215 protein-coding genes, 5 tRNA genes, 1 pseudogene and 2 riboswitches (1 of these 223 cut by a window edge) are annotated in these 230,686 nt (G+C 32.4%); of the genes and pseudogenes, 140 read left to right on the plus strand and 81 right to left on the minus strand.

The genetic code is table 11. The features are described 5' to 3' along the window. The first annotated feature begins 501 nt into the window (after nt 1-501). Nucleotides 502-1,260 carry an epoxyqueuosine reductase gene (locus BW929_RS00005; protein ID WP_076543323.1) on the plus strand — a complete coding sequence of 253 codons (759 nt, stop codon included), beginning with the start codon at nt 502-504 and terminating at the stop codon, nt 1,258-1,260. A gap of 72 nt (nt 1,261-1,332) precedes the next feature. Beyond that, a pseudogene (locus BW929_RS00010) lies at nt 1,333-1,960 on the plus strand (SDR family oxidoreductase). Here the strand turns inward: BW929_RS00010 and BW929_RS00015 are convergent. Continuing rightward, nucleotides 1,955-2,329: a CoA-binding protein gene (locus tag BW929_RS00015; RefSeq protein ID WP_084566024.1), complete on the minus strand. Its 375-nt coding sequence runs from the start codon at nt 2,327-2,329 to the stop codon at nt 1,955-1,957. The pseudogene BW929_RS00010 and the gene BW929_RS00015 overlap by 6 nt on opposite strands. Before the next feature lie 294 nt (nt 2,330-2,623). Here BW929_RS00015 and BW929_RS00020 point away from each other — a divergent pair, with 294 nt between their 5' ends. The 9 genes from BW929_RS00020 (at nt 2,624) to BW929_RS00060 (ending at nt 12,899) form a co-directional block, all read left to right on the plus strand. After that, complete coding sequence (locus BW929_RS00020; RefSeq protein ID WP_199505785.1) at nt 2,624-2,947, plus strand: hypothetical protein; 324 nt, start codon at nt 2,624-2,626, stop codon at nt 2,945-2,947. Between the two features lie 138 nt (nt 2,948-3,085). Next, on the plus strand, nt 3,086-3,541 hold the full coding sequence (locus tag BW929_RS00025) for a hypothetical protein (RefSeq protein ID WP_234978034.1): 456 nt from the start codon (nt 3,086-3,088) through the stop codon (nt 3,539-3,541). Nucleotides 3,542-3,596: 55 nt separating this feature from the next. Next, complete coding sequence (locus tag BW929_RS00030; RefSeq protein WP_076543325.1) at nt 3,597-4,274, plus strand: CDGSH iron-sulfur domain-containing protein; 678 nt, start codon at nt 3,597-3,599, stop codon at nt 4,272-4,274. Nucleotides 4,275-4,400: 126 nt separating this feature from the next. Further along, nucleotides 4,401-6,473, plus strand: a complete 2,073-nt coding sequence (locus BW929_RS15415; RefSeq protein ID WP_076543326.1) for a diguanylate cyclase domain-containing protein — start codon at nt 4,401-4,403, stop codon at nt 6,471-6,473. A gap of 77 nt (nt 6,474-6,550) precedes the next feature. Next, nucleotides 6,551-7,660 (plus strand): metallophosphoesterase family protein, encoded by a 1,110-nt coding sequence (locus BW929_RS00040; protein ID WP_076543327.1) that lies wholly within the window; start codon nt 6,551-6,553, stop codon nt 7,658-7,660. Further along, nucleotides 7,657-10,086 carry an AAA family ATPase gene (locus BW929_RS00045; protein ID WP_076543328.1) on the plus strand — a complete coding sequence of 810 codons (2,430 nt, stop codon included), beginning with the start codon at nt 7,657-7,659 and terminating at the stop codon, nt 10,084-10,086. The genes BW929_RS00040 and BW929_RS00045 overlap by 4 nt, the downstream gene beginning before the upstream one ends. A 27-nt stretch (nt 10,087-10,113) precedes the next feature. Further along, nucleotides 10,114-10,950: a sensor domain-containing diguanylate cyclase gene (locus BW929_RS00050; protein ID WP_076543329.1), complete on the plus strand. Its 837-nt coding sequence runs from the start codon at nt 10,114-10,116 to the stop codon at nt 10,948-10,950. Nucleotides 10,951-11,568: 618 nt separating this feature from the next. Next, nucleotides 11,569-12,261, plus strand: a complete 693-nt coding sequence (locus tag BW929_RS00055) for an aspartate/glutamate racemase family protein (protein WP_076543330.1) — start codon at nt 11,569-11,571, stop codon at nt 12,259-12,261. An 80-nt stretch (nt 12,262-12,341) separates the two neighbouring features. Then, nucleotides 12,342-12,899: an HD domain-containing protein gene (locus BW929_RS00060; protein ID WP_076543331.1), complete on the plus strand. Its 558-nt coding sequence runs from the start codon at nt 12,342-12,344 to the stop codon at nt 12,897-12,899. A gap of 81 nt (nt 12,900-12,980) precedes the next feature. Here BW929_RS00060 and BW929_RS00065 read toward each other — a convergent pair whose 3' ends face one another. Both BW929_RS00065 and BW929_RS00070 read right to left on the minus strand, forming a co-directional pair. Continuing rightward, nucleotides 12,981-13,178 (minus strand): hypothetical protein, encoded by a 198-nt coding sequence (locus BW929_RS00065; RefSeq protein ID WP_076543332.1) that lies wholly within the window; start codon nt 13,176-13,178, stop codon nt 12,981-12,983. 53 nt (nt 13,179-13,231) lie between these two features. After that, nucleotides 13,232-13,576, minus strand: coding sequence for a hypothetical protein (locus BW929_RS00070; protein ID WP_076543333.1), 345 nt, complete (start codon nt 13,574-13,576; stop codon nt 13,232-13,234). A 330-nt stretch (nt 13,577-13,906) separates the two neighbouring features. On the opposite strand from BW929_RS00070, the gene BW929_RS00075 reads away from it, so the two are divergent. From BW929_RS00075 to BW929_RS00095, 5 genes are all read left to right on the plus strand, one after another. Further along, nucleotides 13,907-14,581: a DUF975 family protein gene (locus BW929_RS00075; RefSeq protein WP_076543334.1), complete on the plus strand. Its 675-nt coding sequence runs from the start codon at nt 13,907-13,909 to the stop codon at nt 14,579-14,581. 88 nt (nt 14,582-14,669) lie between these two features. Further along, nucleotides 14,670-15,305 (plus strand): GTP pyrophosphokinase, encoded by a 636-nt coding sequence (locus tag BW929_RS00080; protein WP_076543335.1) that lies wholly within the window; start codon nt 14,670-14,672, stop codon nt 15,303-15,305. 20 nt (nt 15,306-15,325) lie between these two features. Next, nucleotides 15,326-16,213 carry a pirin family protein gene (locus BW929_RS00085; protein ID WP_076543336.1) on the plus strand — a complete coding sequence of 296 codons (888 nt, stop codon included), beginning with the start codon at nt 15,326-15,328 and terminating at the stop codon, nt 16,211-16,213. A 25-nt stretch (nt 16,214-16,238) separates the two neighbouring features. Beyond that, nucleotides 16,239-17,063: an oxidoreductase gene (locus BW929_RS00090; RefSeq protein ID WP_076543337.1), complete on the plus strand. Its 825-nt coding sequence runs from the start codon at nt 16,239-16,241 to the stop codon at nt 17,061-17,063. 60 nt (nt 17,064-17,123) lie between these two features. Beyond that, the gene (locus BW929_RS00095; protein WP_076543338.1) at nt 17,124-18,293 is read left to right on the plus strand and encodes a TraB/GumN family protein; all 1,170 of its coding nucleotides are present in this window, start codon (nt 17,124-17,126) and stop codon (nt 18,291-18,293) included. A gap of 106 nt (nt 18,294-18,399) precedes the next feature. Here BW929_RS00095 and BW929_RS00100 read toward each other — a convergent pair whose 3' ends face one another. After that, nucleotides 18,400-18,918 carry a fasciclin domain-containing protein gene (locus BW929_RS00100; protein WP_076543339.1) on the minus strand — a complete coding sequence of 173 codons (519 nt, stop codon included), beginning with the start codon at nt 18,916-18,918 and terminating at the stop codon, nt 18,400-18,402. Between the two features lie 232 nt (nt 18,919-19,150). Here BW929_RS00100 and BW929_RS00105 point away from each other — a divergent pair, with 232 nt between their 5' ends. From BW929_RS00105 to BW929_RS00145, 9 genes are all read left to right on the plus strand, one after another. After that, nucleotides 19,151-20,434, plus strand: coding sequence for a homoserine dehydrogenase (locus BW929_RS00105; protein WP_076543340.1), 1,284 nt, complete (start codon nt 19,151-19,153; stop codon nt 20,432-20,434). A gap of 102 nt (nt 20,435-20,536) precedes the next feature. Beyond that, nucleotides 20,537-21,790 (plus strand): S41 family peptidase, encoded by a 1,254-nt coding sequence (locus BW929_RS00110; RefSeq protein ID WP_076543341.1) that lies wholly within the window; start codon nt 20,537-20,539, stop codon nt 21,788-21,790. Between the two features lie 97 nt (nt 21,791-21,887). Beyond that, the gene (locus tag BW929_RS15555; protein ID WP_076543342.1) at nt 21,888-24,503 is read left to right on the plus strand and encodes a LuxR C-terminal-related transcriptional regulator; all 2,616 of its coding nucleotides are present in this window, start codon (nt 21,888-21,890) and stop codon (nt 24,501-24,503) included. A gap of 302 nt (nt 24,504-24,805) precedes the next feature. Continuing rightward, complete coding sequence (locus tag BW929_RS00120) at nt 24,806-26,161, plus strand: citrate/2-methylcitrate synthase (RefSeq protein WP_076543343.1); 1,356 nt, start codon at nt 24,806-24,808, stop codon at nt 26,159-26,161. A 73-nt stretch (nt 26,162-26,234) separates the two neighbouring features. Continuing rightward, nucleotides 26,235-27,581, plus strand: coding sequence for a C1 family peptidase (locus tag BW929_RS00125; protein ID WP_076543344.1), 1,347 nt, complete (start codon nt 26,235-26,237; stop codon nt 27,579-27,581). Between the two features lie 99 nt (nt 27,582-27,680). Next, nucleotides 27,681-28,922 (plus strand): MerR family transcriptional regulator, encoded by a 1,242-nt coding sequence (locus BW929_RS00130; RefSeq protein WP_076543345.1) that lies wholly within the window; start codon nt 27,681-27,683, stop codon nt 28,920-28,922. 122 nt (nt 28,923-29,044) lie between these two features. After that, on the plus strand, nt 29,045-30,370 hold the full coding sequence (locus tag BW929_RS00135) for an MFS transporter (RefSeq protein ID WP_076543346.1): 1,326 nt from the start codon (nt 29,045-29,047) through the stop codon (nt 30,368-30,370). Between the two features lie 135 nt (nt 30,371-30,505). After that, nucleotides 30,506-31,900 carry an MATE family efflux transporter gene (locus BW929_RS00140; RefSeq protein WP_076543347.1) on the plus strand — a complete coding sequence of 465 codons (1,395 nt, stop codon included), beginning with the start codon at nt 30,506-30,508 and terminating at the stop codon, nt 31,898-31,900. Nucleotides 31,901-31,947: 47 nt separating this feature from the next. Continuing rightward, nucleotides 31,948-32,547, plus strand: a complete 600-nt coding sequence (locus BW929_RS00145) for a TetR/AcrR family transcriptional regulator (protein ID WP_076543348.1) — start codon at nt 31,948-31,950, stop codon at nt 32,545-32,547. Nucleotides 32,548-32,624: 77 nt separating this feature from the next. Here BW929_RS00145 and rpoD read toward each other — a convergent pair whose 3' ends face one another. After that, nucleotides 32,625-33,554 carry an RNA polymerase sigma factor RpoD gene (rpoD, locus tag BW929_RS00150; RefSeq protein WP_076543349.1) on the minus strand — a complete coding sequence of 310 codons (930 nt, stop codon included), beginning with the start codon at nt 33,552-33,554 and terminating at the stop codon, nt 32,625-32,627. Between the two features lie 83 nt (nt 33,555-33,637). Next, the gene (locus tag BW929_RS00155; RefSeq protein WP_076543350.1) at nt 33,638-34,912 is read right to left on the minus strand and encodes a YihY/virulence factor BrkB family protein; all 1,275 of its coding nucleotides are present in this window, start codon (nt 34,910-34,912) and stop codon (nt 33,638-33,640) included. 166 nt (nt 34,913-35,078) lie between these two features. Here BW929_RS00155 and BW929_RS00160 point away from each other — a divergent pair, with 166 nt between their 5' ends. The 3 genes from BW929_RS00160 (at nt 35,079) to BW929_RS00170 (ending at nt 39,796) form a co-directional block, all read left to right on the plus strand. Then, a complete protein-coding gene (locus tag BW929_RS00160; protein WP_076543351.1) occupies nt 35,079-35,567 on the plus strand; it encodes a hypothetical protein in 489 nt (162 codons plus the stop codon). A 219-nt stretch (nt 35,568-35,786) separates the two neighbouring features. Beyond that, on the plus strand, nt 35,787-39,218 hold the full coding sequence (locus tag BW929_RS00165; protein ID WP_076543352.1) for a pyruvate carboxylase: 3,432 nt from the start codon (nt 35,787-35,789) through the stop codon (nt 39,216-39,218). A 218-nt stretch (nt 39,219-39,436) separates the two neighbouring features. Further along, a complete protein-coding gene (locus tag BW929_RS00170; RefSeq protein WP_076543353.1) occupies nt 39,437-39,796 on the plus strand; it encodes a DUF4870 domain-containing protein in 360 nt (119 codons plus the stop codon). Between the two features lie 112 nt (nt 39,797-39,908). Here the strand turns inward: BW929_RS00170 and BW929_RS00175 are convergent, their stop codons facing one another. After that, nucleotides 39,909-40,154, minus strand: a complete 246-nt coding sequence (locus BW929_RS00175) for a hypothetical protein (RefSeq protein WP_076543354.1) — start codon at nt 40,152-40,154, stop codon at nt 39,909-39,911. Nucleotides 40,155-40,195: 41 nt separating this feature from the next. Beyond that, nucleotides 40,196-40,270, minus strand: a riboswitch (cyclic di-GMP riboswitch). A gap of 163 nt (nt 40,271-40,433) precedes the next feature. Between BW929_RS00175 and BW929_RS00180 the strand changes: the two genes are divergently transcribed. Genes BW929_RS00180 through BW929_RS00190 form a run of 3 tightly spaced genes read left to right on the plus strand, consistent with a single transcriptional unit; the run spans nt 40,434 to nt 44,876 of the window. After that, the gene (locus BW929_RS00180; protein ID WP_076543355.1) at nt 40,434-40,901 is read left to right on the plus strand and encodes a hypothetical protein; all 468 of its coding nucleotides are present in this window, start codon (nt 40,434-40,436) and stop codon (nt 40,899-40,901) included. A 15-nt stretch (nt 40,902-40,916) separates the two neighbouring features. After that, nucleotides 40,917-42,233 (plus strand): metallophosphoesterase family protein, encoded by a 1,317-nt coding sequence (locus tag BW929_RS00185; protein WP_076543356.1) that lies wholly within the window; start codon nt 40,917-40,919, stop codon nt 42,231-42,233. Further along, nucleotides 42,234-44,876 (plus strand): AAA family ATPase, encoded by a 2,643-nt coding sequence (locus BW929_RS00190; protein WP_076543357.1) that lies wholly within the window; start codon nt 42,234-42,236, stop codon nt 44,874-44,876. A gap of 48 nt (nt 44,877-44,924) precedes the next feature. On the opposite strand, the gene BW929_RS00195 is transcribed toward BW929_RS00190, so the two are convergent. Further along, nucleotides 44,925-46,109 carry a DUF2225 domain-containing protein gene (locus BW929_RS00195; protein WP_076543358.1) on the minus strand — a complete coding sequence of 395 codons (1,185 nt, stop codon included), beginning with the start codon at nt 46,107-46,109 and terminating at the stop codon, nt 44,925-44,927. Nucleotides 46,110-46,355: 246 nt separating this feature from the next. Between BW929_RS00195 and mgtE the strand changes: the two genes are divergently transcribed. From mgtE to BW929_RS00215, 4 genes are all read left to right on the plus strand, one after another. Beyond that, a complete protein-coding gene (gene mgtE / locus BW929_RS00200) occupies nt 46,356-47,705 on the plus strand; it encodes a magnesium transporter (protein WP_076543359.1) in 1,350 nt (449 codons plus the stop codon). A 158-nt stretch (nt 47,706-47,863) separates the two neighbouring features. Then, nucleotides 47,864-49,015 carry a ribose-phosphate pyrophosphokinase gene (locus tag BW929_RS00205; protein WP_143413990.1) on the plus strand — a complete coding sequence of 384 codons (1,152 nt, stop codon included), beginning with the start codon at nt 47,864-47,866 and terminating at the stop codon, nt 49,013-49,015. A gap of 68 nt (nt 49,016-49,083) precedes the next feature. Beyond that, complete coding sequence (locus tag BW929_RS00210) at nt 49,084-50,031, plus strand: ADP-ribosylglycohydrolase family protein (RefSeq protein ID WP_084566028.1); 948 nt, start codon at nt 49,084-49,086, stop codon at nt 50,029-50,031. Nucleotides 50,032-50,252: 221 nt separating this feature from the next. Beyond that, complete coding sequence (locus BW929_RS00215; RefSeq protein ID WP_084566029.1) at nt 50,253-52,262, plus strand: diguanylate cyclase domain-containing protein; 2,010 nt, start codon at nt 50,253-50,255, stop codon at nt 52,260-52,262. On the opposite strand, the gene BW929_RS00220 is transcribed toward BW929_RS00215, so the two are convergent. Both BW929_RS00220 and BW929_RS00225 read right to left on the minus strand, forming a co-directional pair. Beyond that, entirely contained in the window at nt 52,259-52,684 is a 426-nt protein-coding gene (locus tag BW929_RS00220; RefSeq protein WP_076543360.1) for a hypothetical protein, read from the minus strand. The two genes, BW929_RS00215 and BW929_RS00220, sit on opposite strands and share 4 nt — an antisense overlap. Before the next feature lie 75 nt (nt 52,685-52,759). Further along, the gene (locus tag BW929_RS00225; protein ID WP_076543361.1) at nt 52,760-53,665 is read right to left on the minus strand and encodes an ArsR/SmtB family transcription factor; all 906 of its coding nucleotides are present in this window, start codon (nt 53,663-53,665) and stop codon (nt 52,760-52,762) included. 465 nt (nt 53,666-54,130) lie between these two features. On the opposite strand from BW929_RS00225, the gene arfA reads away from it, so the two are divergent. The 4 genes from arfA to BW929_RS00245 all read left to right on the plus strand — a co-directional run bounded on the left by arfA (nt 54,131) and on the right by BW929_RS00245 (nt 59,318). After that, the gene (arfA, locus tag BW929_RS00230; protein WP_076543669.1) at nt 54,131-55,639 is read left to right on the plus strand and encodes an arabinosylfuranosidase ArfA; all 1,509 of its coding nucleotides are present in this window, start codon (nt 54,131-54,133) and stop codon (nt 55,637-55,639) included. Between the two features lie 27 nt (nt 55,640-55,666). Beyond that, the gene (locus BW929_RS00235; RefSeq protein WP_076543362.1) at nt 55,667-57,151 is read left to right on the plus strand and encodes an alpha-N-arabinofuranosidase; all 1,485 of its coding nucleotides are present in this window, start codon (nt 55,667-55,669) and stop codon (nt 57,149-57,151) included. Nucleotides 57,152-57,162: 11 nt separating this feature from the next. Then, on the plus strand, nt 57,163-58,335 hold the full coding sequence (locus BW929_RS00240; RefSeq protein ID WP_084566030.1) for a glycoside hydrolase family 43 protein: 1,173 nt from the start codon (nt 57,163-57,165) through the stop codon (nt 58,333-58,335). A 116-nt stretch (nt 58,336-58,451) separates the two neighbouring features. After that, the gene (locus BW929_RS00245) at nt 58,452-59,318 is read left to right on the plus strand and encodes an aldo/keto reductase (RefSeq protein ID WP_076543363.1); all 867 of its coding nucleotides are present in this window, start codon (nt 58,452-58,454) and stop codon (nt 59,316-59,318) included. A gap of 96 nt (nt 59,319-59,414) precedes the next feature. On the opposite strand, the gene BW929_RS00250 is transcribed toward BW929_RS00245, so the two are convergent. Then, nucleotides 59,415-60,692: an ATP-binding protein gene (locus BW929_RS00250; RefSeq protein ID WP_084566031.1), complete on the minus strand. Its 1,278-nt coding sequence runs from the start codon at nt 60,690-60,692 to the stop codon at nt 59,415-59,417. Nucleotides 60,693-60,916: 224 nt separating this feature from the next. Here BW929_RS00250 and BW929_RS00255 point away from each other — a divergent pair, with 224 nt between their 5' ends. The 8 genes from BW929_RS00255 to BW929_RS00290 all read left to right on the plus strand — a co-directional run bounded on the left by BW929_RS00255 (nt 60,917) and on the right by BW929_RS00290 (nt 73,392). Further along, the gene (locus BW929_RS00255; RefSeq protein WP_076543364.1) at nt 60,917-63,325 is read left to right on the plus strand and encodes a glycoside hydrolase family 31 protein; all 2,409 of its coding nucleotides are present in this window, start codon (nt 60,917-60,919) and stop codon (nt 63,323-63,325) included. A 25-nt stretch (nt 63,326-63,350) separates the two neighbouring features. Continuing rightward, nucleotides 63,351-64,625, plus strand: coding sequence for an extracellular solute-binding protein (locus BW929_RS00260; RefSeq protein ID WP_076543365.1), 1,275 nt, complete (start codon nt 63,351-63,353; stop codon nt 64,623-64,625). A 71-nt stretch (nt 64,626-64,696) separates the two neighbouring features. Beyond that, nucleotides 64,697-65,638 (plus strand): carbohydrate ABC transporter permease, encoded by a 942-nt coding sequence (locus BW929_RS00265; RefSeq protein WP_076543366.1) that lies wholly within the window; start codon nt 64,697-64,699, stop codon nt 65,636-65,638. A gap of 14 nt (nt 65,639-65,652) precedes the next feature. After that, entirely contained in the window at nt 65,653-66,528 is an 876-nt protein-coding gene (locus BW929_RS00270) for a sugar ABC transporter permease (protein ID WP_076543367.1), read from the plus strand. 135 nt (nt 66,529-66,663) lie between these two features. Continuing rightward, nucleotides 66,664-67,683 (plus strand): LacI family DNA-binding transcriptional regulator, encoded by a 1,020-nt coding sequence (locus BW929_RS00275; protein WP_076543368.1) that lies wholly within the window; start codon nt 66,664-66,666, stop codon nt 67,681-67,683. 192 nt (nt 67,684-67,875) lie between these two features. Beyond that, on the plus strand, nt 67,876-68,937 hold the full coding sequence (locus tag BW929_RS00280; protein WP_076543369.1) for a lysylphosphatidylglycerol synthase transmembrane domain-containing protein: 1,062 nt from the start codon (nt 67,876-67,878) through the stop codon (nt 68,935-68,937). After that, on the plus strand, nt 68,924-71,143 hold the full coding sequence (locus tag BW929_RS00285; protein ID WP_076543370.1) for a glycosyltransferase: 2,220 nt from the start codon (nt 68,924-68,926) through the stop codon (nt 71,141-71,143). Before BW929_RS00280 ends, BW929_RS00285 begins: the two co-directional genes overlap by 14 nt. A gap of 62 nt (nt 71,144-71,205) precedes the next feature. Continuing rightward, entirely contained in the window at nt 71,206-73,392 is a 2,187-nt protein-coding gene (locus tag BW929_RS00290; protein WP_076543371.1) for an alpha-galactosidase, read from the plus strand. A gap of 92 nt (nt 73,393-73,484) precedes the next feature. Here the strand turns inward: BW929_RS00290 and BW929_RS00295 are convergent, their stop codons facing one another. Further along, entirely contained in the window at nt 73,485-75,074 is a 1,590-nt protein-coding gene (locus BW929_RS00295; RefSeq protein ID WP_076543372.1) for a DEAD/DEAH box helicase, read from the minus strand. Between the two features lie 374 nt (nt 75,075-75,448). Here BW929_RS00295 and BW929_RS00300 point away from each other — a divergent pair, with 374 nt between their 5' ends. From BW929_RS00300 to BW929_RS00315, 4 genes are all read left to right on the plus strand, one after another. Beyond that, nucleotides 75,449-76,249: an alpha/beta hydrolase gene (locus BW929_RS00300; RefSeq protein WP_076543373.1), complete on the plus strand. Its 801-nt coding sequence runs from the start codon at nt 75,449-75,451 to the stop codon at nt 76,247-76,249. 274 nt (nt 76,250-76,523) lie between these two features. Continuing rightward, a complete protein-coding gene (locus BW929_RS00305; RefSeq protein WP_199505788.1) occupies nt 76,524-77,705 on the plus strand; it encodes a quaternary amine ABC transporter ATP-binding protein in 1,182 nt (393 codons plus the stop codon). A gap of 76 nt (nt 77,706-77,781) precedes the next feature. Continuing rightward, on the plus strand, nt 77,782-78,720 hold the full coding sequence (locus BW929_RS00310; RefSeq protein ID WP_076543375.1) for an ABC transporter substrate-binding protein: 939 nt from the start codon (nt 77,782-77,784) through the stop codon (nt 78,718-78,720). Nucleotides 78,721-78,796: 76 nt separating this feature from the next. Next, complete coding sequence (locus BW929_RS00315) at nt 78,797-79,645, plus strand: ABC transporter permease (protein WP_076543376.1); 849 nt, start codon at nt 78,797-78,799, stop codon at nt 79,643-79,645. Between the two features lie 166 nt (nt 79,646-79,811). On the opposite strand, the gene gdhA is transcribed toward BW929_RS00315, so the two are convergent. After that, the gene (gene gdhA, locus BW929_RS00320) at nt 79,812-81,152 is read right to left on the minus strand and encodes an NADP-specific glutamate dehydrogenase (protein WP_076543377.1); all 1,341 of its coding nucleotides are present in this window, start codon (nt 81,150-81,152) and stop codon (nt 79,812-79,814) included. A gap of 271 nt (nt 81,153-81,423) precedes the next feature. Beyond that, nucleotides 81,424-81,613: riboswitch (Lysine riboswitch) on the plus strand. A gap of 139 nt (nt 81,614-81,752) precedes the next feature. Between gdhA and lysA the strand changes: the two genes are divergently transcribed. The 5 genes from lysA to BW929_RS00345 all read left to right on the plus strand — a co-directional run bounded on the left by lysA (nt 81,753) and on the right by BW929_RS00345 (nt 86,494). Beyond that, nucleotides 81,753-82,985, plus strand: coding sequence for a diaminopimelate decarboxylase (gene lysA, locus BW929_RS00325; protein WP_076543378.1), 1,233 nt, complete (start codon nt 81,753-81,755; stop codon nt 82,983-82,985). 1 nt (nt 82,986) lies between these two features. Then, nucleotides 82,987-83,865: a 4-hydroxy-tetrahydrodipicolinate synthase gene (gene dapA / locus BW929_RS00330; protein ID WP_076543379.1), complete on the plus strand. Its 879-nt coding sequence runs from the start codon at nt 82,987-82,989 to the stop codon at nt 83,863-83,865. After that, nucleotides 83,862-84,506, plus strand: a complete 645-nt coding sequence (locus BW929_RS00335) for a 4-hydroxy-tetrahydrodipicolinate reductase (RefSeq protein WP_076543380.1) — start codon at nt 83,862-83,864, stop codon at nt 84,504-84,506. Before dapA ends, BW929_RS00335 begins: the two co-directional genes overlap by 4 nt. A gap of 58 nt (nt 84,507-84,564) precedes the next feature. Continuing rightward, nucleotides 84,565-85,263: a 2,3,4,5-tetrahydropyridine-2,6-dicarboxylate N-acetyltransferase gene (dapD, locus tag BW929_RS00340; protein ID WP_076543381.1), complete on the plus strand. Its 699-nt coding sequence runs from the start codon at nt 84,565-84,567 to the stop codon at nt 85,261-85,263. Nucleotides 85,264-85,375: 112 nt separating this feature from the next. Next, nucleotides 85,376-86,494 (plus strand): aspartate aminotransferase family protein, encoded by a 1,119-nt coding sequence (locus BW929_RS00345; RefSeq protein ID WP_076543382.1) that lies wholly within the window; start codon nt 85,376-85,378, stop codon nt 86,492-86,494. Between the two features lie 78 nt (nt 86,495-86,572). On the opposite strand, the gene xerA (BW929_RS00350) is transcribed toward BW929_RS00345, so the two are convergent. After that, the gene (xerA, locus tag BW929_RS00350) at nt 86,573-87,511 is read right to left on the minus strand and encodes a site-specific tyrosine recombinase/integron integrase (protein WP_076543383.1); all 939 of its coding nucleotides are present in this window, start codon (nt 87,509-87,511) and stop codon (nt 86,573-86,575) included. Nucleotides 87,512-87,678: 167 nt separating this feature from the next. On the opposite strand from xerA (BW929_RS00350), the gene clpB reads away from it, so the two are divergent. The 26 genes from clpB (at nt 87,679) to uvrA (ending at nt 120,630) form a co-directional block, all read left to right on the plus strand. Beyond that, nucleotides 87,679-90,270, plus strand: a complete 2,592-nt coding sequence (clpB, locus tag BW929_RS00355; protein ID WP_076543384.1) for an ATP-dependent chaperone ClpB — start codon at nt 87,679-87,681, stop codon at nt 90,268-90,270. Between the two features lie 153 nt (nt 90,271-90,423). Next, complete coding sequence (locus tag BW929_RS00360; RefSeq protein ID WP_076543385.1) at nt 90,424-91,578, plus strand: MFS transporter; 1,155 nt, start codon at nt 90,424-90,426, stop codon at nt 91,576-91,578. A gap of 58 nt (nt 91,579-91,636) precedes the next feature. Next, entirely contained in the window at nt 91,637-92,386 is a 750-nt protein-coding gene (locus BW929_RS00365) for a GNAT family N-acetyltransferase (RefSeq protein WP_076543386.1), read from the plus strand. A 65-nt stretch (nt 92,387-92,451) separates the two neighbouring features. Further along, on the plus strand, nt 92,452-93,258 hold the full coding sequence (locus tag BW929_RS00370; RefSeq protein ID WP_076543387.1) for an AAC(3) family N-acetyltransferase: 807 nt from the start codon (nt 92,452-92,454) through the stop codon (nt 93,256-93,258). Between the two features lie 41 nt (nt 93,259-93,299). After that, complete coding sequence (locus BW929_RS00375) at nt 93,300-93,884, plus strand: flavodoxin family protein (protein ID WP_076543388.1); 585 nt, start codon at nt 93,300-93,302, stop codon at nt 93,882-93,884. Next, nucleotides 93,874-94,578, plus strand: coding sequence for a flavodoxin family protein (locus BW929_RS00380; RefSeq protein WP_076543389.1), 705 nt, complete (start codon nt 93,874-93,876; stop codon nt 94,576-94,578). Before BW929_RS00375 ends, BW929_RS00380 begins: the two co-directional genes overlap by 11 nt. Continuing rightward, nucleotides 94,578-95,375 (plus strand): hypothetical protein, encoded by a 798-nt coding sequence (locus BW929_RS00385; protein WP_076543390.1) that lies wholly within the window; start codon nt 94,578-94,580, stop codon nt 95,373-95,375. The genes BW929_RS00380 and BW929_RS00385 overlap by 1 nt, the downstream gene beginning before the upstream one ends. An 84-nt stretch (nt 95,376-95,459) precedes the next feature. Then, a complete protein-coding gene (gene xerA, locus BW929_RS00390) occupies nt 95,460-96,545 on the plus strand; it encodes a site-specific tyrosine recombinase/integron integrase (RefSeq protein WP_076543391.1) in 1,086 nt (361 codons plus the stop codon). A 1,019-nt stretch (nt 96,546-97,564) separates the two neighbouring features. Then, nucleotides 97,565-98,950 (plus strand): restriction endonuclease, encoded by a 1,386-nt coding sequence (locus tag BW929_RS00395; protein WP_076543392.1) that lies wholly within the window; start codon nt 97,565-97,567, stop codon nt 98,948-98,950. 277 nt (nt 98,951-99,227) lie between these two features. Then, nucleotides 99,228-99,377: a hypothetical protein gene (locus BW929_RS15320; RefSeq protein ID WP_200805201.1), complete on the plus strand. Its 150-nt coding sequence runs from the start codon at nt 99,228-99,230 to the stop codon at nt 99,375-99,377. Between the two features lie 166 nt (nt 99,378-99,543). Further along, complete coding sequence (locus tag BW929_RS00400) at nt 99,544-100,398, plus strand: hypothetical protein (RefSeq protein WP_076543393.1); 855 nt, start codon at nt 99,544-99,546, stop codon at nt 100,396-100,398. 194 nt (nt 100,399-100,592) lie between these two features. After that, on the plus strand, nt 100,593-101,669 hold the full coding sequence (locus tag BW929_RS00405) for a DUF6414 family protein (RefSeq protein WP_076543394.1): 1,077 nt from the start codon (nt 100,593-100,595) through the stop codon (nt 101,667-101,669). A gap of 223 nt (nt 101,670-101,892) precedes the next feature. Continuing rightward, on the plus strand, nt 101,893-102,528 hold the full coding sequence (locus BW929_RS00410; protein WP_084566034.1) for an MBL fold metallo-hydrolase: 636 nt from the start codon (nt 101,893-101,895) through the stop codon (nt 102,526-102,528). 196 nt (nt 102,529-102,724) lie between these two features. Continuing rightward, nucleotides 102,725-103,831 carry a hypothetical protein gene (locus tag BW929_RS00415; protein ID WP_076543396.1) on the plus strand — a complete coding sequence of 369 codons (1,107 nt, stop codon included), beginning with the start codon at nt 102,725-102,727 and terminating at the stop codon, nt 103,829-103,831. A gap of 167 nt (nt 103,832-103,998) precedes the next feature. After that, nucleotides 103,999-104,886, plus strand: coding sequence for a TIR domain-containing protein (locus BW929_RS00420; RefSeq protein ID WP_076543397.1), 888 nt, complete (start codon nt 103,999-104,001; stop codon nt 104,884-104,886). A 216-nt stretch (nt 104,887-105,102) separates the two neighbouring features. After that, entirely contained in the window at nt 105,103-106,083 is a 981-nt protein-coding gene (locus BW929_RS00425; protein WP_076543398.1) for a hypothetical protein, read from the plus strand. Nucleotides 106,084-107,297: 1,214 nt separating this feature from the next. Continuing rightward, nucleotides 107,298-107,522: a hypothetical protein gene (locus BW929_RS00430; RefSeq protein ID WP_076543399.1), complete on the plus strand. Its 225-nt coding sequence runs from the start codon at nt 107,298-107,300 to the stop codon at nt 107,520-107,522. An 87-nt stretch (nt 107,523-107,609) separates the two neighbouring features. Continuing rightward, nucleotides 107,610-108,386, plus strand: a complete 777-nt coding sequence (locus BW929_RS00435) for an AlbA family DNA-binding domain-containing protein (protein ID WP_076543400.1) — start codon at nt 107,610-107,612, stop codon at nt 108,384-108,386. A 1,097-nt stretch (nt 108,387-109,483) separates the two neighbouring features. After that, nucleotides 109,484-110,335 (plus strand): DUF559 domain-containing protein, encoded by an 852-nt coding sequence (locus BW929_RS00440; RefSeq protein WP_076543401.1) that lies wholly within the window; start codon nt 109,484-109,486, stop codon nt 110,333-110,335. A 214-nt stretch (nt 110,336-110,549) separates the two neighbouring features. Continuing rightward, nucleotides 110,550-110,915: a VOC family protein gene (locus tag BW929_RS00445; protein ID WP_076543402.1), complete on the plus strand. Its 366-nt coding sequence runs from the start codon at nt 110,550-110,552 to the stop codon at nt 110,913-110,915. A 249-nt stretch (nt 110,916-111,164) separates the two neighbouring features. Continuing rightward, the gene (locus BW929_RS00450; protein WP_076543403.1) at nt 111,165-112,007 is read left to right on the plus strand and encodes a GIY-YIG nuclease family protein; all 843 of its coding nucleotides are present in this window, start codon (nt 111,165-111,167) and stop codon (nt 112,005-112,007) included. Nucleotides 112,008-112,617: 610 nt separating this feature from the next. Beyond that, nucleotides 112,618-114,174: an ATP-dependent nuclease gene (locus BW929_RS00455; RefSeq protein WP_076543404.1), complete on the plus strand. Its 1,557-nt coding sequence runs from the start codon at nt 112,618-112,620 to the stop codon at nt 114,172-114,174. A gap of 277 nt (nt 114,175-114,451) precedes the next feature. Then, the gene (locus BW929_RS00460; RefSeq protein ID WP_076543405.1) at nt 114,452-115,894 is read left to right on the plus strand and encodes a hypothetical protein; all 1,443 of its coding nucleotides are present in this window, start codon (nt 114,452-114,454) and stop codon (nt 115,892-115,894) included. 22 nt (nt 115,895-115,916) lie between these two features. Continuing rightward, on the plus strand, nt 115,917-116,780 hold the full coding sequence (locus BW929_RS00465; RefSeq protein WP_076543406.1) for a DNA adenine methylase: 864 nt from the start codon (nt 115,917-115,919) through the stop codon (nt 116,778-116,780). 210 nt (nt 116,781-116,990) lie between these two features. Further along, nucleotides 116,991-117,854 (plus strand): hypothetical protein, encoded by an 864-nt coding sequence (locus BW929_RS00470; protein WP_076543407.1) that lies wholly within the window; start codon nt 116,991-116,993, stop codon nt 117,852-117,854. A 253-nt stretch (nt 117,855-118,107) separates the two neighbouring features. Then, nucleotides 118,108-120,630, plus strand: a complete 2,523-nt coding sequence (gene uvrA, locus BW929_RS00475; RefSeq protein ID WP_076543408.1) for an excinuclease ABC subunit UvrA — start codon at nt 118,108-118,110, stop codon at nt 120,628-120,630. A gap of 160 nt (nt 120,631-120,790) precedes the next feature. Here uvrA and BW929_RS00480 read toward each other — a convergent pair whose 3' ends face one another. The 4 genes from BW929_RS00480 to istA form a co-directional block, all read right to left on the minus strand. Further along, a complete protein-coding gene (locus BW929_RS00480) occupies nt 120,791-121,195 on the minus strand; it encodes a type II toxin-antitoxin system VapC family toxin (protein WP_076543409.1) in 405 nt (134 codons plus the stop codon). Next, nucleotides 121,192-121,443 (minus strand): hypothetical protein, encoded by a 252-nt coding sequence (locus BW929_RS00485; protein ID WP_076543410.1) that lies wholly within the window; start codon nt 121,441-121,443, stop codon nt 121,192-121,194. The genes BW929_RS00480 and BW929_RS00485 overlap by 4 nt, the downstream gene beginning before the upstream one ends. 206 nt (nt 121,444-121,649) lie before the next feature. Further along, the gene (istB, locus tag BW929_RS00490) at nt 121,650-122,381 is read right to left on the minus strand and encodes an IS21-like element helper ATPase IstB (protein WP_076543672.1); all 732 of its coding nucleotides are present in this window, start codon (nt 122,379-122,381) and stop codon (nt 121,650-121,652) included. 60 nt (nt 122,382-122,441) lie between these two features. Further along, nucleotides 122,442-123,914, minus strand: coding sequence for an IS21 family transposase (istA, locus tag BW929_RS00495; RefSeq protein WP_159437140.1), 1,473 nt, complete (start codon nt 123,912-123,914; stop codon nt 122,442-122,444). A gap of 500 nt (nt 123,915-124,414) precedes the next feature. On the opposite strand from istA, the gene BW929_RS00500 reads away from it, so the two are divergent. Next, complete coding sequence (locus BW929_RS00500; protein WP_076543411.1) at nt 124,415-124,714, plus strand: type II toxin-antitoxin system Phd/YefM family antitoxin; 300 nt, start codon at nt 124,415-124,417, stop codon at nt 124,712-124,714. A gap of 252 nt (nt 124,715-124,966) precedes the next feature. Here the strand turns inward: BW929_RS00500 and BW929_RS00505 are convergent, their stop codons facing one another. Both BW929_RS00505 and BW929_RS00510 read right to left on the minus strand, forming a co-directional pair. After that, complete coding sequence (locus tag BW929_RS00505; RefSeq protein ID WP_076543412.1) at nt 124,967-125,245, minus strand: helix-turn-helix transcriptional regulator; 279 nt, start codon at nt 125,243-125,245, stop codon at nt 124,967-124,969. A 109-nt stretch (nt 125,246-125,354) separates the two neighbouring features. Next, nucleotides 125,355-125,603 carry a hypothetical protein gene (locus BW929_RS00510; protein WP_076543413.1) on the minus strand — a complete coding sequence of 83 codons (249 nt, stop codon included), beginning with the start codon at nt 125,601-125,603 and terminating at the stop codon, nt 125,355-125,357. A 117-nt stretch (nt 125,604-125,720) separates the two neighbouring features. Here BW929_RS00510 and BW929_RS00515 point away from each other — a divergent pair, with 117 nt between their 5' ends. The 22 genes from BW929_RS00515 to BW929_RS00620 all read left to right on the plus strand — a co-directional run bounded on the left by BW929_RS00515 (nt 125,721) and on the right by BW929_RS00620 (nt 142,304). Next, nucleotides 125,721-126,080 carry a VOC family protein gene (locus BW929_RS00515; protein WP_076543414.1) on the plus strand — a complete coding sequence of 120 codons (360 nt, stop codon included), beginning with the start codon at nt 125,721-125,723 and terminating at the stop codon, nt 126,078-126,080. A 38-nt stretch (nt 126,081-126,118) separates the two neighbouring features. Then, on the plus strand, nt 126,119-127,051 hold the full coding sequence (locus BW929_RS00520) for an aldo/keto reductase (RefSeq protein WP_076543415.1): 933 nt from the start codon (nt 126,119-126,121) through the stop codon (nt 127,049-127,051). 290 nt (nt 127,052-127,341) lie between these two features. After that, a complete protein-coding gene (locus BW929_RS00525) occupies nt 127,342-127,638 on the plus strand; it encodes a YciI family protein (RefSeq protein ID WP_076543416.1) in 297 nt (98 codons plus the stop codon). Nucleotides 127,639-127,675: 37 nt separating this feature from the next. Next, nucleotides 127,676-128,221, plus strand: coding sequence for a DUF924 family protein (locus BW929_RS00530; RefSeq protein WP_076543417.1), 546 nt, complete (start codon nt 127,676-127,678; stop codon nt 128,219-128,221). Continuing rightward, nucleotides 128,187-128,465 carry a hypothetical protein gene (locus BW929_RS00535; RefSeq protein WP_234978035.1) on the plus strand — a complete coding sequence of 93 codons (279 nt, stop codon included), beginning with the start codon at nt 128,187-128,189 and terminating at the stop codon, nt 128,463-128,465. The genes BW929_RS00530 and BW929_RS00535 overlap by 35 nt, the downstream gene beginning before the upstream one ends. A gap of 54 nt (nt 128,466-128,519) precedes the next feature. Further along, a complete protein-coding gene (locus tag BW929_RS00540; RefSeq protein WP_076543418.1) occupies nt 128,520-128,885 on the plus strand; it encodes a DUF6713 family protein in 366 nt (121 codons plus the stop codon). 27 nt (nt 128,886-128,912) lie between these two features. Next, nucleotides 128,913-129,767 (plus strand): UbiA family prenyltransferase, encoded by an 855-nt coding sequence (locus tag BW929_RS00545; protein ID WP_076543419.1) that lies wholly within the window; start codon nt 128,913-128,915, stop codon nt 129,765-129,767. A gap of 31 nt (nt 129,768-129,798) precedes the next feature. After that, entirely contained in the window at nt 129,799-130,839 is a 1,041-nt protein-coding gene (locus BW929_RS00550) for a GNAT family N-acetyltransferase (RefSeq protein ID WP_076543420.1), read from the plus strand. Between the two features lie 136 nt (nt 130,840-130,975). Beyond that, nucleotides 130,976-131,488 (plus strand): dihydrofolate reductase, encoded by a 513-nt coding sequence (locus BW929_RS00555; protein WP_076543421.1) that lies wholly within the window; start codon nt 130,976-130,978, stop codon nt 131,486-131,488. Beyond that, a complete protein-coding gene (locus tag BW929_RS00560; protein WP_076543422.1) occupies nt 131,488-132,279 on the plus strand; it encodes a thymidylate synthase in 792 nt (263 codons plus the stop codon). Before BW929_RS00555 ends, BW929_RS00560 begins: the two co-directional genes overlap by 1 nt. A gap of 186 nt (nt 132,280-132,465) precedes the next feature. Further along, nucleotides 132,466-132,891: a MarR family winged helix-turn-helix transcriptional regulator gene (locus BW929_RS00565; protein WP_076543423.1), complete on the plus strand. Its 426-nt coding sequence runs from the start codon at nt 132,466-132,468 to the stop codon at nt 132,889-132,891. 83 nt (nt 132,892-132,974) lie between these two features. Beyond that, nucleotides 132,975-133,853, plus strand: a complete 879-nt coding sequence (locus BW929_RS00570) for a cation diffusion facilitator family transporter (protein ID WP_306806896.1) — start codon at nt 132,975-132,977, stop codon at nt 133,851-133,853. Nucleotides 133,854-134,127: 274 nt separating this feature from the next. Beyond that, nucleotides 134,128-134,994, plus strand: a complete 867-nt coding sequence (locus BW929_RS15430; RefSeq protein WP_234978036.1) for a pyridoxamine 5'-phosphate oxidase family protein — start codon at nt 134,128-134,130, stop codon at nt 134,992-134,994. 64 nt (nt 134,995-135,058) lie between these two features. Then, nucleotides 135,059-135,643, plus strand: coding sequence for a GNAT family N-acetyltransferase (locus tag BW929_RS00580; protein WP_234978037.1), 585 nt, complete (start codon nt 135,059-135,061; stop codon nt 135,641-135,643). Between the two features lie 194 nt (nt 135,644-135,837). Beyond that, nucleotides 135,838-136,077: a GNAT family N-acetyltransferase gene (locus BW929_RS15325; RefSeq protein WP_200805202.1), complete on the plus strand. Its 240-nt coding sequence runs from the start codon at nt 135,838-135,840 to the stop codon at nt 136,075-136,077. A 58-nt stretch (nt 136,078-136,135) separates the two neighbouring features. Next, complete coding sequence (locus tag BW929_RS00590) at nt 136,136-137,173, plus strand: S66 family peptidase (protein WP_200805203.1); 1,038 nt, start codon at nt 136,136-136,138, stop codon at nt 137,171-137,173. 22 nt (nt 137,174-137,195) lie between these two features. After that, nucleotides 137,196-137,567 carry a VOC family protein gene (locus BW929_RS00595; RefSeq protein WP_076543426.1) on the plus strand — a complete coding sequence of 124 codons (372 nt, stop codon included), beginning with the start codon at nt 137,196-137,198 and terminating at the stop codon, nt 137,565-137,567. 91 nt (nt 137,568-137,658) lie between these two features. Continuing rightward, a complete protein-coding gene (locus tag BW929_RS00600) occupies nt 137,659-139,146 on the plus strand; it encodes a S41 family peptidase (protein WP_076543427.1) in 1,488 nt (495 codons plus the stop codon). 87 nt (nt 139,147-139,233) lie between these two features. Next, nucleotides 139,234-140,055, plus strand: coding sequence for a MerR family transcriptional regulator (locus tag BW929_RS00605; protein ID WP_076543428.1), 822 nt, complete (start codon nt 139,234-139,236; stop codon nt 140,053-140,055). 102 nt (nt 140,056-140,157) lie between these two features. Further along, a complete protein-coding gene (locus BW929_RS00610; RefSeq protein WP_076543429.1) occupies nt 140,158-140,616 on the plus strand; it encodes a GNAT family N-acetyltransferase in 459 nt (152 codons plus the stop codon). Between the two features lie 59 nt (nt 140,617-140,675). Then, entirely contained in the window at nt 140,676-141,515 is an 840-nt protein-coding gene (locus BW929_RS00615) for a GNAT family N-acetyltransferase (protein ID WP_076543430.1), read from the plus strand. A 75-nt stretch (nt 141,516-141,590) separates the two neighbouring features. Next, the gene (locus BW929_RS00620) at nt 141,591-142,304 is read left to right on the plus strand and encodes an SDR family NAD(P)-dependent oxidoreductase (RefSeq protein WP_076543431.1); all 714 of its coding nucleotides are present in this window, start codon (nt 141,591-141,593) and stop codon (nt 142,302-142,304) included. A gap of 18 nt (nt 142,305-142,322) precedes the next feature. Here BW929_RS00620 and BW929_RS00625 read toward each other — a convergent pair whose 3' ends face one another. Together BW929_RS00625 and BW929_RS00630 are read right to left on the minus strand one after the other, a co-directional pair. Next, nucleotides 142,323-142,742: a DUF6773 family protein gene (locus tag BW929_RS00625; RefSeq protein WP_076543432.1), complete on the minus strand. Its 420-nt coding sequence runs from the start codon at nt 142,740-142,742 to the stop codon at nt 142,323-142,325. Beyond that, nucleotides 142,739-142,942: a helix-turn-helix transcriptional regulator gene (locus BW929_RS00630; protein ID WP_076543433.1), complete on the minus strand. Its 204-nt coding sequence runs from the start codon at nt 142,940-142,942 to the stop codon at nt 142,739-142,741. Before BW929_RS00630 ends, BW929_RS00625 begins: the two co-directional genes overlap by 4 nt. A 182-nt stretch (nt 142,943-143,124) precedes the next feature. Between BW929_RS00630 and BW929_RS00635 the strand changes: the two genes are divergently transcribed. From BW929_RS00635 to BW929_RS00670, 8 genes are all read left to right on the plus strand, one after another. Beyond that, complete coding sequence (locus tag BW929_RS00635) at nt 143,125-143,688, plus strand: GNAT family N-acetyltransferase (protein WP_076543434.1); 564 nt, start codon at nt 143,125-143,127, stop codon at nt 143,686-143,688. Nucleotides 143,689-143,706: 18 nt separating this feature from the next. Continuing rightward, the gene (locus BW929_RS00640; protein ID WP_076543435.1) at nt 143,707-144,450 is read left to right on the plus strand and encodes a CPBP family glutamic-type intramembrane protease; all 744 of its coding nucleotides are present in this window, start codon (nt 143,707-143,709) and stop codon (nt 144,448-144,450) included. 246 nt (nt 144,451-144,696) lie between these two features. Then, nucleotides 144,697-145,104, plus strand: coding sequence for a hypothetical protein (locus BW929_RS00645; RefSeq protein ID WP_159437141.1), 408 nt, complete (start codon nt 144,697-144,699; stop codon nt 145,102-145,104). Nucleotides 145,105-145,161: 57 nt separating this feature from the next. Beyond that, the gene (locus BW929_RS00650; protein WP_076543437.1) at nt 145,162-145,731 is read left to right on the plus strand and encodes an MBL fold metallo-hydrolase; all 570 of its coding nucleotides are present in this window, start codon (nt 145,162-145,164) and stop codon (nt 145,729-145,731) included. Further along, nucleotides 145,703-145,948 carry a DUF2164 domain-containing protein gene (locus BW929_RS00655; protein WP_200805205.1) on the plus strand — a complete coding sequence of 82 codons (246 nt, stop codon included), beginning with the start codon at nt 145,703-145,705 and terminating at the stop codon, nt 145,946-145,948. The genes BW929_RS00650 and BW929_RS00655 overlap by 29 nt, the downstream gene beginning before the upstream one ends. Nucleotides 145,949-145,996: 48 nt before the next feature. Beyond that, nucleotides 145,997-146,230 carry a hypothetical protein gene (locus tag BW929_RS00660; RefSeq protein ID WP_076543438.1) on the plus strand — a complete coding sequence of 78 codons (234 nt, stop codon included), beginning with the start codon at nt 145,997-145,999 and terminating at the stop codon, nt 146,228-146,230. Between the two features lie 72 nt (nt 146,231-146,302). Next, nucleotides 146,303-146,710, plus strand: coding sequence for an ASCH domain-containing protein (locus BW929_RS00665; protein WP_076543676.1), 408 nt, complete (start codon nt 146,303-146,305; stop codon nt 146,708-146,710). A gap of 115 nt (nt 146,711-146,825) precedes the next feature. Further along, the gene (locus BW929_RS00670; RefSeq protein ID WP_076543439.1) at nt 146,826-147,695 is read left to right on the plus strand and encodes an alpha/beta fold hydrolase; all 870 of its coding nucleotides are present in this window, start codon (nt 146,826-146,828) and stop codon (nt 147,693-147,695) included. Between the two features lie 92 nt (nt 147,696-147,787). On the opposite strand, the gene BW929_RS15330 is transcribed toward BW929_RS00670, so the two are convergent. After that, nucleotides 147,788-147,958 carry a hypothetical protein gene (locus BW929_RS15330; RefSeq protein WP_200805207.1) on the minus strand — a complete coding sequence of 57 codons (171 nt, stop codon included), beginning with the start codon at nt 147,956-147,958 and terminating at the stop codon, nt 147,788-147,790. Between the two features lie 309 nt (nt 147,959-148,267). On the opposite strand from BW929_RS15330, the gene BW929_RS15590 reads away from it, so the two are divergent. From BW929_RS15590 to BW929_RS00775, 21 genes are all read left to right on the plus strand, one after another. After that, a complete protein-coding gene (locus BW929_RS15590; RefSeq protein ID WP_407645354.1) occupies nt 148,268-148,390 on the plus strand; it encodes a zinc-binding dehydrogenase in 123 nt (40 codons plus the stop codon). 36 nt (nt 148,391-148,426) lie between these two features. Next, entirely contained in the window at nt 148,427-149,566 is a 1,140-nt protein-coding gene (locus BW929_RS00680) for an alpha/beta hydrolase (protein WP_076543440.1), read from the plus strand. 54 nt (nt 149,567-149,620) lie between these two features. Continuing rightward, nucleotides 149,621-150,424, plus strand: coding sequence for a CPBP family intramembrane glutamic endopeptidase (locus BW929_RS00685; RefSeq protein WP_076543441.1), 804 nt, complete (start codon nt 149,621-149,623; stop codon nt 150,422-150,424). A 69-nt stretch (nt 150,425-150,493) separates the two neighbouring features. After that, entirely contained in the window at nt 150,494-150,883 is a 390-nt protein-coding gene (locus BW929_RS00690; protein ID WP_076543442.1) for a DUF1801 domain-containing protein, read from the plus strand. 18 nt (nt 150,884-150,901) lie between these two features. Further along, nucleotides 150,902-151,879 carry an NAD(P)-dependent alcohol dehydrogenase gene (locus BW929_RS00695; protein WP_200805208.1) on the plus strand — a complete coding sequence of 326 codons (978 nt, stop codon included), beginning with the start codon at nt 150,902-150,904 and terminating at the stop codon, nt 151,877-151,879. Nucleotides 151,880-151,930: 51 nt separating this feature from the next. Then, a complete protein-coding gene (locus tag BW929_RS00700) occupies nt 151,931-153,445 on the plus strand; it encodes a serine hydrolase domain-containing protein (RefSeq protein WP_076543443.1) in 1,515 nt (504 codons plus the stop codon). A 78-nt stretch (nt 153,446-153,523) separates the two neighbouring features. Beyond that, nucleotides 153,524-154,714, plus strand: coding sequence for a BamA/TamA family outer membrane protein (locus tag BW929_RS00705; protein ID WP_076543444.1), 1,191 nt, complete (start codon nt 153,524-153,526; stop codon nt 154,712-154,714). A gap of 123 nt (nt 154,715-154,837) precedes the next feature. Beyond that, nucleotides 154,838-155,455 carry a hypothetical protein gene (locus BW929_RS00710; protein WP_076543445.1) on the plus strand — a complete coding sequence of 206 codons (618 nt, stop codon included), beginning with the start codon at nt 154,838-154,840 and terminating at the stop codon, nt 155,453-155,455. A gap of 29 nt (nt 155,456-155,484) precedes the next feature. Then, nucleotides 155,485-156,177: an aminoglycoside 6-adenylyltransferase gene (locus BW929_RS00715; protein ID WP_076543446.1), complete on the plus strand. Its 693-nt coding sequence runs from the start codon at nt 155,485-155,487 to the stop codon at nt 156,175-156,177. A 224-nt stretch (nt 156,178-156,401) separates the two neighbouring features. Beyond that, a complete protein-coding gene (locus BW929_RS00720; RefSeq protein WP_076543447.1) occupies nt 156,402-156,848 on the plus strand; it encodes a GNAT family N-acetyltransferase in 447 nt (148 codons plus the stop codon). A 23-nt stretch (nt 156,849-156,871) separates the two neighbouring features. After that, entirely contained in the window at nt 156,872-157,984 is a 1,113-nt protein-coding gene (locus BW929_RS00725; protein ID WP_076543448.1) for a hypothetical protein, read from the plus strand. Between the two features lie 565 nt (nt 157,985-158,549). Next, complete coding sequence (locus tag BW929_RS00730; RefSeq protein WP_076543449.1) at nt 158,550-159,035, plus strand: hydrolase; 486 nt, start codon at nt 158,550-158,552, stop codon at nt 159,033-159,035. A 111-nt stretch (nt 159,036-159,146) separates the two neighbouring features. After that, nucleotides 159,147-160,076, plus strand: coding sequence for a prenyltransferase/squalene oxidase repeat-containing protein (locus BW929_RS00735; RefSeq protein WP_076543450.1), 930 nt, complete (start codon nt 159,147-159,149; stop codon nt 160,074-160,076). Nucleotides 160,077-160,162: 86 nt separating this feature from the next. Then, on the plus strand, nt 160,163-161,374 hold the full coding sequence (locus tag BW929_RS00740; protein ID WP_076543451.1) for a M28 family peptidase: 1,212 nt from the start codon (nt 160,163-160,165) through the stop codon (nt 161,372-161,374). A 25-nt stretch (nt 161,375-161,399) separates the two neighbouring features. Then, complete coding sequence (locus tag BW929_RS00745) at nt 161,400-161,759, plus strand: DUF7670 domain-containing protein (RefSeq protein ID WP_076543452.1); 360 nt, start codon at nt 161,400-161,402, stop codon at nt 161,757-161,759. Between the two features lie 60 nt (nt 161,760-161,819). Next, on the plus strand, nt 161,820-162,440 hold the full coding sequence (locus tag BW929_RS00750) for an AAC(3) family N-acetyltransferase (protein WP_084566037.1): 621 nt from the start codon (nt 161,820-161,822) through the stop codon (nt 162,438-162,440). A gap of 201 nt (nt 162,441-162,641) precedes the next feature. Beyond that, the gene (locus BW929_RS00755; RefSeq protein WP_407645350.1) at nt 162,642-163,250 is read left to right on the plus strand and encodes a DNA-3-methyladenine glycosylase; all 609 of its coding nucleotides are present in this window, start codon (nt 162,642-162,644) and stop codon (nt 163,248-163,250) included. A gap of 146 nt (nt 163,251-163,396) precedes the next feature. Further along, on the plus strand, nt 163,397-163,912 hold the full coding sequence (locus BW929_RS00760; RefSeq protein WP_076543454.1) for a hypothetical protein: 516 nt from the start codon (nt 163,397-163,399) through the stop codon (nt 163,910-163,912). A gap of 68 nt (nt 163,913-163,980) precedes the next feature. Next, the gene (locus BW929_RS00765; RefSeq protein ID WP_076543455.1) at nt 163,981-164,310 is read left to right on the plus strand and encodes a tRNA-binding protein; all 330 of its coding nucleotides are present in this window, start codon (nt 163,981-163,983) and stop codon (nt 164,308-164,310) included. 128 nt (nt 164,311-164,438) lie between these two features. Next, on the plus strand, nt 164,439-165,653 hold the full coding sequence (gene trpB / locus BW929_RS00770) for a tryptophan synthase subunit beta (RefSeq protein WP_076543456.1): 1,215 nt from the start codon (nt 164,439-164,441) through the stop codon (nt 165,651-165,653). Nucleotides 165,654-165,771: 118 nt separating this feature from the next. After that, entirely contained in the window at nt 165,772-166,266 is a 495-nt protein-coding gene (locus BW929_RS00775; protein WP_234978043.1) for a flavin reductase family protein, read from the plus strand. 345 nt (nt 166,267-166,611) lie between these two features. Here the strand turns inward: BW929_RS00775 and BW929_RS00780 are convergent, their stop codons facing one another. From BW929_RS00780 to yneA, 3 genes are all read right to left on the minus strand, one after another. Beyond that, nucleotides 166,612-167,565 carry an L-lactate dehydrogenase gene (locus tag BW929_RS00780; protein ID WP_076543458.1) on the minus strand — a complete coding sequence of 318 codons (954 nt, stop codon included), beginning with the start codon at nt 167,563-167,565 and terminating at the stop codon, nt 166,612-166,614. A 132-nt stretch (nt 167,566-167,697) separates the two neighbouring features. After that, nucleotides 167,698-168,354, minus strand: a complete 657-nt coding sequence (locus BW929_RS00785) for a YneB family resolvase-like protein (RefSeq protein ID WP_076543459.1) — start codon at nt 168,352-168,354, stop codon at nt 167,698-167,700. A gap of 160 nt (nt 168,355-168,514) precedes the next feature. Further along, nucleotides 168,515-168,856 (minus strand): cell division suppressor protein YneA, encoded by a 342-nt coding sequence (gene yneA / locus BW929_RS00790; RefSeq protein ID WP_076543460.1) that lies wholly within the window; start codon nt 168,854-168,856, stop codon nt 168,515-168,517. A gap of 164 nt (nt 168,857-169,020) precedes the next feature. On the opposite strand from yneA, the gene lexA reads away from it, so the two are divergent. Continuing rightward, entirely contained in the window at nt 169,021-169,644 is a 624-nt protein-coding gene (gene lexA, locus BW929_RS00795) for a transcriptional repressor LexA (RefSeq protein ID WP_076543461.1), read from the plus strand. 115 nt (nt 169,645-169,759) lie between these two features. Here the strand turns inward: lexA and BW929_RS00800 are convergent, their stop codons facing one another. From BW929_RS00800 to gyrB, 13 genes are all read right to left on the minus strand, one after another. Then, nucleotides 169,760-170,386, minus strand: coding sequence for a uracil-DNA glycosylase (locus BW929_RS00800; protein WP_076543462.1), 627 nt, complete (start codon nt 170,384-170,386; stop codon nt 169,760-169,762). 26 nt (nt 170,387-170,412) lie between these two features. After that, nucleotides 170,413-171,105: a tetratricopeptide repeat protein gene (locus tag BW929_RS00805; RefSeq protein WP_234978038.1), complete on the minus strand. Its 693-nt coding sequence runs from the start codon at nt 171,103-171,105 to the stop codon at nt 170,413-170,415. Nucleotides 171,106-171,122: 17 nt separating this feature from the next. After that, entirely contained in the window at nt 171,123-171,362 is a 240-nt protein-coding gene (gene hfq / locus BW929_RS00810; RefSeq protein WP_076543463.1) for an RNA chaperone Hfq, read from the minus strand. 94 nt (nt 171,363-171,456) lie between these two features. Further along, a complete protein-coding gene (locus BW929_RS00815; RefSeq protein ID WP_076543464.1) occupies nt 171,457-171,834 on the minus strand; it encodes a thioredoxin family protein in 378 nt (125 codons plus the stop codon). Then, nucleotides 171,794-172,765 (minus strand): tRNA (adenosine(37)-N6)-dimethylallyltransferase MiaA, encoded by a 972-nt coding sequence (miaA, locus tag BW929_RS00820; RefSeq protein ID WP_076543465.1) that lies wholly within the window; start codon nt 172,763-172,765, stop codon nt 171,794-171,796. The genes BW929_RS00815 and miaA overlap by 41 nt, the downstream gene beginning before the upstream one ends. Beyond that, nucleotides 172,765-174,759 carry a DNA mismatch repair endonuclease MutL gene (mutL, locus tag BW929_RS00825; RefSeq protein WP_076543466.1) on the minus strand — a complete coding sequence of 665 codons (1,995 nt, stop codon included), beginning with the start codon at nt 174,757-174,759 and terminating at the stop codon, nt 172,765-172,767. The genes miaA and mutL overlap by 1 nt, the downstream gene beginning before the upstream one ends. 1 nt (nt 174,760) lies before the next feature. Continuing rightward, nucleotides 174,761-177,367, minus strand: a complete 2,607-nt coding sequence (gene mutS, locus BW929_RS00830) for a DNA mismatch repair protein MutS (RefSeq protein WP_076543467.1) — start codon at nt 177,365-177,367, stop codon at nt 174,761-174,763. Between the two features lie 135 nt (nt 177,368-177,502). Beyond that, entirely contained in the window at nt 177,503-178,828 is a 1,326-nt protein-coding gene (miaB, locus tag BW929_RS00835) for a tRNA (N6-isopentenyl adenosine(37)-C2)-methylthiotransferase MiaB (RefSeq protein WP_076543468.1), read from the minus strand. Nucleotides 178,829-178,854: 26 nt separating this feature from the next. Beyond that, nucleotides 178,855-179,514, minus strand: coding sequence for a potassium channel family protein (locus tag BW929_RS00840; protein ID WP_076543469.1), 660 nt, complete (start codon nt 179,512-179,514; stop codon nt 178,855-178,857). A gap of 34 nt (nt 179,515-179,548) precedes the next feature. After that, nucleotides 179,549-180,871 (minus strand): TrkH family potassium uptake protein, encoded by a 1,323-nt coding sequence (locus BW929_RS00845; RefSeq protein ID WP_076543470.1) that lies wholly within the window; start codon nt 180,869-180,871, stop codon nt 179,549-179,551. A 115-nt stretch (nt 180,872-180,986) separates the two neighbouring features. Beyond that, nucleotides 180,987-181,151, minus strand: coding sequence for a rubredoxin (rd, locus tag BW929_RS00850; RefSeq protein ID WP_005488503.1), 165 nt, complete (start codon nt 181,149-181,151; stop codon nt 180,987-180,989). Between the two features lie 85 nt (nt 181,152-181,236). Then, on the minus strand, nt 181,237-182,505 hold the full coding sequence (locus BW929_RS00855) for a chloride channel protein (RefSeq protein WP_076543471.1): 1,269 nt from the start codon (nt 182,503-182,505) through the stop codon (nt 181,237-181,239). A gap of 29 nt (nt 182,506-182,534) precedes the next feature. Further along, nucleotides 182,535-184,451 carry a DNA topoisomerase (ATP-hydrolyzing) subunit B gene (gene gyrB, locus BW929_RS00860; RefSeq protein ID WP_076543472.1) on the minus strand — a complete coding sequence of 639 codons (1,917 nt, stop codon included), beginning with the start codon at nt 184,449-184,451 and terminating at the stop codon, nt 182,535-182,537. A 143-nt stretch (nt 184,452-184,594) separates the two neighbouring features. Between gyrB and gyrA the strand changes: the two genes are divergently transcribed. Then, on the plus strand, nt 184,595-186,979 hold the full coding sequence (gyrA, locus tag BW929_RS00865) for a DNA gyrase subunit A (RefSeq protein ID WP_076543473.1): 2,385 nt from the start codon (nt 184,595-184,597) through the stop codon (nt 186,977-186,979). Between the two features lie 68 nt (nt 186,980-187,047). Here the strand turns inward: gyrA and BW929_RS00870 are convergent, their stop codons facing one another. The 23 genes from BW929_RS00870 to BW929_RS00980 all read right to left on the minus strand — a co-directional run bounded on the left by BW929_RS00870 (nt 187,048) and on the right by BW929_RS00980 (nt 205,757). Next, the gene (locus BW929_RS00870) at nt 187,048-187,638 is read right to left on the minus strand and encodes a cell wall hydrolase (RefSeq protein WP_076543474.1); all 591 of its coding nucleotides are present in this window, start codon (nt 187,636-187,638) and stop codon (nt 187,048-187,050) included. Nucleotides 187,639-187,711: 73 nt separating this feature from the next. Then, nucleotides 187,712-188,467, minus strand: a complete 756-nt coding sequence (locus tag BW929_RS00875) for an S-layer homology domain-containing protein (protein WP_076543475.1) — start codon at nt 188,465-188,467, stop codon at nt 187,712-187,714. After that, a complete protein-coding gene (locus BW929_RS00880; RefSeq protein WP_076543476.1) occupies nt 188,468-190,459 on the minus strand; it encodes a hypothetical protein in 1,992 nt (663 codons plus the stop codon). It lies immediately after the preceding gene. 6 nt (nt 190,460-190,465) lie between these two features. Next, nucleotides 190,466-191,629 carry a TonB family protein gene (locus BW929_RS00885; protein ID WP_076543477.1) on the minus strand — a complete coding sequence of 388 codons (1,164 nt, stop codon included), beginning with the start codon at nt 191,627-191,629 and terminating at the stop codon, nt 190,466-190,468. Between the two features lie 15 nt (nt 191,630-191,644). Then, nucleotides 191,645-192,049 carry an ExbD/TolR family protein gene (locus BW929_RS00890; protein WP_076543478.1) on the minus strand — a complete coding sequence of 135 codons (405 nt, stop codon included), beginning with the start codon at nt 192,047-192,049 and terminating at the stop codon, nt 191,645-191,647. Next, complete coding sequence (locus tag BW929_RS00895; protein ID WP_233493796.1) at nt 192,030-192,689, minus strand: MotA/TolQ/ExbB proton channel family protein; 660 nt, start codon at nt 192,687-192,689, stop codon at nt 192,030-192,032. The genes BW929_RS00890 and BW929_RS00895 overlap by 20 nt, the downstream gene beginning before the upstream one ends. Before the next feature lie 77 nt (nt 192,690-192,766). Further along, the gene (locus BW929_RS00900) at nt 192,767-194,167 is read right to left on the minus strand and encodes a HAMP domain-containing sensor histidine kinase (RefSeq protein ID WP_076543480.1); all 1,401 of its coding nucleotides are present in this window, start codon (nt 194,165-194,167) and stop codon (nt 192,767-192,769) included. After that, complete coding sequence (locus BW929_RS00905; protein WP_076543481.1) at nt 194,167-194,844, minus strand: response regulator transcription factor; 678 nt, start codon at nt 194,842-194,844, stop codon at nt 194,167-194,169. The genes BW929_RS00900 and BW929_RS00905 overlap by 1 nt, the downstream gene beginning before the upstream one ends. 158 nt (nt 194,845-195,002) lie before the next feature. Further along, complete coding sequence (locus BW929_RS00910; RefSeq protein WP_076543482.1) at nt 195,003-195,263, minus strand: stage V sporulation protein S; 261 nt, start codon at nt 195,261-195,263, stop codon at nt 195,003-195,005. A 102-nt stretch (nt 195,264-195,365) separates the two neighbouring features. Then, a complete protein-coding gene (locus BW929_RS00915; protein WP_076543483.1) occupies nt 195,366-196,142 on the minus strand; it encodes a TIGR00282 family metallophosphoesterase in 777 nt (258 codons plus the stop codon). 79 nt (nt 196,143-196,221) lie between these two features. Next, nucleotides 196,222-197,766 carry a ribonuclease Y gene (gene rny / locus BW929_RS00920; RefSeq protein WP_076543484.1) on the minus strand — a complete coding sequence of 515 codons (1,545 nt, stop codon included), beginning with the start codon at nt 197,764-197,766 and terminating at the stop codon, nt 196,222-196,224. A 151-nt stretch (nt 197,767-197,917) separates the two neighbouring features. Further along, the gene (locus BW929_RS00925; protein WP_076543485.1) at nt 197,918-198,379 is read right to left on the minus strand and encodes a regulatory protein RecX; all 462 of its coding nucleotides are present in this window, start codon (nt 198,377-198,379) and stop codon (nt 197,918-197,920) included. 6 nt (nt 198,380-198,385) lie between these two features. After that, nucleotides 198,386-199,423 carry a recombinase RecA gene (recA, locus tag BW929_RS00930; protein WP_234978039.1) on the minus strand — a complete coding sequence of 346 codons (1,038 nt, stop codon included), beginning with the start codon at nt 199,421-199,423 and terminating at the stop codon, nt 198,386-198,388. Nucleotides 199,424-199,514: 91 nt separating this feature from the next. Further along, entirely contained in the window at nt 199,515-200,060 is a 546-nt protein-coding gene (gene thpR / locus BW929_RS00935; protein WP_076543487.1) for an RNA 2',3'-cyclic phosphodiesterase, read from the minus strand. Nucleotides 200,061-200,071: 11 nt separating this feature from the next. After that, nucleotides 200,072-201,274 (minus strand): tetratricopeptide repeat protein, encoded by a 1,203-nt coding sequence (locus tag BW929_RS00940; protein ID WP_076543488.1) that lies wholly within the window; start codon nt 201,272-201,274, stop codon nt 200,072-200,074. Between the two features lies 1 nt (nt 201,275). Next, nucleotides 201,276-202,523, minus strand: a complete 1,248-nt coding sequence (locus BW929_RS00945) for a competence/damage-inducible protein A (RefSeq protein ID WP_076543489.1) — start codon at nt 202,521-202,523, stop codon at nt 201,276-201,278. A gap of 87 nt (nt 202,524-202,610) precedes the next feature. Then, entirely contained in the window at nt 202,611-203,051 is a 441-nt protein-coding gene (locus tag BW929_RS00950) for a phosphatidylglycerophosphatase A family protein (protein WP_076543490.1), read from the minus strand. Between the two features lie 12 nt (nt 203,052-203,063). After that, on the minus strand, nt 203,064-203,594 hold the full coding sequence (gene pgsA, locus BW929_RS00955) for a CDP-diacylglycerol--glycerol-3-phosphate 3-phosphatidyltransferase (RefSeq protein WP_076543491.1): 531 nt from the start codon (nt 203,592-203,594) through the stop codon (nt 203,064-203,066). Then, a complete protein-coding gene (gene rimO, locus BW929_RS00960; protein WP_076543492.1) occupies nt 203,578-204,915 on the minus strand; it encodes a 30S ribosomal protein S12 methylthiotransferase RimO in 1,338 nt (445 codons plus the stop codon). The genes pgsA and rimO overlap by 17 nt, the downstream gene beginning before the upstream one ends. A gap of 105 nt (nt 204,916-205,020) precedes the next feature. Beyond that, nucleotides 205,021-205,097, minus strand: a tRNA-Pro gene (locus BW929_RS00965). Nucleotides 205,098-205,157: 60 nt separating this feature from the next. Further along, on the minus strand, nt 205,158-205,451 hold the full coding sequence (locus BW929_RS00970) for a DUF2103 domain-containing protein (protein ID WP_076543493.1): 294 nt from the start codon (nt 205,449-205,451) through the stop codon (nt 205,158-205,160). A 136-nt stretch (nt 205,452-205,587) separates the two neighbouring features. Next, nucleotides 205,588-205,663, minus strand: a tRNA-Thr gene (locus tag BW929_RS00975). A gap of 18 nt (nt 205,664-205,681) precedes the next feature. Beyond that, a tRNA-Trp gene (locus BW929_RS00980) sits at nt 205,682-205,757 on the minus strand. A gap of 328 nt (nt 205,758-206,085) precedes the next feature. Between BW929_RS00980 and BW929_RS00985 the strand changes: the two genes are divergently transcribed. Continuing rightward, nucleotides 206,086-207,489 carry a dihydrolipoyl dehydrogenase family protein gene (locus BW929_RS00985; RefSeq protein ID WP_076543494.1) on the plus strand — a complete coding sequence of 468 codons (1,404 nt, stop codon included), beginning with the start codon at nt 206,086-206,088 and terminating at the stop codon, nt 207,487-207,489. Between the two features lie 26 nt (nt 207,490-207,515). Here BW929_RS00985 and BW929_RS00990 read toward each other — a convergent pair whose 3' ends face one another. After that, entirely contained in the window at nt 207,516-208,085 is a 570-nt protein-coding gene (locus tag BW929_RS00990) for a tRNA 5-(aminomethyl)-2-thiouridylate-methyltransferase MnmM (RefSeq protein WP_076543495.1), read from the minus strand. A 172-nt stretch (nt 208,086-208,257) separates the two neighbouring features. On the opposite strand from BW929_RS00990, the gene BW929_RS00995 reads away from it, so the two are divergent. Together BW929_RS00995 and BW929_RS01000 are read left to right on the plus strand one after the other, a co-directional pair. Further along, nucleotides 208,258-208,333: transfer RNA gene (locus BW929_RS00995), tRNA-Glu, on the plus strand. 141 nt (nt 208,334-208,474) lie between these two features. After that, nucleotides 208,475-208,559 (plus strand) — tRNA-Tyr (locus BW929_RS01000). An 80-nt stretch (nt 208,560-208,639) separates the two neighbouring features. Here BW929_RS01000 and BW929_RS01005 read toward each other — a convergent pair. The 15 genes from BW929_RS01005 to grxC form a co-directional block, all read right to left on the minus strand. Further along, nucleotides 208,640-209,827, minus strand: coding sequence for a helix-turn-helix domain-containing protein (locus BW929_RS01005; RefSeq protein WP_234978044.1), 1,188 nt, complete (start codon nt 209,825-209,827; stop codon nt 208,640-208,642). 252 nt (nt 209,828-210,079) lie between these two features. Then, the gene (locus BW929_RS01010) at nt 210,080-210,979 is read right to left on the minus strand and encodes an ABC transporter permease (RefSeq protein WP_076543497.1); all 900 of its coding nucleotides are present in this window, start codon (nt 210,977-210,979) and stop codon (nt 210,080-210,082) included. Next, nucleotides 210,979-212,091, minus strand: coding sequence for an ABC transporter permease (locus BW929_RS01015; RefSeq protein WP_076543498.1), 1,113 nt, complete (start codon nt 212,089-212,091; stop codon nt 210,979-210,981). Before BW929_RS01015 ends, BW929_RS01010 begins: the two co-directional genes overlap by 1 nt. Continuing rightward, complete coding sequence (locus BW929_RS01020) at nt 212,084-213,628, minus strand: ABC transporter ATP-binding protein (RefSeq protein WP_076543499.1); 1,545 nt, start codon at nt 213,626-213,628, stop codon at nt 212,084-212,086. The genes BW929_RS01015 and BW929_RS01020 overlap by 8 nt, the downstream gene beginning before the upstream one ends. Nucleotides 213,629-213,716: 88 nt before the next feature. After that, nucleotides 213,717-214,799, minus strand: coding sequence for a BMP family lipoprotein (locus BW929_RS01025; RefSeq protein ID WP_076543500.1), 1,083 nt, complete (start codon nt 214,797-214,799; stop codon nt 213,717-213,719). Nucleotides 214,800-214,949: 150 nt separating this feature from the next. Continuing rightward, a complete protein-coding gene (locus BW929_RS01030) occupies nt 214,950-215,681 on the minus strand; it encodes a GntR family transcriptional regulator (RefSeq protein ID WP_084566038.1) in 732 nt (243 codons plus the stop codon). Nucleotides 215,682-215,770: 89 nt separating this feature from the next. After that, the gene (locus BW929_RS01035) at nt 215,771-218,116 is read right to left on the minus strand and encodes a DNA translocase FtsK (protein WP_076543501.1); all 2,346 of its coding nucleotides are present in this window, start codon (nt 218,114-218,116) and stop codon (nt 215,771-215,773) included. 104 nt (nt 218,117-218,220) lie between these two features. Next, nucleotides 218,221-219,000, minus strand: coding sequence for an undecaprenyl-diphosphate phosphatase (locus tag BW929_RS01040; protein WP_076543502.1), 780 nt, complete (start codon nt 218,998-219,000; stop codon nt 218,221-218,223). Between the two features lie 106 nt (nt 219,001-219,106). Next, a complete protein-coding gene (locus BW929_RS01045; protein WP_076543503.1) occupies nt 219,107-220,783 on the minus strand; it encodes a ribonuclease J in 1,677 nt (558 codons plus the stop codon). Between the two features lie 260 nt (nt 220,784-221,043). Next, nucleotides 221,044-222,057 carry an aspartate-semialdehyde dehydrogenase gene (locus tag BW929_RS01050; protein ID WP_076543504.1) on the minus strand — a complete coding sequence of 338 codons (1,014 nt, stop codon included), beginning with the start codon at nt 222,055-222,057 and terminating at the stop codon, nt 221,044-221,046. Beyond that, the gene (locus tag BW929_RS01055) at nt 222,044-222,979 is read right to left on the minus strand and encodes a DMT family transporter (RefSeq protein WP_076543505.1); all 936 of its coding nucleotides are present in this window, start codon (nt 222,977-222,979) and stop codon (nt 222,044-222,046) included. Before BW929_RS01055 ends, BW929_RS01050 begins: the two co-directional genes overlap by 14 nt. A 9-nt stretch (nt 222,980-222,988) precedes the next feature. Further along, nucleotides 222,989-224,128 carry a THUMP domain-containing class I SAM-dependent RNA methyltransferase gene (locus BW929_RS01060; RefSeq protein WP_076543506.1) on the minus strand — a complete coding sequence of 380 codons (1,140 nt, stop codon included), beginning with the start codon at nt 224,126-224,128 and terminating at the stop codon, nt 222,989-222,991. An 88-nt stretch (nt 224,129-224,216) separates the two neighbouring features. Next, complete coding sequence (gene pncA / locus BW929_RS01065) at nt 224,217-224,813, minus strand: bifunctional nicotinamidase/pyrazinamidase (protein ID WP_076543507.1); 597 nt, start codon at nt 224,811-224,813, stop codon at nt 224,217-224,219. Between the two features lie 60 nt (nt 224,814-224,873). Beyond that, nucleotides 224,874-225,155, minus strand: coding sequence for an acylphosphatase (locus BW929_RS01070; protein ID WP_076543508.1), 282 nt, complete (start codon nt 225,153-225,155; stop codon nt 224,874-224,876). A 138-nt stretch (nt 225,156-225,293) separates the two neighbouring features. Continuing rightward, nucleotides 225,294-226,481, minus strand: coding sequence for a glutaredoxin 3 (grxC, locus tag BW929_RS01075; RefSeq protein WP_076543509.1), 1,188 nt, complete (start codon nt 226,479-226,481; stop codon nt 225,294-225,296). Nucleotides 226,482-226,594: 113 nt separating this feature from the next. Between grxC and BW929_RS01080 the strand changes: the two genes are divergently transcribed. Continuing rightward, nucleotides 226,595-226,942 (plus strand): YlbF/YmcA family competence regulator, encoded by a 348-nt coding sequence (locus tag BW929_RS01080; RefSeq protein ID WP_076543510.1) that lies wholly within the window; start codon nt 226,595-226,597, stop codon nt 226,940-226,942. Between the two features lie 73 nt (nt 226,943-227,015). Here the strand turns inward: BW929_RS01080 and BW929_RS01085 are convergent, their stop codons facing one another. The 3 genes in view from BW929_RS01085 to BW929_RS01095 are tightly spaced (at most 28 nt apart) and all read right to left on the minus strand, a layout consistent with a single transcriptional unit that may run on beyond the window. Further along, on the minus strand, nt 227,016-228,236 hold the full coding sequence (locus BW929_RS01085; RefSeq protein ID WP_076543511.1) for a BaiN/RdsA family NAD(P)/FAD-dependent oxidoreductase: 1,221 nt from the start codon (nt 228,234-228,236) through the stop codon (nt 227,016-227,018). A gap of 28 nt (nt 228,237-228,264) precedes the next feature. Next, nucleotides 228,265-229,479, minus strand: coding sequence for a MalY/PatB family protein (locus BW929_RS01090; RefSeq protein WP_076543512.1), 1,215 nt, complete (start codon nt 229,477-229,479; stop codon nt 228,265-228,267). A gap of 15 nt (nt 229,480-229,494) precedes the next feature. Continuing rightward, a protein-coding gene (locus BW929_RS01095; protein WP_076543513.1) for a M18 family aminopeptidase crosses the window boundary here: on the minus strand, nt 229,495-230,686 show its 3' portion. It continues 116 nt past the right edge of the window; the window shows 1,192 of its 1,308 coding nt (coding positions 117-1,308); its start codon lies beyond the right edge, outside the window; it ends in the stop codon at nt 229,495-229,497.

The following is a 230,686-nucleotide window of genomic DNA, read 5'->3' on the forward strand; positions in this document are numbered from 1 at the left end:
AAGGATATTTTACAAAATAGCAGGTAATATCTGCGGCAGCGGCTGGTACAAACACATCCGCTTTGCCCCAAATAAACTGCTGGAAAAAACAATTAAATATCTTAGAAAAGCACTAACAGATTTTAGAAAGAAGGTGGTGCTAAATTAAAACCACCAGTACAGTTTAGACTAATTTTTTAAGCTATGAAAACCATAGTTTAGTTAAGTGCGTCTAAAATCTGGAAGCTGGACAATTTATTTAACTGGCTATTTAAATTGAGACTAAATATTTAATTTTAATAGATTGAAATTATTTTTTAACGGCAAAAATCTAAAAAGAACTATTTTAACTTTTTACTTGCCGAATTCAAGTTAAACAATAGTGAAAGATTTCCCTTTATTTTTTTAAAATTGTTTAATACTTTAAATTAGCTATTATTGTGATATAATTCAAAGCAGAGAAATCTCAATTGCTCAAGAATTCTAATATTAATAGTCGAGTACAGGAAAGAGAGGGATAATTTGAAGCAGGAAATAGAAAATTTAATTCACGATTTTATTGCTAACTATCAAGAAAAAGATGATATAAAAAGCAGCTGGAAAGAACCGATAATAAAGTATGCAGCGGCTGATGATCCAATGTTTGGTGAATTAAAAAAAGCAGTTTCCGAGGACCATTTAATGCCTGAGGATTTAATGCCCGGGGCCAGAACAATTATTGCTTATTTTATTCCATTTTCTAAGGGGATTGCAGATTCCAATATTGAAGGAAAATACAGCTCAGATCAGTGGGCAAAAGCATATATAGAAACCAATCAGCTGATTGCAGATTTAAATCAGCATTTAAAAGAAAAACTTTCTAAAAAGGGATATCAGGCCAGTCTAATTGCCGCCACCAATAATTTTGATAAAGAAAGATTGATCAGCGACTGGTCCCACCGACATGCTGCTTATATAGCCGGGCTCGGAACCTTTGGTCTTAATAATATGCTGATTACTGAAAAGGGCTGTGCCGGTCGAATCGGAACTTTAGTTACTGATCTAAATATTGAGGCTTCAGAGCGGAGTGAGCAGGATAAGTGCCTAAATAAGGCTGGTTTTAACTGCAGCAAATGTGTTGACCGCTGTGTCAACGGCTCACTGCAGAAAGACTCATTTGACCGTCATCAGTGTTATCAACTGCTTTCAGAAAATGATAAAATTCATCCGGAGTCAGAGTTAACTGATGTCTGCGGCAAATGTTCGGTTGATTTACCCTGTTCTTTTAGTTCCCCAGTTTAAAAAGGAATAATCGTTACTGGTTGAGTATAATATTAATAGATTTCTAAATTTATTAGAGGAGGGAATTGGATTATGGATTTAAAAATTAAAGGTAATTCAGCAATTGTTACTGCATCGAGCAGCGGGCTTGGAAAAGCTGCTGCAGCTGCCCTGGTTAAAGAGGGAGTAAACGTGGTTATTAACGGCAGAGATCAGCAGAAATTGGACAGTGCTTTAAAGGAATTAAATGAGCTAAACGGAGGCAGGGTAATTTCCTGTCAGGGAGATATAACTAAAAAGGAAGATATTAAAAGGCTGGTTAAAACTGCAGTTGATAACTTTGGCCGGCTCGATCACCTCGTTACTTCTGCCGGCGGTCCACCAGCTAAGTCTTTTCTGGAAACAACAGAAGCTGACTGGTATGATTCTTACGAGCTGCTGGTGATGAGTGTGGTCAGACTGATCAAAGAATCAGTAGAATTTTTAAAAAAAGATGGTGGGGGAACAATAGTAAATATTACTTAATTCTCAGGTTGAAAATGGTGAATTCGAAAATTATCAGGAAGCTTTAAATGCAAAAAGTAAAAGTGTACCCGTCAAAAAAATAGGTACACCGGAAAACCTCGGTGATTTAATAGCTTATTTATCATCACCAAAGTCTGATTATATTAATGGCAGTTCGATAGTTGTTGATGGAGGAGCAGGGAGCTCAAACTTATAAGCGCGCATAAATACAGTCTTCAACCAATTCTATATTATTTTCGGCTGCAAAATCTCTAATCTCCTGACTCCTTGTCCCTGGCTGCATCCAGACATATTTAATTCCCAGTTTCTTAATTTCTTCCATAACATTAATCCCATGCTTTGGATTAATAACCATATCAACCACATCAATTTTAGCGTCTATTGCGCTCAGGTCATTATAGCATTTTAGCCCGGCAACTTTTTCGAATTTTGGATTAACGGGAAAAACATTATAGTCATTTTCCTTTATTTTTTTAATAATTTTGTAGCCGAATCTATTTTTCTTTGTAGTGGCACCAACAACTGCCCAATTTTTTAACTTCATGGTTTTTTCGATTAGACTCACAATATCAGCTCCTTTATATTTTGATTAGATGAATCTTATTGTTTGAATAAAGTTTATCAGTTAAGCCTTTAAAATGTCAAAATCTATATCATCTTTTTTAATCTTATTTTTTTTCATCAAAATTAATTAAATTCGGATGAGCTAGACTTAAAATTTCTGGTTGATGTTTATTAAAATTTTGTTAAGTGGTTTTTAGCTTTAGTTTATGCAGGATATTTATTATTTAAATCAAATATATTATATAGTAAGTTAAAATAAATACCTTAATATATGAGAAAAAAGAGGAGGATAATGATGATAGATAAAAAATTAAAAGTTTCAATTATTACCGGTGCCCTGCTGGGTGTGATCTGCATTATTGGTGGTGGAATCAGAATGGGCTACAGTGGAAATGGACTTTATCTTTTTGCCCTCTGGTATAACAGGCTAATCATGGGTTTTTTAATTGGTTTGACCCAGATGAAACCTGGTTTAAATGGGCTTTTCAAGGGCGGTTTTCTGGGTTTAATTGTATCTTTAGCTTTTTATCTTTCTACTGGAATGAATGATCATATTTCGTTTTTGGCCGGTATTATTTATGGAATTATAATTGTAGCAGTTGCCAGAAAATACGAATAATTTTAAATGTAAGTAATTTAAATGTAATTAATTTAATAGAATACTTAAGAATGGGAGGTATTTAAAATCGAGACTATAGATTTTGAAAAATATTTAAAAAAATATGATCAGACAACAGGACTCTATCCCGAGAAATTGATGCAGATTGGAGAAAAATATCATCAAAAAGAATATCTAACAAAAGATGAACTATATCAGCTGGCTCACCTCAATTCTACCCGCAGTTCCTATCATGTAAAAAAGAATCCAGCCAGACGGGTAGAAAAAGTAACAGAAGCTGCCTACCAGCTCTATGATGATTTTTGTCGTCTGGCCCTTTATACGAGCTTAATGGGGATTGGGACACCAACTGCTTCGGCTATTTTAACTTCGCTGGACCCTCAAAAACATTGCGTTATTGATACCAGAGTCTGGGCTACTCTGTATAATCTGGGCTATTTTGAAGAAGAGAAGGAAAGTTTTAAGCCAGATGATTATATTAAAATAATAAGAATTGTGCGGAAGCTGGCTGCAGAATCAGAATATACTACTGCCGAAATTGGTTATGCTTTATTTGCCTATGATACAGTTCATCGCAGGGGAAATTTACATTGATTTTTTAAATAATTAGCAAATAGTTAAATTATAAATTTGATATGAGGTGTTAAAAATGACTGAAAAAAAACAGCTTAAAATAAAGATTATTAAAGATGGACCTTATTGTGTTTTTGGTGCTGTTCCCTTATCTGAAAAGATAATTACTCCAGTAGGAAAGCATTATGAATACAGGGAAGGTAAAAAACTCCCTCAAAAAGAAAATTACTCTCTCTGCCGCTGTGGAGAGACTAAAACGCCCCCCTTCTGTGATGGCTACCACAACCAAATTGATTTTGATGGAAAAGAAACTGCTTCTAAACTTGACTATAAAACAAGAGCAGAACTTTTAGAAGGTAAAGAAATAGACTTAAGAGATGATCATCGCTGTGCTTTTCTCCGTTTTTGCCATACGGAAAAAGGGGATACCTGGAATTTAATAAAAGAATCGGATAAAAAAGAAGAAAGAGAGCTGGCGCTTAAGTCAGCAGAAGAATGTCTGGCAGGTAGATTGACTGCTGTTTCGAAAAGCGGTGAGATTTTAGAAAAAGAATTTGAACCAGCTATAGAAATTCTGCAGGATCCAGAAAAGAATGTTGGGTCTGCTATTATTGTTAAAGGACAAATAGAAATTGAAGGGGCAGATGGAGAAAGATATGAGCCAAGAAATTCGGTTGCTCTCTGCAGATGTGGTAAATCAGATAATAAACCCTTTTGTGACTGTAGTCATGTCCATGTCAATTTTCAGGAATAGTAAGCTCTTTCTGAGTTTGAACTTAAAACAAAAGAAAGTGCTTTTTCTTTTAAACGTTGCTAAAAAATGCTATAATAAAAAGGCATCTCAGACAGTTAAAGGGGAGGGAAGTATTTTAGACCTGGTATGAAAAAATTAGAAGAGGAAATTAAATTTTATCGAAAAATTTTTATTTTGGCGGCAGCTGCTTACTTAATTTTTGCTGTCATCTATAGATTTACGCCAGAACTTACTGATCCAATGTCCTTAGCTGAAAGATTAATTTCGATATCAGTTTTTTTAATGGTTTTTATATTATCATATAGATCGGACTGGGTTAAAAGGCGAATTGAGGGGATATCTTATTTGGTCTCTCTGCTGGCTATTTTTCAACTTATTTACTATACATATCTGCAGAATTTTAGAGTAGCACTGGCAATTTTAATTATTTTAATTACAGCAATTTTTAATCTTATTTTTAATTTAAATCTGCTAAAATTTTTAACCAATTTACTTTTAATAATAGTAATGATTTTTACACTTTATTTTTCGGATTCAAAACAGATTGTAGTTCCAATTTATTTCAGCTCTTATCTTATTATTACTGCACTCAGTTTTTATATTAGCTATAGTATTGAACAGGCTCAGAATAGAATAGAAAAAAACTTAGAAGAATTAAGAGCCCAGTATAAGTTTCAGAAAACCCTGGCAGATGTTTCTTCCAGATTGGTTAATCTGGGGCTTAATAATTTTAACTATAAAATAAATGAATCTTTAAAAGTCCTGGGAGAGTTTTTTGATATTGACCGCAGTTATATTTTTAAAGTATCAGACGATAAAAAAACTATGTCCAACAAATTTGAATGGACTGCTCCAGGTATAAAATCAGAAAAGGATAAATTACAGAATTTAAGCACCCAAAAATTTAAGTGGTGGTTTGAAAAATTAAACCAGAAAGAATTAATAATTATAGAAAATCTTGAGGAGCTTGATAATCAGGCTGATCCAGAAAAAATATTACTGAAAGAACAGAACGTAAACTCGCTGATTGTAGTTCCTATTTTTATCAGTGATGAACTTTACGGTTTTTTTGGTTTTGATCTGGTAGAATCTGAAATGGATTTTAACCAGGCTAAAATCAATCAGCTCAAGATTTTTGCAGATGTGATTACCAGAGCTATCTCCAAACATCTTGATAATTTAAAAATTAAAGAATTAAGTTACTATGATTCTCTAACAGGTCTTTATAACCGCAGGTTTTTTGAAGTCGAGATGGAAAGACTGGACAGTCAGAGACAGCTACCTCTCTCGATAATTATGGCAGATTTAAACGGCCTGAAAATTATAAACGACAGCTATGGTCATAAAAAAGGAGATCAAATGCTTAACAAAGCTGCAGAGGTTTTAAAGAGTTCTTTAAGAGAAGAAGATATACTGGCCCGGCAGGGAGGAGATGAGTTTATAATTTTACTTCCTCAGACTGATCAAAACGGGACTGCTAAGATTATTCAGAGAATTAAAAAGAAAACTGCTGCCGTTAAAAATCTTGAGCTGCCGCTGTCAATTGCTCTTGGACAGGCAACAAAAACTAATTCTGAAGAAGATATTGAAGAAATTATCAGGCAGGCAGATAATCAGATGTATGAAAATAAGCTGTCTGAAAGTAGAAGCAGTAAAAGCAATATCGTTCAGGGCTTAATTAATGCACTTGACGCTAAAAGTAGTGAAACTAAAGAACATGCAATGCGAATGACCAAACTAGCTTTTGATTTTGGCGAAAAAATAGGTCTAACTGAATCTGATCAGAACCGACTTTCTCTGCTGGCTACTCTTCATGATATTGGTAAAATTAATATTAATGAAGAAATCTTAAATAAAGAGGAAAAACTGACTGATAAAGAATGGAAAATTATCAAAAAACACACCGAACAGGGTTATAAAATTGCTTCTTCTTCGGAGGAGTTTGCTGCTGTAGCTGAAGAAATATTTTCTCACCATGAAAACTGGGATGGAAGTGGTTATCCTCGTAATTTAAAAGAAAATTCTATACCATTTTTAGCTCGAATTATTTCTCTGGTAGATTCTTTTGATGTAATGACACACGAAAGACCTTACAGCAGAGCAATGTCTAAAAAAGAAGCGCTGACTGAGATTAGAAGGTGTGCGGGAAGTCAATTTGATCCTAAACTTGCTGCAGAATTTATTGAAATGCTGAAGTGATTTTTTGGTATCAGTTATCAACTGCTGGTTTTTAACTGGTTATCAGGTTTTAATTTGCAAAGTTGAGGGGGAAGATAATGAGTTTAAAGATTATGCATACAGGTGATCTGCATCTGGGAATGAAATTTAATCAGTATCCAAATATTAGTACAGAATTGGAAAATGCCCGTTATCAGGCGTTAGAAAATATAATTAGAGAGGCTAACAGGAGAAATACAGATTTACTGGCTATTGCTGGAGACCTTTTTGATAGAGCAAGTATTAAGAATGTAAAAATAAAGGAAACTATCTCTATCCTAAATGGATTTGCTGGAGATGCAATTTTAATCCTGCCTGGAAATCATGATTACAGTGATGGAGTTAGCAATCTCTGGTCTCAATTCAAAACAGAAATTAAGGGAAGAATGTTGATTCTGGATCAGGAAAAAATTTATCTGCTCAATGATTTTGGAATAAATGCAGCAGTCTATCCAGCCCCCTGTGATAGGAAACTTTCGGCAGAAAACAGGTTAGGCTGGATTAAAAATCTAACTGAGCGACCTCAAACAAATTATCATCTGCTGTTGGCACACGGAGCACTGGCAGGTTTTTCGCCGGATTTAAATGATGATTATTTTAAGATGACAGAAAAAGAACTTTTAAATTTAGAAATGGATCTTTATCTGCTCGGTCACTCTCACCTTCCTTATCCAAAAAAAGAAAAGCTGAGTGGTTATAAGATTTTTAATAATGGAACTCCAGAACCAGACGGTATGGACTGCAGTCATCCTGGATCTGCCTGGTATATAGAATTAAATAAAAAAAAGGAAGTTGAAGCATCCCGGATTAAAACTGGAAATTATCACTTTTCAGACCAGGAAGCTGAGCTTAATTCGCTTAATGATCTGAAAAATCTAATTGATAAAATAATAGATTCTGAAGCTAAAACTAAAATTTTACGGTTGAGGCTCAAAGGAGAACTACCTCGAGATGACTTTGCCGAAAAGGATAAACAGCTTGCTCGTCTGAGAGAAAACTGTTTTTATGTAAAGATAGATCAGAATGATTTAACTATTAAAATTAACCAGGAATTAATTACAGAAGAATTTGCTGAAAACTCTTTTCCTTTTCAGCTTCTAAAAGAACTGGAAGACAATCATCAGGCTCAATATCTTGCTTATAAAATGCTGAAGGAGGTCCAGCAGTGAAGATTAATAATTTCAGTACTGAAATTTTCGCAGGTATTAACAACAGAAACTATCAGTTTAAAGATGGTTTAAATATTCTTTTAGGAGACAATGAGGCGGGTAAGAGTACAGTGATCAATGCTATTTATGCTTCTTTGTTTGTCAACCCGCAGCTCAAATTGAATACCACAGAGGGGAGAGAGTTTAAAGAAAAATTTCTACCCTATCCAGATGGTGATTTTGCAGAGGCAGAAATTGAATTTCAAGCTGGAAATAATAATTATAAATTTTATAAAAAGTGGAGCAATAGTAATTATCGGGGTTTTTTAGAGCTGCCTGATGGTCGCAGAATAGAGAAAGTTAGTAAGATTAAGGAATATAAAAATGATATTTTTCCCTATGGTAAAAGCACCTATAATAATATAGTTTTTAGCAGTCAGCAGGATATTAAGTCAACTTTAAAACGGATTAATGCTGAGGAAAACCCAGAATTGATTGATACAATCAATTCTTTTTTGCGGCGAGCAGTGATGGAACTGGATGGCATTTCAATTGATAAGTTTCGCAGCAAAATTGAAAATGAGCTGGAAGAACTGACCAAAAAGTGGAATCTTAAAGCTGATGCTGTCCAAAACAGCAGCCGTGGAGTTAATAATCCTTATAAAGTTGGTACAGGAAAAATTTATGACTCCTATATTGCCAGGGAACAGCTGAGAAGCAGGATTAAGCAGAGTCAGATTAATGAGAGAAAATACGAAGAGCTGGGACTAGAAATTAAAGAATTAAAAGATAAAGAGGCCCGGATAATTGCAGAAATCAAAAAGCTCTCTGAAATTGAGTCCGAAATAAACCAGCGGGCAGCAGTTGAACTGGAAATAGATAACTTGAGTGAGAAAGTAAATAAAATGACTCAGATAGCTAAAAAATGGCCTGATTTAAAGTCAGAGCTCAGTAAATTAAAACTCAATCAGGAAGCGGAATCTAAAAAGATTGAAAAATTAAAAGAAGAAATAAAAAGAGCTGAAAAATTAAATGAAAAGCAGAAGATTAGCGAGCAGCTAGAGCTAATTAATACATCGCAAAAGAAGCTTGCTGAACTGGAAAATTTGAAAACTGAATTTACTGTTAGCCCGAGTCAGGTAAAAAATATGGAAAGATATAAAAATAAAATTGCAGCAGCAGAGGCAAGTCTTAAGGCTGCAAAGTTAAGAGCTCAGCTCAATTATTCTGCAGCAGAATCGATTAAAGTTTCAACTGGTGTTGAAGGTGAAAAAATTATTTCTGAAGGAGAAATTTTTGAAGCTGATGGCTATTTAAGAATTAAAACAAAAGAGATCGATATAGAAATTGAATCAGCTGAAATTGATTTTAAAAGTTTGAAAACAGAATTTAAAGAAAATCAGCAAAAACTTGAAAAATTAAAAACAAAAATGAAAGTCGATAATCTTAGTCAGGCAAGAGAAAAACTGCAGCAGTTAACGGAAATAAAAGGCAAAATTGAAGTTGAAAATGATAAGATTAGTGAACTACTGGCTGGAAAAAGTATAGAAAAACTAAAAGCTGAACTTTCCAAATTGGCGGAACTGCAGCCAGCCAGAGAAGCTGATCAGATCAGAGAAGAAATAGACAGGCTTACTTCTAGAAGAGCAGATCTGAAAACAGAAATTAAAATTAGAGAAAATAAAATAAAGGAATTTAAAGAGGATTATGGTTCTTTAACATTACTCAAATCTGAGTTAAAGCAAAAAGAAAATAAAATAGATATCTTAAAACAAAAATTAAAAGATTTAGCTTCCTTACCTCAAAAATATAAAAGTACAGCTGAGTTTATTAGTAATTTAAAAGCTAGAAGAGAAAAAAGAGAAATGATTAATCAGAAGCTGAGAGAAAAAATGAATAAGCATAAAGAATTAGAAAATGTGCTGCCTGATACTTCCACCCGGGAAATGGAAGCAGAGTTTAAAGAACTTAAACAAAAATTAGAAAAGCAGAAAAATAAGGCTCAAAATCTACTGAAAATAAAAAGAGTTTTCGAAAATAAATTAGAGGAAATGGACCAGAACTCTTTTCAGCCGCTGGTTAATACTTTTAGCAGAAATTTAGAAATTTTAACTGCTGGTAAATATGAGGCTGGTTTTATCGATAGTGATTTTTCGATAAAAATTAAGTCGTCTCAAAGCCGGGAACTACCAGGAAAATTTGAGCTGCTCTCTTATGGAACCTATGATGCAGCAGCACTTGCCCTGCGTCTGGCAATCTTTGACAATCTATTCAGTGAATATGGAGGTTTTATTATCCTTGATGACTGTCTGGTTAATTTTGATCCAGAGCGTCGTAAAAAAGCAGTCAAACTGATTAAAGAATATCAAGAAAAATATCAGATAATTTATACCACCTGTGATCCAGAGCGGGCTGACGAATTTGAAGCAAATATCATAAATATTTAACAATTTCATAGCAAAAAAGGTGATTTGATGTTAAAAGATTTAAGTTTAGAAACAGTACTCAATAATTTAACAATGGGAATAGCAATTTTAGATGAAGAAAGAGATTTTGTCTATATCAATGATTTAACAACCAGGATAACTGGTTATTCACTTTCTGATATAACTAATCTGGAGCAGTGGTTTGAAGCAGCTTTTCCTGATCCTGTTGAGAGGGGAAAAATTTATTCAGATTTTAAAGGAAAACTGGCAAATGGAGAACACTATAACCGGGTTTCTGAAATCATGACTAAATCAGGAGAGAAGAAATTTGTTGAATTTAGAGTAAATCCAATTGAAAAAGATTACTTATTAATAAATTTGGTTGATGTCAGCAGAAGAATAGAGAGGGAAAAAGAAATTAAATATTTATCCTATCATGATGAACTGACTGATTTGTATAATCGTCGTTATTTTGAAGAAGAAATGGAACGTCTGGATGATTCACGTCTTTACCCAATCAGTATTATAATTGGAGATCTGGATAATTTAAAAGCAGTTAATGATAATTATGGACATCTGCTTGGTGACGAATATCTTCGTAAAGCGGCTCAAATTTTAAAAGAACTGCTGCGGTCTGAAGATGTTGTTGCCAGAATAGGTGGGGATGAGTTTGCAATTTTGCTTTCGGAAACCGATAAAAAAGCAGCTGCTCATATTTGTGAGCGAATTAAAGCAGAATTTAATCAATACAATAATGCTGACAGTTTTCCAATTGAATTCAAAATCTCTCTGGGCTGTGCCACTGCCCGAAAAAAAACTAAAAAACTAACAGATATTTATAATCAGGCTGATAAAAATATGTATAAAAATAAGGGTAGAAGATAAAATTTGGATAAAAAAATTTAAAAAATTAGACATAAAAAAATCAAGGTTCTGACGAATCTTCTTCGATTGCCTGTTTACAGTTGATTTTTTTACTTTTCTTATTTTTTCTTATTATTTTTGATTTAGTCCTCCATTACTATCTTTGATTTGCTCAAAGATCATTATTAAAGAAGGCTATCCCTTAATAATTTCTTTTTGCTTACCATTAATAGTAACTTCTTCGGAATTGATCTTAATTAACTTTGATCAATCTCAATCAACAATCTTACTTCTAAATCTCAAATAATTTTACTTAAATAAGAATTTCAAAATACCACTTATAAACATTTAATCTTAGGACTTCCTCAGAACCTTGTAACTATATTATAGTCCTCTAAGTCAAAAAAATCAAAGTCGAAATTTGTCGATTAAAATAAAATATCGTTAAATATCTTCTGTTTTTAAGCAGAAACTAAATATCCCATCAATTTTCAGAATACAGGTTCAATTCAAACTACTTTTTAGCCTTATTGTTTTTAAAGCTTAATATGGGAATGACTTGATAATCTGCAGTTCTACCTGTATTATTTACATTAAGAAAGATAAAAAAACGAAATCTTTACTACAGGAGGTAGGGAAATGAAAACAATTGGATTAATTGGCGGTATGAGCTGGGAGTCTACAGTTGACTATTATAAGATATTAAATCAAGAAGTAAAAAATAGCTTAGGTAATCCACATTCTGCTGAAATAATTATGCATTCAGTCGATTTTGCAGAAATTGAAAGGCTGCAGGAATTGGGGGACTGGAATAAATTAACTGAAAAGATGATAAAAATCGCCAGAGAATTGGAACAAGCACGAGCAGATATGATTTTAATTTGTGCTAACACAATGCATCAAATGGCACCTGCGGTTGAGGCTGAATTGGAAATTCCTCTGCTTCATATAGCTGATGCTGCTGCAGAAAAAATAAAAGCAGATAATTTAAAAAAAGTTGGTCTGCTGGGAACTAAATATACTATGGAAGCTGATTTTTATAAAAATAGAATAGAAAAAAATTATGGGATTGAGGTTATAATTCCAGAATCAGATGATCGAAGTTATATCCACCAGGCTATCTATCAGGAATTAGTTGCTGGTATCTTAAAGACTGAAACTAGGGAAAAATTTAAGGGAATAATTGATAATCTTAAAATTCATGGTGCCGAGGGAGTAATTCTGGGTTGTACTGAAATTCCAATGTTAATTAAAGCAGAAGACAGTGTTTTGCCTGTTTATAATACAACTGAATTACATGCCAAAAAGGCAGTAGAACTGGCACTGAATTAAATTTAGCTAATATTGATTGCTTAATTTTATTGAATTAATTGAATTATATATATCTTAAATTACAGCAGGGGTGAATTTTTATGTTTAGCAATAAATTAGTTGCAAGAGCAATGGAATATGCGGCTCAGGCACATCGTGGTGATACACGCAAAGGTGGTGAGGTGCCATATATTGTTCATCCATTTGAAGTAGCAATGATCTTAAAAGAAAATGCTTTTGAAGATAAAATAGTGGCAGCTGGATTACTCCATGATTTACTGGAAGATACAGAAGTTGGAATAGGGGAGTTAAGAGATGAATTTGGAGAAGAAATCCTTGAGCTTGTACTTTCAGCTTCAGAAAAGCTGGAAGGGAGAGATAAAAGAAGCTGGAACAAAAGAAAAGAAAACACAATTAATTATCTAGAAGAAGATGCAGATTTTATTAATAAAGTGATAGCCTGTGCTGATAAGCTGAGCAATGCTCGCAGTATTTTGAGAGATTTAAAAACCGAGTCAGGAGATTTTTGGCAGCGATTTAGTGCACCAAAAGATAAACAGAAATGGTATTACGAATCACTGGTTTACAGTTTAAAAGAGCTTGATGGCTTGAAGATGTATACTGAATTTAAGTCAGTTGTGGCAGAAATTTTCAAATAAAAATTAAGATAAATAAACCCGATTTGAATAAATTCAATTTTAAAAAGTCAGGTTTCAAACCGGGTTTTTTGATTATTTATTTTATAAATAAACTATATAAACCAGCAGACCATGTCCTGCAGCCAGAATAAGGGTAAGATAGGCAAATATTTTGTGTAGTTTTAAATTTAAACGGGGATTAAGATTAAATACCTTTCTAAAAAATCTGATACCCAGTAAAAAGGTTATTACAAGAGATGTTAGAGCACTAATGCCCGCTGGAATAATCCACTGCCCCATATTAATCTCCTCCTTCGCAAATAACAGTAAATAAAGAAGCTGGATTAAACTATTTATTCTACATTAATTTCATTTTCTCTACTTCCAAATTTATTACATTCTGCTTTCAGACGAATAGTGTCTCCAGATTTTGCCCCCGGGATCATATAATGTAAATATTGAACCTCATTGTTAGTCTGCATAATAAAATCTTGTTCAATATGCAGGCTGTCATTTAAATAAACTTTTACATTTTTAACAAAATGTTTACTGTTATCATTGGAGTTATGAGGTATTGTAACTTCTAGCATATTATTTTCATTATTAAAAGACATTTCTATATTTCCAGGTGGGTGAGCATAAACACTGAGAGATAAGCTGAGAATCAGAGCAATAGTTAAAAACAGAACTCTTTTCATAATTAATGACCCCTTTCATATTTTATTTAATAGAACTTTGTTTATATAATTTGTCATAAAAACAATTATTCCTTCCTTAATCAAATTAATTTTTCACAAAATCTGTAAAATATTATAATTAGCTTTGACTTAAACAAATATATAATTAATTTGCTATATTAAAAATCTAAAATGATATATAGCTTTTGATTTCTTGTTTTAATTGCAAGTGAGGATTTTTCTTTCTAAAGAGGATTTTTCTTCTGAATGCTGAATTATAGTTAAAGAACTAAATTAATTAGTTATTTAAATTTTGTGCCTGGAAAATCACAAAAAAGGGGAGAATTTAAAGTGTGGACAAGAAGCGAACTTAAGAATATCGCAAAGAAAAAGTTAAAAGGTTTTTACTGGCAGGCTTTTTTAGTTAGTTTAATTCTGGTGATTAGTGGAGGCAGTCATAACAGACTTGATTTGGGTGGTTCCAGCAGCACAGGCTCTACTACTACTGGTGGTGGGGGAAGTGAATTTACCCTGGGTATAGTTTTGATTGCTGTAATTGGCGTTTTAGTTTTTTTAGCTCTCAGAATTTTTCTGGGATATATTCTGGAAGTTGGTGGTAGAAAATATTTTATTGAGTTAAGCAGAGGCGAATCTGAGATTTCATATCTGCTTAAATTTTTTGATAAAAAATATTATAAAAATATTATTACGGTTCTTTTATATCGTGGAATTTATATTTTTCTCTGGTCACTACTTTTAATTATTCCAGGGATTATTAAAATGTATCAATATCGTTTTGTTGCCTATATCATGGCTGAAAATCCTGATTTAGATCATAATCAGGCTCTGAATTTAAGTCGAGAAATGACTGCGGGACAAAAACTGGATATTTTTATTCTGGATCTTTCTTTTTTAGGTTGGTTTATTTTAGGAGCTTTATTTTTTGGTATTGGAGTGCTATTTGTGCAACCCTATTATGATGCAGTTAATGCTGAACTTTATCAGAAAGTTAAAGCAGAGGCATGATCTTCGAAATATTTGATTTTTGACAGGCGATTTATTAACTGATTGTTTAAATGACATTTTATTTTGCAGTCAATTGGGGGAAACTATTATGGCCAGCAGAAAAAAAGTTAGCCAGGCAGTTCAGTGGTATAAAAAGGAGAGAAGTAAATATATAGAGCTAAGAGCAGAAGTCGAAATAATATTGAGGGAAGCTTTAAATCAAAATGAGATTGTTTTTCACAGTATAGAAAGTCGGGTCAAGTCAATAGAAAGTTTCAGAGAGAAAGCGGAGCGCGATAAATATAGTGATCCGGTAAATGAAATAACAGATTTAACTGGTATTAGAATTATTACACTCTTTGAAAAAGAAATTCATCAGATTAGTGATATTATTAAAAAATTATTTGAAATTGATTATCAGCGCAGTGAGGATAAGTCTGATCTGCTGGAAGCTGATAAAATGGGATATAAATCAATTCATTATATTGCGGAGCTGAGTCCTGATAAAATAGACCAAACAGAGCTGGGTAAATTTTCTGGTTTGAAATTTGAAATTCAGATTCGAAGTATCCTGCAGCATGCCTGGGCTGAGATTGAGCATGACCGTAATTATAAATTTAAAGGTGAGCTGCCTAAAAATCTGCAGCGTCGTTTCTATGCTCTGGCCGGGATGCTGGAAATAGCAGACAGGGAATTTAACACACTTTCAGAAGAAGTTGAAAAATATCGCCAGCAAAATAATTAATTTAAAGCGAGGTAATTAGAATGTATAGAAAAGTAAAAAGTTATTTTGAAGGTAGAGAAACTCAGGATGGGGCAGGGGTTAAACTCAGACGCTGTTTTGGTTATCATCAGATTCCAGACTTTGATCCCTTCTTAATGATGGATTTTTTTGATTCGAAAGACCCTGCAGATTACAGACGCGGGTTTCCCTGGCATCCCCACCGTGGTATTGAAACTGTAACTTATCTGATCAAAGGAGAAATCGAACATGGTGACAGCATTGGCAATAGTGGAGTTATAAGGGATGGTCAGTGTCAGTGGATGACTGCGGGTTCGGGTATTTTGCACCAGGAACTACCCCAGCCCTCAGAAGAAATGTTGGGAGTTCAGATCTGGTTAAACCTAGCTGCGGTTAATAAAATGACTGAGCCGCAATATGGTGACATTACCCAAGATATGATTCCAGTCTATCAAGATGAAGACAAAAAAGTCCATATTATAGCTGGTGAATATGGAGGCTTAAGTGGTGAGATACAGAGAAATGATACCAGACCAATATTTTTTGATGTCGAATTAAAAGCAGATAGTGAAATTATCTTTGAACTACCGACAGATTTTAATGCCTATGCTTTTTTAATTAGAGGCGAGGCCAATTTTGATCCACAAAAGAAAAATTTAAAAAAATATCCTCAGGGAGTATTATACGAAAATGGGAGTAAAATTAAAGTTGATACAGCTAAGAATCCAGCTCGATTTCTCTTTCTAGCAGGCAAAAAATTAGAGGAGCCGATTGCCTGGGGTGGTCCAATTGTAATGAACAGCAGAAAAGAACTGGCAGCAGCCTCACAAGAATTAGACAGAGGAACTTTTATTAAAAATAAAAAGGAGAAAAATGTAAGTCAGATCAATGAATTTTATCAGGATGATTAAATATTAAAAATCAGGAGAGTTAAAAATGAGTAAAAAAGTAGTTTTAATAACTGGAGCTTCAAGTGGTATCGGAAGAGCTGCGGCAGTAAAGTTTCTTGAACAGGGTTATATAGTTTATGGAGCAGCCAGAACCGAAGCAGATCTTAAATATTTAAATGATTATCAAAATGGACATTATATATTGATGGATATTACTGAGGAAGAAATGCGAAATAATTGTATAAATCAGATACTAAAAAAAGAGACAAAAATTGATATCTTGATAAATAACGCTGGCTATGGTGCTTATGGAGCTGTAGAAGAGGTTCCACTGAAAGATGCTAAAAGACAGTTTGAAGTTAATTTATTTGGCCTTTCTGAATTAACTAAACTTGTAATACCAGTTATGCGCCAAAATGGTTCCGGCAGGATTATTAATATTTCTTCTATAGCCGGTAAAATTTGGACTCCACTTGGTGGCTGGTATCATGCCAGTAAGTTTGCACTGGAAGGTCTGAGTGATTGTCTGAGAAATGAATTGAGAGAATTTGGAATTAAAGTAATATTAATTGAACCTGGAGCAATTGAAACTAACTGGGCCAGTACAGCCGGGAAAAATTTAATTAAAAATTCAGGTGAGGGTGTTTATCAAAAACAGGCCGAAAAAAAGGCAGTTAAATATGAAGAAATGTATGGTGAAAATGGTATAGCAGCTGACCCTGGAGTTGTTGCCCGAGCAATTTTTAAAGCAGCAGAGGCTGGTCATCCAAAAGCGAGATATGCAGTTCCCTTCCACGCAAAATTAATATTATTTTTTCGCTGGCTGCTTCCAGATAGACTCTATGATTTTTTTACTAATAAATTTTTTTGATAATTTTTTCATAAGTGATATAATAAGTAAGTGAGAGAATTCATAGAAGGAGCTGTTTTTATGGACGAAGACAATATTCAAAGACTTGAGTATGCAGGAAAAGAAATAATTTTAATTCCAACTGCTCATATTTCTAAAAAGAGTGCAGAACAAGTTAAAGAAGTTATAGAAACTGAAAAACCAGATAGTGTTTGTGTTGAACTGGACGAGGAAAGATACAGTTCAATTAATGATGAAGATAAGTGGAGTGAAATGAATATTTTTCAGGTGATTAAGCAGAAAAAATCTTTATTATTACTGGTTAATTTAATTATAAGTTCTTTTCAGAGTCGGATGGCCGAAAAATTAGGAATTAATGCAGGTCAGGAAATGCGGCAGGGAATTGAGTCTGCTAAAGAAATTGGAGCAGACCTGGTGCTTGCTGATCGAAACATCCAGATTACTTTTAAAAGAGTCTGGCGTGGACTTGGTCTCTGGGAAAAAATGAAACTCATTTTTCAAATTATTTCAATGCTTTTTGTAGACGAAGAGATTACTGAAGAAGAGATGGATGAACTAAAAAACGGAGATGCTTTAAGTATGATGCTGGAAGAGATGGGTAAGTCTTTTCCGGGAATTAAAAAACATTTACTTGATGAGCGAGATCAGTATCTGGCTAATAAAATTAAAAATGCTTCTGGTGAAAAAATTGTTGCTGTTTTAGGAGCAGCACATGTTCCAGGAGTAAAAAAAGAAATTTATAAAGAACAAAATTTAAAAAAAATAACAAAACTTCCACCTAAACCAAAGTGGGGTAAAATATTTTCCTGGGGAATCCCAGCAGTAATTTTAGTAATTATAATTTCCAGTTTTATCAAAAATATTGGTACCGGAATTGAGGTAACAAAAGCCTGGTTTATCTGGAATGGTTCCTTATCAGCTCTGGGAGTACTTTTAGGCAGAGGTCATATTTTGACCATTCTGACTGCTTTTTTTGTAGCTCCATTAAGTTCCTTAAATCCTGCACTGGCAGCTGGTTGGTTTGCAGGGCTTACGGAAGCCTATCTTAAAAAGCCCCAGGTTAAGGATTTTCAGAAACTTTCGGAAGGGATTTCTATTAAAGAAATTTATACAAATAAGGTTACCCATATACTTTTAATTGTAATTCTTGCTAATTTAGGGAGTGTTATTGGTACAGCTGTGGGTGGAGCAAGTGTAATCAGGACTTTTTTAGAATTCTTTAATTTTTAAAATATGTTTTGTTATTTACTTAAAAAATTAATATTAATTTATAAAAAAACTCTTCTCAAATTTTCGAGAAGAGTTTTTTAGCTATATTACTTATATTTAAATAAATTTAAGGTACCAAAACAGTATCGATTACATGAATGACACCATTACTTGCTTCAATGTCTGTTGTTATAACACGGGCATCATTTATATAAACCATACCATCTTTAATTGAGATTTTAATATCTTTACCCAGCAGAGTTTCCACCATCGCTCCATCCATAGTTAATACATCTTCTGCCATTACTTTACCGGCGACTACATGATATAATAAAACATTTGCCAGCTGCTCTTTGTCAGCAAGCAGACTGTCTAGTGTGCCTTCCGGTAGTGCCGCAAAAGCAGCATCAGTTGGTGCAAAAACTGTAAATGGTCCATCGCCTTTTAGGGCTGAAACTAAATCAGCCTCAATTATTGCTGTTGTCAAGGTGTTAAAATCATCAGCTTCTAAAGCAACATCAAGAACATCGGGACCACTTTCAACATGTCCAGCCGCCAGCACCATTACATTCAGAGAAAACATAAAAGCCAGAACCATTAGCAGAGAAACAATAATTTTTTTGGAATTACTTAAAGACTTTTTCATTTAAATTTCCTCCTTATATTTTGAGTTAAGTTTTGTTAAATTTAATATAGCACAACTTATTTTAGATGTCAATAGTATTGATAATTATTTTCAAAAAGTGTATTTCAGGTAACATTATATTTTTCTCTATAAATTTATCTCAAAGTGTCGACAAGTTAACAACTCCTTGATATAATGTTTAATAATAGAGTAGTTAGAAGTAAGCGATATAAGATTACAGGAGGTTATAATTTTGCTTAGAATAGGGATTTTAGGACTTGGTACAGTCGGTAGTGGAGTAGTTAAGATTCTGGAGAAAAATTCGGAGAATATAAAAAATAAGGTTGGAACTGAGGTTACAATAGAAAAAATTCTGGTTAATAACCTGAAAAAAGAAAGAGATGTTGAAATTAAAAAGGAATTATTAACAGATAAAGTTGAAGATATAATTAATAATTCGAATATAGATATTGTAGTCGAATTAATTGGTGGAGAACAGCCTGCCTATGACTATATAATTAAGGCTATAGAAAATGGAAAGAGTATTGTTACAGCAAATAAACTGGTGATTGCTAAATATGGGAAAAGAATATTTAGAAAGGCAGATGAAAATGACGTTCAGGTCTGTTATGAGGGAAGTGTAGCAGGAGGTTTGCCAATTATTCGTCCCCTGCAAAATTCTCTTGCCGCCAATAGAATTGAAAAAATTTATGGTATATTAAATGGGACTACCAATTATATTTTAACTGATATGAGTAAAGAGAAAAAAGATTTTGCTGATTCTTTAAAAAATGCTCAGGCACTTGGGTTTGCAGAGGCTGATCCTAGTTCTGATATTGAGGGCTATGATGCAGCTTATAAAATTACAATTTTATCATCACTGGCTTTTGAGCGTTTTGTTGATGTAAATGAAGTTTATGTTGAAGGCATAAAAGATATTGATATCGAGGATATAGAATTGGCACATGAAATGGGTTATGTGATTAAACTTCTCGCAATTGCTAAGAATTCATCTGAAGGTCTTGATGTTAGAGTTCACCCTGCATTTGTTCCAGAAGATCATCCCCTGGCTATGATAAATGGCACCTATAACTGTGTTTACCTCCATGGTGATGCAGTTGGTCAGGTAATGTCTACAGCTCGTGGAGCAGGTCAAATGCCTACTGGTAGTGCAGTAACTGCGGATATTATTCAAGTAGCTAAGGATATTAATCATAATCAGCGCGAAGTTCAGCGTATGGATTCTTTTTTAGAAAGTAATGTAATTAAAATTGATGAAATCGAAAATAGCTTTTATCTGCGCTTTGAAGTTAAGGATGAACCAGGTGTGATGGCTCATATTGCCAAAATATTTGGAGATAATAATGTCAGTCTGGCTTCAGTGCTGCAGAAACAGAAAGAGAATCCTGTTGTACCACTGGTATTTATTACTCATTCAGTTAGGGAAAAAGATCTAAATCAGTCTCTAGCTAAGATTAAAAAGCTTGATGATGTAATAGAAATTAAAAGTGTTATTCGAGTTGAAAATAACATTTAATTCAAATCCCAGGATAAATTCCGTTATTAAAACGGTTTTTATCTTTTGAATAGATTGTGATAATTTTATCATAAATATTATTTTAATTGTGGAGGAGATTTGATGCGAAAAATATTTTTGTTCATTTCAATTTTTTTGCTATTCAGCAGTAATCTGGTAATGGCAGCTGAAATTTCAGAAGCAGACTGGTTAAGTGATCTCAATTATCTGGAAAATGAACTGCCGGCAGAGCATTATAATTTGTTTTTTAAGCTTGAAAAAGAAGAATTTATGAAAGAGATGGACAAATTGAAAAATGATCTGCCAGAACTTTCAAATCTGGATACAACTTTAAGGCTGGCTGAAATTTTTGCTAAAATTGGTGACACTCATACAGCTATTGATAATACTCGTTTTTTAACTGAATATTATCCACTTTTTTTAAAAAAATTTGAAGATGGTTATCGAGTAATTATGACCGATAATCAATATAAAAAAATTCTGGGAGCAAAATTAATAGCTATTAATAATTATTCCATCGAAGAATTAAAAGACCATTTTAATAAAATTATTACTGCTGATAATCAGATTTCTATAGATTACAGGATCAGTTCATTTCTTAAATTAAATGAGGTGCTCAAATATTTAGGAATAGTTGATTCTAAAAATGAATTTTTATTTGAAAAAGACGGTGAGAAAATCAGAATTAATTTTGAACCTTTAAAAATAAAGAATATGGCTTCCAGTAATAACAGTTTAAGCAAATTAGATTATCAGACTGGTTATGTACGGTCTAATGCCAATCAACTTTTCTGGTCAGATTATATTGCAGCAGAAAAGATGGTTTATTTTCAATACAATAGCTGCTGGAGTAGGGAACTGGCCCAAAAACATGGGAAGCCTAATTCTGAACTCCCCTCATTTGCTGCAGAAGAATCTGAAATTTTAAATTATATCAAAAATAAGGAAATAGATAAGTTGGTAATTGATCTTCGTTTTAATTCTGGAGGTGACTCAAGTCAGGGGACAGAACTGGCTGAAAAATTGAGTAAATATCAAGATCAATTTGAAACTTATATTATTATTGGAGCTGATACTTTTTCTTCTGCAATAATTAATGCTCTTGATTTTAAAAAACAACTAGATGGCTATTTAATTGGTACAGCAACTATGGGCAAACCAAATCATTATGGAGAAGTCAGGACTTTTAATCTTCCAAATACAGGTTTAAGAGTAAGTTATTCTACTAATTATTTTAAACTGCTTGAAAACAGTGATCCTGATTCCCTATACCCGGATATTACAGTAGAAACAAAATTTGAGGATTTTTTAAGTGGAAGAGATAGCATTTTAGAAATAATTAAAAATATTGATTGAAATGTATAATGTAGTTTAATAGTTAATAGTTAGTAAAATATTTGATGGTCTAATAAATTTAGTTAATAAAAAAGGAATTGATTAAATGGAGTTATTAATGGAATTTCAAACTCGGATACCAGAACTAAATAATGTTTACAGACGCAAAAGATTACTTAAAGCTCTGGATAGGCTGAGTAGAGAAAAGAAAGGATCACTGGCATTAATTACAGCTCCGGCAGGTTTCGGCAAAACAACTCTGGCTGCCGACTGGATTGAGATCAGCAGCGAGTCTGCCTCCTGGCTTAGTATTGACAATAATTTTAAAGATGAATTTATATTTATTAGGGGAATTATTACTGCTTTAAAAAAATCAACCAAAAGAGATTTTTTAAATACTGAAGCAATTTTAAGGATTCCGCTTAAATTAAATGCAAAAAAAATAGTTTTTAGTCTGCTTAAAGACCTTAAAAGTGTAGAAAATAAAATAAATTTAGTTATAGATAATTTAAATTTAATTGAGCAACAGCCCGTATTTGATATTTTAAAATACTTAATTGGATTAATGCCTGATAATTTAAATCTTATTTTAATTAGTAGAAAAGAAATTCCTTTTTTAATTGAAAGACAGAAAATTAAGGGCCAAATTGTTAGAATTAAAAAAGATGATTTGAAATTTAACTATCTTGAATTGAAAAAAATTATCCAGAGAGAAAAAAATCTTAGTTTGAATGATAATAAAATTAAAAAGCTTTATCAAATTACTGAAGGATGGCCTCTGGTGATAGAATTTTTTCTATTTAAACTTTTAAATGAACCGGAATATGATCTTAATAATTTAAAAAATGAACTTGAATTAACCAACAATAACTTGTTTCAGTATCTAAATCAAGAAGTTTATTCTAAACTTAAGTTAGAAGAAAAAGAATTTCTTTTAAAAACATCAATTGTAGAAAGCTTTTCCGTAGAGCTTGCTGATCAGCTGGCTTCATCTCAGGAAAGCAAAGTTTTAATTGATAATTTACTTAAAAAAAAGATTTTTATAGAGGCTGTTGATTTAAAAAATAATATTTTTAGATATTTTAATCCTTTTAGAAATTTTTTGCTCAGTCAGTTGAGTTTTCTACAAAAACGCAGGCTTTATTTAAAAGCTGCAGCCTGGTTTGCAGAAAATAGTTATTTTCAGGAGGCTATTTTTTATTCACTACAAATAGATGATTATTATTCTGCAGTAAACTATTTAGAAGATTCCATTCCAGAATATTTAAAAACTGGGGAATTAAAAGAATTTTTAAATTTGTCAAATTCAATTCCCGGTGATTTTTTAAAAAATCATCCTCTAATTCTAATGATAAAAGCCTGGTCTCTTTTTATTCTGGGGCAGTCTGGAGAGGCTGCTTATTATCTTAATTTAATAAATAATAAAAAGAACTTAAGTCCAGAAAATAGAGGACGTCTTTTAACATTAAGTTGTTTGATGGATAAATATCAAGATGCTGAAGAGCACTGTAGTTTAACTGCAGAGGCTTTGAATTTAATCTCAAATACTGATTATATTTTTAAAATTAATGCTTTAATGAGTCTGGGACAGATTCAATCATCTTATTTAAAAATTGAAGAGTCAATCGAATCGTTTCGCAGTGCTGCTTTTATGGCGAGAGAAAAAGAACAGTATTTAATGGAAATTAATTCACTGATGAATTTGATTTTAAAACTGACACAAAAGGGCAGTTTAAATAAGGCTTTTAATCTTAATTTGGAAAGTATAAATCGGTTTAAAAAAAGTAAAAAAGTTGCAGCTGAGTTGATTAATCTTCTTTCTATTCCGATGGGTATAATCTATTTTTTAAAGGGAAATTATTCGAAATCAAAAGATTATTTAATTAAAGGAATTGAAGCAGGTCAATTTTATGAATTAATTCATGTGTATTGGCTGCCAATGATTTATTATGCCCGCAGTTCTTTTTATCTAGGGCAAATAGAAGAGGCAGAAAATATAATTTTAGAGACTTTAGAATTATGTAATAAATATAATTTAAAAGTTAATTACCAGCTGGTAGAAATGGAAAAATTAAAATTCGAGCTAATTAATGCTCAGAAAAACAATAAAATAAGTATCCTTTTGAGAAAAAAGATAAAAGCTAAGGAGGAACTTATAGATAAGCAGACATTTTTTGGAGTCAGAGTAAAAGCAGTTTTTTTAATTACAGAGCTTCTGATAGTAGAAACTAATTATCAGCAAGCATTAAATTATCTGCAGAAAATTGATTATCAAAATTTTGACTTTCTTGATCGAATAAAGAGACAAATTTTAATGTCTTTTATTTTTTTAAAATTAGAAAATCGCACTCAAAGTAGAAAATTACTTTTAGATACACTGATTTTGCTGGAAAAGGAAAGTTATTTAACTGTTTTAGAGGAATATAAAGAATATTTAGCAGAATTACTTCTAGAATTTAAGCAGCTGCAACAGGAAGTAATAGTAAAATTTAATTTCAAATCTGAAACTAAAAGAAAACGGCAAAATAATTCAGAGCTTATTGATCCTCTAACTGAAAGAGAAAAAGAGATTATTGTTCTGCTGGCGGAAGGACTAAGCAACAAAAAAATAGCCGAAAAATTATTTATTACCGAAGGAACAACTAAATGGCATTTAAGCAATATTTATTCTAAACTGGCTGTTAAAAATAGAACTAAGGCTGCTGCCAAAGCCAGAAAACTTAATATAATCTAATGATTTTTGGCCTCACCACCTATCAGGTACAGCAAAACCTAACTTTTGATAGGTGTTTTTTTATTTCAACCAGGTTATTATTGTACTATCAGAATTGAGTGAGGTGGAAGAATTGGATTATTTAAAAATATTTGTGATTTTAAATCTGCTTTTTAAGAAAAGAAAATATTGATTAAAATAAAATATGATATCAATTAAAGCAATTTGATTTTATTAAAAGCCAAAATTCTGTTATAATAGATATATCTACGAAATTTTTATTTTATCAGTCCACAATAAGTAGAGAATAGAGGAGTGAGAATGTGGAAACTAAAGACTGGTTAATTAAGGATTTAAAGGAAAATTGGCTTGAAGATAGAGCTAAAAAAGTTGAAAAGGTTAATAAGATTGATAAAGAATATTACAGACAGTATGATATTAAACAGGGATTGAGAAATTCTGATGGGACAGGTGTAGTAGTTGGTTTTACAAAAATTGGTTCTGTTCATGGTTATACTTACTGTGATGGAGTTAAAACTTCAATTGAAGGTAAATTATTCTATAGAGATATAGAAGTAGACGAACTGGTAAAAAACACTGGCGAATTTGGTTTTGAAAGTATTGTTTACCTTCTGCTATTTGGAGAACTCCCTCAGCAGGAGGAATTGAGAAAGTTTAATGCTATTTTAGATGGATTTAGAAAACTGCCAACTCATTTTACTGAAAATACAATTTTGAAAAGTCCCAGCAGAGATGTAATGAATAAACTTCAGCGGGCAATACTCGTTCTTTATTCTTATGATGAAAAACCTGATTCGCTTGATATTGATCGGATTTTAATTCAAAGTTTAAAATTAATTGCTAGATTTCCTACAATTATTTCTTATGGATTTCAGGCTAAAGCACATTATTTTGATGATCAAAGCCTCTACCTTCACAATCCTAAGGAGGGACTGGGGACTGCTGCCAATATATTACATATGATTAGAGCAAATAACAAGTATACCCAGCTGGAAAAGGATACTCTGGATTTATTATTAATTCTTCATGCTGAGCATGGGGGTGGAAATAATTCCGCTTTTACAACTCATGTAGTCTCCTCCAGTGGAACAGATACTTATTCTGCTGTGGGAGCAGCTGTGGGGAGTCTTAAAGGGCCAAAACATGGTGGTGCCAACTTAAGAGTTAAAGCAATGGTTGATGATATTAAAGAAAACCTGGCTGATTATTCTGATCGCCGTAGTCTAAAAGAATATCTAAAGAAAATTTTAAAAGGCGAAGTTTTTGATCAAAAAGGGTTAATTTATGGAATGGGGCATGCAGTATATACCAAAAGTGATCCGCGAGCTGTTATTTTAAAAAAGAAGTCTAAAGAGCTAGCTGCAGCCAAGGATAGACTTGATGAATATGAACTTTATGATAATATTGAAAGTCTAACCAAAGAAATATTTAAAGAAGAGCGGGGAGAAGATATAGAAATCTGTGCTAATGTGGATCTTTATTCTGGTTTTGTCTATCAGCTTTTAAATATCCCCCAGGAATTATTTACCCCTTTATTTGCTACAGCGAGAGTTGCCAGTTGGTGTGCACATCGTATCGAACAGCTTGTTAGTGATCATAAGATTATTCGTCCAGCATATAAATCTCTAAAAAATGAAGAAAAATGTACAATCAGATGATCTTCAATGCAAAAAAATCAGGCTTTTTATGTATTGTTATAAATTAAGTCGATAAATAAAGGGAGGCTTTTAAATGAACAGACAGATAATTGATCAGCCTAAATTGGAGATGTTTCAAAAGAAATTTAAACAAAGAAAAAATAATGATATTATTGCTAATGCTGTAATAAAAAACGGAATCAATAATACGGCCTTAAATAACAATTCGATTAAAAATATGCACTATGATTTTTCGGTAGAAATTGATGTTGGCCGGGTAACAAACCAGAAAAAAAGTGGGCGCTGCTGGATGTTTGCAGCCTTAAATAATATTCGCTACAGTATTTCAAAAGATTTAGAGATTAAAGACCATGATTTTGAGCTTTCTCAGGCTTATACAATGTTCTGGGATAAGCTGGAAAAAGCAAATTATTTTTTAGAAAATATTATTGCAACAGCTGAGCTTGATCTTGACAGCCGTCGAGTAATGTGGCTTTTAAATGAGCCTACCAATGATGGCGGTCAGTGGGATATGTTTACTGCTTTAATCGAAAAATATGGTATTGTACCCAAATATGTGATGCCCGAAAGCTACCACAGCAGTAATTCTCGCTATATGAATAAAATTTTAAGTTTAAAATTAAGAGATCTGGCACATACTCTGCGGAAAGATTATAAGCTGGGTGCAGATAAAGAAAGTTTAAGAGAAGAAAAAGAAACTATGCTGGCTGAAATTTATTCAATTCTGGCATATTTTTTAGGTGAACCGGCTCAGAAATTTGATTTTGAGTATAGAAATAAAAATGGTGAATTTTATAGAGATGCTGATTTAACACCACAGGAATTTTATCATAAATACTCGAAAGTAAAAATGACAGATTATGTAAGCATAATCAATGCTCCTACTTCTGATAAGCCTTTTGATCAGACTTATACAGTAGAATTTTTGGGTAATGTAAAAGAAGGCCCCCAGATTCATTATTTAAATCTCCCGATTGATAAGTTAATTGATTACAGCAAAGAACAGCTAAAAGATGGAGAACCCGTCTGGTTTGGCTGTGATGTTGGTCAGTGGTCAAATAGAGATTTAGGTATAATGGATACTAAACTATTTAATTATGCAGAGGTGCTGGATACTAAATTTTCTCTGGACAAAGGTCAGCGCCTGCAGTATGGCGAAAGTATCTTAACTCATGCTATGGCTTTTACCGGAGTTAACCTAAAAAATGAAGAGCCACTTAGCTGGAAAGTTCAAAATAGCTGGGGAGAAAAGGTTGGTGATGATGGATTTTTTATTATGAGTAATGACTGGTTTAAAGAATTTAATTATGAAGTAGTTATTAATAAAAAATACCTATCTGAGAGTGATCTTGAATCATATCAAAAAGACCCCGTTGTTTTAAAACCATGGGACCCAATGGGTTCACTGGCAATTAAATAAAAAATAAATTTTGGAACAGAGCTGCTGTATGAATACAGCAGCTTAAGCTTTTTAATTTTATTTTAATAGCCGAAAGTCTAAATCGGAGGGATAGTTTAAATGAAAATTAGAGAATTTTCAAACAAATTTGATTTAAGTTATGATACCATTCGTTATTATATGAAATTAAAACTGATTAATCCCCATAAAAACGGAGGACATTATGAATTTAATAATGAAGATCAGGAGGATATGGAAGAAATATTAAAACTAAAAGAAATGGAGTTTTCTTTAGAAGAAATCAAGGAAATTTTAAGCTTTAAAAGGATTGGCAGATTGAGTAATTATCAAAAAAACAGCTATTATCAAAATCTATATCATCGAAAACTTGACAGTTTAGAAAGAAGAATTATAGAGTTAAAAGATGCCAAAAATGCTTTGCACTCTCATTTAAAAAAATTAAAATCAGCAAACAATGACAGGCGTAATGATCTCAGTTTAAATTTGAATTTGCTGAGTCTTTTTGCCTGCCCGGCCTGTGGGTCCGATCTAACTTTAACTGCAGAAAAAATTGAAAATAATAGAATTCATCTGGGAAGTCTCAACTGCAGTTGTGGCGAAAAAATTTTAATTGAAGATGGTATTATATATACTAAAGATGTTTATGAGAGAAAAAAAGGTGACGAAGTAATTGAAATAGATCCAATTTATCATGTAACAGATTATATTAAACAGACTGATTCTGAATTTATTGATCAATCATATCAGAGTCTGGAATGGTTGAAAAATAGACTTGATTATTCTAAACTGGAAAATCAAGTTATTTTAGAACCCGGTTCTGGTTATGGACTCTTATTAAGAAACATCTATGATCAGCTGCCTTCTAATTTAACCTATATTTGTGTTGAACATGATGCTGAGCTGAACAGATATCTTAAAACCTTATTGGAGTTATCCCCCTCTGGTCCGGAAGTTATTTTTTTAACAGCTGAGCTGCCAGATTTGCCACTTAAAGAAAGCAGTCTTGATTATTTGATTGACTATTCCGGAATTTCTAATTTTTCATTTCATAACAGAGGATTTTTACCAGAGCTGCTGCTCAAATATTTTAAAGATCATTTTACAATGACAGCAGTCTTTATTATTTATCATAAATTTGGTGCTAAGAACATAGTTGAAAGAGAGTACAGAGATTATTTTATTTATTCGAATATTAGAACTAAATTAAAGGAAATAGGTTTTGAATTTTTAACTGAGAATAAATCAGAGCCTAAAAAGATTAATAGTTCTTTTGGTAAATACGAAGAGTTTGCTCAAATTGGAGATCAGATTTATTCTTATCAGCTGCAGGCAAAAAAATAAATTTTAAAAGTAGAGTTGGCTCTACTTTTACGAAAAAATCTTCTAAAAAAATTTTTAAGAACTCTTGCACTTGAGTTACCTCCATTTTTTATAATTGATTTAGAAAAGAGGAGGTAGTTAAAATGTTAAATTATCAAGAAGACCAAGCTGAAATTAATCAGGAATTAAAAAGTGACAGACAGGAAAAATTAAATTTGCTGCTATTTTTATCAGGAAAGACAATTTCTTTATTCGGATCAGCAATTTATGCGTTTGTGATTGGACTTTATCTTTTAAGGACAACATCTTCTGCATTCTCTTTTGCTTTGAATCTTGCTCTATATACTTTGCCAGTTGTTTTATTTAATCCAATTGCCGGTGTTATGGCAGATAAATTTAATAAAAAAATTCTGGTAGTTGGTTCTGATCTGATTAATGGTTTATTTCTTTTTCTGATCTATTTGGTGATCACAAATTTTAATTTTAATCTTTATATTCTATATCTCAGTACTTTTGTAATGACAACTTTAACAGTCTTTTTTGATATTGCTCTAGAAGCTGCCAAACCAGGGCTGGTAAAAGAATCTGGGCTGGTTAAAATTAATTCTCAGGCCAGAGTTATAGAGTCATTATCTCAAATTTTAGGACCACTGCTTGGTGGATTAATTTATGGTTTTATTAATTTGGAAGGTTTTATCTTAATTAACGCAATTTCTTTTTTGATCTCTGCTTTGATAGAATATTATATTGATTACCAATATAATCAGCAAATACAAATGGAAACTGGCAGCAATAAAGATTCAGATGATTTTGTTTATAGATTAAAAGAGGGGTTTTATTATATTTTTAGATCAGAAAATTTAAGAGCCTTAGTTTATATTTTTGTGGCTTTAAATTTCTTTTTTAATTTTACTTTAATTGTGCCTTTACCTTATCTATTAAATACTGTCTGGAAAATAGATCCTAATAATTATGGTATAATTCAGGCAGCTTTTCCGGTAGGTATGATATTGGGAGCCATATTAACTGAAAAGATAATGAATAAAATAAGCTATAACCTTTTAATAAAGAATATTACTTTTGTCGCTGCAGTTGGAGTAACGACTTTTGCTCTGCCTATTATTATTTTTCAAAATACTCCGGCCTCAAATTTTGTTTTAACTTATTATAGTCTGCTGATGTTTTTAAGTGGTATTTCAGTTGCCTGGATAGATGTACCCGCAAATGTAATAATTCAAAAAAGTGTACCTCAAAATATACTGGGACGAGTTTTGAGTGTTAAAATGAGTATTATTAAAATTGTTGTACCAATTTCACTTTTAATTTCATCTCTAACAATTAAGTTGCTTGAGGTGGAATATGTTATATTTGTTGGGGCTTTAATTTTTTTTGTTTTCAATATTATTTTTTTTAATTCCAGTACCGGGAGAAAATTTATTCAGCAGAAAGCAGATCAAAAAAATTTATAAATTATAAATAAAACAAATTTAAAACACTTGACTTTATGAACAATATTCATTATAATATTTATAGTGAACGATATTCATAAAGTCTTTTTTTAGATTAAAATGAACATAATTCATAAAAATAAATGGAGGGAAAAAATGTATAAAGATGAAAAGACAAAAAAACTGGCAACGACTCCAATTCCTCAACTTTTGACGCAGATGTCAATACCTGCAATTATTGGTATGCTTGTTTCAGCGGTTTACAATATAGTTGATACAATTTTTGTAGGAAGAATTGGTACCGAAGCCATTGGAGCAGTGACCATAGCTTTTCCACTTTTTATGGTTATTTCGGCAATCGGCTTAACTTTCGGTATTGGTTCAGCCTCCTATATTTCGCGACTTTTAGGAGAAGAGAACAGAGAAATGGCTAATCGAGTTTCGACAACTTCAATTGTAACTACCTTTATTTTAGCTGTAGTTCTGGCTGCAGGAGGTCTTTATTTTCTCAAACCTTTACTCAGGTTATTTGGAGCAACTGAAGTGATAATGCCCTATGCAGTTAATTATACGGCTATTATTATTATCGGTTCAATTTTTACAATGAGTAATATGAATATGAATAATATGGTGAGAGCAGAAGGTAGTGCAAAGATGAGCATGATTGCTTTAAGTACTGGAGCTATATTAAACATAATTCTAGACCCGTTATTAATTTTCACTTTTAAGATGGGAATTGCTGGAGCTTCAACTGCCACTGTAATTGCTCAGGCTGTATCGACGGTAATGTTGATTGGTTTTTATAAGTCAGATAATAGTGTTCTTGATTTAAAACTAAGAGAATTTAGACCTTCTCTTTCTATCTATACAGAAATTATGAAAATAGGTATTCCTACTTTGATTAGACAGCTTTTAAGCAGTGTAGCAATGACTTTACTCAATAATATGGCTGCAACTTATGGGGCGGTTGTTGTGGCTTCAGTCGGGATAATTAACCGAGTTTTTTCTTTTGGCTTTTTTATAACAGCAGGCTTTACTCAGGGATTTCAGCCGGTAGCTGGTTTTAACTTTGGAGCCAGAAAAATTGAAAGGCTTAAGGAATCAATAAAAGTCACTGTTAAGAGAACAACTTTATTTGGCTTAATACTTTTTGCAGTTTTCTTTTTCTTTAACCGGGAGGTCATTGGTGTTTTTAGTCAGGATCCGGAAGTTATAAAAATTGCTGCAATGGGATTAAGACTTTACGCAGTTGTTCTACCACTTATGGGATTTTCTATAACCACCAATACTCTTTTTCAGGCATTGGGGCATGGAATCCCGGCAACTATTCTTTCCTTATCCAGACAGGGTATTTTCTTTATACCAGCAATCTTTCTGCTGCCAAATTATTTCGATTTAAAAGGGCTATTTATGGCTCAACCAGTTGCGGATGGTTTTACCTTTCTCCTGACAGTAATATTGTTTGGATTTGTTTATAAAGAAATTAAAGAACTGGAAGGAGAGGCAGGAATCCGTAATTTAAATCTAGAATATGATAGTGAGGGTGCTTAAATAAGATTAATAAGTTTTCTGTAATATTTTAATAAAGGGAGTATAATATGCCTAAAATAATTGAAAATCTGGAAGAAGAAATAGCCAGAAGTTCTTTAAAACTATTTAAAGAAAATCCATATCAGAATGTAAGTATGCGTAGAATTGCATCAGAAGCCGGGATAGCTGTAGGTACTTTATATAATTATTATCCAAATAAATGGGAATTATATATTGGGGTTTTTGAAGAAAGCTGGAAGGAGACCTATCAGATTTTGAGCGCTAACTGCAAAAATACTGATAATGATTATTTAAAAAATTATATTGAAGTTCTTTATTCTGAAATGAAAGAAAAAAAATCGATTGTGCGAGAACTTTTTCGTTATATAATGAATGATTTAGAAATTGGTGAAGAAGAGCAGAAAGAGAAATTTAAGCGAATTAGATTTCCCAATGTAGTGATTAATCAGATATATGAACTTTTTATTATTATCTTAGAAAAAGAGTTTAAGGTTAAGTTAGAAAAAGATGATGAGGATCTATATCGACTTTTTGCTATGCTCCAGACTAATATTCCGCTGCTACAGCAGAACTTTAAAAAAGAAAAGCAGAACATTGATTTTCTTTATGATTTGATTTGTTCTTTTGTAGAAAAGAAAATAGTATAAAAGATAAAAAAAGAGGCTGAACTACTCCTGAAAAGAGTAATTCAGCCTTTAATTATTTTTGCCCAATAATTTTTAGCTTAGTTATTTAAATATCCCCTTAATTCTTTACTCCGGGTAGGGTGTCTTAACTTTCTTAAAGCTTTGGCCTGAATCTGTCTGATTCTTTCGCGGGTAACACCAAACTGACTTCCAACTTCTTTTAAAGTTCTCTGTCGCCCATCCTCAAGTCCAAATCTTAATTTAATAATTCTTTTTTCTCTATCAGTTAGAGTATCCAGAACTGTTTCCAGTTGATCCTTTAAAAGTTCAGAAGAGGCAAGCATTTCAGGAGCCGGAGCATCCTGATCTTCGATAAAATCCTTTAAATGGCTGTCTTTTTCTTCACCAATTGGAGTATCTAAAGAAGTAGGCTGCTGGTTCATGGCCAGTTTCTGAATTTCTAAGACCTTTTCTGGTTCCATATTCATTTCTTCACCAATTTCTTCCAGGGTTGGTTCTCTTTCTAAATCTTTTTTAAGTCTTTTTTCAATTCTTCGTAATTTGTTCATCGTCTCTACCATGTGTACCGGAATTCTAATAGTTCTTGCCTGATCAGCAAGAGCTCGGGTAATAGACTGCCTGATCCACCAGGTGGCATAAGTACTAAATTTATACCCCTTGGTATAATCAAATTTTTCAACTGCTTTCATTAAACCTTTATTACCTTCCTGAATTAAATCCAGAAAAGACATACCCTGTCCTATATATTTTTTAGCAATACTGACAACAAGTCTTAAATTAGCTTCAGTTAGTTTTTCACGAGCTTCCTGGTCACCCTGTTCAATTCTTTTAGCCAGTTCAACTTCTTCTTCCTTGTCAAGCAGATCTACTTTTCCCATTTCTTTTAAATAAACACGTACGGAATCATCAATACCTGCTCCATCAGGTATGGAAAGATCTAGATCATTTTCTTCTTCAGTACTATCATTCTGGTTATCATTATTTTCATTATTAGCTTTTTTAACCATTTAAATTCCTCCTCAATGCATAATGCCTGACACAATCATTAATTGTAGCATAAATTTGATTAGATTTAAAGCTATTGTTCAAATTAATTCAAAAAATCGACAAATTTCATTTTTTTAAAGCTGTTTTTTTCTAAATTCTTTATTTCTTTGTAAAGTTCCTGCATTTCCTCATCTTTAAAAATATTTTTTATTTCAAATTCTTCATCAAAAAAATTGGTCTGATAACTTTCCCAGATAGAAATTTTATCTGCTTCACTTAAAGGTAAATAACTGCCATTTTCAGTTTCAGCAATAATATTTTTTTCTTTCAAATTCTTAAGCTCAGTTTTGATATCCTCGGCTGGAAGATTAATTTTTTTAATCAACTCGGCAAAGGAGAGAGGCTGGTTGTTTTTGCTTTTATAATTTTTAAAAAGTGTCAATAAAATTGCTGTCGGAATTAAATCTCTTAAACCCTGGTTGATTTTTTGTCGGTTAAGCATATATTTAAGTCCTGATCGATGTTGAAAAACATAAGAAATCACAGCTCCTAAAAGTATAATTAGCCAGATTAAATAAAGCCAGAGTAAAAAAATAGGGATAATTGAAAGTGGACCATAAATCTGATTATAGGTTATTAAGTTAGCAGTATAAATATTGTAGAGGTTTTTGGATAAAATAAATAACAGTCCACTAAACAGCCCGGCAAAAACTGCTGCTGTAGGTTTTACCTCAGTATTGGGAACAAAATAATACGCAATAATAAAAATTAAAAAATTAAAAGAAAATAGAATATAGTTAAAAAAATTGCTTTCACTTATCTGTTCTCCGCTCAACCATAGCCCCAAATATTTTTGAGCAAATAAAAGGCTAAGAGTTAGAAATAAAGTGATAGAAAAAGTACCGAGAGTGATAAAAGTCCAGAAAGAAACAAATCTTTTAAACAAATCACGATGTTCTTTTAGATTCCAGATTTTGTTAAAGGTAATTTCGACTCGGGCCAGCATAAACACAATAATAAAAATTAAAGTTACAAAACTTATTATTCCCAGCTGTTCAATATCAACATTAAGAATATATACTTCCAGATAGTTAATTAAATTTTCTCCAGTACCGGCCGCCAGATTGTTTAAAATTAGAGTTTTAATTTCCTCTACAATGGTATCAATTTTGCCAAAAAAATTGAAAAGAGTCATAATATAAAATGAAAATATCAAAAAAGGTACAATAGAAAGAGTGGTGATATATACCATTCCCATTGCGTGCATAAAAATATCATTTTCCCTGGCTTTCTGGTAGACTCTTTTTATAAAAAGTATTATCAGGTCTAAAGAGATCAGCGTTTTAATTTCTTCTAGAAGTTTATTTTTATTATTCATCTGCGCCACCTCTTATGAAAAATTAATTTATCTCTTCTAATTAATATATTCTTTAAATAAAAAAATTCTCCTTCACCGAATTAAAAAATATCGACTTCTAAACTTTGCTGTTTATTTAAATTTTGTTATAATTAAAATATCAAATACATAAATGGGGGTTTTAATAATGGACAAAAGAAAACTTGGTATTTTATTGATAACAGTTGGACTGTTTATTCTGCTTAATACTTTAAATTTAATCAGCGATGATATTTTTCTTTATCTGCTGAGCGCAGGTTTTATTTTTACTTATTTTATGCTGGGGGCCAGAAAACATTATAGAAATATCGGTTTTTTAATTCCAGGTTCAATTTTGCTGGCCATTGCTCTTTTTTCTGATCTAGAGAGATTAGACTTTGTAGATAAACTTGGCGGAGGCTTTTTCTTTATTATGCTTGGATTGGCATTTTTAATTGTTCTAATTCATACCAGCGCTTTTAAAAAGTGGGACTGGCCGATTTATCCGGCAGCAGCTCTGATTGTTTTTGGATTATTTGTAATTTTTGTTGATAATAATGATTTTATTCAGAAAATGGAATATTTAAATTATATAACCCCCCTTGTTCTAATTGGTCTGGGAGTATTTTTTCTTTATCAAAATAAGCAAAATAAATGATAATTCAAAAAATTAATAATATATTCTGTGATTAGATATTATCCAGTAATTGTGGTATACTAAAAAAGAATATAAATAAATATGAGAGTTTTAACAGTTTTCGTGTAGTTTTTGGTGACTGAAAATACTTTATTAATAACTTCTACCTCATTTGGGGTAGAATTTTATTAAATATAAATACTTTAAACTATTAAAGAATTAAAGAAGGGAGATTTGAGAATGTCGAAAAATTTTAAAAGAGTTTTAGTGGCCAATCGGGGAGAAATAGCAATTAGAGTAATTAGAGCCTGTAAGGAGTTGGGCATTAGAACTGTAGCAATTTATTCCGAGGAGGATAGAACCGCCTTATTTAGGACTAAAGCAGATGAAGCTTATCAGATTGGCAATAACAAGGGGCCAATTGAAGCTTATCTTGCTATTGATGAAATTATTGATTTAGCAGTAAAAAAAGATGTGGATGCTATCCATCCTGGTTATGGTTTTTTATCAGAAAACCCAGAATTTGTCCGTCAGTGTGAGGAAGCCGGAATCAAGTTTATTGGACCTGATGCAGAAGTAATGGAGAAGTTAGGAGATAAGATTAAATCTAAAATTCTGGCTCAAAAATTTGATGTACCTACAATTCCGGGTTTGGAAAAACCTATCAAAAAAGAAGAAGAAATTAAGAACTTTGCCAAAAAACATGGTTATCCGCTGATGCTTAAGGCGGCAGCTGGTGGTGGTGGCCGGGGAATGAGAATAGTTCGTTCTGATGAAGAATTGATCTCTCAATTTAGAGATGCAAAAGAAGAAGCTCGTAAAGCTTTTGGTGTAGACGATATTTTTGTAGAACGTTATTTAGAAGATCCAAAACATATTGAGGTACAAATTTTAGGTGATGAACATGGTAATCTTGTACACTTATTTGAAAGAGATTGCTCAATTCAGCGACGTCATCAAAAAATTGTAGAATTTACCCCTGCAGTTGCCCTCAGTGATCAGAAAAGAGAAGAGATTCTGCAGGATGCCCTTAAATTATGTAAGGGAGCAGGTTATAAAAATGCAGGTACAGTAGAATTTTTGGTTGATAAGTACAATAATCACTATTTTATTGAAGTTAATCCAAGAATTCAGGTTGAACATACAGTTAGTGAAATGGTAACTGGAATCGACATTGTTCAGAGTCAGGTTTTAGTTGCTGAGGGATACAGACTTGATTCAGAAGAGATTAATATTCCCTCTCAGGAATCAATTAAGATGAATGGATATTCTATCCAGTGTAGGGTGACAACAGAGGATCCGGCAAATAATTTTATCCCTGATACCGGTCGCCTTGACCATTATCGTACTGGTTCTGGTTATGGTATTAGACTTGATGGGGGTAATGGATATACTGGTGCAGTAATTAATCCTTACTATGATAGTCTGCTGGTTAAAACTATTTCCTGGTCAAGAACCTTTTCGGATGCGATTAGAAAAGCCATGCGTTCAGTTGAAGAAATGAAGGTGCGAGGAGTTAAAACCAATGCTTCCTTTTTAATTAATGTTTTAAATCACGAAGAGTTTAAAAAGGGAACCTGTGATACAGGTTTTATTGCCAATAATCCAGAACTTCTAGATATTAAACCAGGTTCAGATCAGGAACAGAAGATTTTAAGTTATCTGGGTGAAAAAATTGTCAATGAAACTCGGGGAAATAAACCTGATTTTGATGTACCAAAGGTGCCTAAGTTTGAAAAAATAGAGAGCCTTGAGGGTACAAAACAGATTTTAGATCAGGGTGGTCCAGATGCTGTAGTCGAATGGATTAAAGATAAGGAAGAGATTCTTTTAACTGATACAACATATAGAGATGCCCATCAGTCGCTGATGGCGACCAGAATGAGAACTGTGGATATGGAAAAAATTGCAGAAGCAACTTCTCATCTGGCCAAGGATTTATTCTCACTTGAGATGTGGGGAGGCGCAACCTTTGATGTTTCCTACAGATTCTTAAAGGAATCACCCTGGGAGAGAATTGAGCGCCTGCGTGATAAAATACCCAATATTTTATTCCAGATGCTTTTAAGAGGATCCAATGGGGTAGGATATAAAAATTATCCTGACAATGTAATTCGCAGTCTGGTTGCAGAAGCAGCTGAAGCTGGAATTGATGTCTTCAGAATCTTTGACTCTCTAAACTGGCTGCCGGGAATGGAAGTTTCAGTAGATGAGGTTGTCAAACAGGGTAAAATTGCTGAGGTATCGATGTGCTATACAGGTGATATCTTAGACGATAAACGTGAAAAATATGATTTAGATTATTACGTGGAATTAGCAAAGGGAATTGAAGAAATGGGAGCTCATATCCTGGGAATTAAGGATATGGCCGGTTTATTAAAACCTTATGCTGCCTATGAGCTGGTCAAGGCTCTTAAAGCTGAAATCTCAATTCCAATTCATCTGCATACTCACGATACAAGCGGAAATGGTGCGGCTACTTTATTGATGGCTGCTGAGGCTGGTGTTGATATTGTGGATACTGCCTTTAATACTATGGCAGGTTTAACAAGTCAGCCACCTTTAAACTCAATTGTAGCAGCACTTACAAATACCTATCGTGATCCAGAAATGGATATTGAAAATATTCAGAAGATCTCAAATTACTGGGGAGCAGTTAGACCTGTCTATTCCCAGTTTGAATCTGAACTTAAATCTGGAACAGCAGAAATCTATAAATATGAAATTCCTGGAGGTCAGTATTCTAACTTAAAACCACAGGTAGAAAGTGTTGGTCTCGGCCACCGCTTTAAAGAGTTTAAGGAAATGTATCGCAAGGTTAACTTTATGCTCGGTGATATTCCAAAAGTTACACCCTCCTCCAAAGTAGTAGGAGATCTGGCAATATTTATGGTGAAAAATGATCTGACACCTGATAATATCTGTCAGGAAGCTAAAAACATGGCTTTCCCGGATTCAGTCGAAGCTTACTTTAAAGGTATGCTCGGTCAGCCTCCTGGAGGTTTTCCTAAAGAACTCCAACAGCTGGTCTTAAAAGGTGAAGAGTCCATAACTGTTAGACCTGGAACTCTGCTGGAAGATTATGATTTTGAAAAAGCTGAAGCAGAGTTAAAAGAGAAATATGATTTTGAACCGACTCAAAAGGATCTCTTAGCTTATGCTCTTTATCCTAAAGTTTATACAGACTACCTTGACTATCTGGCAGAGTATGGTGATTTAAGCCATATGGGAAGTGATGTTTATTTTCATGCTTTACGTGAGGGAGAAACCAGTGAAATAAAAGTTGAGGAAGGTAAAACTCTGGTGGTTAAACTATTAGAGATTGGAAAGGTGGATGATCAGGGTTACCGCAGATTGGCCTTTGAGGTTAATGGTTTCAGAAGAGAAATTAAAGTTTATGATGAGGCAAGTACTGCTGCCTCTGATGTAAGCTCCAAGCAGATGGCTGATCCTAAAAATGAATTGGAAATTGGAGCCAGTCTTCCCGGTAATATTGTTGAAATCTTAGTTGAAGAAGGGGAAGAAGTTGAGAAAAATCAGAGTCTTGTAATTATGGAAGCCATGAAGATGGAGACTAATATTACTGCTCCAACTAATGGTACTGTGGCTGCAATCCATGCTGCAGCGGGACAGCAGCTTGAATCTGGAGAATTAATTCTGGAATTAGAGTAAACTAAAAGTTATCATCTAAATGGAATATAAAATTAGCGGCCGCCTCTTTTAAGAAATTTGAGGCGGTTTTTTAACCTGCTAAACTGCTTTTTAATTTTTATATTTTGTGTTAAAATATAAATATAAGAAATAATTAAATTTTCTGAATAAAAATTATAGAAAAAAGGGGGATAGAGATTTTATCTAGTATTTTTTGAAAGATAATAATCTCAAATATTATGTATCATAAAAAAACCAGTCTCGGTCTTGATGAAAATGTAGAAGCCATTCTGGCTTATGCCGGTATCTGGGTAACAGGTTTAATCTTTCTATTTATAGAAAAAGACAATAATCATGTTCGTTTTCATGCAATGCAGTCACTGATTACCTTTTTTTCTTTATTTATTGCTTCATCACTGGTGCTTGTAATTCCATTAATTGGAATTCTGATTTCTTCATTAATAACATTTGTGGGTACAATTCTCTGGCTTTTATTAATGTATAAGGCTTATAATGGAGAAATATTTAAACTTCCTTATGTCGGTGATCTGGCTGAGGAATTAACCTTTGGTGAAAGTTTTGAGGACAAGAGTAAATAATTAAGAGAATTATTTACTGATTATAGTATTTATTGATTATAATTTATTAAGTTTAAATAGCCTGCTTCTAAAAAGAGCCTGTAGAATTAAAACTCTACAGGCTAATTAAATTTTATTTAATTTTTTTTAACTGACCTGGAGGTAAATTACTTTCATCTGTATCATTTTCTTTGGGATCTCCAGGTGGTTGAGGATCAATACCATTTCCAATTCCATTATTCCCTTTGTCTTTGGAAGGTGGTTCTGGTTCTTCAGGATCATCAGGAGGATTGACAACAACAGCCAGAGCGGTTAAAGTGATACTAAAGATTAGAACTAAAATCAAAAAAACTGCCAGCACACGATTCCAATTTTTCATGAGCTTACCTCCTTTTAAAAGACCTTACTCCAGGGAGGAGATCTGGCAGCCTGGCGGCCCTGAATGGGTCCATGGCTTTGCGCCGCATTTTTACAAATGCTTAGCTATTTTTGCTTCTCCTTAATTATAAACTAATTATATTCCTAAAATTTGGACAAGTCAATGTAACTGCTTTACATATAAAATAATTTACAGGATTTAATTCTTTTATATAGAATTAATATTAAGAGACTAGTTTTTCTATTATATTCAAAAATATTTAAGAAAAAGGGGAATAAGATGTTAAAACCTTCTAAGAGATTTGTATATTTTACAATTCGTTTTATACTGGTCCATGTTATAACATATGTTTTTATCAGTGTAGTATTTAAAAATCTTCAGAATTATGCCAGTGCTTTTATTACGATGGATGCATTTTCTAATTTTCGTTCACCCGATTCCACAATTGTCAGGCTGGCACCTGTTTTTCAAATTTTTAGAGGAGCTTTTTTTGCTTTTATTTTATACCCTTTTTATAATACTTTAATTAAAAGTGATTATGCCTGGGTGAAAATGTTTTTTTTGATCTGGGGATTTTCTCTAATTGGCTCAGTAGCGCCAATCCCGGGTTCAATAGAAGGAATGATTTATACAAAGATGTCTCTGGTCGAACATTTAATTGGACTGCCGGAAATTACAGTACAGATTTTTGTTTTTAGTTGGTTTTTTGTAAAATGGGAAAACAGAACTGAAAGAGACTACAGCTAAGACTGGAGGAGTGTAATGCCGAAACCAATTAAATTTATACATACAGCAGATGTTCATCTTGGAAAAGAATTAAGCTGTAATGGAATAAATAATTCTAATCATAAAAATTTATTTTCTAATGCCGGCAAAATAGCTTTTGAGAACTTAGTTGAATTGGCCGTTAATGAAGAAGTTGATTTTATTGTAGTTGCTGGTGATCTCTATGATCGGGAGGCACGTTCAGTTAAGGCCAGCCGATTTTTTTTAAATCAGACTCAGTTTTTAAAAGAAAAAGGAATAGATATTTACTTGATTTCTGGTAATCATGATCCCGCTGGTATGGAAAACGAGGTTTTTGAACTTCCAGAAAATGTACATTATTTTTCTAGCGAAGAAGTAGAAGTAAAAGAATATCAAAAAGAAGGAATAACAGCTGCCAGAATTATAGGTCAATCATACAGACAAAAATTTGAGTCAAGAACAATGTACAATTTTTATACTGCTCCTGATAGTTCTATTTTTAATATTGGGCTACTGCACACAGCACTGAGCAAGGATAATAACCACTATGTTCCAGTTAATAAAGGTGAACTACTTACAAAAGATGATATTGATTACTGGGCTCTCGGACATTTACATCAGTATCAAAAAATAAATCAGCAACCTGCCATTTATTTTTCGGGAACTCTGCAGGCTCATAACATCAGCGAGGAAGGTAATAAAGGAGTAATTCTGGTTGAGGTTGATAAAAATTTAAATAGTAAAGAAAAGTTTATTTCGCTGGCGCCTGTTATCTATCTAAAACTTAAAATTAATTTAGAAAAAGAAGGATTAAAAAATATAAGTCAACTTCAAAATTTAATTACTGATGAAATTAACAAAATGAGAGATAAAATAACAAACCAAAACAGAAATAAAAATTTTCAGATTAAAGCAGTTATTATTCGTCTGCTGATTGAAGGGCGGACAGAACTGCATCAGCATGTTGAAAATAACAGAGAAGAGCTCGAAGCAAGTTTAGTCAATTATTTTCGTCAGCAAAATTACAGACATTATCCTGTTGTTTGGATCCATTCTCTTATTTTTAGAACTGCTAAAACATTACCTGATCTGAAAAGTTTAAAAAATAATAACCCACTTTACCAAAATATAAAAGAATTAATTGAGGAAAGCCTTACTGATGCAGAACTTAATCAGGAACTGCTAGCAGAATGGGGACAGATCTGGCAGGGAAATCAGGATAATGAAGATAGAGAAAACTATAAATTTTATCCAGAGAAAAAGCTGCAGCGTGAAATTTTATCCGAAGTAGAAAGAATTATAATTTCAGAGTTAATTGAGGATGGCGATTAAATGTATTATAAGAAAATATATATTAGAGATTTTGGTATTTTTAATAACCAGAATTTAGAGGGGATTTCAAAAAATTTAGTGGTAATTGGCGGTAAAAATAGAGCCGGGAAAAGTACTTTTTTAAAATTACTTCGCTACTTACCTTTTGGTCTGCCAAAAGATAATTCTATTCCTCCAGCAGTAGATAATTATTATATAGAAGCAGAACTAAAAAAAGCAGATAAAAAATTTAGCCTTTTTATAGATGGATATGCAGCTCCGAAAGTTATAGATGATGATCAGCAGGAAAAGAGTGCTTCGGAATTATTTAATAATCTTGATCAGTTGAGTTATCAACATCTTTTTAGTATCAGTTTGAATGAATTACAGGATTTAGCTAAAATTGCCAAAGGAAAAAAGAAAGAAAAACGTCTTTATTCAATTTTGCTTGGAGCAGGATTTTCAGAATTGGTAAAAGTTCCAGAAATTGCGGATAAATATTTTAATTATGCTAAAAGTATAGGCGGTAAATTAGGAGATCCTACTGTAGCATCTTTTAAACCTTATTATAATCAGATTAGAGAAGCAGAAGAAAAAAGGGATCAGGCTCTATTAGAAGTTGATGAGTTTAGACAAAAAAATAAAGATTTAAGTCAGTTTCAGAATAAGTTAAATAGTAAAAGGCGGGAAATAGAAAAACTGGAAAACCATTATATTTTAATAGACTTATTAAAAAATAATTACTCTGAATTGAAAGAAATAGTTAATTTGAGTCAAAAATTGAATAAAGTCATAAACAAAAATTCTCTCCAAACTTCTTCTCAGTTAAATAATTCAGAAATTAATGCAGAAAATACCGGTCTGCAAACAAATCTGGATCAATTTTTAATTTTTATGGAGCATGAAAGTAAAAAAATAAGAAAATTTCAGCAAAAAGAGGAGAGTCTTAAAGAAAGAATAAAAAATTATCTTCTGCAGGAGGATAAAATAGAAAAATCAAAACAGCAATTGCTGTCAGAATTAGAAAATTTAGATACCAGCTGGAATAATGGCCTGCAGCAGCTGGAGAATATTAAAGTTGATTTAATTAAAGAAAAAGATATAAATCAGAAACTCAAAAAATACCGAGATCTTAATTACGATATTGAAAAAATTGAATCAGAACTTAAAAATTTAAGCTATAAACTCGAAGAAAACAGACAGGAACTGGAAGAAATAGATTTCAAAAAACCTTCTTTGATTTTAAAACAGAGCTATTTTGTTCTGGCCCTGTCTTTTTTGACTCTGGGGTCTTCTTTTTGGATAAATATTGAGCAATTAAAATATTTTTCTTTAGTGCTGGCTCTGACAGCCTTTATTTACTACAGCTCAAATTATAGAAGTTCTAAACTGGAAAAACAGAGATTATCGAAGTTAGAAAAAGAAGAACAGTTAAATAAAAACCAGCTGCAGAATAAAGAGCTCGAATTAAAGAAAAAAACTTCTTATTTAGAGCAGGTTAGAGCTGATTTAAATAAATATGCAAAAATTTTAGGGATTTCAGAAGCTGATTATCTGTCTTTTATAGATTCATATTTAAGAGAAGTTCGTGATAAAAAAAGAAGATATAGAGAACTTAAAATAAAAAAAGAAGAAAACCAAACTGAAAAACAGAAATTAAAAATGAATTTGACCGGAATAAAAAATTTAATCAAAGAAAGCTCATCCTACTGCAGTCTGGATTTTAATACTTTTGCTGGAATAGATTTAATAGAAAATTATCAGATTTTATTTAGTGAGTTTGATAAAATTAAGGAATTAAAGGATCTGACTGAAGAATATAGGAAAATTAAATCTCAGCTAAAACATACTCTAAATGCCTCTGATACAGTAAAAACAGCTCTTTTTGAATTAAAACAGGATAGAGATTATTATCAGACATTTATTGGCTTTTATCATAAATTTACATCTCAATCTGCTGTAGAAAAAAAGAAAGAATCATTATCTGTTCAAATAAATAATTTAAAGCAGGAGAAAGAATCACTGGAAGAAAAAATAACTACTGTAAAAAATAGAATTAATGCTTTATCTACTTCCACAAAATTAGAATCGGCTCAGCAAAAAATTGATCTGGCTCAGACCGGGCTGGAAAAACAGGCTCAAAGTTATGCGGTAAATAAAAGTGTTAGTTTTATTCTTAAAAAGTTACGTTCCCGAATGATTGAAAAAGCTGAAACAGAATTGTTAAAGCCTGCTTCTGACATTTTAAGCAGAATTACCAGTCATCATTACTGTGATCTCAAAACAGCTGCGGAGCTTGATCAACAGGATTTCAGGGTTGTTACAGAAAATGGCAGGCAGTTTAATAGTACAAAAGAGTTAAGTCGCGGCAGTCTTGAGCAGCTATTCCTGGCAGTAAGGTTGAGCAGAATAAAAGAAATTAAACCGCCCTTACCACTGGTGCTGGATGATTCCCTTGTTAATTTTGATCAGAATCATTTATATAATACTGCTAAATTACTTGTTGAACTCGCCAGCAGACATCAGATATTTATTTTGACCTGTCATCCACAGTTAATTTCTTTTATTAGTCAACTATCTAATGCTGCTCAATACTGGAAATTAGATTCGGGACAATTCGAAACAGCTTCTCCCAAAAAATTAGCAGCTTATTTAAAAGAGTAATTTTAAGTCGAAAAAACCTGTGGGTAAAATTCTCTTTGTCTTTGATAGTTAATTATTTACTTCTCTAATTTTTAAAAATAGATCTTTGGCTTTGTTTCGGTGTCTGATATTAACTTTATTATCTCTAATCAGTTCATCCAGCAGTGGTAATGCTTTGTGATTCTGGTTGTGCTTGTAGTATAAAACCGAAAGTAATAAACTTAATTTATTAGTTTCTTTTTTAGGATGATTATCTGTTGCTTTAAAATAAAATTCTTCCAGATTATTTAAAGCTTTTAATGATGCTTTTTCTGAAAGTTGATTTTCACCAAGGTCTTCGTAGATCCAGCTTAATTCACGCCAGAGAAAGGCTTTTCTGTCTGCATTAAGGTCTATATAATTATAAAGTTTTAAAGCAAGATAATGGGCATCGAGGACCTGGTTGATACTCCTGGGTTCGGAAAATTCTATTTTAAAATCATTACTTAATGTATTTTTTATCAAATCCTTAAAATTTTCTTTTATAATTTGTTTTTTGCTTTTAGAAATGTTATTAAAATCTTTCCTTCTGGCTGTAAATAAACAATTAGAACAGGAGAGGATACTGTAATTATAAAGATTGAAATCTTTATATAAGGGGCGTAAATCTTCTCGGATTTTTTTAATACGAAGTCGAGAGTTTCTGATTTTCTTAACGGACATTTTCTTAGAACAGACCGGACATTCAATTTCTTTATCATAAAGGTAATATTCATCTTTAGAATCTGTTTTTTTCTCATAAGTTTTGTGTCCCTCTAAATAAAAACCAGATCTATCTTTTATCTCTTTTTTAATTTCCTTTTTTTTATTAATTTTATTTATTGGAGGCAGATTAATTTTATTTTTGTTTTCTAATTTTTCAATATAACTGGAGAGGTTATTGATCATTTTACTGGCAAAAGAAACATTTTTCTGCATAATAAATTTTAAATCAGAAACCTTAAACTCCAGTATTTTTGTATTCAAATATGCTTCTGCTCGAGAACTGTAGTGATCTGCAGTAAAAGCACTTTCACCAACAAAACTGCCGTTTTTTTGACGCTGGATTTCTAATTCCTGATCATTATCCCTGATAAATACTCGAACTAAACCATTTAAAATAAAATAAATTTTATCTGCATTTTGACCATAACTGTAAATATTTTTGCCTGATTTAATCTCAATCATAGTGCTGTGATTTGCTAATAAATCTTTTAGGCTGGTTTTTTCTAACACTGATAAACAATCCTTTCTAAAGTTTAATTATTTGAAAGTCAAAGCAATTATATTATAACACAGATTCCATTATTTTCATAATAACAGTTTAAGATTATGTTTTAAGCTTCTGTTGGAAGATGTTAACTGTTTAAAAATATTTTATTTTCAATTACTTTTATCTATCCATAATTACTGTTATAATTAAAAATAGAATTAAAATTACTGGTTAGAGCTTAATATTATTTTTTTAATAGGGGTGATTTAATGGTAGAAAAAATTGATCACATCAAAGATGAAATTAATAACTATCTAAACAAAGAGGAAAATGTAAAAGAAGATTGGATAGAAGATAATCATCCTATTGATATTGCAGAAGCTCTTTCTGAACTTGAGGCTTCTAAAATAAATAGTTTTACAAAATTGCTGGAAACAGAAGACCTTGCAGATATCTTTGAAGAATCGGAAAAAGATTTGCAGATTGATATTTTGAAATGTAAAAACTCAGAAGAAATTATTGAGATTTTCTCTCATATGGCAGCGGATGATATTACTGATATTTTAGGTTTACTGCCAATACAAAAAAGAAAAGAACTGCTGAGACATATGAAGCAGGATGATGCTCTAGTAGTAAAAAATCTGCTGGGATATGATAGAGAATCTGCTGGTGGTATTATGACCACCGAATATCTTTTACTAAATAAGAATTTAAAAACTATAGAAGCTCTGCAAAAATTAAAGAAAATTGCTCCTGATACAGAAATAATTGATACTATTTTTGTTTCTGATGATAACAAAAAGCTGGTGGGAAGTGTTGATTTAAGAGATATATTGAGTTCCGATGATGAAAAAAAACTGGAAGATTTAATGGATGATAATATCATTAAAGTTTCTGCTGATGTAGACCAGGAAATTGTTGCTCAGCAGGTAGCAAAATATGATCTAACAGTAATCCCTGTAATCAATAAAAGTGGAATCTTAATTGGAATAATTACAGTTGATGATATTATTGATGTAATTGAGGCTGAAAACACTGAGGATTTATATAAAATGCATGGAGTGGATGAAGAGGAAAGCTCAGATGCAACTCTGTTTCAGTCTGTTAAAAGTAGATTGCCCTGGATGTTTATAAATCTGGCAACAGCTTTTTTAGCAACCTTTACAGTTGCTATATTTGAAGATGTTATTTCTCAGGTTGTTGCTCTGGCAGCTGCGATGCCAATAGTTGCAGGTATGGGTGGAAATGCAGGAACTCAGACACTTTCTATAGTTATTAGAGGAATTGCTCTGGGAGAAATTGATTTTAAAGATAACTGGAAACTCTTACTTAAGGAAGCGATGGTTGGAATTATCAATGGGGCTGCTACCGGTCTGGTTACAGGTTTGATTCTGTATTTAATGTATGGAAATTATTATCTGGGAATAATTATCTTTATGGCTATGATTCTTAATTTATTGATTGCAGGTATGTTTGGTTTCTTAATTCCCCTTTCATTACAGTCACTGGGAATTGATCCGGCACTGGCCTCAGCAATATTCTTGACAACTGTTACTGATGTCTTTGGTTTCTTTGTTTTTCTTGGCCTGGCCAGAACATTTTTAATCTATTTAGTTTAAGTAAAAATTTAAAAAAATGGCAGAATATATCATTGTGAGAATATAATTAATATATAGACTTTCATTAATTAAGAAAGAGAAAAAGGATATTCAAATTAAATCTTGAAATATTATTAGGGGATAAGAAAATAATATATAAATGAGGTGCTAAAACAAAAGTGGAAGAACAAAAAATCACAAAGATACCATTTGGGCAACTGGGAATTATTGTACATGATAGCTGTAAGGGGCTGGGTAAAAAAGTAGATGATTATATTGTTAACCGAAGAAGAGAAGAATTTGCCAGCAGCTGTAGCGAATATCATGTAGATGAAATTAAAGATTCCTACATTATTGATAGTAAAATTGTTCGATTTGCTAATGGAGAAGCAAAAGCACAGCTTAAAGAATCAATTAGAGGAAAAGATATTTATATTTTAGCTGACATTGGCAACTATAATGTGACGTATAATATGTTTGGGATTGAAAATAGGATGAGTCCTGATGATCATTTTCAGGATATTAAGCGACTTATTTCTGCAATTGCAGGTAAAGCCAGAAGAATCCATGTTATTATGCCGCTTTTATATGAAGGGAGACAGGACAAAAGAAATAGTAGAGAGTCTTTAGACTGTGCGATGGCCCTACAGGAGCTAGAAAATTTGGGTGTTGAAAACATTTTCACCTTTGATGCTCATGAGACCAGAGTCCAGAATGCTATTCCTCAGACTGGTTTTGAAAGTTTACATTCTACCTATCAGATTATTAAAGCAATGCATAGGGTTGATGACCAAATTTGTTTTGATAAAGATGAAATGATGGTTATTTCTCCCGATACTGGAGCAATGGATAGAGCAATCTACTATGCAAGTGTACTTGGACTTGATGTAGGTTTATTTTATAAGCGAAGAGATTACAAAAAAATTGTTGATGGTAGAAATCCGATTATTCAACACGAATATATGGGAGCAGAAGTAGCAGGTAAGGATATATTGATTGTAGATGATATGATTGCTTCTGGGGGTTCTGTTTTTGAAATTGCCAGGGAGCTCAAAAAGAAAAATGCACGTAATATATATGTTGTAGTTTCTTTTACTTTCTTTACCAATGGTATAGAAAAAATGAATGAATACTATGAGAAAGGTTATATAACCAAGTTATTTTCAACTAATATGACCTATATTCCACAGAAATTTAAAGATGCAGATTGGTTTGAAGAGGTTGACATGTCTAAATTAATTTCACTGCTAATTGACACAGTAAATTATGATGATTCGGTCAGTCCATTATTAGATGCTACCAATAAAATCAAAAAAATTGTAGGTAAATAAGATTTAAAGAGAATAATCAGCTGATTATTCTCTTTTTTTGAAGGAAAATTAATGGAAGGGTGATTTTAGTGGCTCAGACTCCATCTGATAATCAGAAACTGATGCAAAAAATAGAAATGAAAAGAAAAAATAATGCTGCTGGAGCTTTTTTTGGTCTTATAGTCGGTGATGCCCTGGGAGCTGCAGTAGAATTTAAAAAAAGAGATAGTTTTAAAAAAATTACTGATATGAGGTCTGATGGTCCCCACGGACTTGAGGCAGGATATTGGACAGATGATAGTTCTATGGCTCTCTGTCTGGCAGAAAGTTTGAGTAAAAAAGGGTTTAACCAACAAGATCAGCTGTTGAGGTATTTAGACTGGTATAGAAATGGTTATTTAAGTTCTACCGGAAGTTGTTTTGATATTGGAGCCAATACAGCACATTCTCTGGAATTTTTTGAAGAAAATGAAAAGCTGCCCCCGGTAAAAGATAGAGCGGCAGGTAATGGTTCTTTAATGAGATTAGCTCCTGTTCCAATTTTTTTTCGGGATGATTTTATGGATGCTGTAAAATATTCAGGTGAAAGTTCATTAACAACCCATAATAATCAAATGGCGATTGATAGCTGTCGTTATTTTGGTGGTTTATTACAGCAGTTTATCAATGCTCGAATTGAGATGGATGCATTTAAGGTAAAAGTAATTAAAGATACAGCTGTAGATCTTAATTTAAATGACAGAGTAATTCTGGCAGTTAAGGGAGCTTTCCAAAAAAATAGAAGTGAGATTAAATCTGATGGTTTTGTAATCAATACTCTGGAAGCAAGTATCTGGTCTTTTTTAAAAACTGATTCATTTAAAGAGGCTCTTATTTTGGCTGCTAATTTAGGTGATGATGCAGATACAGTGGCAGCTGTAACCGGTCAGCTGGCTGGAGCTTATTATGGTTATGACTCAATTCCTAAAAAATGGACTGCTAAACTTGCTAAACCTGATTTATTAGAAAAAATTTTTAAAAATTTATATAACCACTAAACTTAAGATTTTAATTTAAAATCAGGAGGCCCCCCTTTTTACGGTTTTAAGCAGATAAGATTATCAATTCTGCTTTATCGGAAAGGGGTTTTTAAATATAAAAGATATTATTTTGATAAAAGAAGGGCAGAGCAAATTTTTGGCGAATATTATAAATATAACAATTTTTATAATAAATATGTAGTATAATTTGATCATAATTTTTATTGAGGTGTTTATAATTGAATTTTTTGAGTCTTTTAGAACTTGGTTTTACATATATTTATTCAGCCGGGTTTATCATCTTTGCCCTGGGAATTTTTTTATTGTATCAGAGAAACCAAAATAGATATTTGTTGTATTTTACAGTCTTTGCGATTTTGAGTTTTCTGGCCAATGCTGTAGATATACTATATTATTATTTTGATTTTGAAATTTTATATACTTTCTATGCAGTTTTTATAATTTTTGAAGCCTATTACCTGTTAAAAGCTGTTCATAGGTATTTTCAGCTGGAGTTAAATTCAGTTTATCTTAAAATTTTAAAATTATTGGTTTTAGTTGTGGTTTTTAGTTCTTTTACTTTTAATCGTTTTATTATTTTTGCACCTGCCCTGATTTATCTAGCTGCTGCTTTTTTTAAAAGTGCAGATGTTTTTTTTAATCAGGCATTTAATAACTATTTTAATTTTTTGGGTTTTAATAGTCTGGCTCTGGGGTTAACTGTGCTTTTTTTGCCCTATCTTCGTTTTAACTCTTATTTTGAAAAATACGGTATTTTTTTCAAGGGACTTTTTTCGCTATTGTTTATGCTGGGAATATTTGCGATCTATTATGAAGATTTGCATTACCGCTTAAAAATTAGAGAAGAGCAGTATCAAAAATTATTCAATCAATCCCCGGCTGGAATGCTTTTACTTAATAAGGACGGAAAAATAATTACTGTTAATGATGCAATCTGCCAGTATACAGGTTACAGCAGAGAAGAATTAGAAGGAGAAATGATGTTTAAGAATTTAGTTCCGATTGAGTATAAAATAAGAGCACAGGAAAATATTCGTGATATATTAAATGGAGAAGACAAAGAGTATATCATGAAAACATATAATAAAAACGGTAGTTTAAGATATTTTTTGATGAAAGAAACTAAATTTGTACAGGCAGATTTTAGTACAGCAATTTTGAGTATGAGAATTGATTATACTGATTATAAAACTAAAGAAGAAGAAATCAAATATTTAAGTTATCACGATAATCTAACAGATTTGTATAATAGGACTTTTCTGGAAGAAGAAATGACAAGATTAAATTCGTCCAGAAAACTACCTGTCTCAATAATTATGATTGATGTCAATGGACTTAAACTCTTTAATGATACTTTCGGTCATCAAAAAGGAGATCAGCTTTTAATTAAAACTGCCAGAATTCTTAAAGAATCAACAAGATCTTCTGATTTAGTTGGGCGCTGGGCCGGAGATGAATTTGTTATTATATTACCGGATACGAGTGAAGCAGATATGAAAAAAATAGTTCAAAGAATCAAGGAAAAATGTAATAAAACAAATAAAGAAGAAATTATGATTTCACTTGCTGTCGGTTCAGCAGTTAAAAATAAAGAGAGTGAAGATTTATTTGAGATCTTTAATCAGGCTGATAAGAAGATGTATCAGGAAAAGATCAGCCAGAGCAAAGAAGCTAAAAAGAAGTTGATTTCTAATATTTTAAGCTCACTTGAAGCAAAAAGTTATGAAGACAGCTTACATCTTCAGCGGATGAAAAAAATAGCAGCTGGTTTTGCAGATTATCTGGAACTAGAAAACACAGAAAAAAGTAAGTTGATTGAACTGGCTGAACTGCATGATATCGGCAAAATTTCAATACCAGAACAAATATTAACTAAAAAAGATAAGTTGAATTCTAAAGAGTGGGAGAAAATAAAAGAACATTCAGAAGTTGGTTATAAAATTGCTGCAGCTTCGAAAGAATTTGCATCACTGGCAAAAGCAATTTTATATCACCATGAAAGATGGGATGGAAATGGCTATCCTGAGGGCTTAGCAAAAGAGGAGATTCCATATTTATCAAGAATAATTTTGATTATAGATGCTTATGATGCTATGTTAAATAAAAATTATTATTCTAGAAAAATGAATAAAAAAGAAGTGATGACAGAGCTGGAAAGAAAAGCAGGCAGTCAGTTTGATCCAACTTTAACTGCCAGATTTATTGAATTTATTACTGCTAAAAATTAAATATTATAGTTTATTTTATCTGCATAAATCTTCCCCAGATAAGGTAAAAGTATAATCTGAGCTCCAATTAATCCGGTGCCCTTTTTGTGTTGATCCATTGCCAGGAGTAAAAGGAAATGTTCTATAAAACCATAACCTATTAAACCTACAATAACTCCTCCTAAATATACAAAAATATTTAAAAAATACCAGAGGTATTCAGGCATGCGATAACGATATTTATTGAACCACATTTTTAAATTATGTATTCCCCAGAAAGCGGAAGTAAAAAAGAAAGAGAAAATAATAGCAGTAAAAGCTATTGCTATTATAGAAAAAGAAAGTAAAAAAGCAGCAATAAGTCCGCAAAGAAATCCAATTAAACCACTTATTGTTGCTTTTCTGCCAAGTTTTATTATAAATTGATCCTGATTATACATCATTATTGAACTACACCCCGTAATATACAATTTTAATATTTGAAGTATGTTTAACTTAATTGTTAGATAGATTTTAATTTAACTGTAAATAAGTCTGACATAAATGCTTTGATTATAATTTCCAAAATTCTCTCCAAAAATGGTTAAACCACCTTTATTTTCAGCTTTTTCCGGTACAGCCAGTTTAAATTTAAAATTACTTTTATGATCAAGCTCAAGGTCATCAATTGTAACTTCCGAAATTTTAGAGCCATCAATAAAAGTTCCATATTTACTTACAGATAGTAATTTTAAAAGGCCGTACTGATTCCAATTAGGATACCACCAGGAAGGTGTGAAAATCCCCTTAGTTTCACCAAAATCTCCCGGACTTGTCCAGCTGCCAAGTTCATGATCATTTAAATAAAAGAATATATCGGAAGGCCAGTCATTACAGACACCTGGCGCCTCAGAACTTATTTCCATTGAAATTTGTATTTCGGTAAGTTTTTGTCCTGGTTTTAAATAATTAGGCAATCGATATTCTATAAAACCTTTAGTAAACCATAAAATTTGACTATTTATTCTTTCTGGATCGGCAAAAAAGCTGGGATCATCAACTTCTCCAATGATGTGGTCTTTATTAGCAAGACCACAGGTAGGATAGACATCATAGTCAGAAAAATGACCAACTGCAATTTCAGACTCATAAAATTTTTCTTTTCTTTTCTTTTTTAAATCAAAAATAAGTTTATCTTCATGTAAATAACAAAGCTTTTGATTACCTCTGGCGGCGGATTCTGTTGAAACCTTGATCAATCCACATTCTTCAAGTTTTTTGACATGAGAGGTAATGGCACCATTTGTTAACTCAAGCTTTTCAGCAAGCTCATTCATATTAAGCCTGTTGTATTCAGACAGCAGTTCTAAAATTTTAATTCTAGATTCAGAACTCAGGGCTTTAAAAGTATTTAACCCGTCTCTTAAATTATCTATTAAAATCAAATTCTTCCCTCCAAACTTTATTTATTTTAGTCAATTATAAAACACTTTTAATGAAAAATCAAATTTAAGTTATTTTTTAAAATTAACAAGGCAAATTATTTTGATTTAAATTTAATTAAAACAAAATATAGTTTAATATTAAACTTTTGAATACTGATATAGCAGTTATTTTGAAGCAATTATAAAAATTATTTGATTATTTAGCAAAAGTGATTTGACATCAATCTAAAGCATATGCTATACTTTTAATGAAAACTAAATAACTAAACTAATCATTCAACTTTTAAACCAATTTTAGAAGCTCATAAAATCTTTATTTGCTTATAATAAGCCGTTTTTTAGAAATGTTCTTTAGTTAATACTAAAACAAAAGCAATTAAGTTAACAATTGGATAGTGAGGGTAATTAATTTTGTAGGAGATGGAGTTTTTGAAAATATATTATTATAAAGAAGGGAAGAAAATTATGACAAAAAAGAAAGCCAATGTTTATTTAGATCGTAACTTTACAGTTAGTGAGGTAGATGAGAGAATTTTTGGTTCCTTTATTGAACATCTGGGTCGTGCAGTTTATACAGGGATTTATCAGCCCGATCATCAAACAGCAGATGAAAATGGTTTTAGAGAAGATGTATTAGAATTAATTAAAGAAATAGATCCTCCAATTATTCGCTATCCTGGTGGGAATTTTGTTTCTGGTTATAACTGGGAGGATGGAGTTGGTCCTGTAGAAGATAGGCCGAATCGGCTTGAACTAGCCTGGAGAACTGTTGAGACAAATGAAGTTGGCACCAATGAGTTTATGCAGTGGGCTGAAAAAGCAGGAACTGATGTTATGATGGCTGTTAACTTAGGAACTAGAGGAATTGATGCTGCCCGCAATTATTTAGAGTACTGTAATCATCCTGGTGGAAGTTATTACAGTGATTTACGCAAAGAACACGGCAGAGAGGAGCCCTATAATATCAAAACCTGGTGTCTTGGAAATGAGATGGATGGTCCCTGGCAGATTGGACATAAAACAGCTGACGAATATGGACGTCTGGCTTTAGAAACAGCAAAGGTTATGAAGGGACTTGATCCCGATATTGAACTTGTTGTTTCTGGAAGCTCAAACCGTCAGATGCCAACTTTTGCTGATTGGGAAGCAACTGTTTTAGAACATACTTATGAACATATTGATTATATTTCTTTACATCAGTATTTCCGTAATGATGAAGATGATATTAAAAACTTCCTGGCTCAGACAGAAAGTCTCGACGATTTTATCCATTCAGTTGTTTCAATATGTGACTATATTAAAGCTAAGAAAAATAGTGATAAAACTGTTAATTTATCATTTGATGAGTGGAATGTTTGGTATCACTCTGATGATGCTGACAAAAAGAGAGAGCCCTGGCAAGTTGCACCTCCACAGTTAGAAGACATTTATAATTTTGAAGATGCACTTGTGGTGGGATTGACCTTAATTACTTTATTAAAACATGCAGATCGGGTTAAAATTGCCAATCAGGCTCAACTTGTAAATGTTATTGCACCAATAATGACTAGTGAAGATGGAGGGAGCTGGAGACAGACTATTTTTTATCCTTATTATCATGCTTCTAAATTTGGTAGAGGTACTGTTTTAGACAGTCGAGTAACTTCTCCCACATATGATAGTAAAGATTTTAAAGATGTTGATCTTTTGGATCAGGTAACAATATTTGATGAAGATAAGGATGAACTTACTATCTTTGCCGTTAATAGAGATACTGAATCTGCTCTGGAATTAGACACTCAGCTAAATGGATTTGAAGATTATCAGGTTGTTGAACATATTGTCCTGGAAAATGAGGATCTTAAGGCTGTTAATACTGAAGAAAATCCAAATAATGTTAAACCTCATAGTAACGGCAGCTCAGAAGTAAAAGGAAACAAACTAACTGCTGAATTACCCAAACTATCCTGGAATGTTATTAGACTGACTAAATAAAAAATTGATGATGTTAGGAGTGTAGTTATGAATAAATTAAATATTAATTTAGATGAAAAGAAAGAAAAAATAAATAAAAATATTTATGGACATTTTGCCGAACATTTAGGCAGATGCATTTATGAGGGTTTCTGGGTTGGAGAAGATTCCGATATTCCCAATCAAAATGGGATTAGAACAGATGTAGTAGAAGCCCTGAAAAATATTGATATTCCTGTTTTAAGATGGCCGGGAGGCTGTTTTGCAGATGAATATCACTGGAAAGATGGTGTTGGCCCCAGAGAAGAAAGGGCAACAATTGTAAATACTCACTGGGGTAATGTAACTGAAAACAATCATTTTGGAACTCACGAATTTATGAAATTATGTGATCTGCTGGGAGCAGAGCCATATATTTCAGGCAATGTTGGCAGTGGAACTATTAGAGAAATGCAGGAATGGGTTGATTATATTACTCATGACGGAGAATCTCCAATGTCCGACTGGAGAAAAGAAAATGGCCGCGAAGAGCCCTGGCATTTAAAATATTTTGGAGTTGGAAATGAAAATTGGGGCTGTGGTGGTAATATGAGACCTGAATATTATGCAGATCAGTATCGTAATTATCAGACTTATGTCCGCGACCATGGTGATAATGAAATTTTTAAGATTGCCTGTGGTGCTAATATAGATGATTATAACTGGACGGAAGTCTTAATGGAAAATGCAGCCAGCCAGATGGATGGCTTAAGTCTTCATTATTACACAATTCCTGGTGATTTCTGGGAAGGTAAAGGGTCTGCAACTGACTTTAAAGAAGATGAGTGGTTTATAACTTTAAAGAAAGCTCTCAAAATGGATGAATTGATTTCCAAACATGGTGCAATTATGGATCGTTATGATCCAGAAAAAAGAATCGCAATGATTGTTGATGAGTGGGGAGCCTGGTATGATGTTAAGCCAGGAACAAATCCTGGGTTTTTGTATCAGCAGAATACTTTAAGAGATGCACTGATTGCTGGAGTAACTTTAAATATCTTTAATCAGCATGCTGATCGAGTTAGAATGGCTAATATAGCTCAGACTAATAATGTACTCCAGGCTATGATATTAACTGATAAAGAGGATATGATTTTAACCCCAAGTTATCATGTGTTTGAAATGTATAAAGTACATCAAAATGCAGAGCTTCTTCATTTTGATCTTGAGAGTGAAGCTTATAAATTTGATGATCAGGAAATTCCGGCATTAAATGCATCTGCTTCAGTAAATAAAGAGGGAGAAGTAAATATTACTGTTTGTAATTTAGATCCAAATAAAGAAATAGAATTAAAAACTAACTTATTAGCAGAAAACTTAAATTTGTCTGAAGTAAAGGCTAGAGTTCTAACAGCATCTCAGTTAAATGCTCATAATAGTTTTGATAATCCTGATAATCTTAAGCCTGTAGAATTTAATAAAATAGAATTCGCTGAGGCTCAGCTTAAAGCTAAGCTGCCTGCAGCTTCGGTAACTTTAATTACATTGAGTTAGGTGGGATAAAAATGAATAATTATACTGAAGAAATTACAAAAATTGAAGCAATAGCAATTGTCAGCTCTGATCCAGCTGCAATTGAACTACCAGAAAAGATTAAAATTTTTCTGGATGATAAATATAGCTACAGGGGTGTTCAGTGGGAGAATATAGATCTGGATGAACTGAAAGCAAAAGGGGAATTGGTAGTTAAAGGTAAACTAAGCGAGATTAATTATCCTGAGCCGTTGGTAGAGAAGAGAGCTGATCCCTATATCTATAAACATAGTGATGGTTATTATTACTTTACAGGTTCTTATCCTGATTACGATCGGATTGTTCTAAGAAGAGCAAAAAATATAAGTGATTTAAAAAACGCAGAAGAATATGTGCTCTGGGAAAAATATGACCAGGGTGAAATGAGTAAACATATCTGGGCACCTGAAATTCATTATATTAATGGCAAATGGTATATTTATTTTGCTGCAGGTAAAAAAGATGATATCTGGGCTATTCGCCCTTATGTTCTGGAATGTCAGGATGAAAATCCTCTTACTGGCGAATGGATTGAAAAAGGTGAAATTAATATTGAATTTGAAAGTTTCAGTCTTGATGCAACTACCTTTAAACATCAGGGTAAAAGGTATTTAATCTGGGCGCAAAAAGTAGCTGATAATACAATTTCAAATCTCTATATTGCAGAAATGGAAAATCCCTGGACAATTAAGAGCCAGCACTTACTTTCAGAACCAGAATATGACTGGGAAGTAATTGGTTTTGATGTAAATGAAGGTCCGGCTGTAATCAAACGAAATGGGAAAATATTTGTTACATTTTCTGCCAGTGAAACAGGAGCTCCTTATTGTATGGGGCTTTTGAGTGCTGATCAGAACAGTAATCTTCTGGACCGCAGTTCCTGGACTAAAAGTAAAAAGCCTGTTTTAAAAACCAGTGAGGTGACTTCACTTTATGGACCGGGTCATAATTCTTTTACAAAGTCCGAAGATGAGGTTACGGATTTATTGGTCTACCATGCCAGACCATATAAAGAGATTGAAGGAAATCCACTTTATGATCCCAACCGCCATGGAAGAATACAGGAAATTTTCTGGCAGGAGAATGGAAAACCATATTTTGCTTATCCAGGACTTAAAATTAATGATAGGATTGAAGTTGAAGCTAAAATAAAATTAAAAAAATAAGATCAAAATTCGAGGGAGTTTAGCTGTCTATCTGGTGAGCTCCCTTGCTATTTTTTATTAGATATATTATTATTGCATATAGAGAAAACTTCAAATAAATCGAGGAGGTACAAATAATGAAATATCGAAAACTCGGCAAAACTGATTTGAACGTATCAGAAATCACTTTTGGTGGAATAATGTTAATGAATACGCCCCAAAAAGAGGCCGATCAGATAGTTGAAGCTGCTGTTAAAAAAGGTATAAACTTCTTTGATGTAGGTCCAACCTATGGTAATGCACAGAATATTCTGGGTCCTGCCCTTAAACCTTATCGTGATAAAGTCTATCTGGCCAATAAAACAGAACCTGGTCAGACAAAAGAACAGGTAAAAAAAGATATAGAAAAGTCGCTAAAATTACTGGGAACAGATTATTTTGACCTCTACCAGCTGCACGAGGTTACAGATGAAGATGCACTAAATAAAGCACTTGGTTCTGGTGGTGCCCTGGAAGCAATTATTGAGGCTAAAGAAGAGGGATTGATAAAACATATTGGATTTTCAGCTCATAAAGAATGGGCTGCTTTAAAATTAATTAAAAGTTTTGATTTTGATACCATAATGTTTCCTGTGAACTGGAACTATTGGTTTAACTTTAATCAGGGACCAGAAGTAATTAAGCAGGCTAGAAAAAAAGGAATGGGAATCATTGCAATTAAAGCTCTAGCTCAAAAACGCTGGCAGGATGGTCGTCAAAAAAATTATAATACCTGGTATAAACCAATTTATGATAATGATCGTCTGGCTGAACTGGCACTTAAGTTTACCCTATCTCAGGATGTAGATACAGCTGTCAGTCCTGGAGATAATCGAATGCTAGATCTGACATTAAAAATATATCAGGAAAATAATCAGGACTTAAAAATATCTGGAACTGAATTGGAAGAATTAAAAGGATTTTTAGATAGTCACGGTGGTAAATTATATCCAATACCAAAATAAAAATAAGTTAAAATTATCAATACCGTTCTTTTAAAGTTAGATGGTTATAAATCAACTGTCTTAGCTTTAAAGAACGGTATTAAATTTAGATTATTATTATCTTGATTTTTGAAAATGATTTTCTTTTAACAGTTGATCTATAAACTGTCTGGCTGAACGTCCGGAACGACCATTATTCCATCTGCTCCACTGCAGTGCTCTTTTTTCTAATTCATCTTTTTTAAGATTAATATTCTCCTGAGCAGCCAGACCTTTGACTATTTTTAAATACTCATCCTGGGCTGGATTAGAAAACATTAAAGTCAGACCAAATCTTTCCGAAAGCGATAATTTTTCATTTAAAATATCATTTTCATGGATTTCCGATTCTCGATCCTGCCACTTTTCTCTAACCAGATGTCTGCGATTACTTGTGGCATAAAATAGAACATTATCTGGTCGGGATTCAATTCCGCCCTCCATAACTGCTTTTAAATATTTATAATCTGTTTCGAACTCTTCAAAAGAAAGATCATCCATAAAAATTATAAAATAAAGTCCTCGTTCATTTAAGTATTCAAGAATTGAGGGTAATTCTTTAATTTGAGAGCTATTTATTTCTATTAAACGAAGTCCCTGCTGATAAAATTTGTTAACCAGGGCCTTAACAGAAGATGATTTGCCTGTACCACTATCTCCATAGAGCAGTACATTATGAGCCTGAAATCCATTTAAAAAACTTTTAGTGTTTTCTATTAATTTTTGCTGTGTTTTTTGATAAGAAATTAGATTCGCAAAAGTAATTGGATCAGAATTATTGACTCGAGTTAATTTGTTATCCTGCCAGAAAAAAGCTCGGCTTTCATTTAAAATAGAAGCACCATGATTATAATAAAAATTTATTAACGCTTTTAAATTATCATCAATAGAAGCAGAGACAAAGAGTTTTTTAAATAAATTTTCTTTCTCAAGATTTCGATCTGTTTCAGCTAGTTTAAAATTACCTAGATGTTCAAAATCCTCAAAATCAAGGTTAATAAGCAGATCATTAAAAGAAAATGAAAATAAAGTGGTGATAATTTTAATATCATTTTTTGCCAGCAGGTAGAGGCTGGAATCTTGATCTATTGTACCTTTTTCAGCTTTTAAAGAAAAGATATTTTCAGAATCAGTGACAATTTTTTTGAGATAGTTATGCCAGATATCCCCCTGCAGACCTTCTTTGATATTTAACTCAATAAGCTCATAAATTAAATTAGTTAGAGTTTGATCAGAATTATCTAATTGATCTGCAATTTCTTTTAAACTACTAATAATTTTATTTTCTTTAACTTCTCTAAATAGAATTATTTTTTCAGTAGATTTTAAAATATTTAGTAATTGATTATCATGCAAGCTATTTCCCCCCTGTATTATCTTAATATTATTAGTTATTATAACAGATTTGACCTAATTTTTACATGAGAGATAAAAAATTTCTAAAAAATCCTTGCAAAATTTTTTGATATATATTAATATATAAATTGAGAAAAGCACTAAATAATATTTTTTTGTCGAATTGTGCAAACGATTGCGCAATTAATTTATTGTTTGATTTGAAGTTTGAAAGGAGTTTTTTAATGGATAATAGTGAAGCTCTACTGCAGGGTAAAAGCAGAGATGACAGCAGTGATTATAATAAACTGCAGGGTATTTTAAATTATAGGATAAGGAATAACAAAATTATATTTGAGTTTAAACATGCAGAGGCTGTTATAAAATTTTTAAGTGCTGACAGTTTTAGGCTGATTATGGCTCATTCCAATCAATCTATAAATTACCGGAGTACCCCAGCAGTAATTAAACATAATTTAAGCTATGATAATTTTGATATTAAAGAAAAGGATAATCAAATTATTATTGAAACTGAAAAACTTTTGCTTAAAGTAAAAAAAGATAAGTTTTTACTTAAAGTTTATGATAAAAAAGGCAATTTAATCCATCAAGATTATTCTAATCATGCTCTGGGCTGGAAAAAGCAGAAAGTAAGAGCCTGGAAATCTTTTAAAAATAACGAAAGGTTTTATGGTCTGGGTGAGAAAACAGGCTGGCTTGATAAAAAGGGCAGACGTTATGAAATGTGGAATCATGATACTTTTGTGCCCCATGTTGATGATACTGATCCCTTATATCAATCGATTCCCTTTTTGATTTCTTACAGCCCTGAAAATAGTTATGGTATTTATTTTGATAATTCCTATAGAAGCTTTTTTGATCTTGGAAGTGAGGGGCAGGATTATTATTCTTTCTGGGCTGAAGGTGGAGATCTGGATTACTATTTTTTAAATGGTCCCTCCATAAAAGAAGTAATTCAGAAATACTCAAATATAACCGGCAGAATGCCTTTGCCACCCAAATGGTCACTTGGCTATCACCAGTCACGCTATAGCTATTATCCTCAGGCTGAGGTTGAACAGCTGGTAAAGACCTTTAGAGACAAAGAAATTCCCTGTGATGCTTTTCATTTTGATATCCATTATATGGACGAATATAAGATTTACACCTGGGATGAAGATCGTTTTCCTGACCCAGAGGCTATGTTTACTAATATGGCTGACAATGGAATCAAAGGAGTTACAATAATAGACCCGGGGGTAAAAAGAGATCCTGAATATAAGCTTTATCAGGAAGGTATGGAAAATGACTATTTCTGTAAATATCTTGATGGTAAGGTTTTTATAGATAAGGTCTGGCCGGGAAAATGTGCTTTTCCAGATTTTACTCAGTCAGAGGTAAGAGACTGGTGGGCCGGTCTGCAGAAAGATTATGTGGAATTAGGAATTAAGGGTATCTGGAATGACATGAATGAGCCAGCTGTCTTTAATAAAACTGATACTATGGATGTAAATGTAATGCATCAGAATGATGGAGATCCTGGAACTCACCGCAGGTTTCATAATCTTTATGGCTTTTTAGAGGATAAGGCTACTTTTGAAGGTTTAAAAGAAAGCCTTGAAAATGAAAGACCATTTGTGCTAACCAGGTCAGGTTTTGCTGGTATTCAGCGTTATTCAGCTGTCTGGACTGGAGATAACCGAAGTTTCTGGGATCATATAAAAATTGCGATGCCAATGCTGATGAATCTGGGCATGTCAGGGGTAAGTTTTTGTGGAACAGATGTTGGAGGTTTTACAGGCAACAGTAATGGGGAACTCTTAACCCGCTGGACTCAGATGGGAGCTTTTGTTCCTTTCTTTAGAAATCATTGTGAGGTTAGAGCAATTTCTCAGGAGCCCTGGTCTTTTGGAGCAAAGCATGAAAAAATAATTAAAAAATATATTGAGCTGAGATATAAATTAATTACTCATCTTTATAATCTTTTCTATCAGGCTTCTCAAACTGGTATTCCTGTTATGAGACCTCTAATAATGGAATTTCCAGAAGATCAAAAATGTGAAAATTTATCTGATCAGTTTATGATTGGAGAGAGTTTATTGGTAGCTCCAGTATATCAGCCGGATCAGAAAAAAAGAATGCTTTATCTGCCGGAAGGAAAATGGATTGATTTCTGGACAAAGGAAATTTATCAGGGTGGAGACCATATTATAGTTGATGCACCATTAGATACTCTACCACTTTTTGTTAGAGCAGGAAGTATTATTCCGCTTAATAAAAAATTAAACTATGTTGAAGAAGAAAAAATTGAATCACTGAAATTAAATATTTTCTTAACTGAAGATAATAATTTAGGTAATTACAGTCTATACGATGATGATGGTATCTCATATAACTATCAGGATGGTATCTATAATTTGACAGATTTTAATTATCAATATACTGATAATCAGATAATTTTTAATATAGAAAGAACAGAAGAAAACTATCAGCAGGAATTTAAAGATTATAAGTTGATTTTCAATAATTTAAATAAGGATCCTCAAAATATCTATGTTGATGGTAATAATTTAAATGAGTTTATTTACTCTGATAACACACTGGAATTTAAAGTTCCAGTTGTTATAAATAAAATTACCATAGGATTAAGTTAAAACAAATTAAAAGGAGGAATTATTAATGAGAAAGTCAATTATCAAAGTTTCAATTTTAGTTTTAGCTTTAGCACTTATTTTTTCTGGAGGTGTTGCTGCTCAGCAGAATCTAGATAAAAAGGAAATTACTGATCAGGTAACACTAAAATTATGGGAAGCCGATGAAGAAAGAATTGATAATGAAATTTTAGATCCCTTAATCAAAAAATTTGAAAACAAATATCCAAATGTTACTGTAGAAAGAACTCATGCAGGTAGTGTTGAGGATCTCAGACAGAACACCCAAACTGCTTATATGGGTGGACAGGGACCAGATCTTGTATTAAGCCCTTTTGATCATATTGGTCCATTTTCAATTATGGGACTTGCTCAGCCATTAGATAAACTGATGAGTCAGGATATGAAAGATAAGTATATTGATGCTGCTCTGCCAGGTATGAGTTTACATGGTAAAACTTATGGTGTTCCTGTAACTATGGGAAATCATTTAATGTTAATGTATAATAAAAAGATTGTAGATCAAGCCCCAGAAACCTGGTCTGAGTTAATTAAAGTTGCAAAAGCAAATACAGTTGATGAAGATGGTGATGGTCTAGTTGATAAATATGGCTTAGCATATAATTTAAATGAGCCCTTCTGGTGGGCTGCTTTCCACGGTGGCTTTGGCGGCTGGGTTTTTGACGAAGATTATAAGCCAACATTAAATACAGAAGCTACTGTAGATTCTCTGCAGTTTGTTCACGACCTGAAGTTTGAATATGAAATTGTACCTAAAGAATCTGATTATGATCTGATGGATAGTCTCTTTAAAAAAGGCGATGTTGCCTTTATTATTAATGGAGACTGGTCAATTGAGGGTTATAAAAATGCCGATAATATTGATTTAGGTGTAGCACCAATACCTAAATTCGATAAAACAGGTAAATATGGCCAGCCGATGACCAGTGGTAAAGGCTTTATTATGCTGTCAGATCTACCTGAACAAAAACAGATTGCTGCAATTAAGTTTATTGATTTTATGACAAGTACTGCAGCTCAGGAGCTTTATGTTGATAATAATTTCCTACCAAGTAATGATCATGCTTATGGATTACCACAGATTCAGAATGATCCAATTATGAAAGGTTCTGCAGAACAGTTAAGAAAAGGAAAGGCGATGCCAGTAGTACCGGAGATGAGAGGTATCTGGGATGCTGTAAGACCAGCTCTGCAGAGTGTTATGAGTGGAGATTTATCTCCAGAAGCAGCTGCTGAACAAATGCAGAAAGAAGCAGAAGAAAATATTAAGAGCATGCAGTAAAAAAGTCATTTTACAACTAAAAAGGGGGGACTAATCCCCTCTTTTTCTTTATGAAAAAGGGAGGTAATTAAATGAGCCAATCTGATGAAAACTTAAGGTTTACATCAGCCTTATCAAATTTTTCTATCAAAGATTTCTGGAGAGAACACAAATTTTCTTATATGATGTTGCTGCCGGCTTTTATAGTGGTTTTATTTGTTGTGATTTACCCATTTTTTTATAACTTTAGGCTTGCTTTTTCTAATCTCAATATGTATAACATGAGACAGTTTATTCAAAGTGATCAGCTTAGCTATATTGGGATTGACAATTTTATTCAGATTATAACTGAAAGTTCATTCTGGATTATTTTACTGAGAACTGTTGCCTGGACAGTTATTAATGTTGTAGCTCATGTAGGTTTTGGAATATTTTATGCCATTATACTTGATCGTGATTTAATGTTTAAATCAATTTATAGAACTTTATTAGTAATTCCCTGGGCTATTCCTCAGTATATAGTAGTTTTAATCTGGAAGGGTATGTTTAATTTTCGTTATGGAGCAGTAAATTTACTTTTAAGGAAAATTGGTGTACCGGGGGTGGCCTGGCTAAGTCAGGCAAGTACAGGTTTTTCGGCAGCCTTAATTGTTAATATCTGGCTTGGAATTCCATTTATGATGATGATTGCTCTTGGTGGTCTGCAGAGTATTGATCCTAATTTTTATGAGGCAGCAGAAATTGATGGAGCCAGTAACTGGCAGCAGATTAAACATATCACTCTACCTCTATTAAAACCAGTTATGTTACCTGCTGTAATTTTGGGAGTTGTCTGGACTTTTAATAATTTAAGAGTTATTTATCTTTTAACTCAAAACACCTTAACAAATAAAATAGATATTCTGGTTACCCATGTTTATCGTTCTGCTTTTGAGTTTTATCGATATGGATATGCAGCAGCATTTTCATTAATTATTTTTGTTATTTTATTAGTCTGGGCAATTAGTTTTATTGACTATATAAATGAAGACTAAAGGGAGGTAATTAAATGTCAGTAAAAAAAGATAGCAAATGGAAGCGAATAGTATTCCATATAATATTACTTATTTCTGTGGTAATCGCAGTTTATCCGGCCTTAAGAGTTTTTGGTACTTCCTTAAGACCGGGAGATTCACTACATTCTACAAGCCTGGCTATTATTCCTGATGATGCAACCTTTGATGCCTATAAAACTTTGATTTTTGATAAAGGTTTTTTAATCTGGTTGAGAAACTCACTGCTGGTGACTTTCTTTACAGTGGTTATAGGAGTTTCTTTAGCATCAACAGCTGGCTATGTTTTTTCTCGCAAGAGATTTCCGGGGCGCAAATCCGGTCTAACATTTTTTCTGCTCACTCAGATGTTTCCTGCTACAATGCTTTTGCTGCCGATGTACATTCTGCTGGCCCAGTTTGGTTTAACTGATCAAACAGTTGTAGTTCCATTTTTGGGAATGGCTAAAGCTCACATAGGTTTAATTATCATGTATTCTTCGACAGCTCTACCTTTATGTGTCTGGCAGATGAAGGGATATTATGATACAATTCCGGAAAGTCTTGAAGAAGCAGCACTGGTTGATGGCTTAAATCAGTTCCAGGCATTTTATAAGATAATTTTGCCCCTGGCAAAACCGGCACTGGTAATTACAGCCTTATTTTCTTTTATGACAGCCTGGAATGAATATATGGTGGCCCGAGTGGTAATGACAGACAATAGTTTATATACTCTGCCAGTAGGGTTAACCAATCTGGCCGGTCAGTTTAACACTGCCTGGGCAGAATTTGCAGCTGCTTCTGTACTAATTATGCTACCTGTTATGGCAGTTTTCTTACTGTTATCCAGATTTTTAGTTGGTGGTCTGACTCTGGGTGGTGTAAAAGGTTAATTTTAAGTTTAAAAACCATTGATGAGCTTAAATTAGAATAATTGCCATATTATATTTAAATCTGAGTAAAATTGTTATATAATATTGACAGAGATTTATTATCTATCTTAACTAAATTATAAGGATTGATCAAATATGCCTACTTTAAAAGATGTGGCAAAAAGAGCTGGTGTAGCGCCATCCACAGTATCTCGAGTCATTAATGACAGTTCTCGGATTAGTGAAGAAACTAAATTTAAGGTTAGAAAAATTATGGATGAAATAGGCTATCATCCCAATATAAATGCCCGTAATCTGGTCAAACAGCGATCACATAATCTGGGACTTGTGATCCCTTATTCAACAGAAGAAGCTTTTGCTGACCCTTTTTATTCAGAAATTTTACGCGGAATAGGTGTTCTGGCACATTCAAAGGGGTTTAATTTACTGTTACTAACCAGCAATGGAGAAGATGAAGAAAAAAAGACTGTTCTAAATGCTGTTAGGGGCAAACAGATTGATGGAGTTTTACTTCTGCGTGCCAAGAAAGAGGATGGTTTAATTGATGAGCTAACTAAAATAAATTTTCCTTTTGTAATTGTTGGTCGCCCGGAAGAACAGGATAAATATTACTGGGTTAATAATGATAATATAGCTGCCAGTGAAAGAGTTGTGGATTATTTAATTGCAAATGGTCATCGAAATATTGCCATGATCGTTGGCGACGAAAATTATATAATGAATGAGGACCGTCTTCAGGGATATAAAAACTCTTTGCGTAAAAACAATTTAAAAATTAAGGATGAATTAATTGTTCAGTCCGAAAAAATTGATTATCAGAGTATTTATATGCTTTCTCAAAAAATGATCAAAGAATATCCAGAAATCACAGCTTTTTATGGGATGAGCGATACCATGGCTTATACAATTATGCAGGCTATGAATGATCTACAGATGAGTATACCAGAAGATATATCAATAGTTGGTTTTAATAATAATCCAATGTCAAAAATTGTCTCTCCACCTTTAACAACAGTAGATATTAATATTTATTTACTCGGTAATAAAGCAACTGAGTTATTAATCGGAGTTATTAATGGTCAGATTGACAAGTATCAGCATACAATTGTACCGGCTAAGATTATAGAAAGAAGCTCCTGTAAAAAATTAAATTAATTTACATTTTAGATTCCGACAGATTATTTCTGTCGGATTTTTTCTTAAAAAATTTAACGAAATTTGTCAGATATCTTTTTTTACTTTCAGCTTTTCTTATAATATAATTGTTTTAGAGAAATTATATTAGGTATTTATATTTGAATTATTATGATTTAGTTAGATTATTAATTAATAGAAGGGAGAAATCAAATGTCAGATAAAAAGAATTTTGTAGATAAATATTTTAATATCAAAAATTCTCTTCTATATTTTGCTCTCTTTTTACTAATTTCAGCAGTTTCGCTGTATTATGTTAATAAAATATATTCTCAGGGGAGTAATTTAGATGTCTTATTTTCTTTTTCAACCAAGATTTTAATTTCCTTATTTACTCTGTTATTTTTCTATTTTATTTTTGATGGTTTAAGACTATATTTTGTCTTAAAAACTTTGAATGCCGGCATTTCATTCTGGAATGTTTATAAATTAGTTTTTATAAATATCTTTATTTCGAATATTACCCCACTTGCAACCGGAGGAGGTTTTGCTCAGGTTTATTTTCTGCAAAAGAAAGGAATTCCTCTAGGTAAATCTTCAGCAGCTGTTTTAATCAGAACTTTATTGTCAGCGACAATGTTATTTTTAAGTGTGCCACTGATTGTGTTTCGTAATCGCTCAATGCTCAATTTACTTCCAGGAGATTATATCTTTGTTTATCTGGGATTATTTCTGGCTTTATACATTCTGGTTTTTTATCTTTTGATTTTCAAACTAAGAACGATTATGAAAATAATTTATAAGTTTTTTTATTTTTTAAAGTCTAAACATCTGCTGACCAAAAAGCGTTTTAGAAAAATTACCAGATATATTTTTAAAAATCTGGAACTCTTTTCTGAAGATCTGGCATTTTTTATTCAGGGGAAGAAAATATATGTTTTTCTGTCTTTTTTATTTACAGTTATTTTTCTGCTGGCAGAGTTTTCTTTTTCTTATCTTATTTTGAAGGGTCTTGGATATGAAATTCATTTTTTTAGAATTTTAACTCTCCAGGTATTGGTTGTTTTTATTATGTACTTTGCTCCTACTCCAGGGGCAGCAGGAATTGCAGAAGGGGGTTATTCACTTCTGTTTTCCAAATTCGTTAATCAGAGTGATCTCTTTCCTCTATTATTTTATTGGAGATTTTTTAGCAAATATGTTGGTATTTTAATTGGAGTTTTTGTTTTTTTTCATTTAATTATTAGAGGGGGGATAGAAGTTGAAGAAGAGTAAAGTCTATATATTTATTTTGATAATAATTATCTTAATTTTATTTTCTTATAAAATCTATGTCCCTTATACAATTCAGGATTTTAATGCTGTAAATGTTAAGAATATGGATTTAATTAAAGATAATGTTGATCAAAAAAATTATTCTTTTGCTGTAGTTGGTAATATAGAAAATTCTATTTCTATTTTTGATAATCGAATTTTAGAAAAAATAAAGAAAGATAATGTGGATTTTATACTGTCAACTGGAAATAATTTGCGTGATGGAGATGAAACAAAATATAGAGTTTTTTATCGTACTCTGGGAAAAACAAATATTCCTTTTTTAACTGCAATTGGGAGCAGGGAAATGAGAGATGATGGGAATGAAAACTTTTATAAGTATTTTGGTCCCTTTTATTTTTCTTTTCAAATTGATAATTCTTATTTTATCTTTTTAGATACAACGGAAAATACAAATTTAAGCTGGCAGCAGCAGTGGCTGCAGAGTCAACTTGAGCGAGCAGTAAGTTATGATAAAAAGTTTGTTATAATGAATAAAACTCCGGTTAAAATTGATAATGAAATTCTTAAAGATGATGATGACTTTAAATATATTGAATCAGAAGATTTAAGGAATTTTTATCAGGATTTATTTAGTCGTTATAATGTGGACTCCGTTTTTTCTTCTAATATTGAAATATATCATCAGGAAGAAATTAAGGGGGTTGATTATTATATTAGTGGTGGTGCTGGTGGTGAGTTAATTTTTGATAATGATAATAGTTTTTATCACTACCTTTTAGTAAATGTATCAGATTCAGGAGTGGAAGTAAGTGTTGAGCGACTCGAAAATAACCCCAGTACTTTTTCGAAACTGCTTGTGAATATCTGGGTTGCACTGCAGTCGTTTTTTTATGCTAATTATATTAATATTTTAATTGTATTATTTATTGCTTTGACTGTTTTTTATATTCTGCATCGGGAGATTAATAAAGAGGTAGATTATTATCGTGATTTTGCCTATTCTAATAAAAAAATTAAGGAACAGAAACTGAAAATTGCGATGTTTACCAATAATTATTTTCCGGTCATTGGCGGTGTTCCAATTTCAATACAGAGACTGGCAAAAGCTCTGAGAAATAGAGGCCATCAGGTTAAAATTTTTGCTCCAGAGTATAAGGAACAGACTGAGGATGAAACCGATATAATTCGCTGTAATTCTATTTATTATTATGAAGAATCTGGGCTGGCTTTTCCAGTAACCAATATTTATTCACCTCAGATAAAAAAAGATTTTAAAGCGGGAAATTTTGATCTTGTTCACGCTCATCATCCCTTCTGGTTGGGAAATAAAGGGCGCAAACTTGCCGAAAAATTTAATCTTCCGCTTGCCTTTACCTATCACACTCGACTGGAAAAATACTCACATTATGTACCAAATATTTTATTCATGCGTAAGTTTTTTAAAAACAGACTTTCGCATTTTCTGATCAGAAATTTTGCCAATAATACAGATGCTGTTTTTGCTCCAACAGAATCAACTAAGGAATATCTGCGTAATGTTGGGGTTAGCAGATTTATTAAAGTGATGCCAACTGGAATAGATTTTGATCATTATAATTGCCCGGATGAAGTGATTAATAAATTGAGAAAAAAATTAATTGGTGACGCGGAGCAGCTTTTAATTTCAGTTTCCAGACTATCTAAAGAAAAGAATCTATATTTTCTTTTAAATGGTATTAAAACCTTAAAAGAAAAAAGTAATCTTAATTTTAAATTAATTATTATTGGCAGTGGTTCAGAAAAAGATAATATAGAAAGTTTTATTGAGGAGAATCAGCTGGAAAATGAGATTGAGCTTATTGGAGCTGTTGACTTTAGAGAAATGGCTAAATATTATTTGGCTGCAGATTTATTTGTTTTTGCTTCGACTACGGAAACTCAGGGTATGGTTTTACTAGAAGCAATGGCCGGTTATAATCCTGTAGTTGCTGTTAAATCGAGTGGAATAGATGATGTTATTAAAAATGATTATAATGGCTATAAAACGGAGGAAGACACAGATCAGTGGAGCAGTCGAATTATAGATATATTAAATAGTAATGATGATTTTGAAAAAACAGCTCAAAATGCAAGAGAAATGGCCGAAAGCTATTCTATTGATCAGATGGCTGAGACAGCAGAAGAACTTTATTGCAGAATCTTACAGCTAAAAAAATATCAGTGATTGTTACAATGAACTATACTAATTTAATCAAGCAGATTTAATCAAACAGGAGGTAATATGTGATGATTGATTTTTTTAAAGATAAAAATATTTTTCATTTACAGAATAAAGAAATCAGTTATGTAATAAAAATATTAAAAAATGGTCAGCTGGGCCATCTTTACTGGGGTAAAAAAATAAAAAAAGCAGAAAGACTGGAAAGATATAGTATCTCTCAACATCGTCCCTATGAGGCTTATGCAGTTAAAGAGGATACCGGTTTTATTCTGGAAAATATTGCACGGGAATATCCTTCTTTTGGTCAGTCAGATTTTAGAGAGCCTGCTTATCAAATTGAATCCGAATCTGGATCAATTATTGCTGATTTAAAATATAAAGATCATCGGATTTATGCAGGGAAGAAAAAATTAACCGGTTTACCTGCAACTTATGTAGAAAATGATGCAGAAGCAGAGAGCCTGGAAATAACTCTTTATGATCAAGTTTTGGATTTAGAAGTTATTTTAACTTATACAATTTTTAGGGATTATCCAGTTATTACTCGTTCAGCTCGCTTTATAAATAAAGGTAAGCAAAAAATTAATCTCAAAAGAGCTCTCTCGATGAGTATTGATTTTGAGAATAAAGATTTTGAGTTATTACAGCTATCCGGTGCCTGGGGCAGAGAAAGAGATATTATCCGCCGTCCACTAGAACAGGGGATAACCAGAGTTGACAGTAAAAGAGGAGGCAGCAGCCACCAGCAAAATCCTTTTGCTGCTTTAGTAGAACCAGCTGCTGATGAATACCAGGGTCAGGTTTATGGATTTAGTCTTGTATATTCTGCCAACTTTATTGCTCAGGCTGAAAGAAACCATTATGGAAAAACAAGATTTAATATGGGGATAAATCCCTTTAATTTTAATTGGCTGCTGGAAAGTGGTCAGAGTTTCCAGACTCCTGAGGTTGTAATGAATTATTCCGATCAGGGTTTAAATAAAATGTCACAGAATTATCATCAGCTTTTTAGGAGTCGCCTGGCCAGAGGTAAACACAGAGATAAAGAAAGGCCTGTATTAATCAATAACTGGGAGGGGACCTATTTTGATTTTGATGCTGCTAAAATCCTAGAAATGGCAGCAGCTGCTGCAGAAGTTGATATTGAACTTTTTGTGCTTGATGATGGCTGGTTTGGTAAGCGTAATGATGATACTTCTTCTCTGGGAGACTGGTATGTAAACAAAGAAAAGCTATCCGGTGGTCTCAAATATTTGGCAGCTGAAATCAATAAATTAGGAATGGATTTTGGTCTCTGGTTTGAACCGGAAATGATTTCTCCTGACAGTGATTTGTATCGTGAACATCCTGAATGGGCAATTCAGGTTGAAAATAGAGAATCCTCACTTTCGAGACAGCAGTTAATCCTGGATTTAAGTAGACAAGATGTTCAGAACTATATAATAAAAAGAGTATCTGCCGTTTTAAATAAAGCAAATATCAGCTATGTTAAATGGGATATGAATAGACCAATGACCGAATATGGATCCTTAGAGCTTGCTGCTGAGCGTCAACGCGAGTTAAATCACCGCTATATTCTGGGTTTATACAGAGTTTTAGAGGAGCTTAGAGCTGAATTCCCTGAAATTTTATTTGAAAGCTGTGCCGGTGGTGGAGGTCGTTTTGACCCGGGAATGCTCTATTATATGCCTCAAACCTGGACCAGTGATGATACAGATGCAGTAGAAAGATTAAAGATCCAGTATGGGACTTCAATCGTTTATCCAGCATCAGCAATGGGAGCTCATGTTTCTGCAGTACCCAACCATCAGGTGGAACGCAGCACCTCACTTAAGATGCGATATGATGTAGCAAGTTTTGGGAACTTAGGCTATGAGCTTGATATTACAAAATTAAACAAAGAGGAAATGGAAGCAGTAAAAAAACAGGTCAATCATTATAAAGATATCAGACGGCTGGTCCAGTTCGGTGATTTTTATCGTTTGAAAAGTCCTTTTGAGGGTAATTTTACTGCCTGGTCTTATGTTGGGCAGGAGAAAAAAGAGGTTTTAGCTGGATTTTATCAGGTGCTTGCTGCTCCGAACCCAAAAGAACAGTTTATAAAATTGAAAGGATTAAATGCTGATCAGGATTATAAAGATTTAGATAGTGGTAAGGTGTATGGTGGCGATGAATTAATGAATTATGGTCTTAAAATTCCATTTTTAAAATCGGATTTCACTTCTAAAATATGGAGATTTAAAGCTGTTTGAAAATTTACTTTATAGTAAAAAAAAGAGATACTTTGATTGCACAATCAAAGTATCTCTTTAAATAGTAAATGGTAATTAAATTATTTTTATAATTATTTAGATCTTGCAGCCTCAATATTGATTTTTGTTCCCTTGATATAATTGTCTTTCATAATTTGTAATACTTCATGTCCTTTTTCTCTGGGAACTTCAACAAAGGTAAAATTGTCATAAATATCAATTGCTCCAATTAGACCACCTGGCATTCCTGTTTCTCCAGCGATAGCACCTACAATATGGCGGGGTGATACTTTATCTTTTTTACCAATATTAATAAACAATCTAACCATCCCCGGTTCCGCTCCTGTATCACCAAAGCTCTGACCTGAATTTTCATTCTGGTCTTCTTCGTCTTCTCTTTCCATCGATTTTTTCATCAGGGCAGCAGCAATTTCTAGAGCAGAATACTGCTCGTCAATTAAGTCTTCAATTAATTCAATATATTTCCCTAAATCAGTTGAATCCATATAAGTACCCAATTCATCACTAAATTGCTCAAATTGAGCTGCTTCAATATCAGATTGAGAAGGAATTTCAGATCTTTTAATTTTTGATTGGGTGAATTTTTGAATATCTCTTAGTTTATAAATATCTTTTCCAACTACAAAGTTGTGAGCTTCACCACTTTTACCGGCTCTACCTGTACGACCAATTCTGTGGACATAATAATCAGTATCCTGTGGTAGATCATAATTAAATACTGCTTCCACATCATCTACATCGATTCCCCGGGCTGCGACATCAGTAGCTACCAGTATTTCAATAATTCCATTTCTAAATTTACCCATTACTCGATCACGCTGATTTTGATTTAAGCCACCATGAATAGCATCTGCAAGATATCCACGGGCCTGTAGTTTAATGTTTAATTCATCCACCATTTTTCTGGTATTACAGAAGACAATGGCCAGCTCAGGATTGCTTAAATCGAGAATTCTGGTTAAAGCTTTTAGTTTATCATGTCTTCTTATTTCATAATAATACTGGTCAATAGAAGGCACAGTTAATTTTTCGTGAGCAACTCTTAAAAATTCCGATTTTTTTTGATATTTTTTACTTAATCTCTTTATAGATTTTGGAATAGTTGCAGAAAAGAAGAGAGTCTGTCTCTCTTCGGGAATATCCCTTAATATAGTCTCAATATCATCAATAAAGCCCATATCAAGCATTACATCAGCCTCATCAAGGACAAAATAATCTATGTTATCAAGTTTTAAAGTTCCCCGACGAATGTGATCCATTACTCTTCCAGGTGTACCAATTACAATCTGAACCCCCTTATTTAAGGCTTTAATCTGACGGCCAATGGACTGCCCACCATAAACAGGGAGAGTATAAATTCTGTTTTTGTATTTTGCCAGTCTTTTTAATTCTTCCGATACCTGTATAGCCAGTTCTCTTGTTGGACAGAGAATAATTGCCTGAGGATTTTTATTTTCAGCATCCATTTCCTCCAGGAGGGGAATACCAAAGGCAGCTGTTTTACCAGTCCCTGTCTGAGCCTGTCCTACAATATCTTTACCATCAAGAACAGCTGGAATAGCATTTGTCTGAATAGGAGTTGTTTCTTCAAAACCCATTTCTTCAACTGCTTTTAAAATCTCGTCTGATACATTCAATTCATTAAATTTAATCTTTTGCAAATTTACTTCCACTTCCTTTTTTAATTATATTCTTATACTAAACCTACCAACTATGCCATTTTCTTAACAAATAATACTGCATCCGGTTGATAAATTTATTCTTATAGGTAGATACTAAAAAACCCCGACTACAAACATATAGTCAGGGCTTAGTTGCTATATTATCTATTAAGTTGTAAAACACTAATTTTTTAGTCAGCTTTCTTAGTATAACCCAGTCTGAAGCTAAAGTCAAATTTTAAGTGATAGTATAAATTTTTTTCTGCTGCAGCCGGGATTAAAAATAATTCATATCAAATATAAAAATTTATAAGCAGGATTATTTAAAGTTTAGAATAATTATATTAATAAATAGTCTGAATAGGAGGATTTATATGGCACTTTTAGAAATGAACTTGTTTAGCGATAGTCTAGGTATGGCTTCTTCGGTTAATATAATTTTACCTGAGATCCTAAAAAAATCTATTAAATCAGAGCAAGATGAGAGAAGAGATTTTAAGACAGAATATCCTGTATTGTATTTATTACACGGGCTTTCAGATGATCATACGAGCTGGATACGCAGAAGTTCTATTGAACGTTATGCAGAAAATGCCGGGCTGGCAGTTATTATGCCTGCGGTTCACAGAAGCTTTTATACCGATATGGCACAGGGACAAGATTACTTTACTTATGTTAGTCAGGAACTTCCCAGAAAGTTAGAAAAAATATTTCCGCTGACAACTAAAAGAGAAGAGACTTTTATAGCAGGCCTCTCCATGGGGGGATATGGTGCTTTTAAACTGGCTTTGAATTTTCCAGAGAAATTTGCTGCTGCTGCCAGTTTATCTGGTGCTTTAAATATCGGCGAACATGTTACCAGTAAAACTGAGGCAGGAGAACTTTACGAAGAATTCAAGTGGATTTTTGGAGATTTAGAGAAAGTTAAAAATTCAAAACACGATTTATTTTATCTTCTTAAAAGATTAAAAGGCAGACAGGCTGAGATTCCCGAATTATATCAGTGCTGTGGTACTGAAGATTTTTTATATCAGGATAATCTAAAATTCAAAAAATTCTGCAGTAAAAATAATATAAAATTAAAATATGAAGAAGAGAAAGCTGACCATGAATGGTGGTACTGGGATAAAAAAATTAAATCGGTAATTGACTGGCTGCCTGTAAAAAGTAAATAGTAAATTAAACTAAGTAGTAAATAAAGTATAAATTTAATGACAATTTTTAATTTAGATATCAGTTTGACAGACTGGAGTTAGTTTGTTATTCTTGTTAAGGAGTTGAGCAAGCGGGTTGAATTTATCCCGCCTTATTATCAGAGTTATTAGCTTGCTGATAATAATAAATTAACATTAATTTAATTATATGGTTTAGGATTTGTTCCCTGAGAACACTTTCTAAACCTTTTTTAATGCCAGTAAATTTATGGCAAAAACAAATAAAGAGGTGAAAATATTGAAGATAAAAGCGGAAAATCTCTATAAAATATTTGACGGTAAAGGTCAAAAAGAGATCGAAATGCTGAAATCGGGTAAAAGCAAAGATGATATTTTAGAAAAAACTGGGGCTACTGTTGGAATCAATAATGCCAGTTTTGAAGTAGAAGAAGGCGAAATATTTGTGATTATGGGACTTTCCGGTAGTGGTAAATCGACTCTATTGAGAACCTTAAACCGCCTGGTGGAGCCTACTGCCGGTAGTGTAGAAATTGATAATACAAATATTATGGATTTAAATAAAGATCAATTACGTGAATTTAGAAAAGAAAAGTTTGGTATGGTTTTTCAAAACTTTGCTCTTTTTCCCTACCGTACTGTTTTAGAAAATGCAGAATTCGGTTTAGAAATACAGGGAATGGATAAAGATAAAAGAAGAGAGAAAGCAATGACTGCTCTTAAACAGGTCGGTCTGGAAGGGTACGAAGATCAAAAACCTGATCAGCTAAGTGGTGGAATGCAGCAAAGAGTTGGGCTTGCAAGAGCTCTAGCTGTTGATACAGATATTTTACTAATGGATGAGCCATTTAGTGCTTTAGATCCGCTGATCAAAAAAGATATGCAGGATAAACTTTTAGATTTATATGAACATATAGATAAAACCATTATTTTTATTACTCATGATCTTGATGAAGCATTAAAATTGGGAGATAGAATTGCGATTATGAAGGATGGAGAAATTGTTCAGGTTGGTAATCATGAAGAAATTTTAACCAATGCTGAAAATGATTATGTAGCAGAATTTGTTCAGGATGTTAATCGTTCTCGAGTTCTGACAGCAGAAGATATTATGGACAAGCCAGAAGCTGTTCTCTATCAACAGGATGGCTTAAGGACTGCACTCCATAAAATGAGACATAACGAACTGGGTAGTATTTTTGTGCTTGGTAAAAATAGAAGATATAGAGGGATTGTTACGATAGAGGATGTTGTCGAGTCTTTAAATAAAGATAAAGAAAATCTTACGGAAATAATTAAAGAAGTTCCAATAGCACAACCTGAGGAAAGTGTTAATGACTTATTTTCAAAAATTGCTGATATAAATACACCTTTACCGGTCCTTGATGAAAATAAAAAGTTAAAAGGTATAATTGTAAAAACACATGTTGTAGCAAATCTAGCTGCAGAAAATGTTTAAATTTAATTAAGTAAATTTTTATTATATAATTTTCTTTAAGTTAAATTAATTAAATAATATCTCTGGAGGGATATAAATGTACAAGACAAAATTAATTTCAACTTTACTAATCGTTCTACTAGGATTTGGAGTATTTGCTGCAGTACCACAGGTTCAGGCAGCTGAGGATACAATCGATTTTGGTTATGTTCAGTGGCCTGGAGTTACAGTAAAAACCCATGTCGCAGCAAAAGTTGCTGAGTACTTAGGTTATGATACTAAAATGACAGCAGCTCCAGAAACAGTTATCTTTAAGAGTTTAGAAAATAAAGATCTTGATGTGTTTTTAGGTAACTGGCTGCCCACAATGGAAAAAACTTATAGTGAATATCAGAAAAAAGGTGTAGTTCATAATGTTCGAGTTAATCTAGAGGATGTTGTCTATAGAACTGCTGTACCGGAATATGTTTATGAAGCAGGAGTTAAATCGTTAGCAGATTTAAAAGAGTATGCTGATAAATTTGACAGTAAGATTTATGGTCTTGAACCAGGTAATGCCGGAAATATTGTAATTCAGGATGCCATTAAAAATAATAAATATGGTTTAAAAGACTGGACTTTACAATCCAGTTCTACAGCTGGCATGCTTTCTGCAGTTCAGAGAGCAGTTAACAGTAAAGAGTGGATTGCTTTTAACGGTTGGAAACCTCATTATATGAATTTGATGTTTGATATTAAATATCTCGAAGATCCCGAAGGTATCTGGGGAGAAAGTGACAGTGTTTATACTGTAGCACGAGAGGGATATCAGGATGAAAATCCGAATTTCTATAAGTTCTTAAAACAATTTACCGTAACAGCTCCTATTCAAAATAAGTGGATTGACGAATATCAAAATAAAGACCGAGATCCTGAAGCTGTAGCTGAAGACTGGATTGCCAATAATTTAGATATTGTCAATCAGTGGGTATTTGGAGTTAAGAGTACTGATGGAAGAATGGGCAGAAAAGCAATAGCTGAAATAGTAAATAATTAAATTAAATAAAAATGATTCTAATCTAAAAAACTGGTGGTGTCATAATATGATGCCGCCAGTAAAAATTTAATAAAGGATGGTGATTATTATTAACAGTATTATTGAACTCTTTACAACAAAAATTCCTCTGGGGAACTGGGTAGAAAATTTGGTTAATTTTTTAATAAATAATTTTAGTGGTCCTTTAAATACATTTTCATCATTAATTGAATCAATAGTAGGTGGAGTGGAAGTAGTGCTTGCTTTTCCTCATCCACTGGTTTTAATTGCAATTTTTGCTGCAGCAGCCTGGAAGCTTAAAGGGAAAAGACTGGCAGTGTTTGTAGCTTTAGGATTGGGTCTTGTATTGAATATAGAAATGTGGGATCCGCTGGTTATTACTTTGGCTTCAATAATTACTTCTGTCTTGGTGGCTCTTGTAATTGGAATTCCAGTTGGAATAATTAAAGCTCATAATAAATGGGTGGATTTAATAACTCGCCCTATACTGGACTTTATGCAGACAATTCCACCTTTTGTTTATTTAATTCCTGCTCTAATGTTTTTTGGTCTTGGTAATGTATCAGGAGTAATTGCTACTGTAGTTTTTGCAATTGCACCTCCTATAAGATTAACCTATCTCGGGATAAAACAGGTAGATGAAGAATTAGAAGAAGCCGGTCATGCATTTGGGGCAAACTGGTGGCAGATTTTATTTAAAATTGAACTACCGGGGGCAATGCCATCAATAATGATGGGGATTAATCAGTGTATTATGCTCTCACTTTCAATGGTAGTTATTGCAGCCATGATTGGAGCCGGTGGTCTGGGAAAACCAGTGTTAAGATCTCTTAATGTTGTTGATATTGGACTTGGTTTTGAAGCAGGTCTCGGAGTAGTAATTATTGCTATGGTTCTGGATAGAATGTTTGGTAGGGACTCATAATCGAAGATAAGAAATGTTATTATAATTAAAATTATTACTTAGATAAATAATTATCAGCTTAATAATATAACATTAATAATATTAAAATCCCGCTCCGGTTTTAAGTTTACGGGGCGGGATTTAATATTTAATATTTCTTTATTAGTTTAAGATTTTAAAAACTAAATTAAACAATTCCCTGATCTAACATCGCATTAGCAACTTTTAGAAAACCAGCAATATTTGCTCCAGCAACCAGGTCTCCTTCCAGACCATATTCCTTAGCTACTTCACTGGCATCTTTATAGATATTAACCATAATTTTTTGCAGTTCCTGGTCAACTTTATCAAATGTCCATTCATCAAACATTGCATTTTGAGTCATTTCGATAGCTGAAGTTGCAACACCACCAGCATTGGCAGCTTTACCGGGAATATAGAAAATATTATTTTCTTTTACCAATTTAATTGCTTCTGGAGTTAAAGGCATATTGGCCCCTTCGCCAATGGCAATTACACCATTATCGATTAATTTTTGTGCTCCTACTTGATCCATTTCATTTTGGGTGGCACAGGGAAGAGCAATATCACAGTCAACTGACCAGATATCACTGCAGTTATCATAGTATTCAGCTTCTGGATATTCTTCCAGGTATTCTTTAATTCTGCCGCGATTGACTTCCTTGATCTCTTTAACCAGATCAAGATCAATACCATTTTCATCATATAAATAACCGGATGAGTCACTCATGGCTACAACTTTAGCTCCGAGCTGAGTTACTTTTTCGTTGGCATATATTGCAACATTACCGGAACCTGAAATAACTACCTTTTTATCATTTAATGAAATTTTATTATCTTTAAGCATTTCTTCTAATATGTAGACCAGACCATAACCTGTAGCTTCAGTTCGGACCAGACTTCCACCCCAATCAAGTCCTTTACCGGTTAAAACACCAGCCTCATATCTATTTTTAATTCTTTTATACTGGCCGAAGAGATAACCAATTTCTCTACCGCCGACACCGATATCACCAGCCGGAACATCAGTTTTATCACCAATATGTCGGGCAAGTTCTGTCATAAAGCTCTGGCAGAAACGCATAACTTCCTGATCTGATTTACCCTTAGGATTAAAATCACTTCCACCTTTACCTCCCCCAATAGGGCGGCCAGTCAAAGCGTTTTTAAAAATTTGTTCGAAGCCAAGAAATTTCACTATACCTGTATACACTGAAGGATGAAATCTTAGACCACCTTTATAGGGACCAAGTGCAGAATTAAATTCGATTCTAAATCCACGATTTACCTGGGTATTGCCCTGATCATCAACCCAGGGAACCCGAAAAATAATCTGTCTTTCCGGTTCAACAATTCTTTCTAAAACACCATTTTCTTCATATTCAGGGTGTTTTTCAAAAACAGGGTTTAAAGATTCTAATACTTCTTCAACTGCCTGATGAAATTCCACTTCACCAGGATTTCTTTCCTTAACCATTGTTAAAACTTTTTCCGTGTAATTGCTCAAACTTCTCACTCCTCAAAATTTTTTTATATTATTAAACTATCACAAATTAATCTTAATATATATTTAATCTAAAATCAATTGATTTGACCAAGTTTTGTCTGTATACAAGTATACTTCTTTAGCCCTTTAACTTGATTAATTTACTTTAGTTTAATCAATCTCAGTGACAGATAAAATTTATCAGTTATTTCTTGACAACTTTTCTTCAATTATATATACTTAAACAAAGTAAAAAGATAATAAATTTTAATAGGAAAATGCCTCATTGTTCTAATGAGGTAGAGGCGCAAATTTTGATCAGTAATCTGCTTGCTTAAGGCTTAAACCGCTGCAGCAGAGGAAAGGCAAATTTGCCGAAGTTTTCAGTCAGGGTTTAATGGCTGTTTGCTGGGTCTGTATATAATATATGCAGAACTGTCATTAAAAGTTTTCCAGGCTTTTAATGTTGAGCTATCTCAAAAGATGTAAGAGGTGATTTCTCTGATTAAGTATTTAACTCAGCGATTTCGCTGAGTTTTTGTTATCTATAGATATTTTTTATTTTGACATTGAATTATGATAAAATAATTTTAGACAATAATTTAAAAATGGAGTAGATTTATGAAAACAATAACTATACCTGAATTAAAAATTAGAGAAATTGTTAAAGAATATGGAACGCCTTTTCATATTTATGATGAAAAGACAATTGTTGACCGTTTAAATAATTTGATTTCTTCTTTTGACTGGGTTGATTTTAAAGAATATTTTGCTATTAAAGCCAATCCAAATCCACATATTTTAAAAATAATGCAGGAAAATAATTGTGGTGTTGATGCTGCTACGGTTTCTGAGATTAAGCTGGCAGAAATGGCTGGCTTCAGCGGGGAAGAGATAATGTTTACTTCTAATCTGACCACTCTTGACGCCTATCAATATGCAGTTGAACGTGGTTGTATTATTAATATTGACTGGGCAGCAGATATTTATGAACTTTTGGAGGCAGAAATAATACCTGAGAATATCTGTTTTAGATTAAATCCAGGATCAATTGAAAATGAAATTATGGGGGATTCTAAGGAATCCAAATTTGGTTCTACTGCAGGGCAGATTAAAGAAGCGATTGCTTTTTTAGTTGAACAGGGAATTAAATCAATTGGACTGCATACAATGGTTGTTTCGAATGAAAATGATCCTCAAATTTTTGGTGAATATACAGAAATGCTTTTTAACTTTGCCAGAGAAATAATTGAGGAATATCAAATTAAAATCGATTTTATTAATATTGGAGGCGGAATTGGAATTCCCTATCAATCTGAGACAGAGGTTGATGTTGAAGCAATTGCAGGTGCAGTCAATGAATCGTATGATAAAATTTTAAGAGAAAACGGACTGCAGCCTAAAATATTTATGGAATCTGGCCGCTATATTACAGGAGAGTCAGGTTATTTAGTGACCAGAGTAATCAAAGAAAAAGAAACATACAAAAAATATCTGGGAGTAGATGCTTCAATGTCAGATTTAATGAGACCTGCAATGTATAGAAGTTATCATTATATAACCAACCTTGATGCAGAGGTACGTGGAAAAAAGAAAATGATCGAATATGATGTTATCGGCTCCCTCTGTGAAAATAATGATAAATTTGCTATTGACCGTAAACTTCCCGAAAGTAAATTAGGGGATCTGCTGGTTGTTCATGACACAGGGGCCCATGGGCATGCAATGGGTTTTAATTATAATGGAATGCTCAGAAATGGAGAATTTTTATATACAATTGATGGCGATATTAAACAGATCAGGCGTGATGAGACTTTTGAAGATTACACAAATACTGTAATAGGAGGCTATTAATATGTTTAAGGGTGTTGGTACTGCTTTAATTACTCCTTTTAAAGAAAATGGTGAAGTGGATTATAAAATGTTTGAGAAAATTTTGGATCACCAATTAGAAAATGAGATTGATGCTCTGGTGGTCCTGGGCACAACCGGTGAATCTCCAACTGTTCATTTAGAAGAAAGAAAATTACTTACTGAAATGGCTGTCAGTAAGGCTGATGGTGAGATTCCGGTAATTGTGGGCACTGGAACTAATGATACTTCCAAAGTTATAGAAATGAATGAGCTGGCAGCAGAACAGGGAGCAGATGGAGTTTTAATAGTTACTCCTTATTATAATAAAACAAGCCAGCAGGGTTTAGTTGACCACTATACTTATGTTGCCAGAAAAACTGAGCTGCCAATAATTGCCTATAATGTACCTTCCAGAACTGGAGTCAATATTGAGCCAGAAACTTTTCAAAAAATGTCGAAAATGCAGGACAATATTGTGGCAATCAAAGAAGCCAGTGGGGATATGAGTCAGATTTTAAATGTAATTAAACTTACCAGAGAAAATAAAATTATACTATCGGGTAATGATGATCAGGCACTTCCCTTAATGATGTCAGGTGGAAGTGGTGTTATCTCCGTATTTTCTAATCTGCTGCCGGGGGTAATGAAAAAAATTACTTCCTATATTTTAGCTAACGATTATCAGTCAGCCAGAGATTTACATTATAAATACTTAAAATTGATGCGCTTAATTTTTGTTGATGTAAATCCAATTCCAATTAAGTTTGCTATGCAGCAGATTGGTCTGTCAAATAATAATTTGCGTCGACCTCTGGTTAATTTAAATAAAGAACATCAAAAATTAATTTTAACTGAAATGGAGGAGCTTGATATAGTATGAAGTACGGAATTATAGGTTATTCAGGCAGAATGGGTCAGGCGATAGAAGAATTGTTTTCTGAAGCTGGCCATGAGTTAGTCTATCAGATGGATGAAAATGGTGAAAAAGAAATTGAGAAGCCAGAAGTAGTGATTGATTTTTCTTTAAAAGAAGCCTTTGCTGATACAGTTAGAGTGATTAAGGAAAAAGAGGTACCTCTGGTTATTGGGACAACAGGACTTGACGATACTGACTTTGCTAAATTAGATGAGCTGGCAGAAAAAGTAGCAGTAATTCAGAGCTTTAATTTTTCGATTGGAATTAATATTCTATCTGAATTAATCAAAAAAGTTAATAAGTATGTAGATCGGGATTGGGATATTGAAATTTCCGAAACTCACCACCGTTTTAAAAAAGATAAACCATCTGGAACAGCAATAATGTTGGGAGATCTTCTGGAGAGGGATGTTGAAATGCATTCCAAAAGACTGGGTTCAGAATTTGGAGAACATGAAGTTGACTTTGCCAGTATAGGTGAAGTGCTGACCTTAAAGCATAGAGCTTACTCAAGAAAAGCTTTTACTCAGGGAGTGCTGTTAAGTGCAGAAAAAATTCTGGATTTAGAACCTGGATTTTATAGCTTTTCTGAGATTTTAAAATAATAATTAAAATAAAATAATTGTTGAAGTTATCAAATAAACTATAATTGGAGGCCAAAAAATGAATTCTTATGATTTAATTGATTATATTTCAAATTCTACTAAAAAAACACCCGTTAAGTTTTATATTAAAGGTAAAGAATTAAAAGATTCTCTAAGTACTTACGAATATTATGGAGATGACAGTTCTGGAGTTGTTTTCTGTGAGTTGAAAGAGGCAGAAGCCTTAAAAAAAGAACTGGACGATAAATTAACCCAGTCTAGAATTGAGATGGATAGACTAAATTCTGCTATTCCTTTAGCTGATTACAGTCAGTATAACTGCCGGATTGAGCCTGGTGTTCATATTCGTGATCAGGTTGAAATTGGTGATGGCTGTGTCTTAATGATGGGAGCTGTAATTAATATTGGGGCCCAAATTGGCAAAAATACAATGATTGATATGAATACAGTGCTGGGAGGTAGAGCAACTGTTGGTGATAACTGCCATATTGGGGCAGGAACTGTACTGGCTGGAGTTATTGAACCTCCGAGTGCTGATCCGGTAGTTGTGGAAGATAATGTTTTAATCGGTGCCAATGCAGTTGTTTTAGAAGGAGTTCAGATTGGTGAAGGTGCTGTAATTGCTGCCGGCTCAATAGTAATTGATGATGTACCTGCAGGTGCTGTCTATGCTGGTGCTCCTGCTAAAAAGATTAAAGATGTAGATGACCAGACAAAACAGAAAACTGAGGTAATGGCCAGTCTGCGTCAGCTTTAAAATAAAATTTAAAAAAATAAATTTTAAGCTGGCTGGATTTTTATTCTGGCCAGCTTTTAAAACAGGCAGGAATTAAATTTTCCCCAAATAATTTTAAAAAGGGTGTATTAAAATGCGTTATTTAGAACTTTATAATAGTTATGATTTTACAATTGAGAAGGCAGAAGGAGTATATATTTTCGATACGGATGGTAATAAATATTTTGATACATTTTCCGGGATTGGAGTGCTGGCCCTGGGCCACAGCCATCCGGAGGTAGTACATGCAATTAGTGATAAACTGCATAAATATGCACATACATCAAATTACTTTTTGGATCAGGATACCGAAACAGTGGCTGAGTTAATTAGTGATCCAGGAGATAAAGTCTTTTTTGTTAATTCTGGAACTGAGGCAACAGAACTTGCTTTAAAAATTATCAAAAAGAAAATTGGAGCAGGTAAAATTTTATTTTTCAGCAATTCCTTTCACGGCAGAAGTCTGGGAGCTCTTTCGGTTAATGGTTTCCCCGGTATTAGGGATCAGTTTAAACCACTGCTGCCAGATACAATCGAAGCTGAGTTCAATGATATAGAAAGTCTAAGAGAAGCCGCAGCCAATAATCCTGATATCAAAGCTGTTTTCTTTGAACCTCTGCAGGGATCAGGTGGTGTCCAGCCTGCTTCTGAAGAATTTGTAGCTGAATTAAATCAATTAATTGATCAAAATAACTGGATTCTAGCTGTAGATGAAGTTCAGGCCGGACTGTACAGGACAGCAGAAAAATATTCATATCAGAATTTTGATTTAAGTCCTGATTTAATTACTGTTGCCAAAGCACTTGGTGGAGGTCTTCCGTTAGGTGGAGTAGTCATGAAAGGAGAAATGACAGGGGTTTTAGAACCCGGTGATCATGGCTCAACTTTTGCTCCTAATCCACTTGCTTTACGAGGAGCCAGAGTTGTAATGGAAAAATTAGAGAGTATGCAGGATTCTATTGCAGAAAGAGGAGAATACTTTTTAAAAAAATTAAAAGAACTGAAATCTGAAAAAATAAAAGAGGTTAGAGGAATTGGCTTAATGCTGGGAATTGAATTAAATGAAGAAATACCTGACTTGAGAGCTAAAGCTCAGGCAGAAGGAATTCTGCTGAATATTGTTAAAGGCAAGGTGATTCGTTTTTTACCGGCTTTAAATATTACTAAAGATGAGATAGATCAGCTGCTAGAGAAGCTAAAAAAAATAATTTAATGTTTTGTTAGATGATACCGGGAACCTGGATTAATTTTTCAGGTTCCCGTTTTTTGCGTCTCTTTATTTTATTAAGCTTTAAAAATCCGGCATTTCGTCAATGGCATTTTTCTTTTCTTCGGTATCGACATGAGTATAAATCTGAGTTGTAGACAGATTGGCATGACCTAAAAGATCCTGCAGGACTTTAATATCCTTAGTCTGCCGATAAAGAGTAGAAGCAAAAGTATGGCGGAGTTTGTGGGGAGTTATTTTTTCAGCTCTACTCAAACCAGCATTTTTTGCATATTTTTTGACAAAAAGTTGAATTGTTCTGGGACTGATTCTCCTGCCGTGACGAGAGATAAAAACAGCCTGTCGGGCATCACTATCTTTAATTTTAATCGAATTTCTTTCTCTCATATAGCGTCTGATTGCTAAGATTACATCATTATGCAGCGGTACATAGCGCTCCTTTTTTCCCTTACCATAAAACTTGATCGAAGCATCTTCAAAATCAATATTATCAAAATCTAAATTAACCAATTCTGAAATCCGGAGTCCAGCATAAAGGAAGAGTTTAACTATGGCCAGATCACGTAATCGGTTAATTCCACCATGTTCTTCGATGGCACTGATAAATTTCTGTGCCTCCTTAAGCTTTAAATAAATTGGTTCCAGCCGGTTATCAGTTTTACTGCTTTCTATTGCTTCTGCTGGATTTTTAGTCACAATCCCATAGTGGAGTAGATATTTATAAAAAGAGCGGACAGCAAAAAGTTTTCGATTTCTGGTAACCGCTTTATTATCATTAATAATTACTGCATCAGCCAGAAATTCCGAAATATCAAGTCGATCAACCTCATCTGGTCTAAAACCTTCCTTAAAATCAAGTTCTTCTCGTAGATATTTATGTAATTGGTGTAGATCACTATCATACTCCTTAATTGTCAGCTTAGAGTATCCCTTTTCCACATCAAGATATTTTTTAAATTTATTTAAAGCCTGTAAAAAATCAAGTTGAGAAATTTTAATCACTTCCTTTCATTTATTGGTACTGGGTGCCTGGTACCCTTACATTATTTATTCAATTAAAAACTTTAAAATCCTTTTTTTACTACTTGACCTTCTCTGACCTTTGTACTATAATTAAACTAGATAATAAATTAAAATTGGATAAATTGTATTAAAGGAGGAAGATAAAAATGGATATGGAAAAATTTACACGGAAAGCACAGCAGAGCCTGGTAGAAGCACAAAATGTTGCTCAGGATTATCAGCATCAAGAAATCTTTCCTTCCCATCTATTTAAAGCCTTATTAAATCAGGATGATGGAATAGTCATCCCACTACTGCAGAAGGCAGAAGCAAATCTGCCAGAACTTAAGACAGAAAACGAAAAACTGCTCAAAAAATTACCACAGGTTTATTCAGAACAGAGCGGACAGGCATACATGTCTCATCAGCTCAATGATATTATGCGAGAAGCTGAAAAACAGGCAGATGCTTTAGATGATCAATATATATCAACTGAACATTTTTTACTTGCTATTTTAAGAGATCGCAAAACTGAATTAGGAAAGATGCTTTACGAGAAAAATTTAAACTATAATGATCTTAAACAAATCATTCAGGAAATGCGGGGAGGCAGCAAAATCGATTCCCAGCAGGGAGAAGAGGGTTTTAACGTTTTAGAAAAATATACAATTGATATTACAGAACAGGCAAAAGACGGAAAACTTGATCCGGTTATCGGCCGTGATAATTTAATTAGGAGAGTTATGCAGGTTCTATCTCGCCGCCGCAAAAACAATCCGGTTTTAATTGGCGAACCAGGTGTAGGTAAAACGGCAATTGTAGAAGGTTTGGCTCAGAGAATAATTAATGGTGATGTTCCAGAGGGTTTAAAAAATAAAAAAGTTATTTCTCTCGATATGGGTTCCTTAGTTGCAGGAACCAAATTTAGAGGTGAATTTGAAGAAAGATTGAAATCAGTTTTAAAAGAGATTAAAAAAGCCGAAGGCCAGATTATACTCTTTATTGATGAAATGCATACTTTAGTTGGAGCAGGAGCTACAGAAGGATCAATGGATGCAGCTAACCTCTTAAAACCAGCTCTGGCACGCGGTGAACTACACTGTGTAGGAGCAACTACTTTAGCAGAGTACAAAAAGCATATCGAAAAGGATGCGGCTTTAGAGCGCAGATTCCAGCCGGTTCAGGTTTCGGAGCCTGATATCGATGACACAGTTTCAATCTTAAGAGGTTTAAAAGAAAAATATGAGATTCACCATGGAATAAAAATTACTGATAATGCAATTGTAGCTGCCGCTAAACTTTCTGACCGCTATCTAACTGAAAGGTTTCTACCTGATAAGGCAATTGACTTAATTGATGAGGCGGCTTCGAAAATTAGAATTGAAATTGATTCTATGCCTTTAGAAATTGATGAACTTGACCGTAAAGTAAGGCGCCTGGAAACAGAAAGAGAGGCCTTAAAAAATGAAGATACTGAAGAGGCCCGGGAAAGACTCCACGAAATCGAAGAAAAGCTGCAGGAATTAAAGGATCGGCGTGATCCCCTGCGCTTAAAATGGAAAAATGAAAAAGATCAGCTGGCTAAAATGCAGGAATTGAAAGAAAAAATAGATCAGATTGAATATCGAGCTGAAGCTGCCGAAAGAGAGGCCAATTATGAGGAAGCAGCACGTCTTCGCTATGGTGAACTGAATGAGCTTCGTAAAGAACTGGCAGAGGTAAGTAAGAGGGTAGAAGAATCTCAAAAAGATGCCAATCATCTGGTTAAAGAAGAGGTAACAGAAGAAGATATTGCGGAAATTGTATCTCTCTGGACCGATATTCCACTGCAGAAGCTGATGGAAGCAGAAAAAGAAAAGCTGATTAACTTAGAAGATGAGTTAGAAAAAAGAGTTGTTGGTCAGCACGATGCAGTTAAGGCAGTAAGTAATGCAATTCGTCGCTCTCGCACAGGTCTCCAGGATGCAGATCGACCACTGGCTTCATTTATGTTTATGGGACCAACTGGAGTCGGTAAGACGGAGCTGGCTAAGACACTGGCAGCTTATCTTTTTGATGATGAACGGGCTCTAACCAGAATCGATATGTCAGAATATATGGAACGCCATGCAGTTTCTAAACTGATTGGTTCACCCCCCGGTTATGTCGGGTTTGAGGAAGGTGGACAGCTAACAGAAAAAGTTAGACGCAATCCTTATTCTGTGATTTTATTTGATGAAATAGAAAAAGCTCATCCGGATGTATTTAATATCCTGCTGCAGATTCTTGATGATGGTGTTTTAACAGACAGTCAGGGTAAGGAAGTTGACTTTAGAAATACAGTTATTATTATGACTTCCAATGTCGGTTCCCAGTATATTCAGGATTTAGATGATGAAGCAAAGATTAAAGAAGAAATTGATGAAGCCCTAAAGGAACAGTTTAGACCTGAATTTTTAAACAGAATTGACGAAAAAATTATTTTCCATTCCTTAAGCAAAAATGATATCTTTAAAATTATTGATATTCAGGTTTCATATCTGCAGGATAACCTATCTGAACAGGATATTGAAATAGATTTAACTAGAGCGGCTAAAGAAGAGCTCTTAGAACTTGGATTTGATCCCGCTTATGGTGCTCGTCCGTTGAGAAGAGTTATTCAAAATCAGATTAAAGATGAGCTTGCCATGCTCCTACTGGAGGAAAAGATTAAAGAAGGAGATACAGTAGAAGTTGATTTTGTAAATGGAGAATTTAGATTTAAAAATTATAACAATTAAGTATTATTAAAAAAAACATTTTTTAGGCAGACCGGTAAAATTACTGGTCTGCTTTTTTAATGAAGGAATATATTTATCTATCACGAAGTATATTTACTGTACATAAATTATTTATCAGATTAACCAATATATATAGAAATGAGAGGGTTTTAAATGTCTAAAGAAAAGAATAATATACGTTTATTTATTTTTGTCACAGCTTTTTACTGGTTTTCCATGTATGCCTATATTCCAACTTTTTCTCCCTACATAGAATCACTTGGTGCCTCACATAAGATGATTGGTTTGATTTTAGGCTCATATGGTTTTACACAGATGTTAATTCGAATTCCACTGGGTATTTATTCTGATAGGATTAATAGAAAAAAGATTTTTGTAAATATCGGAATTCTGCTCAGTCTAATTAGTACTACCGGGATGTGGTTTGCTGAGACTCCAGCTTTAATTTTGATTTTTCGTTCACTTGCAGGAGCTTCTGCAGCTACCTGGGTTAGTTTTACAGTCTTATTCTCTTCTTATTTTAAAAAGGATGATACTGCCCATGCTATTGGTCTAATTAATGCATCTAATAAATCCGGTCAGGTCGCGGGTATGCTTTTAGGAGGAATAATTGCTCAGGCCCTGGGTCAGCAGTTTCCATTTTTACTGGCAGCAGCTGGGGCAGTAATAGGTTTTATTTTAAGTCTCAGTGTGGATGAAAAGAAAGATATCGATCACAGGGCAATTACTTTTCGCGAAATCTTGAAGGTTGCCAGAAATAAAAGTCTATTGACAGTTTCATTTTTGGCAATTTTAATGATGATGATTGCTCATTCTACCACTTTTGGCTTTATTCCGGTAGCAGCTAAAAATTTAGGAGCAACAAGTTTCCATTTAGGACTATTGACCACTATCACAACAATTCCGGGGATTCTTTCTTCCTATCTAAGCGGCAGCTATTTCAGTCAGCGACTTGGCGAAAAGACTACAGTAACAATTGGATTTATCTTACTAGCATTTTCCTGTTTAATGGTACCTTTTATTGATCATCTCTACATATTATATTTTAACCAGATGCTAAATGGCTTTGCTCAGGGGATGATTTTTCCTGTCTTAATGGGACTGAGCATCAAAAATGTAGAAGCAAACAAAAGGGGAACCGCGATGGGTTTTTTTCAGGCAATTTACGGATTGGGAATGTTTATCGGACCAATTTTTGTTGGCACGATAAGTGATTTTGCTGGATTGAAAATGGGCTTCTGGATGATTGGGTTGGTAGGAATTTTGGGGGCGATTTTAAGCCGTTTTTATAAAAATGAAAGAGTTTAAAAATTAGTCAATTGAAATTTATTAGGTACTATAATTAATATAATGATAGGAGAGCAAGATGAATCAAAAACAAATAATAAGGCAGTTAAGTAAAAGTAAAAATAAATATATAAGTTTGATTGGAGTTATAGAAAACTATGGGATAGAAAGCAGTTTTCAAGCTGGGGACTCACTTTTGATTACTGTCAAAACAGACCACTTATGGTGCTATCCGGCTGTCGAATGTGAAAAAGATTTAAAAGAATTATTGGGAAAATTTCAATATCAGACACTTTATTTTGCTTCTTTAGAAGAGTGGATGCTTCCGATTATCGATCAGCAAAGAAAAATTGAATGGGAATTGAAGACTGAAAGACTAATACTGCCTGAAAAAATTGTAGTAAGTAATAATAACAGCCTTAGTGGAAATAAAAAATTTATGGAAAAAGACTTTAAAATCAGGGAGCTTAAAGCTGAAGATACCGATTTTATCTTTTCCCACTCTCACTACCAACAATTTACTTCAAAAGCATATATTAAAGAACGGATTGCTGCAGACTGTTCAATTGGGATTTTTCTTGCAGATGAACTTGCTGGCTGGGGTTTGACTCATGATGATGGCGCATTAGGTTTTATTCATGTCAGAAAATCTTTTCGGAAAAAAGGTTTGGCCCACCTGATTATGGAGCAGTTAATTAGAGATAAAAGAAGTAATAAACGTAATATCTTTTTAAATGTAGAACCGAATAATTCAAAGGCAAAAAAGTTATTTTATTCACTTGGCTTTAAGTTTGACAGAATGATTAGTTGGATAAAGTTAAAAGACTAATTTTTTATTAAAGGCAAGAATAAATAATTCACGGTGGATTAATTAAATAATTGGAGGGAATAAAAATGAAAGAAAAAGAAATTATTGAAAAGACCGACAGGCCAATAACAAAAAATTCTTTGGTCAAAGATCTAAAAAAGCTTAATTTAGAAGGGGAGATAGTAATTGTCCATTCCGCCCTCAGTAAACTTGGCTGGGTCTGTGGAGGAGCGGTAGCTTTAATTGAAGCTCTGCAGGAAGCTGTTACTGATGCAGGAACTCTTATAATGCCTGCCCATAGTGGTGATTACTCAGAACCAAAATACTGGGGAAACCCTCCTGTACCTGAGGAGTGGTATCAGATAATTAGAAATGAAATGCCTGCTTACAGGCCAGAAATAACTCCCACCCGAGGACTTGGTTTGACACCAGAAATCTTCCGTAAATTTCCAGATGTCTTAAGAAGTGATCACCCCTGTCTTTCATTTTCAGCCTGGGGAAAGGAAGCAGAAAATATCACGGCAGATCATAAGCTGGATTATGCTCTGGGAGATAATTCGCCCCTGGCCAGAATTTATGAAAGAGAAGGTAAGATACTTTTAATTGGAGTCGGTCATGACAGCAATACCTCATTACACCTGGCAGAATACCGGGCAGAACATGATCTTAAAATTAAAATATTTGGTTCTTCAATCTTAAAAGATGGGGAAAATGTATGGACAACATATCAGGACATTGAATTTAATGATGATTTATTTACTGTAATTGGAAAAGAGTATGAGTCAAAATATAAATATAGTAGAGCAAAGGTGGGACTGGCAGAAGCAAAATTATTTAATCAGAAAGAAATGGTAGATTTTGCTGTTAACTGGTTGGAAAAACGAGAAGAATAGTTAATAATTTATTGATTTTAGGCATTTAAAAGGAGAAAATAATGAAAGCATTAATTTTAAATGGTGAAGAACTGAATGACATTTCTTTGGATCAGGTTTCAAAAGAGATCAGAAAAGAGCTTCTGTTTAAAGATTTTGAAGTTAAAGAGATTCTATTAAAAGAGAAAGAGATTGCTGATTATCTGGGTTGTTTTAAGTGCTGGGTTAAAACACCTGGAATCTGTATAATTAATGACTATGGTAGAGAGGTTGCAGCTGAGCTAATCAATTCTGACCTTTTAATTTTTTTGACTCCAGTGGTTTTTGGAAGCTACTCTTATCAGCTGAAAAAAGCACTGGACAGAATGATTCCACTTATTTCTCCTTATTTTAAGAAAGTAAAAGGAGAAATTCATCATAAAAAACGTTATCCAAAGTATCTCTCACTTTTAGCTGTTGGAATAATGAAAGAAACCAGCCAATTTCAGCGTAAAATCTTTAAAGAACTGGTAAAAAGAAACAGCCTCAATTTTCATTCCCCAGCTTCTGAAGTTGAAGTTTTTAATGCAGCTGATTTTGACAGTTTAAAGCTTAAAGATATTATAAAGAAATTTTCCGAAAAAGTAGGTGAAAGTAATGACAATTAAAAAGGCCATTTTATTAATTGGGAGTCCTAAAGGTATGGAAAGTTCATCTGCCAGTCTGGGGACTTATCTGCTTTCGAAAATTGAAGAATATGATATTATGACTGAAAAGGTACATCTTCATTCTGAAATAGCAACTGAAGCTAAAAGAATTATGTTTTTAGACAAAATTGAGGAAGCAGATTTTATAATCCTCGCGGCTCCACTTTATGTTGATACTCTGCCGGCAAAAGTAATAAAAGCTTTAAGACTAATTGCTGAGAAAAGAAAAACCTTATATTTTGATGACATTAAGTCTGCAAAAAATCAGAGTTTTATTGCAGTAGTTAATTGTGGTTTTCCAGAAGCCGAACAGAATAAGACGGCACTTAAAATTTATCAGGAATTTGCCAGGGAGGCTAAACTTAAATATCTAGGTGGAATTGCAGTTGGCATGGGAGGTGCAGTTAGCGGTAAATCTCTTTCAGAAATGGGAGGAATGGCTAAAGATTTAGTTGCAGGTCTTGATCAGGCAGCAGATGATATTGTGAGGAACCATCAGTTATCAGATTTTGTAGTTGAAAAAACTTCTAAACCTATGATTTCTCAGAAATGGCTTTATACTTTAGTTGGTAATTTTACCTGGCGTTTTCAGGCTTTAAGGAACGGTGTCTACAGTAGAATGAAAGATAGGCCTTATCAAAAGGAGGAAGCTTAATGATTAAGAATCTGGAATTAAATAAAAAATTGTGGCTTATAACTGCAATTTTATCACTTCTAGTTTCTTTAACTGGTCTGATTAATCAGGATATCTATTCTAAAGTTGTCAGCAAGGAAATACTACCGGGGGTTGTTTCTCAGGATTTGATTACGTTTATCATAAGTATTCTGTTGATCTATATTACCCTTAAGGTTACAAAGACAGCAATTAAACCTCAAATAATTGCTTTAAGTTTTTTAGCCTATATATTTTATGCCTACAGCATTTATGTAATAGAACAGATCTATAACTCATTTTATTTATTCTATCTTTTACTGAGCTCACTTTCTTTCTGGTCAATAGTAGTGACTCTGACCAATTATGATAAAAGCTATTTTAAAGAATTGAAACTGAATAAATACCTTAAATACCTTACAATTACCTTTTTAATTTTAATTCCCCTACTTTTTTGTTTTCTCTGGTCAAGTCAGCTTTTACCGTTAATGGCAGCAGGAGAAAAGAAAGAATTTACCTTTTCAATCTACATTCTCGACCTGATTTTTGTGCTTCCTGCCATGATAATTACAGCTCTAATTTTAATAAAGGATAAAATTATTGGTTATTTGTTGGCTCCAGCTCTTTTTTTTAAAGCTTTTACTTTGCTTTTTTCTGTTGCCATTGGTAGTTTTTTGCGACCATTATACAATGTTAATTTCAGTGCAGAACAAGCATTTTTTTATCTTATACTTTCACTTTCTTTTCTGGCCTTATCAATATTAAATTTTGTACAGCTTAAAATAACAACTAAAAAATAAATTTATAAAAATAAAGGAAAAATAAGCCAGATAAAGAAATATAAGAATATGGAAACTAATAAGAGATAGGAGCTTATCTATTAAATGAGATTAACGCTAAATCAAGGCAAAAATCTGATTTGTGTACGTTTTGATTATGATGAAGTTGTAATTAGAAAAATGAATACAATCCCTGGTAGCCGCTGGAATCCAAAAAGAAAGTACTGGACTTTTGAAAATAATTACAGCAATTTGGCCCTGTTTTTAGAAATGTTTAAGCATAAATATCTACTTTTTGAGTCAAGAATAAAAGATTTTACTGCGCCAGAATTAATAGCAAATTATTTTAATTCTTATTATTTACCACAATTTGAAAAGAAGTTGAAGTTAAAAGGTTATTCTCAAAATTCAATTAAAGCATATTTAAATCACAATAAGTCATTTATTAAATATATTAAAAAAGATCTATTTAGAATAGAAATGTCTGATGTTAATGATTATGTATTATATTTACTGGAAGAATTAAATAATACTCATTCGTATGCCAACCAGTTTATCAGTGCTTTCAAAACTTTTAATAATTTAATTTTGGAATTGGATGGAATTAATAATAAATTGTTTCGGCCAAAAAAGAAAAAGAAATTACCTAAAGTTTTAAATAAGACAGAGGTTAAGGATATTATTTCAGCGGTTGATAATCTAAAGCATCAGCTTATTTTAATTTTAACTTATTCTGCTGGTTTGAGAGTAAGTGAGGTAGTGAAATTAAAAATTTCTGATATTGATTCTAATAGAATGTTGATTTATATCCGTTCTGCGAAGGGGTATAAAGATAGGTATACTCTGCTATCTAAAAGTGCTTTAAACAAACTAAGACTATATTTAAAAGCTTTTCGGGTGCATAAATATGATGCTCAGTGGCTTTTTCCTGGTCAGGATAAGGATAAGCATCTGTCAAAGCGGAGTGCCCAGAAGATTTTTAAGCGCGCCTGCAGACAAGCTGGAATTAATAAAGAGGTCGGAATTCATTCGTTGAGACATTCTTTTGCTACCCATTTGCTGGAGCAGGGAGTTGATTTGAGGTATATACAAAATCTGCTGGGACATAAGAGTTCTACAACAACAGAAATTTACACTCATGTTAGCAATAAAAATCTAATTGAAATTACTAATCCTTTTGATAAGTTATAGAGATATACAGATTTTAACGAAATGACATTCGTGAAGATCCAAAAATAATGATTTTAATGAAATTTCATTCGCAAATAAGCAAGTTATACGCAATAATGATTAAACAGCAGCAAATTAAGAAAAAAAGATAAGAGAAGGGTTGGGGCATCGCTAACTGAAGCTAATTTACTCCCAACCGCTTAGAAATTAATAATTGTAAGTTTCTAGTGTTTAAACAATAAACCTGGGCAATTATAATTTAGCAAATTATTTGCATATATCAAAGAGTAAATTAGTCACTGTTCGATCTTCACGAACTTCGTGAAGATGTAATATAGTACAGAATATACGAAGGCTTGTTGGTAAAGTGTTGATATCATAAGTCAGCAAGTTGAAGAAAGATAAAATTTTTTATGCGGCAAATCATTACAGCGCATAACATGGGATTGAAGATTCCGCTGCGCTCCATCCAAATTCGTTCGGTAAGGGCAGTCGCCCTAGACCTCACGAACTTCTTAAATCCCAGTAACGTTATATGCAATACTGATTTAGCAGCGCAGCAGCAATAAAGAGAGAAGAAAAAGGGTTGGATCATCGCAAGATGAAATTAATTTACTTTCTCCGGGGTAGGGAAATAGAAACTGAAAGTTTTCTAACTTACATAAGTGCTTTTAGAAAACCATAAGAGCAACTTTATGATAGGCAACAGCATCTATCTTCAAATTCCATGAGTATTGTTATTCAGGCACTTCATGAAGATGTAATATATTTAGATATTTATGAAATGCTAGCTAGTTAAGGGAATCGATGAAAAAAGGTTAGCAATTTGAAGATAGAAGTAGTTTATCAGCTTCGATAAATCAGTACAGCATATAACATGGGATTAACGGCATGCCCTCTGGCACAAAGTTAGCATTTAAACAATTACGGATATGATAGCTAACTTTGCACCAGGTCTGTGGACACCGGGCACACCGCGAATCCCAGTACCGTTATACGAAAGCGAGGCGAAAATCAAAATAATTATAAGGAGGACATATATGTCAATAAATTTTAAAAGAATATCAAGTGATGGGGAGGATTTTGAACTTTTGTGTAGAGATCTATTAGAGAGCAAAGGTATAGAAGTGATTTCTCAACCATCTCGTGGACCAGATCTAAAAAAAGATTTTATTATTAAAATGAAGACAAAAGATAAAATAGGAAGAAAAGAAGAAATAACTTATTTAGTCCAGTGCAAGCATAAGGCTCATAGTGGTAAATCGGTTTACGAAAGTGAGATAGGTAATTTTCAAAGCGCATGCGATATACATAATACTGATGGTTATTTTTTAATAACTAGTAGTGTACCTTCTAAAACAGTTCAAGAGCAATTAGAAGCTTCAAATAAAAATAACAAATTAAAAACTTGTATTTGGGATAGAAAAAAGCTTGAATATGAAATAGAAAATAGTACAAATTTTAAATCCATAATTGAACGTTACAATTTAAAAGAGCCTTTAGAAACTATTTTTACATACATAAAGAGTTTCGCTTTACAGGAGCTATCTAATTTTTTCGATTTTAATAAAGAAGTTAGTAAGGATGATTTGAAAGGATTAATATTTACACAAATAATTTATAATGAAAATGGGCAGAAAAAAGAAGAAAATCATGGTTATTTTTGTACACTAAATGAATGCACAGAAAGTTATATTAAAAAGTTAAAAAAACAATATAAACTTGAAAGTTTAATTATTGTAGATAATGATACTACTGGTGAAAACATTCTTGATACAGAACAATTTTATGAACATATTCAAGAATATAAAGATAGTTGGTATCAATATAAAATATGGGAGCTATTTAAATATTGTGGTCCTGTAAATCCTAGTTGGATAAGGGTAATAGAAAAGATAATTAGACAATTACCATTTAAAGCTCAAAAAATAACTATAGAAAATTTAAAAAAATACGTCTCTTTTAATTCGAAACAAGTTAATATATTTCTTATAATTGAAGCGGCAAATGCGATTGCTCAATTAAACTTGCAAGAATTGAAAAGGGATGTTTTTAGGACCATTAAAAACATTCCAAATTTAAAAACAAATAATGATACTACAATTTCATTATTGACTTCAAAATTAATATTTTCATTAATTAAATTAGAAGAAGAAAATTTAGAATTGAAAGAAGAATTTATTCAACTTTTTAGAGAATCAGACAATGTGAAATTTAAATGTTATATTTTAGACTATTTTGCTATGTTTGAGATAGAAGAAATTTCTTCTGATGTCCTAGAAATGCGTAAAAGTTCAGGTGAAAAATATATTTCACTTAATCATGGAATTCATTATAATAACAAACAAATAAAAATTGTTAAAAATCATGCTAAAGTATCAATTTCAAAGCATACTGAAAAATATTTAAATAGAATTAATAAATGATTATTAGTAAAAATGCCTCGCCATCGTATAACATGGGATTGGCGTCATGCCTTCTGTCATAAAGCTTGCAGGTTAACCAATAACGGATACGGAAAAGCAAGCTTTACGCCAGTTCCTACGGAACCAGGCACGAGCGCAAATCCCAGTAACGTTATGTGACATAATGCCAAAGAATTTGTCATATGTTAGACATTGGTAAATATTCGTAAGGTTTTTGTAGTTAGTTTTTATACGAATATACATTTGATAGTTAAAATTAAGAAAGGGGGGGAGAATGATGGCAGTAAAGCATATAAAAACTGGGATCGTACATAGTGGAGTAAAAGGCGGAAAAACTGGTTGTGGAATTGATACTAGAAAAAAACCAAGTCATTGGGTAAATACCAGTTCTAAAATTACTTGTGATAAAGACGGCTGCAAAAACTAATTATCATAAAATCAAGTAACCGGCATCTATATTAGTAGGTGAACGGTTACTTGGTTTTGATTGAGCTGGTTTATTGAAAAAATCTTTTAGCTTTGGGTTTGAATTGTGTATTTATCTGTGTACGCATGTAAATTTCTTTCAGTAATGTTTATGGTGAGGGATAAAAATGGAATTTGGTTTTTTAAATGAAAATAATAGTTATACTACTAAATTTATTGAAATAAGGCCGTTAAATGATATTAATAAAAAAATAAAATTTTTAAAAGATAATTTTTATATAAAAAACGGTTGGATATATCCACCTATAAAAACTGATATAAAAGGAAATTCTACTAGACCTGTGGTTTGGTATGGACTTCCTAGTTCACATAAATTAGTTTTAAAGATTTCAAATAATAAAGATTTACAGGATTTTATTCCAATATTTTTTGGATTTCTAAAGGGATTACATATGTTTCGTGACGGATGGGGACATTATTATAAAACTCCTATAAATGAAGGTAAATTAATTCGGTTTTATTGTACAAAGGAAGAAATTTGTATAATTCTCGATAAGGTAATAAATTTGTATAAAAACGACTATGACATTTTTAAAAATTACTATGCTGCAATTCATTGGTTTTTGTTTGGACAAAGTTATTCTCATGTGTTTGAGAAATTTGATGCACAGTATCGAGTGTTAGATTGTTGCTATAAGATATCTACAGAGTTAAATCATATTAATAGAGCAAGATATCATGCCGAAAGAATAGAAAAGTTATGCACTTATTATGATATCTTTTTACCCAATTGGGCAAAATCAAAGGATGGAAAGTCAACTTTATCAGAATTAAGAAATAACTTAATACATGAAGCAAAATATGCTGGAGAACCAGTTGGTCTTAATTCTGATGACAAACAACTTTGGTTCAATTTAAAATTAATAAATGAAAGAATTTTATTATCAATATTAGGAGTTAAATCTAAAATGTTTTCAAATAAATTAGTTAGGTCTCGTTATGCCTTAGATTGGATAAAGTAATAAGGCATTACGTCGCATAACATGGTATTTCCGCAGACGGCAAAACCCAGCCTGCCCTTCGGGACATTGACTTTGTCATGATTAATGCAAAATTCGGCATAAATCATGACAACCCTATGGGACGTCAACGTCGGAAATACCAGGGACGTTAGACGAAATCTATTAAATTTATTAATTTTATAAGGAGGAATTAGATGGCTGATGTTCGTGATTTTATATATTTAGACCAAAGAAGAGTTTTATCATTTGGATCGCAATTACTTGGTGGACTAGCTGATACTATCATTACAAAAGAGAAAACTGAAAAAAATAGTGTTAAAAACATAGATGTCAAAGGGAAAATTAGTGGTGGTGCTAAGATAGGAGAGGAGTCTTTAGCATTAATACAAACTCTGATCAGTTGGATAGGACAAGCTAATATTGAAATTTCAGGCGAATTAAATCCACAATTTAGCAGTAAAAAAATTAATAATAATGAAAGAACGCAGTCGAAATTATTGGATCACTTTCAATTTTCATTATTACATAATGCTTTAGTTGAGCAAAACTTACTAAAAAATTTAGATAATTATAAACCACATGAATGGAGTAAAGGAAAAGTATCAAAAGATCTTAAACCTGGAGATTTTATAGAAATAACTTCAAGGGTTAGGATTTTTGATGTATCACATTTAGAAGGAATAGCTACTGGGTTGGAAAAGTTTGTAGAAGTGTTAGGACAAATATCCGCTTCTGAAAAAGTTAATACAATGATTAAAAATGGTACAAATCCTGATGAAGCGTTCGAATATTTAAATGAAAATGCAATTGAAATTGGTTATAATGGTTTATTATCCGCATTTGGAAATGATACAAATCCTTTGGAATTAAATGCTATGATTGATTTGATGAAAGACATAGCTAATGGTGGATTTGCTAAAGTTCCTATGCATGTGATAGCAAGGCCTGTAGTAGCTTCAAGTAAAGATACTAGTTTTGTTGCTCCTATAAGGACAGAGCATTTATTGGATAATAAAGATGAGTTAATTTTTAAATATGGACATGAGCCAGAACAAGATTGGAAAGTATTAGGGCAAATTTGCAAAATACCTAAAATAAAAAGTAATAATAATTTTAATTTCAAAACCCCTGATTTCTCAAATGCTAATAAAATTAATGAATTTATAAAAGAAGTTACAAACATTTTTACAGAAATAGGTTCACAAGTGGGAATTCAATCTTTTGTAGAGCACCCTAATATTTCTATTAATTTGATAGCATTATATAGATAAGAATAGACTTCGTCTAACAGCAAGGTTTACGGTTCCACTATCGTTCCACCCAAATTCAAGTGCCTAACATAAGAGCTATGTAAGGCCCTTGAACTTCGTAAACCTGCAGGACGTTAGACGAAAGGCTAAGTAGGTGATTTAAATCAAAACAATACTTAAATTTATAGAAAAAAATCTATATGCTTTTTCTTACTATGATGATTCATGGGATTCATATAATAATATGTATTTTTATGACTTTAATGGTCGACTATTATTCATTGATTCTGGTAAGAGCAAAAATAAAAATTTATTAATTAATACTTTTGATTTATTAGGACTTTCTACATCAGATATTGCTTGGTTTTTAGCCACTCATGGTCATAAAGATCATATAGGTGGAGCAAAGCTTTTCACCAATGCAGAAAAATTTATTCATAAGGATGACTTTGATTTATTAAGTTCTGAATCTAAATTAGATTTTATAGATGTAAAAAAATTTAATAAAAAATTAAAGAAAAGTTATAAATATGAAATAATTCATTTAGGGCATCATACAGAAGGCTCAATAGCAATATATGATAAAGAATTAAAAGCTTTATTTATTGGCGATCATATATGTTTTTTTGGTTTTCCAATACCTGATGATAATCTCGTATATGAGGGTGAAGAATTAAGGGAAAAACAAAAATACTTAATTAAAGAAATTGTTGAAAAACCTAATTCATATAAAGAAAATAACTTAAAGAAATTTTTTGAGGGTTTAAGAGAAATAAAAAAATATGATATCAAATATCTTTGTACAGGACATGGAGTTATATTAAAAGATAAAATTGATAAATTTATTGAAGAGCTTATTAGCCTGAATATATATAATTAAACTATTATGTCCGCCCAACGCATAACATGGGATTGGCGTCATGCCTTCTGTCATAAAGCTTGCAGATTACCCAATCACGGATATGGAAAAGCAAGCTTTACGCCAGTTCCTACGGAATCAGGCACGAGCGCAAATCCCAGTAACGTTAGATGAAATAAAAAAGCTTTAAATTTTTTAAATATGAAAGGTGAATATAGTGAATAAAGAAAAGAGTGATAATAAAAAACCTAATAATTCTTATTTGTTTGGGAAAATAACTGGAGGTATTTTATTTTCAACTATAATTATAAATCATTTTGATTTGATACCAAAATATAGTTATATAATTGGATTAATTTTAAAATATATATTATTAGTACTGTTATTTGTATTTTTTATAAATGTATTTAGTTTATTAATAAGAAAAAATACTGTATTTTTTTCTTTAACGAATATATTCTTGTTTTATTCAGGAGTAATTTTTAGTCACGAACTTTTAAAATTATTAATACAACTAACAAAATATTTTAAAACATTATTTGGTTTTCCTAAAAATATTTTCCTTGATATTTTATTTTTTCTTTTAAATATTGGAGCCTATATATGTATATTTAAAAGTAATAATATTTATTTATTATATTCATCTATTATTATTTTAATTTTTAATGTGTATATAACTTGTTATTTATTATTTACTTGGATAATGAATCCACTAGTATCAATGAAATGGGCAAATTATTATGGTAAAAAGCTTTGGGATTTAATTGTTAGAGGTATAAAAAATCAAAAAGAAAAACTTTATCCAGATCCTGCTTTTAAAAAGCTTTTAAATTACTTTGAAGAATCTATAATTAGGAAGCTTAATAATAAATATATTAATAAATTTTCAAAAGAAGTTAATTTAAAAAATAAATTAATTAGAAGTTTTTTAAGCTTGTTATTAACTTTTTTGATTCTTAATGTAATTAATTTTTCATTGAATTTCTATGCACTATATAAAATAGAGGCTAATAATATAATTGGTATCAATAATAATTATTTTGATTTTTTACTTTTTAGTATAACTAATCTAATAAATTTTAATTTTGAATCTGTTATTATAAATTCATATTTAGCAAAATTCTTAGTTATTAGCGAAAAATATCTTTCAATATACTATTTAACAGTAATAATTTTTGTCTTCACATCAATTACAGAAACTGCAGCAGAAATAAGGATAAAAGAAGCTCAAGAAACAATAACTAAAATAAAAAATCAACTAGAAGACATGAGAAAAAATTGTGAAGATTGGATAGAAGATAATAAGAAGAATAATAAAAAATAACTTTTTTACTTCATCTAACATGGGATTGAAGGTTCCGCTGCGCTCCACGCAAATTCATTCAGCAAGGGCGGTCGCCCTAAGCTTCATGAACTTCTTAAATCCCAATAACGTTAGACGAAATGGTATAAGCTTTTAAAAATAGACCAGTTTTAGGAGGAAAAATGAAGATGAAATTAAATAATTGGACAATTATTAGTGGTGAGAATGGTCAAATAGATGATGGACAATTGATTTATGAACCAGAGGATGAAAAAGGAAATCCAGAAATGTGTTATTTTAAAAGTGATAAATATTTTAACGAAGGTGAAATTTCTTTTAAAGTAAAAGCTGAAACTTCCTGTACTAGTATAGGAATTCAACATAAGATCAGGGAAAATGGTGAAATAGTTAATATGAAAATCGGACATGCCTTTAAAAGTGAAGCTTTTGGTTTTGATATAGAGGGAATTGGAAATAAAAAAGGTTCTTTAAAACATTTTGATTTAAATAATGAATTATTCTTTAAAATCAAAGTAAAGGGTTCAAAAGTTAGATTATTAGTTAATAATATTGAAATAATTAATAGTACAGCAAATTTATTGGAAAATCAACTAACTTTTTTTATGAGATCTAAAAAGAGAGTAAAAATTCATGATGTTGAGGTTAACTCATATAAATTAAAAGCTTTTGTTGTAATGCAATTTTCGGAAGAATTTAACCAATTATATAAAGATGTTATTGCTCCAATATGTGAAAATAAAGATATTGAAAGTATAAGAGCTGATAATATTTACTCAAGTACTCCGATACTTAAAGATATAACTGAAAATATTAAGGATTCTTCTCTAATTATTGCTGAAATTACTCCTAATAATCCGAATGTTTTTTATGAAATCGGATATGCTCATGCAATTAATAAACCAACTATACTATTGTGTGAACGAAATAGTCGTGACAAATTACCTTTCGACCTTTCAGGATTTAGAGTCATATTTTATGAAAATACAATTGCTGGAAAAAAGAGAATTGAAAATGAATTAGAAAGATTTCTTGATAATATATTCCGTAACGAATAAAAAGAGTTTTATTTAAAAACAATTTTAAAGTAATATAACAACCACTTCGTCTAACATGGGATTGAAGGTTCCGCTGCGCTCCACGCAAATTCATTCGGCAAGCCAGGTCTGGCTAAGCCTCATGAACTTCTTAAATCCCAGTAACGTTAGACGACATAGACTTAGATAGTTAGCAAAGTGCATTTTCATAATAATATTGGAAAGGAAGAATATTTTATGAATAAAAAGAGAGGACAGTTTTTTAAACTAGAACTAATATGGCCACAACTCTCAAATTTGGTCTTAGAAAGAATGAGTGGTAGTGATAATAGCAATGAAATACAAAATATTCTCAATAATAGTTCTTTATACATGATTTGTCAAAAATCTGTTGGATATTTTGAAATAATTAATATTGATAGGAATAAGCATGAAATTAAGTTGAATTATATAACTAAATATAAAAATAAAATAAAAAGTAAGTCATTTTTAAAAATTAATTATGCCGAATATTTTAAAAAATATGATTTAAAAACTGAAAATATTGTATTAGTACCTGAACCTTTAGATGAAGGTGATATAAAAAATAATAAAGACATAATTAGAGCTATTCTATTTGTTGATCATTTAAATAATGAAATAATTACAGCTATAAATCCTGAAACAGCTGTATATTCAGCTTCTACCAATGAGAATTGGATAGAATTTAAGGAATATAAACAATATATTACATTTGATCTTCACTATATAGGTATTTCAAATAATGGTTCATATGAACGTTTAATAAATAATCCCCATGGAAAAAGATTAACAATATTATCAAAAGAAACAAGATATGATACTCATGAGAACTTAACAAATGAATTATTTTTATTGTTTTTTAATTTAAAGCCTATTGTAGGCACTAATGAATTTAATTCTGAAAGTGAAATTTTAGAAAAAGATTTTGATTTTTCTTATGATAACACGAAACTTACTAGTGATGCAGAGAAAGCACTTATTTCTATTTTAAAACCTAAGTATAATAAAATAGAATATTCTAAATATCCGATTTCTAAAGATGGTTTTTATAATTCTAATTTAAATACTGTATCATATTTAATAGCTAATGATATTATATTAGAAACTGAAGTTGGGAAAATACAAGGGAAGTATTCAACAGATAGTTACTCTTTAATATCTGATTCAAATATAGATATATTTTCGTTTCATTTTTAAATTAATATATTAATAAAAAAGTCTACGTCGTCTAACATTGGATTGGCGTCATGCCTTCTGTCATAAAGCTTGCAGGCTAACCATAACGGATATGAAAAAGCAAGCTTTACGCCAGTTCCTAACGGAACCAGGCACGAGCGCAAATCCCAGTAACGTTATGTGACATTAGGCTAACTAAGTTTTCTTCGGCTTGGGAGTGCCAAGATGGATTCGTAAAATGCTATTGAAAAAATAAAAACCAATAATAATTAAATCTATAATTTCAAATCTAATAGTTAAGATCAAAATAAATTACAGTTGAATCGCTTATCAAAAGTCTCAGGTATAAAGTCTTAATGAACGAAAAATGTAAAAAGTTATTAAGCATTAAAAAATATTTTGAGTAAATCTTAATGAAGTAACTTTCGTGAAGATAGTAAAAGCAAATTATCAATGATAAGCACTGCAGCAGATACTATTAATTTAATAAAAAAGAAGAGAAGAGATCTTAATTAATAATAAAAATATTTTTGATTAATCTTTAATGTGAATTGTTAATAAACTGAAAATATAAAAGCCTTATTGTCCATTATAAAAATTTAGTAAATCTATATGAAGTAAGTTTCGGGAAAATCTAGAATTTTAAGTATCAATGAGAAGTATAGCAGCAATAATAAATAATAAAAAAGTAAAGATTTTTACGCCTAACAGTCACATTCGTGACATTAGGCTGGGTCAATTATCTTTATCTCTTAGAAGTTCCGAGATGGATTTATAAAATGTTCGTAACTAATAAAGAAATAATTAATAATTAAACCTGCAATTTTGCAGGTATTTTTTGCTATTACAAGAATTATATTATTAATGTTATAGTTTTATAGAAATAATTATTAAGAGAAGAGAACGTTATAAAATAGTTTTAAGCTAATATAAAATTCAAAGCAGCAATGATAAGTATTAAAATAAAAGATCAGAAAAGAAAAACGTTGGGCGAGAATACTTATAACCGCCTAACAGTCACATAACATGGGATTGGCGTCATGCCTTCTGTCATAAAGCTTGCAGGCTTACCAATTACGGATATGAAAACGCAAGCTTTATGCCAGTTCCTGACGGAACCAGGCACGAGCGCAAATCCCAGTAACGTTATCTGAAATACTAAGCCAATCATCTAATAATAATTTTTTTCATAGATTTTATTTATATCAATAAAAATGAATTGGGAGGGATATTTAATGGAATTTTATGAAAAGGATAAAGTTAGAAATTGGAGAAACTATAATGGGTGCATTTTGGGCGAAAAAGTATGGGGTAGATTCCAAAATAATATTTTCATACCCAATCATGGGGGATATGAAAAAGGTGAATTTCCAGTTGTTTGGTGTAATCATGACGAAAAGCCTTGCGATGTAGACTTAGAAGAATTGTGTGTAGTAAGAATTGATCATGAGGAAGAATAGCATTTCTCATTATAAAATAATTAAAACTTGTTTTAAATAAATAATCATTATGCTAATACTGATATAAAATAAAAGGAAGGAGTTTTTATGACTGATATAAGAAAAGGAATTAATGAAATACTTGCTCAATTTTTAGAAGACCCTAGCAGAGAAGATTTGAAAGAATTATTTATGTCTCATTTAGGAGAAACCAATTCATTAGATTTCAAAGAGTCGTGGCCTGAAAAATCTAAAATGGCTAGACATGTACTAGCATTTGCAAACAGTGGTGGCGGTTGTATATTATTTGGGGTAACTGATGATTATGATAATATAGGTTTATCAGAATACAAAGATGAAGCCACTTTTAAAGATGAAGTTGAAGGATATGTTCCAAATAGAGTTATAAGTAAAGATATAGTAATAATAAATTTTAATTTTGAAGATGCTGGATATCAAGAAATTGAAGGAGATAAATTCCAGGTTTTAATTATAGAAGACGATCCAAATTATATCCCATTTATTTCTAAAGAAAATGGTAGCTCTATAAAGAAAAATGCTATTTATACTAGAAAAGGTACAACTTCCGTAGAATCGTCATATGAAGATTTACAAGGTATGATATCAAGAAAAATCAAATCAGGATATACGACTAGTTTAGAATTAGATGACGAGATGAATCAGTTAAAACTTCTTTATTCAAATATTGATGAGTATTATAGATATAATGTTCTTGAGAATTTATCTGATGTATTTACTAGTTCTGGATTAATTCAGCATAGACAAGAAAACCCACATTTTCCTGAAGAAAGTTTCGATGAATTTGTTTCTAGAATGATAGACGGAAAAAAGGAAAAAATAGAGAAGATGCTAGGTCTTAAATAATTAAAAATATAAATTTTCGTACTTCAGATAACATGGGATTGGCGTCATGCCTTCTGTCATAAAGCTTGCAGGTTAACCAATCACGGATACGGAAAAAGCAAGCTTTCTGCCAGTTCCTAAAGGAACCAGGCACGAGCGCAAATCCCAGTAACGTTATACGACATTAAACTCGGTGGGTGCGTTTCAGCGTAGAAAGAACGAGATGGATTTGTAAAACTCTCTAAGGTAATTGAAGAGCATTAATAAAAATTAAATCAATAATTTTAGATCTTATGGTTAAGATCAAAATAATTCTTGAACAAATCGCTTTTTAAAAGTGTCAGGTGTAAAGTCTTAATTAACGAAAAGTGTAAAAAGTTATTTGTCATTAAAATTTTCTGCTGTAAATCTTAATTAAATAAGTTTCATGAAGATAGCAAATTCAATATATCAATGAGAGGTATTGCAGCAACTAATAATAAGTGAATTAATAAAAGAAAAGAGATAATAAAAAATTTATCCGCCTAACAGTCACAGTTGTGACATTAGGCTGGGTCAAGTGTCTTTATTGCTTAGAAGTTTCGAGATGGATTGACAAGATGCGCTTTAGAAAATCAAAAAAGAGAAATAATAATTAAACCTGTTACTATGCAGGTATTTTTTTCTTTTACATGAAGTATATTAATAATAAATCGATTTCTGCAAGTAAAACTAAATTAATAGATTTTTATTCTGCAACTTTCGGGAATATTAATTGCAATCCTTTAAAGTTGGTAAAAATATTATGAACTTAACTTCGTGAAGATCTAATAATTTTAGTAAAAAAATAATTATTTTAATTAAACATACTCATTTAAGGCACTAATGAGTATGTTTAAGAGTTACTGAGTATATTTATTCAGGAACCAAAATAATAAAAGAGAAGAAATTAAAAGAGCTGTCGTTTAACAGTCGTATAACATGGGATTGGCGTCATGCCTTCTGTCATAAAGCTTGCAGATTAAACAATAACGGATATGAAAAAGCAAGCTTTACGCCAGTTCCTAACGGAATCAGGCACGAGCGCAAATCCCAGGGACGTTAGACGAAATCCCTTGAAACCAATAAGGAGTGAAACTATGAAGAAAAGTGATATCAATATTGTTAAAAAAAGAGAAATGATTAATAAAGAATGCTTTTATGATAGTAATATAGATAATACATATTATTCGTTGGATATAAATGAGAAAAATCAGTTATATAGTTTTAATATTGACAATAAAGATTTGGGGAAAATCCTTTTAAAATTAAAAGGTCAAATAGAAATGACCTTGGGTTATGATAAACTGAAAGATTCTTGTGATGCAACAAAAGAAGAGCTAGATCAAATTGTAAATTATCATGTAAAAAATCACGAAAAATGTTCAACTTGTGATTTGAAATTTGATCATTGCTATAAATGTGTATTTGATTATGAGACTCCTTTAGAAAAATATTTATTTAGAGAATATAAAAAAAGAAATATTGATGATAGAGATTTTAAAGAAGACTTAGAAAAAATAAAAGATGCTCATGAAAATTTTGAAAGCTGTCAAGGTTATTGTAAATTCCAAAATGAGAATTGTTATGATTGTATTTTAACCTGTCAGAGTCCCTTAGAGCAAATATTTTATCTTGAAGCTTTAAAAAGAGGGTTAGGATCAAAAATAAAATTACAAATGATAATAACTAAAGAAGGCAAAATTTATGATGATATAGATAAAGTTAATAAAAATAATATATTAACAATTCCAGATTTTTATTTAGATAAAGAAGATCAAAAATTATGTTTATATACAGATGGATTTACATATCATGAAAGAACTGAAAAACAAGCAATAAGAGATCGAAATATAGATAGGGAACTTCAAAAAATGGGGTTTGAAGTAATGAGATACACAACTAAAGAAGTTAGGAATAATATTGAAGACATAATTTCTTCAATTATTTAGTACTTATTATAAAAAGACGGGACTTCGTCTAACATGGGATTGGCGTCATGCCTTCTGTCATAAAGCTTGCAGGTTAACCAATAACGGATATGAAAAAGCAAGCTTTACGCCAGTTCCTGCGGAATCAGTCACGAGCGCAAATCCCAGGGACGTTATATGCAATAACAGCCTGGATTGCAAGTAAAGAACATCTCTAGCAGGAAGGATAAAACTTATGAAACCCAAATTAGAATCTGCTTACATAGCTGTAGAAAATATTGATAGAGCAATAAATTTTTATGAATGGTTTTTAGAAAGATCAGCAACTAAGAAAGGGGAGAGTTTATATCTCTTTGATGTAGATGGATTTCGCCTTTTCTTGTTTGATCATAATAATGAGAATGAAGAAGTAAAGTATGGAGATAACTGCTTATTAAGTTTTGAAGTTGATGATGCTAGAAAAACAAAAGAAAAGTTAGAAGACCGTAATTTAAAGATCGTTTTTCCGTTAACTAAAATCCAGGATAATTTAGTATTTGAGTTCGAAGATCCTGAAGGAAACCATATAGAGGTCTTTTCTAAGGTATCAGCATCAAAATAAAGTAATAATTAAGGAAAAGTTCATCGTGACTATCGGCTGTTACAGCATATAACATGGGATTGCCGTTAGGCTAAAGAGCAAGCCTACCCTTCGGGACATGCCTTCTGTCACAAAGCTTGCAATAATTGCAGCAAGATATCTGGAAGGCAAGCTTTCCGCCAGGCCTGAGGGCACAGGCACGTCGGAAATCCCAGTAACGTTATGTGAAATGCTAAGTTTAAAATTTTTGTGGACTTTTGGAGGAAATTTATGAAATTAAAAGAAATTTTAAAAATAAAAAATTTAGACAAATATAGAATTAAAATCGTTAGACATACAACTGAACGTAAATATATTAAAGATTTGATTTTGCAAGATAATTTTGCTCTTTATCAATCGGTTCAAAAAAATGATGTTTTTAGTAAATATGATTATATTATAACTTTTAAAGCAATTGAAGGAACACATTCTTTGCTTCATCGGATGTATGAAATTAATGGATTTAAAAAAATTGATAGTTTACCAGAAAATTTATTATCAATAAAGGAACCCGAAAATTGGGGAGTAGGCCCTTTTTACAAGTATGATATGAAAAGAGTTAATAAATTAAGCGATCTTGAAGAAAGATTAGTTATCGATTGGGGAAAATCAGCACTTTCATGGCATCAAAAAAAATTAGATAAAAAAGTAGTAGAAATATTACCAGAAAGTTTTGTTAAAATTTTTCCTGGTTATGAAGAGGTTATATTATCTTTTGAGGAATTATCAAAAATGATAAATAACCCAGTATCTAATAGGCAATGGAAAACAGCTCTATCAAGTGTTTACGGAGTATATTTAATATTAAATAAAAAGAATGGTATGCAATATGTAGGATCTGCATATGGTAACGAGGGTATTTGGGGGCGATGGTCAACTTATGTAAGAAATAAACATGGTAATAATAAGTTAATAAAAGAATTATTAAATTCTAATCCAAATCATTATAAACATTTTCAATTTAGCATCTTAAATATAGTTCCTAATACTGCCATGAAAGAAGAAGTTCTTCGGCTTGAGGCAAAGAACAAAGAGAAATTAGGATCAAGAGTTTTTGGGCTAAATGATAATTAATATAAAATTACGCACTTCACATAACATGGGATTGGCGTCATGCCTTCTGTCATAAAGCTTGCAATATTAAGCAGCAAGAAATATTACGACAAGCTTTACGCCAGTTCCTGGCGGAACCAGGCACAAGCGCAAATCCCAGTAACGTTATACGAAATAATAACTGAACATCGGCAAATAAGAGAAAAAGATAAAAGAAGGGTTGGATCATCGCTTACTGCTATGAACTAGCTCCTCCAAATGAAGAAAATAATCACTGCAGATTTCAAGTGGTTTTAACAATAGACTTGGACAATTATAATTTACAAAATTATTTACATATATCAAAGAATAAATTAGTCACTGATTGATCTTCACGCACTTCGTGAAGATTTAATATAGTGCAGAATATACGAAGTACTAGCTGGTTAAGAGTTAATATCATTGTTCAGTAAGTTGAAGAAAGATAAAATATTTTACGCAGCCAGTTATTACAGCGCATAACATGGGATTGAAGATTTCGCTTCGCTCCATCCAAATTCGTTCGGTAAGGGCGGTCGCCCTAGACCTCACGAACTTCTTAAATCCCAGTAACGTTATCCGAAATAACTATAACCAAGAGAGGAGTTAAAAAGTGTATATTAAAGAAATAGCTATATCAGGTTATAAAACTTTAGTAGATTTTAAATTTGAAGAGATACAAGAAGGTTTAAATATATTAGTTGGAAAAAATAATGTAGGAAAAAGTAATATTTTAAAGGCTCTTGAAATTTTTTTTACTCGTCAAGGTACTTTAAGAAAAGATGAGATTGCAAATTCTTTTGATTCATTTTTAAATAATAGAGATAACATTTATATGGAAATTGTTTTTGCTAATGCTTCCAATATGTTTAATAATAATGAAAATGAGGTAAGTTTAAAAATTGATTTGAATGAAAATAATAGAAAATATATGTTAAAAAAACAAGGCAAATATATAAATATGTCTAAAAATAGCTTTTTTAAAAATAATCCAAAATATATTTATTTTGGTGATTTAAATGAAATTAATTTTAATTCAGATGATTTGCAGCAACTATATTCTATAAATAATTCAAATGAAAGAAGAAAAATTGAAACTAATGCTTCTCAGTTTTTACAATTTATTTTAAATACAAACATTAATATTTCAATTAATATAAAAAATGATAATACCTATAGCATTGATGTAATTGATAGTTACGGAAATAGTAATTTATTATCGAATAAAAGTTCTGGTTTACAACAATTAGTTTACTTAGGATTAGTTTTTTCTTTTAATTTATTGAAAAAACCAGAAAATATTATTTTAGGTATTGAAGAACCTGAATCTAATTTACATACTTCATTACAAAAAAGACTTTTTAAAAGAATAAGGGAGATTTCTGAAGCATATTCTATACAAATTTTTTTAACAACACATTCTCCAATTTTTATTGATAAATTTAATCATAAATCTGTCCATCATGTTAAAAGAAATAATAAAATGCATACAAAAGTATTAAAAGAAAGTTATAGAAATAATTGGTTTGACATAAGAAAGGACTTAGGTTTAGGTGTTAACGATTCGCTATTTGTAGGAGAATTTAATTTACTTGTTGAAGGACCTACTGAAAAAATTATATTCCCAAAAATAATAAAAATATTACATGATAAAGATTTAATTAGTTTTAGTGAAGAAGATATTAATTTGTTAAGTGCTCAGGGAGCTTCTAACTTACATTATTTTTCTAAATTAATATCTCAAATGGAATTACCAACTATTGTTTTAGTAGACAAAGATCAAGAAGGAAATAATGCAAAAGATAAAATTGAAGAAGATAATTTTTTTAACAAGTTAAGGGTTATCTCGTTAGATAAAGAAGAATATGAAGAATGTGAAATTGAAGATTTAATTAGTGATGATATATTATTAAAAAGTATAAATGAGTTATATAATAGCTCATTAAATAATGAAGATCTATTAAAAGCTCGAAAAAATGAACATCATGAAGAGGCAGGTTTAATAAAGTTTTCAAAGGCATTTAAGAAACTTGATCTAGAAAAAGATAGAGATTTATCTAAATTAAACCTTGCAACAAAAATAAAAAGCAATTTAGATGAAGAATCTGATTTAAAATTAATTCAACAATTTTTTATAGAAATGGATAGTTTTTATAAAGAGTTTATGTAATATAGTTACTTCGGATAACATGGGATTAGCGTCATGCCTTCTGTCATAAAGCTTGCAGGCTAACCAATCACGGATATGAAAACGCAAGCTTTACGCCAGTTCCTAGCGGAACCAGGCACGAGCGCAAATCCCAGTAACGTTAGACGAAATGCAAATGGTTATATATAAAATAAAATATAATGTTAAATAATCAAAATATGAAGGAATAATAAAGTTAATATAGAAATAAAGATTAGAGAAGATAAAAATTAACATAAATATAGGAGGAATAATATTAATGAAATATTGGCATGAAACGATAAAAATTCCAAACTTATTTATAAATACTGAAAATCCTAGATTTGAAATTGCAGATAGTCAGAAAGAAGCTATTGAAAATATGATAGAAAATCAAAACCAAAAGTTATATAGGTTAGCTGTAGATATTATTGAATCCGGTTTAAATCCTTCTGATCTTCCTATTGTAACTTCATTGGATGATTCTAAAAATCGATATAGAGTTTTAGAAGGAAATAGAAGGATAACTGCTTTAAAGTTATTATTAGAACCTAATATAGCGTCTTCCAAAAACAATAATTTAAAGAAAAAATTTAAAAGACTTAATAAACAATATGATATAAGTGGTTTTGAAGAAATAACTTGTGTGGCTTTTGAAGAAGAAGCCGACGCTATTCATTGGATTGAAATAAAACATTCCGGACAATTAGATGGTATTGGTACTGTTACTTGGGATGCTACTTCTAAAAGAAGGTTCGAAAGAAGATTGGGGAAATCAACTAAATGTTTGCAGGTTTTAGAATTTATAAAAGAATCAGATATACTAAATGAAGAAACAAAAAATAATTTTAATTCTATAGCAATTACAAATCTTGAAAGATTAATAAGTGATCCAGCTGTAAGAGAATTTTTAGGAATAGAATTCATTGATGGTAATTTACATATAATTCATCCAAAAGAAGAAGTCTTTAAAGGACTTGCAAAAGTGATTAAAGATTTAGTTCATAAAAATATAATTGTAGATGATATTTATTATAAAGATGATCGTGCAAATTACCTTGAAAATTTTGATGCTTCTCAAATACCTAATACAGAAGTAGTATATGAAAATCCAAAAGATGCATTTGATGAAAACAAAGCATCTGATAAAACAGATGAAAATAATAATAATTCTAATAATAATTTAGATTCCAAGAGAAAAGATGCTGAGAAAAAAGAAAATAATAAAGAAAAAAATGAATCGAAAGAGAACAATGATGAAAAAAGGAAACCTAAATCTAAAAGAAGGTCTTTTTTTAGACACGGACTTATTCCAAGCAATTGTATTTTAGAAATAGAAGATAAAAGAATAAATAAGATTTATATGGAGCTGAAAAAAATTGAGGTTGAAAAGTTTCCTAATTTGACTGCTGTTTCATTTAGAGTCTTTCTTGAATTAAGTTTAGATCATTATATTGAAGAAAATAATTTAGAAAATATAAGTATTGATTCTAGGCTTTCTACTAAAGTTCAAAAAGTAGCAGAAGATTTGAAAGATAAAGATTTATTGACTGACCAAGAATTGAAACCAGTTAATGTATCAGTTTCTAATCCTGATAGTATAATTTCAATTAATACATTTAATGCATATGTTCATAATAAAAATATGCAACCAATTGCTAAAGATTTAAAAATCAATTGGGAAAGATTAGAAAATTATTTTAAAGGAATATGGAATAACTAAATAATAGGTATGGTGATTATATATGAGATTTTATTCTCCTTTGCGTTATCCTGGGGGAAAAGGAAAATTATCGGATTATATGAAATTAATAATTAGAAAAAATAATTTATTAGATGGAACTTATGTAGAACCATTTGCTGGAGGGGGAGGAATTGCTCTATCTTTATTATGTAATGAATATGTATCAGATATTTTAATTAATGATTTAAGTAATTCAATTTATGCTTTTTGGTATTCTGTGTTAAATCATACCGATAAATTATGTGAGTTGATTTCTGAAACTTCAATAACTGTTGATGAATGGCATAAACAAAAATCTATCCAAGAACAATTTAATAGTTCTATTTTAGAATTAGGATTTTCCACTTTTTTTCTTAATAGGACAAATAGATCAGGTATTTTACAAGGGGGGGTTATAGGAGGCCTTGAGCAAAATAGCAAATGGAAAATTAATGCTAGATTTAATAAAGAAAATTTAATTAAACGAATTAAAAAGATTTCTAGGTATAAAGATAGAATTAGATTATATAATTTAGATGCTGCAAATTTAATAACAGATGTGATTCCTGATTTACCAAATAAGACTTTAGTTTATCTAGATCCTCCCTATTTTAATAAAGGAAAACATTTATATGAAAATTATTATAAAGAGGAAGATCATGCTGATTTAGCTGAGATAATAATTAATAAAATTGAACAACATTGGATAGTCACCTATGATAATACTCCAGAAATAAGTAAATTATATAATGAATGTTACCAAAAAATTTATTCTCTTAGTTATAGTGCAGCTAAGAAATATAAAGGTTCTGAAATTATGGTGTTTAGTGATAAATTAGTTGTTCCTAAAATCGACACTCCAGTGAAATTCAATGTTAATGAATAGATATTATTTTATATTAGTATTTTCTATATAAATACTTGCACTTCGTCTAACATGGTGTTAGCGACATCTAGTTGCAATATATAAAATTTAATTAGATATAATTTATGAAAGTCTGGGTAATTAATACTCAGACTTTTAAATTTATACTAGACGTCGCGAACACTAGGAACGTTATACGACATAATGCCAAAGTAAACTTTAGGGGGAAATATGATTGAATTTGGTTTTTTAAATGAAAGCAAAATCTATTCAAGTGATTTGATGGAGATTATTCCTTTAGATGATATTACAGAAAAATATGAGTTCTTAAAAGAAAATTTTTATATAGAAAATAGTTGGTTATATCCACCTATTGGATATGATAAAAAAAATAAACCTACTAAGTGTGTAAGTTGGTTTGCACTTCCAAATTCACATAAATTGTTATTGAAAAGTAAGTTTAAAAAAAATAATGAGTTACAAAAATTTATTCCTACTATATTTGGCTTCTTAAAAGGATTACAGATGTATCGCGATGGTTGGGGACACTATTATAAAACACCTATTAAAGAAGGAAAATTAATTAGTTTTTATTGTAACGATAAAGAATTATGTAAAATAATTGATAAAATAATTTTTTTATATCAAAAAGATTCTAATATTTTCAAAAGTTATGCTGCAGCTATTCATTGGTTTTTGTTTGGTCAAAGTTATAAATATGAATTTGAAAAATTTGATGCACAGTATAAGGTTTTAGATTGTTGCTACAATATTGCTACAAAGATAACAGATATTGATAAAGCAAAAACTCATGCCCAAAGAATAGAAAATTTATGCTTATATTATAATATTTATTTACCTGATTGGGCTAGAGTAAAAAATGGAAGATCAACTTTATCAGAATTAAGAAATAATTTAATACATGAAGCTAAATTTGCTGGGGAGCCAATTGGAGTTAGCTCAGACGAAGAAAATCTTTATTTTAATTTACAATTAATAAATGAGAGAATTTTATTATCAATACCAGGGGTAAGATCAGAAATGTTTTCTACTGGATTGACTAGGTTTCCATATAGTTTAGACTGGATAAAGTAAACTGGCATTACGATCGTATAACATGGGATTGTCGTGATGCCTTCAGTCATAAAGCTTGCTGGCTAGCCAATTACGGATATGAAAAGGCAAGCTTTAGGTCAGTTCCTGACGGAACCAGGCACAAGCACAAATACCAGGGATGTTAGGCGACATAGTGTTATAATAGATTACTAATTGAAAAATACTATGTGGTTATAATAACTAAAATGAAAAATATATTCTATTATTTATTTTGATAAGGGGAGTATTAGTTATGGATAAATATATTGAAATTAACGGAGCTTGTGAAAACAATTTAAAAAATATTTCTTTAAGAATACCAAAGTATAAAATGGTTGTTTTAACTGGACTTTCAGGTTCAGGAAAGTCCTCTTTAGCAATGGATACCTTACAAAAAGAATGTCAAAGACAGTATATGGAATCCATGGGGAAAGTAACTGATTCTTTAAGCAAACCTAAAGTTGATTCTATAAAAGGACTGTCACCATCAATCAGTGTTGGACAATATAATAATAATAAAAATCCTCGCTCTACAGTAGGAACGGTTACTGAAATTTATACTTACATTAGAGTTTTATTTGCAAAATTAGGAGAGAGACCATGTCCTAATTGTGGTAAAATTATAAAACCTACTTTTGAACAAGATGAAGAAGTAGAAATTTGGGATGATGAATTGGGAGATGAAAAAGTTGTCTGCTCTAACTGCAAGGAAGACTTGGAAAAGTTAACAATGGCTCATTTTTCATTTAATAAGCAGAAAGGGGTTTGTCAAAAATGTAAAGGATTAGGACTTGTTACAGAAGTTGATTTAGATAGTATATTAGATGAAGAAAAAAATATTCTAGAAGGAGCAGTTAGTGAGTGGAAAGGATGGCAGATTGAATATAATGCAGATGTATTACAAGCAGCGGCTGAACATTATGGCTTTTCTTTTGACCCTAAAAAAGCTGTTAAAGACTATAATGAAGTACAACGTGATTTATTATTACATGGAGTTAAAAGTGAAGAATTTAAAGAACACTTTCCAGATATTAAAGCTCCTAAAAAAGTTGGGGATGGTAATTTTAAAGGGATAGTTACTAGAATATTAGAAAATTATTCTGAAAGTACTGATAATCCTAAAAAGCGTAAAAAACTTAAGAAAAAATTAATACAAAAAGAATGCCCTAAATGTAAAGGAACTAAGTTGCGTGAAGAAAGCCGATTAGTAGAAGTTAATAATACTGTTATTACAAGTTTATTTAAATTTTCTCTTAATGATCTTTTAAACTGGCTTAAAGAATTAGAAGATAATATTTCTAAAGCATCATTAGCTGTTGTAAGGCCAATCATTGATGATTTATTAGAAAGAATAAAAGGATTAATTGATGTAGGCTTAGATTATTTAAATATAGATAGACCAGCTGTATCATTGTCTGGCGGAGAAGCTCAAAGACTTAGATTGGCTTCGTTATTAGGTTCTGGACTTACTGGAGTTTTATATATATTAGATGAACCTACTGCTGGTTTACACCGCAGGGATACAGATAAATTGATCAAAGTTTTAAAGCAATTACGTAATCGTGGTAATACAATATTGGTTATTGAGCATGATATAGATTTTATTAAGAAAGCAGACTATATTATTGATATAGGACCTGAAGCAGGAGAAAATGGTGGAGAAGTTGTTGCTACTGGAAGTCTAGAAGAAGTAATTAAGAGTGAAAAATCTATTACTGCTTCTTATTTAACGGGAGATAAAAAGGCTAGATATATAAAAACTAATAGTAGAGCAATTAACAGAGATTGCTTAAGAATAGAAAAAGCATCTGAACATAATCTTAAAGAAATAACAGTTGATATTCCACTAAATAATTTAGTATCTATCACAGGAGTTTCAGGATCAGGTAAGTCAACATTGGTTTTTGATATCTTAGATAAAGCAATCAGACGTAAATTTTATGATTCAAGTGAAATGCCTGGTAAGTATAATAAAATTAGTGGGATAGAAAAAATTAATAAAGTGATTACTGTTGATCAAAGTCAAATTGGCAGAATGTCAAGATCAAATATAGCAACTTATACTGACATTTTTACAACAATCAGAAAGCTTTTTTCTAATTTGGAACAAGCAAAGAATAAAGGCTTAAGCTCTAAACATTTTTCTTTTAATTCAAGTGGCGGTCGATGTAAAAAGTGTAAAGGTTTAGGAGTAATAAATCTTGATATGCATTTTTTGCCAGATGCTCAAGTTACTTGTCCAGTCTGTCATGGTAAGCGTTTTAAGAAGGATATATTAGAAGTGAAATATCGTGACTATAATATTTCTGAAATATTAAATCTTACTGTGAATCAGGCTATATCTATATTTGAAGATGAAAAAAAGATAATAGATAAATTATTACTGATGTCTGAAATTGGATTAGGTTATTTACGCTTAGGTCAGCCTACTACTACATTATCTGGAGGGGAAGCTCAAAGAATAAAGTTAACTAAGGAATTAGGTAAAAATAGTAATGGTAATACTTTATATTTACTTGATGAACCTACTACAGGTTTACATCCTCACGATATAGATGAGCTATTTATCTTATTAAATAAATTAGTTAACAGAGGGAATACGGTAGTTGTTATAGAGCATAATCTAGATTTGATAGCTAGGTCTGATTGGGTGATAGATTTAGGGCCAGAAGGTGGTAAAAATGGAGGATATATTGTGGCAGAAGGTACTCCTGAACAAGTAATGAAAAATAACCAAGGATATACTGGAAAATATCTTCAAGAAGTAATAAATTAGCATAAAAGCCACACTACGTCGCCTAACATGGAGTTAGCAACATTCAGCTTGCTGGTTAAAAGTAGGACAAGTGGGGACTCATGAAATTCACCAGTTAGAGTGTAGATTCAGAGGGGTAGCGTGAACGTCGTGAACTCCAGGGACGTTATACGACATTGGGCTAAGTAATTACTGCTACTGGAACATCAATACTTTTAGCTGCTCTAATTAATTTTTTATCTAATGTTACTAAAGTAGCATTTTTACGCCTGCTTGTAACTAAATACATAGCGTCATAAGCAGGATTACTTATCTTGCATGAAAGTGGCAAAGCTTCTTCAAAAATATCTTTTGCATCAATAAATTGATCTACCATTTTATAAAGATATTCAATTTTTTTCATAATATCTTCTTTGCTATAATCTTGATATCCATGATATTTCCACAATGTATTACTAGCTTCATAAATAAAAAGAGAAGGAGCAATTACCCAGTCTGCGTCATTTAATATATTTACAATTTCTTGTTGTCTTTTACCACCCACCACTATTTCAACAGCTGCACTTACATCGAGTGTAATTCTCATCTTTCACGGTCCTCTCTAACTAATTTTACAGGATCTAATATTTCTTTATCTTTCTTTTCTTGACTGGTTTCTTCTTGTATTTTATTTAAAAGTTGTTGACGACGTTTTTTGTTTTCTTTTTCTATATTTAAAGCTTTTTCTAATAATACTATTGTTTCCTGAGTAATACTTCTTCTGTCAGCTTCAGCTAATCGGACAATTTCTTGATAAAGATGTTCTGGTAAATCTCTAACTTGTAAAGATGGCATAACAAAAACTCCTTTCGTCTAATGGTTAATCTTTTAATCTGTTTATATTATATCACTTAACACTAATGCATGTATAATGGTTTTGATATTTATGCAGGTATTTATTTCTATTAAAAGAATTATATTATTAATGTGTTTTTTGCAAGTTAAAATTCCCGGTTTTTGCAAAGTTTTTTTAGCAGCCACCCAATAGGGAAAAATTAAAGTTAATTTTGGGCTCCTTTCATCAGTGAATTTTTGATTCTATGACTGTCACCAGGAAATACAAGTAGGTGACTGTGGTGTACCAATCTATCAATTAAAGCAGCTGTCATCTGCTCATCATAAAAAATATTAGCCCATTTACTAAATTCAAGATTAGTTGTGATTATCAGGCTCTTTTTCTCATAACAGTCTGAAATTATCTGGAACAGGAGCTGAGATCCCTCTCTGTCGAGAGGAATATAGCCCCATTCATCACAAATTATTAAGTCTGCTTTTTCTATCTTTTTAAATAATTTGTCCAGTTTTCCTTCTTCTTTTGCCTTGCTTAATTGATTAACCAGGGTTGCTGTTCTAAAGAACAAAACTGATTTTCTCTGGCGGCAAACTTCCAGGCCAATCGCCGTTGCAAGATGAGATTTCCCGGTACCAGCGGCCCCATACAGTATTAAATTCTCTTTTTTCTCAATAAAGCTTCCTGTTTTTAGATCTTCAATTGATAGTGCAGAAGGTATTCTGATTTCATCAAACGAATAGCCTTCAAAGGTCTTAATAGTATAAAATTTAGCCTGTTTAATCAGTCTTTCTATCTTTTTGGCTTTACGGTATTCAACTTCATTTTGCAGTATTTCAAGTAGAAACTCATAACGATTTTCAGCTTCAATACTTTCAAAATTATCAGCTATGTTCTGACTTAATTTAAGAGTTTTGCAGCAGGCTGCAATCTGATCTTTAATCATTGGCTTCAACTCCATCTGCTACTGTATAGAAAGTATCATAAAAACTAATATCAGGTTTTATTCAGGTAATTCAGGTGCATTTTTAGCTGCTAAATGTCCATCAAGTTCCATAATCTTAGAGTTCTTTCTCTTAAATAGGACCTGGATGCTGTCAGTATCACTTGCTCCATGAGAGATAGCATCTAAGAGTGCATCTACTGCTGCCTCAAAATTTGTTTCTTCTGTCAGTGTATTTAGAGTTTTTAGTGTTGCTTTTAAGTTCTCGTAATCTAAAGTATCAAAATAATCTTTAGCTGCCTTAGGAAATAGATCATAAATCCCAGTATATTTTAAAGCTGTTGGCCTTTTTGATATTTGACCTAAATAAAGAATCCAGTTAATTGATTCCTGTTTTAAGTCACCATAAAGCCTGTCATGAGTCACAATTTCTTTAAGGTCCTGTTCTAAGATTATCACTTTCTCAGCTGTAAGTTTAACAAAAACATTGCTTTTAGCAAGACTTGGTTTAGTAGAATATCTGTGTTTACCTTTATGAATAGTAATACAGGCATTGGCATCAGCTTTCTTGGAAACAACCAATGCTGGCTCAAATTTGAGCTCAGGCAGTGGTAATAATGCTTTTAGATCAGCTTGAAACAACTCATGCTGAGTAGCATTTTTCCTGTAGTGTTCACGATACTGATCATCATCAAGTTCAGTAAGTAATGATTTATTGAATTCATCTAAATTATCAAATTCTGGTGGTGGCACAAAATAGTTGCGTCTGTGATAGCCAACTTTACCCTCGACATTGCCTTTTTCATGCCCACTTGCTGGATTACAAAATACAGCTTCAAATCTAAAATGGTTTTTAAACATCATAAAGTGTTCAGTCAGTTTTCGATATTTGTTTTTTCCGATATCTGAAATCATACTGGAAGCATTATCAAAAACTATTCTGGAGGGAACACCACCAAGATGATTAAATATGTTTATCATGCCCTGTTCTAAACACTGCAGATTTTCACCCTTAAATAGCTGGGCATAACCAGTATTACTCTGTGGAAAGCTAAGATTTAAATGGCGGCCTTCATAAAAAGTCCCATTTTCTCTAAAATCTGTTCTACCAAAGTCAACCTGAGCTTCTCCAGGCAGATGTTTTAACGGTAAAAAGAATTTAGGCTCATCAGAAAATATTTCTTTCTTTTTGATTTTCACATATTCAGCTAACAATCGATAAGAGCAGTCATATTTACTACCATAGATTTCAGTTAATCTGGTATGTATCCTTTTTGCAGTATGACGCTGTTTTCTCCAGACTTTTTTATCAGCTTCAAGCCACTCATCAATAGTTTTCTTAAATGGGTCCAACTTGGAGCCACGCTTGGATCTTTCAGGTGTTTCTAAAACTAGATTAAAATCAGTCATATCGAGGTATTTATTAATTGTTTTGCGATCATGACCCGTTTTTCTCATTATTTCAGCCACATTTAAACCTTTCTTAAAGTACAGTTTTTTGATATCATTAATATCAGTCATTGCTAATGTCATCTCCATTTTCCTCCCTTATATAAGTTGTGGTTGACTTAATATAAGGGTACGGTATTTTGGGGGTGACTGCAATGACTTTTTTATTCTGCAATAATAGGGAATTTTAGTTTGCAACTTCCGGGAATACTACTTTGCAATTCCCGGTAATTTTAGTATACAACAAATAATTAATGTTCTTAATTAATAAAGATAAGAGCAAAACCAACGGTCGTATAACATGTGATTGGAGTCATGCCTCCTGTCATAAAGCTTGCAGACTTGACCAATTACGGATATGAAAAAGCAAGCTTTAGGCCATTTCCTGACGGAATCAGGCACGAGCGCAAATCCCAGGAACGTTATACGAAAGAGCTGGTTTACAAAAGTCTTTTAAAATAATATATAAATTCTAAGCTAAAACACTTCTATAAATCAAAACTAAAAATATTACAATAGATTTTACATATAATTTAATTAAGATAATCATTTATGAAATATTTTAATTTATGGAGGTGCCGATAATGGTTACTTTAAGAATTGATAGAGAGCATATGGTCTCATCTTCTGAAATTGTTCGTAATTTTAGTAAAATGTTAGATAAAACAAAAGAAGGCCCGCTTTTTATTACCAGAAATAATGATATTGAAGGTATTATGATGGATATTGAAGAATATGAAATGTTACTAGAACAAATTGAATTTCTGGAAAATCAAATTGAAGATGTCCATATTGAAAAGATTATAGCCAAAAGAAAAGAAAACTTTGATCTTAAAGATGCAGTAAGCGAAAAAGAAATCATGGATTTATTAGATAAAGAATAGATTTTAGGGGACTTAAAAAGGGGAGATAAGCCTTTTTAAATTTATGATAATTTCTAAAATTTATCAGAATAGCAAACCACCTATGGGATTGAAGATTCCTTTACGCTCTACGAAAATTCATTCGGCATGGGCAGTCGCACTAAACCTCACGAACTTCTTAAATCCCAGGGACGTTATATGAATCTTAGCTAATGCTTTAATATTTTAAAACTTATAACATAAGAAAACAGTGCCGTTGAACCTTTAGCACTGTTAATTAAATCTAATTTCAAGTTTTTTACCAAGTGCATGAGCAACTTTATCAAGAAATTCAACACTCGGATTATAATCATCATTTTCTAGTCTGGAGATGGTAGACTGTTTAGTTCCTATTCTATCTGCTAATTCTTTCTGAGTTAAATCATTTTCTATTCTATACCTAATTATTTGTTTTTTTATTTCATACATAACATTCATTTTTTCATATTCTTCTTTAACTTCTTCAGATTCAAAAAGTTCATTTTTAAGACTTTTATGATCAATAAAGGCCACTTTGTTTCACCTCACTTGATAGAATTAAATATGGTTATTTTCAAAAAAGATATATAATTTAACTAAAAAAATTTATGAAGTATTAGAATATGTGCTTATATTACATAAATTATTCTTCAAGCTCTTTTCTAATCTTTTCTATAAGGTTATCATGAGAAGTACCAACCATATTATCTTTACTTTCGTTTTCAGCTTTCTCTAGTTCTCGGAATAATTCTAAAAGTTCTTCTTTTTTCTCATCATTTGTTATATTATAAAATTTTTCACTATCACCTTCAGGATTGGCTAGTCTTTTTAATGCTTGATCATATTTTTTCTTTGTTCGTAAAAATGCTTTTAAACATTTTTCAAATTTCATTTTCATCACCTATTAATATTATACTATTTGTATTATTTATAAAGCAAGTAAAAACTATATTTTTAAACTTCTAATTAACCAAAAATAAAAACCAATCTCTAGGAAGTATAATAACTTATGAAACCTAAATTAGAATCTGCTTACATAGCTGCAGAAAATATTAAGAGAGCAATAAATTTTTATGAATGGTTTTTAGAAAGATCAGCAGCTAAGAAAAGGGAGAGTTTATATCTCTTTGATGTGGATGGATTCCGCCTTTTCCTGTTTGATCATAATAACGAGAATGAAGAAGTAAAGTATGGGGATAACTGTTTATTAAGTTTTGAAGTTGATAATGCTGAGAAAACAAAAGAAAAGATAGAAGTCCGGGGTTTAAATATCATTTTTCCTTTAACAAAAATCCTGGATAATATAGTTTTTGAGTTTGAAGATCCTGAAGGAAATCAGATAGAAGTCTTTTCTAAGGTATCAGATTAATTTTATAAATTTTCTAATTAAACAAGGGGGAATCATTTATGAAGAAAAGAAGAAAGGGAAGCACCGGTTTAATGGTATCAGAAGTTGGTTTTGGAGCCTGGCAGTTGGGTAATACAAAGAGTTGGAAAGGAGCCACAGATAAAGAAGCGATTAAACTTGTTCATAAAGCTATAGACCTGGGCTGTAATTTTTTTGATACTGCTCCAAACTATGCAGGTGGAAAGAGTGAAGAACTTTTAGGTAAGGCTTTAAAAGGAAAAAGAGAGCAAGTAATAATCAGTACTAAGTTTGGCCATTTCGCTGATGGACATACAGATTATAGACCTTCTTTAATAAAAGATTCGGTCGAGACCAGTTTGAGAAAGCTGCAGACAGACTACCTTGACTCCGTATTGTTACATAGTCCACCACATGAGATTATGAGAGAGGAACAGAATCATTATCAAGTTTTAGAGGAATTAAAACAGTCTGGTAAGATTAAAAGTTTTGGTGTATCTGTTGATACTAGTACTGAAATGAAATATGTTTTAGAAAATAGTGATTCAGAAGTTTTGGAGATATTCTTTAATATTTTTCACCAGGAGACAAAAGATGCTTTTTCTTTAGTTAGAGAAAAGGATGTAGGGCTGATAGTAAAAGTTCCTTTAGATTCAGGTTGGTTGACTGGCAAATATGATCACAATAGTGAATTTTCTGGAATAAGGGACCGCTGGTCACCTCAGGTTATTAAAAGAAGGGCAGATTTAGTTGAAAAAGTTAAGGAGATAAAGAGTAAAAGCAATAGTATGGTACAGGAGGCTTTAGGGTATATATTGAGTTACCCTGAAGTTTCGACAGTTATCCCCGGTGTTAGAAATGAGAAACAGTTAAAAGAGAATATGAGTGCAACTGATAATATATCTCAAGAGAAGATTAAAGAATATGAGAGACTCTATAGTGAAAATATAGAGGGTAATTTACTGCCGTGGTAAAAAAATTAAAAAGAATGGGCTGGCCTAGTGCTGGCCTTTTTTGTTTATGAATATTAAATTTTTTGTATTATTAAAAAATCAGATGTTTTTCTTGTATAAGCAGGTTTTTTTTCTTTTAGATGAACTATATAATAATATATATTTTATGAATTAGTTTTTAATACTGCTTATCATAAGTGTTTTCTGGAATATTGGTTTTGGAGTAGATAAAGTTGATATTAAACAAGATAATAAAGGTAAATCATATATTATAAAATTTGCTTAATGACAATGATTGAGGGGTGAGATTAGTGGAAAAAGGTGATAAATTATTTGTAAGAATAGATTATAGAAATAATAATAAAAAATTTGAAACTAATGATTTTGATGATCATATAGATTACCTGGAAAAAATTGCAGCGGAGAGATTTTTTATTGGTGGCGGATTTGAGAATAAAAAAGGCGGAATGATAATTTTTAAAGCTAAAAATTTGAAAGAAGCAAAAAAAATTGCAAAAAAGGATCCCCTTATCAAAAAAGCTTTATATACTTATAAGATATATGAATGGAACTTAGTATTATTATCAGAGAAAATAGAAGGTTATTAATATAATTTGTTCTGCTAATCCAAAGGAGGTAAATAAAATGATTGATAAAAGTAAAGAAGTAATGAAGTTCTGGTTTGAGGAATTAACTCCAAAGCAGTGGTTTAATTCATCTGATGAGCTTGATGCCAAAATTTGTGATCGATTTGGTATGATTCATGATGCCGCAGCAAAGGGAGAACTTGAATCCTGGCGGGTGACACCGGAAGGAAGCCTTGCAGAAATAATAGTCCTGGATCAATTTTCTCGAAACATTTACCGTGGAAAACCGGGTGCTTTTGCAAACAATCTTGGCGCTTTAGTTCTGGCACAGGAAGCTATTCGAAAGGGTTTTCACATCAAGGTTGAAACTTTCAAGCGCAGTTTCTTCTATATGCCATTTATGCACAGTGAATCTCTAAAGGTACACAAAAAGGCAGTGAGACTTTTTAATGAACCTGGCATGGAAGATTCTTTTGATTATGAAATCAAGCACAAAAATATAATAGAGCGATTTGGAAGATTCCCTCACCGCAATGAAATACTCGGACGAAAATCTACTGCTGAAGAAATTGAATTCCTTACTCAGCCAGGTTCGTCCTTCTGAATTCATCAATAAAAAAACTGCTGAGTTCATTGCCAGGATCACAAGTGATGATGATTATGGTACAGGAGTCCACCGCGGAGAAGACCTATATGAGGTAGGTGGGTTTATTGTTCATTTCTTTAGTGAGGAAAAAGTAAAACATTTAGCAAAAGGATTTAATATGGTTGAAATTAATGAATTTGAAGAAGGAGGACTTCCGAGAAAATTATTTCAGGTAACACTCAAAAAAATAGATAATAACTGAAATTATGATTATTAATTTAATTATGGTTAGCAGAGAATCAGGGGGATAAATAAAATGAATCTTTTAACGCTATTTTATATTCTCAATGCAACTTTATTAATACTTCACGAGATTGAGTCAGGGTATGAAAGGGAGTGGAAAATACTAAAATTACCGGGTGAAATAACTAGTTTTCTTATCCTGCATGTTCCCATAATTTTTGTTTTATTCTATGGTTTATTAGAAGTTGATCAGCTATCAAATTTTAGATTTATTATGGGACTATTAACAGGTTTAGGAGGAATTATCCCCTTTTTAGTACACAAAATATTTGTTAAGAGAGAAGAAAGATTCAATTTGTTAATTTCAAATATTATTATTTATTCTAATATCTTAACTGGAATTATATTATTTATATCCTCCTTATATTTTTTGATATGAAAAAATTGATTTTAAAAGGAGACTAAAATGACAAAAGAAAAGATAAAAGGACTATTTAAATTATTGCGGCCAGAATTACCTTTTGCTGCAGGAGTTTCTGTGATTTTAGGTGAAATAATTTCACTTGGAAATTTACCCTCATTCTCAGAATTGTTTTTGGGCTTTATGTGGGGTTTTCTTCTATCAGGATCAGCAATGATTTTAAATGATTTTTTTGATATTGAAGTTGATAAAGTAAATGCACCAGAACGTCCTTTAGCATCAGGCTTGATTTCTTCAACTACAGCTATAGTTTTTACTATTATTATATCATTATTAGGTTTGGCGGTATCATTTTTTATTAACAGAACTGCTGTTTTGTTATACATTGTTTTTTGGATTGTTGGTTTTTTATATAATTGGAAGTTTAAAGAAAAAGGTTTAGTGGGTAATTTATTTGTCAGTTCTTCAGTTGCAATTACAATCATTCTTGGAGGAATAGTGGTTGGTAACCCCTGGAATACAGCGGCTGTGATTTTTAGTATGATGCTTTTTGTTTTTGATCTTGGGGAAGAAATTGCAGCAGATGCAATGGACGTTGAGGGAGATAAAAAGAGGAATATTAAATCGATTGCTATACTAATGGGAAGAAATAAAGCTCTTTATATTTCATTTTTATTATTTTTAATTTTTATGGTATTAAGTTTTCTCCCAGTTATTTTAGGAATATTTGGTAACTTTTATTTGATTATTATTTCTGTGACAAATATTTTAATTTTATATTGGGGTATAAAACTTATAAAAACTCAAACTATAAAAGAAGGTCGCCTTTATGTCCGCAGATTATATCTTAGTGGTCTGTTGGGATTGCTTTTAATTATCATGAGTATGATTGATATTTAATTTAGAAATTAATATTAGGAGGTTCTTTAGCATGCCTGAAATAAGAGCTATGAAAAAAAACGAAGCAGAGCAGGTTAGAAGACTTGGGAAAAAGACCTTTGAATGGTTTGAGAGCCTTTTTATACCAAAACCAAAAGATTGTTATGTTGCTCTTGAAGACAATAAAATTATAGGTGCAGTATTATATAAATATTTAACTATAGCTGATAAAAAGATTGGTTATGTTGATTATATTTTTGTGGATAAGGCTTTCCATGGAAAAGGTATTGGTAGCAAACTGGTTGATCACTGTTTAGATACAATGAAAAAAGAAGAATGTGATGGTTATAGTGCCGTAGTAAGAGATGATAATGTTGGATCCTGGAAGATGTTTATTAATAAAAATTTAAAAAGAGTTGGATTAAATGATCTAATTAGACAATTTGGAGTTCTGGGTATGCTTAATCTGACATTTAAAACTCCTTTCAATTTTGCAACAGGTATGGACTATTATCTAAAGTTAGAGGATAATGCCATCTCTCAGAGTGGAGAAAAATCAATTTTTCAGATTTTTAAATATTTAATTTTTACCGCTTTATTATTACTACCACTATTTATTTATGGTTTTAAAAATGCTTTTTATATTATTGGAGCGGTAGTATCAATTTTAGCTATTAGATTAGTTTTTGGCTATCTTGGGACATTATTTTCAAATGAAAATTGGTATTTTAGAGTCTGTGATGGTGGTTATCTAATACCTTTTATAGCTGCTCTTTTGGGAGGAATATTTTTTATTTCAGGGAACTGGTATCCAAAAGTTTACAGACAGCAGAAAGACTTTAAACGCTCTCTGGGTTTAACAGCTTTGACCCAATTGATTTCTTTATTCTTGATAGTATTTCTAACAAGAACACTTCTAAGCGAATTTAGTTTTTTTAAAACTATGTCATCTATCTCTGCTACTTTTATGATAATTAATGTTGTTCCTTTTTATCCCCTGGCTAGCTTTGGCGGGAAGAGATTATTTGAATGGAATAAATGGCTTTATGCTATTGTTTTATTAATTTCTATTTATATAATATTTTTGTATTAGTTAAAAGGTTGATTTTGCAAATTTTAAAAATTATTATTTAAAGATCAATAATTTATTTATCCTTTCTAAACCATTAATTTCTTGCTATAATGATTACAGTAATTTAAATTTTATATTAGTTTAGAAAGGTGATCAAATGAGTTTATCAATAATTGCAGCAATGGATCAAAATCAGTTAATTGGTGAGCAGGGAAAAATCCCCTGGAAATTACCGGCTGATTTAAAATATTTTAAAGAAATAACTATGGGAGCACCGGTCATCATGGGAAGAAAGACTTTTAAATCAATTGGTTTTCCCTTGCCCGGCAGGAAAAACATTATTCTAACAAGAAATAAAGATTATACAGCTGAAGGCTGTGAAGTAGTTCATTCAAAAAAAGAAATATTGAATGAATTTTTGAAGAAAAAAGAAGAGGCTTTTATCATCGGTGGTGCAGAAATTTATAAACAGTTTTTAAAATATAGTGATAAATTATATCTAACAATCATTGAGCATCAGTTTTCTGGAGATACATATTTCCCGGAGGTAGACTGGCAGAAGTGGTATAAAGTATCAGAAAAGAAGGGAACTACTGAAAGCGATAATCCATATTCATATTCTTATCATATTTTTCAGCGAAAAAATCAAAAATCTAGGAGTGATTTTTAATGAAACAGTATCTTGAGATGTGTCAGCAAATTTTAGACAGTGGAGTTGATCGCGAGGATAGAACAGGTACAGGTACCAGGAGTATTTTTGGTCATCAGCTGAGATTTGATCTGCAGAAAGGTTTTCCTCTAATGACCACTAAAAAGGTTTACTGGAAAGGAGTTGCCCATGAGCTGCTCTGGTTTTTAAAGGGAGATACAAACATAAAGTATTTAAATGATAATGATGTACATATCTGGGATGAATGGGCAGATGAAAATGGAGATTTAGGCAATGTTTACGGTCATCAGTGGAGAAGTTGGGAAGGCAGAGAGGGTACAATAGATCAAATTTCTGAGGTAATTGAACAGATTAAGGAAAATCCATATTCCAGAAGATTAATTGTGAATGCCTGGAATGTTGGAGATTTAGATAAGATGGCCCTCCCCCCCTGTCACCTACTTTTTCAGTTCTATGTGGCCGATGGTAAACTTTCCTGTCAGCTATATCAGCGCTCCTGTGATACTTTCTTAGGCGTTCCCTTCAATATTGCAAGCTACAGTTTATTAATTCATATGATAGCCCATGTAGTTGGACTTGAAGTTGGAGAATTTGTCTGGACCGGTGGAGATGTACATATATATCACAATCATTTTGATCAGATAAAGGAACAGTTAAGCAGAGAGCCGAGACCTTTACCTCAGCTAAAAATAAATAAAGAAACTGATAATATTTTTGACATTAAATTTGAAGATATAGAACTGATCGGATATGACCCACATCCTACTATTAAAGGAGAAGTTTCTGTTTAATATATTCATTTATATTCAAAACAAATATCTACAGCCTGGCTGTTGAAAATACTGTCAGGCTTTTTATACAAAAATAGTCAATAAATTTTTTTAAGATAAACTTGACAGCATATATCGCAAATGATATAGTTTGATTATATTAATTAGATTGTACTAACTAAAATTAATATAAGGAGGGAAAAACTAATGGAACCACGCAAAGCACTAGTAGATGTAGTTGAAAAGATATCTTCCATGATGGGAGAATTTGAAGATAAAGCCCTAAATAGTGATGAATTATCAGATTTGACAGTTAGGCAATTGTATTATCTTGACATAGTAAAAAAATTAAGCTATCCAACCTTTACAGACTTAAGTGAAGAGATAGGTGTAACCAAACCCACAATCACTACAGCAGTTAATAAATTAATAAAACAGGGTTACTTAAAAAAAGTACACTCTATCGAAGATAGAAGAGTTTATAATTTACTTTTAACAGAGGCAGGAAAAAGAGTTGTAGATATTCATGATAAAGCCCATAACGATTTTGCTCTGATGATATCTAACTGTTTAAATGATCAGGAATTAAACAAAGTGGTTGAAATATTTACAAAGGTGATCGACTGTCAATAGAAATTTTTTTAAATAATTAATTAGATAAATCAAACTAACTATTTATTTTATATAATGTTTAGAAATCAAATTAATTTAAAGGGGTGAATATTTTGTTTGAAGAAAAAAGGTATAAGATTGGAAAAAAGGTGAGTATTATAGGTTTGATAGTAAATATATTATTATCAATTATTAAAATTATAGTAGGTATAACTTTTTCAAGTATGGCTTTAATTGCTGATGGGCTCCATACTGTTTCTGACATAGCCTCTACTATAGTTATTCTGATAAGTATTAGGTTTTCACAGACTCCAGCGGATAGAAATCATCCTTATGGGCATGGGAAAGCAGAAGCTATAGGAACTGCATTACTTGGACTTATTTTACTAACTACTGGTTTTTTATTAATCAAAAATACTTATTCTAGTATTTTTGATGAGAATATAATTCAACCTGGTTTTATAGCTTTGTGGATTGCATTTTTTTCAATAATTATAAAAGAAGCTTTATATCAGTATACAGTGAAAATGGGGAGAAAAATTAATAGCAAGGGTTTAATAGCGGATGCACATCATCATCGTTCAGATGCATTTTCTTCAATTGCTGCTTTAATAGGGGTAACTGGATCTAGACTCGGGTTTTCTTATCTCGATCCTCTTGCTGGTCTAATAGTTGCAATTTTTATAGCCAAAATAGGATTTGATATTTTAAAAGACGCCGTTAATGAATTAATGGATTGTATACCCGACCTAAGTCAAGTCAAGGAGTTTAAGCAGATTGCAAACGCAGTTAACAGGGTAAATAATGTTGGTGATATCAAACTTAGATCATATGGTCCAAGTATTTTTGTTGAAATATCAATTGCAGTAGATAATAATTTGACTGTTGGAGAAGGACACAATGTTGCAAAAGATGTAGAGAAGCGACTTAAAGATAGTGATGAAAGTATTCAGGATGTGTTAGTCCATGTAGATCCCTGGTAAAAAATTAATTACTTGCAGGAATTATTTTATTTAGCGCTAAATTTATTATATAACTTTTTTTAAAATGAAAAAATAATCTCTATCTACCGCACTGATCCACAAAAAGACAGTAAGACTTTTCAACGAACCTGGGGGGATTATTGGTGGAGGTTTGTTAGAGGAAACTGGTTGGACTGGTTTTGCAGTATTATATTTACGGAAAAAATACAGTATATTATCTATCGGTTTTATAATTGGTTTATTATCATGATTATGCTGAGAAATGAATAAATAAATGATCAATTTAGGAGTAGGCTGCAGTTTAGAAGATTTCAAAGATAAAAAATTTCCTAAAGATTTTTCTCTTATAAATATAGAAAATCCTTTATATCCAGGCTATTTAGAAAAATATAATGACAAAGATCTTTTATTTATAAAAAAATTAAAAGAATTTAGATATATTGTTGATGGTGCCTATATTGATTTAAATCCAGGGACTAATGAACCAAAAATTAGAAAAATAACAAAAGAGAAAGTTATAGAATCAATAGAATTTGCCAAAAAAATAGAGGCTGAAGAAATTATTTTTTTATCAACTTTTATCCCTTTTATTAATGTTGAATTTTATGAGCAGGGTTGGTTAGATGAATCAAAGAAATTTTGGGATGAAATACTTGAAGAAGAAAAGAAAATAAGGATTTCGCTCTGCTTTTATCAAAATCTTAAGGAGGAAAATATGCATATTCCAGAAGAAATAAAAAACTTACTTGAAAATAAAAATTTATGCACAATGGCTACCACATGGGAAGATAAACCCTATTTATCACTAATGAATTTTACCTACTTGGAGTCAGAAAACAAAATCATTTTAAGCAGCAGAAAAAACAGCAGGAAATATTATAACATTCAAAAAAACAAAAACATATCACTACTTGTATTCTCCAGTTCAGATAAACTGAGTGCTACTTTATTAGGAACTGCTGAGACTATTGAATCAGGAAATGCAAAAGAAGAGCAATATAGAAAAACACATCTAAAAAAGAACAATATGCCTCAATTCATTTTAGGAGATAACATAGGTTTAATTGTTTTCAGCATTAAAGAAATTATTATTTCAAACAGCCAGGATCAGGTCAGATATATTAGTGACTTCTCAGAATAATTTTTAATAACGAAAAATATTTTTTGATTAATAAATATAAAATTTACTAATGGGGGAAATTACAATGAATAAATCAATAAGAAAAGATATTACAATCCGTCCAGAAACTCACAAAGATTATAAAGATATTGTATCTCTCGTCTTACGTTCTTTTAAGGAGGGAACCCCATATTCAGATGGCACTGATATTATTGCATTAATTGAAGAAATTAGAGATTCTAAATATTATATTCCTCAATTGTCATTTGTAGCTGAACTAAATGATAAAATTGTCGGTCATTTTCTATTTTCACACTTCCCCTTGTCTCCAACCAAAGAAGGGGGACATAAAGATAAAGCTGAAAGTGAAATAGTTATGCTTGCACCGGTAGCAGTACATGCAGATTACTTTAAAATGGGAATAGGTACAGCTATGCTGACTCAGGGAATTGAAAAAGTAAAAAAATTAGCATATAGAGGGATAACAGTTGAAGGAGATTTCAATTTTTACAACAGAGTTGGTTTTGAAACTTCGAGCAAGTATGGCATCTATCCAACAAGCGGCTACCCTATGGAAGAACCAAGATGTATGATGTGTCAGGAAACATTTCCGGGCTCCCTTGCTGAAATTGATGGCTATGTTGTTTACGATATGTATTATAATGCTTAGATATTGCTGAAAAAGTATTTATATTCTTTTATATTAAGCATATTTTTTGAGGAGATAAAGATGAGTGAATTAAAAATTTCAACTGAAAGACTATTTTTAAGAGGAACAAGTATGTCTGATGCAGAATCAATGTTTAAATATCGATCCAATCCAAAAATATATGAATACCAAGTGAGATAGGATATTCACTATCTTTGAAATATCAAGGAAAAGGACTTGCTACCGAAGCTGTAACAGCTGTACTAAATTATTTATTTTTTGATTTAAACAAACATAGAGTAACTGCTTCTGTTGATCCGGATAACTTAAAATCTATTAATCTTTTAGAAAGACTTGGAATGAGAAAAGAGGCACATTTTAAGAAAAGTGTTTTCATTAATGGAAAATGGAAAGACGATATTATTTATGCGGTATTAAAAGAGGAATGGATTTGAAAGATATCTTAATCAATTGGAGACAGATATAAAAATATAGAAAGGCAGTGTTATTTTTATGATAAAACCCGAAGGATTAAAAAGAGGAGATAAAATGGCAGCAGTAAGTTTGTCATGGGGTGGTGCAGGAGATCAAGATCTTAGATACAGATATGAGATAGGTAAAAAAAGAATTGAAAAATTATTTGGACTAGATGTTGTTGAAATGCCAAATAGTCTAAAAGGGAGTGAGTATTTATATAATCATCCAGAGGCAAGGGCGGAAGATATGATGAGTGCTTTTAAAGACAAAGATATTAAAGCCATTTTTTCTAATATAGGTGGAGATGATACGCTTAGATTATTACCTTACATAGATTTTAATGTTATAAAAAATAATCCAAAAATATTTATGGGATATTCAGACACAACAGTAAATCATTTTATGTGCTATAAAGCCGGGTTGAGAAGTTATTATGGCCCTAGTATTTTAGCTGAATTTGCAGAAAATGTAGAAATGCATGATTATACGGTAAAGTGGATCAGGAAGGTTTTATTTAGTAATGAAATCATAGGAGAAATTAATGAGAGTAAATATTGGACTTCTGAATTGCTGCCCTGGGAAAACAAAGAAAAGAGTAAGATAAAAAGGAAATTAAATAAAGAAATAAGGGGCTATGAACTTCTTCAGGGGAGTGGTAAAGTAAGAGGTGAGTTGATTGGCGGCTGTATTGAAGTAATGGATTGGCTGAGGGGAACGTTCTTATGGCCTGATTTAAAAGAATGGGAAAATAAAATATTATTTTTAGAAACAAGTGAAGATAAACCCTCTCCAGATTACATAAGATGGTATCTTAGAGCTTTAAATGCTTTAGGAATATTCGAAAGAATAAATGGATTAATTATTGCTAAACCTCATGATGAAAAGTATTATGAAGAATATAAAAAAGAGTATTTGAAAGTAATAAAAGAGGAAGCAAAACGAGATGACTTACCGATACTATACAACATGAATTTTGGCCATACGGCGCCAATGTTCATATTACCTTATGGAGCAGAGGCTGAGATAAACTGCAATAATAAAAAATTTATAATTAATGAATCAGGTACTAAATAATTTAATTTTAGTAGGTGAACAAATGAAATTAGGAGCTTTCTCAATTAGTCTAAATGTAAAGGATCTTAAAGTATCAAGAGATTCTTATCAAAGTTTGGGATTTGAAATTTTTGGCGGTAAAATTGAGCATAATTATTTAATTATGAAAAATGGAGATGCACTGATTGGTTTGTTTCAAGGAATGTTTGATAAGAATATTCTTACCTTTAACCCCGGCTGGAACCAGAATGCTGATGAGTTAGATGAATATTCAGATGTGCGTGAGTTATATAAAAAAATAAAAAATAAAAGCATTGAGACAGAACAAGAATCACTTGACGGTGAAAAGGGGCCAGGTAGTTTTGTAATTATTGATCCAGATGGTAATCCTATTTTAATAGATCAGCATATTTAATAAAAATTTTAAAAACCCTAACTTTAGATGGGTGTCTTTTTTTATTTAATAATATATTATTAATTTAAGATAAATCTTTAGGAGGGTAATTATGATATTTTCAGTCAATCAGTCAAGTCTTTTGCCGGTTAATACGATTATTTCATTTGCAGTAATCTTTATTTTTTGCTCACTTATCTTGGTATTTTCATTTATTGCATTAAGAAAGAAGCTGCAGGGGAAAAGAATAAAAATATTTGGGGGTTGGACTGTTCTTTGCTTGCTTGCGGCTCTCATATTATACTATACAGGCTTTTTTGGCACTTATATTAATGTGGAAGCTGCTAAAAGTAAAACATACAGTAGAGAGGAATTAGTTCAGGATCTAAAAGAAATCGAAAGAACTATTATGGATGAAAATCCTCTTTTCTTTGCTAATAAAAATGAATTACAAGCAGATTTTGCTAAAACTTATGGTCGAATTGAAGAGGGAATGACAGAGTCAGAATTTTACAGATTAATTAATCCTTTAGTTGCCGATATTAACTGTGGCCATACAAATTTATATATTTCTGAAGCTTTAGAAAAAAATAGAGAAGATAAGGTAGAATTTTTCCCATTAAAAGTAACTCTGATAAATGATGAACTTTTTGTTTTGGAAGATGATCAGGATAGTGGAATTAGAAGAGGTAATAAAATTAAGTCAATTAATGGTTTGAACAGCAAAAAAATTATAGAAAAGTTAATTGAAAATATTAGTGGTGATGGAGAAGGTGAAGCAAAACAGAGATTTATAATCAGCAAATATTTTAACAGTAGATTCTATGATTTTGTTGATAATTCAGATAGATTTAAGGTTGAGTATCTTAACGAAGATGGAAAGTTATTAACTGCAGATTTAAATGCCGAACAAAATAAAAGCTATAACTTAACTTCCTGGAGCCTTCACTTTGCAGGTTATAGGGACGGAAATTATTATGATAATCAAATAGTTAATGATTATGCACTGCTTAATCTAAATGTTTTCTTGCAGGAAGATGAAGAAAAATTTGATTCATTTTTAGAAGAATTTTTCCTGAATTTAAAGAAGAGAAATATTTCTAATTTAATTATAGACCTCAGAGGGAACTTTGGGGCCAATCCATTTATGTCAAAAGCTTTACTTTCTTATCTAGTTGATAAAGAAACTGAATATTTTACAGATGAGCTTCCTTTTCTCCAGCGATTATTGGGCTTTACAGACCCAATTGAAGCTGCTGAAAACAATTTTGAGGGAGAGGTAGTTCTGATAACAGATGGAGCAAATTTTTCAACCGCCGCCCATTTTACTGCATTTTTTAAATACAATAAACTTGGTACTATAGTAGGAAGTGAAACTGGTGGTTCATATGTCTGTACTGATAGTTCAAAAGATATTGTCTTAAATAATACCAGGATGCGCCTTCATTATTCTACTCTGGTATATGAGCTTGCCGTAGAGGGTCTTCCCAAAAATAAAGGGATTAAACCCGATATAATCGTTAAAGAGGATATAAATGATATATTAAATCAGAGAGACCCTCAGTTGGAACTTGCTTTAGAAATATTAGAAGTAAGTTAACTTTTAAAAAAATTTTTCTTGACCCTCCCCTTAGAGGAGAATTTATACTTATTTTACAGGATAAAAATTAGAGAAAGGAGTTAGCTGATGTATCAAATAGGAGAGTTTTCAAAAATTAACAGAATAACTGTTAAAACATTACGTTATTATGATAGAATAGGACTTTTAAAACCTGCATTTGTAAATGATAGTAATGGATACCGTTACTATACTTCTGAGCAATTACCAGTAATCCACAAAATCATTGCTCTCAGACAGATGGATTTTTCTATTAATGAAATTCTAGATATTATTAATGGGAAAGATAATAATAATGTTTTTAAAGTGAAGAAAGAAAAACTCCTAAATGATATTCAAGAAAAAAAAGACCAGCTTGCTCAAATCACACATTATCTTGAAAAAAATAAGGAGGGTTTTAAGATGAATTATGAAGTTGTGTTAAAAGAACTACCTGAGGTTATTGTTTATGCAAAGAAAATGCTGGTACCTAATTATGATTATTATTTTGAGGTAATCCCTAGAATTGGAGAAAAAATAAGTGAGGTCAATCCTAATTTAAAAGCTGCTAAACCAAACTACTGTTTTACAATTTATCTTGAGGGAGAATACAAAGAAGAAAATTTCGAAGTAGAATTTTGTGAAGCGGTAAATGCTTTTGGCAGGGAAACTGAAGAAATCAAATTCAAAAAAATCAGGAAGGTTAATCAGGCTGCCTGTGTATTCTATAAAGGCTCTTATGATAATATAGGAGAAGCATATGCCCATCTATTTAAATGGATTGAAGATAATAATTTTATGCCAAGTGATAATCCAAGAGAATCATATATTGATGGAATTTGGAATAAAGAAAACCTATCAGATTGGTTAACCGAAATACAAATCCCGGTTAAAAAAGTCCTAATTAACTAAGATAGAAATTTTATTTAGCTCCATTTCTATAAATAATTGCTTAGATAAATTATTTTTAAGAAATGGGGCTTTTTTAAAATAATATAATAAGGAGTTAATAATATGCTTAAGTTTCAAAAGGCTCAAAATGGTGATGAAGAGATCCTTAAAAATATTGCGGTTAGAGCTTTTCAAGATGATAAAGATAAATATGGTTCATTTCCTCCAGGAATTAATTTTGTTGACTGGCATAAATCTCAGATTCATAGTGGTATGTATTATAAAATTATATTTAAAAAGATAATAATTGGAGGAATAAGGCTATTTGATAAAAATAATGGACATTACAGACTTGGGGCTATTTTTATAAGTCCAGATTACCAAAATAGAGGAATAGGACACAAGGCTATAGAGTTTATAGAGAATTTATATCCAAATGCTAAAAAGTGGTCCCTAGATACACCATATCAAAATTACAGGAACCATTATTTTTATGAAAAACATGGATATGTTAAGGTTGGTGAGCTTCAGCCAAATAAAGAAGATGATTTTTATTTATTTTTATATGAGAAGGAAAAGTAAATTTATTTTTAATAGAATTAACCTAGTGCAAAAAATAAGATAGTAGTTGGAGGACCAAAATGATATTTGAAATTGAAAAAGAAAATTTTAAATCTATTTATAATATATTAGATGATGAAATTGACAATGTGGAAGTCAAAGCAGTTATTGAAGGAAATAATCCAGGCTGGATCTTTGCAGACTCTCTTAAGTCACCTGAAACTGCGGTGATCTGGTCAAAAGGTATTCAGGGTTTCTATTTTGTTGGAGATCATAACAATTCGAAATTTAATAATTATATCAGTGATTATATAGATAATGAAATTATTCCAAGAGCTAAAAAAGAAAAATTAGATCGTTTTGAATTTAGCGGAGAAAATAAAAAATGGTGCCATAAACTGGAAGAGATATTTGCTGAGAGAAAATTAAATAAATCTAAACAATTAATCTATAAATTAAAGTATGATCAGTGGAAAGTTCATAAAAAAAGAAGGTTAAATGATAAGTTCAGCTTAAAAGAAATTAATGCTGAATTATTAAATGACAAGAATATAGAAAATTTGAATTATATAACTTCAGAAATTCTCCGCTGGTGGGATTCCTGTGATAAATATTTAGAAAAAACTTTTGGCTACTGCATAATTTTTAATAATAAGATAGTAAGCTACTGCATCTGTAATTTTGTCTATGATAATATTCATACTATAGGAATTGAAACCTTAAAAGATTATAGGAGAAAAGGTTTATCACAGGCGGCAGCAGAAGCTTTTATAGAAAAATGTACGTCAGAAAAACTAGATCCTCACTGGGAATGCATGGAGAGTAATATAGCTTCGAGAAATTTAGCTGAAAAGTTAAAGTTTAAACTGGAACGAGTTTATAGATTATATTCATATCCACTTGACAAAGTATTAAATTAAATAGTATAAGATAAAGAACTATTTAAATAATTATTTAATTACAAATGATATTTACATAAAAAGGGGAGTTGAATTATGAAAAAGGCAATTATTATTGGAGCTTCTTCAGGTATTGGAAAAGAACTGGCAGAGATTTTATCTGAAAATAATTATATTCTTGGCTTGGTCAGCAGAAGAGAAAAGCTCTTAGTAGAAATTCAAAAAAAGCTGCCGAAAAAATCATTTGTGAAAAGTTTTGATATTACATCTGCAAATAGTAGAGATTATTTAGAAGAGCTGATTCAAGAAATGAATGGAGTAGATTTAATTATTATCAGTGCTGGCCGCATATTTATTAATCATCAGCTTGAATTTGAGAAGGAAAAAAAGACCATTGAGCTAAATGTTTTAGCTTTCACTAAGATGATAAATACTGCCTATAAATACTTTTCTCAAAAGGGAGAGGGGCAGATAGTAGGTATTTCATCAGTTGCTGCCCTTAGAGGCGGCTATGATGCTCCTGCTTACCATGCATCAAAAGCTTTTGTTTCAAATTATATGGAAGGTTTAAGAATCAAAGCCAAGAAATCAAAATTACCGATAACTATTACAGATATCAAACCAGGCTATGTAAATACTAGAATCCTGGTAAAAGAAAATCTTTTTTGGGTGGCAGAGCCTGAAAAGGCAGCCTTACAGATATATCAAGCTATTGATAAAAAGAAAGATCATGCTTATATTACAAAGCGCTGGACATTGATCGCCTGGTTACTTAAAATAGTGCCAGATTTTATTTATAAAAGATTTTAAGATTAAAGATAAATATTATTATTCTTTTAATATATCCTCATTCTTTCTGCTAGAAAAATACTGCATTATCAAATTAATTCCAAAAAATAATAGGAGAAAAATACTGCCACTGACTAATGCCTCAAATATTGTACCATATTGATTATTGAAAAAATTTATTATCAAAAAAACTACTGCAGCGACAATTGAGTTAGGTAATAGCTTTTTCCAGTTAACTTTGTTAGTAAGCAGACCAGAGCTAACTCTTTTTGCGGCTAAATAAAAGGTTACTCCAAAAAATAGAATGGCCAGATCCAAATAGTCTGATATAGGACTTTTAATAATATACTGTCTGTATAATAGAGCAAATAAGAGTCCAAAATATAAAATACTAAAGCCTAAATTATTTTGCTTACGAGTTTCCTGAATAATTCTTTCATCTGTTATTTGTTTTTTCATGATTGATCCTCCTCTTTCCAAAATAAATCATTTAAGGTTTTATTTAATGCATAACAAATTTCTAAACATAAGTTTAATGAAGGGTTATAGCTGCCCTTTTCAATTAAGTGTATGGTCTGCCTTGTAACACCTACAGTATCTGCCAGTTCTTGCTGGGTTAGTTCAAGCTCCATGCGAGCTAACTTAATGCGATTAATCAAATTAGAGCTCACCTCCTTTATTATATTGTATCATATATCTTACATATGTTAAATATATATTACATAAATAATTTAAATGCAGGTATTATTTTTTCTTGCAAGAACTATATTAATAATATTTTTAAAAGCTTAGAATTTGATATAAATTTATACCTAAATAATATATAGGAAAGGGGCTTTTGATGATTAATCACAACGGAACTCAAAAAATTAAAACTGAAAGATTAATCTTGCGCAAATTTAAGATTAGTGATGCTGAGTATATGTTCAATAACTGGGCCAATGATTCTGAGGTAACAAAGTATTTATCCTGGCCTTACCATAAAGAACTTGCTACAACTAAAAAGATTATTAATATTTATCTAGAGGAATATAAAAGTTCTGAAGTTTATAATTGGGCAATTGTTCCTAAAGAATATGGTGAGGTTATAGGATCAATAACCGTTGTTGAAATGTCTAATGAAAAAGAGCAGTGTGAAATTGGATATTGTATATCAAAGTCATACTGGAATCAGGGTATAACTACTGAAGCTCTTAAAGCTGTAATTAATTATTTAATTAATGAAATAGGTTTTGAGAGAATACAGGCTAAACATAATAGTGATAATCCTGCTTCTGGTAAAGTTATGCTTAAAGCTGGAATGAAATATGAAGGAAGGTTAAGAAAATATAATAAAAATAATGCAGGTGAATTAGTAGATTGTGATATGTACTCTATACTGAAAGAAGAATTAGTATATAATTAATAAAAAGGTAGTGCTATTATGCAAAAAATATCTTTATCAAATAAAATATATCTGCTTCTGATTATAATTCTCGCTATTTTATCAGCGCTTAATGTATTTTTACCTCAGGGTGATTTTTTAGCTGTACAGGAAATAGAAGTTTCCAAAACGGTATTGGCCTCTGGAATTGCAGCTCTTATGCTTATTTTATATGGTGGACTGGGATATTTTGGGTTAAAGCTTTCAAAAAAAATAGCTTTTGCAGATATCTGGGATTCAAAAGTTTCTAACAAAGAAAGGTTTTTATTTCCTGCTTTAATTGGAATCTTTCTCGGAATTATTTTTATTATTTTAGATCTTATATTAACTCAATTTCATACTCTGGGATCAATTCCACATCCACCGTTTCCAACTTCTATTATAGCTTCAGCTACTGCTGCTATTGGGGAAGAGATAATTTATCGACTGTTTTTTATTTCCTTCTGGGTATGGCTTATTTCAAATCTAATATTAAAAAGAAAACGGAGGAATAAAGTTTTCTGGATTATAACACTATTTTCAGCTCTTTTATTTGCTTCAGCACATTTGCCCTCAATAATCGCATTATATGGTTTAAATACTTTAAGAGAGATTCCATTTGCTATTATTTTAGAAATATTTATTTTAAATGGGTTATTATCTATCTCTGCAGCTTATTATCTTAGAAAATTTGGCCTGCTGGCTGCTGTTGGTATCCACTTTTGGGCAGATATTGTCTGGCATGTTCTTTGGGGATTATTTTAAATATAATTATTAGAAAAGATCTAACTACAATTATTAAGGCTCCTGATGGTGAATACGCCTGTTACGCACTCTTTTTATAGTAAGATTTTAGGAGAGTTAAATCCAATACCAATATTTCTAGTTTTTGGAATAGCAGCTTTTCTATCATTTTATTATATTAAGCAATTTGATCTTTACTTTATTAGTAAATCTGTTTCAAATAAAAAATTAATTTTTTATTTCTCAATTTCAATAATACTTGGATTTATGCCAGTTTTAATAGATCTTTTTATAACTTTTCCAAAAGATATAAATATATTATTTCCTGAATCAATTCTATTTTATCCGACTATTGGAGTACTTGCAGAGATAATTTTTCATTTACTTCCAACAACTCTATTACTTTTTATTTTTGGTTTTAAAATCAGAAATCATCCTATGTTAATAATTATTATAATTGCTGCAGTTGAACCATTTTTTCAAGTTTTTATTGGTACAGGCTCCAGTAATATTGTTCTTCGAGATGTACTTGTATTTTTGGAAGTTTTTATTTTTAGTGTTATACAGATGCGTGTATTTTTTAAATATGGATTTTTGGCAATGTATATTTGTCGTATTGGTTTTTATTTAACCTGGCATTTTTTATGGGGAACTATACGCTTAGGAATAATATAATAAATATGATTTATTATCAAAAAGTTTAATATATAATATCAGATAAGGGGGAAAAAGATGAATAAGTTTATTAAACAAATAGAAATGGGAAAATCCAATGCTTATTTAATAGAGACTGCAAAGGGTTATATTTTAGTTGATGCCGGAACGCCAGATAAAGTTGGAGAAGTAGAAAAAATTTTGGCTGAAAAAAATGCTGATTTAAAAGATATTTTGCTAATTATAATAACCCATGTTTATTATGACCATGTGGGCAGTTTAGCTGCTCTCAAAGAAAAGACAGGTGCTAAAATACTGGTTCACGAAAAAGAAAAAGAATTCTTAGAAAAAGGCAGAACTGATTTTCCTGCCGGAACAGTTATTATATCTAAGTTAATTTCTAAGCTGAGCAATCTTATTTCAGAATCTAAGTTTAAAGCACTAAGCCCAGATATTACATTTGAAGATCATTATGACTTAAAAAAATATGAAATCGATGGGGAAATCATCCACACTCCGGGCCATACCAGGGGATCTATAAGTGTAATAATAAATGGAGAAGATATAATTTGTGGTGACACTTTATTTAACTTTATGCCTCATTCTGTATATCCTCCCTTTGCCAATAAAAAAATATGGCTTAACTGAAGAGGATAAGGAAAAATTAATTGAAGAAATAAAATACTATTTTGAAGTAGAAAGAGATGAACAACTAGGTATTATTGCCTCTGAAAAAATACTGGATTTCTTTTTAGAAACCATGGGAGATTATGTCTATAATAGAGCTCTTGATAATACAAAACAGTGGTATGATAAGCGGATGAAAAATATGGAATCAGATTTTTTTGCACTTTATAAATATTAATTTTGAACTTGGTTAATTGAAAAAATTTTGAATATGAAAGTGATTCAAATGACTGACCCAGCTGAATTTACTCCCTGCATAGAAATTGGATGGAGATTAAAAAGCAAGTATTGGAACAAAGGCTATGCAAAAAGAATTCGATCATCCCAGTTTGGAAAAAATGCAGAATTAAGGGGTCCAGATGGATGTAAAGGTTTTGCAGCTTTATATCAAAATAAATTGGCCGGATTTAAAGAATATAATAAAAAAGATGATTTAATAGAAATGATAAATTTTATATAGCTTTTTTAAAAAAAGGTGATTAAAAACATAAAATAATACAGGAAAAGGAGTCAAATATAAATGAAAAGGAATATAAAAGTTTATCCTAACAAAGCAATTTTTGGTTGGGAAGGGGATAATGGAATAGGTGAAATGTTAATTAATCAGATCATAAATGGTGAAAAAACAGCAACCTGTAGTTTTAAAATTGAGTATACTGATGAAGAATTAAAAGAATTATATGCAACAAAAGGTAAAATTGTAACTGTTGTAAATAAAGAAGGAGTTCCAAAGTGTAATATAAAGATCCTGGATATTTTTGAAACTAAGTTTGGTGATCCTGATCTGAGATTGGTAAAAGGTGAGGGAGATGGAAATGATGTAAAGAAATTTCAGGACGATCACAGAAAAGCCTGGAATGAAACAATTAAAGATAATGATATAACTGATGATACTAAATTAATTGTAGAGCTTTTTGAATTAATAGAAACTGCAGAGTGAAAAATAATCTATATAATCACCTACCTTCATCATATATATCAGCAGGTTTTAAGTTTTAATTAAATAAAGTTGAATAGTATTTTTATCTTATTTATATTTGAAAGGGGAAGAAATTATGAGCAGTAATGAAAAGCCTAAATGGCTTAATATTAATCAATATCCCTTTAAAGATCATTTTTTTAAAACAGAAGCCGGAAAAATTCATTATCTTGATGAAGGAAAAGGTGATGCAGTAGTTTTTGTGCACGGAAATCCTTCCTGGTCATTTGAATTTAGAAATTTGATAAAAGAGTTGAGAAATACAAATCGATGTATAGCACCAGATCACATTGGATTTGGATTATCAGATAAACCTCTTAACTGGTCATACCGACCAGAAGAACATGCCAAAAACTTAAATGAGCTTTTAAATTCATTAAATTTAAACAATATCACCTTAGTAGTTGGAGATTGGGGTGGCCCAATTGGACTATCTTATGCAATAAATAATCCTGAAAAAATCAAAAATATTGTTATTACAAATACCTGGTTCTGGTCTGTAAAAAATGAGCTCTATTATCAAATTTTCAGCAAATTTGCTGGTGGTTTTATTGGCAGATATCTAATTAAAAAGAGTAATTTCTTTGCTAAATATATTCTTAAGCTTCTTTATGGAAATAAAAAAAGATTAACAGCAGAAGTTCACCGCCATTATTTAATGCCACTTATTAATCCAAAAGAAAGAAAAGGAAATTGGACATTTCCAAAAGAAATTATTGACTCTTCAAAATGGCTTGAATCAATTTGGAATAAGTGCAGTGTTTTAAAAGAGAAGAATGTTATTATTGCCTGGGGGATGAAAGATATTGCTTTTAGAGAAAAAGAACTTAAGCGATGTATAAGAGCATTTCCTGGAGCAGAAGTCATCCGTTTTCAGGATGCCGGGCATTTTCTTGCAGAAGAAAAAGAATTTGAATTTATTTATGAGATTCAAAAAATAATTTAAGTCTACTAAAATTTTAATATCAGATATAGAAATAGGCTAAAAATTGCTTTAATAGTTATGACAAAAGAATTGAGATTTCCCAGGCTTTTATTTTAGGATTTCATTGAAATAATCGAAGCAACTAAAAGTCCTAGACCTAAACCTACCAGAATACTTCCTACAAATGCTAAAGCAGATTCACTTAGGAAGAAGAATCCAACACCAAGACCAACAATTAATCCTCCCCCAACTGCCCATGAACTTTTATCTGATTTATTGTTCATCATTTCACCTCCTTTATTTGATCAAGTTTTTGTTATATCAACTATATTGTATATTAAAATAATATCATAAAAATTTTATATTTAAAATAATTTTTTGTAATATTTGTTATATTTATAAACATAAATGATCTTAAAAATGGTATAATTTAATTAAGAATAATCTTCTGCTTAAAATTTTTTAAAAAACTATTAGGCCCAACTTAACTGGGTTTTTTATAAAGACTTATGGGTATTTCTTAGCTCAGATAAAAAAATTATTGGTGGAATTGCAGTTGAAGAGAAATCTGATTTAGAGTTTTTAAGAAAATAATTGAAGAAGGTAAATTTAAAGCTGTTATTGGTAAAACATTTTCTTTAGAAGAAATATCAGAGGCCCATAAATATGTTGAAACAGGTCATAAGGTTGGAAATGCGGCAATAAAAATTAAATGAGGCCTGCTTTTTTCTTAGAATAATGAGGTGAAAATTATGCCCGAAAATAAAGAACAAAATTTATCCTTTCCCAGAGGTTATTATGATTTTCATAAAAACCAGTTATTTAATTATCAGCTTAACAGGTGGTATTCACTCGGCCTTGCAGACTTTGAAGATTTCAAATTAACTGCTGAGAAAATAAATTCATTTGAAAACTGGAAAACTGAAATGGAAAGACTGGCAGAAAAAGTTCTTTCAGAAAATAGAATTATGAATGCGGCTATTTATTATCGGGCAGCTGAATTTTATACTTTTAATAAAGAGCAAAAAGAAAAATTATATGATCAGTTTTCTGAGTTATTCTACAGAGCTATATCGGATGAAAAAATAGAAAAACTAAAAATACCTTATGAAGCAGGATATTTACCAGCAATCAGATTAAGCCCTGAAAAAGAGGAAAAAGGGACAATAATCTTACATGGTGGCTTTGATTCTTTTATTGAAGAGTTTTATTATCTGATCAAATATCTTAAAACCCATGGTTATCAGGTTATTGCTTTTGAAGGACCGGGCCAGGGCAATGTTTTAATCAAACAGGAAATTGCATTGGATTATAAGTGGGAAAAAGCGGTTAAGGAAATTCTGGATTACCTTCATTTAACCGATGTCTCGATTTTTGGTATTTCTATGGGAGGCTGGTTTGCTTTAAGAGCAGCAGCCTTTGAACCCAGAATCAAAAATGTAATTGCCACCGGCCATGCAGTAGATTATATGAAAATTCCACCTGCTGCAGCAGCCTGGCTTATGCTCTTTTTTATAAAACACTTTAGGAATTATACAATTAAATCTTTTAAAAAAGAAATTGAAAAAGGTGGGCAGAACAGCTGGCAGATAAGAAATTTAATGCAGATCACCCAAAAAGATAATCCTCTTGAGGCTTTTGAATATGCAATGAATTTAAATAAAGAAAATCTTCATCCTGATTTAATTAAAAAGAATCTTCTTTTAATGACTGCTGAAAATGATCACTTTATCCCCTTTAAGCTGCAGAAGATACAGAATAAGACCTTTTTAAATGCTAAATCTCTAACTGAAAGAATATTTACAGAAGATGAGCAGGCTGATAATCACTGTCAGATTGGCAACATCCAGTTAATGCTTGATACTGTTTTAGACTGGCTGAAAGATAAATAATTTCACTTTTTATAAGTATTTAATAACTAAGCTAATATCCAGGAAGTGATGAAAATGAATAAAAAACAAGGTCAATTTAATTATAAGAGAATTACTACTTTTATAATAACAGCTTACACAATTTCCTGGCTGATCTGGCTGCCAAATCTAGTCAGCCACAACTTTAATGTTGGCTGGAGTCAGTCTAAGCTCTTGCATTTAACTGGTGGTTTTGGACCACTATTTGCTGCCATTATTTCTACTAAGATTTATTACAAGAAAAAAGGTTTAAAAGAATACTTAAAGCACAAATTTTTAAAGTTTTCAGAGTCAAAATGGATACTTATTGCCTTATTAGTTCCGGGCGGCTTTTTTCTATTTTCTTATTTAATTAGAGGGGTAATTTTTGGAGAGTGGACTGATCCAACTTTAATTGGAATTAATTCTAAGGTCCCTTTTGAAAATCAGTTTTTAATCTTATTGAGCTGGATCTTCTTTTATGGAATTGGAGAAGAAAGCGGCTGGAGAGGTTTTTTATTTCCTGAACTTATGAAAAAATTTAATTTACAAACTTCAGCATTATATACAGCTTTAATCTGGGCCGGCTGGCATTTACCAATCTTTTTTTATGATAATAATTTTCTGGCAATGGGAATAATGGGCCTATTGGGCTGGCTGGTAGGTCTTATTTTTGGATCATTTATTTTAGGCTGGCTTACTCTAAAGGCAGAGTGGAATTTATGGCCGGCAATTTTATGGCATGCTGCATTTAATTTCTTTACAGCCGGTGATAAAATAACCCCTCTATATCCTGCTCTAATAACAATGATGCTCATAATTTTTGGACTGTGGCTTTCCAGAAAATATAAGTTTGAGTAATTAGTGCAATATCAATTCTGAATTCTAAATAAATAATAATCAAACAATCACTTTTTAAAGGAGCAAAAAATGAAAGATAAAAATAAAACACCCAAATTAATGAAAATATTTAAAAAGCTAAAAAAAATATTAGAACCGTATGAAGCTTCATTAAGGCTAAAATTTGACCTCAAAGAAAAATATGAATTATGGACTGATAAAGAAGTAAAGATTGCTGGGAAAAATAAAAAAGAGATATTTTTTGCAGGTGTCACCATCCAGAAAAATTATGTTAGCTTTTATTTTATGCCTATTTATGTTGAGCCAGAGCTTAAGCAAAAGCTTGATCCAGAATTATTAAAACTATTAAAAGGAAAATCTTGTTTTCATATAAAAAGCATAGATCAAGAGCTTGAAAATAAAATAAATGACGCTCTGCAGAAGGGATATAAGCTATATCAAGATAATGAGTTTATCTAATTTAAAAGGAGGAAGAAAATGGAATCAAATAAAATGAAAGCGGCTTATAGAAAAGAATATGGAGCTCCTGAAAGCTTAAAAATCAAAGAATTAGAGATTCCAAAGATAAAGGGAAATGAACTTTTAATAAAAGTACATGCAGCAACTGTCAATAGAACAGATTGTGCAGTGCTCAGCGGCAGCCCTTATATAATGAGGATTTTTACCGGTTTATTAAAGCCTAAACTGTCAATTACCGGCACGGATTTTGCTGGAGAAATTAAAGCTGTTGGTAATAAGGTAGACTCTTTTAAAGTAGGTGACAGAGTTTTTGGTTTTAATGACAGCGGCTTAGCTTCTCATTCCCAGTATATGAAGATATCAGCAGATAAAGCTTTAAGTTTAATACCAGAAAAATCATCTTACGAGGAGGCTGCAGCCAGTCTTGAGGGGGTCCATTATGCCTACAATTTTATTAAGAAAGTCGAAATAAATGAGGGAGATAAGGTTCTTATTAATGGAGCAACAGGGGCAATTGGTTCTGCCTTAGTCCAGTTGGCAAAATACAACGATGCTTATGTTACAGCAGTAGGCAACAGCAAAAATATAGAATTAATGAAATCTTTGGGTGCTGATAAAGTTATTGATTATCAGACAGAAGATTTTACAGAAGATAAACTAAAATATCAATATATCTTTGATGCAGTTGGTAAAAGCTCATTTGCTAAATGCAAAAATATTTTAAAAGCAGATGGAGTTTATATATCATCAGAATTAGGCAGCCTGGGAGAGAATCTTTTCTTAGCATTAATAACTAAGATATCTTCTGGAAAAAAGGTTATTTTTCCTGTTCCCTCAGATATTAAGGGCAGTATTGAATTTATCAAAAAGCTGATAGAAGAAGATAAGTTTAAGGCGGTTATAGATAGAAAATTTCCTTTAGAAAAAATTAGTGAAGCCTTTACTTATACTGCAGGCGGTCAAAAAACTGGGAATGTTGTTTTGAAAATTAATTAAAATATATGTTTTTTTATAAATTTAAAAATTAGCTTAAATGAGGTTTGATATATGAAATATAATTTTATAAACAAAGTAAAAAAAGAAAAATTCAGAATAATTATTATCGCATTAATAACTGCAGTTCTTTTATTTTCTGCTGCAAAAATTTATCCTGATGGAAGTATTAATGAAGATCAAAGTTTAGATGAATTTATCAATGATCTTGATTCTCGAATTTCTATTTTGATGAAAGATTATCAAATACCCGGACTCAATATTGCTTTAATCAAAGAGGGTAATTTAAGCTGGATAAAAGCTTATGGTTATGCAGATCTTAGTGAAAATAGGGAAATGACTACTGATACTTACTGCAGGGTAGAATCTATATCTAAATCTGTTACTGCCTGGGGGATTATGAAACTGGTAGAAGAGGAGAAATTAGCTCTCGATGAACCAGTTGAAAAGTATATAAAAAACTGGAAGTTTCCAGATTCAAATTTTGAGCATCAGAAAATAACTGCAGAGCAATTATTAAGTCATACTGCAGGTCTGCCGCTGGGGACTATTGGTGAAGATGCTTTATATCACCCTGAAGAAGATATACCTTCTCTTAGGGATGCTTTAAGCAGTGAAGTAATTCCTTTCCAGGAAACTGCTAAGTCTTTTTACTATTCTGATACAGGCTATAATCTCTTAGAACTGCTCATTGAAGAAATAACCGAGCAAAATTTTGCAGAATATATGAGAAAAGAGATTCTGCTTCCACTTGGAATGAACAATTCAAGTTACAGCTGGAGTAAAGAGTGGAAACCTGAAGTTCCTAATGGTTATGATGTTAACGGAAAAGCTGTACCTGTCTACACATATTCAATGAAGGCATCTGGAAATCTATATTCAACAGTTGAAGACACTGCTAAATTTGTGATCGCTGGTCTTAACAGTTCATTTAATAATAATCAACTTCTTAAATCAGAGAGTCTAGAGAAAATGTACAAGCCGGCAGTAAAAGATATCCCAGGCTATTATGGAATTGTATTTGAATCCTATGGTTTGGGCCATTATCTTGAATGGTTTAAAAATGGGATGAAATCAGTCTCACATGGAGGCCAGGGAACTGGCTGGATGTCTCACTTTCAGTCAGTACCTGAAACAGGGGATGGAATAATTATTTTAACTAACAGTCAGCGCAGCTGGCCTGCCTTTGCTTATATATTAAGAGCTTGGACCTCCTGGTCCGGTCTCTCTGCAGCCGGAATGGAGATAATTATTACAGGGCAAAAACTTTTATGGGGGATTACAGCCTTACTTATATTTATTTCTCTCTGGAAACTATCATTAATTATTGAAGGGTTGATCAGCAGCAGACAAAATTTTTCACCTAAAAAAAAGATTTCAAAAATTATTCTCATTTCTAAATTAGCATTATCTCTATTAATTATTTTTATTGTATTATATGCTGTCAACATGGAATATCAGCCCTTATATTCCATATTTCCCATAGCTTCTCACTGGTTTTTTTACTCGCTGCTGAGTGTAGGTGTTTTAATTATGCTTCAGTTATTATTCTCTGTTCAAAGAAATTAGTGAATATATTTTTTCAAAGGTTTAAAGTTCTACTGATAAATATTTTCTAAAAATCATTAAAAAGAAAGAGGGATCAGAATGAAAAAAATCATGATATTTACAGTCGTTTTAATAATTATCTCTTTAACTTTAAATGTTAATGCTCAAACTGTCACAGAAATAGAAATATCTGAGCTGGAAAGAAGCAGCAGAGAGTTAATCTTAAAACAGCTTCCCTATACAACCGGAGATATCTATGGTGAGCAAAAACTTATCCTATCCAGAAAAAGAATCTTTAATAGTGATTTATTTAATCCAATAACTTTTCAGCTTTCAGCTCAAGAAACAAAAAATAATAACTATAAAATATTCATTAATGCTGAAGACAGCGGCATCTTTATGATCCATCCCTGGGAGTTTGCAATTAGAAAGACAACAGGTCTGCTTGGAGAAAAATTTGAACAAAAAATACGAAACCCTCAGGGTAATGGATTAAGTTACTTATTTGCTCTAGACTGGAGTAATGATTCCTATCAGGACTATGGGCTTGAGTATCTTGGGAAAAAGGGCAGAATTTATAACTTTAATTACAGAAATTTTGATAGAGATTTAGAATTCAATCAGCAGGACTTTAAATCTAAAGGAGATTTTTATCAGTTTAGTCTAGAAAGCATCCCGACTGCAGAGATAAAAAATCAATACAGCCTTAAATTTCAGGAAAATGATTACCAAATAAATAACTTAATTCAAAAACAGCAGTACTTAATTCCTGTATATAATTTAAACTATGATAAAAGTTTCAACTTTGAGTTTGAGCTCAGCCGTGCATTTTCTTTAAATGACAATTATAATGATTTTAACAGTTTTAAACTCAATTTAAATAAAGAATTCAAGCTTAATAATAAATCAAGAATTATTGCTGATTTCAAAGGGGGATTCAGCTCAGATAACACCCCACTTAATTACCAATTTACTGCCGGAGGATTTAGTAAAATTGATGGTGGGATTCCTATTCGAGGACAGGACTATGAGTTTGCAGGAACAAAATATATTAAAAACACTCTGGAATATCACAGGATGCTCTGGAGGAGGGACTTATGGGGAGTTATTTTTATTGATAATGCTAAAATTGCAGCTGCGGATAAGGAATTTGGAGATCTCAGCTGGGAAAATGATGCTGGCTTAGGATTGATCTATTATACATTTTTAGGGCCGATTAGAGCAGATATTGCTTTTGATAATGGAAATAGTTCACCACAATTTAAGATTGGTTTTGGAAACTCATTCTAAATTAAATTAAAAGTGGTTGAAAAAAATGTTAAAATTAGAATCTGATAGATTAATTATTATAGTCCTTGATTTAAAAAACTTATTGGTACAAAATTAATAAAACTAATTAAAGTAGGTGATATCATGAAAAAACTGCTTTTAAAAAGCATAATTACAGCTGGATTATTTCTGATCTTTGTACTTTTATTAAACACAGCTGCCGCAGCTGAAGAGCAGGGGATAATTAAAGCCAAAGCTGCTGAACAGATAATTAAGGAAAAGTCTGAAAAAGTAATAGGGCTCATTGCTGCCAGGGATTTTAAGAAGCTTGCTGATTATGTGCACCCAGAAAAGGGACTGCGATTTACTCCCTACACTCACGTTAGGCCAGAAAAAGATATAAACTTGACTAAAGAACAGGTAAGCAATTTTTTTAAGATCAATAAAAATTATCTCTGGGGCTATTATGACGGCAGCGGTAAAGAAATAAGATTAACTCCAGAAGAATATTATCATCAATTTATTTATACTAATAATTTTATAAATGCAGAAAAAATTGGGTATAATGAAATATTAAGCAGTGGTAACATGATAGAAAATCAGTTTAAAGTATATGAAAAACCAATTATTGTTGAATATTATTTTCCAGGTTTTAAAGCAAAATTTGGAGGAATGGACTGGAAAAGTTTACGCCTGGTCTTTGAAAAATATAAAGATAATTGGAAATTAAGAGGGATTATCCATAATCAGTGGACTATATAAATAAATCAAATTTTATGAGGAGAATAATCTTGAAAATTATTAAATATGATAAATTTACAGATGATTTAAAAGATAAGCTATTAAATTATAATCAAGTTACCGGGTTAGTTGCAGTAGGTTCAATGTCTAAACAGAATCATCAGCCAGATGAATGGTCTGATCATGATTTTTTTGTAATTGTAAAAAGCGGTTATCAAAAAAAGTTTCGTGAAAATTTATCCTGGCTGCCTGATTTTGAAAATATCTTATTATCTTTTCAGGAAACTGAACATGGCTTAAAAGTTTTCTATAATAACGGCCATTTAATTGAATTTGCAGTATTTGATAAAGAAGAATTGTTCCTGGCAAAAATTAATTCTTATCGTATTTTAATTGATAAAGCAAATATCAAAAAGAATATAGAAAAAATCAAAGATAAAACAACTGTTCAAACTAGTTCATATATTGATAATGACCTTTTAATAAAACAGTTTATTACTAAACTAGTTGTTGGAATTGGTAGGTATAATCGTGGTGAAATAATTAGTGGCCATCAATTTGTAAAGGTTTCTGCTCTAAATAAGTTATTACTTTTAATCGAGAAAAATACTGCTTTCACTAAAGATAAACTGCTTGACAATCTCGATCCATTGAGGAGATTTGAATTTGTATATCCAGAATTAGGATCAGAAATAAATAATCTTTTACTTAACCAATACCTAAAGCAGCGAAAGAACTATTAAATATATTAAAAAGAGAATTACCGAATGAAATTAAAACAAAACATAAAAAATCTATTAATATTGTCCTGGAAAAATACTTGAAATAGTTTCCGCTTAACATATTTTAATAACCATTTATTTTAATGTTTGGATTCTGAAAGCAATTACCTAGAAGTATTTTCTTAAGTCTTAAAAATGAACTGATAATATAAAGAATGAAACTTGATTTAGCAAGGAGAATTTAAATGAAATTAAAAAAACTAAATAAAAATGATTATCAAGAAATGAAAAATATTTTTTTAGATGTCTTTTCTCATAAACCCTGGTTTGATAAGTGGGAAGATGAAAAACAGCTGGAAAAATATCTGCATCAACTCACAGATAATAATAATTCACTCTCCCTACTTTTAGTAGATGATCAGGATGAAATTATTGGTGCCTCTCTGGGCTATACTTTTAGCTGGTGGCAGGGAGATGAATATTATATAAAAGAATTTTTTATAAAAAGAATGAGGCAGAATGAAGGACTGGGAAGTAAATTTATTGAAAAAATAAATAATCATTTGAAAGATAAAGATTTTAAATATATCATATTAAATACTGATAAAGACACTCCAGCCTATCATTTTTATCAAAAAAATGGTTTTCAGCTTGAAGAAAAAAGTGTTTTTATGAGCAAAATAATTGACTAATATTTAAATAAAGGAGTTTTTAGATGCAGCAGATAAACAATCCATTTTTAGAAAATATGAGACCAACTGATAATACATCCTTAAACAGATTACGGGTTATTGATATACCAGATATTCCAGTTGATCCTGAAGTCAAAGGCAAAAGAGGTTTAAGGCTCATGTCAGCTGATAACTTAATTAAAGAAATTAAAAAAGAAAGTAAATATCTTGATTTAGATTTAGAAAGTATTGCAGATGTAAAACTGCCAGTCTATTTAAATAAAGCCCTGGAGTCAGAAGAACTGAAAGTCAGGCTGACTGCAGAAAACATTGCCCGACGCTTAGGAAGAAATTTAGCCTTTATCTTACTCACTTTAAAAAGAGGTGATCAGGTTAATAAAGACGCCAGACCGGACTGGGGAGATGAGCACTGGGATTACTGGCAGCAGGTTGAAAATATTATTTTTGCTGGAGGATTATGCAACAGCATTTTAGGCCAGAGATTAAAGTACTATATCGATAAAATATTTAGAGAAGCTGAAACACCACAGTATAATATAAAAATTGCTGAAAACCCTTCTTTAATCCCCATGATCGGAGCTGCCAGACACGCACCAGAGAAATGCAGCAGATTATTAGTTTTTGACTTCGGTCAAACCTTAATTAAGCGCGGTTTAGCAGTTTTTAAAGAAGAGAAGTTAAAAGAAATTATTCAGTTTAACAGTTTGGAATCTGAACATGTTGGGGAAATAGAATTTAAAAATAAAAGTGAAGAAAAAATGGAAGCAGTTAAGTTAAAAAATCATATAATTAAAATCATAAGTGAGACCTGGAAAGAAATAGAAAGTGAATATAAAAACCCCTGCTCTAACATTTCAGTGAGTATAGCTAATGATTTGATTGACGATAAGTTTTTTGGAGGGGGTTATGGTAAATTAGGATTATTATCGGATAATCTGCAGGAAGAGATAGAAGCTGAAGTAAGCAGTCTGATTGATAGAGAGATAGAGATTTCCTTTATCCATGACGGGACTGCTGCTGCAGATGCCTATGCTGAAACAGATAATTCTGTGATGTTAAGTTTTGGTACTGCTATCGGGGTTGGCTTTCCGATTGAAAAACCAGGATTGAGATCAGTCTCAGCTGATTTATTATAGTTTTAATCTTGACTTAGACTTGTAAAACAGCAATCCCATTTATTTTAGTGAAAGCAGGGATGAAAATGGAAAATGGCAGTTTATTTAGATTCTGGATTTATAAAAAGAGCAGTAATCAGCTTATCAGCAGAGCGAATATAGATTAGAAAGCAGAGAAAAGTTAATGGAATACGGAGATTTAATGCTTAAATACACACTGCTCCATTCTGATGTGAAATCTAAACCCAGGCTGAAAGAGTGCTTAATTAGAAGTGAAAAGAGATTAAACTCATTTATCAGAAATTAAAAGGGAGTGATTATATTGGAATCAAAACTTATATTAGTTGAGGGGATTCCGGGAGCGGGCAAAACAAGTACCGCTGGAGGTCAATAAATGAAGAGAAAAAGACTGAGAGAGTTGGGTTTTAAAATTGGTAAAATAATTATGCATTTTTCTGAAATTTGAGATATAATTTACTTAGAGAAAGAAATTAGATATCTTAAGCCTTTTCTGAAGTTGATCAGGGATTTTATTTTATTAAATTTTTAATTTATATTGTTAGAGGTCAATAAGGAGAGGATTGAAATGAGGAAAAATGCTGTTGAAGAAGAAGTATGCTGTCCGCGCTTTGATCACGAAAAATGGGATGGAAAACTATTCGAATGGGAAGATAAGAATTTTGTTAAAGATAAAGTTCACACTGCTTTCCATATGCCAATTCGCTTTGGAGCAGTGATGAAAAAACTGGATCAGAAAATTACTGAGGCTGGAGCAGAAATTGAAGATAATCTTTGTCTTTCTAATCATACTTCCAGATGGAATATGGATCTCTATCTAGCAGTCGACAGAAAAATTCCGGGCATGAAAAATGTTTCTTTATCTGGTAAATTTCTCTGCAAAGTATATGAGGGAGATTATAAAGAAACTGAGAAATGGTGTAATGACTTCGAAAAATTTGCAGTTAATAAAGGCTATACTATAGAAGACTGGTATATGTGGTATACAACCTGTCCTAAATGTGCAAAAAAATATGGAGAAAATTATGTGGCAATTATTGCTAGAGTAATTTAGTAATAATCTTCAGCTGCAGAGATTAATATTTTATTCTTAATAATAATAGCTAAAGAAGAATAAAGCCTCACTAAGTTGAGGCTTTTCTTTAGTAAAAGCGGGAGTGATCGGATGCTAAAACTAAAAAATAAATGCTTTAAAATTATTTTTGAAAATCTAAAAGAAAAAGCAAGACCAATAGACAGAGAGCGTTTTAACTATCATTTTAATAATGCAGGGCCAGAAAAACTGCTTCGAGAAATAAAAAAGTATCAAAATGAGGATGGAGGTTTTGGTCAGGCTCTGGAGCCAGATTTCAGGCTGCCCCATTCAACACCAATGGCGACTTCAATTGCTTTAAGCTATCTAAAAAATCTTGATAATATTAAGCCAGCTCAAGCACTTATCAAAAGGACAATTTCTTATCTTGAAAAAAGTTTTAATCAAAGTAGAAATGGCTGGTATGCAGTCAGCAACGAAGTCAATAATTATCCCCACACACCCTGGTGGCATTATGATGAAGAAGCGAAGATGATAGTTATTGATAAAAACTGGGGTAATCCCTCAGCTGAACTGCTTGCCTATTTATACAGATATAAAGATTATAATAATTCAATTGATCTGAATCCACTAATTGATTATGCAGTTGAGCAGATTAGTGAAAAAGATAAATATGAATCAGAAAATGAAATTTACTGTTATTTAAAATTATATGAAGAAGTGGATTCTAAAACAAAGTCTAAATTAAAAGCAGCTATTACTGAGGGGATAGACGAAGTTATAGTTTATGAGCAGGAAAAGTGGGAAGAATATGTGCCGCTACCTCTTGATTTTGTTCCAGCACCAGAAAAGGAAAGCTTTGGTGTAAGTGAATCTAAAATCGAAGCTAACCTTGACTTTTATGTTGAATTGATTCAACAAAGCAAAAATACTCTTGTCAAACCACCCTGGGGAGACAGTTTTTATCAAACAGATCTTAAAGAAGCCTATCAGGAATGGCAGGGTAACTGGACCCTTAAAATCTTAATTGCTTTAGATAATTACGACAGAATAGAAAAGTAATCCTTACTCAATATTTTAAGAAAGAAATGAAAGATGTGAGTGGTTGATATCTATTAAATAAAAGTATAGTAAAGTGAGTGAGAATAATGGATAAACTATTATATCAAAAAACAAAAAATTATCTAAATTATTTTTGTGAGGAAGTTAAGGACCGTTCTGTCGGCAGTCCCGGCAACCGCAGGGCAACAAAGTTCTTTAATAATACACTTAGGGAGCTGAACTGGCAGACAGATATCCAAAAATTTGATGCCTTTGACTGGGAAAACGGAGGTGCTGTTTTAAAAAGCGCTTCTGAAAAATATGAAGTCTTTGTCAGCCCGTATTCCTTAGGCTGCAATCTAAAAGCTGAACTGGCTGCTGCCTCAAATATTAAAGAGCTCAAAAATGGCAATTTTGTTGATGAGATTCTGCTTTTACACGGTGATATTGCTAAAGAACAGTTAATGCCCAAGAATTTTGTTTTTTATAATCCAGAAGAGCATCAGCAAATTATTTCCTTATTAGAAAAGAGCGGGGTAAAGGCAGTCATTACAGCAACTGACAGGAATGCAGCCCTTGCTGGCGGAGTCTATCCATTTCCAATGATTGAAGATGGAGATTTTGATATTCCATCAGTCTATATGACAGCTGAAAATGGAAAAAAACTGCTCGCTCAGAAAGGGAAGGAAGTTTTACTTAAATCTAATTCAAAAAGAATTGCTGGCCCGGGCTATAATGTTATCGGAATCAAAGGGAAAAACGAATCTCAGCGAATAGTACTAACAGCTCATATAGATGCTAAAAAAGGCAGTCCCGGAGCTATAGATAATGCTACAGGTGCTGCAGTCTTATTAGTTCTGGCTGAACTTCTAAGAGATTATGATGGTGATAAAATGATTGAACTTGTTGCTTTTAATGGTGAAGATTATTATTCAGTACCAGGACAGATGGAATATATAAAAGCCAATCAGGATAATTTTGATAGTATTATATTGAATATCAATATTGATGGAGCGGCTTATGAAGAAGGTAATACAGCTTTTTCCACTTATGATCTAAAAGCTTCACTGGAAAATAAAGTAGATGAGCTAATAAAAAATTATCCAGGAATCGTTAGGGGCAGCAAATGGGCTCAGGGGGACCACAGTATCTTTCTGCAGTATGGTGTGTCCGCAGTAGCTATTTCTTCCAGTTGGTTTATTGATAATCTTGAAACTCAGCAGATAACACACACTAAAAAAGACAATTTAGAAATTGTTGATAATACTAAAATAATAGAAATTGCTGAAGCTTTAAATCAGTTTATCAGAAAAATATAATTTTATTAAGAAAGGAAAAAATAAAATGAAAGTTAAGCAGAGCAAAATCAAAATTATAAAATGGACGGCCAGAATAATGGCTCTGGGCTTATTGCTATTTTCTCTTCCCTTTTATTTTGGTTACGGTAACCCGGTTCCTTTTTTAAACCCTGATTATTCTTTTTTAGATAATCTCTGGCTGCTGATCTTCCCGCTAGTTTTTATTAGTCTTGCTCTAGGCTGGAAGTATGAAAAAATTGCCGGCTATCTGCTTATAATTTCTATTTCCACTGGTCTTCTGGCTACAGTTCTCATTGAAAATGAATTTATATTTGAAATGCTGATTCCACTTTTTATCGGTATTTTATATTTGATTACAGCTTTTAATAAAGAAAATGAAACTTAGACTATTTATCTTGAATTATTTTTGTTCTCAAATTATAATTATATTACTGGGAGGATATTAATGTATACTAAAAAAGATTTGATTAAGGACTTTCAAGAAATTGTTATAGACCCAAAAGGAACACTGCTCGTTCATTCTTCAATGAAAGCAATTGGTGAAGTTAAGGGAAGGGCGGATACTGTTATTGATGCCTTTATGGAGTATATGGAAAGTGGTTTATTAGTTTTTCCAACTCACAGCTGGAGTGAAGAAAATAATGAGGACGATATTTTTAATCCCAAAACTGAAAAATCCTGTGTCGGTATTTTGACAAATATTTTTAGAAAAAGAGAAGGGGTTTTAAGATCTCTACACCCAACTCACTCACTGGCAGCCTATGGTAAAGATGCAGAAGAGTTTATAAAAGGTGAGGAAAAAAGAAAAACTCCCTGCTCTAGAGAAGGAACCTATGGTAAACTTTATGATAGAAATGCACAGATCTTATTTTTGGGATGCACTTTAAAGAGCAATACCTTTATTCACGGAGTTGAAGAATGGAATCAGATCCCTAACCGCCTGGCTGATGATACCGTTGATTATAAAATAGTTTTGGCTGACCGAACAATTGAAGTACCGATTCATCCCCATCGGGCACCGGTCGAAGATGTTTCAAAAAATTATGATAAACTAACTGAAGGGTAAAATAGGTGATGCGACATCACCGTTACTAGAAAAAAAGATCTGTCAGACTATCTCTGTCAGGCAGAGGAAATGGCAGATTTAACTTCCAGCTTTCTTCAAAAAAATCCGGACCTTTTTCTCGATAATCAGCCTGTTCCTAAAGAATGGTATCAAAAATAAATAGATTAATATTTTTAGCAATAGGTTTCAACTACTGTAATTATGGAGAGTGATATTTTGCGTTTAAATCAGAAATTTTATCAAAAGGATGCAGTTCAGACAGCAAAAGACCTCTTAGGAAAAATTATTGTCAGAAAATACTATGGAAAAACCATTAAAGTTAAAATTGTAGAGACTGAAGCCTATTGTGGAGCAGAGGACAAAGCCTCTCATGCTTATAACAATAAAAAAACTAAACGTACAGCCCCAATGTTTAAAGAGGGCGGCCACTCCTATATTTATTTAATCTATGGCATGTATTACTGTTTTAACGTAGTGACAGCATCTGAAAATAATCCGCATGCTGTTTTAATCAGGGCAGTCGAACCTCTAACAGGAATAAAGCAGATTAAGGAAAACCGTCAGATTAAAAGCAGCAGAACTGAAGATTTAACAAATGGACCAGGAAAATTATCTCAGGCCTTAAAAATTAATAAAAGCCTTGACGGCTGCAGCTTAGTTGAAAACTCCTCTCTCTATATAATAGATGGCAGTGCTGAAAATTTTGAAATAAACAGCTCTCCCAGAGTCAATATTGATTATGCTGAAGAATATAAGGATAAAAAGTGGCGATTTTTTATCAAAAATAATAAATATATTTCAAAATCCTAACTTGATTATAAATTTCACATATTTGTGCAGGATAATTAAACTTTTTGTCTAATCTTTTTAATAAGCCCTAAAGATAATAGATAATAATTTTCTTAAGTTATAACTTTTTGTTTTTTATTAGGCAATTTTGAAAGGGGTTGATTTTAATGAAAATTATTGATGTGCTGAAACTGGATGAGAATGCTGAAATCTTAAATAAAAAAGAGCTTGAAAACATCAAAGAACTTCCCGCTGTCTTTATGTCTAAAAAAGATGAGAAAGCTTTTAAAAGTGGTGGCCAGTGGCTGGTTTTAGGTGAACTGCTGGAAATTGATAATCAGTATTTACTAAATCTACAGGATAAAGAAAATGAATTTACCTGGATCAAACTGCCGGATAATTATGTAGAAGAAGATTATATGGTTGATTATGAAGCTGAAGATCAGTGCCCCTTAGGAATTGATGTTTTAATTAAGGAAGACGGTTATCCGATTGGTGTTATACAGGGCTGTGACTCTGTTAAACAGGCTAAAGTAGATAACAATTTGGATGGACACAGATATAAGGGTGAATTAGGGTTAACACTCAATAGTCAGTATTTTTTAACTTTTAAAAAAGAGAATGAAGAATTTAAAGTTGTCAAAACAAATGTAGATTGGGATAGGGGTAAACATACAATTTAATAGAAAATAATACAATATTAAATCAGGGCTGTTTTAATGCAGCCCTTTTAAATGGAGGAGTCAGATTAATGGCAGAATTTGAAGATTTTATGAAACTTGATATTCGAGTAGGAAAAATAATCAGAGCTGAAAATTTTGATAAGGCTAATGATCCAGCTTATAAGCTGTGGCTTGATTTTGGAGAAGAAATTGGCAAAAAAAAATCCAGTGCTCAGATTACTGATTTATATAAGATAGAAGATTTATTAGAAAAACAGGTGTTGGCTGTGGTAAATTTTCCCCAAAAACAAATTGCAGATTTTATGTCAGAAGTACTGGTGCTTGGTGTTTACGGTCAGGAAGGCGTTGTTTTAATAGAACCAGAACAAAGGGTAAAACTTGGTTCACGTTTGGGATAATTTAAATCTGATAAGTTAATACATATATATTGATTTACCCAGAAAAAGCCAGAATTATGGTTGACACAAATACTTTTATCTGCTAAACTTTTATTAAATTCAAAAAATTTGAGATGGAGGCTGAGAGAATGAATAAGAAGAGTCGAGAAGAGAAGAGAGATGGTTTTTTTGGTGAATTTGGAGGCAGTATTGTTCCTCCAGAATTAGCAGATGTTTTAGAGGACCTAAAGAATGCATTTTATGAAATTAAGGATGATAAAGAATTTAGAGATGAACTTGCCTATCTTTTTAAAGACTATGTTGGCAAACCAAGCCCTTTATATTTTGCAGAAAACTTAACTAAGGAAGTTGGAGGAGCAAAGATCTATCTTAAACGTGAGGATCTTAATCACACTGGGGCTCACAAAATTAATAACTGTATTGGTCAGGCTTTACTTGCCCGAAAAATGGGTAAAAAAAGGATAATTGCAGAAACAGGTGCAGGACAGCATGGTGTTGCTACTGCTACTGCCTGTGCTTTGTTTGATATGGATTGCATTATCTATATGGGAGAAGTTGATACTAAACGTCAGGCTTTAAATGTCTTTAGAATGGAACTTTTAGGAGCGGAAGTTAAACCGGTCACTGCTGGAGATGGAACCCTAAAAGACGCTGTTGATGAGGCTTTAAAAGATTTTGTTGAACACGCTGATAATACTTTTTATATGCTTGGTTCTGCAGTTGGTCCTAATCCCTACCCAACAATGGTCAAAGAATTTCAGTCAATTATTGGTAAAGAAGCCAGAAAACAAATATTTGAAAAAGAAGGGAAACTACCTGACTATCTTGTAGCCTGTGTTGGTGGTGGAAGTAATGCTATCGGTTTATTTGCTCCTTTTGTAGAAGATGAAGAAGTAAATATTCTAGGGATTGAACCAGGAGGTACTGGTGACAAGCCAGGACAAAACGCTGCTCCATTAACTTATGGTAAACCTGGGGAACTACACGGCTTTAAAAGTTATGTTCTTTATGATGATCAGGATGAAAATGTTATATCTCATACACATTCAATTGCAGCTGGCCTTGATTATCCGGGGGTTGGTCCGGAACACAGTTATCTTAAAGATTCTGGTAGAGCTAAATATACAACAGCTTCTGATCAGGAAGCACTTGATGCTTTCCACTTATTATCAGAAAAAGAAGGAATTATCCCTGCGTTAGAGAGTGCTCATGCAGTAGCCGGGGGAATGAAAGTTGCTGCTGATTTAAATGAAGATCAGATTGTGATTATTAATCTTTCCGGACGCGGAGATAAGGATGTAGCTCAAATTAAGGAATTACATGAAAATGGAAAATTAAAATAATAATAAAATTTTAAAAATCAATAAATATAGGCTGAATATTTCTTTTTAAGTTATATTCAGCTTTTTTGTATCATAATTTTCATATAAAATTTAAAAAGAGGTGTTAAAATTGAAAAAAGTGGATTTTAGTCAGGTTTTAAATGACTATAATAAGATACTGCCTAAAGGAGTATTTTTGACAACTAAAAATGATGGAGAAATTAACACAATGACAATGGGGTGGGGAACTGCTGGCTTTATCTGGAATCAAAATATTTTGATGGCTCCGGTTAGAAAGTCACGCCACACTCATCAACTTATAGAAAATAGTGATTATTTTACAGTCAGCGTTCCACTAAACGGACAGCTAAAAAAAGAGCTTCAATTTTGTGGAACTAAGTCAGGGAGAGATTATGATAAAATTAAAGAATTAGATTTAGAACTGGCAGAGGTTAAAGAAGCTGAAGTTCCGATTATCAAAGGTAATGATCTGCATTTTATCTGTAAGATTAAATATCAACAGGATATGTTGAAGGAAAAACTAGATCAGGATATTTTAGATAAGAAATATCCTGATAAGGATATGCATACTTTTTATTACGGAGAAGTTGTGGCAGTTTATAAAGAAGAATAAAATTTAAAAAAGCAGAGGCTCTAGAAGCAAAAAGTTTTCGCTGGGATGGGGATTTGATCAGCTTTTTAATTTATGAGGCTTTAGTAAAAGTGGAGATTATAGATAAAATTTACTGATTTAAGCTCATTTTAGCGGAAATTTCTTTTTTAAAGTAAAAACTTCGTAAAATTATGATTTTACGAAGTTTAATTATAGTGCTTTATATTTATTAAAAATATCCAGAATTATTATATTAAATTAATTCATCTTATTTATCCCATATCTTAAGTTTACTTAGGTTTTTGGGATACCAAAAAATATAAAAACCGGATACTTGAAAAAATATTCAGGTACCCGGCACCAATCTTAAACTTCTAATTGCTCAAAGTTTTCTTTTAAATGAGCGGCTGACTCTTTAAAAGCTTTTTCTTCTTTTTTAGAAAGCGGCAGCTCTAGAACTCTATCAATTCCATTTGAATTAATGATTGTAGGTAAACTTAAACTTATATCTTCAATTCCATAATAAGATTCCATTAAACTAGAAACTGTCAGTACTGCATTTTCATCTCTTAAAATTGAGCGCGCTATTCTAGCAACTGCCAGTGCTACTGCATAAAATGTAGCTCCCTTTTTTTCAATAATTTCATAAGCAGCATTTTTGACCTGACTGCTTATCTGTTCTAAATCATCTCCACCACAAGCTTTGCTGCAAATTGGACAATACTGACTTATAGGAGTTCCTGCTATATTAGTCAAACTCCAGACAGGAACTTCACTGTCACCATGTTCTCCAATTATATAACCATGAACATTACTTGCTGCTACTCCACAATTTTTACTGAGTAAAGATCTAAATCTTGAACTATCAAGAACTGTTCCTGATCCAATAACCCTATTTGCCGGAAAATTAGAAAGTCTATAGGTTAAATAGGTCAGAATATCTACAGGATTGGTTACAACAAGTAATATTCCATCCTTATTATATTCAGTTATTGAAGAAACTATATTTTTAAAAATACCTGTATTCTTTTTTATTAAATCAAGTCTTGTTTCACCTGGCTTTTGTGCAGCTCCTGCAGTAATTATAATTAACTTAGCATCTGCAAGATCACTGTAATCTCCGGCATAAATATCAACCGGATTAACAAAAGAGGCTCCATGTCTTAAATCCATAGCCTCTCCTTCAGCCTTATCTTTATTTACATCAATTAAAACTATTTCTGAGCCAATGCCCTGGACCATTAAAGCATAAGCCGTTGTTGCTCCAACTCCACCTGCTCCAATGACGGCGATCTTATTCGGATTTAAATTCTTATTCATCTTATATCACCTCTAGAAAAATAGTATATTTATCAATCTTATAGTATCCTTATTAAGTATACCACTTTAAATAGAAATTAAAGGTAAAATAATTTATATTTTAAAATGATAAGAACCCAAAATAGTTTCAAATTATAAAACTATTTCATTATTCTTTTGATATTCCTGATAACGCCTGTGAACAGTAGATTTAGAAACATCATAACCAAGCCCCCTCAGTGTTGCTGCAATATCTTTAAAAGTAAGATCTAATTTTCTGAGCCGTATTATTTCTTTTAAAGGAATTTCTTTGCGATCGCGTCCTCCTTGATCTATATTTTTTAAATTATCTGATGGATTAAATTTCCCTTCTGCTATCTTATTTTTCATTGCTCTACTGATATTCTGATTTCTAAGTTCCTGTTGATAATTTTCTACTACTGATAAAATTTCTAAAATCATTTTTTCTAAGTCATTTAAAGCAATTGCACCTTTATCTGCAAGTGTATGTATTTCGGCTCCCATTTTTTCAACCTGGTGGATTATAGCCATTTTAGCATTTCCCCGACCAAGTCGACTGCTGTCTTGAACCAATAAAATTTCTACTTTTCTTTTTTTGATTAAATCTAAAACTTCTATAATACCCGGCCTGCTCTCATTAAAGCCACTTTCTTTTTCTTCTACAGTTTTGATGACTTTTAGTTCATTTTCCAGGGCATAACTTAAAAGTTCTTCCTTTTGACGCTTCAAACTTGTACTTTGACTTTCCTTTTGAGTGCTAACTCTAGTATAAATAATTGTTTTTTTCAATTTTGATCAACCTTTCTTAATATTAGTTAATTTTAAATTAGTATAATTAAATAGTGTGATTTATAATTAATTATAACAAAAAAATGATTGCAAAACAGTGATTTTACTGGTTTACAATCATTTTTAAAACAATAATATTTTTATTTTATTATCATAAAATTTACTTTAATGGTATTATTAATTCTTTTCCAGGAGTAATTATGGCAGAATCTATATTATTAATTTTTTTGATTTCATAAATCATTTTTCTTAAATCTACCTTACCAGTTTCATAATAGTGGGCAGCTATGGACCATAGAGACTCTCCAGGTTTAATCTCATGTCTGGTAAAATTACTGCTATTTTCTCCAAATCCAATTAGTGAAAAAATCAAAATCAACAACATGCTCAGCGAAAATATAACAACTGCTGCAGTTAAAAAGCTTTTTAAAACAGTTTTTTTCTTTTTATTTGTTGATTTAGCTCCCTGATAATTTAATGTATAAGAATTTAGACCGTTCATAAATAACCCCTCCTGTTATATTTTAAAACACCTGTACTAAACAACTGTTTGTTATTTATATTATAGCAGTACACATGTTCATTGTCAAGGGCTATTTGAACGATTGTTTGTCTATTTATTAATTTTATGTTATAATAGAAGAAACTAAGAATGGAGGAATAATTATGGAAGAACTATCTGAAAGACAACAAAGTATTTTACAATTTATTATAGATGAAATTAAATCCAAAGGTTATCCACCTTCTGTAAGAGAAATTGGCAAGGCTGTCGGACTTAAGTCTCCTGCTTCTGTTCACAGTCATTTAAAAACTTTAGAAAAACTGAATTATTTACGCAGAGACCCTTCTAAACCACGGGCGATTGAGGTAATTTATAATAATGGTCAGGAAGCTGCGACTGATAAAGAAATGATTAATATACCGGTTGTTGGTAAGGTTACAGCTGGTGCTCCTATTTTAGCTGAAGAAAATGTCGAAGATTATTTTCCTCTCCCATTAAGTTATTTAAAAGTAGGAAATAATGATTTATTTATGCTTAAAGTGAGTGGAGATAGTATGATTGAGGCAGGAATTCATGATGGAGATTATGTAATTGCAGAAAAGCAGAGTTATGCCGAAAACAACGAAATTGTAATTGCTCTTCTTGATGAAGAAGCAACTGTAAAACGTTTCTTTAAAGAAGATGATCATATTAGACTACAGCCTGAAAACCCAGCCTATGAACCAATTATTTCTACAGATGTTAAAATTCTTGGTAAAGTAACAGGTTTATTTAGAAAATTTGATTAAATATCTTATTTTTAAACATAAACAAAAAAACTAAGCAGCTTAATGCTTAGTTTTTAATTAAAAATTTATTAATTATTAAAATAAAAATGGAAAATTGAATATTTGTAAATTGAAATTACCCGCTGCTAGATAATTCTTTTATCCTGTCAGCGGCTTTTTTTATTAATTTAAAATCATGCCAGCTATACTTTTTCATTTTTTCATTTCTAAGTAAATAGGCAGGATGGAATGTTGGTAAAAAGTATATATCTCCTCTTTTAAACCATTTGCCTCTTACCTTAGTAATTGACTTACCTGGATTAATTAAGTATTTGGTTGCCGTTGAACCAAGAGTCACGATAACCTTTGGTTTGATAAGTTCAATTTCAGCTCTGAGAATGGAAACACAAGCCTCAAATTCATTTTGATGGGGAACTCTATTGCCCGGAGGACGACATTTTATTACATTAGTAATATAAAGTTCTTCTCTCTTTAAATTAACAGCCTGCAAAATCTTATCCATTAATTTACCTGCTCGTCCCACAAATGGTCTGCCTAAACGATCTTCATTTGCCCCGGGCCCCTCGCCTATTAACATAATTCTGTTATTGATATTTCCTTCACCCATTACAACTCCCTTTGCCTCTGACCGAAGTTGACAGCGGTGACATTTTAGGGCTTCTGCTTTCAATTTCTGGTAATTACCATTGGGATAACTAAATAATTGTTGAATTTTAAAATTGCCCTGCTGGTCAAATAACATCAAATTCCTCCTGCAATAAATTATAATTATTCTGCAAAGTCTTGATACTCTTCACTGGCCAGAGCCTTAAATAAATTTCTGGCACTTGCAGCTTCAATAACAGCTCTAAAATAATTACCATTTTCATAATAAGCATAGCCTTTAATTAGATGAGAATACTCATTTTCTTCCATTGAAAGTGCCTGATCAGCATAATTATGCGCTTTATCAAATTCATTAATTTCAACCAGAGCAGCCGCGGCATGATTTAAAGCCCATAAGTTTTCTGGATCAATTTTGAAAATATATTCAAACAGTGAAACAGCTTCTCCATAATTTTTATTTATTACTTTGCTAAAAGCAGCATAATTTAAAAGCAATAAATTATCATAATCTAAATAATTTTCCCAATCAGCTAAATATGGAGAAACAGCAGTGTTAAATTCTTTACGACTTACACTGCTGCCAAAAACATCTATAATATCATATGCTTTTTTTATCTCTCCAGTATTAGCATAGGCTACTGCCAGGGTATAATTTAACAAAATATTACTCTGGTTTTGTTCGAGCTGTTGTTGAGTAGCTCTGATCAACTCTTCCCAGTTATATTTTGACTCAGCCGCTGCATTTGTGGTCAGAAATATTATTATTAATGAAATTATTATTAAAATAAACAACTTTTTTTTCAAGAATAAATCAGCTTCCTTTATTTCTAGATTATTACTAAATTTATTAGTCAAATTACCTCTTAGTCAATCTATTCCTCTTCTAAATCAAGAAGACCGCTTATTTTTTCAACTGGAGCAATAGTAGAAATTGCATGCTTATAGATCATCTGGTCCCGCTCATCACTTCTCAAGATAACTGTAAAGTTATCATAGGCTGTAATTCTTCCCTTTAACTGATAACCATTAACAAAGTAAACAATAACCTCGATGTCCTTTTCGTGAACACGCTTTAAAATGTGGTCCTGATAATTAATATTGTTATTACTCATCTCTGCAGCCCCCTTTTATATTTTTAAAAGCTTCCTATATTATAAATTCAATATTATTTTGAAAATTCCTGCAAAGATAAATAAATATTGTTTATTATTTATTATCAGCTAATTCTTGAAAATATGAATTGCCACTACCAAAGTAAGATTTTAACTGGTAATAAATATCATTGGGAGATCGAACCCCAAACCCAGTATAAACCGCCTCACCATCTTTAAAAACTTTGGATACCGGAACTGAATTAATTCCATACCGTTCAAATATCTCAGGAGCATCAGCTAACTTTAATTGATATAGCTCCAGCTGTGGAAAAGAATCAATAACTTTATTTATATTTTTTTCTGCAATCTGACAGTAACCACAGCTGTCATTTGAAAAAAGCACAAAAAATGCATCTTTTTCTTCTAAAAGACGGTCAAATTCTTCTCCATTAGAAATCAATCTTGTTTCTTTTTTGGTATTCTTGCTCATAATCTTTTTCTCCTTTAATTAATTTTAGCATTGTTTTTAAAATATCTTCACGTTCTTCTCTTTCAATATTAAAAACTATTAAATTTTCTTCTTTACGCAGCCAGGTGAGCTGTCTTTTGGCAAAATGTCTGCTTCTTTTTTTAATTTCATAAACAGCTTTATCCAGACTTATTTCACCATTCAGATGAGATATTAACTCCTTATATCCCAGGGCCTGTAGGGCAGTATCACTTAAATTTTCATAGTTTTTTAGAAGAGACTTAACCTCTTCTAAAAGCCCATCTGTCATCATAAGTTCAACCCGCTGATTTATTCTCTGGTATAAGTTCTCTCGACTTCTAATCAGAGCAAACTTGTAAGCACTGTAACGTGGCGGCCGCTGCTCCTGTTTTTCTTTATAAAAGCTTTTCGTTTTACCGGTCTGCTCATATATCTCAATTGCTCTAATTACCCGCCTCAAATCATTGGGATGAAGTTTTGCAGCTGTTTTTGGATCTCTTTCTGCAAGGATTTGATGTACTCTTTCAGTTCCCTGATCTTCTGCCATTTTTTCTAATCCATCTCGTAGCTGATAATCAGGTTCTATGTCTGGCAGCATAAACCCTTCCAGTAAAGCCCTTAAATAAAGGTGAGTTCCTCCCACCAGCAGTGGCATTTTATTCCGGGCTTTAATTTCATTTATAATTAAATCACAGTCATCCTGAAATTGAGAAACTGAATAATCTGCTTCAGGGCTCAAAAAATCAATCAAATAATGTTTTACAAGCTTTCTTTCGGTTTCAGAAGCTTTTGCGGTACCAATATCCATCTGCTGATAAATCTGCATTGAATCTGCAGAAATTATTTCAGCATCAATTTTTTGAGCCAGTTTTAATGATAGTTCTGTTTTGCCAACTGCAGTTGGTCCTGTTAAAACTATTAAATCTTTCATTATCTACCAAGTCCTTTTTCTATTTCTTCTCGACTGATATTGATCATTATTGGTCGGCTGTGAGGGCAGCGATAGGGATTTTCAGTTTTGTATAAATCCTTAATCAACTGAACACTTTCTCTTTTGGTCAGTGGCTGTCCGGCTTTTATTGAAGATCTGCAGGCTAAATATTCGAGCATTGTATTTTGAATTTCTGCTGCAGATTTTGTTTTTCCTGCTTCTGCCAGCTCTGCAATCATCTCTTCTATAATATTTCTTGTTGACTTATTTTTCAGTAAAACAGGAACTTCCTGAATTAAAATAGTGTTATTTCCAAAATCACTAAAATCAATCCCAATTTCTCTAATTTGATCTTCATACTGTCTTACAATTTCTCGTTCTTCTGCTGAAAGCTCAATTTTCACAGGCAGCAGCAGTGATTGAGATGCTCTATCTTTTTGATTAAATTCGGTATAAAATTTTTCGTATAAAATTCTTTCCTGAGCATTATGCTGATCAACAATTTTTAAACCTTGATCAGTTTCAATCAAAAGATAACTGTTAAATATCTGCCCTAAAAACTTAAAATAGCTTTCTTCTGCTTCAACATTTTGCAGAGAAAATTCCTGATTTTCATTTTCTTCAATTATTTGGTTGAAATCAGATTTTTTTTCTGAAAGTTCTTCCTCATGCATACTACCATTACTGCTGTAATTAATATTTTTATTCAGATCCTTCTTTCTGTAATTTTTATTATTCTGCTTACTGGATTGATTCTTAGAAGTATAATTATTACTCTTATTTGATTTTTGAGGCCTAAAATTATTTGTTGAAGATTTATTCTCAAAATTAGATCCATCATTATTCTGCTTACTAGAATCAGAATTACTTGCTCCAGATTTTTGACTGCTTTGATCCCGATTATCTTTAAACAGCCTCTCCCTGTCTGGAGTAGTTTCACCCTTAATCTCCTGATCTTTTTTATTTTTATTTTTATTCTTTTCTAGTTTTATTCTGGTAGTCGGATCATTCTCTTTTAGCGTTTTACGAACAGCTTTTTTTATCACATCAAAAATAATCTGACTGCGACTAAATTTAACCTCTCTTTTTGCCGGATGGACATTAACATCTACCAAAATTGGATTAACTTTAATAAAAAGAAAAACAATTGGTCTGCGACCTGGATCAATAAGTTTATTGTAAGCAGTTTCGACTGCTCGAGCAGTTAGATTGTTAAATATTGGTCTTCCATTAACAAAGAATAGTTCATGACTTCTACTGGAACGAGTTAGTTCAGGACGACAAAGATAGCCGCTTAGCTTAATATACCGATCTTCTACTTCAATTGGTATTAAATTATCAGCAATTTCACTTCCATATACAGCATAAATAGTGTCTTTTAGTTTGCCGTTACCAGGAGTTGACAAAATCTGTCTGCCATCATGGAAGAGTTTAAAACTTAAATTACTGTTAGCAGTAGCCTCTGCACTAACAATTTTACTAATATGTGAAAACTCAGTTGTTGTGGTTTTTAAATATTTGTAACGGGCAGGAGTATTATAAAATAAATCTCTAACAGTTATTTCTGTACCGACTGTTGATCCAATCGGTTTTTTATTAATTACTTCTCCACCTTTTATTTTGATTTTTTCAGCCTGATCACTGTCCTGATGACGGCTGATCATTTCAACCTCTGCTACAGAAGCAATGCTTGCCAGGGCCTCACCTCTAAAGCCCAGGCTGTATAGTGAATAAAGATCATCAATATCTTCAATTTTACTGGTTGCATAGCGATTAAAAGCTGATTCAATATCATCAACTTGAATCCCGTGACCATCATCTTTAACTTTAATCAGCTCGCGACCACCATCTTCAATTTTAATTTCAATATTTTCAGCTCCTGCATCAATTGAGTTCTCAATTAATTCTTTAACTATGGAAGCGGGTCTTTCTATAACCTCTCCCGCAGATATTTGATTTGCAACATTTTGGGGAAGCTGTTTTATAATTCCCATCTTAATTCTCCTCTTTTTTAAGATCCTTTTTCAACTTATATAAAAAGTTCATGGCATCCATTGGAGTCATCTCTAAAATATCCTGTTCATCTAATTTCTTTAAAACTGGGCTTTTTTCTGTATTAAATAAAGGCAATTGTTGATGTTTATCATCCATAACTGTTTTTTCAAGTTTGCGAACAGGCATCTTATTATTTTCTTCCAGCCGATTTAAAATTTTCTGAGCACTAATAATGATTTCTTCCGGCAGACCCGCCAGACGAGCAACCTCAATGCCATAGCTATCACTGGCCCTACCTTCAACAATACGGTGTAAAAAGTGTACCCCATCATTATCTTCTTTTACCAGTACATTATAATTTTTAATTCCATCATACTCATCTTCCAATCTGGTTAATTCATGATAGTGTGTTGCAAACAATGTTCTGGCACCGATACGCTCTGGATTATTGAGATATTCACTGACAGACCAGGCAATAGAGACTCCATCATAGGTGCTGGTTCCTCTTCCGACTTCATCCAAAATAATTAAACTTTTTTCCGTGCTGTTGTTAACTATATTTGCCACTTCGTTCATTTCTACCATAAATGTACTCTGACCAGTTGTCAGATCATCACTGGCACCAACTCTGGTAAAAATTCTATCTGTTAGGCCAATTATTGCTTCTTCTGCCGGTACATAAGAGCCCACCTGTGCCATTAAGACTATCAGGGCAACCTGACGCATATAGGTTGATTTACCAGACATATTGGGACCAGTAATAATAATAAAACGCTGATCACTCTGATTTAAATAACAGTCATTGGGCACAAATTGTTCTGCAAACATCTTTTCTACAACTGGATGTCGTCCATTTTTAATCTTTATTTCATCACTATTTGTCACCTCTGGACGACTATAATTATTTTCTATAGCTAGATAAGAAAAAGAAAGTAAAACATCAAGTTGAGCTATAATTGCAGCTGTCTGATTGATTCTTTCTACTTCTGCTGCAATTTTATCTCTGATTTCAACAAATAACTTATATTCAAGATCATTAATTTTTTCTTCTGCTCCTAATACCTCAGATTCCTTTTCTTTTAGTTCAGGAATAATATAGCGCTCACTGTTGCTTAAAGTCTGTTTGCGCTCATATCTTTCAGGAACTTTATCAGTATGAGAGTTTGTTACTTCAAGATAATAACCAAAAACTTTATTAAAACCAACTTTGAGTGTATTGATCCCTGTTTTTTCTCTTTCCTTTTTCTGCAGTGAGGTAATCCAATCCTTACCACTGCTGACCAGCTTTCGGAGTTCATCAAGCTTTGAGTCATAGCCGTCTTTAATTATTCCACCTTCAGTAATTGTAGTTGGGGGCTCTTCCTTAATTGACTCATCGATTAGAGAATAAATATCATCTAATAAATCAAAATCTTCCTGCATTTCAAGCAGCAGAGTACTATTAAATTCAGTTAGTAATTCTTTAACTGCTGGTAATTTAGAAAGAGAATTTCTTAAAGCTATCATATCTCTGGCATTTGCAGACTGATAGGTAATCTTACTCATTATTCTTTCTAAATCATAAATTTCTGATAGTTCATTTCTTAATTTCTCTAAAAACATATAATTATCTATTATTTCTGCTAAAGCATCATGTCTATTTGTAATTGCTGGTTTTTGAATTAAAGGCTGATTTATCCACTTTTTAATCTCTCTACCTCCCATAGAAGTGACTGTCTGGTCAACTATGGAGAGCAGAGAACCTGAACGCTGATTATCTCTAATTGTCGATGTTAGTTCCAGATTTCTACGGCTGGCAGAATCTAAAACCATATAGTCTTCTAGATGATAAGCCTTTAATGCAGTAATTTGATTGACAGTTCTCTTCTGAGTTTCGCCTAAATAGGAAAGAACCTGACCGGCTGCATAAACAGCAGCTTTCATTTCTTCACAGCCAAAACCTTCCAGTGATTTTAACTGAAAATGCTCAAGTAAGCCCTGATATAGCCGTTTAAACTTTTTATCATTTAAAATATTTAAAGTAAAATTATAAATATTCTGCAGTTCCTCGATTAAATCAGTTTCTGCCGTTTTTTGATCTATTAATATTTCCTGAGGTGAAATACGGTTGATTTCATCTTTGAGTTTATCCTGATCAGCTGCCGAAAACTCTGTTAGATAAAATTCACCTGTTGAAATATCTGTATAAGAAAACCCATAATAATCGCCAAATTGAAAGGCTGCAGCCAGATAGTTATTTTCATTCTCAGATAAAATTTCGTTTTCAATTACTGTTCCAGGAGTAACAACTCGAATAACATCTCTTTCTACAATTCCACTGCTTTCTGAAGGATCTTCAAGCTGTTCACAGATAGCAACTTTAATCCCACTTTTTATCAGTTTTTCTATATAAGAAGCCGCCGAATGATAGGGAACTCCTGCCATCGGTATTTTTTCTCCGCCACCTTTATTACGAGAAGTTAAGGCGATATCCAGTATTTTAGCAGCTTTTTTTGCATCATCACCAAACATTTCATAAAAGTCTCCCAGGCGAAAAAATAACATTGCATCTTGATACTTATTTTTTAAGTCATGGTACTGCTGCATCATTGGTGTTAATTCTGCCAAATTAATCCCTCCAAAAGTTTATATAAATAAGTTAAGACCTGAAAGATCTATTAAATTATCTCCCAGGTCTGTTGTGTGTATCATTTTTCCTGCAGCTAGTATAAAATTAGTATTTAGTACCAGCTGCCAAATATATTAAATTACTGTTCCCTCTAAAGTCCAGCTTTTTGCATCCTCAATCCGTACCTTAACAAGTTCTCCAATTAAATCTTTATTTTTTTCTATAAAACAAATTTTATTTGTAGAAGTTCGACCTTCATATACTTCTGGATCATTACTGCTGGGACCTGTCACCAGAATCTCCTGGGTACTACCTATTAATTTTTGGTTCTTATCATAGCTTATCTTATTCTGCAAATCCATTAATCTCTTTAAGCGGTCCTTTTTAGTTTTTTCATCGATCTGATCATCTCTCCGGGCAGCCGGTGTTCCACTCCTGGGGGAATAAATAAAGGTATATGCCATATCAAAATTTAATTCCTTAACAAGTTCAATTGTTTGTTCAAAATCTTCTTCGCTTTCTCCAGGAAAACCAACTATAAAATCTGTTGAGACTGCAGCTTCTGGAATTTCAGCCTGTATTTTTTTTACTCGGCTGATATAATATTCACGTGTATAACCTCTATTCATTTCTTTAAGTACCTTATTACTACCTGATTGAACTGGTAGATGAATATGATTGGCCACTTTTTCCAGATTTTTGATCTGTAATAATAACTCATCAGAAAAATCTCTTGGATGAGAAGTCATAAAACGAATTCTTTTCAGTTTTTCCACCTTATTTAATGCTTCCAGTAACTTTGGAAAATTAATTTCGTTATCCAGATCATTTCCGTAGGAATTAACATTCTGACCTAAAAGTGTAATTTCTTTAACTCCCTCTTCTGCCAATCGCTCAGCTTCCTGAACAATAGAATTAACTGGTCTGCTACGCTCTCTTCCTCTTACATAAGGAACAATACAGTAGGTGCAGAAGTTATCACAGCCCTGGATAATCGATATCCAGGCCGAATGATCAGAATCACGTTGAGATGGAAGATCAGGTATTAAGCCCTCTTCCTCATCCCAGACTTCAACAACTCGCTCTCTTGTTTCTTCTATTTTTTTAATCAAATTGGGTAAATGATGAATATTATGGGTACCAAAAATCAAATCGACATGACGATATTTTTTATACACCTCATCAACAGGTTCATCCTGCTGCATCATACAGCCGCCAATTCCTATAATTAAATCGGGATTTTCTCGTTTATATTTTTTAAGTTCACCGAGTTTACCAAAAACCTTCAATTCGGCATTTTCTCTGATAATACAGGTATTTAATAAAATTATATCTGCATCAGCCAGTTCTTCTGTATGCTGATAACCCATTTCCTCAAGCATACCGGCCAGTCTTTCCGAATCATGCTCATTCATCTGACAGCCGTAAGTTATTATATTGTAATATTTATTTTTATTCATTATTTCACTCCTGTTTATAGTTAAAACTATTGTGTCTCATCAAAGTTTTTCAGTTTTTCTAAACTTTCATTTTTCCCCATTACAACCAGACGATCAGCTTCTAAAATTTTATCACCAGCTCCAGGAGAAACATTTAAGTTCTCCCCCCGCTTAATTGCCATAACATTAACATTAAACTTTGATCTAAATTCCAATTCTTTTAAAGTTTTGCCAATCATTTTATCTGTAGCAATAATTTCAATAACACCATATTCCGGGGCAAATTCTATATAATCAAGCACATTAGAAGAAATAAGGTTATGTGCAATTCTTGCTCCCATATCCCGTTCAGGATAAACGACTCTATCTGCTCCTACTTTACTCAACACTTTACCGTGTAAACTGTCTGGAGCCTTAACTATTACATAAGGCACTCCAAGCTCCTTCAAAATTAAAGTACAGAGAATATTTGCAGAAACATTATCTCCGATGCTAACAACTGCTACATCAAAATTTCTGACTCCCAGGGTTTTTAATGCTTCTTCATCTGTAGCATCAGCCTCTACTGCATGTGTAACCTGATTTGATATTGACTGGACTCTTTCCTCATCCTGATCAATTGCCAGAACATCGTAACCATTATCAGCCAGAGTAGTAGCAACACTGGAGCCAAAACGTCCCAGACCAATTACAACAAATTGTTTCATCTTATTTCCTCCTGTCAAATAAACTTCTAATTACTTATCCAACCATTACTTTTTCGGTTGGATAATGATAAGTTCCTTTTCGCTGTTTTTCTCCAATTGCTACCGCCAGAGTCAGTGGTCCTACTCGGCCTGCAAACATAGTAATCGTAATCAGAACCCTACTAATGTCTGATAATTGACCTGTAATGCCTGTAGATAAACCAACTGTTCCAAAAGCAGATACTGTTTCAAATAAAGCATCAATAAATCTAAAATCCTCAATGATCAATAATAATGTTGTAACAAGGATAACAAGTCCGGCAGCAAGCATTGTAATTGTAAAAGCTTTATAAACAATCTGTTTTTCAAAACGTCTATTATATATTTCCATATCTTCTTTTCCGGTAATCATATTTTTCATTGTCACCAGAATAACACCAAAAGTTGTAGTTTTAATTCCACCACCCGTTGAACCTGGTGAAGCACCAATAAACATCAGAACAATAATTAAAAATAATGAAGACTGTTTTAGAGCTCCAGTTGGAACCGTGTTAAAACCTGCAGTACGAGGTGTCACTGAAAGAAACATTGCTCCCAGAGTTTTATCAAGAAGTGGTAAACCAGCAAGGGTGTTGTTATACTCTAAAATAAAGAAACTAATAAATCCAAAAACAAGTAAAACAAGTGTCATTACAATAACTATTTTTGTCTGCAGAGTAGTTTTTTTAAATTTTACCCGATTATAGGCTTCCATCATTACACCAAAACCAATTCCACCAAGAATAATCAAAGCCATAATTACTATATTAATTGTTAAATCTCCAGTAAAATTTTCCAGACTATTACCGAAAAGATCGAAACCAGCATTATTAAATGCGGAAACTGCATGAAAAATTGATAAATAAACAGATTTCCAAAATGGATAATCCTGACTCAAACGCAAAAATAAAATTGCTGCTGCAGTACCTTCAATAGCAAAAGTAAAACCTAAAAGATACTGGACAAGCCTAACCATACCGGAAATCTGATACTGATTAAGATCTTCCTGGATAATCAGCCTTTCTTTTAAACTTATTTTTTTACCAACTATAAAGGCAAAGAGAGTGGACATAGACATAATTCCGAGTCCGCCAATCTGAATTAAAAACATTATAACTGTGGAGCCAAAAATTGTAAAGGCTTCCTTTGTATTTACTACAATCAGACCGGTTACACAGGTAGCTGAAGTAGCTGTAAAAACTGCATCGACAGCCCCCAAACCCTGGCCGTCAGTTGTGGCAACTGGCAGCATCAAAAGCAGTGATCCGAGCATAATAATTACAAAATAGCCACTCACTAAGTATTGAGCTGGTGTTAAATTCTTTTTCTTTAAATTCATTTTTTCCCCCGCCCTGTATCTTATTCGAAGTTATTATACTATAATTAATTTTGAAAGTAAAATAAAAACTGGGGTTCAAGCCCCAGCTTTTAAAAATATTAAAATATAAGTAATATTAGCCATCATATGGTTCGAACATATCTTTACCTACACCACATTCAGGACATGTCCAGTCATCTGGAAGATCTTCAAAAGATGTTCCTGGCTCAATTCCACCTACAGGATCTCCTTCTTCTGGATCATAAATGTACATACAAACTGTGCACTGATACTTCTGCATATTAAGTCTCTCCTTCCTCATTTTAATATTTATTTACTTAACTAATTATAAAACAGAAATAGCTGAAATGTCAAGTTTTTACTGTTTACAGACGTTCAAAATATTCCGGCGAATAGGCTGATTTTAAGCCACTCATATCTGCTATTCTTTCCGCAATAAGAGAGGCAATTAAAAGCGGAATTGTCAGACTGTAATTATGAGTAAACTCCAATATAATAAAAGTAGCTGTCAGGGGTGCTCTAATAACCGCGCTGATTACTGCAGCCATTCCAATTAAGGCATACAAAGAAGGGGAACCACTTAAAAAAGGTAAAAATCTATAAAATAAAGTTCCGATAATTATACCAGTAAGGCTGCCGATAAAAAGCGAGGGTGAAAATATTCCACCTGAACCACCTGAACCAAGAGTTAGCGAAGTTGCCAGGATTTTGAATATAATAAGCAAAAATAAAAATCCCAAATTATATTCCAGCTGATTAAATAAAGACACAATAATTCTATTTCCCGAACCCATAATCTCAGGCAGTTTAAAAGCAATTATGCCAAGCATCAATCCACCTAAAGCAGGTTTGAAAATAATGTCAATCGGTAAACGGTCAAATCTATCTGACAACTGCCGCAAAATAGTAACAAAAATCACTGCAAAAACTGCTGCAAAAACTCCAATTAAAGCAGCCGCTAAGAAATTATAGGCACTTCCCACCTGTCCCAGATTTAGATCAGCCAGAAAAAGATCTTTTCCACTCCAGCGAACTACCATATCTGCAGAAATAGCAGAAATAGCAACCATTATCAGGCGGTTTTTTTCTATTTTATTATATAATATTTCGGTTACAAACATAATCCCACCCAGAGGAGCATGAAATAAACCAGCAATACCGGCAGCAGCACCACAACCTAAAAAGGTTTGATAGTCAAAAAGATTAAAGTCAAGCTTATAGGCAATTAGGTCTCCCATTCCTGCTCCAATCTCAACAATTGGTCCAATTCTTCCACCTGAACCACCACTGGAAATAGTAATCGCTGAGGCAAAACCCTCAGTTAAAAGATCACGATATGTTAAATGTCGTTCTTTACTTTTGATTGAAGACAAAATGGCGGGAATACCATGTCCTTTAGCGGACATGCTGCCATATTTTATTATAAATCCAACCAGTAACCCCCCCAGTGCAGGCAAAAATAAAAATGTAAGGCGATTATAAAAAGTCAGTTCCATTCCTATATCAATCAGCGAAAAAGTAAAAAAATCTAAAAGATGGTTATAAATAAGAGCAATTAAGCCTACTGTCAGACCGAGTAAAAACACTAAAATTATTTTTGAAAATATATTATTGTATTTTCTTTTAGCTGACAAAAAATCACCACCTCAATAACTTTTAACTGTTAAACATCTATAGTCTGGGCAAGTTCTGCATTGTTAAAGATAAATTCTTTTCTCAAAGAAGCATTTGATCCCATCAGACGGGTAAATATATCATCAGCTTCAATATCATCATCAATTTCGACCTTCTGCAGCACTCGATTTTCAGGATCCATGGTTGTATCCCAGAGTTGCTCTGGATTCATTTCTCCCAGCCCCTTATATCTCTGCAGAGAAAAATTGTTTTTCTCATTTGCTGCTCTAAAATCTTCTAATTCCTGATCACTGTATAAATAATGACTTTTACCTCGTTTAGTAACCTTATATAAAGGAGGTTTGGCCAGATAAATATGACCATGATCAATAAGCTCAGGCATATAGCGATAGAAAAGAGTTAAAATTAATGTAGCAATATGAGCCCCATCCACATCAGCATCAGTCATGATAATAATTTTATGATAACGCAACTTCTTGAGATTAAAATCTTCTCCAATCCCGGCTCCCAGGGCTGTAATGATTGAAGCTACCTCTTTATTGTTTAAAATTTTATCCAGCCTTGCTCTCTCTACATTTAATATTTTACCTTTAAGCGGTAAAATAGCCTGAAATTTACGTTCTCTCCCCTGTTTTGCCGAACCACCAGCTGAATCTCCCTCAACTATGAAAAGTTCGCTTTTTTCGGCTTTTTTGCTGCTGCAGTCGGCTAGTTTACCGGGCAGTGAATTAGAAGAAAGAGCAGTTTTTCTTTTAGTTAGTTCTCTTGCCTTTTTGGATGCTTTACGAGCTCTAACTGCCTGAACTGCTTTATCAATTACTTTTTTAGCCAGTTCTGGGTTGGTGTCAAAATATAAACTCAGATATTCATAAACTTCGCTCTCTACAATGCTTCGAATTTCGCTATTTCCCAATTTTGTTTTTGTCTGTCCTTCAAACTGTGGTTCCGGTAGTTTAACATTAATGACAGCTGTTATACCTTCTCTAACGTCCTTTCCATTCAGAGAAGATATCCTGGCCGGAAGCTGATTATTATTTTTAGCAAAATTATTAATAGATCTGGTTAAGGCGGTTTTAAAACCAGTCAGGTGATAACCACCGTCCACAGTATTAATATTATTAGCATAAGAATAAATCCGTTCATTATAACCATCGTTATACTGAACTGCTATTTCAACCTCATACTCATCAGGTTTTGACTCAAAATATATAATATCATCATTAATTACATTACGATCCTTATTTAAAAATTCTACAAAAGCTTTTATTCCACCATCATACTGAAAATTTTCCTCTACAACCTCTTTTCCCCGTTCATCTCTTAAAATAAGAGTCAATTCTTTATTGAGATAAGCAGATTCCTGCAGTCGATGAGCTAAATTTTCATATTTAAATTCTGTAGCTGTAAAGATTTCCGAATCAGGTTTAAAGCGAATCACTGTACCACTGCGATCAGTTTTACCAATCTTCTGTAATTTATCCTGCGGAATTCCTTTTTTATAGTGCTGCTGATATTTATTTCCTTTCCAGTGAGTTGTAATCGTTAACTTTTCGGAAAGTGCATTAACTACTGAGACACCAACCCCATGCAGCCCACCGGAAACCTTATAACTATTATTATTAAATTTTCCTCCCGCATGCAGAGTTGTCAGAACTACTTCTACAGCAGGCAGGCCAGTATCCTGATGAATATCCGCCGGGATACCACGACCAAAATCTTCGACCGTAACTTCTTCCCCTTCGTGAATAGTAACCTTAATTTGATCACCATTTCCAGCTAAAAATTCATCTATACTGTTATCTACTACCTCCCAGACAAGGTGATGTAAACCTTTTATCCCTGTACTTCCAATATACATTCCCGGTCTTTTACGAACTGCTTCCAGACCTTTAAGCACCTGTATCTGATCAGCATTATAATCTACATTATCAAAAAGTGTATCCATAAGTCTTCACCATCCTCCATTTCATTATTATAACAAAGAGATTTAGAGAATGCCAGTCGTTTAAGCTTTAAATTTGCAAATTCTATGATAAGAATGATATTATAAATTAGCAGAAAACGATTAAATTTGAGAGGAGATAGATAATGAAAGAAGAAATTTATCCAATTGCAATTGAAGATAAAATGAAAGACGCTTACCTGAATTATTCACTTAGTGTAATTATTGGCAGGGCTCTGCCTGATGTTAGAGATGGTTTAAAACCGGTACATAGAAGAATACTTTATGCTGCGAGAGAACTTGGGCTTTTGCATAACCGTCCTCACAAAAAATCAGCTCGCCTGGTCGGTGAAGTTTTAGGTAAATTTCATCCTCACGGTGACAGTGCTGTTTATGATGCTATGGTCAGGATGGCTCAGGATTTTAACCAGCGTTATCAGTTAATCGATGGCCATGGTAATTTCGGTTCAATTGATGGTGATAGTGCTGCTGCCATGCGATATACTGAAACAAAATTAACAGAAATTGCTGAAGCACTTTTAGATAATATAGATGAAGAAACTGTTAATTTTATTGATAATTTTGACGGCAGTCTGCAGGAACCTGAAGTGCTGCCCTCAAAAATACCAAATCTGTTAGTTAACGGCTCCAGTGGTATTGCTGTTGGAATGAGTACTTCTATACCACCTCATAATTTAGGAGAGGTAATAGATGCTTTAATTCACCTTCTCGACTATCCTAACGCCAGACTGGAGACAATTATTAAAAATCATCTACCCGGTCCTGATTTTCCAACCGGTGCAGCTATAGTTGGCAATGACGGTATAAAATCAGCCTATCAAAATGGTAAAGGGAAAATAACTTTAAGAGCTAAAAGTAAAGTTGAAAAAGAAGGAAGACATCAAAATCTAATTATTACTGAAATCCCATATCAGGTTAATAAAGCAAAATTAATTGAAGAAATTGCTGATCTGGTTAACAAAGGAAAAATATCAGCAGTTTCTGATTTAAGAGATGAATCCGATAAAAAGGGAATTAGAATTGTGATTGAATTAAAAAGTAAGGCAGATCCACAATTAACATTAAATAGACTTTATAAATACACAAATCTGCAGACTAATTTTCGGATTAATCTTTTGGCCCTCAATGATAAAAAGCCAGTTGTGATGGGGCTACTCGAGATTTTGAATCACTTTTTAGATTTCCGCAAACAGGTTATTAAAAATCATACTCAATATAATTTAAATAAATCCGAAAATCGTTATCATATTTTAGCAGGTCTAAAAAGAGCAATCGATGAGCTTGATATAGTAATTAAGGTAATTAGAAACTCTCAATCAAAAAAAGAAGCCAGGGAAAAATTAATGCTGGAACTTGATATATCAAAACAACAGGCCCAGTCAATTCTGGAGATGCAGCTGCAGCGTCTAGTTGGAATGGAATTTGAAAAGCTGGAAGCTGAAAGAGAGGATCTGGCTGAGAAAATTAAGTATTACAAAAACATTTTAAATAACGAGGATGAATTGAATAATGTACTCCGTGATGAACTTAAAGAAATCAAAAAAAGCTTTGATGATCAGCGGCGAACCGAAATAATTGCTGATGACAGTAAAGCTGAAATAACTAAAGATGATTTGATCAAAGAGAAAAATGCTGTTTTATCACTATCCTACCGGGGAATTATTAAACGAAATGAAGAGTTCAAGAATCTAAGAGCGGCTAAAAACGACTATCTTGTTGCAGCAGTTGAAGGTTCTTCGTTAGATCAACTTCTCTTTTTTAGTGATCAGGGAGAAGTATATAATTTACAGGTCCATGATATTGAAGAACATCACGGACTTGCTACCGGAGATAATTTAAGTAAATATCTTCAGATTCCAATCAAGGAAAATATTATTTCATTAAATATTTTAGATAAGGAACAGAATAAGAATCAAAATCAATATTATACCTTTGTTACTCATTCTGGTTTGGTCAAAAGGAGTAATATCGATGAATATAGGACCAATTATAGCCATATTAGAGCAATCAAACTGGACAATGATAGCTTAGTCAATGTTGAAAAAACAAATGCGATAGAAGATATAATTGTTGTTAGCAAAAATGGTTATTTAATTAGATTTAGCGGGGATACCTTCTCGACTACCGGTCGGAATACTCTTGGCAGTAGAGCAATCAATTTAAGCAAAAATGATCATGTAATCTACTTTAACATTTTTGATAAAAATGATTTCTTAATCTCAATTAGTGAGGATGGCAGAGCTAATAAAATTAAATTAAACAATTTTAGATCTCAAAAAAGAAATGGTAAAGGAATTAGAATTTTTTCTAATAGCAAATACAAACTTGCAGGAGCAGTCACAGCAGCCAGAGATGATAAAATATTAATTGCTGCTAAAAATGGAGAAATAAATGAAATAGTTGTCGCTGATATACCAGAAACCTCACCGGGAGGTAATATGTATCAGGTTACAAAAGAACTTGATTTTGAAAAAATAGTGGCTGTCAAAAAAATTATTGAAGTGGAATAAAACTTAATAATCAAAGATAAAAAACCTCAGTCATATGACTGAGGTTTTTATTTAAGCTAAATAAGTTTTTATTTTAAAAACACATGGTTGCCAATAGTTACTACCTTATCTCTTTTAGCAAAAAACTCAGGGTTTCTTGATTTAGCAGGATTATAAAAATAAAGGCTTCCCTGACTTGGATCCAGACCGCTTACAGCATCATAGGCAGCCTTAAAAGAATCATTATCTGGTGATAAATCAATCATCCCATTTTCAACTGGAGTAAATTGCCCAGTTTGATAAACAACCTCTCTAATTGAATTTGGAAATGAAGGATGATAAACCCTATTAATTATAACCGCTCCTACTGCCACTTTGCCCTGGTAGCTTTCACCACGCGCCTCCGCATTAATTATACTTGCCAGTATTTCAATTTCATCTGCACTAAAATTTTTGTAACTATAAAAATCATCCCTTACTGCAACTTCTTTATTACTGCTTTTACCACCGGAAAGAACAACAAGCAAAAACATAAGTCCCAGACCTGTGTAAATATCTTCTTTTTCTATAGATGCTGCTTTAAGTTCTGAAACAGGCATTAAATAAGGTAGAAATACTGAATTAAACAGTAAAATCAAAGCAAGTGTAATTATTATTTGTTTAAAATGAATCTTCTGCATAGACTATTCTCCTTATATAAGATACTTAATGATATTAAAATATAATCAATCTACCATAATCCCTTATTTTAAATTAAAGAATTAAAGCAAGTAATGCCAGTGCTCCAAGTATATAACCAGTATTTAAAGAACCCTTTTCTTCTTTCAGCTCTTTATTGGCCGCTTTCTTTTCAGCTTCAAGTTCTGAAATTCTATTTTCCAATTCTTCAATTCTTGTCATATTAATACTCTGATTATCTTCCAGTTCCTGCAGCTTTTGTCCGGAAACTCCTTCTTCTTTAATAGCATTTAATTCCTTTTCTAAACTATTAATCTGGTTGTCCAGACCGTTAACATTTTCTTCTAATTCTGCCATTCTGGATATATGATCAGCAATATCCTGAACCTCTTCCTGAAGTTCAGATACCCGAACATTAATGTTAGATATATCTTCATCCTGAATCTGGTTCTTATCTTCTGTATTCTGTAATCTTTCTTCAAACTCCTTCTGCTTTTGAGCAACCGTAACCAGTTCATCTCTAAATTCCAGAGAAAGTTCGCGAATTACATCAACATCTTCTTCCGAAAGATTCTGAGAAGCAGCTCCACTGGTGGTATTTTGCAGTACATTAGTAATAATTTCTGCCATTTCATATCTTGTTAAAGGTTGATCTCCATTAAAATCCTCTCCCGAATAAAGACTTAAATAACCTTTATCAGCCAGATACTGAACACTATCATAAGCCCAGTGATCACGAGGAACATCATCAAACTGCTGAGCAAAAACACCTGAAGTAAAGATTAAGACAAATAATAAAGCTATCGAAAATATGTTTTTATATTTTAACATTTAATTTTCCTCCTCTAAAATATTTCTGATTTCAATTTTAAAAGGATTACCAGGTCCATTTACTGCTTTTAGATTACTAATATTTATATTCCCCGGATCCTCTTCCTTTAATTTAAAATGAACTGTTGCAATAATCCCATTTGATTTATTAAATGGAAATTCTTGATTAAATAAAATTTTTCCTCTTTCAGATCTATCCGGCCTATTAAATGGCAGCAGATTGTTATTTTCACCAACAAAGAAATCTCCACGCGAGATATGAGTTAACAGTAATTTTTCGCTATCATAATTGAGGGTAAAGGATATATTTTCAGCTTCTGCAATATTTGCAGCAACAATGTCAACAGCAAAATAATCCTCATCTTTCTGTCCCCTGGTTTCCCTGAGCAAAATAAGTGGTTTTAATTCTGGTAAACTAATCTCTTCAACAATCGTTTTTTGGTAATTATTTAAACCACTAACCTTTAAAGCAAAAGGTAGAGTACCATCAACTCTTAAGGCTTCGATTGCCCAGTTTATATTAATCTTTTCATTAGTTCTCAGAATTCCAATATTCTTTTTACTAATTTCTCTGCTGGCTGTAACTAAACCGGGTGGCAGTATTAATTCTGCTTCAACTCCATAAAGTGAAGTTTCTCCAGAATTATTAATCTCAGCCTGAATTCTAAATGGATTGGGTTCTAATCTACCATCAACAGATTGCACATCCTCCATTAATGTAATATCAGCATTTAGCTCAGGTGGACCAAGAAATTCGACTCGTCTTTCAACTTCATTGGAATCTGTATTGTCAGCATCCACTATAACTCTGTAGGTCATATTTTCAGGAAGATTATCTCTATTACTAGCACTAACATTCCAGGTTATTTGAGAAATTCCTCCCGGCTCCATATCACCAAGATTTCTGCTTAACTGATCTGCACTAAAACCATCGGGAAGTTCAATTTTAATTGATACATTCCGGGCATTAATTTCGGAAGTGTTTTCTAAATATGCTACCACAGGGAAAGTCTGATTATTATCATCCAATGTTACTTCTGCCGGTGATGTTACTCCCAGTGACAAAATACCAGGAACTATTGTTATACCTCCAAGTCCATACTTTGTAATATAGGTTTTAGTTTCTCCAGGCTCAATTATTTCAGGTACCCAGTACATTGCTATAGCACTGTCTATCTCATATTCGCCCTTACGCATAAAATCCTGACCCGGGTTAAAATCAAAATCCCAGACACCATCTGCCAGACTGCCCCAGTCAGAAAAATAAACTCTATCTGGTGTACTTACATCAGGACCAATAAATGATCCCTGAGAAGTAACCTGAGGGTTAGAAACACTATCAAAAGCCTGCCAGAAATCATCAAGCTGTTTATCATAATATAGTTTATCAGTTGAAATGGTGTCTTCACCAAGTCTAAAGGGAGCCCCATCATTTTCCCCCAGCATAGTGTCAAGCATTATTCTGAGCCCAACTTTTTCTTCTTTCTGACCTTCATTTGTAACTCTATACTGTATCTGTGCACTATCTGCCAGTCCAGTTGTTGAACTTTTTACAATTGAAAGAATCTGTTCAACTACAATATTATCAAAACGAGTTCTGGTAACAATTTGGTTATCCTCTACTGTTGGTTCCTGGATAACCTCACCATATTTAGCCCCATCACCAGCTCTTCTCTCTGTTGAACCACCAAAAACATATTTCTGATCATTAATCCAGAGTGAAGTATAGGATGTCCAGGGATTAGGCCGGCCATAAATTAGCGGTTTATTATCATCATTTTCTCGCGCTGGAGCACCACCAGTTGTTTCGACAGCAAACCTCCCCTGCGAGTTTTGATTTTGATTAACCACAATTACTATATATTCATTTCCAAATCGAAGATTATTATCTTCATCTACATTCTGAAAAAAATTATCCTGAGCTGATGTTTGAATTGAAAAGATTAATAAAAGTATTAGTGACACTAAAATTATATTTCTATATTTTTCCATTAATTATCACTCACCTCCAGCAACAAATTCAACTTCTCCAATATTTACTTCCACCTGACTGTTATCAGATTCATCAATATAATATCTTACTGAGACAGGAATTCTATAGGAACGCTGATACTCTTTAAATTCCCAGCCGTGTTCTAAAGTAAGCTGAGCCACTCTGTCCATAGAATCATATCCAGAAGATTCAACTACCTCAATATTATTGACAATTCCACCTGGTGAAAGTTCAACCATTAGTCTAACTGTACCCTCAGAACGACTTCCAACTAAATCTTTGGGAAAAGTTGGTGGTTCAATCAAACCAATCAAATCACCTGCAGTAGGCGGAGGTGGTGGATTAACTTCCTCCTTCTCCTGAGTAGTGTTATTATCTGTACTGGTTTCATCAGAACTAGTTTCAGCTGTTTTCTGTTCAGACTGAGTAACTTCTTCTGGTTTAGTTTGAGAGCTCTGGCTGCTTTCTTCTTTTGGCTTTTCAATATTTTCTTCTTTTGTCTCAGTTTTGTTTTTTTCTATTTCTTTTTTCTTTTCAGGTTCTTTTTGAGCAACTTCCAGCTCGCTTTCACTATCTTTACTGGCCATAATATCGGTTTTTTCAGAACTTGATTCTGCTTCCGGTTCCGGTTTTGATTTAGTCTCAGTTTTAGGCTCAACATCTTCAGTTACTAGTTCTGATTTGACTTCCTGTTTTACAGGTTCCGGCTTAGAATCAGTTTTCTGTTTTTCTACCGCTTCAGAATTATTAACCTCCTTCTTGGGAGCTGGTTTTTCTTCAATCTGAGCTTTTTGCTGTTCTTTAACTACAGGTTCCGGCTCCGGTTTTGTTGCTTCTTTTTTTTCGGGTTCTACTGGTTCAGGTTTTACTGATTCAGTTTTTTGTTCCTCATCTGGCTTTGGCTCTTCTAAGACTTCTTCTTTAGTTTTTTCCTGCCTTTTTTCTGCTGGTTTTTCAGTTAGTTCAGCGTTTTTGTCAACATTTTCTTCATCTAAAGGAGCAGGTTGATATTCAACCATTTGTACATAACCATAATCATCTAATTCATTCTCACTCTGAGCACTCCCATGCAGAAAACCAATTGGAAGAAAATACAAAATTATTAAATGTAGTATAATTGATACACTTATATATAACAGTAATTTTCGATCGTCATTTTTATTAGGCATAAATTCACCATCCCATTAACTACCTTCTTTATCTGCAGCTAGTGCCAGCTGTGTAATTCCTGCATTTCTCATTCCATCCATTAAAGAGACAACATTTTCATACCGCGTATTTTTATCAGCACTAATTACAATTGTCAAATTAGTATTTTCATTATTTGCAACTTCCGCTTCAGAAATAATTTGATTTAAAGCTAAAGATTGGTCTTGATAATAATAATTTCCATCCGAATCAATCTGGACAATAAAATTTTCTGTATCCTGTTCTGTTGCAGTAACTGCCTTTGGAAGCTGCATTTCAATACCCTCAGGAGTAGTTCTAAAAGTAGTAAAAAGCATAAAAAATACTAAAAGAAAAAATATAACATCAATCATGGGTATTATGTTGATTGAACTTTTTTTCTTAAGAGTAGTTTTGAACATCACTGTCACCTCTATTATTACTTACAACATCAACAATCTCCACCATGCTTAAATTCATCTGATGAGCCCTTCTTTCTACTTTATGAGCAAAATAGGAATAGAATATTGCTGTTGGAATTGCAATAATTAATCCTAAAGCAGTACTGATCAGTGCAGCAGCAATTCCAGAACTAATCTGAGCTGGATTTGCAGCACCTGCTGCTGTTCCAAGAATATTAAAACTGCTAATAATCCCCATAACAGTTCCCAACAGACCTAATAGAGGAGAAATCATAGCAACAACATCCAGTATTGGCAAATGTCTTTCCATTTTTTTAATTTCATCTTCTCCAACAGCCTGCAAAACCTCTCTTAATCGAGAAGGATCTTCACTATTATGAGCTAAAGCTGTTGAAAGAAGCTTGGCATTAGTACTCTTTTTTCCTTTTAACTCGTTTAGTGCACTTAAAATGTCACCCTCTTCAACTAAAATTTCAATTCTTTTAATTAAACGAAAATTATTGTCATTATTTCTATAAAAGAATATAGCTTTTTCGATTATTACAGCCAGACTAAAAATTGAAGCTATCAAAAGTGGTATAGTCATTGGTCCACCTAATGTCAACAAATTCCAGATACGATTTAAATCCAATCCAATCACTCCTCTTAAATCTAATAATTAAATAATTAATATGCACTAATTTTTTATTTCAATATAAAAAATCATATTCCTTTAAATTAATCCTTGCTCCTTTTAAAAACCAACTTAAATTCTGTACCATTATTACTACTTTCTACGCTAATTTGACCCTGATGAGCTTCCATTAATTCTTTAGCAACAGCAAGGCCAATACCTGTACCCTGATTTGTAGAATTTCTAGATTTATCAGCTCTGTAAAATCTTTCAAAAATATATGGTAGGTCCTCACTGCTGATTCCAATACCACTATCTTTAATAAAAACATCAATCTCATTTTTTGTTACCAGAGAATTAATTTTAATTTTTCCATTTTCAACATTATATTTAATTGCATTTTCAATAATATTATTGAAAATTTGAAAAATACTATCCTGATCTCCTTTAACATTAAGCTCATTATTTAAAGTTAAACTAAGTTCAATGTTTTTTTCTTTTAGGGCTTTCTGATGCTGATTAGTTATTTTTTTTATAATTGGAGTTAAGTTTATTTTTTCCTCTTTTAGATTAAATATTTTATTTTGAGCATCAGCGAATTCATTTAATTTTTCAATTAAAGTAGTCATTCTTTCAGTTTCTTCCTGCATTTCACTGATATTCTCCTGATTAGCTTTTATTTTTCCATCCTCTATCGCTTCCAGATAACCTTTAATAGTCGTAAGAGGAGTTCTTAATTCGTGGGCTAAATCAGAAGTTGATTCTTTTCTTATCTTTTCCAATTTATTAAGTTTTTTACTCATTAAATTAAAGGACCTAATCAACTCAGTTAATTCGTCATCTCCTTTGCTATTAATATTTTGCTGGTAATTTCCTCTGGCTACATCTAGTGCTGCGTTTTTTAGCTTAATTAAAGGTTCAGTAATTTTCTTTGATAGAATAAAAGAAAAAATAATAACAATTAAAATTACAATTAGAGCACTTAAAACAATTGCTCGATAGATATTATTCTTAAAATAATCATATAACTCGGAATCAATCTGATTTTCTGCATTAACTTCTTTCCAGTATAATGTTAAGACTTTTTCAGAACCAATATAAACTTCCTGACTCCTGGTTCTGCCAGGGTAATTATCCGGTAACTGTCTAACACCATTGAAATGGGAATTATTACTCATCATCCCCATTCTCCTCATCATCTGTGCCATCTGATTATTCTGGGATGGAAAATAAATAAATTCTCCCTGATTATTTTCAACCCAGAGTGGAATTCTATTAGTTCTACTGAAATTATTTACTAAATTTTGGACAGCTGCAAAATCATTATTTTTAAAATTCTCACTGAGTACTGAAGCAAGATCAGAAACATTTTCTTCTCTCTGTAAGTTAATAAAATCATCAAATCTTTCCCCAATAGAAAAGTTTATAAAAACTCCGACCAGTAATAATGAGAGTATAACCAGTACTAAAAATACAACAAAAAGTTTTTGACCAAGTTTTGACATCAAATATCACCTGTAAATTTATATCCTGCTCCATAAACAGTAACAATATACTGGTCTTTATCCAGATTCATTTTTTTACGAATATTTTTTATATGAGCATCAATAGTTCTGTCAAAACCACTAAATTCTAAACCCATAACCTGATCAGCAAGTTGTTCTCTACTTAAAACCTGACCTGCATTATTTATTAGAGTCATCAAAATTTTAAATTCAGTACTCGTTAAATCACATTCCTGTCCCTCTTTTTTTACAGTCATTTCATCAGGATATATTTTAAATTCTCCCCTATTTAGTGAAATAATACTCGCCCTATTTTGATTGCCGCTTCGTCTTAAAATAGCTCTGGTTCTTGCAAGTAACTCACGAGGACTAAATGGTTTAGTCAGATAATCATCCGCTCCATAATCAAAACCTTCAATTTTATTTTCTTCACTACTTTTAGCCGTTAGCATAATTATTGGTACCTCAGATACCTGCCTTATTGTTTGGCAGACCTCTTCTCCACTAATTTCGGGCAGCATTAAATCTAAAATAATTAAATCAAAGTTTTTAGTTTTAAACAGAGATAGGGCTTCTTTTCCATTTACAGCCTCAAAAATATTATATTCATCTTGAAGATAACTTTTAATAACTTTTCTTATCTTCTGTTCATCTTCAACTATCAAAATTTTTTTCATACTGCCACCTCAAAAAATAATCAAATATTCTTATTCCAGATTAATAAATAATCCCTAACTATTATCTATTATATAACTTAACCCCTGTATAACACAAGTTAAAATAAGATTAAAAATAAAAAAAATCTGTCTGCCAGAATGGCAAACAGATATAATTTCTATCTGGGTTCCACAATTAATTTAATTGCGGTTCTTTCCTCTCCATCAATCTCAATATCAGTGAAAGCAGGAATACAAATCAAATCAATTCCGCTGGGAGCTACAAATCCTCTTGCAATTGCTACTGCTTTTACCCCCTGATTTAAAGCTCCTGCCCCAATAGCCTGTAGTTCTGCATTTCCATTTTCCCTGAGAACACCGGCCAGAGCTCCGGCAACTTTGTTAGGACTAGAATTAGATGATACTTTAAGTACTTCCATCTTTATTTATTACCTCCTTGATCTTGATTGAATAATATATTAATTACCTCTATATAATATATTAGCCATATATGAAATAAATTCCTGCTTTTTTTCAAAAAATTATAAATTATTTTTCTTTATTTCCATGATTTGTTTAACAGAATTATTTTGATCATCTGTTTTGATCAAACAGGCTTCAATTTTAACCCTACCAGTACCAACTTCGTATCTAACGGGTAAGGAATTTTTCATTTTTTCAATCATCTTATCCGGTTTCATTCCCAAAATAGAATCAACAGCACCAGTTAAACCAACATCAGTAATATATGCTGTTCCTTCAGGAAAAATCTGTGCATCATTTGTCTGTACATGAGTATGAGTTCCTATGACAGCTGTTACCAGTCCATCAACAGCTCTGGCAAAGGCCATTTTTTCTCCCGTAGCTTCTGCATGAAAATCAACTAAAATAATATCTGAATCCTCAATTTCTGGATAAAGTTTCATAAACTTATGATAAGGAGAATCAACTCCCTGCATATAAACCTGACCAATTAAATTTACCACAGTTAGCTTTGTAGAATTTATTTCAATAGTCTGCCAGCCACGACCGGGATTATTGTCAGGAAAATTTAACGGTCGGATCAGTTTTGGATCCTCATCAATAAATTTAAATATATCTTTATTATCCCAGGTGTGATTTCCCATAGTAAAAAAATCTATCCCATAACCGTACAATTCCTCTGCTACTTTTTTAGTTATACCAAAACCACCAGCAGAATTTTCTCCATTAGCTATTACAAAATCAAGCTTATAGTCCTTAATCAGATCTTTTAAAAAAGTTCTGACAGCACGTCTGCCGGCTCTACCAACAATATCTCCAATAAATAAAATATTCATAAAGGCTCTCCTAGTTTTTATTGTAAATTTATTAAAGGCTCCTCAAAGAGGAGCCCATTAATTTCAGAATTAGTTATTTTTATTTAGCATAATCTACTACTCTGGTTTCACGAATAATAACTACTTTAATCTGACCAGGGTAGTCGAGATTCTTTTCAATTTTCTTAGTAATATCTCTAACCATTTTAGTACTTTCAACATCATTAATTTTATCAGGCTCAACAATAACTCTAATTTCTCTTCCTGCCTGAATGGCATAGGCTTTTTCTACACCATCAAAGGATTCACCAATTTCTTCTAACTCTTCAAGTCTCTTAATATAAGACTCCAGTGTTTCTTTTCGAGCTCCTGGTCTTGCTGCTGAAATTGCATCAGCTGCTGCAACTAAAACAGCTTCTACTGATTTAAATTCAACATCATTATGATGAGCTTCAATTGTATGAAGTACCTTTTCGCTTTCACCATATTTTCTTGCTGTATCAACACCAATATTGACATGAGTACCTTCCATATCATGATCTATTGCTTTACCAATATCGTGAAGAAGACCTCCACGTCTAGCAAGAGTAACATCTGCACCCAATTCAGCAGCCATAATGCTTGCTAAATAGGACACTTCCATAGAGTGCTGTAATACATTTTGGCCATAACTTGTTCTAAATTTAAGCCTTCCTAACAGTTTAACAAGTTCAGGGTTTAAACCATGAACCCCGGTATCAAATGTTGCCTGTTCACCAATTTCTTTAATGTGCTGATCCAATTCCTTCTCAGCTTTTTCTACCATTTCTTCGATTCTAGCCGGATGAATTCGACCATCAACAATTAATTTTTCTAATGCAATTCTTGCAATTTCTCTTCTGATAGGATCAAAACCAGAAATAACAACAGCTTCAGGAGTATCATCAATAATTAAATCAATTCCTGTAAGACTTTCTAAAGTCCTGATATTTCTTCCTTCACGGCCAATAATTCTACCCTTCATATCATCATTTGGAAGGTTAACAACAGAAACAGTTGATTCTGTTACATGGTCCGCAGCAGATCTCTGTATTGCAAGTGAAATAATCTCTCGCGCTTTCTTCTCAGATTCTTCTTTAGCCCGTGCTTCTTTTTCCTTAATCATCTTTGCGTATTCATGATCTAATTCAGATTCAACCTTATTTAAAAGGTACTCTTTGGCTTCACTTTCTGAGAAACTAGAGATCATTTCTAATTTTTCTTTCTGTTCTTTTTTGATTTCTTCAATTTCCTCTTCAGCCTTTGTTAAGTTTTTATCTCGATCTTTAATGCTCTGCTCTTTACGTTCTAAGTTCTCAGATTTTCGATCAAGATTTTCTTCTTTATGCATCAGTCTATTCTCTAACTTCTGCAGCTCATCTCTTCTTTTCTGACTTTCTTTATTTGCTTCTTCACGAATTTGATGAGCATCTTCCTTAGCTTCAAGAGTGATTTCCTTTTTCTTTGCCTTGGCATCTCTTTCTGCATCTTGGAGTATCTTCTCTGCTTCTTCTTCTGCAGACTGCATACGTGCTTTCGCAATATATTTCCTAATTAAATACCCAATTACAATTCCGAGAGGTAGGGCTATTATAAAATAAAATACACCTCCAGTAATAATATTCACCCCCTGTCCTATATTCAATTTTTTAATTTTATATTTACATTTTCTAATAATATTTTAACTTTTTTCGCAGCTTATGTCAAGAAAAGACGATAATCTGGTACTAAAAGGAAAAAGCCTGCCGCCGGCAGACTTTTAAGTCATCAATTTATATCTATTTATCTGTAATCTTATATATTAAATCATAACTAAAACCTTTATTGGCCAGATAATTTTTCAACTTATAACTGGAGCTATCTTCTTCTGTCCGTCTGCGCAACCATTTATCTTTTAAATGATTCGCCATTTCGCGTTCATCTTGATCAGATAAATAATTGTTTAAAGCAGAATTAATAATCCGTTGATTAACTCCTTTATCCTTAAGTTCTTTGTAAATCAATTTTCTCCCTCTCGGATGATGTTTCTTTCTTGACCTGATCCACATTTCTGCAAAACGTTCTTCATTTAAATAATCATTTTCCAGCAAAAAGTCAACTACTTCTTTAATAACCACTTCACTAAAATCTTTTTTTCGCAGACGATCTTCAATTTCTTTGATTGTCCTTTCTCGGTAGCTAAGCAGTTTAAAAGCTTTATTACGAGCTTTAGAAAATTCTTTTTTATCTATTTGAGCCATTGAAAACTATTCCTCTTCCTTTTCTTTTTCACTTTCTGCTTTAACTTCTCCTTCTTCCAGGCCCACCTTAACTCTAATTTTATTGTCTATTTCTTCCATAATTTCTGGATTGTCTCTTAAAAATTCTTTTGAATTTTCTCGACCTTGACCAAGACGAACATCTCCATAAGAGTACCAGGAACCGGCTCTATCGATGATTCCAATTTCTTCACCAAGATCAAGGATACATCCCGACTGTGAAATACCAGTACCATACATAATATCAAACTGAGCATTTCTAAACGGAGCAGCTACCTTATTTTTCACAATTTTTACTTTAGCTGTACTTCCGATCATTTTATCTCCATCTTTAATAGTTTGAGATCTCCTCATTTCAATTCGGACCGAAGAATAAAACTTAAGTGCACGTCCACCGGGAGTTGTTTCCGGGTTACCAAACATAACTCCAATTTTTTCTCTAATTTGATTTATAAAAACAACTGAAGCTTTAGATTTACTGATTGCTCCTGAAAGTTTGCGCATTGCCTGAGACATCAGTCTGGCCTGTAAGCCCATATGAGAATCTCCCATGTCTCCTTCTAATTCTGCCTTTGGTACCAGAGCAGCTACAGAGTCAATGACTACCAGATCTACTGCATTACTGCGGACCAGTGCTTCTCCAATCTCCAGAGCTTCTTCTCCACTATCAGGTTGTGATATTAAAAGGTTATCAATATTTACTCCTAAATTTTTTGCATACTTTGGATCAAGTGCATGCTCTGCATCAATAAATGCTGCAATACCATCCATTTTTTGAGCTTCTGCAATTATATGAAGGGCCAAAGTAGTTTTACCCGATGATTCATTTCCATATAATTCAATGATCCTTCCTTTAGGAATACCACCAATTCCAAGAGCCAGATCCAGCGGCAGAGCACCTGTGGGAATAGCCTCCACATTTAATTTCTGTGAATCACCAAGTCTCATAATTGAACCTTTACCGAATTGTTTTTCAATTCTTTTTACTGCTTTATCCAGAGCTTTTTCTTTATCACTAGTTGCCAAATTCATCGTCCTCCCCAAATTTATTTTAACTGCAATTTTTGTCTTTAAGTATATTATAGAACAAATGTTTAATGATTGCAAGGTTTGATTTCTATTTAATGGAAAATAGTTTAATATATTCTGGACCATCCGCTTTTAGTTTGCTTTGATAAAGATTTACACTTTCCAGACGGGCATAAATGTTTATCAAATACCGCTGTCCCAGTTCTTTTTTTAATTTGAAAGGTTTACCCTTATTACGGCCTAGAGTCAGATGAGGTTTATATTCCCTCACATCTTTTTGAAATCCATTTTTAGAAAGCTTATTTTCTAAGTTTTGATGCAAATCAATCAGTATATTTTTTCCTCTGGAAAGTCCGAGATAAATAATTTTTGCCGCATCCTTATCAGGAAATGCATCCAGTCTTGAAAATTGTAAATACTTATTTTCTACAGAAAAATCAGTCTCTTTTAAAATATCGATTAGTTTTTCTTTTTCTTTAACCGTACTTTCCCCCAGGAATTTAAGGGTAAGATGCCAATTATCCTTTTCCACCCAATTTATTTTATTATCTAATTCAGATTTTAAATTGGATAATCTATTCTCTATTAGTTCTTTGCTGCGCGAATTAATGTCGGCTCCTATAAATAATCTCATTTTAACACCCTTTAGTCTATGTCAAGTTCTCTTTCTATTTTATCCAGCAGTTCCCGAGCTTCCTGATAATTATCATTAATATGCAGTGCTCTTCTTAATTCAGCCCTTGCAGCTTCAAGCATATCTGCTCCATAATAAGCCCGTCCAAGATAATAACGACTTGCTGCATAATCAGGATTGTTTTCTACAGCCAGAGAAAATCTAGAAATAGCACGATAATATTCTTCCCTATCCAGATGGATTTTTCCTTCCCCCAGATAAGCTTCTACATAATTAGGATTGTATTTTAAAGCCTGGCTGTAATAATTTAAGGCCTGATTTAAATCTCCGTTTGCCTCCGCTACTTCCGCCAGTAAATAGTATCCATAGTAAGAATTTTTATTAATCTCAACAGCAGATTTTAGAGCTGTTTCAGCTTCTGTATATTGTCCAAGTTCAAGATAGCTTTCTCCCAGCCCAATATAATAGGGAGCAAAATCTTTTCTATTTTTTATACCCTGGTTAAATATCGAGATAGCTGAATTATAATCTTCTAACTTTTGATATAAGTTTCCCAGATTTAAATAAAGTGAGGATTGAGAGCCATTTAATTCTAAAGCAGTCTCATAATATTCTACTGCCTGATTTAAATCATCCTGTTTTTCCTTTATTTTAGCAAGATTCAAATAATCGACTGCAGTTGGATCGGAATCAATTATTTCCAGATATATAGTTTCTGCTTTTTCAAGTTCTCTGCTTTCTAAATATGCATAGGCTAAATCTCTTTTAAAATTATTACTTTTTAAACCCAGTTCTGCTGCTGTTTTTAGATATTTTAAAGCTTCCTTAAAATCTGCACTATCAAATTGATTATTTTTATTTAAATATAACTCTGCAATTTTCCAGTTGAGAGTCCCGCTTTGAAAACCTAATTTATTCATCTGCTCCAGATAATCGACTGCCTTAGAAGTTTGATATCTATTGACAGCAGTCATGGTAGAATAATAGAGAACACTAAATTCCAGCCCCTCATCCAGGTCTTCTTTAAGAAGCTTATTTAGTTTTTCTTCTGCCAGAGCATAGTTTCCAGAATTATAATCATTTAGAGCTTCAGTAAAAATATCTGCTGCTGTCTGCACCTGAGTAGTTTCGGCATTTTGCTGAGCCAGAACAGAATTGGAAACGGAAAACATTAAAAAAATAATGAATGTTACATAAAGAGATTTTTTTAGCATCTTATTTTTCCTCACTTTCTTTAATCAATTTATAAATTTCAAATAAAACGATCTGCGAAGTATAATAACGATTTAATTTTCGGCCATAATTTTTATGAAGTTCGAAAATTTTAAGCTGTTCCTGATACAAAATGGCAATAAACATTGTTCCTGCTCTTTTTCCATCGTGATTGTCAGGCCCAGCAGCTCCTGTTGTTGCAACTGTAAGATCTGAGCCGAAAATTTCTGCTGCACTCTCAACCATAGCCTGAACACATTCTTTACTAACTGTTCCAAAATTGTTTAAAAGCTCTGTTTTAATATTTAATATCTGATTTTTAATTTTTTTATTATAAGCAACAATTGAACCTAAAAAATAATTTGAACTACCTGCTTTTTCAGTCAATCTTTCTGCAATTAATCCTCCTGTAAAAGATTCAGCTGTGGCAACCCGAACATTTTTAGTTACCAATAATTCATGGACTTTTTCTGTTATACTCTGCTGATCTTCACTGTAGATATAGTCACTAAACTCAGACTTAATAACTCTCACAGCCTGATTTAAAAGTTCAGTTTGATCTTCAATATTTAAAGAGTTATTCTGAATAATTTTGAGTCTCAATTTAACCTCCGCTTTACCAGCCTGATAACTAATTATCAATTCTGAAGGTAAATTAAGTTGCTTAACTTGGGAAGCCAGAGTCGACTCACCAATACCAATAAAATTAAATTCTCTAATCATTATTTTATTCTGACTAATCTTTTTTAAATCCTTTAAAACCTTATTCTTAAACAGATATTTTAATTCAGCAGGAACTCCTGGAAGCAAATAAAAAGTCTTATTTTGTTTTTCCAACTTTAGGGCAGGAGCTGTTCCTCTCTCATTATTAATAATTTCTGCCCCTTCTGGAATATATGCCTGAGATAAATTATTAGAACTCATATCTGAACCATGATTACAGAATATGGTTTTTAATTTTTTTTCTATTTCTTGAGAATAAATTAGTTCCAAATTCAGGACTTCTGCAAAAGCTTCTTTGGTTAGATCATCTTCTGTAGGACCGAGACCTCCTGTTACAAAAACTAAATCCGCATTTTGAGAAGCATAATAAATAGTATTTTTAATACTTTCTTTTTGATCCCCGCAAATTAAAATATTTTCAATTTCAAAACCAAAATTACTAAGATTTTCTGCTAAAAATTTAGAATTGCTATCCTGTACAAGTCCATTAATTAATTCCGAACCTGTTGCTACTATTGCTGTCTTCAATAAAAACACCTCAATATGATTATATCATTTTAGAATAAGAAAATCGACCTAAAATAGGTCGATTTGATTAAAATCAGATTAAATTTCTCAAATTAATAATATTATTATTTTTAAAATAACTAATGAAGTTAAACCAGCAAGAATGTCATCAAGCATTACTCCCCAGCCAGCTGGTAGTCTCTGAACCTTATCAATCAACCAGGGTTTAGTTATATCAAATAATCTAAATAGAGCAAATCCTCCTATTAAAACCGGTATGCTTGTTTTTAGAGTATAAAAAGCTAATAACTGTCCTGCCATCTCATCAATAACAATTTTACTGTCATCTTTTATCCCAGTCTGCTGTTCCTCAAAGTTTGCAATAGCAATTCCACCAATGGCAAGGGCAGATATAAAATAGATGTTGTTAAGAATTGGAAAGAAAAAAACAAGCAAAACCATTAATAGAGAGCCCCAGGTTCCTGGAGCCAAAGGCAAATGACCACTGTAAAATCCACTTGCTAATAAATGATTCATTTTTTTAAGCATGGTTTTCCTCCCTTACGAGTAATCAACTTCTGCCGCAGCAAAATAAGTATATCCCGAATAAATTGTTATTATTACTGTCAGCCAGACTAAAGTTTCAGTTAAAATTAGTGGTAAGTTAAAAATTTGGGGATTAATAATTAACGCAATTGCGGTTATCATCTGAATTGTTGTTTTTGTTTTACCCCAGATATTTGCAGGAATTACCGATCCCTGATCAGCTGCTACCACTCTTAAACCTGTAACTGCCAGTTCTCTTGCTACAATAATCAATAATGGCCAGATAGAAAGAACTCCAATTTGAACAAAAGCTGTAAAAACACCAATAATTAATAATTTATCTGCAAGTGGATCCAGAATTTTTCCAAGTGTAGTTATTAAATTATGTTTTCTAGCATAATGTCCGTCGAATTTATCAGTTAATGCTGCCAGAATAAATACAGCCAAGGCCACAGCACTGCTAGATAAAGAGTTAATTAAAAGCAGATAAATAATTATCGGTACCAGCAGAATTCTTAAAATTGATAGTTTATTTGGTAGATTCATCCTCAATCTCTCCTATTAAATCATAATGGAAGGCCTCTTTGATTACAGCCTGATAGATCTCTCCAATTTCAAGTTCACTTTCCTCAACTGGAATATAAATCTGGTTATCAATCTCCGGTGAATCATAACGAGATCTGGCAAGATAATTTTCCTGTTCACGATCTTCAATTATAATCTCAATTTTACGGCCAACCAGTTCTTTATTTTTAGTCAGCGAAATTTCCTGCTGTAACTGCATTATCTCTTCTTTTCTTTCTGCTTTTAGTTCTTGCGAAACTCTCTGATCAAAATTATAGGCTGCAGTTCCTTCCTCTCTTGAAAACTCAAAAACTCCTAATCTATCAAATTTAGATTTTTTGACAAATTCTTTCAGCTTTCTAAAGTCTTCCTCATCTTCACCTGGGAAACCAGTAATCAGTGATGTTCTAATTTTTGCATCAGGAATTTTATTTCTAATCTTATTAATAATATTAGCGATATCTTCTTCATTTCCTCTGCGATTCATTAACTTTCTTATTTTTGCAGAAGAATGCTGAATTGGCAAATCAAAATAATTGCAAATTTTTTCTTCTTCAGCAAATACTTCAATTATTTCATCTGTAATAAATTCTGGATAACTATACAAAACTCTAATCCATTTAATCCCCTTAACTTCAGCTAATTTTCTCAAGAGTGGTGCCAGAGCAGAACGACCATAAATATCAACTCCATATTGAGTTGTATCCTGAGCAATAATAATTATCTCTTTGATTCCAGATTCGGCAATTTTTTCAGCTTCTGCTTTAATATCAGCAATTGATCTACTTTTTACAGTTCCTCTAATTTGAGGAATACTGCAGTAAGTACAATTATTATTGCAACCTTCGGCAATTTTTAAATATGCATAAACATTGTTATCCAATTCTCTGGGCAGAGCAGAACTATAATCAAATCCGGCTTCTTCAATTCCACCAGTCTCTTTTCCTTCCAGACTTTCTCGTATTACTTCTGCAATTTTATCAAAGTTTGAGGTGCCCAAAACAGCATCAATTTCTGGAATTTCAGTTTCTAATTCCTCACTATAACGCTGAGTTAAACAACCTGTTACTATAACAGACTTACACTGATATTGTTTCTTATATTCAAGAGCAGCCAAAATAGTTTCAATGGATTCTTCTTTGGCATCCTGAATAAAGCCACAGGTATTAATAATTATAACTTCTGCTTCTTCAAAATTATCTGTATATTGAAAATCTTCTTCTCCTCTTAAAAAACCATTCATATGCTGACTGTCAACTTCGTTTTTAGGACAGCCTAAAGTCATTAAAGAATATCTTATCATTTTTACTCCTTTATAATGTCAAATTTAATAAATAAATATATAATATCCCTAATTTTAAGGCTCTATAACTACAAAAAAGCCCTCCTAAGGGCTTTAATACTAAAATGGTCGGGCTATCCGGATTTGAACCGGAGACCTCTACACCCCCAGTGTAGCGCGCTACCAAGCTGCGCCATAGCCCGTTGCCAACAAAAGATATTATATATAAATTAAGTCCTTTTGTCAAATTAAATTCTAAACAGCTACTTTATAAAATCAAGTTTCTTTAAATATTCCATAGTTTTGTCTGGATAATCTGTTACTACAAAAACCTCCTGCAAAGATGAACTATTCTTTGCAATTAATTTAATACCACTTCTTGTATTATATTTCAACTGAATGTAGGCAGGAGTTCCACTACCCTTTCTTCTATTTATTCTACCTGGAATAATACTTTTAACCAGTTTAGAAAGAGCAATATCCTCCAGCAGGGGTAATATATCTTCGATTATAGTATGTTCCTGTTTGATCTTATTCTGCCTGTATTTATTTGCCAAATTAATCACATCCTTTATTAATTATAGCATTGAAAGTATAGCTCCGCAAATTTTAAAAGCTAGTAGCCTAGAACAAAAGAAAATAATATTTTGATAATAAAAAAAAGAAGTCGCTAACGACTTCCTTAAAATTCAATGGAGCTGATGACCAGACTTGAACTGGTAACCTGCTCATTACAAGTGAGCTGCTCTACCAATTGAGCTACATCAGCATAATATAAAATTGAAAATGGCAGGGGAGACAGGAGTTGAACCTGCAACCAATGGATTTGGAGTCCACTACTCTGCCAGTTGAGCTACTCCCCTAAATCGAGGCGTTTTTCAATCAAGCAATAATTATTATAATAGAGTTAGAGGTATAGGTCAAGTCTTATTATTGGAATTATTCTACTTTAGATTAGTTTAATTTATTTTATCTTGAAAATACTTGCTTATACCCTGATTTTCAAAATTTTTAGCTGGATATTTAATAAAAATATTCTAAATATTGCATATCTCAGCTTTAAGAATGTAAACTATAATACATTTTGTGTTTTTAAACACTAAATATAAAAAATAACTTGAAATTGATTTGAGAATATATTATCATATATATCGCAAAACTTAAATATAAGTAAATATGAGGTGGTTATAAATGGAAAAACATGATTTAATAGTAATCGGTATGGGACCGGCAGGCATGGCAGTAACAGCAATGGCTGCAAATATGGAACTTGATGTTTTAGCAATTGAAAAACATAAAGTTGGGGGAGAATGTTTAAATTATGGCTGTGTACCAAGTAAAGCCTTATTGAAAGCTGGAGAAGTTAACGAAGTTGCTGAAAATTTAAGACAGTACGGAATAAAATTGTCTGGAAAAACTGAAATTGAAAATCCTTTAGAGATAGTTAGAAACAAGGTTGGAAAAATTAGTGGTAATAAAACAATGAAAGCTTTTGATAGAGCAAAATTAATTGTTGATCAGGGTGAAGCAAAATTTGTTGATAAAAAAGTAGTAAAAGTTGCCGGGAAAAAGTATACTGCTGACAAAATATTTATTGCAACCGGTACAGAACCGATGATTCCTCCAATCCCGGGTCTTAAAGATGTTCCCCGCTTAACTAATCTAAATATCTTCGAACAGGAAGATATACCTGAAACTCTAACAATTATTGGTGGAGGTGCAATTGGATCCGAAATGGCTCAGGCCTTCTCTCGTCTTGGAGCTAAGGTAAATATCTTTCAAATTGATGATCACCTGGTTCCAACCGGTGATCAAGAAGCCGGAAAAGTTCTAGAAGAAAAATTCAAAAAAGAAGGTATTGGAGTTCACAATAGCACAGGAATCAATAAAGTAGAAGAAAAAAACGGAAAAATAATTACTCATACAGATGTAGGAGTCTTCGAATCTGATAAAATTTTAGTTGCTACCGGACGTAAAGCTGTTTTAGAACCGTTAAACCTTGATAACGCAGGTATTGAATCAGCTAAGACTGGAATTAAGGTTAATAAACGTTTAGAAACTAATATAAAGGGAATATATGCTGTTGGTGATTGTAATGGTAAGGCTCTTCTCTCCCATGCTGCCATGCATCAGGGAATGCTGGCTTTAATGAATGCAATTAACCCGACTCCAATCAAACAATTTAATTATGATGATTATCTGGTTCCCTGGTCAGTATTTACTAAACCAGAAATTGCTCAGGCTGGAATTACAGAAAAAGAGGCAAATGAAAAAGGTATTAATTATCAGATTGTAAAAGAAAGATATGAAGATTATGGAAGGACAATAGCAGATGGTAAACCAGAAGGATTTGTCAAAGTTATAACTAACAGCAGGGGAAAAATATTTGGAGCCACAATTGTTGGAGAAGCAGCAAGTGAACTGATCCATGAATGGATCTTGGCAATTCAGCATAATATTTCAATGTTTGATATTATGATGACTCAACACTCCTTCCCAACTATTTCCTTAATGAACAAAAGAGTAGCAGAAAAATGGATAATGAACAAAACTGATTCAGGAATTATTCCCAAATTGGCTAAAAAGTTTATATAAAATTAAAAGCAGGTTTTAGCCTGCTTTTAAATCCTTTTTTTTACTGCTACTACCTGTGGGGGAGGACCTGGCTGATTTAAAAATTTATAATTTAAAACATTATATTTTTTATAATCCAGATCAGCTACAAATTTTAAGACAGCATCTCTTTCGTCATCTCCACCAGGATGACCACTGTAAATAACCAGAACAACAATTCCATCATTTTCTATCAATTTAATTGTCTTTTTAAGAGCTTTGACTGTGCTTTTAGCTCTAGTTATAATTTTTTTATCCCCCCCTGGTAAATAACCCAGATTAAAAATTGCAGCATTAATTTTATCTTCTAAATAACTGTCAAGTTCAGCGTGACTGGCTTTGATTATTTTAACATTTTTTTCTAAATCAGCTGTCTGCAGCAGTTTCTGGGTGTTATTAACAGCTTCTTTTTGGATATCAAAAGAGAAAACTTTACCTTCCGCACCAACAAGCTCAGCTAAAAATTTCGTATCGTATCCATTACCTGCTGTAGCATCAAGCGCTTTATCACCAGGTTTAAGTGTCTTTTTTAATAATAAATGCGAAAATTCGACTGCATTAAATAAATTAACTGACATAAAATCACTCTTTCCTAAATTTTTGTTTTAAGCTTTAAAGTTAAGAAAATACTTAAAAAAAATAGTATTAACTACTTAATTTAATATCAAAGTAAATAATCACTATCAAATTAAATTGACCAACTGCTAAAGTTACTATATACTATTAATTGTGCTTGTGAAAAAGCTATCTGCCCTCATCGTCTAGGGGTCCAGGACACCAGGTTTTCATCCTGGCGGCAGGGGTTCGAATCCCCTTGAGGGTACCATTTTAAGATCTAAGATGTCAGAAGTCTGAAGTAAGATTAATTCTATCTCTGACTTTCTAAATTTTAATATTAAATTAGTTAGAAGTATTTTGGGAAATTATATTTTATTTCTTATCTTGTCCAACTTCTAACTTTCAACCTGGAGGGGTGCCCGAGTGGTTAAAGGGAGCAGACTGTAAATCTGCCGGCGATGCCTACAAAGGTTCAAATCCTTTCCCCTCCACCATTTGAATATTTAAAACACCCGTAATAACGGGTGTTTTTTTATGTTCTATTATTTTTTATCTTTTAAAAAACAGGATAAAATTAATCACGCAAATTATTTATTACTATATCTTCTCCCTCATTAACAAACTCTACCTCTGCTATTTCACCACTTCCAGCCCAGGGACCGTAAGCTTCTCCATTTATCTCAGCTGTTATTGCTTTTCCATTCCCTATTTTTATATAAAGTCTCTCATCTATTTCAAATTGACGCTGATCACCTGCTTCTAAAATACCGCTAAATACATTGCTTCCATCCAGATCAACTGTAACCCAGACTGTATCAGAAGCTAAAAATAAAAGTGTATTATCAAAGTCCGGATTAGCCTCATCCTCAACAGAACTGCTTGCAGTTTCCTCTGCTGTAATTTCTATCTTACTCTGATTATTATCGATCTGAGTATCTGACTCCAACTCAGGCTGTGTTTCTGATGTTTTCATTTCTGCTGAATCAGTTTCTTGTGTTTCAGCATCTTCAGAAACGATTATTTTGTTAATTTGGCTCTGCTCCTGAGAATTCAAACCATCCAGTTCTTGAAAACTATTCTGATCTATTATTTCAGTATTTTCCTCCGTAAGCACATCAGAATCCATTGAATCAAAAATTTCAGCTGTTAAATCATCAGCAGGAGAATTATCATTATTAAGTACATTAAGTTCAGAATTTTGATCGGCTGCTGAATTTTCACCTGTTGTCTCCTGGTCTTTATTTTTAACTTCCTCTGCTGCTGAAGCTGAATCATTATTATTTTGAACTTCTAAAAGTTCAGATTCTTCATTTATATTTTCTTGACTATTATTCTTTTGATTTAATAAGCGAATCTCAGAATTATTTACATACTGATAGGTATAAACTGCAGCAGCTCCTAAAAATAATATTAATAATATAATAAAAATGATTTTTACTGGATTCTTACGGTTTTTATTTTTATTGGCTGTAGAAACCTTAGTCCCATTCAAATAATCTTTTTGTAAATTGCTTTCTTTTTCTTCTTTAATATTCAAAATCTTGTAATTTTCAAGTAGTGCCTGATAATTAATACCTACTTCTCTTGCATAACCTTTAATAAAAACTTTTAAATAAACATTTCCGGGAAGTACATCAAAATTATTTTCTTCAATAGCTTCAAGATATTTTTTTCTAATCTTTGTTTCTTCCTGAATATCATCCAGGCTTAATCCTTTTTCCTGTCTGGCTTTTTTTAATAAAGTGCCAAGTTCAAGTTCCATTTCTTCCAATTTATTGTCCTCCTTACGCACTAATTACTATTAACAGCAGTTAATAATTTATTAATAAATTTTTTTGAAATTCAAAATAAATTTACACTATTTATTATTATAACATACTTTAGTAATTAATTTAATCTTTTTAAGCTTATTTTTTATTTTTGAGAGGAAATAAATAAAATTTTACATAGAAAATAAAATTAAGGACAGCAAAAATGCTGTCCTTAATTAGTAATCTATTATATTAAATAATTTCTATTTTTCACCTTTATAATATGGTTCTCCAGAAGCTGCTGGTGGTATAGATTTACCAAAAAATCCAGCCAGTACAACTAAAGTAAGTACATAAGGAATTGCACTGATTAATTCCGAAGGTATAAAAGCAAAATCGACTCTAACCGCAATTGCTTCGGCAAAACCAAATAACATTGCCGCACCAAAAGCACCAAAGGGATGCCATTTACCAAAGATCATAGCCGCCAGAGCAATAAAACCACGTCCTGCAGACATTTCTCTAACAAAAGCACTACCATCTCCTATGGAAAGATGAGCACCAGCCAAACCGGCTAAAACACCACTGATTAGAACACTAATAAATCTCCATTTATTAACACTAATCCCCAGGGTATCCGCAGCTGCCGGGTGTTCACCAATTGAACGAATCCTCAGACCCCAGTGAGTCTTGAAGAAAATAAACCAGACTACAGGTACTAAGATCAGTGCAATATAAGTTATTGGATTAAAACGAACTCCAAAAAATCTATATGCTGGCAATCTTCCAACCATTGGTGAAGTTCCTTTTACTCCAAATAATACCTGAAGTAAGAAAATAGTAATACCAGAGGCAAAAATATTAATACCAGTTCCCACAACTATCTGATTAGCTTTAAAAGTTACACAAACAAGAGCCAAAATAGCTGCAAAAACTAAACCAGCAATCATAGAATAAAGCACACCAATCCAGGGATTTCCTGTACTTGCACTACCATAAACAGCAGCAAAAGCACCGATTAAAATCATTCCTTCCAGAGCAATATTTACAACTCCTGATCTCTCAGAAAAAATTCCTCCTAAAGCAGCCAGAATTAACGGAGTAGCAAAACGAAAGCTGGCCAAAAATAACGACAAAGAGAAAATTTGTTTTAAAGTATCCATTATTCAACCCCTCCTTTTGCTTTTCTTTTAGCAAGATATACTTTAAAGACCTGGAGGGCTGCAACAAAGAAGATTACCAAAGCCTGTATTAACATTACAATTTCAGAAGGAATACCTGAAAACTGCATTTCCAGACCACCCTGTGCTAAAGCTCCAAATAAAATACCACCCAGAATAACTCCAATTGGATGAGTTTGACCTATTAAGGCAACAGCTATTCCTGTAAAACCATAACCGGCATCCATACCCTGCATAAAGCTAAAGTGAGTACCCAGAACTTCTCCGACTCCAGCCAGTCCAGCTACAGCACCACTAATAAACATAGCAGTTATAATACCTTTACTGGCATTAATACCACCATATTCTGCACCATCCGGATTAAAACCAACAGCTCTCATTTCGTAACCAAGTGTTGTTTTAAATAATAAATACCATAAAACAACAGCTGCTGCTAGAGCAAGAAAAAAGTTAATATGAAGCCTGATTGCAGGATGAGCAAATAATTCTGCAAACGGAAGCTTAGAAAGAAAGGGATGATCCATAATATTTTTGAAATTAAACATAGCTGCTGAATCCATAATTCTTGGAGTAGCAGGCCGACCTGTATCTCTAAAAATATTTATTCCATAATTAATAGTTAAAGCAATGGCAATATGATTTAACATAATTGTTGCAATAACCTCGTGAACATCCATTTTTGCTTTTAAAAATCCGGGTAAACCTCCCCAGAGTCCGCCAACAAACATACCTGCTATAATAGCAAAAGGAAGGTGAATAAATGCAGGTAAAGAAGTAAAATAAAAACCAACAACTCCTGCAGTAAATCCTCCCATTAAAAGCTGCCCTTCTGCACCAATATTAAACAGACCAGCTCGAAAAGGAAGCGCAACAGCCAGTCCGGTTAAAATTAATGGAGTTGAGCGCCATAGAGTATTTGCAATTGCACTAAAATTACCAAAAGCCCCTATGTAAAGAGCAGAATAGGCGTCCAGAGGAGATTTATCTGTTAGAAAAATAAATAAAGTACCTACAATTAATGCCACTACGATTGATAATAAGGATAAACCTAAATCAGTTAAAATAGATTTTATTTTATCTGAATAATTATTCATTGCTCTCACCTCCTGCTTCAGATTTAGAACCGGTCATTAATTTACCAAGTTCTCTTTCGTCTGTTTCTGAAGCCTTTAACACATCAACAATTTCTCCTTCAAAAATAACTGCAATTCTATCACTTAAAGATAATACCTCACTTAATTCGGCAGAAACTAATAAAACACCTGCACCATTATCGCGTCTATCTATAATTTGTTTATGGATAAATTCAATTGAACCAACATCGACTCCTCGAGTAGGTTGAGAAGCAATTAAAAATTCAGGGTCATGAGAAAACTCTCGAGCAACAATTAATTTCTGCTGATTACCCCCTGATAAATTTTTAGCCTGTGCCTCCATACCTCCACCACGAACATCATATTTATCAATCAAATCCTGTGTATATTTGGCAACATTATCATACTGCATAATTCCGTTTTTAGAAAAAGGCTCCAAATCATGATAGCCCAGAATAATATTCTCTTTTAAATCAAAATCCATAATTAAACCACGTTTTTGTCTATCTTCCGGTATATGAGCTACCTTTTCGCGCTTAATCTGCCTGGCATTGTATTTACTAATATCTTTACCGCGAAGATTAACTTTACCACTTTCAACATTACGCAGCCCTGTTATGGCTTCAACTAATTCGGACTGTCCATTACCTTCTACACCAGCAATTCCCAGAATTTCACCTTTGCGAACCGATAAAGAAATATTCTTAACTGCTGGAATATCTCTATTATCCTTTACGTTTAAATTATCTACACTAAAGATTTCTGCTCCTGGTTTTGCCTCGGTTTTTTCAACCTCCAGTAGAACCTGCCGCCCTACCATCAGTTCGGCAACATCTTCTTTTGTTACATCGGCTGTATTTACAGTATCAATACTTTTTCCATTTCTTAAAACAGTTATTCGATCAGAAATAGTTTTAACCTCTTTTAATTTATGAGTAATAAAAATAATAGTTTTACCCTGTTCTTTTAAAGATCTAAAAATTTCAAATAATTCGTCAATTTCTTGAGGAGTTAAAACAGCTGTTGGCTCATCAAAAATCAATAATTCAGCGCCACGATAAAGAGTTTTTATAATTTCAACTCTCTGCTGCATTCCAACAGAAATATCCTGTATTTTGGCATCCGGATCTACAAAAAGCCCATATTTATCAGAAATTTCCTTAACTTCTCTTTTGGCAGTTTTCTGATCTAACATCAAACCACTGCGCGGTTCATTACCAAGCACAATGTTTTCAGTTACAGTCAATGGGTCCACTAACATAAAGTGCTGGTGAACCATTCCAATCCCTAACTCAATTGCATCCTGAGGACCATCTAAATTAATTTTATTTCCCTCATAAAAAACCTGACCTCCATCGGGTTCATAAAGGCCATATAAAATATTCATTAAAGTTGTTTTACCTGCACCATTTTCACCAACAAGGGCATGAATTTCTCCCTTTTTTATTGATAAGTTAACATTATCATTTGCTTTTACACCTGGAAATATTTTAGTTATATTCTGCATATCTAAAATATAATTATCTTCCCTGGGCATTATTATTCCTCCCTAAAATATACTAGAAATTAAGTAGGCTCTGCTAAAAAGCAGAGCCCTTTAAGTTAAATATAATTTGTACTAATTATTAAAGGTTATCAGGTCTGCCAGTTTCTCCCCAGTTTTCTACTTCGATTTCGCCATTAATGATCATTTCTTTAATTTCAGCGATACGATCTGCATAAGGAGAAGTTACATTTTCTTTCATTTGTCTGATAGTTTCCAATTCTTCATCAGTAATTGTTCCATTATCGTGAGCATCTAATACTGGCTGGCCAACCTCAGTTAAACTGGTTAGATCAACACCACCATCAGCTAAGGTAAAGTATAAGTTATTACCTCCCTGATAGTTTCCTTCTACTACAGATTTAACTGTATCAAATACAGCATTATCTACTTTTTTAAGCATACTTGCAATTACATGACCTGGAGCAACATAGTTCTGATTTGAATCTACACCAATTGCATAAATGTCTTCTTCTTCAGCTGCCTGGAAAACTCCAGAACCAGTACCACCAGCTGCATGATAAATTACATCTGCACCATCATCAATCATACCAAGTGCAATTTCTCTACCTCTTGCTGGATCACCAAAATCATCAGCATATCTGCTCTGAATTTCGATATCAGGATTAATATATCTTGCCCCCTGATAGAAACCACCTTCAAAACGGTGAATTAAAGCAAAATCTACTCCACCAACAAAACCAACATTACCATTTTCACTTGTTAGTGCAGCAAGAGCACCAGCAAGGAATGAACCTTCCCATTCAGCAAAGTTAAGGCTGACAATGTTATCAGGAATATCTTCAAAATACTGATCAACATGAGCAAATTTTGTATCAGGATATTCACCAGCAACAGTTCTTAAACTATCTGCCATTTGAAAACCTACACCAATAACTAAATCATAACCTCTGGAAGCAAAACGGCGTAAGGCTGTCTGATCTTCAGAAGGATCAGCAGGTTCAATATAATCAAATGAAATACCCAGTTCATCTTCTGCTCTCTGCAGACCGCGGTATGCTGCATCATTAAATGATAGATCTCCAAGACCACCAGTAGATAAAACAATACCTACTCTAGTGTCCTGAGCAGCTGCTGGAACTGCGGCAAATACCACCATCATAACAAAGGCAAAAACAATAGCTAAACTTAAAACTTTCTTCAAAATAATGACCCCCTCATATATTTTTTTAATGGTACCAAAATTTGTGAATTGCAATTATAATATAACATTTTTATATTATATTTGCAACATAAAACACTTCAAATATAGTTAATTGTTCCAAAATTAACTATATTAAAAATAATTAATAAATTACCTACTTCTTAAGACTTTAAACTGGAATTGATCACTTCTAAAATAATTTTTTGAATATAGAAATAATCTCTCCTGTTCATCATAATGCATCTGTTCTAAAAGTAATATTGGACTGTGTTTTTTTACATTTAATTTTTCCATTAATTTTCCTTTGGCTGTAACTGGTATAATTTCTGCCACAGCATATTTAATTTTTAAGTCATATTTATTCTCCAGTAAATCAAATAAAGAGTGACTAAAATCATCATCAATATTAATTGGAAAAAGATTTGTATTTAAAAAATCAATACAGAAAACAACAGGTTTTTCATCTGCCGTTCTTATTCTCTGTAATTTTAATATTTGATCATCCTCGTTAATATTCATCTTTAGAGCAAGATGTTTGTCAATTTTTGTCTTTTTAATTTCCAAACCTCTTGTTCCCGGGGTAAAGCCTTCATTTTTAATTGTATCAGTTACACTAAATAGCTCTTCAATTCCTCTTTTAAAACGGGGAATTGGTTTTGAAACAAAGGTTCCTACCCCCTGACTTTTAATAATTTTACCTTCTTTTTCTAAGACTCGCAGCGCTTCTCTTAGGCTGGCTCTGCTAACATCTAATTCTCTTGCAAAAGCTGTCTCAGAAGGAAGTTTGTCTCCTGCCTCATAAATTTCCTGATCAATTAAGTTTTCAATGTGCTCCTTAATCTTTAAATAAAGTGGTCTCTTATCATGTTTTAGTATATCCAAATTCCCAGTCCACCCCTCCTTTCTTCAGACGTCTTACCTGTCTGACAACTACCTAAATAGTATCACAATTCAATTTTTTTGTCAAGATTTTAACTCTTTTGATCATTATTTTTATTTTGCTCATCCTCATACTCACCATTCAAAATTGCTTCCAGATCTTCTTCTTCCACCAGAACTTCGCGAGGTTTACTGCCGGCATAGGGACCTACAATGCCATCTTCTTCCATAGTATCGATCAACCTTGCTGCCCGAGAATGGCCAATATGCAATCTTCTCTGCAGCATAGAAATAGAGGCTCTATACTTGACAACTAGCTTTACTGCTTCTTCGTATAATTCGTCCTGCTCATCATCAATTGATAATTCGACTTCCTTAATATCATCTTTTTCTATTTTGTATTCGGCTGTCGCCTGTTCTTTAACAAAAGATGTTATTTCAGAAATTTCCTGATCAGTTAAAAAAGAACCTTGAATTCGTTGAGGCTTTTGCATTCCAACCGGAGCAAAAAGCATATCTCCTTTACCCAGTAATTTTTCTGCTCCTCCCATATCTAAAATTGTGCGAGAATCAGTAGCAGATGAAACAGCAAAAGAAATCCGACTTGGAATATTTGCCTTAATCAAACCAGTAATTACATCGACTGATGGTCGCTGAGTAGCTATTATTAAATGAATACCTGCTGCTCTTGACATTTGAGCCAGCCGACAAATATTATCTTCAACTTCATTAGCAGCTACCATCATCAAATCAGACAATTCGTCAATTATCACTACAATATAGGGCAATTTATCCTCTGGATCATCAACCTGTTTATTATAAGATTCAATTCCTCTGCTCCCAGTTTCAGAGAATAAATCATAGCGATTTTCCATCTCTTCTACAACAAGTTTTAATACATTGGCTGCTTTTTTGGGATCTGTAACCACAGGAGTTATTAGATGAGGTAAACCCTGATAAATATTTAGTTCTACTTTTTTCGGATCTACAAGTAATAATTTAACCTCTTCTGGAGTGGCACGATAAAGAATACTGCTAATTAAGGTATTAATACAGACACTCTTACCTGAACCAGTCGCACCGGCAACTAAGAGATGAGGCATTTTAGCCAGATTAAAGACTGCAGTATCACCATCAATTCCTTTTCCCAGAGCAAGGGTAAGTTTATCTTCAGCTTTTTGAAATTCTTCTGATACAATAACATCTCTAAATGAAACTGTAATATCATTACCATGAGGAACCTCAATTCCCACTGCAGCCTTACCTGGTATCGGCGCTTCTATCCTTACATCTCTGGCTGCCAGGGCGAGAGCTATATCGTCAGAAAGATTAACAATTTTGCTGACCTTTACTCCGGTGGCTGGTTGAATCTCATAACGTGTAATTGTTGGTCCGTGGTTAACATTTATTACTTTTGCTTCAACTCCAAAACTGCTTAGTGTTTCTTCCAGCAGTTCACTTTTATTTGCAAGTTTAACTTTCTTTTTCCCGGAATCATTTAGAAGAGAAATCCCGGGCAGAGTATAATCACCATGTTTTTCACCCTGATCTTTAACATTTTTTGACTGATCTCTAGTGATATCAAAATCTTCAGTAATTTCCGTATTTGATTCAACAGAATTAGATTTTTCCTCTCCCTGCTTTTTGTTATCAATATTTTGCTTTTTATTCGTTTTTTGCTTAGTTTTATTCTCAGCCAGATTTGGATTAAGGCTAGTATTTTCGGCTGTTTCTGCTTTTTCCTTATCTTTTTTACCTTTATCTGCTCGAACAATGCTATTTTGCTCTTCTCTTTTTTTCTTTTCAGCCTGCTTTTTTTGCTTTCTTGCAGCAGTCATTTTCTTTATTTTAGCAAAAATATTAAATCTAGCTAACGAAAGATTGGCAAAAAAATCTTTAATTTTATCATTTAAACTTAATAATAAACTTTTAAAAGCTAAAAATTGCGCTTTGGTTTTTTGAAAAATATTATGTAAAAATAGATCAAATAATAAAAGAATTCCAATTAATAATATAACCGATAGAATAATATAGGCTCCATTTACAGCGAATAATTCTGTCAAAAAATAGCTAATAGTGCTTCCAATGATTCCGCCTGCTGCATTTTGAGGTGTATTAAGAAAAAATCCTCCACCTTCATTTAAATTAATAATAGATATAATCGCAATAAATGAAACAAGAAGCCCTAAAAATCTGCCTGAAAACTTTATTTTTTTTGACCGAATAAGCTGGATACCCCAGTAGATAAATAAAAGAGGCAGAATATAGCTGCCGCTTCCCACCAAAAAATAATAAGCTCGGCTAATATAATTACCCAGCAGACCTGCTGAATGACTAAAAATAGCAAAATAGCTAATTGCAGCAAAGGTAATTAAAAAGAGACCCAGAATCTCATTTTTTCTTTTTTCAATTCTAGAATCAGTTTTTTGCTCACTCATCTCTGCCCCTCCTGAATTGTTAATTTATTAAAAATTAAATATTTAAAACTCTAATATTAATTAAAAAAATCAAAATAACAAGATTTTCTATATTTATAATTTAATTAGCTGATTAAATTAATTATAATAACTGCAGCAGCTACAGACCAGCAGTAATAACTAAAATAGTTTAATTTTTTTTCTGCCAGCACTTTTAACAAAATTTTAATTGCCAGATAACCTGAAATTACTGCTGAAAAAAAGCCGAGCAAAACAACTTTTAGCTCTAAATCAAAACTTCCGCTATCTACTACTTTTAAAAATTGCAGGAAACCAGCTCCACCAATAACCGGTATTGACATTAAAAATGAAAATCGAGCTGCTGCTTTTCTATTCAGATTCTGAAATAAAGAAGCTGCAATTGTAGTACCAGAACGTGAAATCCCCGGTATTATTGCCCCTCCCTGAGCCAAACCGACTATTATTGGTTGCCAGAATTTTAATTCCGCTACTTCCTTTTCTCCTCCATCAATTTTTTCAGTAATATATAAAATAAGGCCTGTTACAATTAACATTAAAGCTGTTAAATAAGCATTTGAAAAAAGATTCTCAAAAAAATCTTCAAATAAAACTCCAATAATTCCCGTTGGTATGATCGCCAGTAATATATAAAATGTTTCTTTCCTTTTTTCCTGCTTTAATAAAATCATATCTTTAATATCCTGCCAGAAAATAATAAAAATTGGAATCAAAGTCCCGATATGTAAAATAACATTAAATAAAATTTGATCTTCCTTTATCTTAAAAAAATGTTGAGCAATTACTAAATGACCGGAACTGCTAACCGGAATAAATTCTGTTAAACCCTGAATTAAACCAAGAAAAATTGCCTGTAAACTATTCAATTTTAATTCCTCCCTTTCTACAATATGCATTATATCACACTTAGAAACATATGTTCAAATTTAAAACCAGCTGCTTTTACACAGCTGGTTAATTTAAGCTCAGTTTCTATACTTCCATAATCACAGGTAAAATCATCGGATTTCTTTTTATCTTCTGGTAAATATAATTATTAAGTGAATTGCGGATAGTATTTTTAAGCACTGACCACTCTGTTACATTATTATTTTCACAGTCTTTAAGTGCATCCTCAACTCTTTTTGTCGCTGCTTCAATAAGTTCCTCAGATTCTCTGATATAAACAAAACCCCTGGTGATAATATCTGGACCAACCAGAATATTACCATTTTTATCAATTGTTACAACAACAATTATTATCCCATCTTCTGATAATAATTTTCTATCTCTTAACACTATATTACCAACATCACCAATGCCCAGACCATCGATTAAAACATCCCCGGACTGAACATTATAGTCTTTTTCGACCTTTTCTTCAGTGAATTTAATCTTATCACCAACGTCGGAAATATAAATATTATCCCGTGGTATACCAACTTTTTCTGCCAGATCAGCATGTTTGTAAAGATGTCTGTATTCACCGTGTACAGGCACAAAATATTTCGGCTTAACCAGATTAAGCATTAATTTCAATTCTTCCTGACTGGCATGACCGGAAACATGAACACCAGAAACATCTTCATAAATAACATTAGCTCCCCGACGATATAATTTGTTGATAGTTTGACCAACAAATTTTTCATTACCTGGAATTGCAGAAGCAGAAATCATAACTGTATCTCCTTCTTTAATGTTGATATGGTAATGGTCACCGCGAGACATTCTGGTTAGAGCAGCATAAGGCTCACCCTGACTTCCGGTTGTTAATAAAGTTACTTTACTATCAGGCAGGTCTTCTATATCTCTAATATCAACTATCATGTCCTCTGGTATCTGCAAATAACCAAGTCTGCGAGCTATATCAACATTATTAAGCATGCTGCGGCCGGAAAAGGCAATTTTTCGATTATATTTAAAGGCTGCATCTACAACCTGCTGAACCCGATGAATATTAGAAGCAAAAGTCGCAATAATTACCCTCTCTCTTGCTCCCCTGAGTATTTCATCAACAGTTTCGCCCACCACTTTTTCTGATAATGTATATCCTTCTCTCTCAACATTTGTACTATCAGAAAACAGGGCCAGAACACCTTCTTTACTATCTCCAAGTTCTGCCAGCCTGTGAAAATCTGCAACCTCTCCATCAATAGGAGTCTGATCAAATTTAAAATCACTGGCGTAAACAATTGAACCCAGCGGAGTTTCAATAGCAAGAGCACAAGTATCAGCGATACTGTGATTTACTCTTACAAATTCAACTCCAAAATTACCAACCTGATACTGCTTACCAGGATGAACTACCTTTAATCTTGTATCTTTTAAGAGTCGATGCTCCTTTAAGTTGCCTTCTAAAAGACCAAGGGTCAGTTTGGTTCCATAAATAGGAACATTAATTTCCTTTAATAAATAGGGCAGCCCTCCTATATGATCTAAATGACCATGTGTTAAAACAATCCCGTTAATCTTATCTTTATTCTTAATCACATAATCATAATCAGGAATCACCAGGTCTATTCCAAGCAAGTCATTTTCTGGAAATTTAACACCCGAATCAATTATCAACATTTCATCGTCAATTTCCAGAACCCACATATTCTTTCCAATTTCTCCGACTCCACCTAAGTTGGTCATTGAAACATTCTTTATTTTATTGTTATCACTCATTTAAAAAACAAAACACCTCCATAGTATTTTAAAACAAATCTAAAAACTTATTCCAAACAATCTAAACATTCTTCCTTAACTACATATTTATTTTTTAATAATTCCATTCAAATAAATTTACACAAAAAAAATACTTAATTCTGCCTGTAATTGAAAATATAATAGAAACCCGTCCAAAGCGTTAATACTATTATACATATAAACCAAATAAAAAACAAGCAGAATTAAGCTTTTATAATTTTAAGAAAATCTTTTTAGTTCTAAACTAAGTTATTCTCCACTAAATATTCTGCAATCTGAACAGCATTTAAAGCCGCACCTTTACGCAGGTTATTTGCTGTCAGCCAGAGATTGATTCCATTTTCCACCGAATTGTCTCTTCTGATTCTGCCTACTAAAACATTATCATTATTTTCAGTGTCAATCTGGAGGGGGTATTCTTCTGCTGCAGGATTATCAATTACTTCTACATTTTTAGTCTGACTGAACAATTCCTTGACCGCTTCAATTTTAAAATCATTCTGCAGTTCAATATTTAAAGATTCTCCGTGCCCAAAAATTACAGGTATCCTAACACAGGTTGCTGTTACCGGTAAATCAGGATCGTGTAAAATTTTATGAGTCTCATTTACCATTTTCATTTCTTCTTTTGTATAATCATTATCTAAAAAGACATCAATCTGTGGAATTGCATTAAAGGCAATCTGATGATTAAAATTTTCTTTTTTGATTTCTTCTTTATTTAAATAGGCCTTAGTCTGCTCTATTAACTCATCAACTGCTTTTTTGCCAGCCCCGGAAACTGCCTGATAGGTATTTATGACCAATCTTTTTAGACCAAATTTTTCGGCAAGTGGTTTTAAAAGCATTACCATCTGAATAGTCGAACAGTTTGGATTGGCAATAATCTGCTGATGTTCTCTTAAATCTTCTCCATTAACTTCCGGCACAACTAAAGGAGCATCCGGATCCATTCTAAAAGCATTACTATTATCGATAACAATCCCGCCAGCACTTTTTACCTGAGGTGCCACTTCTTTTGAGACTCCACTACCGGCAGAAAAGAGCGCGATATCTATGCTCTCAAAAGTACCTTCCCTGACAGATTCTACGGTTAATTCTCTATCTTCAAATTGAATTTTTTTACCTTCAGAACGCTCAGAGGCAATTACCTTAAGCTGATCAATTGGAAAATCCCTCTGACTTAGAGTCTTAAGCATTTCTCTACCTACTAAACCTGTTGCTCCTACTACTGCTACATTATACTTTTTCATAAATTTCTTCTCCTTTCTCTACTACGGGGCGTCCAAAGTAATTTGTCCCCCAGACACCAATTATGATTAAAACTGCTCCCACTACCTGGAATTTAAAAAACGGCTCATTTCTAAACACGACCCCGGCAATTATAGAAACCACGGTGGTCAGATTGGCAAAAACAGCTGATTCTGCTGCTGTGATTTTAGAAAGAGTGTAATTCATCATAAAAAAAGCCACTACTGACGAAAAAACACCCAGATAAATCACAGATATTAAAACATCTTTTTCCAGCAAAAGATCAAAATAATTACTCAGTTCAAAATTCTTTCTATAAATCGCAATTATGTTAAAAATTAAAGCTCCAAAACCCATCATTACATATGTAATTTCTACCGGTCTAAACTCCAGAGAAAGCTGTCTGGATATAATATTATAAAATCCCGCTGCAATAACTGCTCCTCCCAACAAAAGTAAACCAAAGTAATTAGAAGCAATCGGAGCTGCTCCCCGATTAAAAATAATAAAAAAAGCTCCCCCAACAGATAAACCTACAAAGATACTCTGAATAAAAGTGGGTTTTTCATTTAAAATTAGTGCCGCAAGTATTGTAACTGCTACGGGTATTAAAGCAATCATCATTCCGGCTTCAGAAGAGGTGGTATATAACATCCCGGTAGTTTCGCAGATAAAATAAATTCCGGGCTGAAAAAAAGCTAAAAGAATTAGCTTTTTTAAGTTTTTACCCTTCAAATTGATATTTATTATACCAGTAATTCTTAAAATACTCAAGGAAATAAAAGCAATTGCAAAACGAAAACCAAGTAAGTGGAATGGAGACATTAGCTCCAGTCCCTCCTTGGTAAATAAAAATGAAAAGCCAAATATTGAACTAAAGACCAGACCGGCAAGATGAGGAAAATATTTTCTTAATTCAGTCATTTAACTCCCTCAATTCTTTGGCGGCCAGGGACCATAATACTGATAGTACTGAGTCTCTACCCCACCATTGTAAAGTTTTCTTCTCTTACTGGCTTCTTTACCAAATAATTCTTCAAATTTAGAATGAGAGGTAATAATATAATAGGACCAGGTCTCTAATTTTCTGAACTTCTCTCCCATTTCCCTGTATAATTCTTCTACCTCTTCTTTTTCTCCCATTCTTTCACCATAGGGAGGGTTGGTTATTATATAACCATATTTACGATTGGTTGAAAAATCCTTAAACTTCTGTTCTTGAAAATGAATTATATCTTCTACCCCTGCCTGTTTGGCATGATAGCGGGCAATGCTGATCGCCTCCGAATCCTGATCATAACCCATAATCAGCCGCGGCTCAACATTAATCTTTTTAGCTTTTTTGGCTTCAACTCTGGCCCGGGGCCATTCGAAATCATTAAAAATCGGCCATTTTTCTGAGTTGAATTTTCTTTTCAAACCAGGAGCCTGATTTTTGGCCATCATAGCGGCTTCAATTAAAATTGTTCCTGAACCACAGAAAGGATCGATTAGAATTCTATCCTTATCCCAGCGGCTTAAATAAACCATCCCGGCTGCAATTGTTTCCTGAATTGGAGCCTTAACTGAAAGTTCTCTGTATCCTCTCTTGTGGAGACCGGTACCGGAAGTATCAATTGTTAAGATTGCTCGATCCTTGTAAAGGGCCAGCTCAATAGGATAAAGTGGGCCATCTTCATCAAACCAATCTCTTTGATATTCTGCTTTCATTCTGTCAACTACAGCTTTCTTTGTAACTGACTGACAGGTAGGAACACTGCTCAGCTTGGAATCAATGGACTTGGCACTAACAGGGAATTCTGCATTTTCGGGCAGCCACTGGGGCCAGTTTAGACTTCTAACTCCCTCATAGAGTTGATCAAAATCACGTGCCTTAAAATCTCCAATTTTCAACAGTACTCTTTCGGCTGTTCGCAGCCATAGATTTGCTCTGGCAATTGCCTGCAGATCTCCCTCAAAGGTAATTCTGCCATTTTTAACTTCCTTAATTTTATAACCTAAATCATTTATTTCTTTTTTGACCAGGGCTTCCATGCCAAAAGTACTGGTCGCCATAAGTTCTATTTTATCCAAATAAATTCTCTCCTTTTTAAAGATATATTTGTTCTTATTTTAATCTTTGCTGCTTTTAAAAATAATTTCGATATTGCTATAATTTTTATTATTTTAAATTTATTCCAGCAGCCTTTAATTCTGCTTTTAATTTCTCAACTTTATCCGGATTTACCGCTCTAGTACCGGCCAGAATAATATTTGTTTTGAAACCATTTTTAATACTATCCTGAGCAGTATATTTAACGCAATAGTCAAATGCTAAACCTACAATATCAACTTCGTCAACTGCAAGTGACTTTAAGAGCCCGGCCAGCCCCAGATCTGAACCATCATTATCCTGAAAAGCCGAATAACTATCTACCTCTCTATCTTTTCCCTTGCGCATTATATAGTCAAATTGAACAGTTTTAATCTCAGAATTAAATCTTGCTCCTTCTGACTGCTGAATACAGTGATCAGGCCATAAAACAGGGCCCAGCCCCTGATCATCACTATAAGGGGTAAATGGCTCCTGATTATGATTCGAAGCAAAACTAAGATGAGAAGCAGGATGCCAGTCTTGAGAGGCAACTATTAGTTTGTATTTGTCGGATTCTAAAAGTTCATTGACTTTAGCATTGATTTCTGAAGCCTGGGGAACAGCCAGAGCCCCATTTTCATAAAAATCGTTCTGAAGATCAATAGCCAGTAAAGCTTTAGCCAATTTAATCACCTCTTTTTCTATTCCAGCTTAAAATTTAACCTTTTTCATTTATTAAAATAATTAAAACCGTATTTCAAATTCATTAAAATCGTCAGCTTTTTCTGTTTTAACTTCAAAGTTATCAACACGAGCAAATGAAGGTCCCTCTTTTAATTTATTAATCATTTTCTCTACTTTATTCTTTTTGCCTTTAATTTTAACTTCTACTCTGCCATCTCTAAGGTTTTTTACCCATCCCTTTATGTCCAAAACAGCTGCCTGTTTACGAGTAAAGGCTCTAAATCCGACTCCCTGAACTCTACCTGAAATAAATATGTGCTTTTGAATTTCTTCTGCAGCCATCTTATCCACCTCCATTTGTTTATATTATACATAGTATTATAATATCTGGCAAATTTCTTTGATAAAAAAAGGGTCATCTCCAGATTACAGAAATGACCCTTAATAGTCAGTTTAATTATTTAATTGATCTTTAATAATTTAATTTAAATAATGATTAATTCTCAGGGCCGCTTTAGCACCTTCCGCAGCTGAAATAATAATCTGCTTATCAATAATATCTGTTACATCACCTGCAGCCCAGATACCTTCAACACCTGTTTCGTTTCTCTCGTTAATAATAATTTCTTTTTGCTTATTTGTTTCTAAAAGGTCACTAACAAAAGCGCTATTGGCAACCAGTCCAATTTCTATAAATAAACCATTGATATCCAGTTCTTCTGTTGAATCATCACTAACATTTTTAATTATCACTGTTTCCAGTTTATTATCACCAATAATTTGATCTACTGTTGTTGAAGTATGAACAGTTATATCCTGATTATTATTTACTCTTTCCTGCAGGTATTCATCTCCCATTAGTTTATCCTGCAGCTCAATCAGATCAACTTTGCAACCAATTTTAGCCAGATCTAAAGCGGCCTCCAAGCCTGAGTTTCCTCCACCTACTACAGCAACCGGTTGGCCTTTATAAAGAAAAGCATCACAGCTGGCACAGTAATGAACCCCTTTACCTGTTAATACATATTCCTGTTTCATACCCAGGTGTCTTTTTTGAGCACCGGTTGCAACTAATACAGCTTTAGTTGAATATTCTTTTCCATTATCTGTTTTAATAACTTCCCCCTGTTTTCCAGCCACAACTTCTACGGCTTCTTCTCCAATTACAGTCTCTACTTCGTATTTAGCAATATGGTCCCAAAAATCATAGATCACCTCTGCACCTGTAGTTTCTGCTTTCCCTAAATAATTATCAATTTCATTAGTAGTAATTACCTGTCCTCCTATATCCTTAGTCAATAAGAGGAGATCGATACCTTTACGCGCTGCATAAAGAGCTGCATTTAAAGCAGCTGGCCCGGCTCCCAGAATTATAAGTTCCCATTCTTTGGTTGAAAGGTCTTTTGATTCTCTACCGATCAATTGATTAAATTCACCTTTGTTTTCTAACTCAATTAGATCATCATAGCCCCCAAGACTCTGATCATTAATTATTATCTGAGGTACAGTTTTTCCTCCAGTTCGCTTCTGCATTACTTCATAATTATCCTTTTCATTAATATCAATTTCAGTGAAACTAAGGCCCTTACTTTTTAAAAAAGCTTTTGCCTTTTTACAGTATGGACACCAATTTTTAGAATAAACTTCAATTTTTAACTCATTTGACATAATTAATTCCCCCTAATGCTATTCTTATTTGACATAAGTTGTAGTGGATGTTAACATAAATATGGTTGTTAGAAAACGAAAAAATTTAAATATTTAATTTGAGGTGAATATTAATGGCAACAGTAATGGAACATGCGGAAGATCTTGCAGAAGCAATTGTTGACTCACAGGAATTTCAGGAATTAAAAGAAAAAGAAGAAATCATGGTAGAAGATGAAGACGCAAAATCAATGCTTGATAACTTAAATGCTAAATATCAGCAGGTACAAATGATGCAGCAGAATGGTAAGCAGGTTAGTGATGAACAAAAGCAGGAATTACAGATGATGGAACAAAAGATGAAGCAAAATGATAAAATCTCTGAATTCTATGAAGCACAGAACCATTTTAATCAGTTAATGAACTCTGTTAATCAGGTAATAACTCAAAAACTTCAGGGTAACGAAGAAGACGCTGAGTAATTTACTATATCAAAGATTCACAATTTAATTTTCAAATTAGAACCGCAGTCACTTGGCTGCGGTTATTTTTTATCTAACTCAAATTATTTCCTGCTTTATAGGCTGTTGAAAAGGCTATTTGTAGATTATAACCCCCGGTCATTGCGGCAAGATCTATTACCTCTCCTGCAAAATATAAATTTTTAATCAACCTGGATTCCATTGTTCCCGGATCAATTTCTTCGGTACTGATTCCACCTCTCGTAACTATTGCCCTTTTGAATCCTTTTTTTGCTTTAATATTTAATTTTAGATTCTTTAACAAGTGTATCAGCTCTTCCCTTTCCGCTGCAGTAATCTGGTTTACTGTTTTTTTATATTCAATAGAAGAACGACCTAAGATTACAGGAATTAGCTTCTGCGGCAGAAGATCGCCCAGACTATTACCAAAAAACTTGTTAGAATATCTGTCAAAATCTCTTAAAAGTCTCTGATCCAATTTTTGATAATCAAGTGCTGGTTTTAAATCAATTTCCAGCTGATAATTTTCGGAATCATCGTCAATATACATTGAAGCAGAAATTATAGTTGGTCCATCTAAATAATTACTTCTAATTTCTACATCTCCAAATTGACTGAAAATTTCTTTTCCATCTTTCAATAATTTAAGATTTACGTATTTTAATTTTAAACCTTCTGCCTCATATATCCAGTCTTCTCTGGTTGTTAAACCACATAGCCCGGGTCTGGGAGTGATAATTTGATGCCCTGCGGTTCTGGCCAGTTGAAATCCACTACCATCAGAACCTGTCTGTGGATAAGAACTGCCTCCGGCCGCCAGAACTACTTTTTCAGCTTTAAGCTGGCCCTGATATTTTAATTTTACTCCCTGAGCTTTTTGATCATTAATAATTATTTCTTCAACCTGATCCTGTATTATCCCAACATTTGCTTTAAATAATTCTTTCTGTAAAACTTTTAGTACATCCTGTGAGCGATTGGATTCCGGGAAAACTCTGTCCCCTCTTTCTATTTTGAGCGGCAGACCCAGTCCTTCAAAAAAATAATAAAGTCTGTAAGCGTCAAATTCGGCCAGAGAGCTGTACATAAACTGAGGATTATCTATAATATTTTTTATATGCTGATTTAAATCCGAATAGTTTGTCAGGTTACAGCGTCCTTTACCCGTAATCAATAATTTTTTGCCAAGATTTTTATTCTTTTCGATTAAAGTAACTTTATTCTTATTACTGGCAGCCTGCAGAGCAGCCATCATCCCTGCTGGACCACCTCCAATTATTATTACATCTGTCAAATAAAAACTTCCTTTCTTTTATTTCATTTTATAAATAAGATTCTACAGCAGCTTTGATTCTCTCTAACCCATCTTTAAGTCTCTGACGGGGACAGGCAAGATTCAGCCGCATATGCATTGAGCCCGCATCTCCAAACCAACGCCCCGGATTAAGACCAACCTCTGCTTTTTTGTTCATAAATTCAATTAATTTTTCATCAGTTTTAAAACCAAGCCCACTGCAGTCCAACCAGACTAAATAAGTTCCTTCGGAGGCAACTGCTTTTATCTCTGGTAAATCATTTTTAAGAAATTCATTTAAAAAATTATAGTTTGCTGCTAAATACTTCATCTGTGCCTCTAACCAATCTTCTCCTTCATTATAGGCTGCCCTTAGTGCAAGCAGACCAAAAGGGCTATTTCCAGTTCCAAAGCCATCTTTTGCTTTTTGATATTGCCTGCGTATTTTTTCTGATTCAATAATTGTATAGGAAGTATGTAAACCTGCAATATTAAAAGTCTTACTGGCAGCCATAAAACTTACTACCTTTTGTCGATAATCATTAAATTCTTCCTGCTTCAAAAGTAATTTAAGTACTGGCGTATGCTGATATTCTGGATAGATGAGGTCAGAATGGATTTCATCACTTAAAAGATAGATGCCCTTATTTTTAAGCAGACGAAGAAGCTCCACCAACTCCTCCTGCTGCCAGACCCGACCAACAGGATTATGGGGGCTGCAGAGAATCATTGCTCTTACTTTCTGACCCTTATCCTCTGCTCTTTCTATATCTCTTTTTAAACTATTTAAATCCATTCGATAGTGATTATCTTCTTTTAATAATTGATTTTTAATAAGATGACAGTTATTATTTTTAACTGCGCCAAAAAAGGGTCGATAAACAGGGGGTTGAATAATTACAGCATCATTCTCTCTAGTAATCGCCTTCAGAGTAAAATTTATTGCTGGAACAACACCTGTATCAAACAATAACCAATCTCTCTCAATTTCAAGGTCAAATCTCCTCTTAAGCCAGTTCTCTACTGCCTCATAAATACTTTGATCAGCAAAACTATAGCCAAAAATTCCGGCTTCCGCCCTCTTTTGGAGAGCTTTTTTAACTGAAGGAGCTGTCTGCCAGTCAGAATCAGCAACCCACATCGGTAAAATATTTTCGTTGCCAAAAATATCGCTTTTTTTATCCCATTTAGCCGACATTGTATTTTCTCTATCTTCTAATTTTGAAAAACTAAAGTTTGTCACAGTGATTCCTCCTAGCTACTTTTGCTGAAAAAATAAATTCATCAACTTAATCATTTCTTTTTGATCAGAACTACCACCCAATTCTCGACTGGAATGCATTGCCAGCAGAGGATTACCCAGATCGATACTTTTAATTCCCAGCTGTGTTGCTGCAATGGGCCCAATTGTTGAGCCGCCGCGTTTGTCAGTACGATTACTGTAAATTTGATAGGAGATATTATTTTTTTGCATTAAATCAATCAGCACCCCGGCTGTACCTGCATTAGTGGTATATTTTAAATTAGCATTATATTTAATAACAGGACCTTGATTTAATAAGGGTCTGTTGTTTTGATCATATTCTTCACTAAAGTTTGGGTGTACTGCATGGGCCATATCAGCAGAAATCAGAAATGATTTTTCTATAATTCTGTAATAATCTTCTCTGTCTGCTCCCAGATTGTAAATTATTCTTTCAATTAAATCTCCAGCAAAAGGAGAGTCAGCTCCCTGAGGAGTATGGCTCCCGATTTCTTCATTATCATAAAAAATAGCCATTTGAGTCCAGTCCTCTACCTTAGACATCAGGAGAGCCTTTAAGGAAGCATGAACCATAGCCAGATTATCCTGGCGGCCAGCTGCGATGTATTCCTGGTTTGGTCCCAAAAAATGAGCTTTTTGAGTCGGATAAAGATATAATTCTGTTTCCAAAATTTCAGCTGCACTAAAGTCACTTACCTGGGCAATTAAATCCTTAATTGTTAAATCAGTTTTAGAATTTGATTTAACATTATTTTTTTCTAAATCCTGAGTGAGTAAGGCGCGCAGACCTTTTTTCTGATCAATTTCCCCTTTTTGATTAACATCTTTGTTAAGATGAATTGGCAGATTGGGTATCACAGCCAAATTTTTATTTAAATCAATTAGTCGTTCTTTTAACTCAAATGAATTTTCAGATTTGAGTACAATTTTACCGGCCAGTGATAAATCCCTATCATACCAGGTGTTTAAAATTGGCCCCCCGTAAATTTCAGTATTTAATACATACTGTCCATCACTGTTAATTACTGGGTCTGGTTTCACTTTTAATCCCGGGCTGTCAGTATGGGAAGAAATAATTCTCAGACCCTGATTCAAAAAATCTTTGCCAGTAACGAAAGCTATTAGAGCAGAATCGTTACGGCTAACAAAATATTTTTCTCCTTTTTTTAAATCCCATTTATGAGCG

The organism is Halanaerobium kushneri, from assembly GCF_900156285.1.
In the GTDB taxonomy this organism is placed as follows: Bacteria; Bacillota; Halanaerobiia; order Halanaerobiales; family Halanaerobiaceae; genus Halanaerobium; species Halanaerobium kushneri.

Excerpts from the sequence above, each read along its gene's own strand:
- BW929_RS00020 (WP_199505785.1), top strand. The coding sequence starts at position 2,624 with ATGATAGATAAAAAATTAAAAGTTTCAATTATTACCGGTGCCCTGCTG.
- BW929_RS00025 (WP_234978034.1), top strand. The coding sequence starts at position 3,086 with ATGCAGATTGGAGAAAAATATCATCAAAAAGAATATCTAACAAAAGAT.
- BW929_RS00030 (WP_076543325.1), top strand. The coding sequence starts at position 3,597 with ATGACTGAAAAAAAACAGCTTAAAATAAAGATTATTAAAGATGGACCT.
- BW929_RS15415 (WP_076543326.1), top strand. The coding sequence starts at position 4,401 with ATGAAAAAATTAGAAGAGGAAATTAAATTTTATCGAAAAATTTTTATT.
- BW929_RS00040 (WP_076543327.1), top strand. The coding sequence starts at position 6,551 with ATGAGTTTAAAGATTATGCATACAGGTGATCTGCATCTGGGAATGAAA.
- BW929_RS00050 (WP_076543329.1), top strand. The coding sequence starts at position 10,114 with ATGTTAAAAGATTTAAGTTTAGAAACAGTACTCAATAATTTAACAATG.
- BW929_RS00055 (WP_076543330.1), top strand. The coding sequence starts at position 11,569 with ATGAAAACAATTGGATTAATTGGCGGTATGAGCTGGGAGTCTACAGTT.
- BW929_RS00060 (WP_076543331.1), top strand. The coding sequence starts at position 12,342 with ATGTTTAGCAATAAATTAGTTGCAAGAGCAATGGAATATGCGGCTCAG.
- BW929_RS00065 (WP_076543332.1), bottom strand. The coding sequence starts at position 13,178 with ATGGGGCAGTGGATTATTCCAGCGGGCATTAGTGCTCTAACATCTCTT.
- BW929_RS00070 (WP_076543333.1), bottom strand. The coding sequence starts at position 13,576 with ATGAAAAGAGTTCTGTTTTTAACTATTGCTCTGATTCTCAGCTTATCT.
- BW929_RS00080 (WP_076543335.1), top strand. The coding sequence starts at position 14,670 with ATGGCCAGCAGAAAAAAAGTTAGCCAGGCAGTTCAGTGGTATAAAAAG.
- BW929_RS00085 (WP_076543336.1), top strand. The coding sequence starts at position 15,326 with ATGTATAGAAAAGTAAAAAGTTATTTTGAAGGTAGAGAAACTCAGGAT.
- BW929_RS00090 (WP_076543337.1), top strand. The coding sequence starts at position 16,239 with ATGAGTAAAAAAGTAGTTTTAATAACTGGAGCTTCAAGTGGTATCGGA.
- BW929_RS00095 (WP_076543338.1), top strand. The coding sequence starts at position 17,124 with ATGGACGAAGACAATATTCAAAGACTTGAGTATGCAGGAAAAGAAATA.
- BW929_RS00100 (WP_076543339.1), bottom strand. The coding sequence starts at position 18,918 with ATGAAAAAGTCTTTAAGTAATTCCAAAAAAATTATTGTTTCTCTGCTA.
- BW929_RS00110 (WP_076543341.1), top strand. The coding sequence starts at position 20,537 with ATGCGAAAAATATTTTTGTTCATTTCAATTTTTTTGCTATTCAGCAGT.
- BW929_RS15555 (WP_076543342.1), top strand. The coding sequence starts at position 21,888 with ATGGAATTTCAAACTCGGATACCAGAACTAAATAATGTTTACAGACGC.
- BW929_RS00125 (WP_076543344.1), top strand. The coding sequence starts at position 26,235 with ATGAACAGACAGATAATTGATCAGCCTAAATTGGAGATGTTTCAAAAG.
- BW929_RS00130 (WP_076543345.1), top strand. The coding sequence starts at position 27,681 with ATGAAAATTAGAGAATTTTCAAACAAATTTGATTTAAGTTATGATACC.
- BW929_RS00135 (WP_076543346.1), top strand. The coding sequence starts at position 29,045 with ATGTTAAATTATCAAGAAGACCAAGCTGAAATTAATCAGGAATTAAAA.
- BW929_RS00140 (WP_076543347.1), top strand. The coding sequence starts at position 30,506 with ATGTATAAAGATGAAAAGACAAAAAAACTGGCAACGACTCCAATTCCT.
- BW929_RS00145 (WP_076543348.1), top strand. The coding sequence starts at position 31,948 with ATGCCTAAAATAATTGAAAATCTGGAAGAAGAAATAGCCAGAAGTTCT.
- rpoD (WP_076543349.1), bottom strand. The coding sequence starts at position 33,554 with ATGGTTAAAAAAGCTAATAATGAAAATAATGATAACCAGAATGATAGT.
- BW929_RS00155 (WP_076543350.1), bottom strand. The coding sequence starts at position 34,912 with ATGAATAATAAAAATAAACTTCTAGAAGAAATTAAAACGCTGATCTCT.
- BW929_RS00160 (WP_076543351.1), top strand. The coding sequence starts at position 35,079 with ATGGACAAAAGAAAACTTGGTATTTTATTGATAACAGTTGGACTGTTT.
- BW929_RS00165 (WP_076543352.1), top strand. The coding sequence starts at position 35,787 with ATGTCGAAAAATTTTAAAAGAGTTTTAGTGGCCAATCGGGGAGAAATA.
- BW929_RS00170 (WP_076543353.1), top strand. The coding sequence starts at position 39,437 with ATGTATCATAAAAAAACCAGTCTCGGTCTTGATGAAAATGTAGAAGCC.
- BW929_RS00175 (WP_076543354.1), bottom strand. The coding sequence starts at position 40,154 with ATGAAAAATTGGAATCGTGTGCTGGCAGTTTTTTTGATTTTAGTTCTA.
- BW929_RS00180 (WP_076543355.1), top strand. The coding sequence starts at position 40,434 with ATGTTAAAACCTTCTAAGAGATTTGTATATTTTACAATTCGTTTTATA.
- BW929_RS00185 (WP_076543356.1), top strand. The coding sequence starts at position 40,917 with ATGCCGAAACCAATTAAATTTATACATACAGCAGATGTTCATCTTGGA.
- BW929_RS00190 (WP_076543357.1), top strand. The coding sequence starts at position 42,234 with ATGTATTATAAGAAAATATATATTAGAGATTTTGGTATTTTTAATAAC.
- mgtE (WP_076543359.1), top strand. The coding sequence starts at position 46,356 with ATGGTAGAAAAAATTGATCACATCAAAGATGAAATTAATAACTATCTA.
- BW929_RS00220 (WP_076543360.1), bottom strand. The coding sequence starts at position 52,684 with ATGATGTATAATCAGGATCAATTTATAATAAAACTTGGCAGAAAAGCA.
- arfA (WP_076543669.1), top strand. The coding sequence starts at position 54,131 with ATGACAAAAAAGAAAGCCAATGTTTATTTAGATCGTAACTTTACAGTT.
- BW929_RS00235 (WP_076543362.1), top strand. The coding sequence starts at position 55,667 with ATGAATAAATTAAATATTAATTTAGATGAAAAGAAAGAAAAAATAAAT.
- BW929_RS00240 (WP_084566030.1), top strand. The coding sequence starts at position 57,163 with ATGAATAATTATACTGAAGAAATTACAAAAATTGAAGCAATAGCAATT.
- BW929_RS00245 (WP_076543363.1), top strand. The coding sequence starts at position 58,452 with ATGAAATATCGAAAACTCGGCAAAACTGATTTGAACGTATCAGAAATC.
- BW929_RS00255 (WP_076543364.1), top strand. The coding sequence starts at position 60,917 with ATGGATAATAGTGAAGCTCTACTGCAGGGTAAAAGCAGAGATGACAGC.
- BW929_RS00260 (WP_076543365.1), top strand. The coding sequence starts at position 63,351 with ATGAGAAAGTCAATTATCAAAGTTTCAATTTTAGTTTTAGCTTTAGCA.
- BW929_RS00265 (WP_076543366.1), top strand. The coding sequence starts at position 64,697 with ATGAGCCAATCTGATGAAAACTTAAGGTTTACATCAGCCTTATCAAAT.
- BW929_RS00270 (WP_076543367.1), top strand. The coding sequence starts at position 65,653 with ATGTCAGTAAAAAAAGATAGCAAATGGAAGCGAATAGTATTCCATATA.
- BW929_RS00275 (WP_076543368.1), top strand. The coding sequence starts at position 66,664 with ATGCCTACTTTAAAAGATGTGGCAAAAAGAGCTGGTGTAGCGCCATCC.
- BW929_RS00280 (WP_076543369.1), top strand. The coding sequence starts at position 67,876 with ATGTCAGATAAAAAGAATTTTGTAGATAAATATTTTAATATCAAAAAT.
- BW929_RS00290 (WP_076543371.1), top strand. The coding sequence starts at position 71,206 with ATGATTGATTTTTTTAAAGATAAAAATATTTTTCATTTACAGAATAAA.
- BW929_RS00300 (WP_076543373.1), top strand. The coding sequence starts at position 75,449 with ATGGCACTTTTAGAAATGAACTTGTTTAGCGATAGTCTAGGTATGGCT.
- BW929_RS00310 (WP_076543375.1), top strand. The coding sequence starts at position 77,782 with ATGTACAAGACAAAATTAATTTCAACTTTACTAATCGTTCTACTAGGA.
- BW929_RS00315 (WP_076543376.1), top strand. The coding sequence starts at position 78,797 with ATGGTGATTATTATTAACAGTATTATTGAACTCTTTACAACAAAAATT.
- lysA (WP_076543378.1), top strand. The coding sequence starts at position 81,753 with ATGAAAACAATAACTATACCTGAATTAAAAATTAGAGAAATTGTTAAA.
- dapA (WP_076543379.1), top strand. The coding sequence starts at position 82,987 with ATGTTTAAGGGTGTTGGTACTGCTTTAATTACTCCTTTTAAAGAAAAT.
- BW929_RS00335 (WP_076543380.1), top strand. The coding sequence starts at position 83,862 with ATGAAGTACGGAATTATAGGTTATTCAGGCAGAATGGGTCAGGCGATA.
- dapD (WP_076543381.1), top strand. The coding sequence starts at position 84,565 with ATGAATTCTTATGATTTAATTGATTATATTTCAAATTCTACTAAAAAA.
- BW929_RS00345 (WP_076543382.1), top strand. The coding sequence starts at position 85,376 with ATGCGTTATTTAGAACTTTATAATAGTTATGATTTTACAATTGAGAAG.
- clpB (WP_076543384.1), top strand. The coding sequence starts at position 87,679 with ATGGATATGGAAAAATTTACACGGAAAGCACAGCAGAGCCTGGTAGAA.
- BW929_RS00360 (WP_076543385.1), top strand. The coding sequence starts at position 90,424 with ATGTCTAAAGAAAAGAATAATATACGTTTATTTATTTTTGTCACAGCT.
- BW929_RS00365 (WP_076543386.1), top strand. The coding sequence starts at position 91,637 with ATGAATCAAAAACAAATAATAAGGCAGTTAAGTAAAAGTAAAAATAAA.
- BW929_RS00370 (WP_076543387.1), top strand. The coding sequence starts at position 92,452 with ATGAAAGAAAAAGAAATTATTGAAAAGACCGACAGGCCAATAACAAAA.
- BW929_RS00375 (WP_076543388.1), top strand. The coding sequence starts at position 93,300 with ATGAAAGCATTAATTTTAAATGGTGAAGAACTGAATGACATTTCTTTG.
- BW929_RS00380 (WP_076543389.1), top strand. The coding sequence starts at position 93,874 with ATGACAATTAAAAAGGCCATTTTATTAATTGGGAGTCCTAAAGGTATG.
- BW929_RS00385 (WP_076543390.1), top strand. The coding sequence starts at position 94,578 with ATGATTAAGAATCTGGAATTAAATAAAAAATTGTGGCTTATAACTGCA.
- xerA (WP_076543391.1), top strand. The coding sequence starts at position 95,460 with ATGAGATTAACGCTAAATCAAGGCAAAAATCTGATTTGTGTACGTTTT.
- BW929_RS00395 (WP_076543392.1), top strand. The coding sequence starts at position 97,565 with ATGTCAATAAATTTTAAAAGAATATCAAGTGATGGGGAGGATTTTGAA.
- BW929_RS15320 (WP_200805201.1), top strand. The coding sequence starts at position 99,228 with ATGGCAGTAAAGCATATAAAAACTGGGATCGTACATAGTGGAGTAAAA.
- BW929_RS00400 (WP_076543393.1), top strand. The coding sequence starts at position 99,544 with ATGGAATTTGGTTTTTTAAATGAAAATAATAGTTATACTACTAAATTT.
- BW929_RS00405 (WP_076543394.1), top strand. The coding sequence starts at position 100,593 with ATGGCTGATGTTCGTGATTTTATATATTTAGACCAAAGAAGAGTTTTA.
- BW929_RS00410 (WP_084566034.1), top strand. The coding sequence starts at position 101,893 with ATGTATTTTTATGACTTTAATGGTCGACTATTATTCATTGATTCTGGT.
- BW929_RS00420 (WP_076543397.1), top strand. The coding sequence starts at position 103,999 with ATGAAATTAAATAATTGGACAATTATTAGTGGTGAGAATGGTCAAATA.
- BW929_RS00425 (WP_076543398.1), top strand. The coding sequence starts at position 105,103 with ATGAATAAAAAGAGAGGACAGTTTTTTAAACTAGAACTAATATGGCCA.
- BW929_RS00430 (WP_076543399.1), top strand. The coding sequence starts at position 107,298 with ATGGAATTTTATGAAAAGGATAAAGTTAGAAATTGGAGAAACTATAAT.
- BW929_RS00435 (WP_076543400.1), top strand. The coding sequence starts at position 107,610 with ATGACTGATATAAGAAAAGGAATTAATGAAATACTTGCTCAATTTTTA.
- BW929_RS00440 (WP_076543401.1), top strand. The coding sequence starts at position 109,484 with ATGAAGAAAAGTGATATCAATATTGTTAAAAAAAGAGAAATGATTAAT.
- BW929_RS00445 (WP_076543402.1), top strand. The coding sequence starts at position 110,550 with ATGAAACCCAAATTAGAATCTGCTTACATAGCTGTAGAAAATATTGAT.
- BW929_RS00450 (WP_076543403.1), top strand. The coding sequence starts at position 111,165 with ATGAAATTAAAAGAAATTTTAAAAATAAAAAATTTAGACAAATATAGA.
- BW929_RS00460 (WP_076543405.1), top strand. The coding sequence starts at position 114,452 with ATGAAATATTGGCATGAAACGATAAAAATTCCAAACTTATTTATAAAT.
- BW929_RS00465 (WP_076543406.1), top strand. The coding sequence starts at position 115,917 with ATGAGATTTTATTCTCCTTTGCGTTATCCTGGGGGAAAAGGAAAATTA.
- BW929_RS00470 (WP_076543407.1), top strand. The coding sequence starts at position 116,991 with ATGATTGAATTTGGTTTTTTAAATGAAAGCAAAATCTATTCAAGTGAT.
- uvrA (WP_076543408.1), top strand. The coding sequence starts at position 118,108 with ATGGATAAATATATTGAAATTAACGGAGCTTGTGAAAACAATTTAAAA.
- BW929_RS00480 (WP_076543409.1), bottom strand. The coding sequence starts at position 121,195 with ATGAGAATTACACTCGATGTAAGTGCAGCTGTTGAAATAGTGGTGGGT.
- BW929_RS00485 (WP_076543410.1), bottom strand. The coding sequence starts at position 121,443 with ATGCCATCTTTACAAGTTAGAGATTTACCAGAACATCTTTATCAAGAA.
- istA (WP_159437140.1), bottom strand. The coding sequence starts at position 123,914 with ATGACATTAGCAATGACTGATATTAATGATATCAAAAAACTGTACTTT.
- BW929_RS00500 (WP_076543411.1), top strand. The coding sequence starts at position 124,415 with ATGGTTACTTTAAGAATTGATAGAGAGCATATGGTCTCATCTTCTGAA.
- BW929_RS00510 (WP_076543413.1), bottom strand. The coding sequence starts at position 125,603 with ATGAAATTTGAAAAATGTTTAAAAGCATTTTTACGAACAAAGAAAAAA.
- BW929_RS00515 (WP_076543414.1), top strand. The coding sequence starts at position 125,721 with ATGAAACCTAAATTAGAATCTGCTTACATAGCTGCAGAAAATATTAAG.
- BW929_RS00520 (WP_076543415.1), top strand. The coding sequence starts at position 126,119 with ATGAAGAAAAGAAGAAAGGGAAGCACCGGTTTAATGGTATCAGAAGTT.
- BW929_RS00530 (WP_076543417.1), top strand. The coding sequence starts at position 127,676 with ATGATTGATAAAAGTAAAGAAGTAATGAAGTTCTGGTTTGAGGAATTA.
- BW929_RS00540 (WP_076543418.1), top strand. The coding sequence starts at position 128,520 with ATGAATCTTTTAACGCTATTTTATATTCTCAATGCAACTTTATTAATA.
- BW929_RS00545 (WP_076543419.1), top strand. The coding sequence starts at position 128,913 with ATGACAAAAGAAAAGATAAAAGGACTATTTAAATTATTGCGGCCAGAA.
- BW929_RS00550 (WP_076543420.1), top strand. The coding sequence starts at position 129,799 with ATGCCTGAAATAAGAGCTATGAAAAAAAACGAAGCAGAGCAGGTTAGA.
- BW929_RS00555 (WP_076543421.1), top strand. The coding sequence starts at position 130,976 with ATGAGTTTATCAATAATTGCAGCAATGGATCAAAATCAGTTAATTGGT.
- BW929_RS00560 (WP_076543422.1), top strand. The coding sequence starts at position 131,488 with ATGAAACAGTATCTTGAGATGTGTCAGCAAATTTTAGACAGTGGAGTT.
- BW929_RS00565 (WP_076543423.1), top strand. The coding sequence starts at position 132,466 with ATGGAACCACGCAAAGCACTAGTAGATGTAGTTGAAAAGATATCTTCC.
- BW929_RS15430 (WP_234978036.1), top strand. The coding sequence starts at position 134,128 with ATGATCAATTTAGGAGTAGGCTGCAGTTTAGAAGATTTCAAAGATAAA.
- BW929_RS00580 (WP_234978037.1), top strand. The coding sequence starts at position 135,059 with ATGAATAAATCAATAAGAAAAGATATTACAATCCGTCCAGAAACTCAC.
- BW929_RS00590 (WP_200805203.1), top strand. The coding sequence starts at position 136,136 with ATGATAAAACCCGAAGGATTAAAAAGAGGAGATAAAATGGCAGCAGTA.
- BW929_RS00595 (WP_076543426.1), top strand. The coding sequence starts at position 137,196 with ATGAAATTAGGAGCTTTCTCAATTAGTCTAAATGTAAAGGATCTTAAA.
- BW929_RS00600 (WP_076543427.1), top strand. The coding sequence starts at position 137,659 with ATGATATTTTCAGTCAATCAGTCAAGTCTTTTGCCGGTTAATACGATT.
- BW929_RS00605 (WP_076543428.1), top strand. The coding sequence starts at position 139,234 with ATGTATCAAATAGGAGAGTTTTCAAAAATTAACAGAATAACTGTTAAA.
- BW929_RS00610 (WP_076543429.1), top strand. The coding sequence starts at position 140,158 with ATGCTTAAGTTTCAAAAGGCTCAAAATGGTGATGAAGAGATCCTTAAA.
- BW929_RS00615 (WP_076543430.1), top strand. The coding sequence starts at position 140,676 with ATGATATTTGAAATTGAAAAAGAAAATTTTAAATCTATTTATAATATA.
- BW929_RS00620 (WP_076543431.1), top strand. The coding sequence starts at position 141,591 with ATGAAAAAGGCAATTATTATTGGAGCTTCTTCAGGTATTGGAAAAGAA.
- BW929_RS00625 (WP_076543432.1), bottom strand. The coding sequence starts at position 142,742 with ATGAAAAAACAAATAACAGATGAAAGAATTATTCAGGAAACTCGTAAG.
- BW929_RS00635 (WP_076543434.1), top strand. The coding sequence starts at position 143,125 with ATGATTAATCACAACGGAACTCAAAAAATTAAAACTGAAAGATTAATC.
- BW929_RS00640 (WP_076543435.1), top strand. The coding sequence starts at position 143,707 with ATGCAAAAAATATCTTTATCAAATAAAATATATCTGCTTCTGATTATA.
- BW929_RS00645 (WP_159437141.1), top strand. The coding sequence starts at position 144,697 with ATGCCAGTTTTAATAGATCTTTTTATAACTTTTCCAAAAGATATAAAT.
- BW929_RS00650 (WP_076543437.1), top strand. The coding sequence starts at position 145,162 with ATGAATAAGTTTATTAAACAAATAGAAATGGGAAAATCCAATGCTTAT.
- BW929_RS00660 (WP_076543438.1), top strand. The coding sequence starts at position 145,997 with ATGACTGACCCAGCTGAATTTACTCCCTGCATAGAAATTGGATGGAGA.
- BW929_RS00670 (WP_076543439.1), top strand. The coding sequence starts at position 146,826 with ATGAGCAGTAATGAAAAGCCTAAATGGCTTAATATTAATCAATATCCC.
- BW929_RS15330 (WP_200805207.1), bottom strand. The coding sequence starts at position 147,958 with ATGAACAATAAATCAGATAAAAGTTCATGGGCAGTTGGGGGAGGATTA.
- BW929_RS00680 (WP_076543440.1), top strand. The coding sequence starts at position 148,427 with ATGCCCGAAAATAAAGAACAAAATTTATCCTTTCCCAGAGGTTATTAT.
- BW929_RS00685 (WP_076543441.1), top strand. The coding sequence starts at position 149,621 with ATGAATAAAAAACAAGGTCAATTTAATTATAAGAGAATTACTACTTTT.
- BW929_RS00690 (WP_076543442.1), top strand. The coding sequence starts at position 150,494 with ATGAAAGATAAAAATAAAACACCCAAATTAATGAAAATATTTAAAAAG.
- BW929_RS00695 (WP_200805208.1), top strand. The coding sequence starts at position 150,902 with ATGGAATCAAATAAAATGAAAGCGGCTTATAGAAAAGAATATGGAGCT.
- BW929_RS00700 (WP_076543443.1), top strand. The coding sequence starts at position 151,931 with ATGAAATATAATTTTATAAACAAAGTAAAAAAAGAAAAATTCAGAATA.
- BW929_RS00705 (WP_076543444.1), top strand. The coding sequence starts at position 153,524 with ATGAAAAAAATCATGATATTTACAGTCGTTTTAATAATTATCTCTTTA.
- BW929_RS00710 (WP_076543445.1), top strand. The coding sequence starts at position 154,838 with ATGAAAAAACTGCTTTTAAAAAGCATAATTACAGCTGGATTATTTCTG.
- BW929_RS00720 (WP_076543447.1), top strand. The coding sequence starts at position 156,402 with ATGAAATTAAAAAAACTAAATAAAAATGATTATCAAGAAATGAAAAAT.
- BW929_RS00725 (WP_076543448.1), top strand. The coding sequence starts at position 156,872 with ATGCAGCAGATAAACAATCCATTTTTAGAAAATATGAGACCAACTGAT.
- BW929_RS00730 (WP_076543449.1), top strand. The coding sequence starts at position 158,550 with ATGAGGAAAAATGCTGTTGAAGAAGAAGTATGCTGTCCGCGCTTTGAT.
- BW929_RS00735 (WP_076543450.1), top strand. The coding sequence starts at position 159,147 with ATGCTAAAACTAAAAAATAAATGCTTTAAAATTATTTTTGAAAATCTA.
- BW929_RS00740 (WP_076543451.1), top strand. The coding sequence starts at position 160,163 with ATGGATAAACTATTATATCAAAAAACAAAAAATTATCTAAATTATTTT.
- BW929_RS00745 (WP_076543452.1), top strand. The coding sequence starts at position 161,400 with ATGAAAGTTAAGCAGAGCAAAATCAAAATTATAAAATGGACGGCCAGA.
- BW929_RS00750 (WP_084566037.1), top strand. The coding sequence starts at position 161,820 with ATGTATACTAAAAAAGATTTGATTAAGGACTTTCAAGAAATTGTTATA.
- BW929_RS00755 (WP_407645350.1), top strand. The coding sequence starts at position 162,642 with ATGGAGAGTGATATTTTGCGTTTAAATCAGAAATTTTATCAAAAGGAT.
- BW929_RS00760 (WP_076543454.1), top strand. The coding sequence starts at position 163,397 with ATGAAAATTATTGATGTGCTGAAACTGGATGAGAATGCTGAAATCTTA.
- BW929_RS00765 (WP_076543455.1), top strand. The coding sequence starts at position 163,981 with ATGGCAGAATTTGAAGATTTTATGAAACTTGATATTCGAGTAGGAAAA.
- trpB (WP_076543456.1), top strand. The coding sequence starts at position 164,439 with ATGAATAAGAAGAGTCGAGAAGAGAAGAGAGATGGTTTTTTTGGTGAA.
- BW929_RS00780 (WP_076543458.1), bottom strand. The coding sequence starts at position 167,565 with ATGAATAAGAATTTAAATCCGAATAAGATCGCCGTCATTGGAGCAGGT.
- yneA (WP_076543460.1), bottom strand. The coding sequence starts at position 168,856 with ATGAACGGTCTAAATTCTTATACATTAAATTATCAGGGAGCTAAATCA.
- lexA (WP_076543461.1), top strand. The coding sequence starts at position 169,021 with ATGGAAGAACTATCTGAAAGACAACAAAGTATTTTACAATTTATTATA.
- BW929_RS00800 (WP_076543462.1), bottom strand. The coding sequence starts at position 170,386 with ATGTTATTTGACCAGCAGGGCAATTTTAAAATTCAACAATTATTTAGT.
- hfq (WP_076543463.1), bottom strand. The coding sequence starts at position 171,362 with ATGAGTAATAACAATATTAATTATCAGGACCACATTTTAAAGCGTGTT.
- BW929_RS00815 (WP_076543464.1), bottom strand. The coding sequence starts at position 171,834 with ATGAGCAAGAATACCAAAAAAGAAACAAGATTGATTTCTAATGGAGAA.
- miaA (WP_076543465.1), bottom strand. The coding sequence starts at position 172,765 with ATGAAAGATTTAATAGTTTTAACAGGACCAACTGCAGTTGGCAAAACA.
- mutL (WP_076543466.1), bottom strand. The coding sequence starts at position 174,759 with ATGGGAATTATAAAACAGCTTCCCCAAAATGTTGCAAATCAAATATCT.
- miaB (WP_076543468.1), bottom strand. The coding sequence starts at position 178,828 with ATGAATAAAAATAAATATTACAATATAATAACTTACGGCTGTCAGATG.
- BW929_RS00840 (WP_076543469.1), bottom strand. The coding sequence starts at position 179,514 with ATGAAACAATTTGTTGTAATTGGTCTGGGACGTTTTGGCTCCAGTGTT.
- BW929_RS00845 (WP_076543470.1), bottom strand. The coding sequence starts at position 180,871 with ATGAATTTAAAGAAAAAGAATTTAACACCAGCTCAATACTTAGTGAGT.
- rd (WP_005488503.1), bottom strand. The coding sequence starts at position 181,151 with ATGCAGAAGTATCAGTGCACAGTTTGTATGTACATTTATGATCCAGAA.
- gyrB (WP_076543472.1), bottom strand. The coding sequence starts at position 184,451 with ATGGATACACTTTTTGATAATGTAGATTATAATGCTGATCAGATACAG.
- gyrA (WP_076543473.1), top strand. The coding sequence starts at position 184,595 with ATGAAAGAAGAAATTTATCCAATTGCAATTGAAGATAAAATGAAAGAC.
- BW929_RS00870 (WP_076543474.1), bottom strand. The coding sequence starts at position 187,638 with ATGCAGAAGATTCATTTTAAACAAATAATAATTACACTTGCTTTGATT.
- BW929_RS00875 (WP_076543475.1), bottom strand. The coding sequence starts at position 188,467 with ATGTTAAAATATAAAAACATATTTTCGATAGCTTTATTATTTGTCTTA.
- BW929_RS00880 (WP_076543476.1), bottom strand. The coding sequence starts at position 190,459 with ATGGAAAAATATAGAAATATAATTTTAGTGTCACTAATACTTTTATTA.
- BW929_RS00885 (WP_076543477.1), bottom strand. The coding sequence starts at position 191,629 with ATGCCTAATAAAAATGACGATCGAAAATTACTGTTATATATAAGTGTA.
- BW929_RS00890 (WP_076543478.1), bottom strand. The coding sequence starts at position 192,049 with ATGTTCAAAACTACTCTTAAGAAAAAAAGTTCAATCAACATAATACCC.
- BW929_RS00900 (WP_076543480.1), bottom strand. The coding sequence starts at position 194,167 with ATGTCAAAACTTGGTCAAAAACTTTTTGTTGTATTTTTAGTACTGGTT.
- BW929_RS00905 (WP_076543481.1), bottom strand. The coding sequence starts at position 194,844 with ATGAAAAAAATTTTGATAGTTGAAGATGAACAGAAGATAAGAAAAGTT.
- BW929_RS00910 (WP_076543482.1), bottom strand. The coding sequence starts at position 195,263 with ATGGAAGTACTTAAAGTATCATCTAATTCTAGTCCTAACAAAGTTGCC.
- BW929_RS00915 (WP_076543483.1), bottom strand. The coding sequence starts at position 196,142 with ATGAATATTTTATTTATTGGAGATATTGTTGGTAGAGCCGGCAGACGT.
- BW929_RS00925 (WP_076543485.1), bottom strand. The coding sequence starts at position 198,379 with ATGGCTCAAATAGATAAAAAAGAATTTTCTAAAGCTCGTAATAAAGCT.
- thpR (WP_076543487.1), bottom strand. The coding sequence starts at position 200,060 with ATGAGATTATTTATAGGAGCCGACATTAATTCGCGCAGCAAAGAACTA.
- BW929_RS00940 (WP_076543488.1), bottom strand. The coding sequence starts at position 201,274 with ATGCTAAAAAAATCTCTTTATGTAACATTCATTATTTTTTTAATGTTT.
- BW929_RS00950 (WP_076543490.1), bottom strand. The coding sequence starts at position 203,051 with ATGCTTAAAAAAATGAATCATTTATTAGCAAGTGGATTTTACAGTGGT.
- pgsA (WP_076543491.1), bottom strand. The coding sequence starts at position 203,594 with ATGAATCTACCAAATAAACTATCAATTTTAAGAATTCTGCTGGTACCG.
- rimO (WP_076543492.1), bottom strand. The coding sequence starts at position 204,915 with ATGATAAGATATTCTTTAATGACTTTAGGCTGTCCTAAAAACGAAGTT.
- BW929_RS00985 (WP_076543494.1), top strand. The coding sequence starts at position 206,086 with ATGGAAAAACATGATTTAATAGTAATCGGTATGGGACCGGCAGGCATG.
- BW929_RS00990 (WP_076543495.1), bottom strand. The coding sequence starts at position 208,085 with ATGTCAGTTAATTTATTTAATGCAGTCGAATTTTCGCATTTATTATTA.
- BW929_RS01005 (WP_234978044.1), bottom strand. The coding sequence starts at position 209,827 with ATGGAACTTGAACTTGGCACTTTATTAAAAAAAGCCAGACAGGAAAAA.
- BW929_RS01010 (WP_076543497.1), bottom strand. The coding sequence starts at position 210,979 with ATGGATACTTTAAAACAAATTTTCTCTTTGTCGTTATTTTTGGCCAGC.
- BW929_RS01015 (WP_076543498.1), bottom strand. The coding sequence starts at position 212,091 with ATGAATAATTATTCAGATAAAATAAAATCTATTTTAACTGATTTAGGT.
- BW929_RS01020 (WP_076543499.1), bottom strand. The coding sequence starts at position 213,628 with ATGCCCAGGGAAGATAATTATATTTTAGATATGCAGAATATAACTAAA.
- BW929_RS01035 (WP_076543501.1), bottom strand. The coding sequence starts at position 218,116 with ATGAGTGAGCAAAAAACTGATTCTAGAATTGAAAAAAGAAAAAATGAG.
- BW929_RS01045 (WP_076543503.1), bottom strand. The coding sequence starts at position 220,783 with ATGAGTGATAACAATAAAATAAAGAATGTTTCAATGACCAACTTAGGT.
- BW929_RS01050 (WP_076543504.1), bottom strand. The coding sequence starts at position 222,057 with ATGAAAAAGTATAATGTAGCAGTAGTAGGAGCAACAGGTTTAGTAGGT.
- BW929_RS01055 (WP_076543505.1), bottom strand. The coding sequence starts at position 222,979 with ATGACTGAATTAAGAAAATATTTTCCTCATCTTGCCGGTCTGGTCTTT.
- BW929_RS01070 (WP_076543508.1), bottom strand. The coding sequence starts at position 225,155 with ATGGCTGCAGAAGAAATTCAAAAGCACATATTTATTTCAGGTAGAGTT.
- grxC (WP_076543509.1), bottom strand. The coding sequence starts at position 226,481 with ATGTCAAATGAGTTAAAAATTGAAGTTTATTCTAAAAATTGGTGTCCA.
- BW929_RS01080 (WP_076543510.1), top strand. The coding sequence starts at position 226,595 with ATGGCAACAGTAATGGAACATGCGGAAGATCTTGCAGAAGCAATTGTT.